Annotated in this window: 210 protein-coding genes, 1 other RNA gene and 2 pseudogenes (2 of these 213 only partly in view); 124 read left to right on the forward strand and 89 right to left on the reverse strand. The window is 63.0% G+C overall.

Annotated elements, in window-relative coordinates; translation table 11 throughout:
• The 4 genes from FHW75_RS00825 to aspA all read right to left on the reverse strand — a co-directional run.
• A protein-coding gene (locus FHW75_RS00825) for a polyamine ABC transporter substrate-binding protein (RefSeq protein WP_016712740.1) crosses the window boundary here: on the reverse strand, positions 1-629 show its 5' portion. The gene continues 475 nt to the left of window position 1, outside the view; only the first 629 of its 1,104 coding nucleotides appear in the window; it begins with the start codon at positions 627-629; its stop codon lies off the left edge, out of view.
• The gene (locus tag FHW75_RS00830) at positions 629-1,672 is read right to left on the reverse strand and encodes a histone deacetylase family protein (RefSeq protein WP_025754234.1); all 1,044 of its coding nucleotides are present in this window, start codon (positions 1,670-1,672) and stop codon (positions 629-631) included. Before FHW75_RS00830 ends, FHW75_RS00825 begins: the two co-directional genes overlap by 1 nt.
• A 116-nt stretch (positions 1,673-1,788) precedes the next feature.
• Positions 1,789-2,781 (reverse strand): AraC family transcriptional regulator, encoded by a 993-nt coding sequence (locus FHW75_RS00835; RefSeq protein ID WP_019098451.1) that lies wholly within the window; start codon positions 2,779-2,781, stop codon positions 1,789-1,791.
• Between the two features lie 180 nt (positions 2,782-2,961).
• Positions 2,962-4,386, reverse strand: a complete 1,425-nt coding sequence (gene aspA / locus FHW75_RS00840) for an aspartate ammonia-lyase (RefSeq protein WP_025754235.1) — start codon at positions 4,384-4,386, stop codon at positions 2,962-2,964.
• Between the two features lie 182 nt (positions 4,387-4,568).
• Between aspA and FHW75_RS00845 the strand changes: the two genes are divergently transcribed.
• The 5 genes from FHW75_RS00845 to FHW75_RS00865 all read left to right on the forward strand — a co-directional run bounded on the left by FHW75_RS00845 (position 4,569) and on the right by FHW75_RS00865 (position 8,184).
• Positions 4,569-5,501, forward strand: coding sequence for a LysR substrate-binding domain-containing protein (locus FHW75_RS00845; RefSeq protein WP_161751324.1), 933 nt, complete (start codon positions 4,569-4,571; stop codon positions 5,499-5,501).
• Positions 5,502-5,672: 171 nt separating this feature from the next.
• Entirely contained in the window at positions 5,673-6,164 is a 492-nt protein-coding gene (gene purE / locus FHW75_RS00850) for a 5-(carboxyamino)imidazole ribonucleotide mutase (RefSeq protein WP_009684500.1), read from the forward strand.
• A gap of 10 nt (positions 6,165-6,174) precedes the next feature.
• Positions 6,175-7,257 (forward strand): 5-(carboxyamino)imidazole ribonucleotide synthase, encoded by a 1,083-nt coding sequence (locus FHW75_RS00855; RefSeq protein ID WP_016502259.1) that lies wholly within the window; start codon positions 6,175-6,177, stop codon positions 7,255-7,257.
• A 99-nt stretch (positions 7,258-7,356) separates the two neighbouring features.
• A complete protein-coding gene (locus FHW75_RS00860; RefSeq protein WP_010955824.1) occupies positions 7,357-7,602 on the forward strand; it encodes a GlsB/YeaQ/YmgE family stress response membrane protein in 246 nt (81 codons plus the stop codon).
• Positions 7,603-7,650: 48 nt separating this feature from the next.
• Positions 7,651-8,184 carry a DUF3299 domain-containing protein gene (locus tag FHW75_RS00865; RefSeq protein WP_161751323.1) on the forward strand — a complete coding sequence of 178 codons (534 nt, stop codon included), beginning with the start codon at positions 7,651-7,653 and terminating at the stop codon, positions 8,182-8,184.
• 62 nt (positions 8,185-8,246) lie between these two features.
• On the opposite strand, the gene FHW75_RS00870 is transcribed toward FHW75_RS00865, so the two are convergent.
• Both FHW75_RS00870 and FHW75_RS00875 read right to left on the reverse strand, forming a co-directional pair.
• Complete coding sequence (locus FHW75_RS00870; protein ID WP_016712732.1) at positions 8,247-9,143, reverse strand: D-hexose-6-phosphate mutarotase; 897 nt, start codon at positions 9,141-9,143, stop codon at positions 8,247-8,249.
• 71 nt (positions 9,144-9,214) lie between these two features.
• Positions 9,215-9,613 (reverse strand): acyl-CoA thioesterase, encoded by a 399-nt coding sequence (locus FHW75_RS00875; protein ID WP_016712731.1) that lies wholly within the window; start codon positions 9,611-9,613, stop codon positions 9,215-9,217.
• Positions 9,614-9,975: 362 nt separating this feature from the next.
• Here FHW75_RS00875 and FHW75_RS00880 point away from each other — a divergent pair, with 362 nt between their 5' ends.
• From FHW75_RS00880 to FHW75_RS00915, 8 genes are all read left to right on the forward strand, one after another.
• Positions 9,976-11,265 carry an MFS transporter gene (locus FHW75_RS00880; RefSeq protein ID WP_019096627.1) on the forward strand — a complete coding sequence of 430 codons (1,290 nt, stop codon included), beginning with the start codon at positions 9,976-9,978 and terminating at the stop codon, positions 11,263-11,265.
• Positions 11,266-11,418: 153 nt separating this feature from the next.
• Positions 11,419-12,417 (forward strand): phosphate ABC transporter substrate-binding protein PstS, encoded by a 999-nt coding sequence (locus tag FHW75_RS00885; protein ID WP_019096628.1) that lies wholly within the window; start codon positions 11,419-11,421, stop codon positions 12,415-12,417.
• 139 nt (positions 12,418-12,556) lie between these two features.
• The gene (locus FHW75_RS00890) at positions 12,557-14,845 is read left to right on the forward strand and encodes an ABC transporter permease subunit (protein ID WP_025754238.1); all 2,289 of its coding nucleotides are present in this window, start codon (positions 12,557-12,559) and stop codon (positions 14,843-14,845) included.
• 71 nt (positions 14,846-14,916) lie between these two features.
• The gene (gene pstA, locus FHW75_RS00895; RefSeq protein ID WP_156866896.1) at positions 14,917-16,533 is read left to right on the forward strand and encodes a phosphate ABC transporter permease PstA; all 1,617 of its coding nucleotides are present in this window, start codon (positions 14,917-14,919) and stop codon (positions 16,531-16,533) included.
• A gap of 72 nt (positions 16,534-16,605) precedes the next feature.
• Positions 16,606-17,445, forward strand: a complete 840-nt coding sequence (pstB, locus tag FHW75_RS00900) for a phosphate ABC transporter ATP-binding protein PstB (RefSeq protein WP_183673039.1) — start codon at positions 16,606-16,608, stop codon at positions 17,443-17,445.
• A gap of 59 nt (positions 17,446-17,504) precedes the next feature.
• Positions 17,505-18,275 (forward strand): phosphate signaling complex protein PhoU, encoded by a 771-nt coding sequence (gene phoU, locus FHW75_RS00905; RefSeq protein WP_019096631.1) that lies wholly within the window; start codon positions 17,505-17,507, stop codon positions 18,273-18,275.
• A gap of 163 nt (positions 18,276-18,438) precedes the next feature.
• Entirely contained in the window at positions 18,439-19,335 is an 897-nt protein-coding gene (locus tag FHW75_RS00910; RefSeq protein ID WP_027614806.1) for a response regulator, read from the forward strand.
• Positions 19,336-19,449: 114 nt separating this feature from the next.
• Positions 19,450-20,346 carry a peptidoglycan DD-metalloendopeptidase family protein gene (locus tag FHW75_RS00915; RefSeq protein WP_016712724.1) on the forward strand — a complete coding sequence of 299 codons (897 nt, stop codon included), beginning with the start codon at positions 19,450-19,452 and terminating at the stop codon, positions 20,344-20,346.
• A gap of 12 nt (positions 20,347-20,358) precedes the next feature.
• Here FHW75_RS00915 and FHW75_RS00920 read toward each other — a convergent pair whose 3' ends face one another.
• The 3 genes from FHW75_RS00920 to phoB all read right to left on the reverse strand — a co-directional run bounded on the left by FHW75_RS00920 (position 20,359) and on the right by phoB (position 23,918).
• Positions 20,359-21,699: a hemolysin family protein gene (locus tag FHW75_RS00920; protein ID WP_027609972.1), complete on the reverse strand. Its 1,341-nt coding sequence runs from the start codon at positions 21,697-21,699 to the stop codon at positions 20,359-20,361.
• Between the two features lie 173 nt (positions 21,700-21,872).
• A complete protein-coding gene (gene phoR, locus FHW75_RS00925) occupies positions 21,873-23,180 on the reverse strand; it encodes a phosphate regulon sensor histidine kinase PhoR (RefSeq protein ID WP_025754240.1) in 1,308 nt (435 codons plus the stop codon).
• A 48-nt stretch (positions 23,181-23,228) separates the two neighbouring features.
• Positions 23,229-23,918 (reverse strand): phosphate regulon transcriptional regulator PhoB, encoded by a 690-nt coding sequence (phoB, locus tag FHW75_RS00930; protein WP_003253341.1) that lies wholly within the window; start codon positions 23,916-23,918, stop codon positions 23,229-23,231.
• A gap of 171 nt (positions 23,919-24,089) precedes the next feature.
• Between phoB and FHW75_RS00935 the strand changes: the two genes are divergently transcribed.
• Positions 24,090-24,458, forward strand: a complete 369-nt coding sequence (locus FHW75_RS00935; protein WP_016712721.1) for a hypothetical protein — start codon at positions 24,090-24,092, stop codon at positions 24,456-24,458.
• 33 nt (positions 24,459-24,491) lie between these two features.
• Here the strand turns inward: FHW75_RS00935 and ubiA are convergent, their stop codons facing one another.
• Positions 24,492-25,382 carry a 4-hydroxybenzoate octaprenyltransferase gene (gene ubiA, locus FHW75_RS00940; RefSeq protein WP_183673041.1) on the reverse strand — a complete coding sequence of 297 codons (891 nt, stop codon included), beginning with the start codon at positions 25,380-25,382 and terminating at the stop codon, positions 24,492-24,494.
• Positions 25,382-25,939: a chorismate lyase gene (locus FHW75_RS00945; RefSeq protein WP_019096636.1), complete on the reverse strand. Its 558-nt coding sequence runs from the start codon at positions 25,937-25,939 to the stop codon at positions 25,382-25,384. The genes ubiA and FHW75_RS00945 overlap by 1 nt, the downstream gene beginning before the upstream one ends.
• 129 nt (positions 25,940-26,068) lie before the next feature.
• On the opposite strand from FHW75_RS00945, the gene rubA reads away from it, so the two are divergent.
• The 4 genes from rubA (at position 26,069) to FHW75_RS00965 (ending at position 28,411) form a co-directional block, all read left to right on the forward strand.
• Positions 26,069-26,236, forward strand: a complete 168-nt coding sequence (gene rubA, locus FHW75_RS00950; RefSeq protein WP_019096637.1) for a rubredoxin RubA — start codon at positions 26,069-26,071, stop codon at positions 26,234-26,236.
• Positions 26,237-26,252: 16 nt separating this feature from the next.
• A complete protein-coding gene (locus FHW75_RS00955; protein WP_027614807.1) occupies positions 26,253-27,401 on the forward strand; it encodes an NAD(P)/FAD-dependent oxidoreductase in 1,149 nt (382 codons plus the stop codon).
• A gap of 187 nt (positions 27,402-27,588) precedes the next feature.
• Complete coding sequence (locus FHW75_RS00960) at positions 27,589-27,888, forward strand: HU family DNA-binding protein (protein ID WP_027609974.1); 300 nt, start codon at positions 27,589-27,591, stop codon at positions 27,886-27,888.
• A gap of 148 nt (positions 27,889-28,036) precedes the next feature.
• The gene (locus FHW75_RS00965) at positions 28,037-28,411 is read left to right on the forward strand and encodes an SCP2 sterol-binding domain-containing protein (protein WP_010955807.1); all 375 of its coding nucleotides are present in this window, start codon (positions 28,037-28,039) and stop codon (positions 28,409-28,411) included.
• A gap of 33 nt (positions 28,412-28,444) precedes the next feature.
• Here the strand turns inward: FHW75_RS00965 and FHW75_RS00970 are convergent, their stop codons facing one another.
• The 6 genes from FHW75_RS00970 to exbB all read right to left on the reverse strand — a co-directional run bounded on the left by FHW75_RS00970 (position 28,445) and on the right by exbB (position 35,179).
• The gene (locus FHW75_RS00970) at positions 28,445-29,848 is read right to left on the reverse strand and encodes an aminoacyl-tRNA deacylase and HDOD domain-containing protein (RefSeq protein WP_019096640.1); all 1,404 of its coding nucleotides are present in this window, start codon (positions 29,846-29,848) and stop codon (positions 28,445-28,447) included.
• A gap of 78 nt (positions 29,849-29,926) precedes the next feature.
• Entirely contained in the window at positions 29,927-32,005 is a 2,079-nt protein-coding gene (gene recG / locus FHW75_RS00975; protein WP_027609975.1) for an ATP-dependent DNA helicase RecG, read from the reverse strand.
• 3 nt (positions 32,006-32,008) lie between these two features.
• The gene (locus FHW75_RS00980) at positions 32,009-32,935 is read right to left on the reverse strand and encodes a hydrogen peroxide-inducible genes activator (RefSeq protein ID WP_016712714.1); all 927 of its coding nucleotides are present in this window, start codon (positions 32,933-32,935) and stop codon (positions 32,009-32,011) included.
• A 94-nt stretch (positions 32,936-33,029) separates the two neighbouring features.
• Positions 33,030-33,761 carry an energy transducer TonB gene (locus FHW75_RS00985; protein WP_016489831.1) on the reverse strand — a complete coding sequence of 244 codons (732 nt, stop codon included), beginning with the start codon at positions 33,759-33,761 and terminating at the stop codon, positions 33,030-33,032.
• Entirely contained in the window at positions 33,758-34,186 is a 429-nt protein-coding gene (gene exbD, locus FHW75_RS00990) for a TonB system transport protein ExbD (protein ID WP_003253367.1), read from the reverse strand. The genes FHW75_RS00985 and exbD overlap by 4 nt, the downstream gene beginning before the upstream one ends.
• Positions 34,187-34,189: 3 nt before the next feature.
• Positions 34,190-35,179 (reverse strand): tonB-system energizer ExbB, encoded by a 990-nt coding sequence (exbB, locus tag FHW75_RS00995; RefSeq protein ID WP_019096642.1) that lies wholly within the window; start codon positions 35,177-35,179, stop codon positions 34,190-34,192.
• A gap of 189 nt (positions 35,180-35,368) precedes the next feature.
• Between exbB and FHW75_RS01000 the strand changes: the two genes are divergently transcribed.
• On the forward strand, positions 35,369-36,226 hold the full coding sequence (locus tag FHW75_RS01000; protein ID WP_019096643.1) for an SDR family oxidoreductase: 858 nt from the start codon (positions 35,369-35,371) through the stop codon (positions 36,224-36,226).
• Between the two features lie 124 nt (positions 36,227-36,350).
• Here the strand turns inward: FHW75_RS01000 and FHW75_RS01005 are convergent, their stop codons facing one another.
• From FHW75_RS01005 to FHW75_RS01025, 5 genes are all read right to left on the reverse strand, one after another.
• Positions 36,351-37,082: a hypothetical protein gene (locus FHW75_RS01005; protein WP_019096644.1), complete on the reverse strand. Its 732-nt coding sequence runs from the start codon at positions 37,080-37,082 to the stop codon at positions 36,351-36,353.
• A 60-nt stretch (positions 37,083-37,142) separates the two neighbouring features.
• Positions 37,143-37,523, reverse strand: a complete 381-nt coding sequence (locus tag FHW75_RS01010; RefSeq protein WP_003253379.1) for a RidA family protein — start codon at positions 37,521-37,523, stop codon at positions 37,143-37,145.
• A 23-nt stretch (positions 37,524-37,546) separates the two neighbouring features.
• Complete coding sequence (spoT, locus tag FHW75_RS01015; RefSeq protein WP_019096645.1) at positions 37,547-39,655, reverse strand: bifunctional GTP diphosphokinase/guanosine-3',5'-bis pyrophosphate 3'-pyrophosphohydrolase; 2,109 nt, start codon at positions 39,653-39,655, stop codon at positions 37,547-37,549.
• Positions 39,656-39,714: 59 nt separating this feature from the next.
• The gene (gene rpoZ, locus FHW75_RS01020; protein WP_003253383.1) at positions 39,715-39,978 is read right to left on the reverse strand and encodes a DNA-directed RNA polymerase subunit omega; all 264 of its coding nucleotides are present in this window, start codon (positions 39,976-39,978) and stop codon (positions 39,715-39,717) included.
• A 249-nt stretch (positions 39,979-40,227) separates the two neighbouring features.
• On the reverse strand, positions 40,228-41,100 hold the full coding sequence (locus FHW75_RS01025; RefSeq protein ID WP_019096646.1) for a LysR family transcriptional regulator: 873 nt from the start codon (positions 41,098-41,100) through the stop codon (positions 40,228-40,230).
• Positions 41,101-41,304: 204 nt separating this feature from the next.
• Between FHW75_RS01025 and FHW75_RS01030 the strand changes: the two genes are divergently transcribed.
• The 3 genes from FHW75_RS01030 to FHW75_RS01040 all read left to right on the forward strand — a co-directional run bounded on the left by FHW75_RS01030 (position 41,305) and on the right by FHW75_RS01040 (position 45,120).
• Entirely contained in the window at positions 41,305-42,687 is a 1,383-nt protein-coding gene (locus tag FHW75_RS01030) for a glutamine synthetase family protein (RefSeq protein WP_003253387.1), read from the forward strand.
• Positions 42,688-42,691: 4 nt separating this feature from the next.
• Positions 42,692-43,459, forward strand: coding sequence for a gamma-glutamyl-gamma-aminobutyrate hydrolase family protein (locus FHW75_RS01035; RefSeq protein WP_019096647.1), 768 nt, complete (start codon positions 42,692-42,694; stop codon positions 43,457-43,459).
• Positions 43,460-43,578: 119 nt separating this feature from the next.
• Positions 43,579-45,120 (forward strand): APC family permease, encoded by a 1,542-nt coding sequence (locus FHW75_RS01040; RefSeq protein ID WP_016712706.1) that lies wholly within the window; start codon positions 43,579-43,581, stop codon positions 45,118-45,120.
• Positions 45,121-45,155: 35 nt separating this feature from the next.
• Here the strand turns inward: FHW75_RS01040 and gmk are convergent, their stop codons facing one another.
• Together gmk and FHW75_RS01050 are read right to left on the reverse strand one after the other, a co-directional pair.
• Positions 45,156-45,776 (reverse strand): guanylate kinase, encoded by a 621-nt coding sequence (gene gmk / locus FHW75_RS01045; RefSeq protein WP_016712705.1) that lies wholly within the window; start codon positions 45,774-45,776, stop codon positions 45,156-45,158.
• Between the two features lie 13 nt (positions 45,777-45,789).
• Positions 45,790-46,653 carry a YicC/YloC family endoribonuclease gene (locus tag FHW75_RS01050; protein ID WP_019096648.1) on the reverse strand — a complete coding sequence of 288 codons (864 nt, stop codon included), beginning with the start codon at positions 46,651-46,653 and terminating at the stop codon, positions 45,790-45,792.
• 228 nt (positions 46,654-46,881) lie between these two features.
• Between FHW75_RS01050 and rph the strand changes: the two genes are divergently transcribed.
• Complete coding sequence (rph, locus tag FHW75_RS01055; RefSeq protein ID WP_019096649.1) at positions 46,882-47,604, forward strand: ribonuclease PH; 723 nt, start codon at positions 46,882-46,884, stop codon at positions 47,602-47,604.
• A gap of 63 nt (positions 47,605-47,667) precedes the next feature.
• Here rph and FHW75_RS01060 read toward each other — a convergent pair whose 3' ends face one another.
• Positions 47,668-48,447: an exodeoxyribonuclease III gene (locus FHW75_RS01060; protein WP_003253401.1), complete on the reverse strand. Its 780-nt coding sequence runs from the start codon at positions 48,445-48,447 to the stop codon at positions 47,668-47,670.
• An 80-nt stretch (positions 48,448-48,527) separates the two neighbouring features.
• Between FHW75_RS01060 and pyrE the strand changes: the two genes are divergently transcribed.
• Complete coding sequence (gene pyrE / locus FHW75_RS01065) at positions 48,528-49,169, forward strand: orotate phosphoribosyltransferase (RefSeq protein ID WP_016712702.1); 642 nt, start codon at positions 48,528-48,530, stop codon at positions 49,167-49,169.
• Positions 49,170-49,239: 70 nt separating this feature from the next.
• On the opposite strand, the gene argB is transcribed toward pyrE, so the two are convergent.
• From argB to coaBC, 4 genes and pseudogenes are all read right to left on the reverse strand, one after another.
• The gene (gene argB, locus FHW75_RS01070; protein ID WP_004575216.1) at positions 49,240-50,145 is read right to left on the reverse strand and encodes an acetylglutamate kinase; all 906 of its coding nucleotides are present in this window, start codon (positions 50,143-50,145) and stop codon (positions 49,240-49,242) included.
• 30 nt (positions 50,146-50,175) lie between these two features.
• Positions 50,176-51,543: pseudogene (locus FHW75_RS01075) on the reverse strand (phosphomannomutase/phosphoglucomutase); the annotation flags it as partial.
• Positions 51,544-51,687: 144 nt separating this feature from the next.
• Positions 51,688-52,143 (reverse strand): dUTP diphosphatase, encoded by a 456-nt coding sequence (gene dut, locus FHW75_RS01080; RefSeq protein ID WP_183673043.1) that lies wholly within the window; start codon positions 52,141-52,143, stop codon positions 51,688-51,690.
• Positions 52,144-52,148: 5 nt separating this feature from the next.
• Entirely contained in the window at positions 52,149-53,360 is a 1,212-nt protein-coding gene (gene coaBC, locus FHW75_RS01085) for a bifunctional phosphopantothenoylcysteine decarboxylase/phosphopantothenate--cysteine ligase CoaBC (protein WP_016712699.1), read from the reverse strand.
• A 127-nt stretch (positions 53,361-53,487) separates the two neighbouring features.
• On the opposite strand from coaBC, the gene radC reads away from it, so the two are divergent.
• Complete coding sequence (gene radC / locus FHW75_RS01090) at positions 53,488-54,168, forward strand: RadC family protein (RefSeq protein ID WP_025754242.1); 681 nt, start codon at positions 53,488-53,490, stop codon at positions 54,166-54,168.
• 164 nt (positions 54,169-54,332) lie between these two features.
• On the opposite strand, the gene FHW75_RS01095 is transcribed toward radC, so the two are convergent.
• Positions 54,333-55,940, reverse strand: coding sequence for an ABC transporter substrate-binding protein (locus FHW75_RS01095; protein ID WP_019096652.1), 1,608 nt, complete (start codon positions 55,938-55,940; stop codon positions 54,333-54,335).
• Between the two features lie 361 nt (positions 55,941-56,301).
• Between FHW75_RS01095 and rpmB the strand changes: the two genes are divergently transcribed.
• Both rpmB and rpmG read left to right on the forward strand, forming a co-directional pair.
• Complete coding sequence (gene rpmB, locus FHW75_RS01100) at positions 56,302-56,538, forward strand: 50S ribosomal protein L28 (protein WP_003253504.1); 237 nt, start codon at positions 56,302-56,304, stop codon at positions 56,536-56,538.
• Between the two features lie 11 nt (positions 56,539-56,549).
• Entirely contained in the window at positions 56,550-56,705 is a 156-nt protein-coding gene (gene rpmG, locus FHW75_RS01105) for a 50S ribosomal protein L33 (RefSeq protein ID WP_003253507.1), read from the forward strand.
• A 66-nt stretch (positions 56,706-56,771) separates the two neighbouring features.
• Here rpmG and FHW75_RS01110 read toward each other — a convergent pair whose 3' ends face one another.
• Both FHW75_RS01110 and FHW75_RS01115 read right to left on the reverse strand, forming a co-directional pair.
• A complete protein-coding gene (locus FHW75_RS01110) occupies positions 56,772-56,975 on the reverse strand; it encodes a hypothetical protein (protein WP_019096653.1) in 204 nt (67 codons plus the stop codon).
• 83 nt (positions 56,976-57,058) lie between these two features.
• Positions 57,059-57,418 carry a cupin domain-containing protein gene (locus FHW75_RS01115; protein WP_012274818.1) on the reverse strand — a complete coding sequence of 120 codons (360 nt, stop codon included), beginning with the start codon at positions 57,416-57,418 and terminating at the stop codon, positions 57,059-57,061.
• A 196-nt stretch (positions 57,419-57,614) separates the two neighbouring features.
• Between FHW75_RS01115 and FHW75_RS01120 the strand changes: the two genes are divergently transcribed.
• Both FHW75_RS01120 and FHW75_RS01125 read left to right on the forward strand, forming a co-directional pair.
• Positions 57,615-59,108 carry an aldehyde dehydrogenase gene (locus FHW75_RS01120; RefSeq protein WP_016712689.1) on the forward strand — a complete coding sequence of 498 codons (1,494 nt, stop codon included), beginning with the start codon at positions 57,615-57,617 and terminating at the stop codon, positions 59,106-59,108.
• A 100-nt stretch (positions 59,109-59,208) separates the two neighbouring features.
• Positions 59,209-60,348 (forward strand): MFS transporter, encoded by a 1,140-nt coding sequence (locus FHW75_RS01125; protein ID WP_016712688.1) that lies wholly within the window; start codon positions 59,209-59,211, stop codon positions 60,346-60,348.
• A 38-nt stretch (positions 60,349-60,386) separates the two neighbouring features.
• Here FHW75_RS01125 and FHW75_RS01130 read toward each other — a convergent pair whose 3' ends face one another.
• Positions 60,387-61,940, reverse strand: coding sequence for a phospholipase D family protein (locus FHW75_RS01130; protein WP_025754243.1), 1,554 nt, complete (start codon positions 61,938-61,940; stop codon positions 60,387-60,389).
• 61 nt (positions 61,941-62,001) lie between these two features.
• A complete protein-coding gene (locus tag FHW75_RS01135; protein ID WP_161751322.1) occupies positions 62,002-63,432 on the reverse strand; it encodes a PLP-dependent aminotransferase family protein in 1,431 nt (476 codons plus the stop codon).
• 178 nt (positions 63,433-63,610) lie between these two features.
• Here FHW75_RS01135 and FHW75_RS01140 point away from each other — a divergent pair, with 178 nt between their 5' ends.
• Entirely contained in the window at positions 63,611-63,841 is a 231-nt protein-coding gene (locus FHW75_RS01140) for a DUF1127 domain-containing protein (RefSeq protein WP_016712685.1), read from the forward strand.
• 4 nt (positions 63,842-63,845) lie between these two features.
• Here the strand turns inward: FHW75_RS01140 and FHW75_RS01145 are convergent, their stop codons facing one another.
• Together FHW75_RS01145 and FHW75_RS01150 are read right to left on the reverse strand one after the other, a co-directional pair.
• A complete protein-coding gene (locus FHW75_RS01145; protein WP_025754245.1) occupies positions 63,846-65,138 on the reverse strand; it encodes an FAD-binding oxidoreductase in 1,293 nt (430 codons plus the stop codon).
• Positions 65,139-65,212: 74 nt separating this feature from the next.
• Entirely contained in the window at positions 65,213-66,199 is a 987-nt protein-coding gene (locus tag FHW75_RS01150) for an RHS repeat-associated core domain-containing protein (RefSeq protein WP_081717293.1), read from the reverse strand.
• A gap of 141 nt (positions 66,200-66,340) precedes the next feature.
• Between FHW75_RS01150 and FHW75_RS01155 the strand changes: the two genes are divergently transcribed.
• Positions 66,341-66,694, forward strand: coding sequence for a YkgJ family cysteine cluster protein (locus FHW75_RS01155; protein WP_003253518.1), 354 nt, complete (start codon positions 66,341-66,343; stop codon positions 66,692-66,694).
• 2 nt (positions 66,695-66,696) lie between these two features.
• Here the strand turns inward: FHW75_RS01155 and dadR are convergent, their stop codons facing one another.
• On the reverse strand, positions 66,697-67,185 hold the full coding sequence (gene dadR, locus FHW75_RS01160; RefSeq protein ID WP_003258963.1) for a transcriptional regulator DadR: 489 nt from the start codon (positions 67,183-67,185) through the stop codon (positions 66,697-66,699).
• 156 nt (positions 67,186-67,341) lie between these two features.
• Between dadR and dadA the strand changes: the two genes are divergently transcribed.
• From dadA to FHW75_RS01185, 5 genes are all read left to right on the forward strand, one after another.
• Positions 67,342-68,646, forward strand: a complete 1,305-nt coding sequence (gene dadA / locus FHW75_RS01165; protein ID WP_183673045.1) for a D-amino acid dehydrogenase — start codon at positions 67,342-67,344, stop codon at positions 68,644-68,646.
• 144 nt (positions 68,647-68,790) lie between these two features.
• Positions 68,791-69,864, forward strand: coding sequence for an alanine racemase (alr, locus tag FHW75_RS01170; RefSeq protein ID WP_016712681.1), 1,074 nt, complete (start codon positions 68,791-68,793; stop codon positions 69,862-69,864).
• A 110-nt stretch (positions 69,865-69,974) separates the two neighbouring features.
• Positions 69,975-70,523: a cupin domain-containing protein gene (locus FHW75_RS01175; RefSeq protein ID WP_019097519.1), complete on the forward strand. Its 549-nt coding sequence runs from the start codon at positions 69,975-69,977 to the stop codon at positions 70,521-70,523.
• 154 nt (positions 70,524-70,677) lie between these two features.
• A complete protein-coding gene (locus FHW75_RS01180; RefSeq protein ID WP_033693936.1) occupies positions 70,678-71,082 on the forward strand; it encodes a cytochrome c5 family protein in 405 nt (134 codons plus the stop codon).
• A gap of 122 nt (positions 71,083-71,204) precedes the next feature.
• The gene (locus FHW75_RS01185; RefSeq protein ID WP_183673047.1) at positions 71,205-73,061 is read left to right on the forward strand and encodes an acetyl-CoA hydrolase/transferase family protein; all 1,857 of its coding nucleotides are present in this window, start codon (positions 71,205-71,207) and stop codon (positions 73,059-73,061) included.
• 121 nt (positions 73,062-73,182) lie between these two features.
• On the opposite strand, the gene FHW75_RS01190 is transcribed toward FHW75_RS01185, so the two are convergent.
• Positions 73,183-73,755 (reverse strand): xanthine phosphoribosyltransferase, encoded by a 573-nt coding sequence (locus tag FHW75_RS01190; RefSeq protein ID WP_003253535.1) that lies wholly within the window; start codon positions 73,753-73,755, stop codon positions 73,183-73,185.
• A 64-nt stretch (positions 73,756-73,819) separates the two neighbouring features.
• Positions 73,820-75,829: a DNA helicase Rep gene (gene rep, locus FHW75_RS01195; protein WP_016712678.1), complete on the reverse strand. Its 2,010-nt coding sequence runs from the start codon at positions 75,827-75,829 to the stop codon at positions 73,820-73,822.
• A gap of 296 nt (positions 75,830-76,125) precedes the next feature.
• Between rep and FHW75_RS01200 the strand changes: the two genes are divergently transcribed.
• The gene (locus FHW75_RS01200) at positions 76,126-77,790 is read left to right on the forward strand and encodes a bifunctional diguanylate cyclase/phosphodiesterase (protein WP_019097521.1); all 1,665 of its coding nucleotides are present in this window, start codon (positions 76,126-76,128) and stop codon (positions 77,788-77,790) included.
• 43 nt (positions 77,791-77,833) lie between these two features.
• Here the strand turns inward: FHW75_RS01200 and FHW75_RS01205 are convergent, their stop codons facing one another.
• Entirely contained in the window at positions 77,834-79,222 is a 1,389-nt protein-coding gene (locus tag FHW75_RS01205) for a NorM family multidrug efflux MATE transporter (RefSeq protein ID WP_019097522.1), read from the reverse strand.
• A 157-nt stretch (positions 79,223-79,379) separates the two neighbouring features.
• Here FHW75_RS01205 and FHW75_RS01210 point away from each other — a divergent pair, with 157 nt between their 5' ends.
• A complete protein-coding gene (locus FHW75_RS01210) occupies positions 79,380-80,306 on the forward strand; it encodes a LysR substrate-binding domain-containing protein (RefSeq protein ID WP_019097523.1) in 927 nt (308 codons plus the stop codon).
• A gap of 51 nt (positions 80,307-80,357) precedes the next feature.
• On the opposite strand, the gene FHW75_RS01215 is transcribed toward FHW75_RS01210, so the two are convergent.
• Positions 80,358-81,752: a VOC family protein gene (locus FHW75_RS01215; protein ID WP_183673048.1), complete on the reverse strand. Its 1,395-nt coding sequence runs from the start codon at positions 81,750-81,752 to the stop codon at positions 80,358-80,360.
• Between the two features lie 140 nt (positions 81,753-81,892).
• Positions 81,893-82,783, reverse strand: a complete 891-nt coding sequence (locus tag FHW75_RS01220) for a LysR family transcriptional regulator (RefSeq protein WP_161751321.1) — start codon at positions 82,781-82,783, stop codon at positions 81,893-81,895.
• A gap of 136 nt (positions 82,784-82,919) precedes the next feature.
• On the opposite strand from FHW75_RS01220, the gene FHW75_RS01225 reads away from it, so the two are divergent.
• Entirely contained in the window at positions 82,920-84,410 is a 1,491-nt protein-coding gene (locus FHW75_RS01225) for an aldehyde dehydrogenase family protein (protein WP_016712672.1), read from the forward strand.
• Between the two features lie 151 nt (positions 84,411-84,561).
• Positions 84,562-85,848: an FAD-binding oxidoreductase gene (locus tag FHW75_RS01230; protein ID WP_019096463.1), complete on the forward strand. Its 1,287-nt coding sequence runs from the start codon at positions 84,562-84,564 to the stop codon at positions 85,846-85,848.
• Positions 85,849-85,893: 45 nt separating this feature from the next.
• On the opposite strand, the gene FHW75_RS01235 is transcribed toward FHW75_RS01230, so the two are convergent.
• Positions 85,894-87,321 carry a mechanosensitive ion channel family protein gene (locus FHW75_RS01235; protein WP_025754249.1) on the reverse strand — a complete coding sequence of 476 codons (1,428 nt, stop codon included), beginning with the start codon at positions 87,319-87,321 and terminating at the stop codon, positions 85,894-85,896.
• A 202-nt stretch (positions 87,322-87,523) separates the two neighbouring features.
• On the opposite strand from FHW75_RS01235, the gene ycaC (FHW75_RS01240) reads away from it, so the two are divergent.
• The 4 genes from ycaC (FHW75_RS01240) to FHW75_RS01255 all read left to right on the forward strand — a co-directional run bounded on the left by ycaC (FHW75_RS01240) (position 87,524) and on the right by FHW75_RS01255 (position 91,589).
• Positions 87,524-88,153: an isochorismate family cysteine hydrolase YcaC gene (ycaC, locus tag FHW75_RS01240; RefSeq protein ID WP_019096461.1), complete on the forward strand. Its 630-nt coding sequence runs from the start codon at positions 87,524-87,526 to the stop codon at positions 88,151-88,153.
• Positions 88,154-88,273: 120 nt separating this feature from the next.
• Entirely contained in the window at positions 88,274-88,582 is a 309-nt protein-coding gene (locus FHW75_RS01245; RefSeq protein ID WP_019096460.1) for a hypothetical protein, read from the forward strand.
• A 39-nt stretch (positions 88,583-88,621) separates the two neighbouring features.
• Positions 88,622-89,440, forward strand: coding sequence for an alpha/beta fold hydrolase (locus FHW75_RS01250; RefSeq protein WP_084296606.1), 819 nt, complete (start codon positions 88,622-88,624; stop codon positions 89,438-89,440).
• Positions 89,441-89,747: 307 nt separating this feature from the next.
• Positions 89,748-91,589 carry an amidohydrolase gene (locus FHW75_RS01255; protein WP_161775520.1) on the forward strand — a complete coding sequence of 614 codons (1,842 nt, stop codon included), beginning with the start codon at positions 89,748-89,750 and terminating at the stop codon, positions 91,587-91,589.
• Between the two features lie 70 nt (positions 91,590-91,659).
• Here FHW75_RS01255 and FHW75_RS01260 read toward each other — a convergent pair whose 3' ends face one another.
• From FHW75_RS01260 to FHW75_RS01270, 3 genes are all read right to left on the reverse strand, one after another.
• Entirely contained in the window at positions 91,660-93,258 is a 1,599-nt protein-coding gene (locus tag FHW75_RS01260) for an MFS transporter (RefSeq protein WP_025755060.1), read from the reverse strand.
• Position 93,259: 1 nt separating this feature from the next.
• On the reverse strand, positions 93,260-94,522 hold the full coding sequence (locus FHW75_RS01265) for an OprD family porin (RefSeq protein ID WP_183673050.1): 1,263 nt from the start codon (positions 94,520-94,522) through the stop codon (positions 93,260-93,262).
• Positions 94,523-94,615: 93 nt separating this feature from the next.
• On the reverse strand, positions 94,616-95,527 hold the full coding sequence (locus FHW75_RS01270; RefSeq protein WP_016712663.1) for a LysR substrate-binding domain-containing protein: 912 nt from the start codon (positions 95,525-95,527) through the stop codon (positions 94,616-94,618).
• 135 nt (positions 95,528-95,662) lie between these two features.
• Between FHW75_RS01270 and ycaC (FHW75_RS01275) the strand changes: the two genes are divergently transcribed.
• A complete protein-coding gene (gene ycaC, locus FHW75_RS01275) occupies positions 95,663-96,292 on the forward strand; it encodes an isochorismate family cysteine hydrolase YcaC (RefSeq protein WP_019096456.1) in 630 nt (209 codons plus the stop codon).
• Positions 96,293-96,387: 95 nt separating this feature from the next.
• Here the strand turns inward: ycaC (FHW75_RS01275) and FHW75_RS01280 are convergent, their stop codons facing one another.
• The gene (locus tag FHW75_RS01280; RefSeq protein ID WP_027614814.1) at positions 96,388-96,681 is read right to left on the reverse strand and encodes a hypothetical protein; all 294 of its coding nucleotides are present in this window, start codon (positions 96,679-96,681) and stop codon (positions 96,388-96,390) included.
• A gap of 553 nt (positions 96,682-97,234) precedes the next feature.
• Between FHW75_RS01280 and FHW75_RS01285 the strand changes: the two genes are divergently transcribed.
• Entirely contained in the window at positions 97,235-97,495 is a 261-nt protein-coding gene (locus FHW75_RS01285) for a HigA family addiction module antitoxin (protein ID WP_027614815.1), read from the forward strand.
• Between the two features lie 38 nt (positions 97,496-97,533).
• Here FHW75_RS01285 and FHW75_RS01290 read toward each other — a convergent pair whose 3' ends face one another.
• Complete coding sequence (locus FHW75_RS01290) at positions 97,534-99,321, reverse strand: monovalent cation:proton antiporter-2 (CPA2) family protein (protein ID WP_016712661.1); 1,788 nt, start codon at positions 99,319-99,321, stop codon at positions 97,534-97,536.
• 156 nt (positions 99,322-99,477) lie between these two features.
• Complete coding sequence (locus tag FHW75_RS01295) at positions 99,478-100,449, reverse strand: GlxA family transcriptional regulator (protein ID WP_016712660.1); 972 nt, start codon at positions 100,447-100,449, stop codon at positions 99,478-99,480.
• A 137-nt stretch (positions 100,450-100,586) separates the two neighbouring features.
• Between FHW75_RS01295 and FHW75_RS01300 the strand changes: the two genes are divergently transcribed.
• Positions 100,587-100,949, forward strand: a complete 363-nt coding sequence (locus tag FHW75_RS01300) for an AraC family transcriptional regulator (protein ID WP_016712659.1) — start codon at positions 100,587-100,589, stop codon at positions 100,947-100,949.
• A 72-nt stretch (positions 100,950-101,021) separates the two neighbouring features.
• Positions 101,022-101,648, forward strand: a complete 627-nt coding sequence (gene ycaC / locus FHW75_RS01305) for an isochorismate family cysteine hydrolase YcaC (protein ID WP_016712658.1) — start codon at positions 101,022-101,024, stop codon at positions 101,646-101,648.
• 57 nt (positions 101,649-101,705) lie between these two features.
• Here ycaC (FHW75_RS01305) and FHW75_RS01310 read toward each other — a convergent pair whose 3' ends face one another.
• Positions 101,706-106,751, reverse strand: coding sequence for an ATP-binding sensor histidine kinase (locus FHW75_RS01310; protein WP_183673052.1), 5,046 nt, complete (start codon positions 106,749-106,751; stop codon positions 101,706-101,708).
• Positions 106,752-106,991: 240 nt separating this feature from the next.
• Between FHW75_RS01310 and FHW75_RS01315 the strand changes: the two genes are divergently transcribed.
• The 3 genes from FHW75_RS01315 to FHW75_RS01325 all read left to right on the forward strand — a co-directional run bounded on the left by FHW75_RS01315 (position 106,992) and on the right by FHW75_RS01325 (position 108,928).
• Positions 106,992-107,984, forward strand: a complete 993-nt coding sequence (locus FHW75_RS01315; protein ID WP_016712656.1) for a response regulator — start codon at positions 106,992-106,994, stop codon at positions 107,982-107,984.
• Positions 107,981-108,349, forward strand: a complete 369-nt coding sequence (locus FHW75_RS01320) for a response regulator transcription factor (protein ID WP_174244657.1) — start codon at positions 107,981-107,983, stop codon at positions 108,347-108,349. Before FHW75_RS01315 ends, FHW75_RS01320 begins: the two co-directional genes overlap by 4 nt.
• Positions 108,350-108,490: 141 nt before the next feature.
• A complete protein-coding gene (locus tag FHW75_RS01325) occupies positions 108,491-108,928 on the forward strand; it encodes a DoxX family protein (RefSeq protein ID WP_183673054.1) in 438 nt (145 codons plus the stop codon).
• Here the strand turns inward: FHW75_RS01325 and FHW75_RS01330 are convergent.
• Positions 108,925-110,415: a YifB family Mg chelatase-like AAA ATPase gene (locus tag FHW75_RS01330; RefSeq protein ID WP_019096452.1), complete on the reverse strand. Its 1,491-nt coding sequence runs from the start codon at positions 110,413-110,415 to the stop codon at positions 108,925-108,927. The genes FHW75_RS01325 and FHW75_RS01330 overlap by 4 nt on opposite strands.
• Positions 110,416-110,672: 257 nt before the next feature.
• Here FHW75_RS01330 and FHW75_RS01335 point away from each other — a divergent pair, with 257 nt between their 5' ends.
• Positions 110,673-112,691 (forward strand): DUF4034 domain-containing protein, encoded by a 2,019-nt coding sequence (locus FHW75_RS01335; RefSeq protein WP_183673056.1) that lies wholly within the window; start codon positions 110,673-110,675, stop codon positions 112,689-112,691.
• Between the two features lies 1 nt (position 112,692).
• Here FHW75_RS01335 and FHW75_RS01340 read toward each other — a convergent pair whose 3' ends face one another.
• The gene (locus FHW75_RS01340; RefSeq protein WP_019096450.1) at positions 112,693-113,046 is read right to left on the reverse strand and encodes a gamma-glutamylcyclotransferase family protein; all 354 of its coding nucleotides are present in this window, start codon (positions 113,044-113,046) and stop codon (positions 112,693-112,695) included.
• Positions 113,047-113,313 carry an accessory factor UbiK family protein gene (locus FHW75_RS01345; protein ID WP_026020301.1) on the reverse strand — a complete coding sequence of 89 codons (267 nt, stop codon included), beginning with the start codon at positions 113,311-113,313 and terminating at the stop codon, positions 113,047-113,049. It abuts the gene before it with no gap.
• Between the two features lie 370 nt (positions 113,314-113,683).
• On the opposite strand from FHW75_RS01345, the gene glnK reads away from it, so the two are divergent.
• The 3 genes from glnK (at position 113,684) to sutA (ending at position 116,160) form a co-directional block, all read left to right on the forward strand.
• Positions 113,684-114,022, forward strand: a complete 339-nt coding sequence (glnK, locus tag FHW75_RS01350) for a P-II family nitrogen regulator (protein ID WP_002555808.1) — start codon at positions 113,684-113,686, stop codon at positions 114,020-114,022.
• Positions 114,023-114,068: 46 nt separating this feature from the next.
• A complete protein-coding gene (locus tag FHW75_RS01355) occupies positions 114,069-115,400 on the forward strand; it encodes an ammonium transporter (protein WP_019096449.1) in 1,332 nt (443 codons plus the stop codon).
• Positions 115,401-115,830: 430 nt separating this feature from the next.
• Positions 115,831-116,160 (forward strand): transcriptional regulator SutA, encoded by a 330-nt coding sequence (gene sutA / locus FHW75_RS01360; RefSeq protein ID WP_016712639.1) that lies wholly within the window; start codon positions 115,831-115,833, stop codon positions 116,158-116,160.
• 180 nt (positions 116,161-116,340) lie between these two features.
• On the opposite strand, the gene FHW75_RS01365 is transcribed toward sutA, so the two are convergent.
• From FHW75_RS01365 to lptM, 6 genes are read right to left on the reverse strand one after another with little or no spacing between them, the layout of a single operon-like run.
• Positions 116,341-117,036 (reverse strand): HAD family hydrolase, encoded by a 696-nt coding sequence (locus FHW75_RS01365; RefSeq protein WP_019096448.1) that lies wholly within the window; start codon positions 117,034-117,036, stop codon positions 116,341-116,343.
• Positions 117,033-117,932: a tyrosine recombinase XerC gene (gene xerC / locus FHW75_RS01370; protein ID WP_019096447.1), complete on the reverse strand. Its 900-nt coding sequence runs from the start codon at positions 117,930-117,932 to the stop codon at positions 117,033-117,035. Before xerC ends, FHW75_RS01365 begins: the two co-directional genes overlap by 4 nt.
• Positions 117,932-118,642 carry a DUF484 family protein gene (locus FHW75_RS01375; protein ID WP_016712636.1) on the reverse strand — a complete coding sequence of 237 codons (711 nt, stop codon included), beginning with the start codon at positions 118,640-118,642 and terminating at the stop codon, positions 117,932-117,934. The genes xerC and FHW75_RS01375 overlap by 1 nt, the downstream gene beginning before the upstream one ends.
• Before the next feature lie 13 nt (positions 118,643-118,655).
• On the reverse strand, positions 118,656-119,486 hold the full coding sequence (dapF, locus tag FHW75_RS01380) for a diaminopimelate epimerase (protein WP_025752112.1): 831 nt from the start codon (positions 119,484-119,486) through the stop codon (positions 118,656-118,658).
• 4 nt (positions 119,487-119,490) lie between these two features.
• Positions 119,491-120,738 (reverse strand): diaminopimelate decarboxylase, encoded by a 1,248-nt coding sequence (lysA, locus tag FHW75_RS01385; protein ID WP_019096500.1) that lies wholly within the window; start codon positions 120,736-120,738, stop codon positions 119,491-119,493.
• A 9-nt stretch (positions 120,739-120,747) separates the two neighbouring features.
• Positions 120,748-120,960, reverse strand: a complete 213-nt coding sequence (gene lptM / locus FHW75_RS01390; protein ID WP_016712633.1) for an LPS translocon maturation chaperone LptM — start codon at positions 120,958-120,960, stop codon at positions 120,748-120,750.
• A gap of 190 nt (positions 120,961-121,150) precedes the next feature.
• On the opposite strand from lptM, the gene cyaY reads away from it, so the two are divergent.
• The 3 genes from cyaY (at position 121,151) to rnk (ending at position 122,266) form a co-directional block, all read left to right on the forward strand.
• The gene (gene cyaY, locus FHW75_RS01395) at positions 121,151-121,483 is read left to right on the forward strand and encodes an iron donor protein CyaY (RefSeq protein WP_016712632.1); all 333 of its coding nucleotides are present in this window, start codon (positions 121,151-121,153) and stop codon (positions 121,481-121,483) included.
• 1 nt (position 121,484) lies between these two features.
• Positions 121,485-121,709 carry a DUF1289 domain-containing protein gene (locus FHW75_RS01400; protein WP_019096501.1) on the forward strand — a complete coding sequence of 75 codons (225 nt, stop codon included), beginning with the start codon at positions 121,485-121,487 and terminating at the stop codon, positions 121,707-121,709.
• 146 nt (positions 121,710-121,855) lie between these two features.
• Entirely contained in the window at positions 121,856-122,266 is a 411-nt protein-coding gene (gene rnk / locus FHW75_RS01405; RefSeq protein ID WP_016712630.1) for a nucleoside diphosphate kinase regulator, read from the forward strand.
• Between the two features lie 32 nt (positions 122,267-122,298).
• Here rnk and FHW75_RS01410 read toward each other — a convergent pair whose 3' ends face one another.
• The gene (locus FHW75_RS01410; RefSeq protein ID WP_019096502.1) at positions 122,299-125,154 is read right to left on the reverse strand and encodes a class I adenylate cyclase; all 2,856 of its coding nucleotides are present in this window, start codon (positions 125,152-125,154) and stop codon (positions 122,299-122,301) included.
• A gap of 169 nt (positions 125,155-125,323) precedes the next feature.
• On the opposite strand from FHW75_RS01410, the gene FHW75_RS01415 reads away from it, so the two are divergent.
• Positions 125,324-125,776: a YaiI/YqxD family protein gene (locus tag FHW75_RS01415; RefSeq protein WP_019096503.1), complete on the forward strand. Its 453-nt coding sequence runs from the start codon at positions 125,324-125,326 to the stop codon at positions 125,774-125,776.
• A 65-nt stretch (positions 125,777-125,841) separates the two neighbouring features.
• Here FHW75_RS01415 and elbB read toward each other — a convergent pair whose 3' ends face one another.
• Positions 125,842-126,501 (reverse strand): isoprenoid biosynthesis glyoxalase ElbB, encoded by a 660-nt coding sequence (elbB, locus tag FHW75_RS01420; RefSeq protein WP_025752119.1) that lies wholly within the window; start codon positions 126,499-126,501, stop codon positions 125,842-125,844.
• 112 nt (positions 126,502-126,613) lie between these two features.
• Here elbB and FHW75_RS26715 point away from each other — a divergent pair.
• A pseudogene (locus FHW75_RS26715) lies at positions 126,614-127,240 on the forward strand (sterol desaturase family protein); the annotation flags it as partial.
• Between the two features lie 501 nt (positions 127,241-127,741).
• Here the strand turns inward: FHW75_RS26715 and FHW75_RS01430 are convergent.
• Positions 127,742-128,386: a DedA family protein gene (locus FHW75_RS01430; RefSeq protein ID WP_161751315.1), complete on the reverse strand. Its 645-nt coding sequence runs from the start codon at positions 128,384-128,386 to the stop codon at positions 127,742-127,744.
• Between the two features lie 213 nt (positions 128,387-128,599).
• On the opposite strand from FHW75_RS01430, the gene ppk1 reads away from it, so the two are divergent.
• Positions 128,600-130,849: a polyphosphate kinase 1 gene (gene ppk1, locus FHW75_RS01435; RefSeq protein ID WP_016712624.1), complete on the forward strand. Its 2,250-nt coding sequence runs from the start codon at positions 128,600-128,602 to the stop codon at positions 130,847-130,849.
• Here ppk1 and ppx read toward each other — a convergent pair.
• Positions 130,836-132,338: an exopolyphosphatase gene (gene ppx, locus FHW75_RS01440; RefSeq protein WP_016712623.1), complete on the reverse strand. Its 1,503-nt coding sequence runs from the start codon at positions 132,336-132,338 to the stop codon at positions 130,836-130,838. The genes ppk1 and ppx overlap by 14 nt on opposite strands.
• Positions 132,339-132,594: 256 nt before the next feature.
• Here ppx and trxA point away from each other — a divergent pair, with 256 nt between their 5' ends.
• From trxA to FHW75_RS01465, 5 genes are all read left to right on the forward strand, one after another.
• A complete protein-coding gene (trxA, locus tag FHW75_RS01445) occupies positions 132,595-132,921 on the forward strand; it encodes a thioredoxin TrxA (protein WP_016712622.1) in 327 nt (108 codons plus the stop codon).
• A gap of 227 nt (positions 132,922-133,148) precedes the next feature.
• Positions 133,149-134,408: a transcription termination factor Rho gene (gene rho, locus FHW75_RS01450; RefSeq protein WP_003253661.1), complete on the forward strand. Its 1,260-nt coding sequence runs from the start codon at positions 133,149-133,151 to the stop codon at positions 134,406-134,408.
• A 122-nt stretch (positions 134,409-134,530) separates the two neighbouring features.
• Positions 134,531-135,997, forward strand: a complete 1,467-nt coding sequence (ubiD, locus tag FHW75_RS01455) for a 4-hydroxy-3-polyprenylbenzoate decarboxylase (RefSeq protein WP_016489755.1) — start codon at positions 134,531-134,533, stop codon at positions 135,995-135,997.
• Positions 135,997-136,965: a CDP-6-deoxy-delta-3,4-glucoseen reductase gene (locus tag FHW75_RS01460; RefSeq protein WP_019096506.1), complete on the forward strand. Its 969-nt coding sequence runs from the start codon at positions 135,997-135,999 to the stop codon at positions 136,963-136,965. Before ubiD ends, FHW75_RS01460 begins: the two co-directional genes overlap by 1 nt.
• 246 nt (positions 136,966-137,211) lie before the next feature.
• The gene (locus FHW75_RS01465; RefSeq protein WP_027609986.1) at positions 137,212-137,862 is read left to right on the forward strand and encodes a gamma-glutamylcyclotransferase; all 651 of its coding nucleotides are present in this window, start codon (positions 137,212-137,214) and stop codon (positions 137,860-137,862) included.
• Positions 137,863-137,894: 32 nt separating this feature from the next.
• Here FHW75_RS01465 and FHW75_RS01470 read toward each other — a convergent pair whose 3' ends face one another.
• Positions 137,895-138,872, reverse strand: coding sequence for an NADPH:quinone oxidoreductase family protein (locus tag FHW75_RS01470; RefSeq protein WP_016712619.1), 978 nt, complete (start codon positions 138,870-138,872; stop codon positions 137,895-137,897).
• Positions 138,873-139,041: 169 nt separating this feature from the next.
• Here FHW75_RS01470 and FHW75_RS01475 point away from each other — a divergent pair, with 169 nt between their 5' ends.
• Positions 139,042-139,446 (forward strand): flagellar basal body-associated protein FliL, encoded by a 405-nt coding sequence (locus FHW75_RS01475; RefSeq protein ID WP_016712618.1) that lies wholly within the window; start codon positions 139,042-139,044, stop codon positions 139,444-139,446.
• A 57-nt stretch (positions 139,447-139,503) separates the two neighbouring features.
• Here the strand turns inward: FHW75_RS01475 and FHW75_RS01480 are convergent, their stop codons facing one another.
• The 4 genes from FHW75_RS01480 to FHW75_RS01495 all read right to left on the reverse strand — a co-directional run bounded on the left by FHW75_RS01480 (position 139,504) and on the right by FHW75_RS01495 (position 144,839).
• The gene (locus FHW75_RS01480; protein ID WP_019096508.1) at positions 139,504-140,616 is read right to left on the reverse strand and encodes an ABC transporter permease; all 1,113 of its coding nucleotides are present in this window, start codon (positions 140,614-140,616) and stop codon (positions 139,504-139,506) included.
• Position 140,617: 1 nt separating this feature from the next.
• Positions 140,618-143,338: a ribosome-associated ATPase/putative transporter RbbA gene (gene rbbA / locus FHW75_RS01485; protein WP_025752138.1), complete on the reverse strand. Its 2,721-nt coding sequence runs from the start codon at positions 143,336-143,338 to the stop codon at positions 140,618-140,620.
• The gene (locus FHW75_RS01490) at positions 143,335-144,294 is read right to left on the reverse strand and encodes an HlyD family secretion protein (RefSeq protein WP_019098109.1); all 960 of its coding nucleotides are present in this window, start codon (positions 144,292-144,294) and stop codon (positions 143,335-143,337) included. The genes rbbA and FHW75_RS01490 overlap by 4 nt, the downstream gene beginning before the upstream one ends.
• 95 nt (positions 144,295-144,389) lie before the next feature.
• Positions 144,390-144,839 (reverse strand): EVE domain-containing protein, encoded by a 450-nt coding sequence (locus FHW75_RS01495; RefSeq protein WP_025752145.1) that lies wholly within the window; start codon positions 144,837-144,839, stop codon positions 144,390-144,392.
• A 179-nt stretch (positions 144,840-145,018) separates the two neighbouring features.
• Here FHW75_RS01495 and FHW75_RS01500 point away from each other — a divergent pair, with 179 nt between their 5' ends.
• On the forward strand, positions 145,019-145,174 hold the full coding sequence (locus tag FHW75_RS01500) for a hypothetical protein (protein ID WP_019098108.1): 156 nt from the start codon (positions 145,019-145,021) through the stop codon (positions 145,172-145,174).
• A gap of 18 nt (positions 145,175-145,192) precedes the next feature.
• Here the strand turns inward: FHW75_RS01500 and FHW75_RS01505 are convergent, their stop codons facing one another.
• From FHW75_RS01505 to FHW75_RS01520, 4 genes are all read right to left on the reverse strand, one after another.
• A complete protein-coding gene (locus FHW75_RS01505) occupies positions 145,193-145,801 on the reverse strand; it encodes a 5-formyltetrahydrofolate cyclo-ligase (RefSeq protein WP_025752146.1) in 609 nt (202 codons plus the stop codon).
• A gap of 81 nt (positions 145,802-145,882) precedes the next feature.
• Positions 145,883-146,062, reverse strand: a non-coding RNA gene (gene ssrS / locus FHW75_RS01510) — 6S RNA.
• 17 nt (positions 146,063-146,079) lie between these two features.
• On the reverse strand, positions 146,080-146,400 hold the full coding sequence (locus FHW75_RS01515; protein WP_019098106.1) for a cell division protein ZapA: 321 nt from the start codon (positions 146,398-146,400) through the stop codon (positions 146,080-146,082).
• A complete protein-coding gene (locus FHW75_RS01520; protein WP_029886233.1) occupies positions 146,397-146,579 on the reverse strand; it encodes a TIGR02449 family protein in 183 nt (60 codons plus the stop codon). Before FHW75_RS01520 ends, FHW75_RS01515 begins: the two co-directional genes overlap by 4 nt.
• A gap of 181 nt (positions 146,580-146,760) precedes the next feature.
• Between FHW75_RS01520 and FHW75_RS01525 the strand changes: the two genes are divergently transcribed.
• From FHW75_RS01525 to gcvP, 10 genes are all read left to right on the forward strand, one after another.
• Entirely contained in the window at positions 146,761-147,315 is a 555-nt protein-coding gene (locus FHW75_RS01525) for a YecA family protein (RefSeq protein WP_019098105.1), read from the forward strand.
• 21 nt (positions 147,316-147,336) lie between these two features.
• The gene (gene pepP, locus FHW75_RS01530; protein WP_019098104.1) at positions 147,337-148,671 is read left to right on the forward strand and encodes a Xaa-Pro aminopeptidase; all 1,335 of its coding nucleotides are present in this window, start codon (positions 147,337-147,339) and stop codon (positions 148,669-148,671) included.
• Entirely contained in the window at positions 148,668-149,867 is a 1,200-nt protein-coding gene (ubiH, locus tag FHW75_RS01535) for a 2-octaprenyl-6-methoxyphenyl hydroxylase (protein ID WP_019098103.1), read from the forward strand. Before pepP ends, ubiH begins: the two co-directional genes overlap by 4 nt.
• Positions 149,864-150,346 (forward strand): DUF4442 domain-containing protein, encoded by a 483-nt coding sequence (locus tag FHW75_RS01540; RefSeq protein WP_019098102.1) that lies wholly within the window; start codon positions 149,864-149,866, stop codon positions 150,344-150,346. Before ubiH ends, FHW75_RS01540 begins: the two co-directional genes overlap by 4 nt.
• 9 nt (positions 150,347-150,355) lie before the next feature.
• A complete protein-coding gene (locus tag FHW75_RS01545; RefSeq protein WP_176430996.1) occupies positions 150,356-151,573 on the forward strand; it encodes a 2-octaprenyl-3-methyl-6-methoxy-1,4-benzoquinol hydroxylase in 1,218 nt (405 codons plus the stop codon).
• A 117-nt stretch (positions 151,574-151,690) separates the two neighbouring features.
• Complete coding sequence (locus tag FHW75_RS01550; protein WP_019098100.1) at positions 151,691-152,692, forward strand: extracellular solute-binding protein; 1,002 nt, start codon at positions 151,691-151,693, stop codon at positions 152,690-152,692.
• A 162-nt stretch (positions 152,693-152,854) separates the two neighbouring features.
• On the forward strand, positions 152,855-154,477 hold the full coding sequence (locus tag FHW75_RS01555; protein WP_025752160.1) for an iron ABC transporter permease: 1,623 nt from the start codon (positions 152,855-152,857) through the stop codon (positions 154,475-154,477).
• Between the two features lie 123 nt (positions 154,478-154,600).
• Complete coding sequence (gcvT, locus tag FHW75_RS01560) at positions 154,601-155,683, forward strand: glycine cleavage system aminomethyltransferase GcvT (RefSeq protein ID WP_025752162.1); 1,083 nt, start codon at positions 154,601-154,603, stop codon at positions 155,681-155,683.
• Between the two features lie 51 nt (positions 155,684-155,734).
• Positions 155,735-156,118 (forward strand): glycine cleavage system protein GcvH, encoded by a 384-nt coding sequence (gene gcvH, locus FHW75_RS01565; RefSeq protein WP_019098665.1) that lies wholly within the window; start codon positions 155,735-155,737, stop codon positions 156,116-156,118.
• Between the two features lie 192 nt (positions 156,119-156,310).
• A complete protein-coding gene (gene gcvP / locus FHW75_RS01570; protein ID WP_027609988.1) occupies positions 156,311-159,184 on the forward strand; it encodes an aminomethyl-transferring glycine dehydrogenase in 2,874 nt (957 codons plus the stop codon).
• Positions 159,185-159,278: 94 nt separating this feature from the next.
• Here gcvP and FHW75_RS01575 read toward each other — a convergent pair whose 3' ends face one another.
• The 3 genes from FHW75_RS01575 to FHW75_RS01585 form a co-directional block, all read right to left on the reverse strand.
• Entirely contained in the window at positions 159,279-159,593 is a 315-nt protein-coding gene (locus FHW75_RS01575) for a DUF2388 domain-containing protein (protein ID WP_019098663.1), read from the reverse strand.
• An 88-nt stretch (positions 159,594-159,681) separates the two neighbouring features.
• On the reverse strand, positions 159,682-161,355 hold the full coding sequence (locus FHW75_RS01580; protein ID WP_084296613.1) for a GspE/PulE family protein: 1,674 nt from the start codon (positions 161,353-161,355) through the stop codon (positions 159,682-159,684).
• Positions 161,356-161,451: 96 nt separating this feature from the next.
• Positions 161,452-161,757: a hypothetical protein gene (locus FHW75_RS01585; protein ID WP_016712599.1), complete on the reverse strand. Its 306-nt coding sequence runs from the start codon at positions 161,755-161,757 to the stop codon at positions 161,452-161,454.
• A 126-nt stretch (positions 161,758-161,883) separates the two neighbouring features.
• Between FHW75_RS01585 and FHW75_RS01590 the strand changes: the two genes are divergently transcribed.
• On the forward strand, positions 161,884-162,354 hold the full coding sequence (locus FHW75_RS01590) for an Lrp/AsnC family transcriptional regulator (protein WP_019098661.1): 471 nt from the start codon (positions 161,884-161,886) through the stop codon (positions 162,352-162,354).
• Positions 162,355-162,455: 101 nt separating this feature from the next.
• Here the strand turns inward: FHW75_RS01590 and FHW75_RS01595 are convergent, their stop codons facing one another.
• Complete coding sequence (locus FHW75_RS01595; protein ID WP_019098660.1) at positions 162,456-163,823, reverse strand: CYTH domain-containing protein; 1,368 nt, start codon at positions 163,821-163,823, stop codon at positions 162,456-162,458.
• Positions 163,824-163,937: 114 nt separating this feature from the next.
• Between FHW75_RS01595 and argE the strand changes: the two genes are divergently transcribed.
• Entirely contained in the window at positions 163,938-165,080 is a 1,143-nt protein-coding gene (gene argE / locus FHW75_RS01600) for an acetylornithine deacetylase (RefSeq protein ID WP_019098659.1), read from the forward strand.
• A gap of 123 nt (positions 165,081-165,203) precedes the next feature.
• The gene (gene argA / locus FHW75_RS01605; RefSeq protein WP_013974710.1) at positions 165,204-166,502 is read left to right on the forward strand and encodes an amino-acid N-acetyltransferase; all 1,299 of its coding nucleotides are present in this window, start codon (positions 165,204-165,206) and stop codon (positions 166,500-166,502) included.
• Between the two features lie 89 nt (positions 166,503-166,591).
• Here argA and FHW75_RS01610 read toward each other — a convergent pair whose 3' ends face one another.
• Positions 166,592-167,968 carry a glutamine synthetase family protein gene (locus tag FHW75_RS01610; RefSeq protein ID WP_016712594.1) on the reverse strand — a complete coding sequence of 459 codons (1,377 nt, stop codon included), beginning with the start codon at positions 167,966-167,968 and terminating at the stop codon, positions 166,592-166,594.
• Positions 167,969-168,542: 574 nt separating this feature from the next.
• On the opposite strand from FHW75_RS01610, the gene FHW75_RS01615 reads away from it, so the two are divergent.
• From FHW75_RS01615 to FHW75_RS01645, 7 genes are all read left to right on the forward strand, one after another.
• Positions 168,543-169,901, forward strand: a complete 1,359-nt coding sequence (locus FHW75_RS01615; protein WP_019098657.1) for a glutamine synthetase family protein — start codon at positions 168,543-168,545, stop codon at positions 169,899-169,901.
• A gap of 46 nt (positions 169,902-169,947) precedes the next feature.
• Positions 169,948-171,309, forward strand: a complete 1,362-nt coding sequence (locus FHW75_RS01620) for an aspartate aminotransferase family protein (protein WP_019098656.1) — start codon at positions 169,948-169,950, stop codon at positions 171,307-171,309.
• A 170-nt stretch (positions 171,310-171,479) separates the two neighbouring features.
• Positions 171,480-172,577, forward strand: coding sequence for a polyamine ABC transporter substrate-binding protein (locus FHW75_RS01625; protein WP_019098655.1), 1,098 nt, complete (start codon positions 171,480-171,482; stop codon positions 172,575-172,577).
• A gap of 158 nt (positions 172,578-172,735) precedes the next feature.
• A complete protein-coding gene (locus tag FHW75_RS01630) occupies positions 172,736-173,830 on the forward strand; it encodes a polyamine ABC transporter substrate-binding protein (protein WP_019098654.1) in 1,095 nt (364 codons plus the stop codon).
• 70 nt (positions 173,831-173,900) lie between these two features.
• On the forward strand, positions 173,901-175,043 hold the full coding sequence (potA, locus tag FHW75_RS01635) for a polyamine ABC transporter ATP-binding protein (protein WP_016392438.1): 1,143 nt from the start codon (positions 173,901-173,903) through the stop codon (positions 175,041-175,043).
• 35 nt (positions 175,044-175,078) lie between these two features.
• A complete protein-coding gene (locus tag FHW75_RS01640) occupies positions 175,079-175,960 on the forward strand; it encodes an ABC transporter permease subunit (protein ID WP_174244686.1) in 882 nt (293 codons plus the stop codon).
• Positions 175,957-176,850 carry an ABC transporter permease subunit gene (locus tag FHW75_RS01645; protein WP_019098651.1) on the forward strand — a complete coding sequence of 298 codons (894 nt, stop codon included), beginning with the start codon at positions 175,957-175,959 and terminating at the stop codon, positions 176,848-176,850. Before FHW75_RS01640 ends, FHW75_RS01645 begins: the two co-directional genes overlap by 4 nt.
• 106 nt (positions 176,851-176,956) lie before the next feature.
• On the opposite strand, the gene FHW75_RS01650 is transcribed toward FHW75_RS01645, so the two are convergent.
• Positions 176,957-177,412, reverse strand: a complete 456-nt coding sequence (locus FHW75_RS01650; protein WP_019098650.1) for an REP-associated tyrosine transposase — start codon at positions 177,410-177,412, stop codon at positions 176,957-176,959.
• A 523-nt stretch (positions 177,413-177,935) separates the two neighbouring features.
• Here FHW75_RS01650 and FHW75_RS01655 point away from each other — a divergent pair.
• The 19 genes from FHW75_RS01655 (at position 177,936) to FHW75_RS01745 (ending at position 195,952) form a co-directional block, all read left to right on the forward strand.
• Entirely contained in the window at positions 177,936-178,214 is a 279-nt protein-coding gene (locus tag FHW75_RS01655; RefSeq protein WP_050547871.1) for a DUF3077 domain-containing protein, read from the forward strand.
• 214 nt (positions 178,215-178,428) lie between these two features.
• A complete protein-coding gene (locus FHW75_RS01660) occupies positions 178,429-179,517 on the forward strand; it encodes an efflux RND transporter periplasmic adaptor subunit (protein WP_019098648.1) in 1,089 nt (362 codons plus the stop codon).
• Complete coding sequence (locus FHW75_RS01665) at positions 179,514-180,581, forward strand: efflux RND transporter periplasmic adaptor subunit (protein WP_019098647.1); 1,068 nt, start codon at positions 179,514-179,516, stop codon at positions 180,579-180,581. Before FHW75_RS01660 ends, FHW75_RS01665 begins: the two co-directional genes overlap by 4 nt.
• Positions 180,578-183,640, forward strand: coding sequence for an efflux RND transporter permease subunit (locus FHW75_RS01670; protein WP_019098646.1), 3,063 nt, complete (start codon positions 180,578-180,580; stop codon positions 183,638-183,640). The genes FHW75_RS01665 and FHW75_RS01670 overlap by 4 nt, the downstream gene beginning before the upstream one ends.
• A 193-nt stretch (positions 183,641-183,833) precedes the next feature.
• Positions 183,834-184,016 carry a sulfur starvation response protein OscA gene (oscA, locus tag FHW75_RS01675; protein ID WP_016489716.1) on the forward strand — a complete coding sequence of 61 codons (183 nt, stop codon included), beginning with the start codon at positions 183,834-183,836 and terminating at the stop codon, positions 184,014-184,016.
• A gap of 49 nt (positions 184,017-184,065) precedes the next feature.
• Complete coding sequence (locus tag FHW75_RS01680) at positions 184,066-185,073, forward strand: sulfate ABC transporter substrate-binding protein (RefSeq protein WP_019098645.1); 1,008 nt, start codon at positions 184,066-184,068, stop codon at positions 185,071-185,073.
• A gap of 100 nt (positions 185,074-185,173) precedes the next feature.
• The gene (cysT, locus tag FHW75_RS01685) at positions 185,174-185,992 is read left to right on the forward strand and encodes a sulfate ABC transporter permease subunit CysT (protein ID WP_012274724.1); all 819 of its coding nucleotides are present in this window, start codon (positions 185,174-185,176) and stop codon (positions 185,990-185,992) included.
• Between the two features lie 11 nt (positions 185,993-186,003).
• On the forward strand, positions 186,004-186,876 hold the full coding sequence (gene cysW, locus FHW75_RS01690; RefSeq protein ID WP_004575843.1) for a sulfate ABC transporter permease subunit CysW: 873 nt from the start codon (positions 186,004-186,006) through the stop codon (positions 186,874-186,876).
• A gap of 3 nt (positions 186,877-186,879) precedes the next feature.
• Positions 186,880-187,869, forward strand: coding sequence for a sulfate/molybdate ABC transporter ATP-binding protein (locus FHW75_RS01695; protein ID WP_019098644.1), 990 nt, complete (start codon positions 186,880-186,882; stop codon positions 187,867-187,869).
• Between the two features lie 299 nt (positions 187,870-188,168).
• The gene (locus FHW75_RS01700) at positions 188,169-188,969 is read left to right on the forward strand and encodes an energy transducer TonB (protein WP_025752181.1); all 801 of its coding nucleotides are present in this window, start codon (positions 188,169-188,171) and stop codon (positions 188,967-188,969) included.
• Positions 188,970-188,998: 29 nt separating this feature from the next.
• Positions 188,999-189,718 (forward strand): MotA/TolQ/ExbB proton channel family protein, encoded by a 720-nt coding sequence (locus FHW75_RS01705; protein ID WP_016712577.1) that lies wholly within the window; start codon positions 188,999-189,001, stop codon positions 189,716-189,718.
• A gap of 1 nt (position 189,719) precedes the next feature.
• Complete coding sequence (locus FHW75_RS01710; protein WP_016712576.1) at positions 189,720-190,121, forward strand: biopolymer transporter ExbD; 402 nt, start codon at positions 189,720-189,722, stop codon at positions 190,119-190,121.
• Positions 190,122-190,370: 249 nt separating this feature from the next.
• On the forward strand, positions 190,371-190,952 hold the full coding sequence (locus tag FHW75_RS01715; protein WP_019097334.1) for an alpha/beta hydrolase: 582 nt from the start codon (positions 190,371-190,373) through the stop codon (positions 190,950-190,952).
• A 57-nt stretch (positions 190,953-191,009) separates the two neighbouring features.
• Positions 191,010-191,840 carry a sigma 54-interacting transcriptional regulator gene (locus tag FHW75_RS01720; RefSeq protein WP_019097333.1) on the forward strand — a complete coding sequence of 277 codons (831 nt, stop codon included), beginning with the start codon at positions 191,010-191,012 and terminating at the stop codon, positions 191,838-191,840.
• 175 nt (positions 191,841-192,015) lie between these two features.
• Positions 192,016-192,801, forward strand: a complete 786-nt coding sequence (locus tag FHW75_RS01725) for a MetQ/NlpA family ABC transporter substrate-binding protein (protein WP_019097332.1) — start codon at positions 192,016-192,018, stop codon at positions 192,799-192,801.
• Positions 192,802-193,007: 206 nt separating this feature from the next.
• Positions 193,008-193,673 carry an amino acid ABC transporter permease gene (locus FHW75_RS01730; RefSeq protein ID WP_089229949.1) on the forward strand — a complete coding sequence of 222 codons (666 nt, stop codon included), beginning with the start codon at positions 193,008-193,010 and terminating at the stop codon, positions 193,671-193,673.
• On the forward strand, positions 193,654-194,313 hold the full coding sequence (locus FHW75_RS01735; RefSeq protein WP_183673058.1) for an amino acid ABC transporter permease: 660 nt from the start codon (positions 193,654-193,656) through the stop codon (positions 194,311-194,313). The genes FHW75_RS01730 and FHW75_RS01735 overlap by 20 nt, the downstream gene beginning before the upstream one ends.
• Positions 194,310-195,083 (forward strand): amino acid ABC transporter ATP-binding protein, encoded by a 774-nt coding sequence (locus FHW75_RS01740; RefSeq protein WP_027609998.1) that lies wholly within the window; start codon positions 194,310-194,312, stop codon positions 195,081-195,083. The genes FHW75_RS01735 and FHW75_RS01740 overlap by 4 nt, the downstream gene beginning before the upstream one ends.
• Complete coding sequence (locus tag FHW75_RS01745) at positions 195,080-195,952, forward strand: transporter substrate-binding domain-containing protein (RefSeq protein ID WP_027609999.1); 873 nt, start codon at positions 195,080-195,082, stop codon at positions 195,950-195,952. Before FHW75_RS01740 ends, FHW75_RS01745 begins: the two co-directional genes overlap by 4 nt.
• A gap of 125 nt (positions 195,953-196,077) precedes the next feature.
• Here FHW75_RS01745 and FHW75_RS01750 read toward each other — a convergent pair whose 3' ends face one another.
• Positions 196,078-198,441: a penicillin acylase family protein gene (locus FHW75_RS01750; protein WP_183673060.1), complete on the reverse strand. Its 2,364-nt coding sequence runs from the start codon at positions 198,439-198,441 to the stop codon at positions 196,078-196,080.
• 86 nt (positions 198,442-198,527) lie between these two features.
• On the opposite strand from FHW75_RS01750, the gene FHW75_RS01755 reads away from it, so the two are divergent.
• On the forward strand, positions 198,528-199,079 hold the full coding sequence (locus FHW75_RS01755; protein ID WP_084296615.1) for a sugar O-acetyltransferase: 552 nt from the start codon (positions 198,528-198,530) through the stop codon (positions 199,077-199,079).
• Positions 199,080-199,117: 38 nt separating this feature from the next.
• Here FHW75_RS01755 and FHW75_RS01760 read toward each other — a convergent pair whose 3' ends face one another.
• The 3 genes from FHW75_RS01760 to FHW75_RS01770 all read right to left on the reverse strand — a co-directional run bounded on the left by FHW75_RS01760 (position 199,118) and on the right by FHW75_RS01770 (position 202,216).
• Positions 199,118-199,393 (reverse strand): bacteriocin immunity protein, encoded by a 276-nt coding sequence (locus tag FHW75_RS01760; protein ID WP_025752190.1) that lies wholly within the window; start codon positions 199,391-199,393, stop codon positions 199,118-199,120.
• Positions 199,390-201,567: an S-type pyocin domain-containing protein gene (locus FHW75_RS01765; protein ID WP_183673062.1), complete on the reverse strand. Its 2,178-nt coding sequence runs from the start codon at positions 201,565-201,567 to the stop codon at positions 199,390-199,392. The genes FHW75_RS01760 and FHW75_RS01765 overlap by 4 nt, the downstream gene beginning before the upstream one ends.
• An 85-nt stretch (positions 201,568-201,652) precedes the next feature.
• Positions 201,653-202,216 carry a DUF6436 domain-containing protein gene (locus tag FHW75_RS01770; protein ID WP_019097327.1) on the reverse strand — a complete coding sequence of 188 codons (564 nt, stop codon included), beginning with the start codon at positions 202,214-202,216 and terminating at the stop codon, positions 201,653-201,655.
• Positions 202,217-202,340: 124 nt separating this feature from the next.
• Between FHW75_RS01770 and FHW75_RS01775 the strand changes: the two genes are divergently transcribed.
• Complete coding sequence (locus tag FHW75_RS01775; RefSeq protein WP_183673064.1) at positions 202,341-203,267, forward strand: alpha/beta hydrolase; 927 nt, start codon at positions 202,341-202,343, stop codon at positions 203,265-203,267.
• Here the strand turns inward: FHW75_RS01775 and FHW75_RS01780 are convergent, their stop codons facing one another.
• A complete protein-coding gene (locus FHW75_RS01780) occupies positions 203,268-204,020 on the reverse strand; it encodes a DUF2059 domain-containing protein (protein WP_019097325.1) in 753 nt (250 codons plus the stop codon). It abuts the gene before it with no gap.
• Between the two features lie 113 nt (positions 204,021-204,133).
• Between FHW75_RS01780 and FHW75_RS01785 the strand changes: the two genes are divergently transcribed.
• Together FHW75_RS01785 and FHW75_RS01790 are read left to right on the forward strand one after the other, a co-directional pair.
• Positions 204,134-204,766: a 2OG-Fe(II) oxygenase gene (locus FHW75_RS01785; protein ID WP_025752196.1), complete on the forward strand. Its 633-nt coding sequence runs from the start codon at positions 204,134-204,136 to the stop codon at positions 204,764-204,766.
• A complete protein-coding gene (locus tag FHW75_RS01790) occupies positions 204,753-205,256 on the forward strand; it encodes a DUF523 domain-containing protein (RefSeq protein WP_025752198.1) in 504 nt (167 codons plus the stop codon). The genes FHW75_RS01785 and FHW75_RS01790 overlap by 14 nt, the downstream gene beginning before the upstream one ends.
• 61 nt (positions 205,257-205,317) lie before the next feature.
• Here FHW75_RS01790 and FHW75_RS01795 read toward each other — a convergent pair whose 3' ends face one another.
• Positions 205,318-205,806 (reverse strand): transporter substrate-binding domain-containing protein, encoded by a 489-nt coding sequence (locus tag FHW75_RS01795; RefSeq protein WP_019097323.1) that lies wholly within the window; start codon positions 205,804-205,806, stop codon positions 205,318-205,320.
• A gap of 223 nt (positions 205,807-206,029) precedes the next feature.
• Here FHW75_RS01795 and FHW75_RS01800 point away from each other — a divergent pair, with 223 nt between their 5' ends.
• Positions 206,030-206,506: a DUF4399 domain-containing protein gene (locus tag FHW75_RS01800; RefSeq protein ID WP_016712565.1), complete on the forward strand. Its 477-nt coding sequence runs from the start codon at positions 206,030-206,032 to the stop codon at positions 206,504-206,506.
• A 47-nt stretch (positions 206,507-206,553) separates the two neighbouring features.
• Here the strand turns inward: FHW75_RS01800 and serA are convergent, their stop codons facing one another.
• Positions 206,554-207,783 carry a phosphoglycerate dehydrogenase gene (serA, locus tag FHW75_RS01805; protein ID WP_016712564.1) on the reverse strand — a complete coding sequence of 410 codons (1,230 nt, stop codon included), beginning with the start codon at positions 207,781-207,783 and terminating at the stop codon, positions 206,554-206,556.
• 171 nt (positions 207,784-207,954) lie between these two features.
• Between serA and FHW75_RS01810 the strand changes: the two genes are divergently transcribed.
• From FHW75_RS01810 to FHW75_RS01825, 4 genes are all read left to right on the forward strand, one after another.
• Positions 207,955-209,352: an FAD-binding oxidoreductase gene (locus FHW75_RS01810; RefSeq protein WP_027610002.1), complete on the forward strand. Its 1,398-nt coding sequence runs from the start codon at positions 207,955-207,957 to the stop codon at positions 209,350-209,352.
• Between the two features lie 25 nt (positions 209,353-209,377).
• A complete protein-coding gene (locus tag FHW75_RS01815; protein ID WP_016712562.1) occupies positions 209,378-210,043 on the forward strand; it encodes a fumarylacetoacetate hydrolase family protein in 666 nt (221 codons plus the stop codon).
• Between the two features lie 94 nt (positions 210,044-210,137).
• Complete coding sequence (locus FHW75_RS01820) at positions 210,138-211,055, forward strand: SdiA-regulated domain-containing protein (RefSeq protein ID WP_019097321.1); 918 nt, start codon at positions 210,138-210,140, stop codon at positions 211,053-211,055.
• Positions 211,056-211,145: 90 nt separating this feature from the next.
• Positions 211,146-212,048: an SdiA-regulated domain-containing protein gene (locus tag FHW75_RS01825; RefSeq protein WP_019097320.1), complete on the forward strand. Its 903-nt coding sequence runs from the start codon at positions 211,146-211,148 to the stop codon at positions 212,046-212,048.
• A 134-nt stretch (positions 212,049-212,182) separates the two neighbouring features.
• On the opposite strand, the gene rpiA is transcribed toward FHW75_RS01825, so the two are convergent.
• Positions 212,183-212,857 (reverse strand): ribose-5-phosphate isomerase RpiA, encoded by a 675-nt coding sequence (gene rpiA, locus FHW75_RS01830; protein ID WP_016712559.1) that lies wholly within the window; start codon positions 212,855-212,857, stop codon positions 212,183-212,185.
• A 135-nt stretch (positions 212,858-212,992) separates the two neighbouring features.
• Here rpiA and ilvA point away from each other — a divergent pair, with 135 nt between their 5' ends.
• On the forward strand, positions 212,993-214,507 hold the full coding sequence (gene ilvA / locus FHW75_RS01835; RefSeq protein ID WP_019097319.1) for a threonine ammonia-lyase, biosynthetic: 1,515 nt from the start codon (positions 212,993-212,995) through the stop codon (positions 214,505-214,507).
• A 38-nt stretch (positions 214,508-214,545) separates the two neighbouring features.
• On the forward strand, positions 214,546-214,971 hold the full coding sequence (locus tag FHW75_RS01840) for a DUF2269 domain-containing protein (RefSeq protein WP_019097318.1): 426 nt from the start codon (positions 214,546-214,548) through the stop codon (positions 214,969-214,971).
• Positions 214,972-215,010: 39 nt separating this feature from the next.
• On the opposite strand, the gene FHW75_RS01845 is transcribed toward FHW75_RS01840, so the two are convergent.
• The gene (locus FHW75_RS01845; RefSeq protein WP_016712556.1) at positions 215,011-215,667 is read right to left on the reverse strand and encodes an HAD family phosphatase; all 657 of its coding nucleotides are present in this window, start codon (positions 215,665-215,667) and stop codon (positions 215,011-215,013) included.
• Positions 215,668-215,808: 141 nt separating this feature from the next.
• On the opposite strand from FHW75_RS01845, the gene FHW75_RS01850 reads away from it, so the two are divergent.
• Together FHW75_RS01850 and ptsP are read left to right on the forward strand one after the other, a co-directional pair.
• Positions 215,809-216,288, forward strand: a complete 480-nt coding sequence (locus tag FHW75_RS01850; protein WP_003249017.1) for an RNA pyrophosphohydrolase — start codon at positions 215,809-215,811, stop codon at positions 216,286-216,288.
• A gap of 22 nt (positions 216,289-216,310) precedes the next feature.
• A complete protein-coding gene (ptsP, locus tag FHW75_RS01855; protein WP_016712555.1) occupies positions 216,311-218,590 on the forward strand; it encodes a phosphoenolpyruvate--protein phosphotransferase in 2,280 nt (759 codons plus the stop codon).
• Between the two features lie 51 nt (positions 218,591-218,641).
• Here the strand turns inward: ptsP and FHW75_RS01860 are convergent, their stop codons facing one another.
• Positions 218,642-219,388 (reverse strand): NRDE family protein, encoded by a 747-nt coding sequence (locus FHW75_RS01860; protein WP_025752208.1) that lies wholly within the window; start codon positions 219,386-219,388, stop codon positions 218,642-218,644.
• 129 nt (positions 219,389-219,517) lie between these two features.
• Here FHW75_RS01860 and FHW75_RS01865 point away from each other — a divergent pair, with 129 nt between their 5' ends.
• The 3 genes from FHW75_RS01865 to FHW75_RS01875 are packed head-to-tail and all read left to right on the forward strand — an operon-like array spanning position 219,518 to position 222,146.
• On the forward strand, positions 219,518-220,300 hold the full coding sequence (locus FHW75_RS01865) for a sulfite exporter TauE/SafE family protein (protein ID WP_019097933.1): 783 nt from the start codon (positions 219,518-219,520) through the stop codon (positions 220,298-220,300).
• 16 nt (positions 220,301-220,316) lie between these two features.
• Positions 220,317-221,126, forward strand: coding sequence for a prolipoprotein diacylglyceryl transferase (lgt, locus tag FHW75_RS01870; RefSeq protein ID WP_019097932.1), 810 nt, complete (start codon positions 220,317-220,319; stop codon positions 221,124-221,126).
• Between the two features lie 48 nt (positions 221,127-221,174).
• Positions 221,175-222,146 (forward strand): thymidylate synthase, encoded by a 972-nt coding sequence (locus tag FHW75_RS01875; RefSeq protein ID WP_016712551.1) that lies wholly within the window; start codon positions 221,175-221,177, stop codon positions 222,144-222,146.
• A gap of 57 nt (positions 222,147-222,203) precedes the next feature.
• Here FHW75_RS01875 and cadR read toward each other — a convergent pair whose 3' ends face one another.
• Positions 222,204-222,647: a cadmium resistance transcriptional regulator CadR gene (cadR, locus tag FHW75_RS01880; protein ID WP_015272183.1), complete on the reverse strand. Its 444-nt coding sequence runs from the start codon at positions 222,645-222,647 to the stop codon at positions 222,204-222,206.
• An 83-nt stretch (positions 222,648-222,730) separates the two neighbouring features.
• On the opposite strand from cadR, the gene FHW75_RS01885 reads away from it, so the two are divergent.
• Positions 222,731-224,488 carry the 5' portion of a heavy metal translocating P-type ATPase gene (locus FHW75_RS01885; protein WP_025752210.1) on the forward strand. The gene runs 456 nt beyond the window's last position, so only the first 1,758 of its 2,214 coding nucleotides appear in the window; its start codon is at positions 222,731-222,733; its stop codon lies beyond the right edge, outside the window.

The raw sequence follows: 224,488 nt of genomic DNA on the forward strand, positions 1-224,488 counted from the left end.
AACGCTTCGGCCTTCTTGTAGTCGGCCGGTTTGTCGCTGTTCGGCGGTAAACCCAGGTACTGCAGGGCCAGCGGCAGAATCTCCGAAGGCGAGTCGAGCAGCGCCACGCCGCACTGCTTGAGCTTGGCGATGTTCTCCTCCTTGAAGATCAGGTCCCAGCTGTCCACCGGGGCGTTGTCGCCGAGCGCTGCCTTGACCTTGGCCGGGTTGAAGCCGATCAGCACGGTGCCGTACATGTAGGGCACCGCGTACTTGTTACCCGGGTCGTTGGCCTCGATCAGCTTCATCAGCGCCGGGTCCAGGTGTTGCCAGTTCGGCAGTTTGCTGCGGTCCAGCGGCTGAAACACCCCGGCTTCGATCTGCTTGGCGAGGAACACGTTGGACGGCACCACCACGTCATAGCCGGAGTTGCCGGTGAGCAGCTTGGCCTCCAGCGCCTCGTTGGTATCGAAGATGTCGTAGATCAGCTTGACCCCGCTGTCCTGCTTGAAATCGGTCAAGGTCTGCGGGGTGATGTAGTCGAACCAGTTATACACACGCAGTGTGCGCTGCTCGGCTTGAGCATGCAGGGCACCGGTGAACAAGGTGGCAGCGATGAACGGGGCGAGTAGACGCTTGAGTCGGACCATTACCGGGCTCCTGGCTGGGCGCGCTGGAAGCCTTCCAGCACATTGACCGCGTTGATACCGATTTCTTCCACAGCGTAGCCGCCCTCCATCACGAACAGGGTCGGCTTGCCGAGCTGGCCGATACGTTTGCCCATTTCCAGGTAGTCCGGGCTGTCCAGCTTGAACTGCGAGATTGGGTCGTCCTTGAAGGTGTCCACACCCAGCGAGATCACCAGTACGTCGGCGTCATAGCGGGCAATGCGCTGGCAGGCATCCTCCAGGGCTGCGCTCCAGGCCGCCCAGTCGCTGCCGGCCGGAAGCGGGTAGTTGATGTTGCAGCCCTCACCGGCACCTTCGCCGGTTTCGTCGGCATAGCCCAGGAAGAACGGGAATTCGTCCTGCGGGTCGCCATGGATCGAAGCGAAGAATACGTCGTCGCGGCTGTAGAAGATGTCCTGGGTGCCGTTGCCGTGGTGGTAGTCGACGTCGAGGATGGCGACCTTGCGCTTGCCTTGGTCCAGGAAGGCCTGGGCGGCGATGGCGGCGTTGTTCAGGTAGCAATAACCGCCCATGACTTCGCCTGCGGCGTGGTGCCCCGGTGGGCGGCACAGGGCAAAGGCCGAATGGGCGCCCTGCTGGATTGCCGCCTGGGCCGTGAGGGCGACCTGGGCGGCGCTGTAGGCGGCCTGCCAGGTACCGGCGGTGATCGGCGCGCCGGCATCGAAGCTGTAATAGCCCAACTCGCCATGCAGGCCGGTGGGTTTTACCTGGCGCAAGGTGCGAGCAGGCCAGGTGAACGGCAGCAGGTCGCCTTCCTGGCCCAGTGCGGCCCAGCGCGCCCAGGCGCCTTCGAAGAAGTCGAGATAGTCGGCGCTGTGGATGCGCAGCAACGGCGCGCGACCGAAGTCGGTAGGGCCTTGGATGTCGCCAAGGTTGCGTTTTTTTACCTGGTCGAGCACATGGTCAGCGCGCGAAGGCATTTCGAAGCAGGGCATCAGCTTGCCGTCGATCAGCTCGCAGCGGCCGTGGTGGAGGCGGTGATCATCGGAATAGATCGTCAGCATTGTTGTTCTCCGTTGGATACTGGCGTGGGTCCATTGTCATGGACAGGTCAGTAGTGGAGAACGACGCAAACGGCCAAAAGGGGATCGATGTGGCCAAGCTCTTTGGCCGGCGCTGGTCAACCGCGGAAGTGGCTGGGCGCTACACCACTCCAACGCTGGAACGCATGCCGAAAACTGGCGGTCTCGCTGAACCCCAAGGTCTCGGCAATGCGATAGATCGGCATCTGTTCATCAGCCAGCAACTGCTTGGCCCGCTCGAACCTCAACTCGTCCAGCAGCTGTTGATAACTGCTGCCCAGCGCCTGCAAATGCCGGCGCAGGGTGCGCGACGAGCAATTCATCTGTCGCGCCAACCCTTCCAGCCCAGGCGCGGCGTCCAGTTGCTGTGCCAGCAGCTGGCGAATCCGCCCCAGCCAGGCCTGCCGGCCCGTGAACTCAAGGTTCAGGCGCCGGCAGCGTTCGCTCATGGCCTTGTGGGTAATCGAATCGGCCAGCGGCAGTGGCCTGTCCAGCCAGCGCCGTTCAAACGCCAAGGCATTGTCCTGAGCGTCGAAACCCACCGGGCACTGGAATGCACCGGCATAGAGCGCGTGGTAACCGGGCCGCGAGTGTTCGAAACGGGCGCCTAGCAGAGGCAGTGGGCGCCCAAGCAAGTCGTCGCAGATGACTTTCAGCGACACCAGGCAGAACTCCGCGTTGAATGCGCTCAGCGCCGGGCTGTCGTGGCAGTCGCTGGCACTTAGCCAGACCCGCTGGCCGTCCTCGATCAAACGTAGCTTGAACACTGTTCCCAGCAGTGCCGGATATGCCAGCGCCAGGCGCAAGGCGTCACCCAAAGTGGCACTGGAGAGCAATGCGTAACCGAGCATGCCGTAGCACGACACGTGCATGCGCCGGCCCAGTTCAAGGCCGATGTCCTCGCGCCGGGCCACAGCGTTGGCGCACACCTGCAGTTCCTGCTGGGTGGTGATGCGCGCATCGGCGTGCCCCAGGTCTGACGGGCCAATGCCGCTGCCGGCCAGCAGCGCTGATGCCTCGCAACCGTCTGCCTGGAAGACGTTGAGGATCAGCGAAACCGCGTTGAGGGTGGTGAGGTGGCTGTGCAGCATGCTGGGTAATCCCGTTGGGCTGGGACGCATTATCGAGCAAGTAGTGTGCCGATATCGGCAAGCGGTCTTCGCGCCGCTTGTTTTGCGGGCAAAAAAAAGGCCCGAAGCATAGGCTCGGGCCTTGAAAGGTTGAGAGGTGTCTAGTCCCTTAACCTGGTGAGACTGTTTGCAGCAGCCGGGTTACGCCTTCAGCGGAACCAGACGGGGAGCGATCATGTTTTCCGGACGCAGGATGTCGTTGAGCATCTCTTCATCCAGCAGCTTCTCTTCGCGCACCAGTTCCAGTACGCCACGGCCTGTTTCCAGGGCAACGCGGGCGATACGGGTGGCGTTTTCGTAGCCGATGTACGGGTTCAGGGCGGTGACCAGGCCGATCGAGTGCTCGACCAGTTCACGGCAGCGCTGTTCGTTGGCGGTGATGCCGACGATGCAGTGTTCGCGCAGCATGTCCATGGCGCGTTGCAGCAGGCGGATCGAGTCGAAGATCTTGTAGGCGATCAGCGGTTCCATCACGTTCAGCTGCAACTGGCCACCTTCGGCGGCGACGGTCAGGGCCAGGTCGTTGCCCATGATGGCGAAGGCCACCTGGTTGACGGCTTCCGGGATAACCGGGTTGACCTTGCCTGGCATGATCGAGCTGCCTGGCTGACGTGCTGGCAGGTTGATCTCGTTGATGCCGGTGCGCGGGCCGCTGGACAGCAGGCGCAGGTCGTTGCAGATCTTCGACAGCTTGACGGCGGTACGCTTGAGCATGCCGGAGAACAGCACGAAGGCGCCCATGTCGGAAGTGGCTTCGATCAGGTCGGCAGCCGGCACCAGCGGCTGGCCGCTGATGATTGCCAGGCGCTGTACGGCCAGGGCCTGGTAGCCAGGGTCGGCGTTGATGCCGGTACCGATGGCAGTACCACCCAGGTTGATTTCGGTCAGCAGTTCCGGAGCCAGCGAGCGCAGGCGCTGCAGGTCTTCGGTCATGGTGGTGGCGAAGGCGCGGAACTCCTGGCCCAGGGTCATCGGCACGGCGTCCTGCAGCTGGGTACGGCCCATCTTCAGTACGTGGTCGAATTCCTTACCCTTGGCAGCGAAGGCCTGGATCAGGCTGTCGAGGCTGGCCAGCAGCGCGTCGTGACCCAGCAGCAGGCCCAGACGGATAGCGGTCGGGTATGCGTCGTTGGTCGACTGCGCCATGTTCACATCGTTGTTCGGGTGCAGGTACTGGTACTCACCCTTCTGGTGGCCCATGGCCTCCAGCGCGATGTTGGCGATGACTTCGTTGGCGTTCATGTTGGTGGAAGTACCAGCACCGCCTTGAATCATGTCCACCACGAACTGCTCGTGGTAGTCGCCCTTGATCAGTCGTGCGCAGGCTGCGCTGATCGCGGCGTGCTTGGCATCGCTCAGGTGCCCCAGCTCACGGTTGGCGTCAGCAGCTGCCTGCTTGACCATCGCCAGGCCGACTACCAGTTTCGGATAGTGCGACAGCGGAACGCCGGAGAGGTGGAAGTTGTTGGCAGCGCGCAGGGTCTGGATGCCGTAGTAGGCATCAGCAGGAACTTCAAGGGTACCCAACAGATCTTTTTCGACGCGGAACGATGCAGCGGAGGACATGATGTATATCATCTCGATTTTGACCCGGCACATGCCGGAATGGCGCCAATCCTAGGCCTGAAGGTGATTTTGCGGCCAATGCTGTTGCACGCTAACCTATGCACAAACGGCATAGTGTTTCATGTGACGCCAATTGACATTCGAGCGTGTTCCATTTTGGTGCATGCCGGGAGATGTGCTTCGTGAACCTTGAAAGCAAATGGCTGGAAGATTTCAGCGCGCTGGCTGCCACCCGCAGTTTTTCCCAGGCTGCAGAGCGGCGTTTCGTCACCCAACCGGCCTTCAGCCGGCGCATTCGCAGCCTGGAGGCGGCGTTGGGCCTGCAGTTGGTGAATCGTTCCCGCACACCGATCGAACTGACTGAGGCCGGGCAGCTTTTTCTTGTCACGGCGCGTACGGTTGTCGACCAGTTGAGCGAGATTCTCCGCCATTTGCATCACCTTGAAGGTGGGCAGGGCGAGGTCGTTCAGGTGGCGGCGGCGCACTCCCTTGCATCGGGCTTTTTCCCCCGCTGGGTGGCCCAGTTGCGCAACGACGGTTTGAACATCGCCACCCGCCTGGTTGCGACTAACGTCGGGGATGCCGTGCATGCATTACGCGAAGGTGGCTGCGACCTGATGCTGGCGTTCTATGACCCGGACGCGGCCTTGCAGATGGATGCCGAGATCTTCCCGTCGCTGCACATGGGCACCACCGAAATGTTGCCGGTGTGCGCCGTGGACGCCGAAGGCAAACCGTTGTTCGATCTGGAAGGCGAGGGCAGCGTGCCGCTGCTGGCCTATACCGCAGGCGCGTTCCTGGGGCGTTCGGTCAATTTGCTGCTGCGCCAGCGTAACCTGCGCTATACCACCGTCTACGAAACCGCCATGGCCGACAGTCTCAAGAGCATGGCGCTGGAAGGCATGGGCATCGCCTGGGTGCCGCGCCTGTCGATGCGCGGCGAGCTGGAGCGGGGCGAACTGGCCATCTGCGGCGGCAGTCAGTGGCATGTGCCGCTGGAGATCCGCCTGTACCGCTGCGCCCTGGTACGCAAGGCCAACGTACGGCTGTTGTGGCGCAAGCTGGAAGGTGCGGCGGCGGTTGACCCAAAAGTCAGCCAAAGCCCCGAAAAATAAGGGGCGACAGTTGGTCGCCGGGGTGCCTTAAACGCAACACCTTACGGTATACTGCGCGGCCTTTCGACCGGATGCGTCCGGTCCTGATCAGCAAACAAGCCACGCCGGTCGTCCCGCGTGGCTTGTTGTTTTTTGACGCGCCCAAGGGCGCACAAGCGAAGAGGCTCGACGATGAGTGCACTGGTTGGCGTGATCATGGGCTCCAAGTCCGATTGGTCCACCCTTAGCCACACCGCCGATATGCTGGAAAAACTCGGCATTCCCTACGAAGTGAAGGTGGTTTCCGCCCACCGCACCCCGGATCTGCTGTTCCAGTATGCCGAGGAGGCCGAAGGCCGTGGCATCGAGGTGATCATCGCCGGTGCCGGTGGCGCAGCTCACCTGCCAGGCATGTGCGCCGCCAAGACCCACCTGCCAGTGCTGGGCGTACCCGTCCAGTCGTCGATGTTGTCGGGCGTCGATTCGCTGCTGTCGATCGTGCAGATGCCAGCCGGCGTGCCGGTTGCCACCCTGGCCATCGGCCGTGCCGGTGCCGTCAACGCTGCGCTGCTGTCGGCCAGCATCCTGGGCGCCAAGTACCCACAGTTCCACGCGGCGTTGAAGCAGTTCCGCACGGAGCAGACCGACACCGTGCTGGACAACCCAGACCCGCGCCAGGCTTGAGGCTCAACCCATGAAGATCGGTGTAATCGGTGGCGGCCAGCTGGGCCGCATGCTGGCTCTGGCGGGCACCCCGCTGGGCATGAACTTCGCCTTCCTCGACCCGGCGCCGGACGCTTGCGCCGCGCCCCTGGGCGAGCACCTGCGTGCCGACTATGGCGACCAGGATCACCTGCGCCAGCTGGCCGACGAAGTCGACCTGGTCACCTTCGAGTTCGAAAGTGTCCCGGCCGAGACCGTGGCCTTCCTCTCACAGTTCGTGCCGGTCTACCCCAGCGCCGAAGCGCTGCGCATCGCCCGCGACCGCCTGTTCGAAAAAAGCATGTTCCGCGACCTGGGTATCCCGACCCCGGCCTTCGCCGACATTCTCTCGCAGGCAGACCTGGACGCCGCAGTGGCCAGCATCGGCCTGCCGGCCGTGCTGAAAACCCGCACCCTGGGTTACGACGGCAAGGGCCAGAAGGTACTGCGTACGCCTGAAGACGTGGTAGGCACCTTCGCCGAGCTGGGCAGCGTGCCGTGCCTGCTGGAAGGCTTCGTGCCGTTCACCGGCGAAGTGTCGCTGGTGGCCGTGCGTGCCCGCGATGGCGAAACCCGCTTCTACCCGCTGGTGCACAACACCCACGAAAGCGGCATCCTGCGCCTTTCGGTGGCCAGCCAGGCGCACCCGCTGCAGGCCCTGGCCGAAGACTACGTGGGCCGCGTGCTGCAAAAACTGGACTATGTAGGTGTGATGGCCTTCGAGTTCTTCGAAGTCGACGGTGGCCTCAAGGCCAACGAAATCGCCCCGCGCGTGCACAACTCCGGGCACTGGACCATCGAAGGCGCCGAATGCAGCCAGTTCGAGAACCACCTGCGCGCCGTTGCCGGCCTGCCGCTGGGCTCGACTGCCAAGGTGGGCGAAAGTGCGATGCTCAACTTCATCGGTGAAGTGCCAGCTGTAGATAAAGTGGTCGCCATTGGTGACTGCCACCTGCACCACTATGGCAAGGCCTTCAAGGTCGGCCGCAAAGTTGGCCACGCCACCCTGCGCTGCCACGACATGGCTACCCTTGAGCGCAAGATTGCCGAAGTAGAAGCCCTGATCAGCAACTGATCGAACTTCTACCACCGGCTTGCCCTCTGAAGATGGCAACAAGCCAAAACGCTGCCTAGGCTTTGGCTTGTTCCATCTTCGAACTGCAGAGGGATTGCCATGGGCATCATTGGAACCATCTTCATCGGCCTCATCGTCGGCCTGCTGGCCCGCTTCATCAAGCCGGGCGACGACAGCATGGGCTGGATCATGACCATCCTGCTGGGTATTGCCGGCTCCCTGTTGGCCACCTATGGCGGCCAGGCGTTGGGCATCTATCAGGCCGGACAGGCAGCGGGCTTCTTTGGCGCGCTGGTCGGTGCCGTGGTCCTTCTGGTGATCTACGGATTCATCAAGAAACGCTGAATACTGGTTAGAATGCCCGGCAATTCATCCGAGTTGCCGAGCATTTCCATGCGTGCCTTTTTCCTTGTCCCCCTGCTGTTGGCCAGCGCCCTGGCCCATGCCGAACTGCCTGAAACCGACTGGCTGGAGTTGATGCCCAAGTCGGACCAGAAGGCGCTCGAGCAAATGCCCGAAATCGACCACAACTCACCGGAAGCCATGGGCACTTTTACCGACAAGGGTGGCCTGAAACAGAGCAAGGGCCTGCCGGCGGTGATGTACTCGACCAAGACCGTGGCAGCCATGAACGGCAAGGACATTCGCCTGGGCGGCTACCCCGTGCCGTTGGAAAGCGACGCCAAGGGCAACAGCACGCTGTTCTTCCTGGTGCCGTACCCTGGGGCGTGCATCCATGTGCCGCCACCGCCGCCGAACCAGCTGGTGCTGGTGCGCTACCCGAAAGGACTGAAGATCGATGACATCTACACACCGCTGTGGGTCAGCGGCACGCTTAAGGTGGAAAAGGTCAGCAATGACCTGGCCGACGCGGCCTATGCGCTGGATGCGGGGAAGGTGAGGGTGGTGGAGGATGCAGACCTCTGATTGCCTGCACCGGCCTCCTCGCGGGCAAGCCCGTAAAGAGGCCGGCAAAACCACTGTAAAACTCAGATCATTTCACAGCCGATCACGACGCCTAGCGAGTGACTCGCCCCTGGCCTCAGCTCCACCAGGTCATCCCACACATTCGCCGTCTCGATGCACAGCATCCGCTGCCAGCCGTCATCAGCCATGTCTGCCAGCTCCTTGGCCCGCTCGGTCCATGGGTTCCAGATCACCGCCGAGCGCGACCCGCTGCTGGTCAAGGTAATCCGCCGGCTCCAATGCGGGTCGACAATGCTCAGCGTCTGCGGGGTATCGAGGTAGATCCGGTCCGTCTCCCCGGCAAACGCCAGCGGCCCTTGCTGCTGGCGCTGTTCCCAGTCAGCCAGGGTCTCGATATAGCCCAGCCCCTCGACCCCTTCGACCCGCGCCTGACGCACATCGCTAACTGCAAAGTAACTATGCAGCGCCTGGCTGATGGTAACCGGGGTATTACCCATGTTGCGGCTGGTCAGGCTCAGCTTCAGCTCGTCACCCAGCTCCACCACCAGCTTCAGCTCGACGTCATGGGGCCACCCGGGCAGGTCGCCCTGCGCCTCAGGCAGCTCGAACTCGATACGCAGGCCGTCGCCCGCTTCCTCTATACCCAGCAACTGCCAGTCACGTGAGCGCGCCAGCCCGTGAGCTGGTGCCTGCTCGCCGTGGTACATGGCCTGCACGGCCTGGGGGTTGCGCTGCAAGTTGCCAAACCACGGCCAGCACACCGGCACCCCGGCGCGAACCGACTTGCCCTGGCGGAAGATGGCCTGGTCGCTCAGCCACAGCAGCGGCGGCTCGCCGACCCGCTGGTAGCTGAGGATCTGTGCGCCTTGCTGGGCGATCAGGAGTTCGGCGCGGTCGCTGCTGATACGCCAGCAGTTCAGTTCGCCATGTTGCTCGGTTACGACCTGGTAGGTAGCCATTGCATTCATCTCATTGGTTGCCAGTGGGCCTTGGACCCGGGCACATTCAATGAGTTTACCGCCGGCGAGGCTTAGCGACGAGGCACAGACCGGGTACGACCACTGCCGTCGATGGCGACGAAGACGAATACCGCTTCTGTAACCTTGCGCCATTCGCTGGACAGCGGGTCGTCGCTCCACACTTCGACCATCATCCGGATCGAGCTGCGGCCGATCTCCAGGGTCTGGGTATAGAACGACAGCTGCGCGCCGACCGCGACCGGTACCAGGAAGGCCATGCGGTCGATGGCCACGGTAGCCACGCGGCCACCGGCGACGCGGCTGGCCATGGCGGTGCCGGCCAGGTCCATCTGGGCAACCAGCCAGCCGCCGAAGATGTCGCCGAAGCCGTTGGTCTCGCGCGGCAATGCTGTGATCTGCAAGGCCAGGTCGCCTTGTGGGATTGGATCTTCTTGTTCGAGCTCAATCATGCGATGGGGCCTCTGACCCGTGACGCTTTTCGTTGGTGTGGCGCAAAGGCCGGGTAAACGATTCAGCTTGAAACATACTACGCCGATTTCGTTTCACTGGGCGGCCGTAGGGAAACTCTGCGAAACCGTCTGACAATACTGACCGGCGTTTTCGCACAACATCCCACGTTAGGGGCAACCTTTTCCTACGAACTGCCAGTATATAGAGCATAACGGCCAGCGACGACCGCGCATTCATGAATATGTGTAGGGATTTTGTATCGCTTTCAGCGCAGCTCGGCTATTTGCTATCTTCGCGTGTCCCCTAATCCAGAAGCCGCGTGCCAAGCGGCCTGCATGCCCTACAAAGAGAACAACGAGCGATGACTTCCGTGCCCAGCAGTATCGAGCAGCCCTCGCGGCCGCTGACCCGCAGTGACTACAAGACCCTTTCACTGTCCGCCCTGGGCGGTGCGCTGGAGTTCTACGACTTCATCATCTTCGTGTTCTTCGCCACAGTGGTCGGCAAGCTGTTCTTCCCGGCCGACATGCCCGAGTGGCTGCGCCTGATGCAAACCTTCGGCATCTTCGCCGCCGGCTATCTGGCGCGGCCGCTGGGCGGCATCATCATGGCCCACTTCGGTGATTTGTTGGGGCGCAAGAAGATGTTCACCCTGAGCATCTTCATGATGGCCCTGCCGACCCTGATCATGGGCCTGCTGCCAACCTATGCCCAAATTGGCATGTGGGCGCCGATCCTGCTGCTGCTGATGCGCGTGATCCAGGGCGCGGCCATCGGTGGCGAGGTGCCGGGCGCCTGGGTGTTCGTGTCCGAACACGTGCCTGCGCGCAACACCGGCTACGCCTGCGGCACCCTGACTGCAGGCCTGACGGCGGGCATTCTGCTGGGTTCGCTGGTGGCGACCCTGATTAACAGCGTGTACAGCGCCGAAGAAGTGGCCGATTACGCCTGGCGGATTCCGTTCCTGCTCGGCGGTGTGTTCGGCCTGTTCTCGGTGTACCTGCGCCGCTGGCTGCACGAAACGCCAGTGTTCGCCGAAATGCAGCAGCGCAAGGCGCTGGCCGAGGAATTGCCGCTGCGGGCCGTGCTGCGTGACCACCGTGGCCCGATCATCCTGTCGATGCTGCTGACCTGGATGCTGTCGGCCGGCATCGTGGTGGTCATCCTGATGACCCCGGCGCTGTTGCAGAGCTTCTACCACATCAGCCCGACCGACTCGCTCAAGGCCAACAGCCTGGCGATCGTGCTGCTCAGCCTTGGCTGCATCGGCGCCGGCAGCTTGGCCGACCGCTTTGGTGCGGGCCGCGTGTTCGTGATTGGCAGCCTGTTGCTGCTGGCCAGTTCCTGGGCCTTCTACCACAGCCTGCCGACCCGGCCTGAGCTGTTGTTCCCGCTGTACGCGGTGACTGGCCTGTGCGTGGGCGTGATTGGCGCTGTGCCCTATGTGATGGTCAAGGCGTTCCCGGCGGCGGTGCGCTTCAGCGGGCTGTCGTTCTCGTACAACGTGGCCTACGCGATTTTCGGCGGGCTGACACCGATGGTGGTGACGGCGCTGCTGAAGGTGAGCCCGATGGCGCCGGCCTACTACGTGGCGGGGCTGTGTGCCGTTGGTCTGGCCGTGGGCCTGTACTTGCTCGCCAATAAGCGCTGATCTGCTTCGAGGCTACCCGCGAAAAGGCCAGACCTGCTTACAGTGATGGCCTTTCATCCAATTGTCACAATGAAGTCATATCGTGTTCATGCGGCCTGCCGATACTTGGGCCCGTTCCATCCAACACCCCCATATTCCTGCTAGGAGCAAGGCATGAAACTGAAGCGTTTGATGGCGGCCCTCACCTTTGCCGCCGCTGGCGTTGCAACCGCCAACGCGGTAGCCGCTGTCGATCCTGCGATCCCGACCTACACCAAGACCACCGGTGTTTCGGGCAACCTCTCCAGCGTTGGCTCCGACACCCTGGCGAACCTGATGACGCTGTGGGCCGAGGCCTACAAGAAGGAATATCCGAACGTAAACATCCAGATCCAGGCGGCCGGCTCCTCCACCGCGCCACCCGCGCTGACCGAAGGCACCGCCAACCTCGGCCCGATGAGCCGCAAGATGAAGGACGTCGAGCTGCAGGCCTTCGAGCAGAAGTACGGTTACAAGCCGACCGCCATCCCGGTTGCTGTCGACGCCCTGGCCGTGTTCGTGCACAAGGACAACCCGATCAAGGGCCTGACCATGGCTCAGGTCGACGCCATCTTCTCTTCCACTCGCCTGTGCGGTGGCAAAGCCGAAATCAAGACCTGGGGCGACGTGGGTGTGACTGGCGACCTGGCCAACAAGCCAATCCAGCTGTTCGGCCGCAACTCGGTATCGGGCACCTACGGCTACTTCAAGGAAGAAGCCCTGTGCAAAGGCGACTTCAAGCCTAACGTCAACGAACAGCCTGGCTCGGCTTCGGTGGTGCAGTCGATTAGCTCTTCGCTGAACGGCATTGGCTACTCGGGTATCGGTTACAAGACTGCCAGCGTCAAAACCGTAGCCCTGGCCAAGAAAGAAGGCGGCGAGTTCGTTGAAGACAACGAAACCAACGCCCTGAACGGCACCTACCCGCTGTCGCGCTTCCTGTACGTGTACGTCAACAAGGCCCCGAACAAGCCTCTGGCCCCGCTGGAAGCCGAGTTCGTCAAGCTGGTGCTGTCGCAAGCTGGCCAGCAGGTCGTGGTGAAGGATGGCTACATCCCGCTGCCGGCCAAAGTCGTCGACAAGACCCTGGCTGACCTGGGCCTGTCGCACGCCGGTAGCGTTGCAAAGAAGTAAGTAACTGAAGAAGAGGCCGGTGCCGATGCCCGGCCTCTTCCACGAAATTCCAGTCCGAAGCCAGGTTCCCTGTGCGGCGGGCTTTCGCGCGTCACCACTTTGTAATGTTTTTGTCACACGGGACCGCTAGGGTGTGCGCATGAATGATCTGGCCAATTCCAACATGACCCAAAACTCCCAGCCCGTGCGCATTGATTTCAATACGCCCGAGTTGCAACGCAAGCGCCGCATGCGTGCGCTCAAGGACCGCCTGACCCGCTGGTATGTACTGGTGGGCGGGCTTGCCGTTCTGGCGGCCATCACCCTGATCTTCTTCTACCTGGCCTATGTGGTGCTGCCACTGTTCCAGGGCGCCGAGCTGACCAGCAAGAAAGCCCTGGCGCCAACCTGGCTGCAGCAGGATGCCGGCAAGCCGCTGATGATCGCGCTAGAAGAGCAGAACCTGGTGGGGATGCGAGTTTCGGACAAGGGCCAGGCATTGTTCTTCGATACCAAGACCGGTAACGAGCTCAAACGTGTCGACCTGCCTGTGCCGGCAGGCACCCAGGTTACGTCGATCAGCGCCGACCAGCCGGGTAGCCCGCTGGTGGTGCTGGGCTTGTCCAATGGCCAGGCGCTGGTGTTCCACCACACCTACAAGATCACCTACCCGGACAACAAGAAAACCATTAGCCCAGGCATCGACTACCCGTACGGCGAGCAGCCGTTCGTGCTCGACGAACAGGGCCGTGCGCTGGAGCACGTCAGCGTCAACGTCAATGGCGACACCTTGCTGCTGGCCGGCTCCACCGGCGCGCATCTGCAGGTGCTGGAGCTGACCCGCACGGAAAACATGATGACCGAAGAGGTCACCACCGAGCAGAACCGCATCGAACTGCCGCAAATGACCGAAGTGGTGAAGAACATCTTCATCGATCCGCGCCAGCAGTGGTTGTACGTGATCAACGGCCGCGCCACTGCCGACGTGTTCAGCCTGCGCGACAAGAGCCTCAACGGCCGTTACAAGCTGTCTGAAAGCGGCGATACCGAAATCACCGCCACGGCCCAGCTGGTTGGCGGCATCTCGCTGATCATCGGTGACTCCAAAGGCGGCCTGGCCCAGTGGTTCATGGCCCGCGACCCGGATGGCGAGTCACGCTTCAAGCAGATTCGTACCTTCCAGATGGGCAAGGCGCCTATCGTGCAGATCGACGCGGAAGAGCGCCGCAAAGGCTTCATCGCGCTGGACGCAGACGGCAAGCTGGGCGTGTTCCACAGCACCGCGCACCGCACCCTGCTGGTCGAGCCGGCTGCCGAAGGCCCAGGTATCCTGGCCCTGTCGCCACGCGCCAATCGCATCATCATCGAAGAAGGCGGCAAACTGCTGCCCTTGAGCCTGCGCAACCCGCACCCGGAAATTTCCTTCAGCGCGCTGTGGGGCAAGGTGTGGTACGAGAACTACGACGAGCCGAAATACGTCTGGCAGTCGACCGCCTCGAACACAGACTTCGAGCCCAAGCTGAGCCTGTCGCCGCTCACCTTCGGTACCTTGAAGGCCGCGTTCTACGCGATGATCCTGGCCGCCCCGCTGGCCATCGCCGCCGCCATCTACACCGCCTACTTCATGGCCCCGGGCATGCGCCGCAAGGTCAAGCCGGTGATCGAACTGATGGAAGCGATGCCCACGGTAATCCTTGGCTTCTTCGCCGGCCTGTTCCTGGCCCCGTACCTGGAAGGCCACCTGCCGGGCGTGTTCAGCCTGTTCCTGCTGATGCCGGTTGGCATCCTGCTGGCCGGCTTCGCCTGGACCCGCCTGCCGGAGTCGATTCGCCTGCGTGTGCCGGATGGCTGGGAGGCGGCGATCCTGATTCCGGTCATTCTGTTCACCGGCTGGTTCGCCCTGACCATGAGCCCGCACCTGGAAAGCTGGTTCTTCGGCGGCGACATGCGGCTGTGGATCACCAACGATCTGGGCATCACCTATGACCAGCGCAACGCCCTGGTCGTGGGTATCGCCATGGGCTTTGCAGTCATCCCGAACATCTATTCCATTGCCGAAGACGCCGTGTTCAGCGTGCCGCGCAGCTTGACCCTGGGCTCGCTGGCCCTGGGCGCGACGCCCTGGCAGACCCTGACCCGCGTGGTCATCCTCACCGCCAGCCCGGGTATCTTCTCGGCGCTGATGATCGGCATGGGCCGTGCGGTGGGCGAGACCATGATCGTGCTGATGGCCACCGGCAACACCCCGGTGATGGAGATGAACCTGTTCGAGGGCATGCGCACCCTGGCCGCCAACGTGGCCGTGGAAATGCCGGAATCGGAAGTCGGCGGCAGCCACTATCGCGTGCTGTTCCTGGCCGCTCTGGTGCTGCTGATGTTCACGTTCGTGATGAACACCTTGGCCGAGCTGATTCGCCAGCGTCTGCGCAAGAAATACTCGTCGCTTTGATAGAAAGGTAGCGATCCGTGAAAAAGGATTCCCTCAAAGGCTGGTTCAAGAGCGGCGCCCCCGGCGTCTGGATGAGCGGCGGCGCGGTGGCCATGGCGGTGATCATGACCGTCGGCCTGCTGGCGGTGATTGCCGTGCGCGGCCTGGGCCACTTCTGGCCGGCCGATCTTGTACAGGCCACCTACAAGGTGCCGGGCCAGGCTGACCACGTCGTCATCGGCGAAGTGGTACAAAAGGAAGAAGTGCCACGCGCCCGCCTGAAGGGTGCCGGCCTGCCGGTACCAGACCAGGGCCCGGAGTTCATGACCCGTGAACTGATCAAGATTGGTAACCGCGACCTCAATGGCAGCGACTTTACCTGGGTGGTCGGCGACTGGCTGGTTGACGAAAAACGCCCGGCCGACCTGATCGCCCTGGAACGCCGCGAGTGGGGCAACTTCTATGGCTACCTGGTCAGCGTCAAGGAAGAAGGCCGCGTGGTGGCCGAAGGCCCTGCCGCCTGGCACGAACTGCAGGCCCGCCTCAAGCGCGCCAACCAGCTCAACGGCGAGTTGCAGCAGCTTGAGAAGAAGGACATCGGCGCCATCAACCATGGCCTCGAGCGCCTGCGCCTGCAGGCCCGCAAGCTGGAGCTGGACGGCAAGCTGGACGCCGCTGCCCAGGCCGACATGGACGCCGACCGCGCTGAGCTGAACAGCCGCTACAAGGCCATCGAAGACCGCCTGACCGGCCTGCACCAGGCCTTCGCCCGCGACAGCCTGGTGGCCCGCGATGGCAACGGCCGTGAAGTGGAAATCAACCTGAGCAAAGTGGTGCATGCCATCCAGCCGAACGGCATGTCCGGCTTCACCAAGCTGGGTACCTACTTCGCCAAGGTCTGGGAGTTCCTCAGCGACGACCCGCGTGAAGCCAACACCGAGGGCGGTATCTTCCCGGCCATTTTCGGCACCGTGATGATGACCCTGATCATGGCCGTGATCGTCACCCCGTTCGGCGTGCTGGCTGCGGTCTACCTGCGTGAGTACGCCAGGCAGGGGCCGGTGACACGGCTGATTCGCATTGCCGTGAACAACCTGGCCGGCGTGCCGGCGATCGTCTACGGCGTGTTTGGCCTGGGCTTCTTCGTCTACGTGCTGGGTGGCTCGATCGACCGCCTGTTCTTCCCTGAAGCGCTGCCGGCACCGACCCTGGGTACCCCGGGCCTGCTGTGGGCATCGCTGACCCTGGCACTGCTGGCCGTGCCGGTGGTGATCGTGGCCACCGAAGAAGGCCTGGCGCGTATTCCGCGTACCGTGCGCGAAGGCTCGTTGGCCCTGGGCGCGACCAAGGCCGAAACGCTGTGGAAGATCGTCCTGCCCATGGCCAGCCCGGCCATGATGACCGGCATGATCCTCGCCGTGGCCCGCGCCGCGGGTGAAGTCGCGCCGCTGATGCTGGTGGGTGTGGTGAAGCTGGCGCCGTCGCTGCCGGTGGACGGTAACTACCCGTACCTGCACCTGGACCAGAAGATCATGCACCTGGGCTTCCACATCTATGACGTCGGCTTCCAGAGCCCGAACGTCGAGGCCGCGCGGCCGCTGGTGTATGCCACTGCGCTGTTGCTGGTGCTGGTGATCGCGACCCTCAACCTCTCGGCCGTGTGGATCCGTAACCACCTGCGCGAGAAGTACAAGGCGCTCGACAGCTGACCCTGATTGCAAGCGTGCCGCCCACCAGCCGGGCGGCCCTTTGAAACGAATTGATAGCGTATGGAGTAGACCATGCAGCAAGATTCCCATACCCACGGCCACGGCATCGACATGTCTGCCCTGGGCCGCAACAAGCAGAGCCTGCGCCTGGCCGAAGAAACCGTGGCCATCGAAGTACCTGGCCTGAGCCTGTTCTACGGCGACAAGCAGGCGTTGTTCGACGTCAGCATGAACATCCCCAAGCAACGCGTGACTGCCTTCATCGGCCCGTCCGGCTGCGGCAAGTCTACCCTGCTGCGCACCTTCAACCGCATGAACGACCTGGTTGACGGCTGCCGCGTGGAAGGCGCCATCAACCTGTACGGCAACAACATCTACCGCAAGGGCGAGGACGTGGCCGAGCTGCGCCGCCGTGTGGGCATGGTGTTCCAGAAGCCCAACCCGTTCCCCAAGACCATCTACGAGAACGTGGTCTACGGCCTGCGTATCCAGGGCATCAACAAGAAGCGTGTGCTCGACGAAGCCGTCGAGTGGGCGCTGAAGGGCGCAGCCCTGTGGGACGAGGTCAAGGACCGCCTGCATGAGTCGGCGCTGGGCCTGTCCGGTGGCCAGCAACAGCGTCTGGTCATCGCCCGCACCATCGCCGTGGAGCCGGAAGTGCTGCTGCTCGACGAACCGTGCTCGGCGCTGGACCCGATTTCGACCCTGAAGGTCGAAGAGCTGATCTACGAATTGAAATCCAAGTACACCATCGTCATCGTGACCCACAACATGCAGCAGGCGGCCCGTGTTTCGGATTACACCGCGTTCATGTACATGGGCAAACTGGTCGAATTCGGGGATACCGACACCCTGTTCACCAACCCGGCGAAGAAGCAGACCGAAGACTACATCACCGGTCGCTACGGTTAAGCGGCGCTCGTGATGAGCACCTGGCCTCCTACAGGGCTGCGTTACCAAAGGACAAAACGATGATCAACAAAGAAAGCCTTACGCACCACATTTCCCAGCAGTTCAACGCCGAGCTCGAAGAGGTGCGCAGCCACCTGCTGGCCATGGGCGGGCTGGTTGAAAAGCAGGTCAACGACGCGGTCACCGCGCTGATCGAAGCCGATTCTGGCCTGGCCCAGCAAGTGCGCGAGGTTGACGAGCAGATCAACCAGATGGAGCGCAACATCGATGAGGAGTGCCTGCGTATCCTTGCCCGCCGCCAGCCGGCCGCCTCGGACCTGCGCCTGATCATCAGCATCTCCAAGTCGGTGATCGACCTGGAGCGTATTGGTGACGAGTCGACCAAGATCGCCCGTCGCGCCATCCAGCTGTGCGAAGAAGGTGAGTCGCCGCGTGGCTACGTCGAGGTTCGTCATATTGGTGACCAGGTGCGCAACATGGTCCGTGATGCACTGGACGCCTTTGCCCGCTTCGACGCCGACCTGGCGTTGTCGGTGGCTCAGTACGACAAAACCATCGACCGTGAATACAAGACCGCGCTGCGCGAGCTGGTGACCTACATGATGGAAGACCCGCGCTCTATTTCGCGGGTGCTGAGCGTGATCTGGGTTCTGCGCTCGCTGGAGCGAATTGGCGACCATGCGCGCAACATCTCCGAGCTGGTGATCTACCTGGTGCGCGGCACCGACGTACGTCACATGGGCCTCAAGCGCATGACAGCAGAAGTGCAGGGCACAGCTGTCGCTGATGGCGAAAAGGCTAATGTTTCGGGCGAATCTGACGATAACTAAGGTTGCTCCCGAGCATCGACGCCCGGCCTTGGCCGGGCGTTTTCGTTTGCGGTCGAGCGCCTGCAGGCACCCGCGAACGATGTGAAGAAGTCCCGGCGTGACCAGGTTGTAGCAAATGGCCATTATTTGGCAGTAGGCTAGTCGGGGTTCAGAAGGAGTATCGATGAGTAAAGTGAATGTGCTGGTCGTGGATGACGCGCCGTTTATCCGTGACCTGGTCCGCAAATGCCTGCGCAGTGCCTTCCCGGGCATGGCCATCGACGACGCGGTCAACGGTCGCAAGGCCATGGCCATGCTGGACAAGGAAGCGTTCGACCTGGTCCTGTGCGACTGGGAAATGCCGGAAATGTCGGGCCTGGAACTGCTTACCTGGTGCCGCCAGCAGCCTGCGCTGAAAAACCTGCAGTTCATCATGGTGACCAGCCGTGGCGACAAGGAAAACGTCATTCAGGCGATCCAGGCGGGTGTTTCCGATTTTGTCGGCAAGCCGTTCACCAACGAGCAACTGCTGACCAAGGTAAAAAAGGCCCTTACCAAGATCGGCAAGCTCGACAGCCTGATGGCCAGCGGCCCGGCGCGGGTGAATTCGGCGTTTGCCAATGATTCGCTGAGTGCCCTGACAGGGGGCAAACCAGAAGCGGCCAAGGTGTCGGCCCCCGCACCGGCCCCGGCTGCCATCAAGCCATTTGCCGCAGCCCCCACGCCACCTGCCCCCGCACCGACCGGGCGTGGCCAGGGCCAGTTGCGACTGGCCAGCGGCATGCAGCCCTGTGTGATCAAGGCACTGAGCTTGAAGGAGGCCTTGCTGGTGGTACGCCGCAGCGAAGCGCTGCCGCAGGTGCTGGAAGGTGCGGTGCTGGACCTGGAGCAGGGTGAGAGCGCTGAAGTCGCGCGGTTGAACGGCTACCTGCATGCTGTCGCGGCATTGGAGCCCAAGCCCGACAGCGACTGGCTGCAGTTGACCTTCAAGTTCGTCGATCAGGACGCCCAGAAGCTCGATTACCTGTCGCGCTTGATCGCCCGTGGCACTGCACAGAAGCATTTCACCCCCGGCGCTTGACGCCAAAGCAGGGGCAGCACAGTGCTGCTCCTGCGCCATCCGACCAACTGCAATACCCACCGCAAAACCCGCTGCTAGGCTTCGAGACATCAAAACTGTCAAAAAGCCACCATCATGCCCACGCGCCTGCTGCTGTTCTGTGCATTGCTCATGGTCTCGGCGTCGAGCCTGGGTGTGACCCTCTACAAGATCACCGACGATTCCGGTGTGGTCTCCTATTCCGACCGGCCAGGCCCGGGCGCCAAGCCCTTGGTGCTGCGCGAGCCCATGGTCGAAACGCTGGAGGGCCAGGTGCTGTTGAACGCCAGGACCTTCGACGGTGGCGTGAGCTTTTCGGCGCGCAACGAACTGCATGTACCCGTGGAGGTCGAGTTGCGACTGGACAATCTGGTGAACGCGCAAGGCGGTGATGCTCCGCGCATCGTGCGCCGCTTGCTGCCGCCGCGTACCACGCAAATGCTCAGTGTGCTCCGGGGGCGCCCCGGGCTGCTGCTGAACTACCGCTCGACCCTGCTGCAGGCCATGGGGGACCCGGGCATGCGGCCACAGGGCTTCCGTTACGCATTCCCTTGGATTGGCGGGCCGTTCCGCGTCACTCAGGGCCCTAACGGGCGTGTCAGCCACTTTGGGCCAAAGGGGCGCTACGCCATGGACATCGCCATGCCTGAAGGCACCACCATCATTGCGGCGCGCGAAGGCGTGGTGGTGAAGACGGAAAACACCCAGAGCGGGCGGGGAACCAACCCTTCAGGGAATTTCGTCAGGATCCTGCACCCGGACGGCACCATGGGCGTGTACTTGCACCTGATGCGCGGTTCAGTGGTGGTGGCGCAGGGGCAGCGGGTACGGCAGGGGCAGGTACTGGCCAAGTCGGGCAATACTGGCAACAGCACCGGGCCGCACCTGCATTTCGTGGTGCAGCGCAATGTGGGGCTGGCGCTGGAGTCGATACCTTACCGGTTCGACAGGCCGATCAGCGGGTTACCGGACTTCACTGCCGGCAACCCCTGACCGATATCGTCATCAGTCCAGCTTCAGCACCTTGGCCAGCACGATCTTGGGCCCTTTCATCTTCTTGATGATGATGCGCAGCCCCTCGACCTCAAGCACTTCCTCTTCTTCAGGCACGCGCTTGAGCGTTTCGTAGACCAGCCCGGCCAGGGTCTCTGCCTCGATGTGGTCGAGGTCGACCCCCAGCAGGCGCTCGACTTTGAACAGCGGTGTGTCGCCGCGTACCAGCAGTTTGCCTGGCTGGTAAGCGAGGATGCCGCGTTCGGTCTTGCGGTGCTCGTCCTGGATATCGCCTACCAGCACTTCCAGCACGTCTTCCATGGTCAGGTAGCCGATAACCTTGCCGTCGGCTTCCTCCACCAGCACGAAGTGCGCGCCGCCCTTGCGGAACTGCTCCAGCAACTGGGCCAGCGGCATGTGCCGCGACACGCGCTCCAGGGGGCGGGCAAGGTCTTCCAGGTCGATGGTTTCGGGCAAGTGCTCCAGCTCGGCCAGCTCCAGCAGCAGGTCCTTGATGTGCAGCAGGCCGGTGAACTCTTCGCGCTCGGCGTCATACACCGGATAGCGGCTGAACTTGTGGCGGCGCACCAGGGCCAGGATCTGCTTCAACGGCGCATCGGCGTCGATGCTGACCATGTCCTCACGCGAGTTGGCCCAGTCGACCACCTCCAGCTCGCCCATTTCCACGGCCGACGCCAGTACGCGCATACCCTGGTCGCTTGGGTCCTGACCACGGCTGGAGTGCAGGATCAGCTTCAGCTCTTCACGGCTGTAGTGGTGCTCGTGGTGCGGGCCAGGCTCGCCTTGGCCGGCAATACGCAAAATGGTGTTGGCGCTGGCATTGAGCAGGTAGATGGCTGGGTACATTGCCCAGTAGAACAGGTACAGCGGCACCGCGGTCCACAGCGACAGCAGCTCTGGCTTGCGGATGGCCCAGGACTTGGGCGCCAGCTCGCCGACCACGATGTGCAGGTACGAGATGACGAAGAAGGCGACGAAGAACGAGACGCCTTTGATCAGCTCGGGCGAGTCGACCCCGAAGTACGCCAGCAGCGGCTCGAGCAGGTGGGCAAACGCCGGTTCACCGACCCAGCCCAGGCCCAGCGAGGCGAGGGTAATGCCCAACTGGCAGGCTGACAGGTAGGCGTCGAGCTGATTGTGAACCTTGCGCAGGATGTTACCGCGCCAGCCGTGCTGCTCGGCGATGGCCTCGACGCGGGTGGCGCGCAGCTTGACCATGGCGAACTCGGCGGCAACGAAGAAGCCGTTGAGCAGCACCAGCAGGAAGGCAAAGATGATCATGCCGAAATCGGCGAATAACGAGGTGAGGCTGATACCAGGGGAAGGGTCCATGATGGAGTTTTTACGGGGTCCGTCTTAGAGATAGAGAGAAAAAAAGTGCCAGCTTTTGCTGGCACAGGGGATCCAATGTAGCGGCTGGAGCCGTAAAAGCAAAGGGTGGCGGATTTATTGCGGTCGCTGTGGGAGCGGGCGCGCCCGCGAAGGGTTGCACCGCATCCTCAATATCAAACCTTGCCGTTGGCCAATTGTGCCGGCGCAAAGTGACAGGTAAAGGTGCTGCCATGCCCCGGCACACTGCTGATTTCCAGCTTGCCGCGATGGCGCATCAGCACATGCTTCACAATCGCCAGCCCCAGCCCGGTGCCACCGGTATTCGACGCGCGGCTGGAGTCCACCCGATAGAAGCGTTCGGTCAGGCGGGGCAAGTGCTTCGCGTCAATGCCCACCCCCGAGTCTTGCACCGACAAATGCGCACCCTGGGCATCGACCCACCAGCGGATGCGGATGTTGCCTTCGTCCTGGGTGTACTTGACGGCGTTGAATACCAGGTTGGAAAAGGCGCTGCGCAGCTCCGACTCGCTGCCCTTCAGTTTGACGCCGGGCGCAGCTTCCAGGCTGATGCGCTGGTTGCGTGGCCCGGATAGAGCCTGGGCGTCATTCTTGATGGCGGTGAGCAGGGCATCGATGGCCACCGGCTGGTTGTCCGACGGATAATCGGTGGCTTCCAGCTTGGCCAGCAGCAGCAGGTCGTTGAGCAGCGTTTGCATGCGTGAGCCTTGCTGGCTCATCTGCTGCAGGGCGCGGCTCCAGCGCGGGTTCACGTCCTCGACGTTGTCCAGCAAGGTTTCCAGGTAGCCGGTGATGACCGTCAGCGGCGTGCGCAGCTCGTGCGACACGTTGGCGACGAAGTCCTTGCGCATCTGCTCCAGCTGGTGAATGCGGGTGACATCGCGCACCAGCATCAGGTGTTCGTTGTTGCCGTAGCGGGTGATGTGCAGTTGCACGCGCATGCGGTCGTTGATGGGCGAGGGGATTTCCAGCGGTTCGAGGTAATTCTCCGCTTCGAAGTATTCCTTGAAGCGCGGGTGACGCACCAGGTTGGTTACCTGCTGGCCGCCGTCCTGTGGGGTTTTGAAGCCCAGCAGGGTCTCGGCGGCGCGGTTCCACCACTCCAGGTTGCCATCGCTGTCGAGCATGATCACGGCGTCGCGCAGCGCGGCGGTGGACTCCTGTACCCGGTCGATCACGGCCTGCAGGCGGCCACGCACGCGCTGGTCGCGGCGTTGCAGGTGGTAGATGCTGTCGAACACCTCGCCCCAGAGGCCGTAACCATCGGGCGGTGCCTCATCGGGTTGGTGATTGCGCAGCCAGTCGTGCAGGCGCAGCAGTTGCTTGAGGGTCCAGCCCAGGTAGAGGGCCAGGCCAATGGCCAGGCTCCAGCCATAGTAGCCGCTGGCCAGCCCGCCGATCAGGCAGACGGTAATCAGCAACAGCAGATGGCGAATCAGGGTCGCGTGCCAGTTCTGGTTCAATTGACGGTCCTTGTACAACAACGTGCAGCGTGGCGCTTTTGAACTCGATCAGCTCTTGGTCGAGAAGCGGTAGCCAGTGCCCCGGACGGTTTGTACCAGATTTTCATAGGCTTCACCCAGCGCCTTGCGCAGGCGACGGATGTGCACGTCGACCGTGCGTTCCTCGACATAGACGTTGCCGCCCCATACCTGATCCAGCAACTGGCCGCGGGTGTAGGCACGCTCCTGGTGGGTCATGAAGAACTGCAGCAGGCGGTATTCGGTCGGGCCCATCTCGGCCGGCTTGCCGTCGATGGTGACGCGGTGGCTGATCGGGTCCAGCAGCAGGCCGCCAACTTCGATCGGCGCCTCGCTGTCGCTCGGGCCGGTACGGCGCAACACGGCTTTCAGGCGCGCGACCAGCTCCCGCGGCGAGAACGGCTTGGTGATATAGTCGTCGGCACCCACTTCCAGGCCCTGGATCTTGTTGTCCTCTTCACCCTTGGCGGTAAGCATGATGATCGGGATGTCGCCGGTCAGCTCGTCGCGCTTGAGGCGGCGGGCCAGCTCGATGCCGGAGGTGCCTGGCAGCATCCAGTCGAGCAGGATCAGGTCCGGCTTGCGGTCGACGATGATTGCATGGGCCTGTTGGGAGTTTTCCGCTTCCAGGCAGTCATAGCCGGCCATTTCCAGGGCAACGGCGATCATCTCGCGAATGGGCGCTTCGTCGTCGACGATCAGAATGTTCCTGCCTACCATGCTCAAACCTCTCCTGGATACGGTGTCTTGGCCCGCATTAGATAACGGAATTATTGCAGCTGTGTGACAGGGTGTTGGCCGTTCTGGCGACATTCCGTGACTGAACTAGGCTTGAGAGGGCCGCAGTTGCGGCGACTCGAACTCAATCCCCCCGAAATAATGGTGAATCCAATGACACGACAAACGCTGAGCTGGATGGCCCTTTTCGCTGCGCTGGCGCTCCCGGGGGTGGCGTCGGCCCAACATGCCATGGAGAAGGACGGCATGTGGGTCGATCATGCCGGCATGACCCTGTACACCTTTGACAAGGATGCGGGAGGCAAGTCGATGTGCAATGGCGATTGCGCCACCAACTGGCCGCCGTTGAAGGTGATGGATGGCGAAAAGGCCGAGGGCAAGTGGACGCAGATCAAGCGTGATGACGGTTCGATGCAGTGGGCCTACGACGGCAAGCCGCTGTACACCTTCGTCAAGGACAAGAAGGCCGGTGACATGACCGGTGATGGCGTGAAGGACGTCTGGCACGTCGCCAAGCCTTGAGATTGTCGGGGCCGCTTCGCGGCCCCGACATATTCAGCGCAACGCGTAATCCAACACTACGCCAATGAACACCAGCATCCCCGCCCAGTGGTTGTGCAGAAACGCCTTGAAGCACGACTCCCGGTCCAGCTTGCGCGTCGACCAGTACTCCCACGCAAAGCACGCTGCCGCACCCAGCAGTCCCAGGTGGAACCAGCCCCCCAGGTCGAAGCGGCTGCCTGCCAGCAACAGGCAGCCCAGCGACAGCAGCTGCAAGGTCAGGATAATGGTGCGGTCGGCGTCGCCAAACAGGATCGCGGTCGACTTCACACCGATCTTCAGGTCGTCATCGCGGTCGACCATGGCGTAGTAGGTGTCATAACCCACCGTCCACAGCAGGTTGGCGATATACAGCAGCCACGCGCTGGCCGGCAGTTCGCCACCCGCTGCCGTGAACGCCATGGGAATGCCCCAGGAGTACGCCGCCCCCAGCACCACCTGCGGGTAATAGGTGTAGCGCTTCATGAACGGGTAACTGAACGCCAGCGCCACCGCGCCGAACGACAGCCATACCGTGCGGCTGTTGGTGCACAGCACCAGCAGGAAGCTCACCCCGACCAGGATGGCGAACAGCGCCAGCGCTTCGCGTGGCCGTACTCGACCACTGGCCAGAGGCCGGTCGGCAGTGCGCTTGACGTGGCCATCCACCTTACGGTCGGCGAAATCGTTGATGCAGCAGCCCGCAGCGCGCATCAGCACCACGCCAAGGCCGAAGATCAGCACATTGGCCACGGTAGGTGAACCGTTGCCGGCAATCCATACCGCCGACAGGGTTGGCCACAGCAGCAGGTAGATACCGATCGGCCGGTCCATGCGGCTGAGCTGGACGAAGTCCCAGGCCCGCGGGTGCAGGCGGTTGAGCGACTTGAGCAGTTGCAGGTACATCAGCGGTTGTCCTCCTTGGCCGCTTGCCACAATGCCGGCAGGAACACTTCTGCCACCAACAGCTCCAGGCCGCCCCGTTCGAAGCGCGAGCGGCGGCCCCACAGTGCTGCGCGGGTGGCTTCGGTCGGCAGCCAGGCCTGTGGATAACTGCACACTTCAATCGGGTGGCGGATGAACGCCTGGTCGCAGAACAGCAATTCGCCTAGCGAGCGGCTGCCCAGGGTTTCCAGGTCCAGCCCGCCGCGCTCCAGGGCGCTGCGGCTGGCGACGCTGCGGGCGAACACCCAAGGTTGGCCATGGCCACGCAGGTACACCTCGCGCACCCAGCCTTCGGCGCCAGCGGCAATGCCCAGCGCCTGGCATTCGTCATCGCGCAGTGGCTGCCAGCCCTCGAACAGCGGGGTGACGGAAAAGTGATCGTTGGACAGGCGGGTCAGGCGGCGGGTCAGCGAGCCCTCGTCGAACAGCCAGTCAAGGGTGGGCTGGTCGATGCCGGTCGCCAGCTGTGAATACGGCAGCCACGCGACAGCGGCTGCTTGCGGGGATTCGTACGACACGTCGGTCTGCTTGTTACAACCAGAGAGGCGGCGAGCTTAGCATGATTGCCCTGACTGCTTGCATAATGCATGAAACAGGGCCAGCTACCGGCCCGATAAAGCCTGAGTTCCACCAAGGAAAAAGACCTGATGAAAAAGTGGCAATGTATTGTCTGTGGCCTGATCTACGACGAAGCCGAAGGCTGGCCCGACGACGGCATCGCCCCCGGCACCCGTTGGGAAGATGTGCCTGAAGACTGGCTGTGCCCTGACTGTGGGGTTGGCAAAAGCGACTTTGAAATGATCTTCATCGGCTAACCGAGGAAAGCACGACATGACGTCCCCTGTGGTAATCATCGGTACCGGCCTTGCGGGTTACAACCTGGCGCGTGAATTTCGCAAGCTCGATACGCAGACGCCGTTGCTGCTGATCACCGCCGACGATGGTCGTTCCTACTCCAAGCCCATGCTCTCCATGGGCTTTGCCAAGCAGAAAGACGCCGACGGCCTGGTCATGGCCGAGCCAGGCGCAATGGCCGAACAGCTGAATGCCGAGATCCGCACCCATACCCGTATCAGCGGCATCGACCCAGGCCACAAGCGCCTGTGGATCGGCGAAGAGGCCGTGGAGTACCGCGACCTGGTGCTGGCCTGGGGGGCGCAGACCGTGCAGGTGCCGATAGAAGGCGACGGCGGCCATCTGGTATTCCCGATCAACGACCTCGAAGACTACGCGCGCTTCCGTGCTGCCGCTGTCGGCAAGCAGCGCGTGCTGATTCTCGGTGCCGGCCTGATCGGCTGCGAGTTCGCCAACGACCTGAGCCTGGGTGGCTTCCAGGTGGAGGTAGTGGCGCCATGTGAGCAAGTGATGCCGACCCTGCTGCACCCGGCCGCTGCGGCGGCTGTGCAAGCCGGGCTGGAGGGCTTGGGGGTGTGCTTCCACCTGGGCCCGGTGTTGACCCGCTTGCAGCAGGTGCCCCAAGGCCTGGAGGCGCACCTGTCGGATGGCAGCGTGATCGCCTGCGACCTGGTGGTTTCGGCCATCGGCCTTCGCCCGCGCACCGACCTGGCTGCCGCAGCCGGCTTGCAGACCAACCGTGGCGTCAGCGTAGACCGCGAGTTACGTACATCCCACGCCAACATCTTCGCCCTCGGCGACTGTGCCGAGGTCGATGGCATCAACCTGCTCTACGTGATGCCACTGATGAGCTGTGCCCGGGCGCTGGCGCAAACCCTGGCCGGCAAGCCGACGGCGGTCGCGTATGGGCCGATGCCGGTCACGGTAAAAACCCCGGCCTGCCCGCTGGTGGTTTCGCCGCCGCCCATGGGCCACGAAGGCACTTGGCAGGTGGATGGTCAGGGCAGTGACCTCAAGGTGCTCTGCCACGGCCCAGACGGCAACTTGCTGGGCTACGCCCTGACCGGGAAAGCGGTGATGGAGAAGCTGGCGCTGAATCGTCAGTTGCCAGCCCTAATGGCGTAAATAGAGGGTGTTCTGTCGGTTTTATCCTGTTGTTGCCCACACAATGGCCGCCCAGATACTGGCGCGTCCCCGGAGCTCGTGCCATTCTCACTTCCGTCTGCCGCAGATTAGAGCCTGCGGTGCCTTGAGCGCTGCTCCCAAAGGCAGCACGGCATAACAACAAGAATTCCGTCAAAGAGGCTTCACTATGCGCAAACCAGAACTCGCCGCCGTCATCGCCGATAAGGCCGATCTGACCAAGGAAAAGGCCAATCAGGTTTTGAACGCGATTCTCGACAGCATCACCGGCGCCCTGGACAAGGACACCGTGACCCTGGTCGGTTTCGGCACTTTTGAAAAACGTCATCGCGGCGCGCGTACCGGCAAGAACCCGCAAACCGGTGAGCCGGTCAAGATCAAAGCCAGCAACACCGTGGCGTTCAAGCCAGGCAAAAACCTGCGCGACAGCGTCAACACCCCGGTCAAGCCGGCCAAAAAAGGCAAGTGATCGCCTTCTGACAAACCCAGTGTCAGCCAAGCGGGCGCCTCAGGGCGCCCGTTGTGCTTTCTGTAGGCAAAATGTTTCGAACTTGCATAAATAGTTCTGGAAAAGTATAGACTGCGCGCCTCAGTCACTTTTCATTCGAGGCGCGTTGATGAAGTTCCGCTTTCTTCTCTGGGCCATGGGGCTGTTGATGGCCAGGGCCAGCCGTAACAACCCGGCATTCCAGCAGCAGCTCAAGGGCAAGGACCTGGTGTTCCAGATGCAGACCCTGGACGGCAAGGTCGCCCGGCACTTCATCGTCAATAACGAACGCATCAGCAGCAAGGGCGGCGCACACCCGCAGCCGGCCTTCGCCATTGCCTTCAAGGACGCGGCCTATGGCTTTGCCACGATGCAGGCTGGTAACAAGCAATTGGCGTTCATGCAGGGGATTCAGGACAAGCACATCCAGATCAAGGGCAATCCGGCGTTGGTGATGTGGTTCCAGGGGTTGATGAAGTACCTGAAGCCGAAGAAGAAAGGCTGAAATTGCCGGGGCTGCAAAGCAGCCCCAGAAAAATCAATGCGGTGCGTGAAACTGCGAAGCCAGTTCGCGCAACAGGTTCTCGGCCTCGAGCACTTTGTTCACCACATCTTCCGCCTTGTCCCGGGTAATCTCCAGGCGCTCCAGCAACTCGTCAGGGATCTCCTCCATCGGCCCCGAACCAATGCCTCGCGAGCGCAGCAGCCGGGTGGCCAGGCACACCAGGTTGGGGAATGCCGAGTACTCGCCGTCATAGGCCGGGTCGTGCTGGAAACGCAGCGCGGTCGACAGTTCTTCCGGCATGTCCCACAACTTCATCAGCCAAGCGCCGATCTGTTCGCGGCTGATGCCCAGCAGGTGCTGTTCCACGTAGGTGTGGTTCAGGTGCGGGTTCACCTCCAGATGGCGGCAAATCAGCGAGAAGTGCGGTGGGAACACGTGCGCCAGTAGCAGGTAGCCGAAGTTGTGCAGCAGCCCGGCCAGGTAGGTTAGCCCGGCCTCGGGGCGTTCTGCCCTCGGCATGGCACGGGTCAGGCCTTCGATGATTGCGGCGGTGTAGATCGACTGCTGCCAGTACGGTGTGGCCTGCTGCGGGTGGTCTTTAGGCAGGCTCAACGTCTTGCCCAGCGCCAGGCCCAAGGCCAGGTTGATCACCAGATCGAAGCCCAGCACGCGCACGATGGCATCTTCCACCGAGCGGATCTTGCCGGGTGAGGCGTAGTACGGCGAAGCCGCCCAGCTCACCACCTGGGCCGCCAGCGCCGGGTCGGTTTCGACCACGCCGGTGATGTCATCGATGCTGGCGTTGGGGTCTACCCGCAGCTTGATGATCTTTTGCGCGGTATCGGCCAGCGGTGGGATCTCGATGGTTTCTTCCAGGCGCTTCTGGATGCGTCGGGCCGTGAAGGCCTGCACGGCATTGGTGATTTCCCGGGTGTCGTCATCGGGGCGGTCGAGGTTGGGGCTGATGGCCTCGATTTCCTGACCGAAGCTGCTGGCGCTGGCTTTGGCCAGCATGCGCTTGAAGTGCGCGCGTTCGATTTCCAGCAGCAGGCCGGTTTCGCCCGACTGGATATAGACGGTTTCGGCGTCGAGCAGGCTCTTCTCGTACTGGCACGGTGAGCTGGTGAGCGCCGGAATGCCTGGCAGGGCCTTGAGCTGGTGTTTGTCGAGCATCTGCTTCAAGCGCGGCACCGACACGGCGGTGAGCTTGCGCCCGGTCAGTTCGGCCAGGCGGTTGAGGTCCAGCAGTTGGCTCTGCGGGAACAGCACCATGAGGGCGCCGACCTCGTCGTCGAGAAGCACTGCCTGCACCCGCGAAGTCGCAGGAAGGTGCGGGTGCTCGGCCACCTCGCGGTAGGCGACGCCGACCTTGTCGAGCAGCAGCCTGATGACAGAGGGTGCGTGTGGGGTTGCGGTGTCCAGGGCAACTTCAGTCATGGTCCGTATCCACTGATTCTTTTAAACGCGAAGTATAACCAGCCTGCGAGCAAATCTGGATCCATTCTGGGACTGGCGTCACACTTGCCCATATTGCTGGCCATGACGCAGCCAGCGGTCGAGCAACGGGCTGACATGTTCCGGCCAGCGCGCGATCAGGGCCTGGGCGGCGTCGCGCACCGCTGGCAACAGGTCGGCGTCACGCATCAGGTCGGCGACCTTGAACTGTAGCAGGCCGGTCTGGCGGGTCCCCAGCATCTCGCCCGGGCCGCGCAGCTCCAGGTCCTTTTCGGCGATGATGAAGCCGTCGTTGGTCTCGCGCATGATCCCCAGGCGCTCGCGGCCGATCTGCGACAGTGGCGGGTGGTACAGCAGCACGCAATGGCTCACGGCACTGCCCCGGCCAACCCGGCCGCGCAGCTGGTGCAACTGGGCCAAGCCAAGGCGCTCGGGGTTTTCGATGATCATCAGGCTGGCGTTGGGCACGTCCACGCCTACCTCGATGACCGTGGTCGCAACCAGCAACTGCAATTCACCGGCCTTGAACTGCGCCATGATCTCGGCTTTCTCCGCAGGCTTCATGCGACCGTGGATCAGGCCCACACGCAGTTCGCCCAAGGCGCTGCCAAGTTCTTCATACGTGCTTTCGGCCGCCTGGCAGGTCAGCTCTTCAGACTCTTCGATGAGGGTGCAAACCCAGTAAGCCTGGCGGCCCTCGGCGCAGGCGGCGCGTACCCGTTCGACCACTTCGAAGCGGCGGCTATCGGCTACCAGCACGGTGTTCACCGGGGTGCGCCCAGGCGGCAGCTCGTCGAGTACCGAGGTGTCCAGGTCGGCGTAGGCGCTCATCGCCAAGGTGCGCGGAATAGGCGTGGCGGTCATGATCAACTGGTGCGGGCACAGCTCGCCGGCCACACCCTTCTTGCGCAGGGCCAGGCGTTGCTGCACGCCAAACCGGTGCTGTTCATCGATGATCGCCAGGGCCAGGTGCTTGAACTTCACCTCTTCCTGGAACAGCGCGTGGGTGCCGACCACCATCGGTGCGCCGTTGGCGATCTGTTCCAGGGAAGCTGCCCGGGCCTTGCCCTTGAGCTTGCCGGCCAGCCAGGCCACTTCGATGCCCAGTGGTTCGAGCCAGCGCTTGAAGGTGATGTAGTGCTGTTCGGCGAGGATCTCGGTGGGTGCCATCAAGGCCACCTGATAGCCGGCTTCCAACGCCTGCAGCGCGGCCAGCGCGGCGACCACGGTCTTGCCTGCCCCCACATCGCCCTGCACCAGGCGCATCATCGGCTCGTGCTGGCTGAGGTCATAGGCAATTTCGTTGGCCACCCGCTGCTGCGCGCCGGTCGGCTGGAAGCCCAGGTTGGCCAGGTACTGCGCTTGCAGACGCTTGGCCTTGGGCAGTACCGGTGCGCGCAGGCTACGCAGGCTTTCGCGCAGGCGTTGCTGCGACAGCTGGTGGGTCAGCAGTTCTTCGAAGGCCAGGCGGTGCTGGGCCCAGTGCTGGCCTTCGGCGAGCTCGTCGAGGTCGGCATCGGCCGGCGGGTTGTGCAGGTAGCGTATGGCATCGTCCAGCGGCGCCAGTTGGTAGTCCCGGGCCAGCTCGTCAGGCAGCCAGTCAGGCAGGCTGCGCGGGCCAAGCAGGCCCAGGCTCTGCTGACACAACAGGCGCAGGCGTTGCTGGGTGAGGCCTTCGGTGGACGGGTAGATCGGTGTCAGCGTCTGCTCGACCGGGGGCGGTGGTTCGTCGCCATTCAGTGCGCGGTATTCCGGGTGGTAGATTTCCAGGCCCGAAGCGCCGGGGCGGGCTTCGCCGTAGCAGCGCAAGTGGGTGCCGCGTTTCAGGCCTTCTTTCTGCGCGTTGCTGAAGTGGTAGAAGCGCAGGCTCAGCACGCCACTGCCATCTCCCAGTCGCACCACCAGACTACGTCGCTTGCCCATGGTCACGTCGGCGCCGCTGACCACGCCCTCGATCACGGCATCCTGGCCGGGGCGCAATTGGCCAATCGGCACCACGCGGGTGCGGTCCTGGTAGCGCAGGGGCAGGTGGAACAGCACATCCTGCAGGTTCTCCAGGCCGACCTTGGCGAGTTTTTCCGCCATGGCCTCGCCAACGCCCTTGAGTACCGTGACCGGGACCTTCGACAGCTCACTCATGACTCAGGCCGGTTGTTCCGCAGGGGCTTTGGCGACCGAGCACAGGCGGATCGAATCTGCGAGGATCTCGATGGCCTTCGGCCGCGGGAAGCTGGCACGCCAGGCGATGGCCACGGTGCGGAACGGCGCCGGCGCCGTCAGCGGGCGGACCTCGATGATGCCAGGGGCGTAGTGGTGGCTGTGCACCGCCGACAGCGGCAGGATCGAAACGCCAAGGCCTGATGCAACCATATGGCGGATGGTTTCCAGCGAGCTGGACTCGACCGTGGTGTGCTTGGAACCTTCACCGCCCTTGTTCAGGGTCGGGCAGGCTTCCAGTACCTGATCGCGGAAGCAGTGGCCCTCACCCAGCAGCAACAGGCTCTTGTCGTTGAGCATGGCGGTGTCGATGGTCTTTTTCGCCGTCCACGGGTGGTCGGCCGGCATCAGGGCGCAGAACGGCTCATCGTACAGCGGCAGGGTCAGCACGTCGGCTTCGTTGAACGGCAGGGCGATGATCACCGCGTCCAGTTCGCCATTGCGCAGCTTTTCGCGCAGTACGTGGGTGAAGTTTTCTTCGATGTACAGCGGCATCTGCGGCGCTACGCGGTGCAGTTGCGGAATCAGGTGCGGGAACAGGTAGGGGCCGACGGTGTAGATGGCACCGACCTTGAGCGGGGCGGTCAGCTGGTTCTTGCCGGCCTGGGCCAGTTCGCGAATGCCTTGGGCCTGCTCCAGTACCTTCTGCGCCTGGGCGACGATGCTTTCGCCGACCGGGGTCAGGCGCACCGCGCTCTTGCTGCGTTCGAAGATCAGAACGCCAAGCTCATCCTCGAGCTTCTTCACACCGACCGACAGGGTCGGCTGGCTCACGTGGCAGCGTTCGGCGGCATGGCCGAAGTGCTGTTCCTGGGCGAGTGTGACGATGTAGCGTAATTCTGTGAGGGTCATAACGTGCGTCCATGAAGTTGCGGGCCCAGCATAGCGGCTGCAATCGATAGACGCACGTTATCAGACTTGCCGATTTGTGACAGAAACAAAAGTCTCAGCGGCGGTCCAGCGAGTAGACGAACGGTGCCACGACTTCGATCGTGCCATTGTTCAGCAACTCGGGTGGCGGCTTGGGTACAGTGCCGGCCCGACGGATCATTTCCAGCGTCGCCCGGTCCAGTGCGGCGCTACCCGAGCCACCAGCCATGGAGTACGACACCACCTTGCCTTCGGCGTCGACCACGAAGCGCAGGCGGTTGATGCCCTGCAGACCGCGACGGCGCGCGTCTTCCGGGTAACGCTTGTACTTGGCCAGGTGACGCAGCAGGTCGCTCTGCCAGGTCGGCAGGGCGTTGCTGTTGGACGCAATGCTCGGCGCCGGTGCCGCGGACTTCTGCGGCGGCGTGTTGCTGGGCGGTGCGTCTACCGTTTGTTCGGTCGGTGGTGCTTCCTTCGGCGGCTCAGGCTTTTTCTCGGGCTTGGGCGGCTGTGGCTTGGCCTTCGGCTTGGGCGGCTTGGGAATGGCGATCTTGGGCTTGGGTGCCTCGGCCAGCTTCGGCAGCGGCGGTTCCTCGACCGGTGCCGGTGGCTGCGGCGCCGCTTTCGGGGGCGGTGGTGGCGCAGGCTCCGGCAATGGCGCCAGCTCGACCATCATGGCTGCCGGTGGCAGTTCGATGGCCTGGGGCACCGACCAGTTGAGCGTCAGCAGCACGGCGACCACGTGCACGCCCAGCACGATCGCCAGGCTGCCACCGTAGCGCGCCATGTTAGAGCGCGTTTTTGTCATTTCTTGGCTGCCGTCTCGAGACCTACCAGACCGACCTTGAGGTAGCCGGCCGCGCGCATGTTGTTCATCACTTCCATCAAGTCACCGTAATCCACGCCTTTGTCAGCCTGGAAGAAGATGGTGGTTTCCTTGTCACCCTTGGTCTTGGCATCGAGCATCGGGCCAAGCTGGTCGGGTGCAGCAACCTGATCGTCGCCGACGTACAGCTTCTGGTCGGCCTTGACGCTGACGAACACCGGTTTTTCAGGCCTCGGCGCCGGTTTGGCGGTTGAGGCCGGCAGGTCGACCTTGATGTCGACCGTGGCCAAGGGGGCTGCGACCATGAAGATGATCAGCAGCACCAGCATCACGTCGATGAACGGCGTAACGTTGATTTCGTGGTTTTCGGCGAGGTCGTCGCCACCTTCGTTGAGATGCAGGCCCATGGCTTACCCCACTTTCACCATGTGCGGGGCGGCGCGCTCGCTGCCCTGGTGGTCCAGGTCACGGCTGACCAGCAGCAGTACCTGGGCGGAGGCGTCGGACACCTGGGCCTTGTAGCCGGCGATGGAGCGGGCGAAGACGTTGTAGATGACCACGGCCGGGATTGCTGCGACCAGGCCCAGGGCGGTGGCCAGCAGGGCTTCGGCGATGCCGGGGGCGACCACGGCCAGGTTGGTGGTCTGGGTCTTGGCGATGCCGATGAAGCTGTTCATGATGCCCCATACAGTACCGAACAGACCTACGAACGGCGCGGTGGAACCGATGGTTGCCAGTACGCCGGTGCCGCTGCTCATGGTACGGCCGCTGGCGTGCACCAGGCGCTCCAGACGGAAGCTGACGCGCTCCTTGATGCCTTCTTTTTCGCGGGCATTGGCCGACAGGCGCATCTCTTCGAGGGCGTCGTGAACCAACGTGTGGGCCAGGGTGCCTTCCTTTTTGGAGACTTCGCTGGCTTCTTTCAGGGTGGTGGACTTCTTCAGCTGGGCGATTTCACCACGCAGGCGACGTTTGGCGCCCATCAGCTCGAAGCCTTTGGCGATCCAGATGGTCCAGGTGATGATGGAGGCGATAGCCAGGCCGATCATGACGATCTTCACCACGATGTCAGCGTTTTTGTACATGCCCCACGGGGACAGGTCGTGGGCCATGCCCAGGGACGTGTCTTCAACCAGTGCATCGGTAGCGGGATCACCCACAACCTGCGAATCTGCCGGGGCGGCAGCTTGTACTTCGCCAGCGGGAGCCTGGCCTTCCACAGCCGGTGCCGCCGGGGCAGCTTTAGCAGCCGGAGCGGAAGCAGCGGCTGGTGTAGCGGCATTGGCGGTTGGCTCATCGGCCATGGCCACCGGGGCCAGCACCAGGCTGAGTGTCAGCGCGGCGATGGCGCGCCAGGCGCGCGACGGGGTTGGCGAAGCGGAAGGTTGAGTACGTGTCATGCTGGCCGGACCTGATGAAGAAAAAGTGGACGTTCTCCAAGGCCTCGAGATAGGCCGAGAACAAATTGGTCGCCATTATTGCAAGTAATTCTTGTTAACAAAAGTAATCTTGTTGCTTTTTTCGCCTATGGTCTAGCCGCCCATCGTGTAGCGTGGCCGGGCTGATCAATTGGTCTAGGGAGTTTTGTGATGTCAGACCTATCCGTGATGGTGGTGGGATGTGGTGATGTAGGCGGGCGTTTTGCCAAGCAGATGCTGGCCAAAGGCTGGCAGGTAAGCGGCCTGCGCCGTTCTGTCGGGCAACTGCCTGCGGGTATTGCACCGGTTGCCGCCGACCTGGCGGAACCTGCAATTCCGCAAGCCTGGCCGCAGGGCTCGCTGGACTACCTGGTGTACTGCGTGGCGGCCAGCCAGCACGACGAGGCGGGTTATCAGGCGGCCTACGTCGACGGCTTGCGCCATGTGCTGGCGTGGCTGGCCGAGCGAGGCCAGCGCCCGCGTCGCCTGCTGTTTGTATCGAGCAGCAGCGTGTATGCCCAAAAAGACGGTGAATGGATCGAAGAAGGTGCAGCCACCGAGCCTGAAGGTTATTCCGGGCGGGTGATGCTGGAGGCCGAGCAGCTGGCGCTGGCCAGCGGCATTCCGGCAAGCGTGGTGCGTCTGACCGGCATCTATGGCCCAGGCCGCGAGTGGCTGCTGAGCCAGGTGCGCCAGGGTTACCGCGTCGCCGAGGAGCCGCCGCTGTATGGCAACCGTATTCATGCCGAGGATGCTGCCAGCCTTTTGGCCCACCTGCTGCAGGCCGATGCCGACGGCAAGGCGCTGGACGACTATTACATTGGCGTCGATGACGACCCGGCACCGCTGGCCGATGTGGTGGCTTGGCTGAGGGCGTACATGGGGGTTACCGAGTGGTCTGATGAGCAGCGAGTGCGGCGTACTGGCAGCAAACGCTGCAGCAATGCCCGGGCGCGGGCGTTGGGGTGGGTACCGGTGTATCCGAGTTACAAGGAAGGGTATGCCGCGATTCTGGAAGGGAAGGGCTAATCGCCGAGGTTGATGCGAGTCTCTGTGGGAGCGGGCAAGCCCGCGAAGAATGCAACGCGGTGTATGGCACCGGCTTCGCCGGTGTTCGCGGGCTAGCCCGCTCCCACAGGGACCGCGTTCGACTTCAATTCTGCTCCAGCACCCACTGGCGCTTACCAGCCGCCAGCTCCGGCATTTCATCCGGTTGTGCACGGTTCACTGCCTGGAAAATCTCCAGCTTGCCGCCATCACGCTTGATGATGAACGGCGCACCACGCTGGTTACGCTCCAGCCACAGGCTGTCATTGCTGCCGCCCATGGTCGCGCAATCGCCCGCCAGGCACAGGGCGAAACGGTCCGGCCCGGGCAGGCCGGTAACGTTACCGGTGTCGCTGAAGCGCACGCTGGCACCTTTGCCCTGGCCTTCGGTGATCTTCCAGTCGCCGCCCAGGTAGGCCTGGTACAGCGCCTTCTCGAAGCTGCTACCCAGCGGGGCATTGGCGGTAGCCGGTGCCTTCGCGCGTACGAAGGTCTGCTTGGCTCCGCTTTGATCAACGGTCAGCAGTTCATCGCCATCAAGCGACAACTGCTCGGTCTGGCCACCTTCGAAGCTGGCCTGCCACTGCTTGTCGTTGGCGCTCAACTGGCCGTCAGCGGCCTCGAAACCATTGCTGTAGCTGGCCTGCTGGCTGGCAACGTCGAGTTTCCACTCGAACACCGGGCCGTGCTCGTTCAGCGCCTGGCGCAGGCTGCTGCCCTTGACGGCCGCAGTGATGGCGTCCTGGTTGATCCAGGTGCCGTTGAAGTCTTCGGGTTTGTGGCTGGCGCAGCCGCCCAGAAGCAGGGCTGCCAGTGTGAGGGGCAGTGCTTGACGCATGAGGGAATAACCTTGCAGAAGAGGGAGGGGTGACGGGCAGGGTGCCCGTCACCAAGGGCATCATTCGATGACCAGGATGGCGTCCATTTCGACCTGGGAGCCTTTCGGCAGCGCGGCAACGCCGATGGCGGCGCGGGCCGGGTAAGGCTGCTCGAAGTAGCGGCCCATCACCTCGTTGACCTTGGCGAAGTGGCTCAGGTCGGTGAGGAAGATGTTCAGCTTGACGATGTCCTTGAACGAACCACCAGCGGCTTCAGCCACGGCTTTGAGGTTCTCGAACACTTGCACGGTCTGAGCTTCGAAGCCTTCGACCAGCTCCATGGTCTTCGGGTCCAGCGGGATCTGGCCAGACATGTACACGGTGTTGCCGGCCTTGATCGCCTGCGAGTAGGTGCCGATGGCAGCTGGGGCCTTGTCGCTGTTGATGACGGTCTTGCTCATGATGACTCCTTGCGGTTGGCGGACTACGTACGCATGCGGGTGATGCGGACCACACCGGTCAGGGTACGCAGCTTCTTGATCACACGCGCCAGGTGCACGCGGTCGTGCACGCTGACCACCAGTTGGACCACGCTGATACGGCCGTCGCGTTCGTCCATGCTGATCTTCTCGATGTTGCCGTCGGCGGCGTTGACGCTGCTGGCCAGCAGGGCGATCAGGCCACGCTGGTGCTCCAGTTCGACACGCAGTTCGACATTGAACTCGCCCGCGATGTCCTTGGCCCAGGAGAGCTGCACGCACTTCTCCGGGTTGTGGCGGATTTCACTGATGTTGCGGCAGTTCTCAAGGTGCACGACCATGCCTTTGCCAGCCGACAGATGGCCGACGATCGGGTCACCCGGGATCGGCGTACAGCACTTGGCGTAGCTCAGCACCAGGCCTTCGGTACCACGGATCGCCAGCGGGCCTTCCGGCGCCGGCAACTGCTCGCCTTCGGCCGACAGCAGGCGACGTGCAACCACGTAGGCCATGCGGTTGCCCAGGCCGATGTCTTCGAGCAGGTCTTCGATGAGTTCCAGGCGGTACTCGGCGAGGATCGACTGGATGCGTTCCTGGGGGATTTTCTCCAGGCTGCTGTCGAAGCCGGTAAGCACCTTGTTCAGCAGGCGTTCGCCCAGGCTGATGGACTCGGACCGACGCTGCTGCTTGAGGGCGTGGCGGATGTGCGTGCGCGCCTTGCCGGTGACCACGAAGTTGAGCCAGGCCGGGTTCGGCCGTGCGCCCGGTGCGCTGACGATTTCCACCGTCGAGCCGCTTTGCAGCGGCTCGGACAGCGGCGCCAGGCGGCGGTTGATGCGGCAGGCGATGCAGCTGTTGCCCACGTCGGTGTGCACCGCGTAGGCGAAGTCGACAGCCGTGGAGCCTTTGGGCAGCTCCATGATGCGGCCTTTGGGCGTGAACACGTAGACCTCGTCCGGGAACAGGTCGATCTTCACGCTTTCGATGAATTCCAGCGAGTTGCCGGCACGTTGCTGCAGTTCAAGGATGCCCTTGACCCACTGACGGGCACGGGCGTGGCTGCCCTTGGGCTGCTCGTCGTCGTTGGACTTGTACAGCCAGTGCGCGGCGATGCCGTTGTTGGCCATCTCTTCCATTTCGCGGGTGCGGATCTGGATTTCGATGGGCACGCCGTGCATGCCGAACAGCGTGGTGTGCAACGACTGGTAGCCGTTGGCTTTGGGGATCGCGATGTAGTCCTTGAAGCGACCGGGCAGCGGTTTGTACAGGTTATGCACGGCGCCGAGCACGCGGTAGCAGGTGTCGACCTTGTCGACGATGATGCGGAAGGCGTACACGTCCATGATCTCGTTGAAGGCACGGCGCTTGCCGCGCATCTTCTTGTAGATGCCATAGAGGTGTTTCTGCCGGCCGCTGACCTCGCCCTCGATGCCGTCGGCGGCCAGGCAGTTGGCCAGCGAGTGCTCGATCTTGGCGACGATCTCTTTACGGTTGCCGCGTGCGCTTTTCACCGCCCGGTGGATCAGCGACGAGCGCATCGGGTGCATGGCCTTGAAGCCCAGGTCCTCGAACTCCACGCGCACGGTGTGCATGCCCAGGCGGTTGGCGATGGGGGCGTAGATTTCGAGGGTTTCCTTGGCGATGCGCCGGCGCTTTTCGCCAGACAGCACTTCCAGGGTGCGCATGTTGTGCAGGCGGTCGGCCAGCTTGACCAGGATCACGCGGATATCGCGAGCCATGGCCATGGCCATCTTCTGGAAGTTTTCGGCCTGCGCCTCGGCCTTGGTCTCGAAGTTCATCTGGGTCAGTTTGCTGACCCCATCGACCAGTTCGGCCACGGTCTCGCCAAATTGCTGGCTGAGGGCTTCCTTGGCGATGCCGGTGTCTTCGATCACATCGTGCAGCATGGCCGCCATCAGGCTTTGATGGTCCATGTGCATGTCGGCGAGGATGCTGGCCACGGCCAGCGGGTGGGTCACGTAGGGCTCGCCGCTGCGGCGGCGCTGCCCGTCGTGGGCCTGTTCGGCGTAGAAATAGGCGCGGCGGACCAGGTTGACCTGTTCGGGGCCAAGATAGGTCGACAGCCGTTCGGCCAAGGCTTCTATACCCGGCATGGGTTCACCTCCTGCGGAGGAAGAGGGCCTTGCGCCGTGCGACGTCGACCTGGCATCAATCAGACAGCCTCGTTGTTCTCGTCCTCGAACGCGGCGAACACCGGATCCTCGGTGACGATCTCTTCAGCGGCGATGAACTCGTTGGTGACAATGCCTTCGGCGATTTCACGCAGGGCAACAACGGTTGGCTTGTCGTTCTCCCACGCAACGCGTGGCTCTTTGCCGCCGGTCGCCAGCTGGCGAGCGCGCTTGGTCGAGAGCATGACCAGCTCAAAGCGGTTATCCACGTGTTCCAGGCAGTCTTCAACAGTTACGCGGGCCATGGTCTTCCTCAGTAGCAAATGCGGTGGGCGTGCAGCCCAGTAATGGGCAGGCGGACTCGATAGTATAAAAATTCACCAGCCAATAGGGAAGCGCTGTTTTGTCGGGTGGATCGGTGTGGAATTCTTCACGGGCATGCCCGCTCCCACAAGTTCTGCCCATTTCTCACCGCCGCCGCTTTACCTGTGGGAGCGGGCAAGCCCGCGAAAGGGCCGGAACAGACAGCCTCAAACCTGAACTCGACGATAACCTCAGAGCATCGCGCCACGCAACCGCGGCGTAAGCTCTTCAAACAAGGTCTGCACCGAGCGCAGCGCCCGGCAGTCCGGCCGGGTCAGCAGCCACAATTGGGTGTCGCAACCCGGTAGCGGCCCACTCAGCGCATCCACGCCCGGCAGGGCATGCACCATATAATCCGGCAGCGCCGCCACGCCTAGGCCAGCGGTCACCAGTTGGGCGATGGTCGACATGCTGCTGCACTGATAGCGCGGACTCAGCCCCGGGTGCTGCTGGTTGCGCCAGACCACCGTAGGGTGGTCCACCATCGAGTCATCGGGGGCGATCCACGGCACGTTGGCGGGCGACTCGGCCAGACGCTCGCGCCACTGTGGCTGGCCGCAGACGACATAGGAGGTAGAACCCAGGTTGCGGCCCACCAGGTGCTCCGGTGGCGTGTTGGTCAGGCGCAGGGCGATGTCGGCATCGCGCCGGCTGAGGTTGGCAAACGTGTTGGAGGTGCCCATCTCCAGCGATAACGCCGGGTAGTTGGGCATGAACTCGGCCAGCGCCGGCAGCAAGAGGCTGTGCATCACCGCCTCGGTACAGGTCAGCCGCACCGTGCCGCTTACCACCTGCTCGCCACTGGTCATGGCAATGCGCGCCGCCTCCAGTGCCTGTTCCGCGCGTTCGGCCTGCTCGGCCAGCGCCTGAGCGGTGTCGGTCGGCAGGTAGCCCTTGCGGCTCTTGACGAACAAGGCGGTGCCCAGCGCCGACTCCAGCCGGCGGATCGAGCGGAATACTGTCGAAACATCGACTTTCAGCAGCTCGGCGGCCTTGGCCAGCGAGCGGCCCCGCTCCAGTGCCAGGACCAGGGAAAGGTCCGCGTGGGTGATCTGATATTGCATTGGTGCACGCTCTGCTTGCCGAATTGCCAATGTCTGTTGCGTCAGGGCCATTTTATAGTGAAACGGCCCCCCGGAATCAATGCGCCCGGTCGGGTAACCAGTCCCCACGATGGGAAAGTGAAAAGAACAACAGCTGCAACCATCGTCGCCCGTGAGGCGCCAGCCGTATCCCACATCGCCGCAGCACATCAAAGGATGTACACCATGACGTCGGTAACCCCGTGCGCCAGTTCTTCCAGCGAGATGAATGACTTCCTCCAGGCCCATCCGGACACGCAGTACGTCGACCTGCTGATCTCCGACATGAATGGCGTGGTACGTGGCAAGCGCATTGAGCGGGCCAGCCTGCACAAGGTGTACGAGAAGGGCATCAACCTGCCCGCATCGCTGTTCGCCCTGGACATCAATGGCTCCACCGTCGAGAGCACCGGCCTTGGCCTGGACATCGGCGATGCCGACCGCATCTGCTTCCCGATCCCGGGCACGTTGTCGGATGAGCCGTGGCAGAAGCGCCCCACGGCCCAGTTGCTGATGACCATGCACGAGCTGGATGGCCAGCCGTTCTTCGCCGACCCGCGCGAAGTGTTGCGCCAGGTGGTGAGCAAGTTCGACGACTTGGGCCTGGATATCTGCGCGGCGTTCGAGCTGGAGTTCTACCTGATCGACCAGGACAACCTCAACGGTCGCCCGCAGCCGCCGCGTTCGCCCATTTCCGGCAAACGCCCGCAGTCGACCCAGGTGTACCTGATCGACGATCTCGATGAATACGCCGACTGCCTGCAGGACATGCTTGAAGCCGCCAAGGAACAAGGCCTGCCCGCCGACGCCATCGTCAAGGAAAGCGCCCCGGCGCAGTTCGAAGTCAACCTGCACCACGTGGCCGACCCGCTGAAGGCCTGTGATTACGCGATCCTGCTCAAGCGCCTGATCAAGAACGTGGCCTACGACCATGAAATGGACACCACGTTCATGGCCAAGCCCTACCCGGGCCAGGCAGGTAATGGCCTGCACGTACACATTTCGTTGCTGGACAAGAAAACCGGCAAGAACATCTTTGCCAGTGATGATCCGTTGCAAAGCGACACGCTGCGCCACGCCATCGGTGGTGTGCTGGAAACCATGCCGGCGTCGATGGCGTTCCTGTGCCCGAACATCAACTCTTATCGCCGCTTTGGCGCGCAGTTCTACGTGCCCAATGCGCCAAGCTGGGGCCTGGATAACCGCACCGTGGCCGTACGCGTGCCCACCGACAGCAGCGACAACGTGCGCCTGGAGCACCGTGTGGCTGGCGCCGACGCCAACCCGTACCTGATGCTGGCAGCCATCCTGGCCGGCGTGCATCACGGGCTGACCAACAAGGTCGAGCCGGAGGCGCCGATCGAAGGCAACTCCTACGAACAGCTGGAGCAAAGCTTGCCGAACAACCTGCGCGATGCCCTGCGCGCGCTGGACGACAGCGAAGTCCTCAACCAATACATCAGCCCGGACTACATCGATATCTTCGTGGCCTGCAAGGAAAGCGAACTGGCCGAGTTCGAAGTGTCGATTTCCGACCTTGAGTACAACTGGTACCTGCACACGGTGTAAGCCCATGAGCGCAACTGCGGTCCCCTTGATCGGTGTCAGCGCCTGCCGCCAGCAGGTGGGGAAGAACTCGTCGCACACGGTAGGCGACAAGTATGTCGAGGCGGCCGGCTTTGTCGGCTTGCCGCTGATCTTGCCGGCCCGCGACGGAGGCAGCGACCCACAGGCGCTGCTGGCCTGTCTGCACGGCATTGTTTTTACAGGCTCGCCTTCAAATATCGAACCGCATCATTACAATGGCGCCCCCAGCGTGGCGGGTACCCGGCACGACCTGGCGCGTGATCGGCTGACCTTGCCACTGCTGCAGGCGGCGATTGCCGCCGGTGTGCCGGTATTCTGCATTTGCCGTGGCTATCAGGAACTGAACGTGGCCCTTGGCGGCAGCCTGCACCAACGCGTGCAGGAGCTGCCTGGCTACCTTGATCATCGCGAACCTGAGGACGCACCCCTGGAGGTGCAATACGGCCCTCGTCACCCGGTCGGCATCGAGCCTGGCGGGTTGTTCGAGCGCCTGGGTCTGGCGGCGCAGTTCGAGGTCAACTCGTTGCACAGCCAGGGCATCGACCGCCTGGCCCCCGGCTTGCGCGTCGAGGCACGGGCCCCGGATGGCCTGATCGAAGCAGTGTCCATGCCCGATGCGCCGGGCTTTGTGCTCGGTGTGCAGTGGCACCCGGAGTGGCGCTTCAACGAAAACCCGGTCTCGCTGCGCCTGTTTCAGGCGTTTCGCGAGGCCTGCATTGCCTACGCAGCACGGGAGGGCGCACGGCAGGAATGATTCTGACGTCAGCCGAAGGTCTCGGATGACTTGTCCCCGACAGCAAGCTTTCAATGAGTGAAAGCGGGCCTTGTACGCAAGGCCTGTGAAAACAATTCCAAAATTTACGGCAAATACTCATGAGCAATTACACAGAAGCCGGCCGCCCACCCGACGTGGCAGCCGACGCGGGCAACACTCAGCGCAGCAAAGGCCTGGCCAAGGGCCGTTTGGGCTTGCTGGCCAGCGTGGTGCTGGGCATTTCCACCATCGCCCCGGTCTACACCCTCACCGGCGCCCTTGGCCCGACCGTGCGCGAGGTCGGTGCCCACCTGCCAGCCGTGTTCATCGTCGGCTTCCTGCCGATGTTGCTGGTGGCCTTGGGCTACCGCGAGCTGAACTCGGCAGAACCGGACAGCGGTACATCGTTCACCTGGTCGGCACGTGCCTTCGGCCCGATGATCGGCTGGATTGGCGGCTGGGGGTTGGTGGTTGCCACCACCATCGTGCTGTCGAACCTGGCAGGGGTTGCAGTCGACTTCTTCTACCTGTTCCTGGGCCAGATCACCGGCAAGCATGAGCTGGCGGCGTTGGCCGATAACCTGTTGATCAACATCGTTACCTGTTGCGTGTTCATCGCCCTGGCGGTGTGGATCTGCTGTCGCGGCATCGCCACCACCATGACCGTGCAGTATGGCCTGGTGGCCTTGCAGTTGGTGGTGTTGATCGGCTTTGCCGTCGCCGCCTTCGGCGGTACCACCGCGCCGCCACCGCTGGCGTTTGATTTCGCCTGGTTCAACCCGTTCGGTGTCGAGTCGTTCTCGGCCTTTGCCGCCGGGCTGTCGCTTTCGATCTTCATCTTCTGGGGCTGGGACACATGCCTGACCGTCAGCGAGGAGTCGGTGGGCAGCGAAGAGGTGCCGGGCAAGGCCGCCACCTGGACCGTGATGCTGATCCTCGGCCTGTACCTGTTCACCGCCATCGCCACCCTGCAGTTTGCCGGTATCAGCGAAACGGGCCTTGGTCTGAACAACCCGCGCATCCAGGAGAACGTCTTTGCCCACCTGGCCGGCCCGGTCATGGGGCCGCTGGCGATCCTGATGTCCATTGCCGTGCTGGCCAGTACGGCGGCGTCGTTGCAGTCGACCTTCGTGGCGCCGGCGCGGACCCTCTTGGCGATGGGGTACTACGGTGCGGTGCCGCCGAAGTTCGCCAGCGTCTGCCCACGTTCGCAAACCCCGCGCTACGCCACTATTTGCGCAGGCCTGGCAGCAGGTCTGTTCTACGTGACCATGCGTAGCCTGAGCGAGAACGTGTTGGCAGATACCATCACCGCGCTGGGCATGATGATCTGCTTCTATTATTCGCTGACCGCATTTGCCTGCGTCTGGTATTTCCGTGGCAGCCTGTTCGACAGCCTGCGCCACTTCATCATGCGCGGCCTGTGCCCGTTGGTGGGTGGGGTGATCCTGTCGGTGATCTTCGTACGGACTGCCATCGACAGCGCCTCGCCGGACTTCGGCAGTGGCTCGCATGTGGGTGGGTTGGGGCTGGTGTTCGTGATTGCCGCGATCATCTCGGTGCTGGGCATCGGGCTGATGATGCTGTCGCGCATGCGCGCGCCGGCTTACTTCCTGGGGGCGACTCTGCGTCAGCAGGCTACCTTGCCACTGCAGGAATAAATAGTTGGGGCCGCTCTGCGGCCCCAACTCGTTTTTCAGCCGATCATTTGCTTCAGAAGCGTCGCATGACGTTGTTGCTGTTTCTTCAACAGCAAGCGATTCGAGCGGAACACCGCCTTCAAATCCTCCAGCGCCACGTCGAAGTCATCATTGATGATCACGTAGTCATACTCGTCGTAGTGCACCATCTCGCTGACCGCTTCTTTCATGCGCCCGGCAATGATTTCTTCGCTGTCCTGCCCACGGCCGTCCAGGCGGTGGCGTAGCGCTTCCTGGCTCGGTGGCAGGATGAACACCGACAGTGCCTGTGGCATCAGCTTGCGCACCTGCTGGGCGCCTTGCCAGTCGATTTCCAGGATCAGGTCGTAGCCCTGATCCAGCGTCTGCTGCAGCGCGCTGCGCGAGGTGCCGTAGAAGTTGCCGAACACTTCGGCATGCTCCAGGAAGTCGCCCTGCGCGATCAGCGCCTTGAATTCTTCGTGGACGACGAAGTGGTAGTTCACCCCGTGTTCCTCGCCCGGGCGCATGGCGCGGGTGGTGTGCGAGACCGAAACGCGGATCTGCCGGTCGTCCTTGGTCAGGGCCGTTACCAGGCTGGTCTTGCCGGCGCCCGAAGGGGCCGAAACGATGTAGAGGGTGCCGCTGCTGTGGTTCATGGTCGGGGTGGCCTTACTCGATGTTCTGTACTTGTTCACGCATCTGTTCGATCAATACCTTCAGGTTGACCGCCGCTTGCGTGCTGCGTGGGTCGAAGGCCTTGGAGCCGAGGGTGTTGGCTTCGCGGTTGAGTTCCTGCATCAGGAAGTCCAGGCGACGCCCTGCGGCACCGCCACCCTTGAGGACCCGGCGCACTTCAGTGACGTGGGTGCTGAGGCGGTCGAGCTCCTCGGCCACGTCGCTCTTCTGCGCCAGCAGCACCATCTCTTGTTCCAGGCGCTGTGGGTCGAGCTCGGCTTGCATGTCGCCGAAACGGTCGAGAATTTTCTGCCGCTGCGCCGCCAGCATCTGCGGCACCAAGGCGCGCAGGGTGGTGACTTCACTGGACATGCTGTCCAGACGTTCGTTGATCAGCCGGGCCAGTTCCTGGCCTTCGCGCAGGCGACCGGCCTTGAGTTCGGCCAGGGCTTCGTCGAACAGCGCCATGGCTTCGGCGTTCAGTGCCTGCGGGTCGCTGGTGTCGGCCACCAGCACGCCAGGCCACGACAGCACTTCCAGCGGGTTCAGGGGTGCTGGCTGCTTGATCAGGCCGGCCACTTCCTCGGCGGCGGCAACCAGCTGCGCGGCGCGCTCGCGGTCTACCTTCAGTGGCTTGCCGTTGCTGTCTTCGTTGAGGCGCAAGGTGCATTCCACCTTGCCCCGCGACAAGCCCTGGCGCAGGCCTTCACGTACGGCGCCTTCGAGGTCGCGCAGGGCCTCTGGCAGGCGCAGGTGCGGTTCCAGGTAACGGTGGTTGACCGAACGCAGCTCCCAGATCAGGGTGCCTTGGCTGCCGGCGCGCTCGACACGAGCAAAAGCGGTCATGCTGTGCACCATGGGGAGTACCTCGCTTAGTTGAATGAACGGTGGGAGCCTCTCGGCTGCAAGGCGCAGGATTGTAGCGCAGTGGGGCCGTGGCGCCCAATCTGCCTATGTTACCGACGGGCGGCCGCGCCAGTAGGAAAAGGCGACGGGCTGTGGCGGGTACGACAATAGGCATGTCTTCCCCGGGCTGCGGGCTCTATAATGCTCGGCAGATTCAAAGTCCCAGTACAGGTATCCCAGATGAAACGTCCAAGTGGTCGCGCCGCCGATCAGCTCCGCTCGATCCGCATCACCCGCAACTACACCAAGCACGCCGAAGGGTCGGTACTGGTCGAGTTCGGTGACACCAAGGTCATCTGCACGGTCAGCGTTGAAAACGGTGTACCGCGCTTCCTGAAAGGCCAAGGCCAAGGCTGGCTGACCGCCGAATACGGCATGCTGCCGCGTGCTACCGGTGAGCGTAACCAGCGCGAAGCCAGCCGTGGCAAACAGGGTGGCCGCACCCTGGAAATCCAGCGCCTGATCGGCCGTTCGCTGCGCGCCGCGCTGGACATGAGCAAGCTGGGCGACATCACCCTGTACGTCGACTGCGACGTGATCCAGGCCGATGGCGGTACCCGTACCGCGTCCATCACCGGTGCCATGGTCGCCCTGTGCGATGCGCTGGCGGTGATCAAGAAGCGTGGTGGCCTGAAGGCCGGCAGCCCGCTCAAGCACATGATCGCTGCCGTGTCGGTGGGCATGTACCAGGGCGAAGCCGTGCTCGACCTGGACTACCTGGAAGACTCCGCCGCCGAAACCGACCTGAACGTGGTCATGACCAGCGCCGGTGGCTTCATAGAGGTGCAGGGCACTGCCGAAGGTGCGCCGTTCCAGCCTGAAGACTTCAACGCCATGCTGGCGCTGGCGCACAAGGGCATGACCGAAATCTTCGAGCTGCAGCAGGCTGCACTGGCGGACTGACTGATTTCGTAGATACAAAAAAGCCGACATTACTGTCGGCTTTTTTGTATCTGAGCAACGCGCTTAGATGGTCAACGTCCAGTCATAGTCCACGATCAGCGGCGCATGCTGGGAGAAGCGCGGCTGACGCGGCAGGCGGGCGTTACGCACGAAACGGCGCAGGCCTGGCGTGAGGATCTGGTAGTCGAACCGGTAGCCCAGGTTGAGCATCTCGGCCTGCTCGTTGTCCGGCCACCAGCTGTACTGGTCGCCTTCACGGCTGACTTCGCGCAGGGCATCGACGTACCCCATCTCGCCAGTGATCGCATCCATCCAGGCGCGCTCCGGCGCCAGGAAGCCCGGCGACTGCTGGCTGTCACGCCAGTTCTTGATGTCGAGCTTCTGCTGCGCCACGTAGAACGAGCCGCAATAGATGTACTCGCGACGCTTGCGACGCTGCTTGTCCAGGTACTTGGCGAAGTCGTCCATCAACTTGAACTTCTGGTTCAAGTCTTCGTCGCCGTTCATGCCCGAAGGCAGCAGCAGGCTGGCAATACTGACTTTGTCGAAATCTGCTTGCAGGTAACGCCCGTAGCGGTCGGCTGTCTCGAAACCCAGGCCGGTGATGACTGCCTTGGGCTGCATGCGCGAATAAAGGGCCACACCACCTTGGGCAGGCACCTCCGCGTCGCAGGCATAAAGGAAATAGCCATCGAGCTGGAAAGCTGGGTCATCGAGTTCAAAGGCCGAGGCGCGGGTATCCTGAAGGCAGATGACGTCGGCATTCTGGGCTTGCAGCCAGCTGAGCAAACCACGCTCGGCCGCAGCCTGAATGCCATTTACGTTCACACTGATGATCCGCATAAATGGCCCCAAAAATCTCGTGCGTGTATGATACCCGAGCTCAACCCATTTAGCTAAATCCGTGGTGTCCGGGACTATTCATGCAGCCGTATCAGCGCGACTTTATCCGTTTTGCCATCGATCGCGGGGTACTGCGTTTCGGTGAATTCACCCTGAAATCGGGGCGTACCAGCCCGTATTTCTTCAATGCCGGCCTGTTCAACACCGGTTCTGCATTGGCCGAACTGGGGCGGTGCTATGCCGCAGCCATTGTCGACAGCAAGATCCCGTTCGACGTGCTGTTCGGCCCGGCCTACAAGGGTATTCCGTTGGCGGCGACCACTGCCGTGGCCCTGGCAGACCAGCATAAGCTCGACGTGCCTTGGTGCTTCAACCGCAAGGAAGCCAAGGACCACGGCGAAGGCGGCAGCCTGGTGGGTGCGCCACTGGCCGGTGACGTGCTGATCATCGACGACGTGATCACCGCCGGTACTGCCATCCGTGAGGTCATGCAGATCATCAACGCCCAGCAGGCCAAGGCCGCCGGCGTGCTGATCGCGCTGAACCGCGAAGAGCGTGGCAATGGCGAGCTGTCGGCGATCCAGGAAGTGGAACGCGACTTCGGTATCCCGGTGGTCAGCATCGTTTCGCTGACCCAGGTGCTGGAGTTCCTGGCAGATGACCCTCAGCTGAAGCAGCATCTGCCGGCTGTCGAGGCTTACCGCGCGCAGTACGGGATCTGATCCTGGCCTGGAAATGAAAAAGGCGACCTTCTTGTGAAGGTCGCCTTTTTTTGTCGCCCGTTTCGGCCGATCAGCGCGGCTTGCGGTTGGTAATCAGGGTACCCACGCCGCTGTCGGTGAAAATTTCCAGCAGCACAGCATTCGGCACACGGCCGTCGATGATGTGCGAGCTGTTCACGCCGCCCTGCACCGCATCCAGTGCGCACTTGATCTTCGGCAGCATGCCGCCGTAGATGGTGCCGTCCGCGATCAGTTCGTTGACCTGTTCGGTGGTCAGGCCGGTCAGAACCTGACCTTGCTTGTCCATCAAACCGGCGATGTTGGTCAGCAGCATCAGCTTCTCGGCTTTCAGCGCTTCCGCGACCTTGCCTGCTACCAGGTCGGCGTTGATGTTGTACGACTCTCCGTTGGCACCCACGCCGATCGGCGCGATGACCGGGATGAAGTCGCCCTTCACCAGCATGTTCAGCAGATCGGTGTTCACGCTCACCACTTCGCCCACGTGGCCGATGTCGATGATTTCCGGGGTGGTCATCTCGGGCGTCTGGCGGCTGACGGTCAGCTTGCGGGCGCGGATCAGTTCCGCGTCCTTGCCGGTCAGGCCGATGGCGCTGCCGCCGTGGCGGTTGATCAGGTTGACGATGTCCTTGTTGACCTGGCCACCCAGCACCATCTCCACCACGTCCATGGTCGCCGAGTCGGTGACGCGCATGCCGTCGATGAAGTGGCTTTCGATCGACAGGCGCTTGAGCAGGTCGCCGATCTGCGGGCCACCACCGTGGACCACCACCGGGTTGATGCCCACAGCCTTCATCAGCACGATGTCACGGGCGAAGCCGGTTTTGAGCTCCTCGCTCTCCATCGCGTTGCCGCCGTACTTGATCACCAGGGTCTTGCCGACAAAGCGGCGGATGTAAGGCAGTGCTTCGGACAAAACCTCGGCTACATGGGAAGCGGCATCGCGATCGAGGGTCATGCAGGGCTCCTGTAAGGAACAGATAGTCGGTCAGAACGGCAGTTGCAGCTCAGGGGCAACCCGCAGCAACTGGGTACGGAAAACATCCTTGATACGTTGCAATTCGGCGTCGCTGTCGGCCTCGAAGCGCAGTACCAGCACCGGGGTGGTGTTGGAGGCGCGAACCAGGCCCCAGCCGTGGGCGTAGTCGACCCGCACACCGTCGATGGTGGTCAGGTTGGCTTCGCCCCAGTCGGCGTCGCGTTGCAGTGCATCAATGATGCTGAATTTACCCTCGTCGGTCACATCAATATTGATTTCCGGCGTGGAAATATCGTTCGGGAAGGCGGCAAACAGGTTTTCGGCGCTTTGCCCGGCCTTGCTGAGGATCTCCAGCAGGCGTGCGGCACTGTAGATGCCGTCGTCGAAACCGTACCAGCGTTCCTTGATGAAGATGTGACCGCTCATCTCGCCGGCCAGCAGCGAGCCTGTCTGTTTCATCTTCTTTTTGATCAACGAATGACCGGTCTTCCACATCAGTGCGCGGCCGCCATGCTGTTCGATCAGCGGGGTCAGGCGACGGGTGCATTTGACGTCGAAGATGATTTCGGCGCCAGGGTTGCGCGCCAGCACGTCCTGGGCAAACAGCATCAGCAGGCGGTCGGGGTAGACGATGCTGCCGGTATTGGTCACCACACCGACGCGGTCGCCATCGCCGTCGAAGGCCAGGCCGATATCGGCGCCGGTTTCCTTGACCCTGGCGATCAGGTCTTCAAGGTTTTCCGGCTTGCCCGGGTCCGGGTGGTGGTTGGGGAAGTTGCCGTCTACTTCGCAGAACAGCGGGATCACTTCACAGCCCAAGGCTTCGATCAATTGCGGTGCGATCACGCCAGCGGCACCGTTGCCGCAGTCCACCACCACCTTGAGCTTTTTCGCCAGCTTCACGTCCTCGACGATCTGCTGGAAATAGCGGTCAAGGATCTCGACCTTTTCCACGCGACCTTCGGCCAAGGTCAGGTCGTTGGTTTTCAGGCGGGTGAGCAGGGCCTGGATCTGTTCGTTGGCCAGCGTGTCGCCAGCGATGACGATCTTGAAGCCGTTGTAGTCCGACGGGTTGTGGCTGCCAGTCAGCATCACGCCCGACTTGCCTGCCAGCACGTTGGCCGCGTAGTAAAGGGCCGGGGTGGGCACCAGGCCGACGTCGCTGACGTGGCAGCCGGCATCGACCAGGCCCTTGATCAGCTGTTCGACCAGCATCGGGCCGGACAGGCGGCCATCACGGCCGACCGAAACCTGCGGTTCGCCCTGGGCCAGGCTTTGCGCACCGATGGCGCGGCCTATCCAGTAGGCGGTTTCGGCGTGAAGGGTTTTGCCGACCACGCCGCGGATGTCATACGCGCGGAAAATGCTGTCGGGCAATGCGGCGGGGACCAGGTGGGCCATGTCGTTCATCTCTGGAAGCTCCATTAGTCAAAGGCTTTCTGGGCAGGCGCAAACTGAACGCTTGGACGGTGCTTTCGCCAGAGAGTTCGCCATCCTTGGCCTGAACGGTCATTTGCCGGCTCAGTGGCTGCCGGAGTGACCGAAGCCGCCAGCACCACGCTGGCTTTCATCGAAGGCTTCGACGATGTCGAAATGGGCCTGTACCACCGGCACCAGCACCAGCTGGGCGATACGCTCGCCAACGGCGATGGTGAATGGCGTGTTGCCGCGGTTCCAGCACGACACCATCAGCTCGCCCTGGTAATCCGAGTCGATCAGGCCGACCAGGTTGCCCAGCACGATGCCGTGCTTATGGCCCAGGCCCGAGCGCGGCAGGATCACCGCCGCCAAGCCCGGGTCGCCGATGTAGATCGACAGGCCGGTAGGGATCAGCAGGGTCTGGCCTGGCTCAAGGACAGTGTCCTCCTTGAGCAGGGCGTGCAGGTCCAGGCCCGCGGAGCCAGGGGTGGCGTAGGTCGGCAGGGGGAATTCGGAACCCAGGCGTGGGTCGAGGATCTTGGCTTGAAGAGCGTGCATGTAACTTATTGAACCTGGTTGAGCCGTTCGGCGATGAAGGCGACCAGTTGCCGGGCGATCTTGCCCTTGCTGGTCTGCGCGAAGAGGGTCTGGTGCTGCTGGCGGTCGATCACGGTCAAGGCGTTTTCTTCGCTGTTGAAGCCGATGCTGGGGTTGGCCACATCATTGGCGACGATCAGGTCGAGGTTCTTGTCCTTGAGCTTGCGCGTGGCGTAATCGAGCAGGTGTTCGGTTTCGGCGGCGAAGCCGACGCTGAACGGGCGGTCGCTGCGGCCAGCAATGGTGGCAAGGATATCGGGATTGCGCACCATCTGCAGCAGCATACCGTCGCCGGTCGTAGGATCTTTCTTCAGTTTTTGTGTGGCAACCACTTCCGGGCGGTAGTCCGCGACCGCTGCCGAGGCGATGAACAGGTCGCATGGCATGGCTGCTTCACAGGCCGCGAGCATGTCCCGCGCGCTGACCACGTCGATGCGGCTGACCCGGTCGGGGGTTGGCAGGTGCACCGGGCCCGTGACGAGGGTCACCCGAGCCCCGGCTTCGGCAGCCGCTTCGGCCAGGGCGAAGCCCATCTTGCCGGAGCTATGATTGGTGATGTAGCGCACCGGGTCGATGTTTTCCTGGGTCGGCCCGGCGGTGATCAATACGTGTTTGCCGGTGAGTGCCTGGCGCTTGAAGCTTTCTGCGGCGCACCAGGCCAGGTCGGTGGCTTCGAGCATGCGGCCCAGGCCCACGTCGCCACAGGCCTGGCTACCGGAGGCCGGGCCGAATACCTGAATGCCACGGCTCTTGAGCAGCTCAAGGTTAGCCTGGGTGGCCGGGTCGCGCCACATGGCCTGGTTCATGGCCGGGGCCACGGCGACGGTGGCGTCGGTGGCCAGTACCAGGGTGGTCAGCAGGTCGTCGGCCATGCCCTGGGCCATGCGCGCCATGAGGTCGGCGGTGGCCGGGGCGATCAGCACCAGGTCGGCCCACTTGGCCAGTTCGATATGGCCCATGGCTGCTTCGGCGGCAGGGTCGAGCAGGTCCATGTGCACCGGGTGGCCCGACAGCGCCTGCAGGGTCAGCGGGGTGATGAACTCGGCACCACCACGGGTCATGACGACGCGCACCTGCGCGCCGTGCTCCAGGAGTCGGCGAATCAGCTCGGCGCTTTTGTAGGCGGCAATGCCGCCACCCACGCCGAGAACGATGCGCTTGCGATACAGCCGCTGCATAGGCTTGCCTTTTTCCAGTGAGAGCGGGCGGCGACGTTCGAAATGCCTGCGGCAGAACGTCGCATGTACGAGGCGAAATAGATTAACACAGGGTCGAAATGGGCCGCAGCAAGGGCAGGGGGCGGGGATGAATATCAGGGAGTGGCCGGCTGAAGAGCGGCCGAGGGAGAAGCTGTTGCAGCGTGGTGCGGCGGTACTCACGGATGCCGAATTGCTTGCCGTGCTGCTGGGCTCAGGGGTGGCCGGGCGCAATGTACTGGACCTTGCGCGGGGGCTGCTGATGCGTTTTGGCGGGCTGAGGCAGTTTCTGGAGGCCGAGCGCGACGCGCTGCTGCGCGAGCCGGGCATCGGGGCCGTGAAGTATGCACAGTTACAGGCGCTGCTGGAGATCGGCCGGCGTTATCTGGGTGAGAACATCAAGCGCGCAGAGGCTCTGGATGGGCCAGCGGCGGTGCGGCGTTATCTCAAGGCCATGCTGCGGCATGAGGCCAGTGAAGTGTTCGGGTGCCTGTTTCTGGACACCAAGCACCGGCCGTTGGCGTTCGAGATCCTGTTCAGGGGCACGATAGACCGGGCGAGTGTTTACCCGCGGGAGGTAGTGCGGCGGGCTTTGCTGCATAACGCGGCGGCGTTGATCCTTTGCCACAACCACCCCTCAGGCAACAGTGAACCGAGCCAGGACGATGTGCATCTGACCTTGTTGCTGAAGCGCGGGTTGGCATTGATCGATGTGCGGGTGCTGGATCACATCATCATTGGCGATGGGGAGCCGTTGTCGATGGTTGAGCATGGGTGGATTGTGGCCTGAGGCAGGTCAATGGGGGCAGGGCTGTCAGGTTTCCGTCATGAGGGGTGTGGGGGGGGGGGGGGGGGGGGGGCCGGGGGGGGGGGGGGGGGGGGGGGGGCGCCCCCCGCCCCCCCCCCCCCCCCCCCCCCCCCCCCCCACACCCCTCAAGGCGGGCACCCCAATACCTACCGTGTCACCGACACCTTGCTGAAATCCAGCCGCCCGAACGGGTTCACCTGGTACCCCTCAACCCCTTGGCGCAGCAGGGTAGCCGCCGTCGGGTGCGCCAGTGGCACCCACAACGCCTGCTGCTGGATCAGCGTCTGCGCCTGCTGGTACAGCCGGCTGCGCACGCTCTGGTCGTTGGTGGTACGCCCGGCGCTGATCAACTGGTCCAGGCGGTTGTCGCAGAAGCGCGCGAAGTTGGTCCCCGACTCGACCGCCGCACAGGAAAACTGCGGGCTGAGGAAGTTGTCCGGGTCGCCGTTGTCGCCTGCCCAACCCATGAACAGCAGGTCATGCTCGCCGGCCTTGGCGCGGCGGATCAGCTCGCCCCACTCGATCACGCGGATTTCAGCCTTGATGCCGATCTTGGCCAGGTCAGCCTGCAGCATCTGCGCGCCGAGGCTGGGGTTGGGGTTGAGCAGGCTGCCGGACGGGCGGGTCCAGATCGTGGTGCTGAAGCCTTCACCCAAGCCAGCCTTGGTCAGCAACGCCTTGGCTTTCTTCAGGTCCAGCGGGTAGCCGGGCAGGTCCTTGGCGTAGCTCCAGGTATTGGGCGGGTAGGGTCCGTTGGCGGCCACCGCGGAATCTTCGAACACGGCCTTGAGATAGGCCTGCTTGTCGAAAGCCAGGTTGATGGCCTGGCGCACTTCCGGTTTGTCCAGCGGCGGGTGCTGGCTGTTGATGGCGACGAAGGCGGTCATGAACGCTGGGGTGCTGGCCACCTTGAGGGTGCCGTCCTTGCCCGCTTCGGCAATGTCCAGTGGCTTGGGTGACAGGGCGACCTGGCATTCGCCGCGCTTGAGCTTCTGCAGGCGCACGTTGGCGTCGGTGGTGATGGCGAAGATCAACGGGTCGACCGCCGGCTTGCCGGCGAAGTAGTCCGGGTTGGCGCGGTAGCGCACCACGGCGTCCTTCTGGAAACGCTGGAACACGAAAGGCCCGGTGCCGATTGGCTGGCTGTTGAGCTTCTCCGGCGTGCCGGCCTTCAGCAGTTTGTCGGCATATTCGGCGGAATAGATCGAGGCGAAGCCCATGCTCAGGGTGGCCAGGAAGGTGGCGTCCGGGTGGCTGAGGGTGAAGCGCACGGTATTCGGTGTCGGTGCCTCGATCGCCTTGATCAGGCTACCCAGCTGCAGCGATTGGGCATGCGGGTAGCCGCCCGGTGCAGTCTTGTGCCAGGCATGGGCCGGGTAGAGCATGCGCTGGAAGCTGAACAGCACGTCGTCGGCATTCAGTTCGCGACTTGGCTTGAAGTAGGCAGTGCTGTGGAACTTCACGTCATCGCGCAGGGTGAAGTCATACACCAGGCCGTCGGCCGATACCGTCCAGCTGGCCGCCAGGCTCGGCACCACCTTGCCTTGCGCCGCGTCGAACTCCACCAGACGGTTCATCAGCACGTCAGCCGTGGCGTTGGTGGTGGTCAGCGAGTTGTACTGCACCACGTCGAAGCCTTCGGGGCTGGCCTCGCTGCAAACGCTCAGCGGGGCGGCCTGGGCAACGGCGGTAGCGAACAGAGCGCCGGCGGCGAACAGAGAGTTGAACAATAAGGAAAGGGCGGCTACACGCATGGTGGCTCCTTGGCAGTCAGTGGCCCATCTGCCTGTGCAGTCTGGAAAAGGCTTACCCTAGTGCGCCCGCCGGCAAATGACCACACCCTTTTTTACAAATCTGGCGACGAGCGGTCGACGGCTGGCGGGGCCTGCCGCTATGCTGGCCCGGCGTGTTCTAGCTTGCGGCAATGTGCATCTACTGTTGTTGCAGCCAAGTCTTTCTGGTATAAAGCAGCGCTCTTTTCTAGGGGCTCGGCCTGTCGCATAAGCGGATCCGGTCGATAAGACCTCCAGAATCACGGCGCCCAGGCGCCAAAGACTGAGAGATTAAGCGGCCAACCCATGCCGGGTTGGGCATGAGGTTTTAGAGGGCTGAGTCATGTCGAGAGTCTGTCAAGTTACTGGTAAGGGTCCAGTAACCGGGAACAACATTTCCCACGCAAACAACAAAACCCGTCGTCGTTTCCTGCCGAACCTGCAGCACCACCGTTTCTGGGTTGAATCCGAGAAGCGTTTCGTGCGTCTGCGCGTTTCCGCCAAAGGCATGCGTATCATCGACAAGCGCGGCATCGACGCCGTTCTGGTTGACATCCGTAAAGCTGGCGCCAAGGTTTAAGGGAGAGCATCATGCGTGAATTGATCCGTCTGGTTTCGAGTGCCGGTACCGGCCACTTCTACACCACCGACAAGAACAAGCGCACCACCCCGGACAAAATCGAGATCAAGAAATATGATCCGGTTGTTCGCAAGCACGTGGTGTACAAGGAAGCCAAGATCAAGTAATTGATCGGCGACCTGAAAAAAACCCGCATCCGAAAGGACGCGGGTTTTTTTATGCCTGCATTACGGTCAGTTGAAGTTGAAGCCCTGGATCAACAGGTCGGTGCCGGCCTTGATCTGGATGCGCTCGATGTCGTACTCGCGGGTGCACATCTCGTCGGGGCCGACTACCCGGGTGCGGCCGGTGAGGGTGCAGATGGTGTCCTTGATTGCCGGCGAGTAGGGGGTGCCGACCAAGTGGGCGAGGGTTTTCAGAACGTCTTCGTTGGTCATGGTGATCTTCCTGTTGAAGTTGGATGGCCCGACATGGGCAGGGCCATCCTCACGCACGCCAGCAGGCTGCCTGCACTACATAGTTACTTCTGTTCGAACATCACATAGATCTTGCGGCACGGTTCCAGCACCTCCCAGGTGCCTTTGAAGCCGGCCGGAATCACGAACCGATCGCCGGCACGCAGGGTTTTCGCCCCGCCGTCCTGGTCGCGCAGTACCGAAACGCCCTGGACGATTTCGCAGTATTCGTGTTCGGTGTAGTTCACCGTCCACTGGCCCACCTCACCTTCCCACACGCCTGCGGCAAACTGGCCGCACGGGCTGGAATAATGGTTGTAGACAGCCTGGTCAGGCTCGCCCTTGAGGATTTTTTCCGCCGCCGGGCGGTAGCGTTCGGCCTCGGTGATGACCTGCGCGAAGTCGATGATGCTGTCTATTCTCATGGTGCGGCTCCTGTTGTTGTTTAATAAAATGAACATCAGTAGGCTTTTGAGCCCTGCGTGTCAAATATATTGATAGTTTACACCGGCTGGTTTAGGGTATCGGTTGCCCGTGTGCGCGTGTCGCCCGGCCAGAATTCTGACAACGCCTGTGAGTCCTCAGTGCGGCGTTGCACCTAAACAAGAGGAGGAGTTTCGTATGACCACCCTGACCCGTGCGGACTGGGAACAACGTGCCCAGCAACTGAAGATCGAAGGCCGCGCCTTCATCAACGGCGAATACACCGATGCCGCATCCGGTGAAACCTTCGAGTGCCTGAGCCCGGTCGACGGACGCTTCCTGGCCAAGGTTGCCAGTTGCGACCTGGCCGATGCCAACCGCGCAGTGGAAAACGCCCGCGCTACCTTCAATTCGGGCGTGTGGTCGCAGCTGGCCCCGGCCAAGCGCAAGGCCAAGCTGATCCGCTTCGCCGACCTGCTGCGCAAGAACGTTGAAGAGCTGGCGCTGCTGGAAACCCTGGACATGGGCAAGCCGATCGGCGACTCCTCCAGCATCGACATCCCGGGGGCTGCGCAAGCCATTCACTGGACTGCCGAAGCCATCGACAAGGTCTACGACGAAGTCGCCCCGACCCCGCACGACCAGCTTGGCCTGGTGACCCGTGAGCCGGTGGGTGTGGTCGGTGCCATCGTACCGTGGAACTTCCCGCTGCTGATGGCCTGCTGGAAGCTCGGCCCGGCGCTGGCCACCGGTAACTCGGTGGTGCTCAAGCCGTCCGAAAAGTCGCCGCTGACCGCCATCCGTATCGCCCAGCTGGCGATCGAAGCCGGTATCCCGGCGGGTGTGCTGAACGTGCTGCCAGGCTACGGCCACACCGTGGGCAAGGCCCTGGCCCTGCACATGGATGTCGATACCCTGGTGTTCACCGGTTCGACCAAGATCGCCAAGCAGCTGATGGTGTACGCGGGCGAGTCGAACATGAAGCGCATCTGGCTGGAAGCCGGCGGCAAGAGCCCGAATATCGTCTTCGCCGACGCGCCAGACCTGCAAGCAGCTGCCGAAGCGGCTGCCAGCGCTATCGCTTTCAACCAGGGCGAAGTGTGCACCGCAGGTTCGCGCCTGCTGGTCGAGCGTTCGATCAAGGACAAGTTCCTGCCAATGGTGGTCGAGGCCCTGAAAGGCTGGAAGCCAGGCAACCCGCTGGACCCGGCGACCACGGTCGGTGCCCTGGTCGACACCCAGCAGATGAACACCGTACTGTCGTACATCGAGGCCGGCCACCAGGACGGCGCCAAGCTGCTGGCTGGCGGCAAGCGTACCCTGGAGGAGACGGGTGGCACCTACGTGGAGCCGACCATCTTCGACGGCGTGACCAACGCCATGCGCATTGCCCAGGAAGAAATCTTCGGCCCAGTGCTGTCGGTGATTGCCTTCGACACCGCCGAAGAAGCCATCGCCATTGCCAACGACACGCCGTATGGCTTGGCGGCGGGCATCTGGACGTCGGACATTTCCAAGGCCCACAAGACTGCCCGTGCCGTGCGCGCAGGTAGCGTGTGGGTCAACCAGTACGACGGCGGCGACATGACCGCACCGTTCGGTGGCTTCAAGCAGTCGGGCAACGGCCGTGACAAGTCGCTGCATGCGCTGGAGAAATACACCGAGCTGAAGGCGACCTGGATCAAGCTGTAATCGCCGGGGCTGCAGAGCAGCCCCAACAATAGCCGGGTCGGCTCACGCTGCCCCGGCTTTGTCGTTTTTGCTGTTCAAGAACTCTGCCTGGGAGGCTGCAATGCGTTGGGGTACCTATTTCGCCGTGCTGGCATCCGTACTCAGTGTCGGGCTGGCCCTTGGCGTAAGCATGCCGCTGGTATCCCTGCGCCTGGAGGCTTGGGGCTACGGCAGCTTCGCCATCGGCGTAATGGCTGCGATGCCAGCGCTGGGTGTTCTGGCTGGCGCCAGTATCGCCAGCCGACTGGCCGGCTGGGTCGGCGTGCCGTCGGCCATGCGCTTGTGCCTGTGGGGCGGGGCGCTGTCGATCGGGTTGGTCGCGCTGCTGCCCAGCTACCCGCTGTGGCTGTTGCTGCGGCTGATGATCGGTATGTCCCTCACTGTGGTGTTCATCCTCGGCGAAAGCTGGATCAACCAGCTGGTAGTCGAGCAGTGGCGTGGCCGGCTGGTGGCTTTGTACGGCAGCAGCTATGCCCTGAGCCAGCTGGCCGGGCCGTTGGTGTTGGGTTTTCTCGGCTCGGATGACGACTTCGGCTTCTGGGCCGCGACCGGCCTGCTGCTGGCGGCACCGCTGGTGCTGTTGGGGCGTGGCGGAGCGCCGAGCACAGAGGCCTGCAGCGTTACCTTCCGCGACTTGTTCGCCTTCTGCCGGCGCTTGCCTGTGATTGCCTGGGCCATCGCCCTGTTCGCCTCGTTCGAGGCGATGATCCTTACCTTGCTGCCGGTGTATTGCCTGCAGCAAGGCTTTACCACTGAAATCGCCCTGTTCATGGTCAGTACCGTGGTGGTGGGTGATGCAGTGCTGCAGCTGCCTATCGGCGCGCTGGCCGACCATATGTCGCGACGTGCATTGTTCACGGGGTGTGCGGTAACGCTGCTGGTGTCCAGCCTGGCGATTCCCCTGCTGCTGCATACCCCGGTTGTGTGGCCATTGTGGGTGCTGTTCGGGGCCAGTGCTGGTGGCTTGTTCACCCTGTCGCTGGTGCTGATCGGTGAGCGCTACCGCGATGATGAGCTGGTAAGGGCCAATGCCCATGTGGCGCAGCTCTGGGGTATTGGCTGCCTGCTCGGGCCGTTGCTGGCGGGGGCCGGCAGCCAGTGGATCAGCGGACATGCATTGCTGTTCCTGATGGCGGCCGGGGCTGCCGGGCTGGTGGTGTTGACCCAGCGGCGTGGGGCTTTCGAGGCAGTGTCTGCCTGATGGGATTTGGGGCTGCAAAGCAGCCCCAGAAATTGCCGCTACAACATCTTCTCCAAGCCAACGGCCTTGCTGATCCAGGCATTGAACCGCCGCCACATCCCACCTGGCTCTGATGTCAGCATGTGCCGCTGACCATTGTCCTCGGTCGCCCATACCAATTTGTTACCCACCAGTTTCACCTGGTAACTCAACGCAGGCGCCATGCCTTGCTGGGCCAGTTCGCGGGTGTATTCGGCCAGCTCCGGGCTGTCCACCAGCACGCCTACCTCGGTGTTCCACAGCACTGAACGCGGGTCGAAGTTGAATGAGCCGATGAAGGTCTTGCGCCGGTCGAACACGATCGCCTTGGTGTGCAGGCTCGAATCCGAACTGCCACGGAAACTCAGGTGCCCCGCGCTGGGGTCGCCGGGCTGGCGGCGCAGCTCGTACAGCTGCACCCCGTGCTCGAGCAAGGCCCGGCGATAGGGCGCGTAGCCTCCGTGCACCGCCGGTACATCGGTGGCTTCCAGCGAGTTGGTCAGCAGCTTCACCGAAACACCGGCGTCGGCGCGGCCGGTCAGGTACAGCAACCCCGGTTCACCCGGCACGAAGTACGCCGATGTCAGCATCAGCTCGCTGCGCACGTTGGCCAGGTCCGGTGCCAGTTGCTGGCTCAGCAACAGCTGTGGGTCGGGTTCGTCATCGGCCAGCACCTTGTTCGGTGCATCCCACAACGCCTGGGCATGAGCCCAGATCAGCTCGTTGCGCCATACATCCAGGCGCGGCTGCGACTGGTAGGCCATCAGGCGGTCGTACAGGGCCTTGCGCCGGGTTCTGGCTTCGGCCAGGGACACCTCCAGGCGATGGCGGCTGGCGTGCAGGTCATTGGCATCCGGAGCACGCCAGAGGAAGTCGGTAATCGGCCGGCTCAGGGCGCTGTTCCAGTATTGGTCGAAACTGTGGCCAAGCTGTTCAGCCACCGGGCCTACACCCAGCAGGTCTATGTCGGTGAAGTTGAGGTTGGGTTCGGCATCGAAATACTCGTCACCCAGGTTGCGGCCACCCACGATGGCCATGCTGTTGTCCACCAGGAACAGTTTGTTGTGCATGCGCCGGTGCTGGCGCGACAGGTTGAACAGCCGGCCCACGGCGCGCGTCACGCCTGTGCTACGGCCCAGGTGCAGCGGGTTGAACACGCGAATCTGGATGTTCGGGTGGGCATCCAGGGTGCCCATGATGGTGTCCAGGCCATCGCTGGTGGTGTCGTCCAGCAGGATGCGCACACGCACGCCACGGTCGGCGGCGCGTAGCAGTTCATGCACCAGTGCGCGGGTGCTGAGGCCGTCGTGGACGATGTAATACTGCAGGTCGATGCTTGCCTGGGCGTTGCGGATCAGTTCGGCACGGGCGCGGAATGCCTCGTTGCTGTTGGGCAGCAGGCGAAAGCCCGAGCGCCCCCCGTAGGGCGCGGCCTGGCGCAGCACCGAGCGGCCGAAGGCCGAGTCGTTGGCGGGTAACGCCTGGCTGGTTTCGCGGGGCACACTGACACTGGCGCAGCCGGTAAGGCCGAGCGACAGTACCAGCAGCAGAGGCAAGGCTCGCTGGAGTCTCAAGGGTGGATCGTCCTGTGCAGCAAGGGCTTTAGGGGGTTGGACCGTGGCGGGCGGCGCAAAGTTACGCGTCGGCGCTTTCTTCATCCAGTAGACGAAGGGCGGTTTCACCAACCTTGCGCACGGCGGCTTCGATCTGCGGCGTTGGCCGCGCTGCGAAGTTCATGCGCAGGCAGTGGCGGAACTTGCCCGAGGCCGAGAAGATACTGCCGACGGCAACCTGCACGCCCTGCTCCAGTAAAGCCCGGTTCAGGCGTAGCGTATCGAAATGTTCGGGCAATTCTACCCAGAGCATGAAGCCGCCTTGGGGCCGGCTCACCCGGGTGCCTGCCGGGAAGTAGCGGGTCACCCAGTCGCTCATCAGGTCGCGGCCGCGTTGGTACTGGCTACGCATACGCCGGACGTGGGGTTGATAGTGCCCGGCGGCGATGAAGTCGGCGATGGCCAGTTGGGGCTGGCAGGCGGTGCTGCCGGTGCTGATGTATTTCATGTGCAGCACGCGTTCCAGATAGCGCCCAGGGGCCACCCAACCTACTCGCAGGCCAGGGGCAAGGGTTTTGGAGAACGAACTGCACAGCAGCACGCGGCCATCGTCGTCGAACGACTTGAGGGTGCGCGGGCGCGGGTAGGTGTAGGCCAGGTCGCCGTAGACATCATCCTCCAGAATTGCCACGTCGTAGCGCTGGGCCAGGCTCAGCAAGGCCTTCTTGCGTGCCTCGGGCATGATGTAGCCAAGCGGGTTGTTGCAGCTGGGGGTGATCTGGATGAGCTTGATCGGCCACTGCTCCAGGGCCAGCTCCAGCGCCTCCAGGCTGATGCCGGTGACCGGGTCGGTGGGGATTTCCAGCGCCTTCATACCCAGGCCCTTCAGGGTTTGCATGGCGCCGTGGAAGCTGGGGGAGTCGACGGCAACGATGTCGCCCGGCTCGCACACGGCGCGGATGCTGCACGACAGCGCCTCGTGGCAGCCGGTGGTGATCACCAGGTCAGCCGGGCCCAGGCGGCAACCGGAATCGAGCACCAGCCGGGCAACCTGTTCACGCAGGGCCAGGTTGCCGTGGATGTTGTCGTAGTACAGGCCTGGCATGTCCTGCCGCCGGCTCAACTGCGCCAGGCTGCGCAGCAGCGGCTTGAGGGTGGGGCTGTCGATGTCGGGCATGCCGCGGCCGAGCTGGACCACATCCTTGCGTGGGGTGCTGCGCACCAGTTCCAGCACCTGTTCCCACTGCGAGATGTCCACCGGGCGTTGGGCCGGGCGGCTGACGGCGGGCAGGGCTGGCAGCAGGCGGTGGTCACTGACGAAGTAGCCGGACTTGGGCCGTGGCGAGACCATGCCGCTGTCTTCGAGCGTGCGGTAGGCCTGCTGCACGGTGCTCAGGCTGACGCCATGCTCCACGCTCAGGGCGCGCACCGACGGCAGGCGCTGGCCGGGGCGGTACAGGCCCTGTTCGATGCGGGCGCCGAGCAGTTCGGCGAGGTTCAGGTAGAGGGTCACGGCATACTCCTGCGCTGCATTGGCATAACGACCGGTACAGTTGGGTTGAAAATACAGCATTCAGTCGATCTTCAGCCAATTCTGTATGGGAATAATAAGGCTGTATTGGATCTGTATTGCCGGTGCTGCCGACGCGCATGCTTTCTCCACGGTATCAATCGAACGGGAGTACGCAGCGATGGGTGGCATGAGCGATGTGCGCTTGCAACTGTTGGCCAGGGAGCTGGAAGTCGGGCAGCAGGCCAAGGTATTCAACGCGCCGGAGGGTTTGGGGCGTTGGGGGCTGATGCTGCATCGCTGGCACACCCGCAGGGCGCTGCTGCAGTTGACGGATGACGAGCTGCGCGATGTCGGGCTGAGCTGGGAGCAGGCCCGGACAGAAGGGCGTAAGCCCTTCTGGAAAGATTGAGGCCTTAGACCAGTTCTTTAAGCCGGTGCCACAGCATCCCCAATGCCAGCAGCGGCGAGCGCAGGTGCTTGCCGCCAGGGAAGGTGATGTGTGGCACCTTGGCGAACAGGTCGAAACGCCCGCTCTGCTGGCCGCTGATGGCTTCGCCCAGCAGGCGCGCGGCCAGGTGGGTGGCGTTGAGCCCATGGCCTGAATAGGCTTGGGCGTAATACACGTTCGGCTGGCTGGCCAGGCGGCCTACCTGGGGCAGGCGGTTGGCGCCGATGCCGATCATGCCACCCCACTGGTAATCGATGCGCACGTCGGCCAACTCAGGGAACACCTTGAGCATCTTCGGCTGCATGTAGGCGGCAATGTCCTTCGGGTCGCGGCCCGAGTAATGGCAGGCCCCACCGAACAGTAGGCGGTTGTCGGCAGACAGGCGATAGTAGTCCAGCGCCACACGCTGGTCGCACACCGCCATGTTTTGCGGCAGCAACCTGCGCGCGCGTTCCTCACCCAGCGGCTCGGTGGCGATGATGTAGCTGCCGGCTGGCAGCACCTTGCCGCCCAGTTCGCGGTTGAGGTTGTTGTGATAGGCGTTGCAGCACAGTACCAGGGTCTTGGCGCGCACCCGGCCTTGGGCAGTATGCACCTGAACCTCGGGACCATAGTCGATACGGGTGACCTCGGACTGCTCGAACAGCTTCACGCCTAGGCGGGCTGCCACGGCGGCTTCGCCCAGGGCCAGGTTGAGCGGGTGCAGGTGCCCCGAGCCCATGTCGACCAACCCACCCACATAGCAGTCGGCGCCGACCACACTGTGGATATCATCTTTGCCGACCAGACGCAGTTCATGCGCGTAGCCCAGGCTGCGCAGTTCTTCGGCGTCCTCGGCAAAGCCCAGCAATTCGGCGGGTTTGTTGGCCAGGTCGCAGTAACCCCAGGTCAGGTCACAGGCGATGGCATGCTTTTCCACCCGCTCGCGCACGATCTGCACGGCCTCCAGGCCCATCAGCTTCATGCTGCGCACGCCGTCCTCGCCAATTACCGGCAGGAACTGTTCAAGGCCATGACCAACGCCACGGATCAACTGCCCGCCATTGCGCCCACTGGCGCCCCAGCCCAGTTTGCGTGCTTCCAGCAGGATGACCGAGAAGCCGCGTTCGGCCAGTTCGATGGCAGTGTTCAGGCCCGAGTAGCCCCCGCCGACGATGCACACATCGGCGCTGTGTGCGCCTTGCAGGAAGGCGTAGTCAGGGTGTGGCGCGCTGCTGGCGGCGTAGTAGGAGGCGGCGTGCTGCGCGCTGTGAATCATTGTGCAGGTCCCGAGGTTATCGACAAAGCATGGAGGATAAGCTCGGGACCAAGAGGGGGCAACCAAGCGGCTATTCAGGTCTGTCTTGTTATCCCAACCGTCAACGGTAGGGATTGCGCTGGGTCGGGCGCATCCATGGTACCGGCGCCACGGATGTCGTAAAGCTGGTGAGCTGTAGCTACCGCAGCAAGAATCCCGTTGTCGGTTTGTGTGGGCAGCTTGTTTTTACTCATCCGTAACAGAGTGTTGGTTGCCTTTAAAGACACAGCCGCCGGGAGTGCTCTGTTCCCGGCTTGAGCGTTTGCCCGGGTAAGCTCAATAAGTGAGTTGACCACCCTTATATTGCCATTGTGCATTTCCAGAACTTGCTCCCCATTCATTGGGGTTACGTGATACGGCCTTGTCTGATTGCCGTTGGATTTCAGCGGCGCATTTGGATCGTACGGCGGCGGTGGCTCGCCCCAACCAAAGTACGTTGGTGGGGCCGGGCTTTTACCTGTGACTACTGCACCGGGGGCGGCTGGTGAATAGTGAGGCAGCGTAGGCTGTGCCGGAGGCTGGTTACGGTTGTCTCGGAAGATTGAATGAATAAGGCTTTGCGGAGCTTTCCGGAGGTCACGCAACCTGACTCGCCCCGACGGGTCCGAGTAGTTGACCGGATCGTTCGAGCAGTAAGCATGAGTATTGATCCCGCCTCTGAGGAACGGGCTTTGTGAGTCGGGGCTATGGAAGCGCATCAATTCAGGACTGTAGCTGCGATGACCCGCCCCGAGTAGGTAGCAACCACTGGCAAGATCCAACCGCTCCCCGACGAATCCAATGCTCACTGAGATTGCAGTGGGCATATGGCCAAAAGGAGTAAATGCAAAAGAGTGGTGAGTTTTACTCGATCCGATCATTACGGGCGTTCGTCTTTGATCTAGAGCGACCAAGGCAACACCCGCGGTTTTCCTTTCGGCGAGAGGGAGGTCCAGTGCCTGAACGATGCGAAGCGTATCCTGGGTGCCTTTCAGCACAACAAGCTTCTTTCGGCTGTAGAAGAGTAGAATATGGTTCTTCATTCGCTAGGCTCGATTAGCTGGACTGGGTCGCTGTCTCGTCAGTGTGTGTAGCAAGTAGGCTTACCCACAACTGTCAGAACTACTAGGTCCGCTACCTTTACCGAGCACAAGCGTTATCCGGATAAAACAGCCATCTTCGCCATGTCCTGCAACCGCCACAAAATCCACTTCCTGCGCGAACTCATCCCCTCATTCGAGTGCGAACCCGGCTGCCACGACTGCTGCGGCCCGGTCACCACCTCGGCAGAAGAAATGGCCCGCCTCCCGCGCAAGTCCCAGGCCGAACAGGACGCCGCTCTGGAGCGCCTGGACTGTGTGCACCTCGGCCCCAACGGCTGCACGGTGTATGAAGAGCGGCCCATGATCTGCCGCCTGTTCGGCACCACGCCGCGCATGGCCTGCCCGCGTGGTCGTGGCCCTGAACCGATGATCGACCCTGCCGCCGAGCAGCTGGTCCATCAGTTCATTGCCACCACCCGCCAGGTGTTGGTCTGACTTCAGTCCGGAATTGGCAGGCAGAGGCTCTCCTTTACCTCCTCCATCACGATGTAGCTCTTCGACTCACGCACGTGCGGCAGCTTCAGCAGGATGTCGCCAAGCAGCTTGCGGTACGACGCCATCTCCGAAATACGCGCTTTCACCAGGTAGTCGAAGTCGCCCGACACCAGGTGGCACTCCAACACATGGGGCAGCTTCAACACCGCGCGGCGGAACTCCTCGAAGGTGTCGCCCGACTTGTAGTCCAGGCTGATTTCCACGAACACCAGCAGGCTGCCCTTGAGGTGCTGCGGGTTCAGGCGGGCGTTGTAGCCCATGATGATGCCCTCGCGCTCCAGGCGGCGAACCCGCTCGGTGCAAGGGGTGGTGGACAGCCCAACTTTCTCGCCCAGTTCGGTGAAGGAAATACGCCCGTCATTCTGCAGGATGCGCAGGATGTTACGGTCGATCTTGTCCAGTTCACGCTTGCTCTGGTGCTGGGTTCTCATAGGGGATGCCCCTCCGTGAAAGGCGATTTTGCCGAGAATTCTCGCCAATAATAGGCTTTTATATAGTGAATTGCACTGGTCTCAAATTCCTATACTGCGTCCATTCATGCCATTTCAATAAAAGTCTGCGGCGTGCCGCGTGTGAGGGATATAACGATGCGAGTTCTGGTACTTGGTAGCGGCGTAATCGGAACCGCCAGTGCCTACTACCTGGCCCGGCAAGGTTTCGAAGTGACGGTGGTCGACCGCCAGCCGGCGGTGGCCATGGAAACCAGTTTTGCCAACGCCGGTCAGATCTCGCCCGGCTATGCCTCGCCCTGGGCCGCACCTGGCGTGCCGCTGAAGGCCATCAAGTGGCTGCTGGAGCGCCACGCCCCCCTGGCCATCAAGCTCACCGGCGACGTCGACCAGTACCTGTGGATGGCACAGATGCTGCGCAACTGCACCGCCAGCCGTTACGCGGTGAACAAAGAGCGCATGGTGCGTCTGTCCGAGTACAGCCGTGACTGCCTCGACGAGCTGCGCGCTGAAACCGGCATCAATTACGAAAACCGCAGCCTGGGCACTACCCAGCTGTTCCGTACCCAGGCTCAGGTAGATGCTGCGGCCAAGGACATTGCCGTGCTCGAACAGTCCGGCGTGCCTTACGAATTGCTCGACCGCGACGGCATTGCCCGCGTGGAACCTGCCCTGGCGGGTGTGAAAGACATCCTGGCCGGCGCCCTGCGCTTGCCTAACGACCAAACTGGCGACTGCCAGCTGTTCACCACCAAGCTTGCCGACATGGCGCTGAAGCTGGGCGTGGAGTTCCGCTTCGGCCAGGACATCCAGCGCCTGGACTTCGCTAGCGACCGCATCAATGGCGTGTGGATCGACGGCAAGCTGGAAACTGCCGACCGCTACGTGCTGGCGCTGGGCAGCTATTCGCCGCAGATGCTCAAGCCGCTGGGCATCAAGGCCCCGGTTTATCCGCTTAAAGGCTACTCGCTGACCGTGCCGATCACCAACGGCGACATGGCCCCGACGTCGACCATTCTTGATGAAACCTACAAGGTTGCGATCACCCGTTTCGACAACCGCATCCGCGTTGGTGGCATGGCTGAAATCGCCGGTTTTGACCTGTCGCTGAACCCGCGTCGGCGCGAAACGCTGGAGATGATCGTCAACGACCTTTATCCTCGCGGCGGTGATCTGAGCCAGGCCAGCTTCTGGACCGGCCTGCGCCCGGCGACCCCGGACGGTACGCCGATTGTGGGTGCGACCGCGTTCCGCAACCTGTTCCTGAACACCGGTCACGGTACTTTGGGCTGGACCATGGCGTGCGGCTCCGGTCGTCTGCTGGCCGACCTGATTGCGCGCAAGAAGCCGCAGATCAGTGCCGAAGGCCTGGACATTTCCCGTTATGGCAACAGCCCGGAAGTGGCCAAGCACGGGCAGACTGCGCCGGCTCACCAGCAGTAATTGCCTGTACCGGCCCTTTCGCGGGCTCGCCCGCTCCCACAGGTATTTCACAGCTTTTGAAAGCTGTGCAGTACTTGTGGGAGCGGGCGAGCCCGCGAAGAATCCAACACCGATTTCAACCCGAACCACCATAAGGCAGCCGCCATGCGTCCCGCCCGCGCCCTGATCGACCTCCAGGCCCTGCGCCACAACTACCGTCTGGCCCGTGAACTGACCGGTGCCAAAGCCCTCGCCGTGATCAAGGCCGACGCCTATGGCCATGGCGCCGTGCGTTGCGCCCTGGCCCTGGAGGCCGAAGCCGACGGTTTTGCCGTGGCCTGCATTGAAGAGGCGCTGGAACTGCGCGCCGCCGGTATCAAGGCCCCGGTGCTGCTGCTGGAAGGCTTTTTCGAAGTCAGCGAGCTGGCGCTGATCGCCGAGCACGACCTGTGGTGTGTGGTGCATTCGTTGTGGCAGCTCGAAGCCATCGAGCAGACCCAGGTCCACAAGCCGCTCACTGTCTGGTTGAAGCTCGACAGTGGCATGCATCGTGTCGGTCTGCACCCCAAGGATTACCACGAGGCTTACCGGCGCCTGCTGGCCAGTGGCAAGGTTTCTCGCATCGTGCTGATGAGCCACTTCGCTCGCGCCGACGAGCTGGATGCCGACGCCACTGCCCAGCAGATTGCCGTGTTCGAGGCTGCCCGCCAGGGCCTGGCCGCCGAATGCAGCCTGCGCAACTCCCCCGGCGTGCTGGGCTGGCCACAAGCCCCCAGCGATTGGGTACGCCCAGGCCTGATGCTGTATGGCGCCACCCCGTTCGAAGTGGCCCAGGCCCAGGCCCAACGCCTGCAACCGGTCATGACCTTGCAATCGCGGGTCATCAGCGTGCGCGAGCTGCCTGCCGGCGAGCCGGTGGGCTATGGCGCCAAGTTCGTCAGCCCCCGGCCAACCCGCGTTGGCGTGGTTGCCATGGGCTATGCCGACGGCTACCCGCGCCAGGCGCCCAACGGCACCCCGGTATTGGTTGCCGGCCAGCGCACCCAGCTGATTGGCCGTGTATCGATGGACATGCTCAGCGTCGACCTGACCGACGTGCCACAAGCCACTGTCGGCAGCCCGGTCGAGCTGTGGGGCAAGCAGGTGCTGGCCAGTGAAGTGGCCGCACACGCGGGCACCATTCCTTACCAGATCTTCTGCAACCTGAAGCGCGTACCGCGGGACTACATCGGCGAATGACACGCTGAAGCGGACAGGTTGAGGGGCGGTGTGTTGTAAATACTGAACGGCATTGCCATGATATCGTTCACATCCACCCCCCCATTCCACCGTTTCAGGAGGCTCCAGCTTTGGACGTCGGCGAACGACTGCAAGCCATCCGCAAGCTCAAGGGCCTGTCCCAGCGTGAACTCGCCAAGCGTGCCGGCGTGACCAACAGCACCATCTCGATGATCGAGAAGAACAGTGTGAGCCCCTCGATCAGCTCGCTGCGCAAGGTGCTGAGCGGCATCCCCATGTCCATGGTCGAGTTCTTTTCGGTCGAGCTGGAACCTCAAAGCCCCACGCAGATCGTTTACAAGGCCCACGAACTGATCGACATCTCGGACGGTGCGGTGACCATGAAGCTGGTCGGCAAGTCGCACCCCAACCGCGCCATCGCCTTTCTCACCGAGGTGTACCCGCCGGGTGCCGACACCGGTGCCGAGATGCTCACCCATGACGGCGAGGAAACCGGCATCTTGTTGGAAGGCCGCCTGGAACTGGTGGTCGGCAACGAGATCTTCATCCTCGAAGAAGGCGACAGCTATTACTTCGAAAGCACCCGCCCGCACCGTTTTCGCAACCCCTTCGACCAGCCCGCGCGGTTGATCAGCGCAGCGACGCCTTCAAACTTTTGATCCAGCGCAGTGCATTGATTCGGCAATACCCCTTTCCCGTGTAGGGTCGTTTCACGGCCTCTGGGTTCCCGCTATACTTTTCAACGCTCGCCGTTTCGTGGCCGCGAGCGTGATTAGCCACCATGAGGGTGTTCGCGTGAACCAAATCAAGAAGATGCTGGCCGTACCAGCAGCCGTATTCGCCCTCTGGGCAATGAGCGCAACCGCTGCGACCAACGACGACATTGCCAAGCGCCTGGAGCCGGTCGGCCAGGTGTGTGTCCAGGGCCAGGAATGCAAAGGCATGGAAGTGGCTGCAGCGGCGGGGGGCGGGGGCGCCAAAACGCCGGATGACATCATCGCCAAGCACTGCAATGCCTGCCATGGCACCGGCCTGCTCGGCGCGCCGAAAATTGGCGACACCGCCGCGTGGAAAGAACGCGCCGACCACCAGGGCGGGCTGGATGGCATCCTGGCCAAGGCCATTACCGGCATCAACGCCATGCCGCCGAAAGGCACCTGCGCGGACTGCTCGGATGACGACCTGAAAGGCGCGATCAAGAAAATGTCCGGGCTGTGATCTACAGCTGAATTGCACGAAGCCCGCCTTTGATGGCGGGCTTTGTTTATGGGCTCCAGTGCAGGCAACCAATTGCCGTAGGCCTGTGTCCAACCCCTGAACCCATGTCTCAGGAGGCCCCGATGCACCTCTGCGCCATCGACCAGGCTGTCGAGCAGGTCCTGTCCCGGCTGCCAGCCCATATCCACATGGGCCTGCCCTTGGGTCTGGGAAAGCCTAACGCTTTCGTAAACGCCCTCTATGCCCGGGTGCGCGATCTGCCAGAGCGGCAGTTGACCATCTACACCGCGCTGACCCTCGGCCGACCACCACTGGGTGACGGCTTGCAACGGCGTTTTCTCGAACCCTTCGTCGAGCGCGTCTTCGCCGACTACGAAGAGCTCACCTACCTCGCCGACCTGCGCAACGACAGCCTGCCGCCAAACATCCGCGTAGAGCAGTTTTTCATGCAGCCCGGCAGCCTGCTGCACAGCGAATCGGCCCAGCAGGACTACATCAGCAGCAACTACAGCCACGCCGCCCGTGACATCAATGCCAAGGGCCTGAACCTGATCGCGCAACTGGTCGCTGCCACTCCCGAGAAGCCCGTCCACCTCAGCCTGGCCTGTAACCCCGACATCACCCTCGACCTGCTGCCAATGATCGCCAAGCGCCGTGCGGCCGGCGAAACCATCCTGATGCTTGGCCAGGTACATACCGAACTGCCGTACATGCCCGGCGATGCGGAATTGCCCATCGATGCGTTCGACCTGCTGATCGATGAAGCCGAGCAGCGCCGGTTGTTCTCCACGCCGAACATGCCGGTCAACACCCAGGATCACTGCATTGGTTTGCACGCCAGCACGCTGGTGCGTGACGGCGGCACCTTGCAGATCGGCATCGGTGCCATGGGGGATGCAGTCGCTGCAGCGTTGCTGGCGCGCCAGGGCGACAACGCGGGCTACCGGGCCCTGCTCGACGAGCTGGATATCGGCCCGTGGCAGGCGCTGATTGAGCGGGAAGGGGGGCTGGAGACTTTTGCCGAAGGCCTGTACGGCTGCAGCGAAATGTTCGTTAACGGCCTGTTGGTGCTGGCCGAAGCGGGCTTGCTACGGCGCTCGGCCGATGAGCAGGGGCTGTTGTTGCATGGTGGCTTTTTCCTCGGGCCTCAAGCGTTCTACCAGCGGCTGAGGGAGATGCCGCTTGAGCAGCGCGCGCGGTTTGCCATGACCCGTATCAGCTTCATCAACGAGCTGTACGGGCAGGAAGAACTCAAGCGGCACCAGCGGCGCGATGCGCGCTTCATCAACACGGCGTTCGGCATGACGCTGCTCGGTGCCGGGGTGGCCGATCAGCTGGAAGATGGCCGTGTGCTCAGCGGCGTGGGGGGGCAGTACAACTTCGTCGCCCAGGCTCATGCACTGGAGGGTGGGCGCTCGATTTTGCTGCTGCGCAGCTGGCGTGAGTCGGGCGGGGAGGTGACCTCTAACCTGTTCTGGACCTATGGCCACTGCACCATCCCCCGGCACCTGCGCGATATCGTGGTGACCGAGTACGGCATTGCCGACCTTCGCGGGCAGACCGACAGCGAGGTGATTGCGCGGTTACTGGCAGTGTGCGATTCGCGGTTCCAGCAGGGGCTGACCGAGCAGGCGAAAGAGGCCGGCAAGCTGCCCAGGGATTTTCAGCTGGATGCGCGTTTTACTGACAATACGCCACAGCGTCTGGAGGCAATCCGGGCGCGGCATGCGCGGTTGTTCCCGGAGTACCCGATGGGGACGGATTTTACGGCCGAAGAGCGTGACCTGCTGCGGGCGCTGACCTGGTTGAAAAGCAAGTTCAAGCTGAGCGAGGTGCTGGAGTTGGGCAAGGCAGCGCTGGATGCGCCGGGGCCGGAGGGGTATGAGGGGCACCTGACGAGGATGCAATTGGATCAGCCGCATGGGCTAAAGGAGGAGCTTTATCAGCGGCTGCTGCTGGCGGGACTGGCGGCCACCTGAAGATTGCCGGGGCTGCTTTGCAGCCCTTTCGCGGCACAAGGCCGCTCCTACAGTGAGAATGCGATCGCCTGTAGGAGCGGCCTTGTGCCGCGAAAGGGCCGCAAAGCGGCCCCAATGGTGCTTACTCGATGAAGCTGACCACACCACCTTCCAGCGACTTCACCCGGGCCAGCGATTCAACGCGGTAGCCCTGGCTGTCCAGCTCGGCACGGCCGCCCTGGAACGACTTTTCGATGACGATACCCAGGCCCGCCACGGTGGCGCCGGCTTGCTTGATGATCGAGATCAGCGCCTGCGACGCCTTGCCGTTGGCCAGGAAGTCGTCGATCACCAGCACGCGGTCGCTGCTGTTGAGGTGGCGCGGCGAGATGGCCACGGTGTTTTCGGTCTGCTTGGTGAAGGAGTACACCGAGGCGGTCAGCAGGTTCTCGGTCAGGGTCAGCGACTGGTGCTTGCGGGCGAAAATCACCGGCACGCCCAGCTTCAGGCCCGTCATCACCGCCGGGGCAATGCCCGAGGCTTCGATGGTGACGATCTTGGTCACGCCCGCGTCAGCGAACAGGCGGGCGAACTCGTCACCGATCAGCTGCATCAGCGCCGGATCGATCTGGTGGTTGAGAAACGCGTCGACTTTAAGAACCTGGTCGGAAAGCACGATGCCTTCTTCGCGAATCTTCTGATGCAGTGCTTCCACTTTGTTTTCCTCGATGTAGCAAAGGTGGCCGCAAATAGCGGCAAAGTTTAAGAGTAATGGTTGATCAGCGTTTGAGCATTGCCCGGATATCGGCCAGGGCGTTATTGCCGCGTGCGGCCTTCACCTCGACCGGTGCATCGTCCAGGCCCTCCCAGGCCAGGTCGTCCGGTGGCAGTTCGTCGAGGAACCGGCTGGGCGTGCAGTCGATGATTTCACCGTACTGCTTGCGCTTGGCAGCGAAGGTGAAGGCCAGCGTCTGGCGTGCGCGGGTGATGCCCACGTAGGCCAGGCGGCGTTCCTCTTCGATGGTGTCGGCCTCGATGCTGGAGCGGTGCGGGAGGATTTCCTCTTCCATGCCCATGATGAACACGTAGGGGAACTCCAGGCCCTTGGAGGCGTGCAGGGTCATCATCTGCACACCTTCGGCGTTCTCTTCCTCTTCCTGCTGGCGCTCGAGCATGTCGCGCAGCACCAGCTTGCCGATGGCGTCCTCGATGGTCATGTCACCCTCTTCATCCTTCTCGAGGGTGTTCTTCAGCGCTTCGACCAGGAACCAGACGTTGCTGATGCGGAAATCGGCAGCTTTGTCACTGGCGGTCTGCTGGCGAATCCAGTTCTCGTAGTCGATGTCGCGGATCATCTCGTGCAGCGCGGCAATCGGGTCTTCCAGGGCAACCTTTTGGCGTACCCCGTCCAGCCAGTGCTTGAAACGCTGCAAACGCTCGGTGTAGCGGGCATCCAGGTGCTCGCCCAGGCCCAGCTCCTCGCTGGCGGCGTACATCGAAATGCCGCGCTCGGTGGAATAGTTGCCGAGCTTTTCCAGGGTGGTGGAGCCGATTTCCCGGCGCGGTACGTTGATGACGCGCAGGTAGGCGTTGTCATCGTCCGGGTTCACCAGCAGGCGCAGGTACGCCATCAGGTCCTTGACCTCCTGGCGACCGAAGAAGCTGTTGCCGCCCGACAGGCGATACGGCACCTGGTGGTGCTGCAGCTTCAGCTCGATCAGCTTGGCCTGGTAGTTGCCACGGTAAAGGATGGCGAAGTCGCTGTACGGGCGGTTGGTGCGCAGGTGCAAGGTGAGGATTTCCATGGCCACGCGCTCGGCCTCGGCTTCCTCGTTCTTGCAGCGGATCACGCGGATCTCGTCGCCCACGCCCATCTCGCTCCACAGTTGCTTCTCGAACGCGTGCGGGTTGTTGGCGATCAGCACGTTGGCACAGCGCAGGATGCGGCTGGTGGAGCGGTAGTTCTGCTCCAGCATGACGATCTTCAGGGAGGGGTAGTCCTCCTTGAGCAGCATCAGGTTCTCGGGACGGGCACCGCGCCAGGCATAGATCGACTGGTCGTCGTCGCCTACCACGGTGAACTGGTTGCGCATGCCGATCAGCATCTTCACCAGCAGGTACTGGCTGGCGTTGGTGTCCTGGTATTCGTCCACCAGCAGGTAGCGCACGCGGTTCTGCCAGCGTTCCAGCACCTCGGGATGCTCCTGGAACAGCTTGACCGGCTGCAGGATCAGGTCGTCGAAGTCCACCGCGTTGAACGCCTTGAGTGTGCGCTGGTAGTGGGTGTAGACGATGGCGGCGGTCTGCTCGCGCGGGTTGCGCGCCTTTTCCAGGGCTTCGGGCGGCAGGATCAGGTCGTTCTTCCAGGCACCGATCATGTTCTTGATCTCGTCGATGCCGTCGTCGCCGGAGTATTCCTTCTGCATGATGTCCGACAGCAACGCCTTGATGTCGGACTCGTCGAAGATCGAGAAGCCCGGCTTGTAGCCCAGGCGCTCGTGCTCCTTGCGGATGATGTTCAGGCCCAGGTTGTGGAAGGTACACACCGTAAGGCCACGGCCTTCCCCCGGGCGCAGCAAGGTGCCGACACGTTCCTTCATCTCGCGCGCGGCCTTGTTGGTAAAGGTCATCGCCACGATGTACTGGGCACGGATGCCGCAGTTCTGGATCAGGTGGGCAATCTTGCGCGTGATCACGCTGGTCTTGCCCGAACCTGCACCGGCGAGCACCAAAAGAGGGCCGCCGACGTAGTCACGGGCTTCCTGCTGCCGGGGATTGAGTCGGGACATGCTAGAAACCGGGGGTCGCCAGAAAATAGCCGCGCATTCTAACAGGCATGGGGCCGTTATGGCGCGACCGTCTGACGTCTGAGTCAGACTTTTATCCGGCCTACTATTAGTGGGACTAATCCTAGCATCTGAAAAAATCATATTTGCCGGTTCGGCTCGTTTCGAGCAGGATGCACGACAAAATACGTCGGGATGCTACACCCGTAGAAACATGTATAAAAGTGAAAATCATTTTCATTAAATGCAGTAGCATACCCGCCAGTTATCGTTGCACCGTGAAGCCCTAAGGAGTCCGCTTGTCCACGCCTGTCGAACCTTTGCGTTTGCTGCTGTTGGCTGATGAGCCGGAATGGGCCGCCTTGTTGCACGCTTGCATGCCTGCCCTGAGCGGCAGCGCCGTGCTGCTTACCGCCCCGAACTGGGAATCCGTCGACAGCCTGTTCAGCAATGATCGCCAGGCTGTGGTGCTGGCAACCCCGGCCCTGCAGCCCGTGCCCGGGCGCTGCGACCTGCCGACCATCCTGCTGCTCGACCACGAGCCCGAGGTGGCGCCCACGGCCGTCAGCGACTGGCTGGTACGCGGCCAGCTCAATGCCGATACCTTGCGCCGCTCGCTGCGTCATGTGCGTGAACGTGGAGTGCTGGTGGCCACCTTGCAGCGCCTGGCTGAGCAGGACCCCCTGACCGGCATCGCCAACCGCCAAGGTTTCCAGGCCTTGCTGACTGCGCGCCTGGCCGAAAACGAAGGCCGTGGCGTTGCCTTGGGCCACCTGGACCTGGACAACTTCCGCCACGTCAACGATGCCCTCGGCCACCAGAGCGGCGACCGGCTGATTTTGCAGGTGGTGGCGCGGCTGCAAAACCAGCTGGAGGCGGGTGACCAGCTGGCCCGCCTGGGCAGCGACGAGTTTGCCCTGCTGATCGACACCCGCCGCGACGCCAACCGCGCCGAATGGATTGCCGAGCGTATCGTCGAAGCCTTGGCCGAACCCTACTTCATCGACGGCGAAAGCCTGCTGCTGGGCTGCAGCCTGGGCCTGGCCCATGCCCGCGCCCAAGCGGGGGCCGACCCTTTGATGTGGCACGCCCACATCGCCATGCGCCAGGCCAAGGGTAGCCAAGGCTGCACCTTCCATGTGTTCAACGAGCGCATCAACCGCAACGCCCGTAGCCTGGCCGATTTGGAAAGCGAGCTACGCCGCGCCCTGCGCCGTGATGAGCTGGAGCTGCACTATCAGCCACGGCTTGACCTGGCGGACGGACGCATCGTTGGCCTGGAGGCGCTGGTGCGCTGGCGCCATGCCGAGCGCGGGCTGCTGCCGCCCAGCGAGTTCGTGCCGTTGGCCGAGCAAAGTGGCCTGATCGTGCCGCTGGGTTACTGGGTGATTTCCCGGGCGCTGCGCGACATGCAGGCGCTGTGCGAGCGCGGCCTGGAACCGCTGCACATGGCGGTTAATCTCAGCTTCCGCCAGTTCCAGGACAGCCAGCTGCTGGCCACCCTGAGCCGCCTGATCATCGAGCATGGTGTGGATGCCCGTTGGCTGGAGTTCGAGCTGACCGAAACGGCAGTGATGCGCCGCAACGAACTGGTACGCCAGACCATGGATGCCCTCGGCCGCCTGGGTGTGCGCTTCTCGCTCGACGATTTTGGCACCGGGTTCTCTTCGTTCGTGCACCTCAACAGCCTGCCGATCACCTTGCTCAAGGTAGACCGCAGCTTTGTGGCCGAAATGGAAATGCGCGAGGAAAACCGCAAGCTGGTGCATGCCATGATCAACCTGGCGCATAACCTCAACCTGGAGGTGGTGGCCGAGGGGGTGGAGAGTGAAGCGCAACTGGCCTTGTTGCGAGGGTTTGGGTGCGATCAGGTGCAGGGCTACCTGGTCAGCAAGCCGCTGCCGGTGGGGGAATTGATCGAATTTTTGCTGGATTGCAGCAGGCCGAAGCTGGTTAGCGTTTGAGATAGCAGGGGAGGGCTTCGCCCTCCTTTCGCGGCCCCAACAATCAAACAGACACCACAGACCTGTCAGGTGAACCGGCCTTCCCCAGCAGCCGCTTCATCCGCCACTCAAAGCCAAACGTCAGCGCCACCGCCGCACACGCCAGCCCCAGCGCCAAGCCCCACCAGATCCCGACCGCGCCGGCGCCCAGGTTGAACGCGAACAGCCACGCACTCGGCGCACCCACCAGCCAGTAGCACACCAGCCCGATCAGGAAGGTGGTCTTGGCATCCTTCAGCCCGCGGATCGAGCCCATGGCAATCGTCTGCATGCCATCGAACAGCTCGAACCACGCCGCCACCATCAGCAACTGCACGGCCACCTGGAAGATCGCGGCAAAGGCCGGGTCGTTACGGTCGATAAACAGCCCCACCAGCGCCTCGGGCAGCAGCAGGAACAGCGCGGCGAAGGCAAACATGATCATCGCCCCGAAGCCAATGCCCACGCGCCCGGCGCTGCGCGCCGCCAGCAGGTTGCCAGCGCCGTAATACAAGCCCACCCGCATGGTCACCGCATACGACAGCCCTGTCGGCACCATGAATGCCGTGGACACGATCTGCAGGGCGATCTGGTGCGCGGCCAACTCGGTACTGCCCAGCACGCCCATGCACAGCGCGGCGAAGGCGAACAGGCCCACTTCCACCATGTAGGTACCGCCAATTGGCAGCCCCAGACGCCACAGCTCGCGCAGTGCTGGCAGCGACGGGCGCGACAGGCCCTGGCGCAGCGGGTAGGCGGCATAGGCCGAGTGCCAGCGGATATACAGCGCCAGCGCGATAGCCATGCCCATCGACACCACCGCGGTGACCAGGCCGATGCCCATCAGGCCCAGCTTGGGCAGGCCGAACATGCCCTCGATCAGCGCCACGTTGAACAGGTAGTTGAGCACCGTGCCGGCCAGGCTGATGACCATCACCGGGGTCGAGCGCCCCAGCGCACTGGTGAAACCGCGCAACGCCATGAACGTCAGGTAGCCGGGCAGTGCCAGTGGCAGCAGCGTGAGGAATTCGGCCGCCGAGGCTACGTTCTCGGGCTTTTGCCCGAACAGTAGCAGCACCGGCTCCAGGTTCCACAGCACCAGCGCGGCGAACAGTGCCAGGCCCCAGGCCAGCCACAGGCCGCTCTGCGCCAGTCGGGTCGCGCCTTCGATATCGTTGGCACCCTTGCGAATCGCCACCAGGGTGCCGACTGCGGCGATCACACCCAGGCAGAAGATCGACACGAACGAGTAGCTGGCTGCACCTAGACCGCCACCGGCCAGGGCCTGCGGGCTGATGCGGGCCATCATCAGGGTGTCGGTCAGCACCATCAGCATGTGCGCCAACTGCGAGGCAATCAGCGGCCCGGCCAGGCGCAGCAAAGCCTTGAGTTCTGTGGTGGGCGCGACGTGCATGAGGGCTGTCCTTCTTCCTGAGGTGATGAACGAAGGGCGATTCTGAGGCTTTGGTCAACTTTGCACAAAAGGATAAAAGCGATCATTGGCATGAGTCTGACTCATGTATATATGCTTCTTGGTGATCCGCTCCACAGCCCCGTATGGCAGGTGCCTCATGTCCCGTCAGCTTCCACCGTTGTATGCCCTTCGCGCATTCGAAGCCGCCGCGCGGCTAAGTTCCTTCACCCGTGCCGGTGAGGAACTGTCGATCACTCAGAGTGCGGTCAGCCGGCATATCCGCACGCTGGAGGATCACTTCGCCTGCCGCCTGTTCGTGCGCAGTGGCCGCAACCTGCAACTGACCGAGGCCGCACGGGTATTGCTGCCAGGCGTTCGCGAAGGCTTCGCGGCGCTGGAGCGGGCCTGCGATACCTTGCGCGGTGAAGACGACATCCTGCGCATGAAGGCCCCCTCGACCCTGACCATGCGCTGGTTGCTGGCTTGCTTGAGCCGTTTCCGTCACCTGCAGCCAGGCAATGAAGTACAGCTGACCAGTGCCTGGATGGACGTTGACCATGTGGACTTCAACCAGGAACCGTTCGATTGCGCGGTGTTGCTCAGCGACGGGGTGTTCCCGCCGGACTGGGAAGTGCGCAAGCTGTTCCCGGAGTTGCTGATACCCGTAGGGGCGCCAGACCTGCTGGAAAAAGTGCCGTGGGACGAGCACCGGCTGGCCTCTATCGAGCTGCTGCACCCCACGGTGGACAAGCGCGACTGGCGGGAGTGGCTGGAACGCATGGGGTTGAGCGACAAGGTTTCGCTCAAGGGCGGGCAGGTGTTCGATACCCTGGAGCTGGGCATGATTGCGGCGGCGCGCGGCTATGGGATTTCCATGGGCGATTTGCTGATGGTGGCCGAGGATGTGGCGCAGGGGCGCTTGAGCCTGCCATGGCCGACGGCGGTGCCCAGTGGAATGGATTATTACCTGGTGTGGCCGCGTACCCGGCCAGGGGGGGAGCGGTTGCGGCGGCTGAGTGCTTTTCTGGAAGACGAGGTGGCGGCGATGGACTTGCCGAATGTGGAAATCCTGCCGCCTCTTTGATCGCCTGTACCGGCCCTTTCGCGGGTAAACCCGCGAAAGGGCCGCAATGCATTACATCGAGCCCAGGTTCAACGCCTGCGCACAGGCTTGCAGCGACCGGCGTTCACTTTGCGCATACAGCGCCAGCTCATCTTGCACCTGCAACCCCAACGCTGCCTCGAACGCATCGCGGTTGGCATTGCTGCCATATTCGGCCTGCGCATCGTCGCCCAGGTTGGACTGGAAGATGCCCGCCGCGCTCACCGGCAGGAAGTCCTCGTACACCAGCGCCTCGAAGTGCACATGGCCTGCGTCGATCAGCCCTTGCAGGGTGGTCGGGCGGCCTTCCTGGTCACGCGCAGCCAGGCCTTTCTCGGTGGCGAAGTAGCGGAAGTATGCCAGGCCCTGTTCACGCATCTGCGCCAGGTCGTCCGGGAATGCTGCAAAGGTTTCTTTCAGCAGCGACATGTAGCGCTCGGCGTTGGCCTCGACCGGTGCGCCACCCAGGGCAGCGCGGGTGGCATCGAGCAGCTTGTCGTACAGCTGGCGACCCTTCGGCGTCAGCGCCGCACCGCGTTGTTCGATCTCGCCGAAACGGGCGGTGTGGCTGCCTTCGCTGCCCTGCTGGTCGCTGAACGCGACCTTTTCCTGCAAGGCCTTGAAGCTGGTCTGTCGCAGCAGGATCGGGTGGCGACGGGTAGGCGGGCCTTCGATTACGGCCTTCGGCGGGATGCCTTTGGCCGGCATGCCGACCTGGATCGCATCGATGTCCAGGGTACGTGGGGTCAGGTGGTTGATGTGCGGGCCCTTGAAGGCCACCACATCGGCGATCAGGCGGTGCTGGTCGTGCAACTGCTGGTACTGGTCGGCGGTGACGGTGGCGTCATGGTGCCAGCGGAAGGTGTGCAACGCTTCCTGCACGAACGTCCCGGCATCTGCGGCGTTCAGCCCGCCATCGCGCTCGCTTTGGGCGATCAGTTCGAGGGCGCGGCTGGTGAAGATCTGGCGCTTGGCCAGGATGCCCTGTGCCAGCTCGCGCAGTTGCGGGTTGTCGATCAGCTCCAGGCGCAGCAGCGAGGTGAACACACGGAACGGGCTGACATGCAACGACTGTTCATGCACGGCACGGAAGGCGGTGGAGTGCACCGGCACGCCAGCAGAGCTCAGGTCGTAGTAGCCGACCGGCTCCATACCCATGACGGCAAACAGGCGGGCGATGGTGGCCAGCTCTTCGGCGGTGCCAACGCGGATGGCGCCATGGCGTTCCTGGTCCAGTCGCTCGATTTCCCCGGTCCAGCGCAGGGCCTCGGCAACCTTGGGCTGCTGGGCCATGACCTGCTGGTTGATTTCGCTCACCAGCTCCAGCAGCGTGCCGTACAGGGGCACTTCCTGTTTGTACATGAGCGACATGGCGGCAGAGAACTGCGCGCGAATGCTGTCTGGGCTGACGAAATCGTGGGCGGGCATCGCTAGCTTCCTGGTTGGGTTCGGACGCTTACATGAAAGCTGGGAATGCACTTGGCTCACAAGCGAAAAAAAGTGAGTGTGTCATTCCTTTTTTGATCGACCTTCAGGGCTCTTTCGCGGGTTCACCCGCGAAGAGGGCCTCAAGCCTGAAGCTGCTCGTGAATCCACACCACCAATGCCCTGACCTTGGGCACCTCCGCCGCATGCTCGGCATACGCCAGATAATGCGCTCCGGCACTGCGCATCGCATGGTTCCAAGGCACCACCAGGCTCCCGTCCGCCAACTCTTTCGCCGCCAGGTAACGCGGCACCAGCGCCACCCCGCACCCGGCCTGCGCCGCGCTCAAGGCCATATAGAACGTATCGAAGCGTGGCCCGTGGTAAGCGCTGACGCTCTGCAGGTCCTGCTCCAGGAACCACTCATGCCACGCCTCCGGCCGCGACGTGCTCTGCAACAGCACCAGGTCGGCAAGCTCTGCGGCATCGCCCAGTGTGCGCCCGGCCAGTAGCTCCGGCGCGCACACCGGCACCACCTCTTCGCGGAACAGCTCCACGCAGGTGGCCCCCGGCCAGGTGCCCTGGCCGTAGAAAAACACCACGTCCGCCGAGCCCTGCAACAGGGCAAACGGCTCCATCTCGTTGCGGATATCGAGGTGAATATTGCTGTGCCGCTTCCCAAAACCTTTCAGGTGCGGGATCAGCCAGCGCACGCCAAAACTCGGTTGAGTGGCTACCTTCAATATCTCGGTCTGCTCGCCGTAGGTGAGTACGTAGCGGCTGGACATGTCCACCTGGGTGAGGATCTTGTTGACCTCGGCCAGGTACAGGCTGCCGGCCGGGGTCAATTGCAGGCGCCTGCGAATGCGCAGAAACAGGTGGTGGCGCAGCATGTCTTCAAGCTGCGCCACCTGCTTGCTGACCGCGCTCTGGGTCAGGTGCAGCTCTTCGGCGGCACGGGTAAAGCTCAAATGGCGGGCTGCAGCTTCAAAGCACTGCAGGGCGGTCATGGAGGGCACCAGGCGTTTGGACATAGCGGTCTCTGCGGCTCAAATCATTACCTGGCGGAATGATATGCGGAATAAAGGTCGTTTGTTGTACCTATGTGATCGGATTAATACTGATCCACATCATTTTTCCACCCCATCACCCGATGTAGGAGAAGCACAAATGGTTGCTGGATTGCTCGAGCGCCTTGGCGTTGCTGCCGAGGCTTACACCCAGGGCGACTACCCTGTTCACACGCCGATCGACGGCAGCCAGATCGCCTCGGTGAAACTGCTCGGCAAGGCCGAGACCATCGCCCGCATCGACCAGGCCCAAAGCGCCTTCGAAGCCTGGCGCACTGTGCCGGCCCCGCGCCGTGGCGAACTGGTGCGCCTGTTTGGCGAAGTGCTGCGTGAGCACAAGGCCGACCTGGGCGAGCTGGTATCGATCGAAGCCGGCAAGATCACCCAGGAAGGCCTGGGCGAAGTACAGGAAATGATCGACATCTGCGACTTCGCCGTTGGCCTGTCGCGTCAGCTGTACGGCCTGACCATCGCCTCCGAGCGCCCGGGCCACCACATGCGTGAAACCTGGCACCCGCTGGGCGTGGTCGGCGTGATCAGCGCCTTCAACTTCCCGGTCGCCGTCTGGGCCTGGAACACCGCCCTGGCCCTGGTGGCCGGTAACTCGGTGGTGTGGAAACCGTCTGAGAAAACCCCGCTCACCGCCCTGGCTTGCCAGGCGCTGTTCGAAAAAGCCCTGAAAGCCTTCGGCGATGCCCCGGCTGGCCTGGCGCAACTGGTCATCGGTGGCCGCGAAGCTGGCGAAGCCATGGTCGACGACCCGCGCGTACCGCTGGTCAGCGCCACCGGCAGCACCCGCATGGGCCGCGAAGTGGGGCCACGTGTTGCTGCCCGCTTTGGCCGCAGCATCCTCGAGCTGGGTGGCAACAACGCCATGATCCTGGCCCCGAGCGCCGACCTGGACCTGGCCGTGCGCGGCATCCTGTTCTCGGCTGTCGGCACCGCCGGCCAGCGTTGCACCACCCTGCGCCGCCTGATCGTGCACCGCTCGATCAAGGACGAAGTGGTTGCCCGCGTCAAAGCCGCCTACGGCAAAGTGCGCATCGGCGACCCACGCAAGGACAACCTGGTCGGCCCGCTGATCGACAAGCTGTCGTTCGATGCCATGCAGGGCGCGCTGGCCAAGGCCCGCGACGAAGGTGGTCAGGTGTTTGGTGGGGAGCGTCAGCTGGCCGACCAGTACCCGAACGCCTACTACGTGTCGCCTGCCATTGCCGAAATGCCGGCGCAGAGCGACGTGGTGCGCCACGAAACCTTCGCCCCGATCCTGTACGTGCTGGCCTACGACGACTTCGAAGAGGCCCTGCGCCTGAACAACGAAGTGCCACAAGGCCTGTCGTCGTGCATCTTCACCACCGACATTCGTGAGGCCGAGCGCTTCCAGAGTGCTTCGGGCAGCGACTGCGGCATCGCCAACGTCAACATCGGCACCAGCGGCGCCGAGATCGGCGGTGCGTTTGGTGGCGAGAAGGAAACCGGCGGTGGTCGTGAGTCGGGTTCGGATGCCTGGAAAGGCTATATGCGTCGTCAGACCAACACCGTGAACTACTCGCGCGAGCTGCCGCTGGCGCAGGGTATCGTGTTCGACTGATGGTTTGATGCTGCATGGCCGGGGACTATGCCCCCGGTTCGCGGCACAAGGCCGCTCCTACACAGGCATCGCGACCTTCTGTAGGAGCGGCCTTGTGCCGCGAATGGGCTGCAAAGCAGCCCCAACAAGAACAAATTGCTGGAGCCGGGCCATGTCCGAACTGCGTCAAGAATGCTTGTGGGAATTCGTCAGCAAACCAACCGTTGCCGCCCAGGCCCTGGCCGGTGAGCACAAGGCCGATGTCTGCGTGATCGGTGGCGGCATTACCGGCCTGTCTGCAGCCATCCACCTGCTCGAACAGGGCAAGTCGGTGATTCTGCTGGAGGCCTGGAAGGTCGGTCACGGCGGCTCCGGGCGCAACGTGGGTCTGGTCAACGCCGGCACCTGGATCCGCCCTGACGACGTCGAGGCCACCCTCGGCCAGAAGCAAGGCAGCCGCCTGAACAAAGTGCTCGGCGAAGCCCCGGCTGAAGTGTTCGCCATGATCGAGCGCCTGGGCATCGACTGCCAGGCCCAGCACAAAGGCACGCTGCACATGGCGCACAACGCCACCGGCCTCGCCGACCTTGAGGCCCGTCACGAACAATGGCGCCGCCGCGGTGCCGACGTAGAGCTGTTGACCGGCGCCCAGTGCCAGGAATACTGCGGTACCAACAAGATTTCCGCCGCGCTGCTCGACCGCCGCGCCGGCACCATCAACCCCATGGGTTACACCCAGGGCCTGGCGGCTGCCGTGGCCCGTCTGGGCGGCAAGTTGTTCCAGCAGTCTTCGGTCGAAGGCCTGGAGCGTGACGGCGATGCCTGGCGGGTGAAGACCGCCCGCGGCTCGGTGCGCGCCGACAAGGTGGTGATTTCCACCGGTGCCTACACCGAAGGCGACTGGAGCAACCTGCAGAAGCAGTTCTTCCGTGGATACTACTACCAAGTGGCGTCCAAGCCGTTGCAGGGCGCAGCAGCCGACAAGGTGCTGCCGCACGGCCAAGGCTCGTGGGACACCCGCACCGTGCTTAGCAGCATCCGCCGTGACGACCAAGGCCGCCTGTTGCTCGGCAGCCTGGGCCGGGTCGACAACAAGCCGGCGTGGTTCGTGCGCAGTTGGGCAGACCGGATCCAGAGCCACTACTACCCGGAGCTGGGCAAGGTCGAGTGGGAAATGCACTGGACCGGTTGCATCGACTTCACCCCGGACCACCTGATGCGCCTGTTCGAGCCAGCGCCGGGGCTGGTGGCGGTGACCGGTTATAACGGGCGAGGTAACACCACCGGCACCGTGATTGGCCGGGCGTTTGCCGAGTTCCTGCTGAAGGGGGAGGCGGATAGCCTGCCGATTCCGTTCTCGCCGATGACCGGTGTGAGTGCACCTTCGCTGCGTACCGCTTTCTATGAGTCCGGGTTCTCGCTGTACCACGCGGGGCAATGCTTGAGAGTTGTGTTGTAAGTTCTGGCCTCTTCGCGGGCGAGCCCGCGAAGAGGCCGGTCAGGCTTACTTGTGCAACCAGCTAAGGAAGCCGCCTTTCTTGATCAGGGCCGGCTTCTGCAGCAACAACGACTCCCGGCTCTGGCGCCGGAACCGCTGCAACTTGCTCAGCGCCGTCTGCACCTCGCCACGCTGCTGCAAGCAGCTCTTCACCTGTTCCTTGTCGATCCGGTACAGCACGCAACTGGTCAGCGTGCGGAACTCGGCCAGCGAATCCTCTTCATCGATGATGCCCTCGATCCCCAGCACCTCACCCGGCCCCATGCGCCCGGCTTCGACCAACTTGTCGCCATCGCGCACCGATGCCGAGATGACCCCGCTGCCAATCACCAACAGGTGATCGGAATGCTCGCCAACGCCCAGGATCACCTGATCCGCCAGGTACTCCACCGCCGTCATGCGCTGGCTCAGCGCATCACGCTCTTCATCGCTTAGCGAGCGGAACACCCGCACCTCGTCCAGTACTTCGCGCTGGCGGCTGCGCGGCGGCAGGGCCAGGTCCACGTTCCACATCACCCCGCTGGCCTCCAGGTGGCGGTGCGCAAGGTCGAACAGCTGGTTGCGCGCGTCGCCCTTGGCGCCTGCTTCGGCCACGAAACCGCTGGCCTCGTACTCCACGGATTCCAGTGTCGAGGCCTTCACCGTCACTTTCGGCTTTGGGGTCTCAAGAATGGCACTGACGCCCTGCAGGGCCTTTTCCAGTGCATCGAACACCCGTTTGGGCCGCACCTTGGCCGGCACCACCACGCTGATCGACACCCCATGCACATCGGCCGGGCGGCTGTGGTTGAGCAGCCGGGCCTTGGCCGCCACCGAATTGGGGATCACCGCCAGGCTGCCAGTGCCGGTCAGCAGGCGTGTGGCGCGCCAGTCGATGTCCAGCACCTTGCCTTCTGTGCCGTCGATGGAAATGGAGTCACCAATCTGGTAGGGCCGCGTGGTGTTCAGCACGATGCCGCTGAATACGTCGGCCAGGGTGCTTTGCAACGCCAGGCCGATGACGATGGCCATCACCCCGGAGGTAGCCAGCAGGCCTTTGACCGGCAGCTGCATCACATAGCCGGCGGCAGCCACCACAGCGGCGAGGAAGATCAACGCCCCCAGCACATCCTGCAGCAACCGCCCGCCATGGCTGCCACGGGCCACCAACAGCAGGCCAAACACCACCGTGACCGTGCGTGCGCCAAACAGCCACCAACCGATCGCCAATACCGTGGCCATGAGGTTGCGCGACACATCGTCGGGCCAGGGCGGCGGTTGCAGCGGGCTCATGCCAGCGGCCACCAGCACCGAGCTGAACAGCAGGAATATCACCAAGCGCGTTCCGATGCGCCAGGCGCGGCGCTGGATGGGGATGAGTTGCCAGAGCACGAGATCCAGCAGGAGCAGGGCAGTACCGAGCAATAACGGGGACGACTGGATGAACGCCAGCATGGTGGTCTCGGGGTGGGAGAAGGGCTGTGGGTAGTAATAGAGCAGGTAGCCCAGCAAATCCACTGCCAATTTGTCGTTCCTTAAATAGAACGCTAAAGCCAAAATCAGCTATCTACCGCTCCAAAGGTGATGGTTTTAATCTTCTCCCATCAACGCGAAACACCCCACTTACTGAACATCAAAACCCTTAGGAGCAACGACCATGACCAACTTCAAATACAACCGCCTGAACAAAGACGACGCCGCTGTCCTGCTGGTCGACCACCAGGCTGGCCTGCTGTCTCTGGTCCGCGACATCGAGCCGGACGCATTCAAGAACAACGTGCTGGCCCTGGCTGACCTGGCCAAGTTCTTCAACCTGCCGACCATCCTCACCACCAGCTTCGAGCAAGGCCCCAACGGCCCGCTGGTGCCAGAGCTGAAAGCCCTGTTCCCGGATGCGCCGTACATTGCCCGCCCAGGGCAGATCAACGCCTGGGACAACGAAGACTTCGTCAAGGCCGTGAAGGCCACCGGCAAGAAGCAACTGATCATCGCCGGCGTGGTGACTGAAGTGTGCGTAGCCTTCCCGGCCCTGTCGGCCCTGGAAGAAGAGTTCGACGTATTCGTGGTCACCGATGCCTCCGGCACCTTCAACGCCATGACCCGTGACGCTGCCCACGACCGCATGAGCCAGGCAGGCGCGCAGTTGATGACCTGGTTCGGCGTGGCCTGTGAGCTGCACCGCGACTGGCGCAACGATATCGAAGGGCTGGCGGCGCTGTGCTCCAACCACATCCCGGACTACCGCAACCTGATGACCAGCTACAACGCCTTCAACGCCGGCAAGTAAGCCAAACCGCCGCCCCGGGCACCGCCAGTCGGTGCCCGCCCAGGGCAGCACACCCATCCAATCCTCCGCCCGTCCGCCGTTGCACAGTGGATGCGGGCAAGCTCATCCCAAGGAACGCCGATGAACACCGCAACCCAAGACAACCGCGATGTGGTGACCGTATGCCTGCAACACCAGGTGATCGACACCGCTTCGAGCACCCCGGTTGCACAACCCCCGCGCTGGAAGCAGGCGCTGCTGACCTACCTGGTGATCTGCCCGATGACCATGGTCATTCCGCAACTGCTGGCGCCGCTGTTCGCACGCTTCCCGCAGCTGGGCGGCCCGATCACCGGCAACCTCATCGTCAACCTGTTCGTCATCCTGCCCGTGGTGTTCTACATCATGCCTTGGGTAACCCGCCGCTGCGCCAACTGGCTGCGCGGCTGAGCCACGCCTTCACCTCGACACTTTCAAGGAGATACCGTTATGAGCACCTTCGTTACCCGCGATGGCACTTCGATCTATTTCAAGGACTGGGGCAGCGGCAAGCCCGTGCTGTTCAGCCACGGCTGGCCGCTGGATGCCGACATGTGGGATTCGCAGATGGAGTTCCTGGCCAGCCGCGGCTACCGCACCATCGCCTTCGACCGCCGGGGCTTCGGCCGTTCGAGCCAGCCGTGGAACGGTTACGACTACGACACCTTTGCCGATGACATTGCCCAGCTGATCGAACACCTCGACCTGCGCGACGTCACCCTGGTGGGCTTCTCGATGGGTGGCGGTGATGTCAGCCGCTACATCGCCCGCCACGGCAGCGAGCGTGTGGCCGGGCTGGTGTTGCTGGGGGCTGTGACGCCAGTATTCGGCAAGCGTGACGACAACCCTGAGGGTGTCGACCTGTCAGTGTTTGAGGGTATCCGTGCCGGCCTGCGTGCCGACCGCGCCCAGTTCATCGCCGACTTTGCCACGCCGTTCTATGGCCTGAACCATGGGCAGCAGGTGTCCCAGGGCATGCAGACGCAAACCCTGAACATCGCGCTGATGGCCTCGATCAAGGGCACTCTGGATTGCGTGACGGCGTTCTCCGAAACCGACTTCCGCCCGGACATGGCCAAGGTCGATGTGCCGACGCTGGTGATTCATGGCGACGACGACCAGATCGTGCCGTTCGAAACCACTGGCAAGCGGGCGGCAGAGCTGATTCGCGGGGCTGAGCTGAAGGTGTATGCCGGTGCGCCGCACGGGTTTGCGGTGACCCATGCGCAGCAGTTGAATGAGGATTTGCTGGCGTTCCTCCAGCAGTAACCGTGGGAGGCATTCGCGGGCTTGCCCGCGAAGTGGCCAGCCAAGGCAGCACAAATGTTGATCAGGGCTAACCTTCTTCAACCCACCGCACATCCATCCAAGCCCTGACCTTGCATCAACCGGCATGCTTCGCAGTCGCCCCTGCCGGCCCCAGTCGGAGAAGCTCATGTCCCAGGACCGCAACGACAAGACCCGTCGCCAGTTCCTCGCCACCAGCACCGTGCTCGGTGCAGCAGGCGCGCTCTGGTCCGCATTGCCCTTCACCGGCCAAGCCGGTTCCGCTCACGCATCCACCCAAGGAGGTTCCATGACCGCCGACCTGATTCTGTTCAACGGCAAACTGCACACCGTTGACCGCGAAAAGCCTACTGCGACCGCCGTCGCCATCAAGGATGGCCGCTTCATCGCCGTGGGCAACGACGCCGAGGCCATGGCCCACAAGGGCGCCACCACGCAAATCGTCGACCTCAAGCAGCGCACGGTCATCCCCGGCCTGAACGACTCGCACCTGCACCTGATCCGCGGTGGCCTGAACTACAACCTGGAACTGCGCTGGGAAGGCGTGCCATCGGTGGCTGATGCCCTGCGCATGCTCAAGGACCAGGCCGCGCGCACGCCGACCCCGCAGTGGGTGCGTGTGGTGGGTGGCTGGAACGAATTCCAGTTCGCCGAAAAGCGCATGCCCACCCTGGAAGAAATCAACCAGGCCGCGCCCGATACCCCGGTGTTTCTGCTGCACCTGTATGACCGCGCGCTGCTCAACCGCGCCGCGCTCAAGGCCGTCGGCTACACCAAGGAAACGCCCAACCCGCCGGGTGGCGAGATCCAGCGTGACAAGTTCGGCAACCCGACCGGCATGCTCATCGCCCGCCCCAACGCGATGATCCTCTACGCCACCCTGGCCAAAGGGCCGAAGCTGCCGCTGGAATACCAGGTCAACTCCACCCGCCAGTTCATGCGTGAGCTCAACCGCCTGGGCCTGACCAGCGCCATCGACGCTGGCGGCGGCTACCAGAATTTCCCCGACGACTACTCGGTGATCCAGGAGCTGGCCGACAATAACCAGCTGACCGTGCGCATCGCCTACAACCTGTTCACCCAGAAGCCCAAAGAAGAGCTGGACGACTTCAAGAAGTGGACCTCCAGCGTCAAGCTGCACAGCGGCACCGACTTCCTGCGCCACAACGGCGCGGGTGAAATGCTGGTGTTCTCCGCTGCCGACTTCGAGGACTTCCTCGAACCGCGCCCGGACCTGCCGCAAACCATGGAAGAAGAACTGGAACCGGTGGTGCGCCACTTGGTCGAGCAGCGCTGGCCGTTCCGCCTGCACGCCACCTACAACGAATCGATCACGCGCATGCTCGACGTGTTCGAGAAGGTCAACCGCGACATCCCGTTCAACGGCCTGCCGTGGTTCTTCGACCACGCCGAAACCATCACCCCACAGAACATCGAGCGCGTGCGTGCCCTGGGCGGTGGTATCGCCATTCAGGACCGCATGGCCTTCCAGGGTGAATACTTCGTCGACCGTTACGGCGCCAAGGCGGCAGAACAGACGCCGCCGATCAAGCGCATGCTCGACATGGGCGTGCCGGTAGGTGCCGGTACCGACGCCACCCGCGTGTCCAGCTACAACCCATGGACCTCGCTGTACTGGCTGGTCAGCGGCAAGACCGTTGGCGGCATGGAGCTGTACCCCGAAGGCCTCAGCCGCGACACCGCGCTGCAACTGTTCACCCAAGGCAGCGCCTGGTTCTCCAGCGAGCAGGGCAAGAAAGGCCAGATCAAGGTGGGCCAGCTGGCCGACCTGGCTGCACTGTCGCTGGACTTCTTCAGTGTTGATGAAGAGGCGATCAAGGGTATCGAGTCGGTGCTGACGATTGTCGATGGCAAAATTGTGTACGCTGCCGGCGAATTTGATCGCCTTGGTCCACCACAGGTGCCGGTACTGCCGGAATGGTCGCCGGTGGCCAAGGTGCCGGGGCACTGGCGCGTGGGTACGCCGTCGCTGGCGGCAATGGCGCACCAGTGCGTCGGGCCTTGTGGGGTGCATGCGCACAGCCATGAAAAGGCCCGGCAGTCGAGTGTGCCAGTCAACGACTTCCAGGGCTTCTGGGGCGCGTTGGGTTGTTCGTGCTTTGCGTTCTGAGCTGATGTGAAGAAGGGGCCAGTTTTTTGGCCCCTTTTTTGTGTTGCTTGTCCTGGCCCTATCGCCGGCATCAAGGGTGAGCCTTGTGCTCACCACCCGCCAACAAATGCCGAATCTTCACCTCCACCCCCTCCGTCTGCAGCATCCGCACCCGCGCCTCGATCTTCAGCTCCCCTCGGGTCACCCGATGGTGATGCCGCAAATGCTCCAGCCACGACTCTTCGAAGAAAAACTCCAGCCACAACGCCCGGTCTGCACTGTCGCGCATCAATCCCCAGGACAGTGCCCCATTGCGCTTGCGCATGGCTTCCAGCTCCCGCGTCGCCAGCTGAAACGCCTCGGCCTTGGTCGGGTCGATGTGATACTCCACCGTCACCATTACCGGCCCGCTTTCCTTGTCCATGTCATCGCCCAGCACCGGAACAGGCCAGTGCAACGACGGTGTCAGTTCTTCGGCTTCGGTTTCCGGCAGGGTTACCTTGCAGGTCAGCAACGTGCCCAGGGCCAGACCACCCGACGCCAGCAGCAGGCTCAAGGTGATCGACGCATGGCTGGCCAGCGTGCCCCACAGCAACCCGCCACACGCCATGGCACCAAAGAAGATCAGGATGTACACCGACAACGCCCGCGCCCGCACCCAGGCCGGCACCGAGGTTTGCGCCGCCACCTGCAGGTTGGACAGCACCGCGATCCACGCCGCCCCGCTGAGCAGCATCGCCGGCAGCAGCACATAGAAGTTGCGCACGAGCGCCAGCGCCAGCAGGAACAGCGCATACAGCAGGCTGGCGAACAGCACCAGGCGGTCGCGGCTGATGCGTTCGCGCAGGCGCGGCAGCAGGGTGGCGCCGGCCACCGCGCCAATGCCGATGGCCGCCAGCAGCAAGCCGAAGTCGGCAGCAGTGCCGTGCATTTCGCCGCGCACGATCAGCGGCAGCAGCGAGGTGCCGGCGCTGGCACAGAAGAAGAACGCCACGGCCCGCAGCAGCACGGCCTGCAAGGGTTTGGCACTGCGCGCGAAGCGCAGGCCGGTGCGCATGGCGCCCACGAAGCGCTCGGCTGGCAGCAGTGGCTCCTTCACCTCGCGTTTCCACAGGAACAACACCAGGATCACCCCGGCAAACGAAATCGCGTTCAAGGCAAAGGTCAGCCATGGGCCGACCATGCTCACCACCACGCCGGCCAAGGCCGGGCCAATGGCGCGAGACACGTTGATGCCCACACTGGAAATGGCCACCGCGTTGGCCAGGTCTTCCTTGCCCACCAACTCCGGTGTCAGTGCGCTCCAGGCCGGCATCATCAACGCCGTCCCGATACCCAGTGCCAGGGTCAGCACCAGCAGCAAGGTCACGTTCATCAGCCCAAGCAGGGTCAGGGCTGCCAGCACCACGGCCACGGCAGACATCCACAGCTGCACCAGCAACAGGTAGCGGCGCTTGTCGACGATATCCGCCGCTGCGCCCGCTGGCAGGGCCAGGAAGAACATCGGCAGCGAGCCGGCCACCTGGATCAGCGCCACGTGCAGCGGGCTGGCCGACAGTGTGGTCATCAACCAGCCGGCGCCCACCTCGTGCATCCAGGTGCCGATATTGGAGGCGATGGTGGCGATCCATAGCATGCGGAAGGTGGTGTTGCGCAACGGGCTCCAGGCGCCTGAAGGGGATGTGCTCATGTCAGAAGCTGCCTTTGAGTGGGTATTCGATGATCAGGTAGATACGGTCGATGTCATCGCCGGCCTGGGCCTGGTTGGCGCGATGGCTTACGTGGGAGAACGACAGGCTCAGGTCCTTGGCGGCGCCTGACTGCACCACGTATTTCAGGTCGATGTCGCGCTCCCAGTGCTTGCCGCCGTCGCCGTACTGGCCAACGTAGGCGCCGCTGGCTGGTGCATGGCTGCCGTCGATGCCCCGGCCGCTGACGTAGCGGCCCATCACGCTCAGGCCGGGGAGGCCGAGGGTGGCGAAGTTGAGGTCGTAGCGCAGTTGCCACGAACGCTCGCCCGGGCCGTTGAAGTCGGCGTACTTGATCGAGTTGGCCAGGTAGATGGAATCGCCGCCGACGAAGTCGAACGGGGTGTCGCCCTCGACCTTCTGATAGGCCAGGCTCAGCGCCTGGGCGCCGAAGCTGTACTTGGCCAGCAGGCTGTAGGCGAGGGTATCGATTGCCCCGCCACTGGCGTTGCCGGTGTCGCGGGTTTTGTAGAGATTGCCGTCCACGCGCCAGTTACCTTCGGCCAGGTTCAGGTTGAGGTAGGCCTGGCGCCAGGTGTCTTGCAGTTGCCCGGCATACAGCGCGCCACCAAACGGGCCAGTGGGCGCGAAGGTGGCGCCGGCCAGGCTGATGGCGCGGTTGTGGGTGGTGACGCCGTAGCCGCTGAAATCATCGCGGGTGGCGCTGTTGTCCTGGTTGTTGAAGGCGGTGAAACGCCCGGCCTGCAGGCGCCAGTCGGGCAGGTCGGTGTTTTCCACGAGCCAGCCGGTGGCGTATTCCGGGTGCAGGCGTTTGTCGCCAGTGTCGAACACCGGGGTTTCCACGTTCATTTCGCCGTAGCGCAACTGGGTGTTGCCCAGGCGCAGCTTGAGCGCGGCGCCGGCGCTGGAGTAGTCGGATTCGGCGCGGCCATTGCTGTCGCGTGGCAGCAAACCGGTGCCGGCATGGCCACGGCCGCCGTCGAGCTTCAGGCCAAGAAAACCGTGGGCATCGATGCCCACGCCAACCGTGCCTTGCGTGAAGCCCGAGCGGACCTCGCCGATGAAACCCTGTGCCCATTCCTGGCGGTAGTTCTGGCCGCTGGCAGAGGGCGAGCGAAAGTCGCTGTGCAGGAAGTAGTTGCGGCTGAGCAACGACCAGCCGGACTCATCCGCCTGGCTGAGCGCCGGGCAGAGGGCGAGCGTGGCGAGCAGGGCGCGGCCTGGTCCGTGTGTGGCGCGGATCATGGAGAGCTCCGGGGGATGATCCGGGACTGTGGAGCAAGGATAGGCCAGGGGTCTTGTAAGGGTGTGCTGGGATCTGGTTTACCTGTTCAGCACTCAAGCCATGTCGCTAATGGCGAATTCCTCAGCCAGATGATCGATCAGCGCCCGCACGGAAGGCAGCAACCCCCTTCGCGACGGGAAAATCGCATGCACGATGCCACAGCGCGGGTGCCAGTCTGGAATCAGCTCCACCAGCCGCCCCGCCGCCAGGTCCTCGCGTACTGCCACTCGCGGCAAATGCGCAATCCCCACCCCAGCCACCACGAAATGGCGCAGGGCAAACAAATCGTCAGTCACCATGCGCGGCGTATGCGGGATGACAATGCTGCGGCTGCTGTCTTCACCCTGGAACAGCTCCCACTGGTACTCACGCTGTGCGCTGCCCCAATGCAGGCTCGGCAGCGTGCCGAGCAGCAGCGGATCGAAGCCCTTGGGCAGTTGCTCCAGGTACTGCGGCTGGCCCACCAGGCACTGGGTGCTGTTGCTCAGCACCTTCATCACCATGTCGGTGTTCTCCAATGGTGGAAAGCGCACCCGCAGCGCAATGTCGAAGCCTTCGTGCAGCAGGTCGACGCGGCGGTTGGTACTTTCAATGAACAACTCCACCTGCGGGTACTTGAGCATGTAGCGAGTCAGCATCGGCCCGACCCACGAGTTGAGCAGGGTGGTAGGGCAACTGATACGCACCAGCCCGCGCGGCTCGCTACGGTTGCGCTCGATGATCTCCGCCGCACCCTCCGCCTCCACGCGCATGGCCAGGCAGCGGTTGTAATAGGCCTGGCCGATTTCGGTGAGCGAGCAGTGCCGGCTGGTGCGGTGCAGCAGGCGCACGCCCAGGCGGTCCTCAAGGTCGGCGATGCGCCGGCTGAGCTTCGACTTGGGCATGTCCAGCGCTCGGCCTGCCGGGGCGAAACCCCCGTGCTCTACAACTTGGGTGAAGTAATAGAGGGAATTGAGGTCTTCCAATGATCGTTCTCCAAACGGAACGCTAAGGGCGGTTTTCGCAGTCTAGTGCAGCAAAGGTGATGATTTTAATCTGTGCCCATCAACGCGAAACACCCCGAATAGCTGAAGAATTCATAAACCTTAGGAGCACAGACCATGAGCAAATTCACCTACAACCGCCTGAACAAAGACGACGCCGCCGTACTGCTGGTAGACCACCAGGCGGGCCTGCTGTCGCTGGTGCGCGACATCGAGCCGGACAAGTTCAAGAACAACGTGCTGGCCCTGGCTGACCTGGCCAAGTTCTTCAACCTGCCGACCATCCTCACCACCAGCTTCGAGCAAGGCCCGAACGGCCCACTGGTGCCAGAGCTGAAAGCGCTGTTCCCGGATGCGCCGTACATTGCCCGCCCTGGCCAGATCAATGCCTGGGATAACGAAGACTTCGTGAAGGCGGTGAAGGCCACCGGCAAGAAGCAGCTGATCATTGCCGGTGTGGTGACTGAGGTTTGTGTAGCCTTCCCGGCGCTGGCTGCCCTGGAAGAAGAGTTCGATGTGTTTGTGGTGACCGATGCGTCCGGCACCTTCAACGAAATGACCCGCGATGCTGCCCATGACCGCATGAGCCGGGCGGGTGCCCAGCTGATGACCTGGTTTGGCGTGGCCTGTGAGCTGCACCGCGACTGGCGCAACGATATCGAAGGGCTGGCGGCGCTGTGCTCCAACCACATTCCGGATTATCGCAACCTGATGACTAGCTACAACGCGCTGACTGCGGGTAAGTAATTAATCAGTAGCAGTGCGTACAAAGGCCGGCTCCCTCTGTAGGGAGCCGGCCTTTTTTGTTTGCTGTACCGGCCCTTTCGCGGGTACAGGCAGCATCAATTCATAGGCTGCGACTCAATCCCATCCAGCAATGCCTCAACCAACCCTTCTGCCATCTCGAGTGCATTCAGGTTGCTCCAGAACAGGCTTTTGCCAGTGTCATCCAGATGCTCCAGGGCTTTATAGCCACAGTCATAGGCACCGCGCAGGTACTGGGCGACATGCACCAGTGCGTCGTGGGCGGATACGCCTGGGTTTACTGTGAACAATGGGGGATGGCCGGCATCGCAGCGGCTGAAGGGGCGTTGTGTGGTTTCGGGAAGGGGTGGATCGGGAACGATTTTTTTCATAGCAATTCCTTCTCTAGGATTGAACTGCAACCACCCGTTTCCACGCAGAAGGCGGCAGTTGTGCGCGGGGTGGAAAACCGGTGAGAAGGCAAGCCGGTAGGCCAAAAGGCCTCACGCGCACAACTGCCATAACGGCAGCCCTTCATCACATCCGGGTTTCCACACCCGATCGCTGAACCGACAGCGACCTGGTCAGCCTAGAGAGCAGGCCTTCCCCGGACAATCAGACGGGCGTCGACACGGTGTGTAGGATAATTCTTCAGTCCATGCGTTCACGTAGGAAATGGCTTGGAAGAAAGTAGGACGCTACTGAGAAGTCGGGATGTTGGGTCCGCTACGCGGCCCTTCGCGGGCAAGCCCGCTCCCACAGGAATAGCGCAAACCTGCCAGGCGGCACAGTACTTGTGGGAGCGGGCGTGCCCGCGAAGGGCTGCATAGCAGCCCCAGTGATGAGATAGAACAGGAGAATTCTGACAATCCGATCAGCCGTTGCGACCTGATGAATAGCAAGGAAAGGGAAGAACATTGGGAGTGCTTATCCAGGAGACCTGAAATTCCCCTTTACAACCCACCACATCCGGGAGAGTCGTTGCTCTACGACGTGCTTCCAGCAATCGGAGTGAGTATTTCGGACTTAGCCCGGCAGCTTGATTATCCGCAGATGCAATTGGCCGCTGTACTCAATGGGCGTGCTGCCATTTCAGCCGATCTAGCGGATCGGCTTGAGTTGGCAGGCCTCGGACCTGCGCGGCAATACCTCGCCGAGCAGGCAGCTTATGACATATGGGAGGCTGCCCACCGTGAGCACCCGTGAAAGGCACTGCAATACTCACGGCAAATACTCGAAGGCCCTCAATCCGCATCCGAATCAAACAACCGCTCCAACTCCACCCGCGCCTCCTTGGCCGTCTGCATCACCTTGGCCCGGTCATCGCGCACCTGCCCCTGGGCCACCAGCACTTCTTCATCATGCTGGGTAAACCGTGCAATCCGGTCCGCCGCCTGTTCATCGCTCAAGCCCAACCCCACCAGCGCCCGGCGGGTCATCTCCAGGCTGGAGTAGAACGTTTCACGAATCGGCTCTGCACCCACATCCACCAACTTGTGTACATGCTGGCGGTTACGTGCGCGGGCCAGCACCTTCAAGTGCGGGTACAGGCGTTTCACCCGTTCAGCGGTATGAATGGCGGCTTCCGGGTCATCGATGGTGATGATGAAGTACTCCGCCTCACCCACCTTGGCCGCATGCAGCACCTCAGGGCGCAGCGGGTCGCCGTAGAACACCGGCACCTGTTCGAACATGCGGGTCATCTCGATGGTGTCCACCGAGGTTTCCAGTGCGATGAATGGGATTTTCTGTGCCCGCAGGATACGCGCGACGATCTGGCCCATGCGGCCCATGCCGACGATCACCACCCGCGGCGTATCAGTCTGGATCTGCTTGTACTGCTCAGGCACTTCCCGCACAGGCTGCGGGCGCTTGAGGGCGCGGGCGCAGCCCAGCATCATCAGTGGGGTGATGGCCATGGACAGGGTGATGGTCATCAACAGCAAATCGTAGGTCTGGGTGTCGAATAAGCCCTGGTCCTTGCCCAGCTTGAACACCACGAAGGCGAACTCGCCCCCAGCGGCCAGCACCATGCCCAGGCGCAGGGCGCTGGCACTGTTCAGACCACCGACCAGGCGGCCGACGCCAATCAGCAACACCAGCTTCACTGCCACCAGCAGCAGGGTCAGGCCCAGCAGCACCAGCGGCATTTCCAGCAACAGGCGCAGGTTGGCGCCCATGCCGACGCTGATGAAGAACAGCCCCAGCAGCAGGCCCTTGAACGGTTCGATCTGCGATTCCAACTCGTGGCGGTATTCCGAGTCGGCCAGCAGCAGGCCGGCGAGGAAGGCGCCCAAGGCCATGGACACACCGGCTTCTTCCATCAGCCAGGCGGTGCCGATCACCACCAGCAACGCGGTGGCGGTGGACACTTCGGGCAGGCCGGTGCGGGCTACGGTGCGGAAGACCGGGCGCAGGAGGTAGCGGCCGCCGATGATGACCACGGCGATACTGGCGAATACCTTCAGGCCATGTTGCAGGCTATCGCCGTGGCTGGTGTCTGGGCCACTGGCGGCCAGCAACGGAACCAGGGCAATCAGCGGGATGGCGGCGATGTCCTGGAACAGCAGGATGGCGAAGGCCAGGCGGCCGTGCGGGGCGTTCAATTGCTTGCTCTCGGCCAGGCTTTGCAGGCCGAGGGCGGTGGACGACAACGCCAGGCCCAGGCCGAGCACGATGGCCGCCGGCAGCGTCTGGCTGAAGCCGAACAGGGCGATGGCACCGATCAGCGCACCGGTCAGCAGTACCTGGGCGCTGCCGACGCCGAACACCGATTTGCGCATCAGCCACAGGCGCTTGGGCGACAGTTCAAGGCCGATGATGAACAGCAGCAGCACCACACCCAGTTCGGAAATGTGCGCCACGCTTTCGGTGTCGCGGATCAGGCCCAGTGCCTGCGGGCCAATGACAACGCCGGCGAGTAGGTAGCCAAGTACGGCGCCTAGCTGCAGGCGTTTGGCCAGGGGGACGGCGAGGACTGCGGCGAGCAGGAAGATGACGGCGGTTTGCAGCAGGCTGCCTTCGTGTGGCATTTGGCTCGTACTCCATGAGCTGCCGGGGCAGCATTTGAACAGTTTGGCCGACAATTCTGGGGAATGAGAGGGGGGTAGACAATCTGCTTTCAGGGAGAAAGATTGTCCTGAAAACTGAGACAACCTGTGCTGGCCTCTTGGCGGGAGTCGGCTGACTCAAGCCCCACCAAACTGCGCCCGATACTGTGCCGGCGTCATGCCAATCCGCTCGCAGAACACCTTGCGCATATGCCGGTCACTGCCAAACCCGCACTGCGCCGCCACCACCTTCAACGGCAGGTCGCTACCCTCCAGCAGCTTGCGCGCTCGGTCGATCCGCGCATTTTGCAGGTACTGCAACGGCGTTATCCCCACCTCGCGCTGGAACGTGCGGGCGAAATTACGGCTGCTCATGGCCACCAGGTCGGCCATCTTCTGCACGGTAAACGTCTGTTCGATATGGTCGACGATGTGCGCCTGTACCCGGGCAATCGGCGAATCATCACGCGGCACCGCCGCCAGCAACGGCCCGTACGGGGTCTGCCCGCCTTGGCGATGACGGGCGACCAGCAGCACCTTGGCCACTTCCAGGGCCAGCGCCTTGCCGTGGTCCTCGGCCACCACCGCCAGCGCCAGGTCGATACCCGCAGTGATCCCGCCCGAAGTAATCAGGCAGCGGTCGATCACATAGATCTGCTCGGTCTCAACCTTGGCCTGAGGAAACGCCCGCGCCAGGCGCTCCACGTAATTCCAGTGGGTGGTACAGCGGTAGCCATCCAGCAACCCCGCCCGGCCCAGCAGGAACACCCCGGTACAAATGGCACCAAAGCGCTTGGCGCTGCGCACCGCCTGCGGCAACCAGCGCTCCAGCGCTGGCACGGCAATGTCATACGCGCCAGGGCCGCCGGGCACCAGCAACAGGTCGACGGCGTCCGGCAAGTCTTCCAGGCGCAGGTCGGCCACCACTTTCAGCCCACAGGAGCCGCGCACCGCGGCTTGCCCTTCGGCCAGGGTGAGCAGCCGGTATTGCCGCTCTGCCGGCAAAAAACGGTTGGCGATGGCGAACGCATCCATGGGGCCGGTCACATCCAGCAAGAGCACATCGTTGAAAAGCACCATGGCCACGGTGCGGTGAGCGTTTACTTGCATGCTTCTTCGCTCGTTAGCTGAATACAACGTGCATCTTACGGTATACCCCCGCGCACAATTAAGAACAATTCAGGTTTGGCTCAGGACTTTGTCATGTGCCGGGGGCGAGACTTTCTGCATTCAACAGGAGAGTCGCCATGCACCCCGGCACCCCCCAAGAGCCGCTGCACCCCCCGGGCGCACTGACGCCCGCGCGGTTACGCCAGGCCAAGGAACTGATGCTGCGCAGTTCGCTGTCGATCATCGAGATCGCCAGCGTGTGCAACCTCACCCGTAGCCATTTCTCCCGTGCCTTCAAGGTCAATACCGGCCTTTCACCCCAGGCCTGGCGCCTGCTGGCACGCATGGAAAAGGCCAAGCGCCTGCTCGCCACCGAAGCACCGATTACCCATGTGAGCCTGGAATGCGGCTTTTGCGACCAGGCCCATTTCACCCGCGCCTTCAGCCGCCTGGTTGGCCAGCCGCCCAAGGCCTGGCGACAGGCGCAGGCCATTTCTTAAGCCGTATCTATCCACCGGTATAGCCCCTTGCGGACAGTGCCGGACCGTCATCCCAACCCAAGGAGTCACCCCATGAGCCAACCTGATTACAAGCGCTTGAACAAAGACGACGCCGTGGTCCTGCTGGTAGACCACCAGACCGGCCTGATCTCGCTGGTGCAGGACTTCTCGCCCAATGAGTTCAAGAACAACGTGCTGGCTCTGGGTGATCTGGCCAAGTTCTTCGGCTTGCCGACCATCCTCACCACCAGCTTCGAGCAAGGCCCGAACGGCCCGCTGGTGCCCGAGCTGAAAGCAATGTTCCCGGACGCGCCGTACATTGCCCGCCCCGGCCAGATCAACGCTTGGGACAACGAAGACTTCGTCAAGGCGATCAAGGCCACTGGCCGCAAGCAGCTGATCATCGCCGGCGTGGTGACCGATGTATGCGTGGCGTTCCCGACCCTGTCGGCGCTGGCTGAAGGCTTTGAGGTGTTTGTGGTGACCGATGCTTCGGGCACTTTCAACGAAACCGTGCAGCAAGCGGCGTGGGTACGCATGACCCAGGCAGGCGCGCAGATGATGAACTGGTTCTCGGTGGCGTGTGAGCTGCACCGTGACTGGCGCAACGATATCGAAGGGCTGGGTAACCTGCTGTCGCAGCGTATTCCCAACTACCGCAATTTGATGAACAGCTATGCGGCGTTGACTTCGCGTTAATGTAACCCTGTACCGGCCTCTTCGCGGTTTTACCCGCGAAAGGGCCGGTACAGGCTATTAAGGATTCACCGGCAGAGTGAAGCGAATCCGGCAACCACCCAGCTCGGATGCCAGTGCCTGCAACTGCCCACCATGGGCCTGCACCACCGAACTGCAGATCGCCAGCCCCATCCCCATACCATCGCTCTTGGTGGTGTAGAATGCCCCGAACACCTGCTCCCGCTCCTCGGGCGCAATCCCCGGCCCGTTGTCGTCCACGCAAATCTCCACCGCATCCCCGACGACAGCCGAAGCAATCCGCAGCACCCCGTCACCGCGATACCCCGCCAGCGCCTCCAGCCCATTGTTGATCAGGTTGTACACCAATTGCTGCAACTGCACCGGGTCGGCCATCACACTCACCCCTGCCTGCAACCGTGTCTGCACGTCCACCGTGCCCTTGGCGGCATCGGCCGAGGTCAGGCGCACGACCTCACGGATCAGCTCATCCAGCTTCACCGCCTTGAGCTGCACCGGCGATTGCTTGGCCAGCGAACGCAGCGCGCGCACGATGTTGGCCGCACGCTCGCTGTCGTTGCGGATGTCTTCCAGGCCGGCAATCGCCTCTTCCAGATCGGGCTTGGCGCGTTTGAGCCAGCGCAGGCTGGCGGCGGCGTTGGAGGCAATCCCCAGTAACGGCTGGCTGATCTCGTGGGCGATCGACGCCGACAGCTCGTTCATCACCTGCAGGTGGGCACTGCGGGCCAACTCCGCACGAGAGCGGCGCAGCTCGGCCTCCATCTGCGCGCGGCTCTGGTTGTCTTCGGCCAGGCGCGTATAGAACTTGGCGGTTTGCAGCGACACCGCCGCCTGCGAGGCGAGGATCTCCAGCATGGCCAGGCGCTGGTTGCCGAACAGGTTGGGCACCAGGCGGTTTTCCAGGTACACCAGGCCGATCAGCACGCCCTGGATCACCAGCGGCAGGCACAGCACCGAGCGGGCATTGCGCGCCTGCAGCTCATGGCGAAAGGCTTCGGGACAGTCGCTTTGGGCATCGTTGAGCACCAGTGGCTTGCGGGTGCGCATGGTGGCGTTGATGACCGACAGTGGTGCCTGGGTCATGAACTTCTGGCAGTTGTCCATGCTCACGTGCAGCCCGGCATCGTCGATGTAGGCGAGGGCAGCCATCTGGAATTCGGCACCGCTGACGATCAGCAGCGCGCCATGGTCGGCACCTGAGTGCTGGGTCAGGTGGCCCATCAGGGTTTCGATCAGGCCTTCGAGCAGTACTTCTTCGGACAACGCGCGCGCCGCTTCTATGCCCGCTTCCAGGTCCAGCTTGGCCTGGTGGTCGGTGTGGCAGGCTTCCTGGATCGGCTGGGTGCGCAAGAAGGGGTGCAACGCCTCCAGCTGATGCACCTTGCCGGTCGCCCCCCAGATATGGAAACAGTCGCGGGCAATGCGCAGGTGCAGGTTGGCACCGGAAATCAGGCCGCTGGGGATACACACCTCGGCCAGCTGTTCATGGGCCAGGGCCTGTTCGTGGATGAAGCCGGCAGCGGCGGCAGCGATCTGCGCCTGGTCAAAGCAGCGGATGGCGGTCAGGCCGTCGCCTTCGAGCTTGGCGATCACGCCTTCGATCAGCAACAGCTTGTTGCGGAAGGTGGCCGGGTTGAAACCGGCCCAGCGGCCGAAGCGCTCGCGCAGCGCCTGCAGCTCGCGCAGCTTGTCGGCAACGCTGCCAGCGGCCTCGGGGCTGCCCAGGGCCAGGCCGCGGAACAGGTGAAAGTCGGCCAGGTTGATGTGCGCCGGCACTGCCCAGGTGTTGTCTGCGGCCAGTGCCAGGTTGCCCATCGCCTGTGGGATATTGCCCAGGTAGAAGTCGCACATGCCGGCGAACAGGTACTGGAAGAACCGCGTCGTGGGCGACTTCGAGGCTGTGGCCGAGGCTGGGCAGGGCGTGCCGCTCAAGCGGGTGACGAACGCTTGCTGGGCTAGCAGGATCAGCTCGACGTCGCGGTAACCGTAGCGACGTACGGTGGCCAGGCCTTGCGCCAATTCCTCGACTACGTCTGGCAGGTAACGGCCCATGAACAGCGAGTCGGAAACCAGGTGGTTGCAGGCGTAGCAGCTCATCGCCAGGTCGCCGCTCAGGCGCCCTGAATCGACCGCATCCAGCGCGGTACGGCGGGCGAACTCCATGGGCGAGGTCCAGGCGCTGACCTGGTCCAGGGCCAGCAGCGCGCTGGTCAGGTCAGCGTCGAAGCCGTGCCGTTCGATCAGCTTGAGTGCGGCCAGGCAGCAGGCGTGGCCATCATGGTAAGCGCCGAAACGCTCGGCAATCATCACCCCGTACCAGGCCATGCCATAAGTGCTGCCCGGGGCAGCACCGTGCAGCAGCGACAGCTCCATGAGCTTGGCCAGGTGCAGGAAGCAGATGTCGTCCTTGACAAAAAACGACGACGACAGGGTGGCCAGCAAGCTGACGGCAACCGTCACCTCTTCAGAATCGGAGCGCTGCAGCGACTCCAGGCAGTGCCGCCCTTTCTGTTCGATCAAGGCCTGCACATGGGCATGACTTGCCTCGACCTGTTGCCAGTCGATGCCCCGTACCGGGCTTATACCCAGCAAGTCCAGGCCGGATATGGCGCTGTCGATGGCCGCCTGATAGTCGCCGCGCAAGGTATGCAGCAGTGCCTGCAGGCGGCACACCCGCGCCTGGTCCAGCGTCGAACGTGCGCGCTGGTGGCATTCGGTGATCCGGGCTTCGGCTGCGATCATTCGCGACAGTTGCATGTCGCACTCCGCCGCCATGCAGGCGATGGCAAAGCCATGTGTGGCGCGGCTTTCCAGCGTGGCGCCGTGCTGCAGAAGCTGCTCGGCGGTGTGCAGGTAGCCTGCGGTCTGCTCGAAGGCGCCACCGTCGCGTGCGCGTGCTGCTGCTTCGCGCAAAAGCTGCAGGAACGCTTCGCAGTCATCCGCTGCAAACCCGCAGGGGCTGGCGCGTTGCAGCTGGTTGGCGAGCTCGAACAGTGCTTCGTGCAGGTGGCTTGGCCAGGCCTGTCGCATGGCCAGGGCAATACGTGCATGCAGTTGGGTACGCGCGCGTATGGGCGTTAGCGCGTACGCGGCTTCCATCACCCGCTCATGGGCAAAGCCCAGGCCGTTCTGGCCCTGTTGCAGGAAACCCGCGCCAATCAAGGCTTTCAACGGTTCGCCAGGGGCCTGGGCAAGGACCTGCTGAAGCAAGCGTTCATCGCAGCGGCTGCCCGCCGCGCTGGCCACCCGTAGCAGGTCGCGCTGGGGCATCGGCAGGCGAGCCAGGCGGTGGATCATCAGGTCGGCGACGTTGTCGGAATAGCGGTGGCGGGCCACGGCCTGCAGGCACCATGACCAGCGCATGGCCTGGGTGTCGAAGGTGAACAGCTGGTCCTCGACCATGGCCCGGAGGATCTGATGGATGAAGAACGGGTTGCCCGCCGTCTTGTCGTGCACCAGCACGGCCACCGGCAATGCCTCCTCGGGGCCGATGTGGTAGCGCTCGCCGATCAGCTCGGACACGGCGCCCACGGCCAGAGGCCGCAGGTTCAGCGTGGTGCTGCGCACCGTTGTGGGTAGGGTAAGGGGGGCACTGCTGGCTGGCGCATCATTGCGCCGGGCGAAGATCAACAGCAGGTTGCCAGGTGCGTGAGCCAGCAGTTGCGTCAACAGTTGCTGGCTGGCTTGGTCGACCCACTGCAGGTCATCGAAGAACAGCACCAGCGGCTGGCCGGGGCGGCTGAACACCTGCAAGAACTCGATGATCGCCCGTAGCTCCTTCTGCAGTGCCAGGCGCGTGGGCTTGGCCGGCAACTCGGGCAAGGGGCCAAGGATCAGTTGCAGGTCTGGTGCCAGCTTGCCGAGCAGCCGGCCATGGCCTTTGATGCGGCGCAGGATCTCGCGGCGCAGGCTGTCGAGGGCCTGGCTGTTCTTGGCCAGCAACTGGGTGGTCAGCGCACCGAGAATGTCGACCCAGGGTGCGTAGGGGACGGTTTGGGCAACGCCGTTGCACTTGCCGATGGCCCAGTAACCTTGGGCGTTGGCTTTGAGTGCTGCCTCGACCAGGGTCGACTTGCCCATGCCGGTAGCGCCGTTGATGAACAGGGCTTGCGGCTTGCTGTCGCGGCGCGGGGCCTTGAGCAGCAGGGCGATGGCCTTCTGTTCGGCGCAGCGGCCATACAGGCGTTCGTGGCCAGGCGTGACGGGGTCGGCGCAGCCTGGCTCGAAGTCCTGAATGGTCTTGCTGGCGACCCATTGCCGCTGGCAGTGGGCCAGGTCTACCGCCAGGGCGCGAGCACTCTGATAGCGGGCGTCGGGCTCCTTGGCCAGCGCCTTGGCCAGCACCCGGCTGAGCGGCTGTGGCACGTTGCTGTCCACTTCGCAGGCCGCCCTTGGCTGCACGCCGGCATGCAGCTGGCGCCAGTGCTGAGTGTCGCGCCCCGCCAGCGGCAGTTCACCCAGCAGCAACTGGTACAGGATCGCACCCAGGGCATAGATGTCACTGCGCTGGTCGCTGCTGCTGCCGTGCGGGCAGACCTGTTCCGGTGCCAGGTACGACCAGTTGCCGAGCGGAGCGCCGTGTTCGCCAATCAGTTGCGCGAGGTCGGCGCGAAAACAACCTAGCCGCACCCGCTGGTTGGCGTACAGGCACACGTACTCGGGCTGTAGCGCGCCATGCAGCACATTGCGTGCGTGAGCCTGTGCCAAGGCATTGGCCGCATTTACCGCGATATCGAGAAATGGCGTCAGGGCTGCAGGGCCTTCGGCGATCAGGTCGGCGATTGAGTGGCCAGCCGGGTACACCAGCAGCGGGCCTTCGGCCGAACGCACGAACGCAGACGGGATCACCGCCCACTGCGGGTCCAGTTGCAGGCGGTAGTCTCTTTCCAGGCGCTGACAGGCGGCGGGGGCCTCGAGCGGGGCGCGAACGGCGATCCAGGCCTGATGGGTGGTCGGGTCGCGCAGGCGAAAGTAGCTGAGCTCGCCTTCCTGGCCCAGCGCGCTGATGTCGCACCGGTTCAGCCAGCCCTCGTCGACCGACTGGTCGTATTCGATGGGCCTGTGGGCAAGGCGTTCATCGAGCATAAAACACCCCCTGCTAGCGACATCCTGAGGCGCGAGTATACGCAGCGGGCCCAGTAAGGATGCGGCTTGTAGCCTGCCTGGCAGGAACGGGCACGCTGTTGTCCGTTATCGCACCCTGCGGGCAGACGGGCTTTTGTATAGTCCCGAGGGCAACCTATCCCTCGGGATAATTGTGTGAACGCGTACGCTGGCCTAGCCTGCCCGGGGCTGCGTAAACGCCCGTGCCCGCGTGAGGAAGCCATGATCCGAATAGGCAATGCCCAAGTGTCGCTGGAGCGGCGAGAAGTGTTTCTAGACGGCAAGCCGATCCTCTTGGGTGGCCGCGCATTCGAGGTGTTGGCCACGTTGATCAAGGCCAAGGGCCGGGTGGTCGGCAAGGACGAACTGCTCAGCCAGGTGTGGGCCGGCACGGTGGTCGAGGACAACAACCTGCAGGTGCAGGTGTCTTTGCTGCGCAAGGCCTTTGGCGACCGTGGGCTGATTCAGACCGTACCCCGCCGGGGCTACCGCCTGGCTGCCGAGATAAGCCTTGATGTGCCTTGCCTGGCGCCGGGCCACCCGACGCTGGGTGCCGGTGCTGACATGTTTGAACCCTTGAAAGACAGTGCGAACGTACCGGTGCTGGTGGTGGACGATGACCCCTCAGTGCGTACGGCGCTGGGCCGCCTGCTGCGCTCGCAGGATATCCCGCATCAGTTGTTCGCCAGTGCCGAGGCGTTGTTCGAAGCCCACTTGGAAACCCCCTGCGCCTGCCTGCTGCTCGACATGCACCTGCCCGATACCACTGGCCTTGAGGTGCAGCACGCCCTCCGCCAGCTGGGGCTGCCTTGGCCGATCGTGTTCATGACCGGTTTCGGCACCATCCCGATGACGGTGCAGGCCATGCGTGCGGGGGCAGTGGAGTTCCTGACCAAGCCATTTGATGAAGACCAGTTGCTGACGCTGCTGCAGGCCGTGCGTACCCGGGCTGTGGTCGATGGGCGCAAATGGCACCATGCGCGGCAGGTCGAGGCAAAGTACCAACGCCTGACCCAGCGTGAGCGCCAGGTGTTCTCGCTGGTGGTCGATGGCCTGTCGCACAAGCAGATCGCCAGGCAGATCGGCACCAGCGAAGTGACGACCAAGGTGCACAAGAAAAACATCATGAACAAGATGCAGTCCCGCTCGCTGGTGGAACTGGTGGCCATGCACAACGTCATCGAGGCGCGGGTAGAGGGCCTGGCCAGCGCATGAGCAGATGGGTGTGCATCGTCGACGACGATGCTTCGGTGCGCAAAAGCCTAGCCAACCTGCTGCGTTCGGCCGGGTTCGAGACGTTGTCGTTCGCTGCGGGGGATGTATTCCTGGGTTCGGAGCTGGCGCGGCAGGCGGGCTGTGTGCTGCTCGACCTGAAAATGCCTGGGATGAGCGGGTTGGCGGTGCAGCGTGAGCTGGCCTGGCAGCAGTGGCGGTTGCCGGTGATCTGCATGTCGGCACACTGGGATGATGACGCGGTGCATGCGGCGATGAGCCTTGGGGCATTGGCCTGCCTGGGCAAGCCTTTTTCTGAAGAGGTGCTGCTAAGAGTGGTTGAAGAGGCATTGGCGGGCGGGCAGTGATGTGCTGCCTTTGCCGGCCCTTTCGCGGGCTCGCCCGCGAAGAGGCCAGTAGCCTTAACATCCATCTCAGCACACTTGCGCAATCAATCACCGGGGATTCGGGCAATGCTCCCGTGGTAATCGTTTAGCGAGCCCCTTGCCATGCCCCGCCTGAAAACCTTCCTCGACCCCCAATCCCCAAGCTTGAGCGCCACCGGCCTGCTCTTCATGCGGGTAATGGCCGCCTTGCTATTACTGTTTATCCATGGGCTCCCCAAGCTGCTGGACTGGAGCGGTGAATTGCAGCGCATAGAAGACCCATTCGGGTTGGGCGCACCGCTGACCTTGGGGCTGGCGGTTTTTGCCGAGGTGGTTTGCCCACTGTTGCTGTTTTTGGGTGTTGCCGCGCGCCTGGCTTGCCTGCCGGTGCTGGCAGTGTTGCTGGTGGCGCTGGTGGTGGTGCACCCGGACTGGACGCTAGAGCAGGGGCAGTTTGCCTGGTTGCTGGTGGCACTTTACGGCGGGTTGGCGTTGACTGGGCCTGGGGCGTATTCGGTTTCCGGGTATTTCTGGCGGGGCAAAGCAGCCCCGGCAATCTAACTGCTCCCCGGCCGGTACTGCAGGGCCTCGGCTAGATGAGCCCGGCCAATCGCCTCGCAACCCTCCAGGTCTGCCAACGTTCGTGCCACCTTCAACAAGCGGTGTGCCGCCCGCAACGATAAGGTCAATCGCTCACAGGCACCCTCCAGCCAGGCCTGGTCTGCTGGAGTCAACTCACAGTGGCGGCGCAATCCCTCGAGGTTGAGAAACGCATTTGCGCACCCTTGTCTCCGGTGCTGCAGTTCTCGTGCTTCAGCCACCCTGACGGCCACATCGGCACTGGCCTCGCCGCAGGGCTGGTTGTTCAGCGTGGTGCTTTCGCGGGCCACGGTCAGGTGCAGGTCGATACGGTCCAGCAGCGGCCCGGACAGCTTGTTGCGGTACCGTGCGATCTGCTCGGTGCTGCACCGGCAGCGGCCCGTGGGGTCGCCCAGGTAGCCGCAAGGGCAGGGGTTCATGGCGGCCACCAGCTGAAAGCGTGCCGGGAAGCGCACCTTGTCGCGGGCCCGGGCAATCACGATTTCGCCCGACTCCAGTGGCTCGCGCAGCACTTCCAGCACGCGCCGTTCGAACTCTGGCAGCTCATCCAGAAACAGCACACCATGGTGGGCCAGGGTGATTTCGCCCGGTTGCGGCCGGCTGCTGCCTCCGACCAGTGCCGGGCCGGAGGCGGAGTGATGAGGGTGGCGGAACGGTCGTTGTGGCCAGCTGTTCAGCGGTGCATGCCCGCTGACCGACTGGATGGCCGCCACCTCCAGTGCCTCGTGCTCGTCCAGCGGTGGCAGCAGCCCGGGCAGGCGGCTGGCGAGCAAGGTCTTGCCGGTGCCTGGGGGGCCTGTGAACAACAGGTTATGTGCCCCGGCCGCTGCCAGTAGCAAAGCCCGTTTGGCTGCCAGTTGGCCCTGCACTTCGCTCAGGTCCGGGTAGGGGCGTTGATGCAGGATCAGGCCATTGGCAGCGTACGGTGGCAGTGGCACCTGGCCATTCAGGTGGGCGACCAGCTCCAGCAGGTGCCCCACTGCATACACCACCAATCCACCCGCCAGGCTGGCTTCCTCGGCATTTTCCCGTGGTACCACCAGCGCCCGGCCTGCCTCTCGCGCTGCCAGTGCAGCGGGTAGCACGCCCTGCACCGGGCGCAGTTTGCCTGACAGCGCCAGTTCGCCCAGGCATTCGACCTCGGCGAGGGTGGCAACCGGCACCTGGCCGTCGGCAGCCAGGATGCCCAAGGCAATGGCCAGGTCGTAACGCCCGCCATCCTTGGGCAGGTCGGCAGGGGCGAGGTTCTGGGTAATGCGCCGCTGCGGGTAGTTCAGCCCGGAGTTGACGATGGCGCTGCGCACCCGGTCCTTGCTTTCCTTGACGGTGGTTTCCGGCAAGCCGACCAGGGTGAGATGGGGCAAGCCATTGGCCAGGTGGGTTTCGACGCTGACTGCCGGTGCCTGCACACCCACCTGGGCGCGGCTATGGACGAGGGCTAGGGACATGGACGCTCCGTTGTCGCTGGAAAGGGCCGCTTCCTGCGGCTGGGGCAAGGATAGCCAGCGCCGTGCCAGGGTGGCGCAAGAAGTGTGCGTCATGGTTTTTCAGGGGAGGGACTTTCCCTGTATTTTCAGGCAGATTGGCAAGAATGGATCCAATTGCCTTTGCGCAGGCGCCTGCTATGACTTAGTGTTGTTGGGCAACTGCCGTTGCCATGGGATGGTACTGCGGCTTCTTTCAAATGGACTTGAGGTATTGCGCCGTGCAAACGCTCGCCCGCACGCGCCAGGTTATCCGCGAACTGGTGCAGGCCAATTCATTCATAGAACTCACCCGCTTTTTCGACAGCCTAGAGGCGCAATGGCACCAAGCCCCGCCCGGCGAGTTTCCCGCCTACATGGCGGCCCTCGAGGGGCACATGCTGGTCGACCAGGGTAGCCAAGGCGACAGGGCGCTGAGCCAGGTGCTCAAAGCCTGGATCGATGCCTGCCCCAAGGCCTACCACCCGCAGGTGGTAATGGGCCTGCATTGCTTCCACCGCGCCTGTCAGGTGCAGGGCGGCGGCCAAAGCAACGCGGCGCGCGTGCTGGCCGTGGAGCAGATTTGTGAACGCGCGACGGCGCACTTGCTACGTGCCATGGACCGTTCTGCCCAGCCTGTGGCAGCGGCCATTGGTATGCTGCGCATCAGTGCGCAATTGCGCGAGCCCGGCTGGTTGGTCGAGCTGTTCCAGGGGCAGCCCGCCCGCTACAGGCCCAGTGCCCATACCGATGTGGAAGTGCAGGAGGCTGCGGCCCCATTGCTGGTGAAGCATGGGCTGCTGCCCCTGGCCGAATTGCCACGGGCATTGCCGGCATGCCTGAGCAGGCGGGTCGATCACGAGAACGACGCCCCCCGCTATTACTGGCTGCGCCATGCGCTGGTCGCCCGCCCGGGTTGCTTCGAAGCGATCCAGGCCCTCGCCGAATACTTGCTGCCCCGTTGGGGCGCCAGCTTCGATGCGCTGGAGCTATTGGCCAATGGACCGTTGTGCGAGGCGTGGGACGAAGCGTTGCGTAATGCGTTGCGCTGGATGGCCGTCGAAGACCGGCTGAAACTGCCCCAAGGCGACCAGGTGCAGGCCGTCGCGGATTGGCAGCAGCTGTTCGACGCCTGGTTGCAACGCCTGCTAAGGCCCAGGGAGCGCGCTGTCGTGCTGGCTTGGCGAGCCGCGCTGCGCAGCAGTGCCTTGCAGGACCCTGTCGGTGGTATGCGCGACTTTACCGCGAGCTTTGCGTGCAACGCCGATCACGGCGCAATCCGCGCCATGGGCGTTCCGTTTCGCTGTCTGGTCGAGCTGATACTGCGCGATGGCGTGGCAGATGAACAACAGCTGTTGCGCACCGCCATCGAGCGCCTGTGTGAAGGTCGCTCGCATGCTGGCGCCTGTGCACTGCGTGCTGTCGGGCATCGTTTCGGCCTCTGGGGGATGCTGCGCTCGGCCGAGCAGGCAAGGGTATGGTCGCAGGTGGCAGTGAAACTCCAGCGCGCGGGCCAGGTATCGGGCCTCGAGGTGCTTGGGGCGGCGCGGCTGCTGTGGGCTGCCAACCGGCATGAGCTGGCCTGTTACCTGTATGAGCGCTGTGCCGAGCTGAACCTGCCGGGGGCTGCCCTGGGACTGTACGAGCTGCACAGCGGCGGCCTTGGCAACACCCCGTCGCACTATCTGGATGACGAGGCGGCAGAGCACTGGCTGCTGCGTGCGGTGGAAACAGGCAGCCGGCAAGCCAAGTACAACCTGGCCTGCTTGCGCATGGAGGGTGATGAGGACCTCAACGAGCGCAGTGCCATGCTGGCCGTCAGGCGCCTGCTGGTCGACGCGCTGGGCAATGCACAAACCAATGCACGCGCGCGCTTGCACCTGGGGATTCTGTTGCGCCAGTTTGGCGAAACGCAGGAACGGGCCGAAGCGGTCGCCTACCTGTCGAGCCTGGTCGAGCACCCGGACCCGTGGATTGCCGGGCGCGCCAGCGCCGAACTGGGGTTGGCCTGGATGCAAGGGCGCGGCACCCGCAAGCAGAGCCGTTTTGCCGCCATCGAATGGGCCAACCGTGCGGCCGCTTTGCAGCCAGGGGACTCGGCCATCGAGGATATCCAGGCCGAGATACTCAATTCACACAACCGGGTGAAAACCCTGTTCACGCAGTGCGGTGCGGCCCTGTTTCGCGGCACCCTGCATGCCAGTGAGCTGCCGCCGAAACAAGCGCCGTCCCGGCTACCTCGACTACGGGCCTCGGCCTGATTCAGGCGCGCACATAAACCCAGGCCGTCAGGCCCGAGGCAAGGGTGACGGCGACACGCTTGTAGTCGGCGACTTCATAGCGGTCTGCCGCCGCCAGCTCTTCTTCGCTGATCTGGAAGACCATGCCGGCCACGCTGTCGTCGGCCTGGTTGCTGGGGGAAACGATGGGGTGACGGGATTTGCCGCTGGCCGCCAGTACGGCCGGGTCGGTGATCTCGACCCAGTCCTGGCGGTAGCCCGGCATGCGGTCGGCCTGGCCGTTCAGCTCACGGCCGAAGTTGGCCAGTTGCACGGCCTTGTCCTGCAAGGTGCCGTAGGAAAACAGCAATACCGGGTAGGCGCTGGAGGGCTGCATTCACTCATCCTGTGGGGTCGGGTTCAGCCGTGCTTCCAGCTCGGCTACTTGTTTTTCCAGGGCCTCCAGGCGTGCGCGGGTGCGCGCCAGCACGACCATCTGGCTGTCGAATTCATCGCGGCTGACCAGGTCCAGCTTGCTGAAGGCACCTTGCATCAGCACCTTGAACTGGCTTTCCAGCTCTGCGCGGGGCTGGGCGGTATCGCCGCTGAACAGGCGCGAGGCCTGGTCGCTCAGGGCATCGAGAAGGGCTTTTGGCGCGAGCATGGGGCTGTCCACTGAAACTGAGAATGGCCGGCAGTGTAGCACGGGCCATTACGCGGCTTGGGCCACACGCCTGCACGTTTTTCGCGCAACGCGCCCTGCCGGTGCGCACCGAAATTGTGCATGTTTTCCATGCTGGCGACTGGCCAATCCCGACTGATTTGCATAACCCACTGTTTTCCGGTGCTTTGCCGGAACTGGCAAGGTTTCTGCAAAGACCTGTACGAGCCATGCACTGATGCAGTTCCTTGTGACCAGGCAGTGCGCACGCGGAGCCGGATGCCGACGACGCGTTACAAAGCCAACCGCTGCGCTTAGACTTGAGACGGGTTTGTTTTCCTGGGGCAAGTCCACCAAATCGGGAGAGAGTTTCATGAAGCTAGTCACAGCCATCATCAAGCCGTTCAAGCTGGACGACGTGCGCGAGTCGCTGTCGGAAATCGGCGTGCAGGGCATCACCGTCACCGAAGTCAAAGGTTTCGGTCGCCAGAAGGGCCACACCGAGCTGTATCGCGGTGCTGAATATGTGGTCGATTTCCTGCCCAAGGTGAAGATCGATGTCGCCATCGATGACAAGGACCTTGATCGGGTAATCGAAGCCATCACCAAGGCAGCCAACACCGGCAAGATTGGTGACGGCAAGATTTTCGTGGTGAATCTGGAGCAGGCGATCCGTATCCGTACCGGCGAAACCGATACCGACGCGATCTAAGCAGCAACAAAGCCTCACCAAACCCAAAGCCCCAGGAGAAAACAACATGACTCTGCGTAAGATCGCAGGGCTAGGAGCCCTATTGTCCCTCGTAATGCCCGGGCTTGCCCTGGCAGAGGAAGCTGCCCCAGCGCTGAACTCCGGCGACACCGCCTGGATGCTGACCGCAACGGCGCTGGTGCTGTTCATGACCATTCCGGGCCTGGCCCTGTTCTATGGCGGTATGGTGCGTTCCAAGAACGTGCTGTCGGTGATGATGCAGTGCTTCGCAATCACCGGCCTGATGAGCATTCTCTGGGTCGTCTACGGCTACAGCATGGCCTTCGATACCACCGGTATGGAAAAGGGCGTGCTCAACTTCAACTCCTTCGTCGGCGGCTTCTCCAAGGCCTTCCTCAGTGGCGTCACGCCCGAGAACCTGACGTCGGCCACCGCGCTGTTCCCTGAGGCGGTGTTCATCACCTTCCAGATGACCTTCGCCATCATCACCCCGGCGCTGATCGTGGGTGCCTTCGCCGAGCGCATGAAGTTCTCCGCGATGCTGGTGTTCATGGGCATCTGGTTCACCCTGGTGTACGCGCCGATCGCGCACATGGTGTGGAGTGGTGACGGTGCACTGATGTGGGACTGGGGCGTACTGGACTTCGCGGGCGGCACCGTGGTGCACATCAACGCCGGTATCGCAGGCCTGGTCTGCTGCCTGGTGCTGGGCAAGCGCAAGGGCTACCCGACCACCCCGATGGCCCCGCACAACCTGGGTTACACCCTGATGGGCGCGGCCATGCTGTGGATCGGCTGGTTCGGCTTCAACGCAGGCTCCGCCGCTGCTGCCAACGGCACCGCCGGCATGGCCATGCTGGTCACCCAGATCGCCACTGCCGCTGCGGCACTGGGCTGGATGTTCGCCGAGTGGATAGGCCACGGTAAGCCAAGTGCCCTGGGCATTGCCTCGGGTGTGGTTGCCGGCCTGGTCGCCATCACCCCGGCTGCAGGCACCGTGGGCCCGATGGGCGCCTTGGTGATTGGCCTGGCTTCGGGTGTGATCTGCTACTTCTGCGCGACTACCCTCAAGCGCAAGCTGGGTTATGACGACTCGCTGGACGCCTTCGGCGTGCACGGTATCGGCGGCATCATCGGTGCCATTCTCACCGGCGTGTTCGCAGCCCCGGCGCTGGGCGGCTTCGGCGCCGTCACCGACATCGGCATGCAGGTCTGGATCCAGGCCAAGGGCGTGATCTTCACCGTGGTCTACACCGCCATCGTCACCTACGTGATCCTCAAGGTGCTGGATGTGGTGATGGGCCTGCGGGTCAACGAAGAAGAAGAGTCGGTCGGCCTCGACCTGGCTCAACACAACGAGCGCGGCTACAACCTGTAACTGCGACGCGGTAAAAACTTGCCCGGCTTGCCGGGCATTTTTTTGCCAGATTTTTAGCATTTCCCGCATGGCAAACGGTTTATCCATCACGTTCGCGACGTAGGTAGAAAACTTACAAGTCGTAGGGCATTTATGGTGCTTTGCTTTTTCCACGGGCGCGCTAGAATGCGCGCCGAAGGGTGTTTTACGAGTAGTCCACACACTTCTCCAGCCTTTGCTAGGCTTGCCAATAGCGTGTGGCCAGCAGGGGCTTATGGATTTTGTCAGGTCCTGCCAGGAGCAGGGCCTGCTGGGTGCCGCCTCCCATCAGGAGCGCCGACCCAAGGGCAGTGGCCTAACCCACGGCCAGTTGAATTTTCACTGGTGGCTGCCGGTCTACGGCTGCACTGGTCTATAACTAACCTGCTTTTCGCAAGTCATGAGGTAGAACATGAGCGACGACGATCTGGAAAACGACGACCTCGAAGTAGGCGACGAAGACGAGGGTGATGAAGGCCTCGAAGTGGCAGCTGACGACGGCGCCGAAGACGCTGGCGATGACGACAGCAGCCCGGCACCCACTGCCAAGGGCAAATCCAAGGCGGCGGTCTCGGTAGACGAGATGCCGAGCATGGAAGCCAAGCAGAAAGAGCGTGATGCATTGGCCAAGGCGATGGAAGAATTCCTTTCTCGCGGTGGCAAGGTGCAGGAAGTCGAGGCCAACGTGGTCGCCGACCCGCCCAAGAAGCCGGACAACAAGTACGGCAGCCGCCCTATTTGAGTGGCTGATCGCAAAAAAGCCCGCCGTCGCTGCGGGCTTTTTTGTGTCTGCAAGATTCGGGTTGCCTGTACTGGCCCTATCGCCGGCAAGCCAGCTCCCACAAGATTACCGTAGGCCTAAGCCTTGCGATGTCCCTGTGGGAGCGGGCGTGCCCGCGAATGGGCCGCGTAGCGGCCCCTGTCAGCGCCAGCGCGCAAGCACGTCGGGCAGCTGCGACAGCCGCTGTATCTCGGCATCCGGCGCCTGTTCGCCCGCCCAGGGCTTACCCTGCGGGTTGAACCACACCGCCCGCAACCCGGCGCGTTGGGCGCCGGCAATGTCATCGCCAGGGTGGTCGCCAATATGCACTGCCGTTCTGGCGTCCGCTTCACCACGGCGCAGGGCTTCCAGGAACGGCGCCGGGTCTGGCTTGCCGATGCCAAGGTCCTCGGCGCACAGGGCAAAGCGGAAGTAGTCCGCCAGCCCCAGCCGGCTTACGTCGGCGTTGCCGTTGGTAACCACACCCAGGGTGTACTGATGGCGCAGCATCTCCAGCACCGGCTGCACCTCGGGGAAGATCTCTACCTGGTGGCGGGCATGCAGGAACACTTCAAAACCTTCATTGGCCAGCTCCTGCGCGTGTTTTTCGCTGTAGCCGACTTCTTCCAGGGCATGGAACAGCACCCGTCGGCGTAGGGCGCTGATGCGGTGCTTGAGGCCGGGCTCGGCCTGCACCAGGCGCTCGCGGATGGCAAACAGGTGCTCTACCGGCACACCACCCAGGATCGGGGCGTTGGCTTCCAGCCAGTCGCGCAGCACGACTTCTGCACTGGCGATGACCGGCGCGGTGTCCCACAGGGTGTCGTCAAGGTCGAAGGTGATCAGCTTGATGCTCATGAGTCTGTGCCTTTGCTGCGTTTGGCCCGAGGGTGGGCGCTGTCGTACACCGCGGCCAAGTGCTGGAAGTCCAGGTGGGTGTAGATCTGGGTGGTGCTGATGTCGGCATGGCCGAGCAGCTCTTGCACCGCGCGCAGGTCCTGAGACGACTCCAGTATATGGCTGGCGAAGGAATGGCGAAGCATGTGAGGGTGCAGGTGCTGGCCCAGCTCGCGTTCGCCGGCTGCCTTCACCCTTCGCCGAACGTCCCGGGGGCTGATGCGGTTGCCCTGGCGGGTGATGAACACCGCGCGATCGCGCGGGTTACCGATGCCGCGCAGGCGATACCAGGCCTGCAACGCCTCACGGGCCTTGCGGCCCACCGGCAGCACGCGTGCCTTGCCGCCTTTGCCCAGCACCTGTACCAGGCCGGCGGCCAGGTCGAGGTGATCGAGGTCGAGGTTGGTCAGCTCGGACAGGCGCAGGCCCGACGAGTAGAGCAGTTCCAGGATGGCGTGGTCACGGCGGGCGAAGAAGTCGTCGTCGACGCCGCCATCGAGCAGCTGCTGGGCACGGTCGGTGTCCAGCACCTTGGGCAGCCGTCGCTCACCTTTGGGCGCGCTCAGGCCGGAAGCCGGATCGTGCTGGCACAGGCCTTCGCGGATGAGGTAGCGGTAAAGGCCGCGTACTGCCGAAAGTAGCCGTGCCAGGCTGCGCGAAGACTGGCCGTGGTGGTGCAGGCGGGCGATCAGCTGGCGCAACGGCTGGATTTGCAGCGTTTGCCACTCGGTAATGCCGTGCTCCTCGCAGTAGGCCATGACCTTGTTCAGGTCGCGACGGTACCCCAGCAGGGTGTGCTCCGACACCTGGCGCTCGTTGCGCAGGTGTGCGCAATAAGCCTCCAGTTGGCGCTTCATCAGCGTACCGGGCGCAGGGTTTGGGTTACCCGTGGCACAACGCGGCCCAGCACCTCGGCAATGTAGCCGAGGAACAGGGTGCCGACGCTGCTTTTGTAGTGTTGCGGGTCGCGGCTGCCGATTGCCAGCACCCCATGCAGCCCTTGGTACTCAAGGGTGGCCACGGCGCTGGAGCCCACTTCCCGGCGCTGTTCCTCACCGAACAGGAAGGCCAGCTCGTGCTCGCGCAGGTTGCCACTGACCGTCTTGCCACCACCCAGCAGGGCACCGATGGCTTGTTGCGCCTCGGTGTTGCTGACCCAGCGCCCGACCGGCGCGACGTTGTCGCCGAACAGGATCAGGCTGACGAAGGGCACCTGGAACTCCTGGCGCAGGCTGTCCTCGACGGCCATCACCACTTCTTCCAGGCTGCCAGCATCGAGCAGGTCCAGGATCAGCCGGCGGGTCTTGTCGAACAGCCGGTCGTTGTCGCGGGCCACGTCCATCAGTTGTGACAGGCGATGGCGCATCTCGATGTTGCGGTCACGCAGCAGCTTCAGCTGGCGCTCCACCAGCGAAACGCTGTCGCCACGCTGGTGCGGGATGCGCTGCTCGATCAGCAGCTCGTCATGCTCGGCGAAGAAGGTGGGGTGGGCGCGCAGGTAGGCGACCACCGCCTCGGCATCGAGCTCGACGGACTGCGTGGGTACAACCTTGGGCTGATCGGTCATGGCGTTTACTCGCTTAGAGACGAACCTGTCCTTCGTAGACGCGTACGGCCGGGCCGGTCATCAGCACGGGCTTGCCGGGGCCGGCCCATTCGATGTGCAGGCGGCCGCCGGGCAGGTCGAGGGACACCGGGGAGTCCATCCAGCCTTGACTGATCGCCGCCACGGCTGCGGCGCAGGCGCCGGTGCCGCAGGCCTGGGTTTCGCCCGCGCCGCGCTCCCACACGCGCAGGTTGGCGCGGTGGCGGTCGATGACCTGGATGAAGCCGGCATTCACCCGCTGCGGGAAGCGTGGGTGGTTTTCGATCTTCGGGCCCAGCTCATGCACGGGGGCAGTATGCACGTCGTCGACTCGCAGCACCGCATGCGGGTTACCCATTGACACGGCAGCAATCGAATGCAGCTGGCCGTCGACTTCCAGTGGGTAGTTCAGCGCCTGCTCGTCAGCGATGAAGGGGATTTCGGCAGGGATGAAGCGCGGTGGGCCCATGTCGACACTCACCTGGCCGTCGTTCTGCACGTCCAGCACGATGATGCCGCTCTTGGTTTCCACCCGAATGCGCTTTTTCGCGGTCAGGCGCTTGTCCAGCACGAAGCGGGCGAAGCAACGGGCACCATTGCCGCACTGCTCGACCTCGGAGCCGTCGGCGTTGAAGATGCGGTAGCGGAAGTCCACTTCCGGGTTGTTCGGCGCCTCGACAATCAGCAACTGATCGAAGCCGATGCCGGTGTGGCGATCACCCCATTGCTTGGCGTGCTTGGGCTGGATGTGCGCGTGCTGGCTGACCAGGTCGAGGACCATGAAGTCGTTGCCCAGCCCATGCATCTTGGTAAAACGCAGCAGCATGGGCTTACTCCGGCAGCAGGCTTTCGCCAGCGTACAGTTCGGCGATGGTCTCGCGGCGGCGTACTTCGAACGCCTGGTCGCCGTCGACCAGGATTTCAGCGCAACGGCCACGGGTGTTGTAGTTGGAGCTCATGACAAAACCATAGGCGCCCGCGGACTGTACGGCCAGCAGGTCACCTTCGGCCAGGTTCAGTACTCGGTCCTTGCCCAGGAAGTCACCGGTCTCGCAGATCGGGCCGACCAGGTCGTAGGCACGGCCTTCACCGGCGCGTGGCTTGACCGCGCTGACACCCATCCAGGCCTGGTAAAGGGCCGGCCGGATCAGGTCGTTCATGGCCGCATCGATGATGGCGAAATCTTTGTGCTCGGTGTGCTTGAGGTATTCCACGCGGGTCAGCAGCACGCCAGCGTTGGCCACGATGTAGCGGCCCGGCTCGAACACCAGGGCCAGGTCGCGCGTGCCTACGCGTTCGCGGATGGCCTTGATGTAGTCGGCCACCAGCGGCGGTTGTTCATCGCGGTAGCGCACGCCCACACCGCCGCCCAGGTCCAGGTGGCGCAGGTGGATGCCGCATTCGGCCAGGCGGTCGACCAGCACCAGCAGGCGGTCGAGGGCGTCGAGGAACGGCTCCACGGTGGTCAGCTGCGAGCCGATGTGGCAGTCGACACCGACCACTTCCAGGTTCGGCAACTGCGCGGCGCGCACGTAGATGGCCTCGGCGTCGGCAATGGCGATGCCGAACTTGTTCTCTTTAAGGCCGGTGGAAATGTACGGGTGGGTGCCGGCGTCGACGTCCGGGTTGACCCGCAGCGACACCGGGGCCACCTTGCCCATCTGGGCGGCCACCACTTGAAGGCGCTCAAGCTCGTCGGTGGATTCGACGTTGAAGCAGTGCACGCCCACTTCCAGGGCGCGGCGCATGTCTTCGCGGGTTTTGCCAACGCCGGAGAACACCACGCGGTCAGCGCGCCCGCCAGCGGCCAGCACGCGCTCCAGCTCACCGCCCGAGACGATGTCGAAGCCTGCGCCCAGGCGCGCCAGTACGTTCAGCACGCCCAGGTTGGAGTTGGCCTTGACCGCGAAACACACCAGGTGCTCGGCGCCTTGCAGGGCGTCGGTGTAGCTGCGGTACTGGGCCTCGATGTGGGCGCGCGAGTACACGTAGGTCGGGGTGCCGAACTGTTCGGCGATGGCCGACAGGGCCACGCCCTCCGCGAACAGCTCACCGTCGCGGTAGTTGAAAGCGTTCATCTGGTTTCCTTACTGCGCAGGCGACTGCTCGGGCTCGGACTGCAGCTCGGGCTGCTGTTCTTGTACCGGGGCCGGCTTGGCTTTTGGCTGGTGCTGATGTGCTTTGTGCGCTTTGCCGTTATCGCCGTCTTCAGGCAGATACAGCGGGCCCTTCTGGCCGCAGGCAGAAACGAGGCAGGCAACAGCGACCAGCGCCGCGAAGGAGGAAATCAGGCGCTTCATGGGTGAAATCCTTAGAAAAATGCAGTATTGCGCCCGAGTATACCGAGCGACCGGCGGCTTGCCTATGCAAGGGCCGGTCCGCCGGGCGGGCTATTCTTGGCGCCTTCAATGGCTAAACTTTGCATTCGGCGCCAAGCGCCCGTATCTTGGCCGGCTTGCCTGTAACGCAGCCAATTTCGAGGTTCCTGCAATGAGTTTGAGTGAAGCGCGTTTCCATGATCTGGTCGACGCGACCCAACAGGCCCTGGAAGACCTGTTCGACGAGAGCGGCCTGGACCTGGACATGGAGAACTCCGCCGGTGTCCTCACCGTCAAGTTCGAAGGCGGCGCCCAGCTGATCTTCAGCCGCCAGGAGCCACTGCGTCAGCTGTGGCTGGCCGACCGTTCCGGTGGTTTCCACTTCGACTACGACGAAGAGAGCAAGAAGTGGGTATGCGAGAAGAGCGAAGAGCTGTTGGGCGAAATGCTCGAGCGCATTGTCTGGGAGCGGGCCGGCGAGAAGCTGGACTTCGACGAGATCTGACATGAGCAGTGCCCAGGCCCGGCCGCCCAAGCCGCTCTATAGCAACATCAGCCCGGCGGTGCCATCGCCGTGCATCAGCGTATGCCGGCTGGATGAACAGCGGGTGTGCACCGGTTGCCACCGGCATGTCGAGCACATCCGCGAGTGGCGCTCGGCCGATGATGAACGGCGCCGGCAGATCTGCCGCGAAGCCCAGGTCTTGCGCGAGCAGGCTAAGGCACACTGAACGCAGGGGCTTGAGTATTTACCCGGCTGTGGTAGTGTCGGGTTCTGCGTCGGTGACGCCAAAGCCTTCTCAAACCCCGCCCTTGGGCGGGGTTTTGCTTTATCTGCACATTGAAAACTGCCTGTTCAAAGGAGTCTGACTGGATCATGAGCACCAAACCTTCCCTCATCCTCACCCGATTGGACGTACAGCGTCTGGAGCGTCTGATCGACAGCCTCGACGAGAGTACGCCGGGTGTGCTCGCCCTGCAGGACGAGCTGGACCGCGCCGAGCAGGTGGTCGGTCACGAGGAAGTGCCGGCAGGCGTGGTGACCATGAATTCCCGCGTGCACTGCCGTGAGGAAGCCAGTGGCAAGGACTACCACCTGACCCTGGTGTACCCGAAGGATGCAGGGCCGGAAGGCAAGGTTTCGATCCTGGCGCCGATCGGTTGCGCGCTGCTGGGGCTGTCGGTGGGCGAGCAGATCGACTGGCCGGCACCGGGCGGCAAAACCCTCAAGCTGAAGCTGCTGGAAGTGGAATACCAGCCGGAAGCGGCGGGCGATTTCGACCTGTAAGGGTCAAGGGGCCGCAAAGCGGCCCCGGCATTTCAGGCGCCTTCCGCCAACACCTGCTCCAAACCCTCATTCAACGCCTGCTCCAGCACCCGCTTGTAGCTCAGGTACACCTGCGTCGCCCCCAGCCGGTCATCCAGCAGCTCGGACAAATCCAGGTCGGTGATGTAGCACCGGTACCGCCCCGCGCCACGCCGCTGGCCGATGATCTGCCGGGCCACCACCGCATACAGCTGGTCACCATGCTCCAGCTCGGAAAACTCTTGCTGGTCGCAGTACAGCGTCACATGGGCCGTACCCGTCACGCCGTCCTGGATGATGGCCTGCACCTCGTAGTACGGCTGAGCGCTACCCTCGACCGGGGCCGGGCATGGCTCGATGCTGCGCGCCTTGCCAGGGCCGGCAGGCAGCAGTTGTGCGTAGTGGATGTCCAGCGAGGCCGCGCGCTGGGTGTCCAGCGGCAAGCGGGCATCGCGGCGCATCACCACAGAACGCAGGAAGCGCTGCAGCGGCAGCAGCAGGTGCGCTTCGTCGTGCAAGGGTAGGCGTTGCTGCCAGAGGGCATTGTATTCATCCAGCACATACAGGTCGGCAAAGCCATCTTGCAGGCGGTAGAACACCTGGATGCACGCCGGCCGGCCTTGCTCCAGCACCAGGCGCAGATCATGGTCCAGCAGGGCGTTGGCATCCAGGTACAGCGGGCTGTAGGCACTGCGCTCCTCGCCCAGGTGGCCGAGCAGCGCATCGTGCTCGCCCAGGGTGGTCAGGCTGACCTGTCCGGGTAACAGCTCCAGTACATGGGTGTGCCGGGCTACCTGGAGCAGATAGCGGTGGTTCAGGCCTTGGTCCAGCAATAGCTGCACGGTATCGAATATTTCCTCCACGCGCTGGCTGATGGCCTGGGCGCGGCTCTGGCAGAAGCAACGCACCCGCACCCGTGGCCGGTGGCCGCGCAGCACCGGGCTGTTGAGGAAGTCACGCAGGCAGCGTACCAGCGCGTGTTCGCCTTCGTAGCGCTGCACCAGCACTTCGTTCCAGCTGTTCAGGGTGACCTGGTCCAGGGTCAGAACCAGGTTCTCGCGTACGCCGGCATAGCTCAAGGCGTCGGTACGCTCGGTGGTCATCAGGATGTTCAGGTCGCGGTGGTGGCGCAGCGGGTCGACGGCGACGTTGACCAGCAATAGCACCTCGTCGGCAACACTGGGTTGCAGCAGGCGCACTTCGCCGACGATCGGCAAGGGCAGAGGGATACTCTGCTGCAGGCAGCCCACCAGGTTGAACAGCTCGTACTCGGTGAGGTCGCTGACGCCCGGGTGCAGCGCCAGGCGCGTGCTGCTGTCGATCACGCCGTTGCGGTGTGCCCAGGCCAGCAGTTCAAGCAGCTCGCGGCAGCGTTTGATCGGGTTGAAGTGTTCAACGTCATGGGTATTCAGATTGCCGGTGTACAGCTCCCAGTGGTAGCTACCGGGCTCCCTGCGGTTGGGTGCCTGGACCAGGGTCAGGGTGCCTTCGGCAAGGTCCGGGGCGATGCCGGGGTTGATCACTTCGACCTTGCCCGCACGGCGCTCGAAGGCCGCATACAAACGCCGGCCCAGCACATTGAGGTCGCGCTGGTCGGCGCGGCTGCTTGCGTTCTGGGTGCGCGCAAACTCGCTGAGGAAGCGATAGCTATGGTTCAGCTCGGCCACCAGTGCGCGGCGTTCGGCGGCGACCTGCTGCACTTTCCATTGGCTGCGGCTGTCCAGCAGGGCCAACTGACGTTCGTCCCAGCCCCACTCGTCGGCCAGGCGCTGCAACAGGCGGCGCTGCCAGCCCTGATTGCGGCTCTGGTCACTGAGTTTCTTGTTCACCTTCAGGTACAGGCTGCGCCGTACCAGTTCCAGGCGCGCAGGCTCGCCACGTTGCAGCAGGTAGCGCTCGATACGGCGGTAGACCATCACATACGGGTCAAGCTCGTCGAGGTCGAGCTGGTTGGCGAATACGGCTTGTTTGTAGTCCAGGCTCAGGCAGCGCACAGCGGGGTGTTCGCTGGCGTAGGTTTCGGTCAGCAGCAGCTTGAGCAGCGACTTGTAGGGTGAATCGATACCCTTGAACAACTGCCACAGGCCGGCGCCGACGAACTCGCCTGGCGGTATGTGTGCCAGGTTGCCGAGGTCGAGGGCGTCCTGGCTGCGGATGAAACGCTTGGTCAGAAGGGTCTGGGTGTAGGCGTGGTAGTTGTGTTCCTGGTAGACGGGTACCAGCCACCACAGCGGTGTGCGCCCGGCCAGCCAGAGGGTGGTGCGGTAGAACTCGTCCAGCAGCAGGTAGTGCTGGGTGGTGCCGCAGTCGTCGGAGCCTAGCTGGCCCTCGCGCTGGCCCCGGGCAAAGCCTTGCGTGTCGATCAGGAAGAAGTGCGCCTCGGCGCCCAGGCTTGCGGCCCAGTCCTCCAGCAATTGGCATTTGCGGCGCAACTCTTCCAGCAACGGCTCGGGTAAACCGGGCGCGTGGCACACCCACAGGTCCATGTCGCTTTGCTCGGCCTGGGCCAGCGAGCCCAGGCTGCCCATCAGGAACAGGCCGTGGATCGGGCGTGGCGGGTTGCCATGGCGGGCCTTGTAGGTGAACGAGCGGGCCAGGCGCTGGGCCTCGACCACCAGGTCGGCGCCTGGCTCGTAGCCCGATATGCCAGCTGGAGTGCTGCCCGAGACGTAACCCGGCAACAGCGGGTGGTTCACATGGAACAGCAGGGGCAGCAGCGTCAGTACCTGTTGCTGGCGCGTCGACAGGCCTTCCATGGCCCGCTGCAGCCGCCCTTGGTTCAGCCGCAGGAAGCGCGCACGCAACGTCGCCAGGACCTTGCGGTCGATGCCTTCGTCCAGGTCTGGGCGGATTTCGTGAGGGTGGTTCATTGCGCACTCGGGCAGGCCAGTGGAGCTGTGGCGAGTTTAGCCTGAGTGGCGGGGTCGGATAAGCGGCAATTGAAATACTGGCGCCATATTTACAGCGCTTTTCGGGCGACTGCAGTTTTCACCGGGCTTGAGGCATGATGGGGGCCTTGAATTCATGAAGAGTAGTCCGATGCGTGTATGGATCGATGCCGACGCCTGTCCCAAGGCGGCCAAGGATCTGATCGTCAAGTTCGCCCTCAAGCGCCAGTTCGAAGTGGTGATGGTGGCGGGCCAGGCCGTGGCCAAGCCGGCGTTTTCGATCGTGCGGTTGATCGTGGTGCCAAGCGGCATGGACGCAGCCGACGATTACCTGGTCGAGCACGCTGTGCCGGGTGAGCTGGTGATCTGCAGTGATGTGCCGTTGGCTGACCGCCTGGTGAAAAAGGGCGTAGCGGTGCTGGACCCGCGCGGGCGCGAATTCGACGAGCGCAACATGGGCGACCGCCTGGCGGCGCGCAACCTGTTTACCGAGCTGCGTGAGCAAGGCCAGGTGGGGGGAGGGCAGGCGGCCTATGGCGAGCGCGACAAGCAGGCGTTTGCCAATGCGCTGGACCGGATCATTGCCCGGTTATCCAAATCCTGAACGCTGACGCAGTTCCTGTAGGAGCGGCCTTGTGCCGCTCCTACACACAGAGCGTGTGCAGCAACCTATTCGTGCGTCAGCTCCAGCACCCGGTCCACCAGCTTGTAGATCCCGCCGGCCGCTTCGCTGATCGACTTGGCTTCCATGTACGCCGGTGTCGTCACCAGTTTGCGCTGGGTATCTTCGACAATATCGTGCACATCGCACTCTTCGTGAGTGCCGCCCATTTTCGTCACGGCCGCCGCAGTGCCTGCGTCGGTACCGATGGTGCAGACCACGCCCGGCCCGTAGATCTTCGCCGCCAGTGCCGGCGAGATGCAAATCAGGCCGACCGGTTTGCAGGCGTCGGCGAAAGCTTCGGCCAGGGCCAGTACGTCCGGGTTGACGGTGCAGTTGGCACCTTCCACGGCAAAGTTGGACAGGTTTTTCGCCGCACCAAAACCGCCAGGCACGATCAGCGCATCGAAGTCTTCGGCTTTGGCTTCGCGGATGTCCTTGACCTCACCGCGGGCAATGCGCGCCGACTCCACCAACACATTGCGTGATTCGGGCATTTCTTCGCCGGTCAGGTGGTTGATCACATGCATCTGCGCAATATTCGGCGCGAAGCACTGCACCTGAGCGCCGCGCTGGTCGAGGCGCAGCAGGGTGATCACGCTTTCGTGGATTTCGGCGCCGTCATACACGCCACAGCCGGAAAGAATCACCGCTACTTTTTTTGTCATGTTCACTACTCCTGAGTCGAGGCGCTAAATGTCCTCTAGTTTGGCAGATGTCGCCATAGGGTTTCCTGCGGGAGCGGCCTAATCTGGTGGGATTACGCTTGAGACCGCGCCCATGGACCTGATACTGCTGGCCGTGCCGTTCTTCTTCGTGCTGATCGCCGTGGAGCTGGTGGCCGACCGTGTGCGCGGCCAGCGCAACTTCACCCTGGCCGATTCGATCAACAGCCTGAGCACCGGCGCGCTGTCGACCAGCACCGGGTTGCTGACCAAGGGCGTGGGGTTGGTGACCTATGCCCTGGCCTTCGAATACCTGGCCGTGCTGCGCTTGCCGCCCGATGCCTGGTGGGTGTGGTTGCTGGCCTTCGTCCTGTACGACTTCTGCTACTACTGGCTGCATCGCCTGGGTCACGAGCGCAATGTGCTGTGGGCGGCGCACTCGGTGCATCACCAGAGCGAGGAGTACAACCTGACCACCGCACTGCGCCAGACCAGTAGCGGGTTCATCTTCTCGTGGATCTTCTACCTGCCGCTGGCGCTGCTGGGGGTGCCTCCGCTGGTGTTCGTCACTGTGGCCTCGCTCAACCTGCTGTACCAGTTCTGGGTACATACCCGGCACATTCCCAAGCTCGGTTGGCTTGAGTGGGTGCTGATCACGCCATCCAACCATCGTGTCCACCATGCGCAAAACCCTGTTTACTTGGATCGCAACTACGGCGGCGTGTTCATTCTCTGGGACCGTCTGTTCGGCACCTTCAAGGAGGAAGACCCGGCCGAGCCGGTGGTGTTCGGGGTGACCACGCCGCTGGCCAGCTGGAACCCGCTGTGGGCCAACCTGCAGTTCTATGCCCAGCTCTGGCATGACGCCAGGCGCACCACAAGCCTGTGGGACAAGCTGCGCATCTGGTTCATGCCCACCGGCTGGCGCCCGGCCGATGTGGCTGCGCGCTACCCGCAGGCCAAGCAGGACCTGGCGTTGTTTCGCAAGTTCGAGATTGCCTTGGGCCGTGCGCAACAAGCCTACGTGGCGGCGCAGTTTGTGGTTTATGTGGCCTTGGGCAGCTACTTGATGGACGTGGCCGACCGTGTGCCGGCCGCCGCGCTGGTGCTCGGCTGGTCGCTGATGGCGTTTGGTCTGTTCGTATTGGGGGCGTTGCTGGAAAACCGGCGCTGGGCTGCGCGCCTGGAGCTGGCGCGGCTGCTGTTGAATGCGCCTGCATTGTACCTGGCCGGCGCTTTGGGTTTAACGGCGGTCGCGCCGCTGGCCTGGTTTCTGCTCGTGGCTTACAGCCTGCTCAGCCTCTGGGGCCTGGGCCTGGCCCGCCGCCTTGCGCTCCGCACGCAGGGTGCGGAAGCGCCGGCGCAGCCATAGCAGGCCACCCAGCGCCAGCAGGCCACCGAGCACCCATAGCTCGTAACGCTTCACGTTGCCCAGCAGGCCTTCGAGAATGGCGCCGAAGTGGTAGGCAGCTGCGCCCAAGGCTATTGCCCAGATGGCTGCACCAATGCCGTTCAGCAGCAAGTAGCGGCGCGGCGGGTAGCCCGACAGGCCAATGGCCACCGGCATGACGGTGCGCAGGCCATAAACGAAGCGGAAACTCAGCACCCAGATATCGGGGTGGCGCCGGATGTGGTCCAGCGCCCGGTCACCCATGGCCTGCCAACGCGGCTTGCGCGCCAGGATCCTGCGCCCGTGGCGGCGGCCCATGAAATACCACAGCTGGTCGCCGGCGTAGCTGCCGAAGAAGGCCACCAGGCACACCAGGTTGATGTCCATGTAACCGCGGAACGCAAGGAATCCCGCAAGCACCAGGATGGTCTCGCCTTCGAAAAAGGTGCCTAGAAAAAGGGCGAAGTAGCCGAAATCCTGCAGGAATTGTTGAAGCATTTTCTGAGGTGCTGGCGAAATGAACGCGCAGCCTACCCCTTCGCGCGCGTTCGTGAAAGTGTCCAAATGTGTCTCGACATGAACAATCCCTACTCAGACAATGCCAGAAGCCACGCGCCATGGCTTGCCCTGGTGTGTAACACAGGCGTCATAATGGGCGCTTATCTTGCCGCTCAATTGATGATAGGGCGTTAACGTCCTCAGGAACGCCAGATGAATAACGAAGTGCTCACCCCTGTCGCGATCAAGGATGCCCAGGAGCTCCCAGAAGAGATGGTGCAGACCCCGCCAGACCTGCCGCCTGCGCCCGAGCCGGTAGCGGAGCAGGTGGCCGAGCCTGTGGCCCCGGTGCCTGCCCCCGCGCCCGCCCCGGCGATCGCCGTCCCTGGCCTGGACGACAGCAGCCTGTACATTCATCGCGAACTCTCGCAGCTGCAGTTCAACATCCGCGTGCTGGAACAGGCGCTGGACGAGAGCTACCCGCTGCTCGAACGCCTCAAGTTCCTGTTGATCTTCTCCAGTAACCTCGACGAGTTCTTCGAGATCCGCGTCGCCGGCCTGAAGAAGCAGATCAACTTCGCCCGTGAGCAGGCTGGCGCCGACGGCCTGCAGCCGCACCAGGCGCTGGCGCGCATCAGCGAGCTGGTGCATATCGAGGTAGAGCGCCAGTACGCGATCCTCAACGACGTGCTGTTGCCAGAGCTGGAAAAACACCAGATTCGCTTCATTCGCCGCCGTTACTGGACGCCCAAGCTCAAGACCTGGGTGCGCCGCTATTTCCGCGACGAAATCGCCCCGATCATCACCCCGATCGGCCTCGATCCGACTCACCCGTTCCCGCTGCTGGTGAACAAGAGCCTCAACTTCATCGTCGAGCTTGAAGGTGTCGACGCCTTCGGTCGCGATTCAGGCCTGGCGATCATCCCGGCCCCACGCCTGCTGCCGCGGGTGATCCGCGTGCCGGAGGAGGTGGGTGGCCCAGGCGCCAACTACGTGTTCCTGTCGTCGATGATCCACGCGCACGCCGACGACCTGTTCCAGGGCATGAAGGTGAAGGGCTGCTATCAGTTCCGCCTCACCCGTAACGCCGACCTGGCGCTGGACTCCGAAGAAGTCGACGACCTGGCCCGCGCCCTGCGCGGCGAACTGTTCTCGCGCCGTTACGGCGACGCCGTGCGCCTGGAGGTGGCCGACACCTGCCCGAAACACCTGTCGGACTACCTGCTCAAGCAGTTCAGCCTCAGCGAAAGCGAGCTGTACCAGGTCAATGGCCCGGTCAACCTCACCCGCCTGTTCAGCATCACCGGCCTGGACAGCCACCCGGAGCTGCAATACACGCCGTTCACCCCGGCGATTCCCAAATTGCTGCAGAACGCCGACAACATCTTCAGCGTGATCGGCAAGCAGGACATCCTGCTGATGCACCCGTTCGAGTCCTTCACCCCGGTGATCGACCTGCTGCGCCAGGCCGCCAAGGACCCGCATGTGCTTGCCGTGCGCCAGACCCTGTACCGCTCCGGGGCCAACTCGGAAATCGTCGATGCGCTGGTGGACGCGGCGCGTAACGGCAAGGAGGTCACCGCGGTAATCGAATTGCGCGCGCGCTTCGACGAAGAGTCCAACCTGCAGATGGCCAGCCGCCTGCAAGCGGCCGGTGCGGTGGTGATCTACGGCGTGGTCGGCTTCAAGACCCACGCCAAGATGATGCTGATCCTGCGCCGCGAGCAGGGCGAGATCGTGCGTTATGCGCACCTGGGTACCGGCAACTACCACGCCGGCAACGCCCGCCTGTACACCGACTACAGCCTGCTGACCTCTGACGACGCCCTCACCGAAGACGTCGGCAAGCTGTTCAGCCAGTTGATCGGTATGGGCAAGACCCTGCGCATGAAAAAGCTGCTGCACGCGCCGTTCACCCTGAAGAAGGGCATGCTCGACATGATCGCGCGGGAAACCCAGTTTGCCCTCGAAGGCAAGCCGGCGCACATCATTGCCAAGTTCAACTCGCTGACCGATGCCAAGGTCATCAAGGCACTGTACAAGGCCAGCCAGTCAGGGGTGAAGATCGACCTGGTGGTGCGTGGCATGTGCTGCCTGCGCCCCGGCATTCCGGGGGTGTCGCACAACATCCAGGTGCGCTCGATCATCGGCCGCTTCCTGGAGCACACGCGGGTGTTCTACTTCCTCAATGGCGGCGAAGAGCAGATCTACCTGTCCAGCGCCGACTGGATGGAGCGCAACCTCGACAAGCGTGTGGAGACCTGCTTCCCGGTGGAAGGCAAGAAGCTGTTGCTGCGGGTGAAGAAAGAGCTGGAAGGCTACCTGACCGACAACACCCACGCCTGGACCTTGCAGCCAGACGGGCGTTACGTGCGCAGCACGCCAACCGGCAACCAGAACCCGCGCAGTGCCCAGGCAACCCTGCTGGAGCGCCTGAGCAACCCGGTCCTCAACGTACGCTGAGGACGAAGCCGACCCGGGTCAGCCACTCTGCCTCGTTGGCGAAGTCGGCCTGGGTCAGTTGGTTCTGTTCCAGCCAGCCTTCCGGGAAGGCGACATCGAGGCTGTCATCGGCAGCCTTGAGCTGAACTTTCGGCATCTGCTGGTTGCCACGGATGTGGTGGAACAGGATGGCGAAGCGCAGCAGCACGCACAGGCGTAGCAGCTTGACGCCTTCTTCACCCAGTTCGGCGAACTTGTCCTTGGGGATGTTGCGGCGGTGGCCGCGCACCAGCAGGGCCATCATCTGCTGGTCCTCGCGGGAAAAGCCCGACAGGTCGGAGTGCTCGATCAGGTAGGCGCCGTGCTTGTGGTAGTGGTAGTGGGCGATATCCAGGCCTATTTCGTGCACTTTAGCCGCCCAGCCAAGCAGATCGCGCCAGTTTCCGTCTTTCAGGTCCCAGGCATCGGCCACTTGGTCGAAGGCGTGCAACGCCTTGCGCTCGACGCGCGCGGCCTGGCCTTGGTCCACATGGTAGCGCTCCATCAGCGAGTTCAACGTACGTTCGCGCACGTCTTCATGGTGGTGGCGGCCGAGCAGGTCGAACAGCACCCCTTCGCGCAGTGCGCCGTCGCAGTGGTCCATGCGCTGCAGCTCCAGGGCGTCGAAGATCGCTTCCAGAATCGCCAGGCCCGCCGGGAAGATGGTGCGGCGGTCCGGTTTGACGCCGTCGAAGTCGATCTTGTCGACCTCGCCCAGTTTGAACAGCTTGCGTTTGACCCAGGCCAGGCCTTCAGCGTTGACCTCGCCATTGCCCAGGCCGCCGGCCTTGATGGCGGCGCCGATGGCACGGATGGTGCCGGACGAGCCGATGGCCTCGTCCCAGGTCAGGCGGTGCAGGGCGTGTTCGATGCTCATCAGCTCCAGGCGTGCAGCGGTGTAGGCCTGTGCATAACGCGCCGGGGTGATCTTGCCGTCGCGGAAGTAGCGCTGGGTGAAGCTGACGCAGCCCATCTGCAGGCTTTCGCGCAGCAGCGGTTCGAAGCGCTGGCCGATGATGAATTCGGTACTGCCGCCGCCAATGTCGGCCACCAGGCGTTTGCCAGGGGTGTCGGCCAGGGTGTGCGATACGCCCAGATAGATCAGGCGCGCCTCTTCACGGCCGGAGATGACCTCCACCGGGTGGCCGAGAATGGCCTCGGCGCGCTGGATGAATGCATTACGGTTGCGCGCTTCGCGCAGGGCGTTGGTACCGACGATACGCACGGCGCCGGCCGGCATGCCGTTGATCAGCTGTGCGAAGCGCTTGAGGCATTCGAGGCCCCGTTCCATGGCTTCTTCGCTAAGCAGGCGGTCCTCGCCGATGCCGGCGGCCAGCTGAACCTTCTCGCCCAGCCGCTCGAGAATGCGGATTTCGGTATGGTGGGCCTTGGCCACGACCATATGGAAACTGTTGGAGCCAAGGTCGATGGCAGCGATCAGGGACAGGTTCTTCGCGATGGTATGCGGCATGATCTGGTTGTTCTCGGTCGTTAACCCGGCAATCGTGCCACGATAGCAGGCTGTCGCCAACGCGTGACTCGCAGCCGGTGTGCTGGCCTTGATGCAAGGCAATGTGCCATTCGATTCTATGGCGGCTGTATGACAGTTTCGATTCGCGGCGTCTTGCACAACTATAGTTACACTCAATCGTCCGCAGCTTCCTGTAGACGGCAGGGGCGGCTATGATGGGCAACGTTTTTTATTGCTTACGACCTTGGAGATTTCCATGAGCGACAAAATCAAACACGTCACCGACGCCAGCTTCGACGCCGACGTACTGCAGGCTCAAGGCCCGGTGCTGGTCGACTACTGGGCTGAATGGTGCGGCCCATGCAAGATGATCGCTCCGGTTCTGGACGACATCGCTGCCACCTACGAGGGCAAACTGACCGTCGCCAAGCTGAACATCGACGAGAACCAGGAAACCCCGGCCAAGCACGGCGTGCGTGGTATCCCGACGCTGATGCTGTTCAAGAACGGCAACGTCGAAGCCACCAAGGTTGGCGCTCTGTCCAAATCGCAGCTGGCCGCGTTCCTTGACGCCCACCTGTGATGTGAAAAGGCCCCGCAAATGCGGGGCTTTTCTTTTTCAGAGCACTAGACGCAGAAAAAAGCAAGTGTTACATTCGGCCTCGCACTGCTTTTCCAGTGCCCTCTACACGCCGTCGCCGAAGCATCCCTAATTCGAATCAGTACGCGATCCTGTCGCCATCTAGCGGCGCGGCCTCATTAAGCCAGAAGCTTAATTCTCCCTTCTTACATGATTACGTCACTCCCCTTATGAACCTGACTGAACTCAAGCAAAAGCCGATTACCGATCTTTTGGAAATGGCCGAACAGATGGGCATCGAAAACATGGCCCGTTCGCGCAAACAGGACGTGATTTTCGCCCTGCTGAAGAAGCACGCGAAAAGCGGCGAAGAGATCTCGGGTGACGGCGTGCTGGAGATTCTCCAGGATGGTTTCGGTTTCCTGCGTTCGGCTGATGCGTCCTACCTGGCCGGCCCAGACGATATCTACGTCTCGCCTAGCCAGATCCGCCGTTTCAACCTGCGTACCGGCGACACCATCGTCGGCAAGATCCGCCCACCTAAGGAAGGGGAGCGTTACTTCGCCCTGCTGAAGGTCGACACCATCAACTTCGACCGCCCGGAAAACGCGAAGAACAAGATCCTGTTCGAAAACCTGACGCCGCTGTTCCCGAACAAGCGCCTGAAGATGGAGGCCGGTAACGGCTCCACCGAAGACCTGACCGGTCGCGTCATCGACCTGTGCGCCCCGATCGGCAAAGGCCAGCGTGGCCTGATCGTTGCTCCGCCAAAAGCGGGCAAGACGATCATGCTGCAGAACATCGCGGCCAACATCACCCGTAACAACCCCGAGTGCCACCTGATCGTCCTGCTGATCGACGAGCGCCCGGAAGAAGTGACCGAAATGCAGCGCACCGTGCGCGGCGAAGTGGTTGCCTCCACCTTCGACGAGCCGCCAACCCGCCACGTGCAGGTTGCCGAAATGGTGATCGAAAAGGCCAAGCGCCTGGTCGAGCACAAGAAGGACGTGGTCATCCTGCTGGACTCCATCACCCGTCTGGCGCGTGCCTACAACACCGTGATCCCGAGCTCCGGCAAGGTGCTGACCGGTGGTGTCGACGCCCACGCCCTGGAGAAGCCGAAGCGCTTCTTTGGTGCTGCGCGTAACATCGAGGAAGGCGGCTCGCTGACCATTATCGCCACCGCGCTGGTCGAAACCGGCTCGAAGATGGACGAAGTGATCTACGAAGAGTTCAAGGGCACCGGTAACATGGAGCTGCCACTGGACCGCCGCATCGCCGAGAAGCGCGTGTTCCCGGCCATCAACATCAACCGTTCCGGTACCCGCCGCGAAGAGTTGCTGACCGCCGACGACGAACTGCAGCGCATGTGGATCCTGCGCAAGCTGCTGCACCCGATGGACGAAATCGCCGCCATCGAGTTCCTGGTCGACAAGCTCAAGCAGACCAAGACCAACGACGAGTTCTTCTTGTCGATGAAGCGCAAGTAAGATCGTCGTACCACGCAAAAGCCGGGGAAACCCGGCTTTTTGCTATCTGTACTTTGGCTATTGCGGCCCTATCGGCGCTACACTCTGCACCCCGACCGATACGGCCAACACGAGGCTCATGCATGCAGTATCGCGACTTGCGCGACTTCATCCGTGGCCTGGAGCAGCGCGGCGAACTCAAGCGCATCCAGGTTCCGATTTCCCCCGTTCTGGAAATGACCGAGGTCTGCGACCGCACCTTGCGTGCCAAGGGCCCGGCGTTGCTGTTCGAAAAGCCCACCGGCTTCGACATCCCGGTACTCGGTAACCTGTTCGGTACGCCAGAGCGCGTGGCCATGGGCATGGGCGCCGAGTCGGTCGACGAACTGCGCGAGATCGGCAAGCTGCTGGCGTTCCTCAAGGAACCCGAGCCGCCGAAGGGCCTGAAGGATGCCTGGTCCAAGCTGCCGATCTTCAAGAAGGTCGTGTCGATGGCGCCGAAGGTGGTCAAGGACGCGGTGTGCCAGGAAGTGGTGGTCGAAGGTGACGATGTCGACCTCGGCGCGCTGCCGATCCAGCACTGCTGGCCCGGCGACGTGGCGCCGCTGATCACCTGGGGCCTTACCGTTACCCGTGGCCCGAACAAGGACCGCCAGAACCTGGGCATCTACCGCCAGCAGGTCATTGGCCGCAACAAGGTCATCATGCGCTGGCTCAGCCACCGTGGTGGCGCCCTCGACTACCGCGAGTGGTGCGAGAAAAACCCCGGCCAGCCGTTCCCGGTTGCCGTGGCGCTGGGCGCTGACCCGGCGACCATCCTTGGTGCCGTGACCCCGGTACCGGACACCCTCTCCGAGTACGCCTTCGCTGGCCTGCTGCGCGGTAACCGCACCGAGCTGGTCAAATGCCGTGGCAGCAACCTTCAGGTGCCGGCCACCGCCGAAATCATCCTGGAGGGTGTGATTCACCCGGGCGAAATGGCCCCGGAAGGCCCGTACGGCGACCACACCGGCTACTACAACGAAGTGGACAGCTTCCCGGTGTTCACCGTCGAGCGCATCACTCACCGGCAAAAGCCGATCTACCACAGCACCTACACCGGTCGGCCGCCAGATGAGCCGGCAATCCTCGGTGTGGCGTTGAACGAAGTGTTCGTGCCGATCCTGCAGAAGCAGTTCCCGGAAATCACCGACTTCTACCTGCCACCGGAAGGCTGCTCGTACCGTATGGCGGTGGTGACCATGAAGAAGCAGTACCCAGGCCACGCCAAGCGCGTGATGCTGGGTGTGTGGTCGTTCCTGCGACAGTTCATGTACACCAAGTTCGTTATTGTGACCGATGACGATATCAACGCCCGTGACTGGAACGATGTGATCTGGGCCATTACCACGCGCATGGACCCCAAGCGTGATACGGTGATGATCGACAACACGCCGATCGACTACCTGGACTTCGCGTCGCCGGTATCGGGGCTGGGGTCGAAGATGGGCCTGGACGCCACGCACAAGTGGCCGGGCGAGACTACACGCGAATGGGGACGGGTCATCGTCAAGGACGAAGCCGTCACCCGCCGTATCGATGAGCTGTGGGATCAGTTGGGAATAGATTGATGCAGGTAACGTTGCAGCCGTCCGGGGCGGTGCTGGCGCTCGAACCCGGGGAACGGATCCTGGATGGAGCGCGGCGGCTGGGCTATGACTGCCCGAACAGCTGCCGCAATGGCAATTGCCATGTCTGCGCCGCGTTGTTGGTCGAAGGCCGGGTACGGCAGGACGGCGAAGTCCGCGACCATGGCGAGTTGTTCACCTGCATTGCCGAACCGCTGGAGGACTGTGTGTTGCTCTGGGACGGTGTGCTCGCCCTGGGCGAGCTGCCAGTGCGCAAGCTGGCGTGCAGCGTCAGTGAGTGCGTCGACGTCGGTGGCGACGTGTGGCGGGTGCGTTTGCGCGCGCCAGCCGGCAAGCCACCGCGTTACCACGCCGGGCAGTACCTGATGATCGAGCGCGAGGGCGGCAAGCAGGCGGCCTTCTCGCTGGCCTCCGCGCCTCACGCCGGTCGTGAGCTGGAGCTGCATGTGCTGGCGCGTGAGCCCAGTGCGCTGCAACTGATCGAGCAACTCAAGCGTGACGGTTTGGCGCGCATCGAAATGCCGTTCGGCGACACTCATCTGGCCGAGCTGCCGGATGGGCCGCTGGTGCTGATCGCCGCGGGTACCGGCATGGGCCAGATGCACAGCCTGGTGGAGCATTGCCGGGCCAAGGGCTTCAAGCACCCAGTGCACCTGTACTGGGGCGTGCGCAGGCCCGAAGACTTCTACCAGATCGAGCACTGGGATGAATGGCAGCGTCTGCCCAACCTGTTCCTGCATCAGGTTGTCAGCGACCTGTGCGGCTGGGAAGGCCGTTGCGGCATGTTGCACGAGGCGGTTTGCGAGGACATCGTCGACCTCAACACCGTGCATGTGTATGCCAGTGGTTCCCCAAACATGATCTACGCCACCCTCGACGCCCTGGTCGAAGCCGGCATGGATGCACACCGCATGCGTGCGGATGTGTTTGCCTACGCACCGCGCGGTTAATAACCGAAGTTTGAAAGTGTGGGTATAAGGCGGTAATTGTTACCGCCTTGGCTAATAACTTTCACCGCTGTTGAAACAGTACTCCCCAGTCGTCGGAACCGCGCATGAAACACTGACGCGAGGGCTTGAGTATTCCTGCCGTTCTGGCCTATGGTTACTGCAAGCGCCCTTGGTATAGAGGCCTTGGGCCGCTGCGTAATCGAATCTCGCTACATCCGTAGTTCACGGGGATAATGGCGGCAGCTTATGTCGGCACTTGAAAGTATGTCCTGGGAAGTTTCATATCCTCCGGCACTCGACTTTGGTCAGCAACATACTCACGACCAGTTGTTCAACTCGATGAAGATGACCATGTCGCGCCATCAGGGTGGGCCAGTGTGGTTGTTTGCCTATGGTTCGTTGATCTGGCGGCCGGAGTGCAATTCGGTAGAACGCCAGCGCGCGCGGGTGCACGGTTACCATCGGGGCTTGTACCTGTGGTCGCACGAACACCGCGGTACCCCGGAAACTCCCGGGCTGGTGTTTGGCCTGGACCGTGGCGGTTCCTGTAGCGGCTTTGCCTACCGGCTGGATGAAAGCAACCTGGACGAGTCGCTGATGGCCCTGTGGCAGCGCGAGATGCCGTACCCGGCGTACCGACCGCACTGGCTCACCTGCCGGCTGGGCGATGGTAGCAAGGTGCAGGCTTTAGGCTTTGTGCTGGAGCGGCATTTGCCGTGCTATGCGGGAAACTTGCCAGATACCTTGCTCAGCCAGATTCTGGCCAGTGCCAAGGGGCGTTACGGCACAACGCGGGACTACGTGGAGCAGACGTTGAATGCCTTGCGCAGCCACCAGATGCCCGATCGTAACCTGGAGGCGCGGTTCCGACGCTGTCATAACCTGCGGGAAGTCTGAGCTTTTGGGGCCGCTGTGCGGCCCCAGAATAATCAGTGCATCTGCACCACCAACTTACCCACAGCCTGCCGCTGCCCCAACTTCTCGATGGCAGCCCCAGCCTCAGCCAGTGGATAAGTCTGCGACACCAGCGGTTTCAACTTGCCCTCGGCATGCCAGGCAAACAGCTGCTTGAAGTTAGCCGTATTGTCTTCCGGCTGGCGCTGTGCAAACGCCCCCCAGAACACCCCCAGCACTGCCGCGCCCTTGAGCAACACCAGGTTGGCCGCTAACTGCGGGATGGTCCCGCTGGCAAAGCCCACCACCAGCAGCCGGCCATTCCAGGCTAGCCCGCGCACGGCCTGCTCGAACAGCTCACCACCGACCGGGTCGTAGATGACATCCACACCCTGGCCACCGGTCAGCCGCTTGATCTCGTCGCGCAGGCTGGCCTGGCTATAGTCGATCAGCTCATCCGCCCCGGCCGCCTTGGCCACGGCCAGTTTCTCGGCACTGCTGGCCGCCGCGATCACCCGTGCACCCATGGCCTTGCCGATTTCCACTGCCGCCAGCCCAACACCGCCGGAAGCGCCCAACACCAGCAGGGTTTCACCTGCTTGCAGTTGGCCACGCTGGCGCAGGGCGTGCATGGAGGTGCCGTAGGTCATGCCGAATGCCGCAGCGGTGGTGAAGTCCATGCTCGCCGGGATCGGCAGTACGTTGTAGAACGGCACCGCCACCTGTTCGGCGAACGCGCCCCAGCCGGTCAGCGCCATGACCCGGTCACCCACCTTGAACGCACCGGCCTTTTCTCCGACCGCAGCCACCACGCCCGCTGCTTCGCCACCCGGCGAGAATGGCAGCGGCGGCTGGAACTGGTACTTGCCTTCGATGATCAGGGTGTCGGGGAAGTTGACCCCGGCGGCCTGCACATCCAGCAGGATCTCGTTCTTCTTCGGCAGCGGGCTGGCCACGTCTTCCAGCACCAGGTTGCGCGCCGGGCCCAGGGTTTTGCACAACACAGCTTTCATCGGGGCTATTCCTTTGCGGGTAGTGGCCGATAAGTGTAGGAGGGCCACCTGCCGGGTCAACGAGCATGGCCCGCCCTGATGTGCAGGCATAAGTGCCGGCATAAGCCCGGGCTTGGGTTTGAGCGGTGTGCTGGGTAAGCTGGCGCCAACTGTATTGAGGAGCGAATTCGTGAAAGCGTGGATCTTGATGGTATTGGCGCTGCTGCTGCCGGCTGCGGCCATGGCCGAAGAAGCCAAGGAAGGGGCGCCCAAGGTCGCCTACATCAGCCTGAGCCCGCCCTTTGTCGGCAACTATGCCCTCGACGGCGGCCCACGGCTGCGTGTGTACAAGGCCGATGTGGCCCTACGCGTGACGGGCGATGAAGCCGCCAAGGCGGTGCAGCACCATGAACCGCTGATCCGCAACCAGCTGGTGGCACTGTTCACCCAGCAGACGGTGGACAGCATGAGCAACGTCGAAGCCAAGGAACACCTGCGCCAGGAGGCGCTGAAGCAGGTGCAGCAGGTGCTGGAAGCAGAAGAGGGCAAGCCGATTGTTGAAGACTTGCTGTTCAACAACCTGATCGTGCAGTGATCAATTGTGGGAGCGGGCGTGTCCGCTCCCACAGATGCCTCCACGGTGCCTGCGTTATCAGGACGCCAGGCTCCGACGAAACCGCGCCAGCGCCACGCTGAAGAACACCAGGCCGATCAGGCCCAGCGCCAGGATATCCGGCCATACCACCGCCCAGCCTGCATCCCGGAACAGGATCGCAGCCCCCAGGCTGACGAAGTGCGTCGACGGCGAGCCCTGCATCACCCACTGTAACCACTGCGGCATGCTGTCCAGCGGTGTGCTGCCGCCTGACAGCAACAGCATCGGGATGATCACCGGGATCGCCAGCAGGCCGAACTGCGGTGTCGAGCGCGCCAGGGTGGCGAGGAAGATGCCCAGCGCGGTACTGGCGAACAGGTACAGCGCCGTCACGGCCAGGAACAGCCCCATCGAGCCGGACAACGGCACGCCCAGCGCACCTTTCACCACCACCACCAGCGAAATCCACGTGCAGATCACCACTACCAGCGCGTTGCTGCCAATCTTCGCCAGCATGATTTCCAGTGCCGTCAGCGGCAGCACCAGCAGGTGGTCGAGGGTGCCGTGCTCACGCTCACGCAGCAGCGCGGTGCCGGTGAGGATGATCGCCAGAATGGTGATGTTGTTGACGATCTGGATCACCGCCAGAAACCAACCGCCCTCCAGGTTGGGGTTGAACAGCGCTTTGGGGTTGATCAGCACTGGGCTTTGCACATTGCCGCGTTGACTGTAGTCGAGCAGTTCACGCTCGAAGATGCGGCCGATATAGCCAGCGCCCATGAACGCCTGGCTCATGGCCGTGGCATCGACATTGATCTGCAACTCCGGCGAACGCCCGGCCAACAGGTCGCTCTGGAAATTCACCGGCACATTGATCACGAAGGTGTACTGGCCGCTGTCCATGGCCTGGTCCAGGTGCTCCGGTGCCAGCGGCACGGCGGGCTGGAACTCCGGCGGTTGCAAGGCTTCGCTGAGCTTGCGTGAGAGCAGGCTGTGGTCTTCGTCCACCACCGCGACGCTGGCGTTGTGCACGCCAATCACCGAGCCGGCTGCCGGCATGTAGATCGCCACGCTGAAGGCATACAGCAGGAACAGCAGCAGGACGCTGTCGTGGCGCAGGCTGGTCAGTTCTTTCAGGCCCAGGCGCAGGGTGTGGTTCAGGCGCGACATGTCAGGCCTCCTGCTTCTTCAGCATGGCCAGGCTCAGGCCGGTGAACGCGGCAAAGAAGCCCAGCAGGATCAGGCACTGCGGCCACAGTTCGCGCAGGCCCAGTGCCTTGGTGAAGGTGCCGACCGCGATATCGAGGAAATAGCCCGCCGGGAACAGCTGGCCCATCACCGCCGCTGCGCCGTCCAGCGACGAGCGTGGCACGATCAGCCCGGAAAACTGGATCGTTGGCAGGCTGGTGATGATCATGGTGCCCAGGATGGCCGCGATCTGGGTGCGGGTGAACGCCGAGATCAGCAGGCCCAGGCTGGTGGTGGCCAGCAGGTAGGCCACACCCCCGCAGGCCAGGGCCAGCACGCTGCCCTTGAGCGGCACGGCGAACAGCCAGCGGTTCATCGCCACCAGCAGCGCCAGGTTGACCAGGCTCACGGCAAGGTAGGGCATCTGCTTGCCCAGCAGGAACTCCAGGCGCGTGAGGGGGGTGGCATAGAAGTTGGTGATGGAGCCCAGCTCTTTCTCGCGGACGATGCCCAGCGCAGTAAGCATGGCCGGGATGAAGGCCAGGATCAGTGCCATCACGCCCGGGCCGATGGCATTCACGCTGACCACGTCCTGGTTGTAGCGAAAACGCGTTTCCAGACGCACCAGGTCCTGCCGCGCCTGCGGCTGTGGGCTGGCCCTTGCCAATTGCTCCAGGTTGGCCTGGTGCACGGCTTCCACGTAGTTGCGGCTGGTTTCTGCACGGAAAGGCATGCCGCCGTCGAGCCAGGCTGCCACCACCGGCTGGCGTCCGGCATACAGGTCACGCCCAAAACCGGGAGGAATCTCCAGCGCCAGTTTGATTTCCGAGCGTTGCAGGCGCTGGTGCATTTCGCGGCTGTCGCGGATCGGCGCCTGCTCGGCGAAATACCGTGAGCCACGGAAGGCCTCAAGGTAGGCCCGGCTTTGCGGGCTCTGGTCCTGGTCGTGTACAGCAAAGGCAAGGTTTTCCACATCCAGCGAAATGCCGTAGCCGAAGATCACCATCATGAACAGCGCACCCAGCAGGGCGAAGGCCAGGCGTACCTTGTCGCGCAGCAGCTCCTTGCCCTCGCGGCTGGCCACCGCCAGCAGGCGGCGCAGGCTGAAGCCCCGGCGCAGCGGCGGCGCGGCCGTGGCGGTCTGCTCCAGCACAGCGTTGTCCGTGGCTTGTGGTGCCAGCGCCTGGGCTTGCTCCAGGCAGCGCACGAATGCGTCCTCCAGGGTGTCGCCGTGGTACTGGCGCTGCAAGGCATCCGGTGTGTCGCAGGCCAGTACCCGCCCGGCATGCATCAGCGAGATGCGGTCGCAGCGCTGGGCTTCGTTCATGAAGTGAGTGGAAAGGAAAATGGTCACGCCCTGCTCGCGGGACAGTTCTACCAGCAGGCGCCAGAAGTCGTCGCGGGCGGCCGGGTCGACGCCAGAGGTCGGTTCGTCGAGGATCAACACTTCCGGGCGGTGCAGCACCGCCACCGCCAACGACAGGCGCTGACGCAGGCCAAGCGGCAGGGCGCCGGACGGCTGGTCGGCGATAGCGGCGAGGTCGAAGCGCTCTATCAATTCGTCGATGCGCTGGGCGCTTTCGGCCTTGGGCAGGTCGAACAGGCGGGCATGCAAGGCCAGGTTTTGCCGGGTACTGAGCTCACCATACAGCGAGAAGCTCTGCGACATGAAACCGACCCGCTTGCGCGTGGCCAGGTCGCTGGCGTCCACCGGGCGCCCCAGCAGGCTGGCGCTGCCCTCGCTGGCCGGCATCAGGCCGGTGAGCACTTTCATGGTGGTTGTCTTGCCGCAGCCGTTGGAGCCGAGGAAGCCGAAGATCTCCCCACGGCCGATGGCGAAGCTGACCTTGTTCACGGCTGTGAAGTCGCCAAAGCGCAGGGTCAGGTCGTGGGCTTCAATGGCGATCTGGCCGTCCTTGGCCTCACGCGGCGGGATGGTCAGGGGTTGATGCTGCGCCTTGCCTGCGCCCTGGTAGTGGGTGAAGGCGTCGTCCAGCTTGCCACTGGGGGTGGCTGCGGCCAGCTCATGACTGGGGCCTGCGGCCAGCAGGCGGCCGCCATCGAGCATCAGGCAATGCTCGAATTGTTCGGCTTCTTCCATGTAGGCGGTGGCCACCAACAGTGTCAATTGGGGGCGTTGTGCGCGTACCTGTTCGACCAGCTCCCAGAAGCGCCGCCGCGACAACGGGTCTACGCCAGTGGTCGGCTCGTCGAGGATCAGCAGGTCCGGCTCGTGGATCAACGCGCAGCACAGGCCCAGCTTCTGCTTCATGCCGCCTGACAGCTTGCCGGCCGGCCGCTCGGCAAAGCGCTGCAGGTCGGTGGCTTGCAGCAGGTTGGCCATACGCTGCTCGCACTCGCGCCGGCCCAGCCCGAACAGGGTGGCGAAAAAGCGGATGTTCTCGCTGATCGACAGTTCCGGGTACAGGTTGTTGCCCAGCCCCTGCGGCATGAACGCCACCTTCGGGTACAGCGCCGCCCGATGACGGCGCTGGCGGATCGAGCCGCCCAGCACCTGCAGCTCGCCCTGTTGCAGGCGCTTCACGCCGGCGATCAGCCCAAGGAGGGTCGATTTGCCCGCGCCGTCAGGGCCGATCAGTGCGCAGCGGGTACCGGCAGGCAGGCTGAAACCCAGTGTATGCAGGGCCGTCAGGTCGTCGTAGCGGTGGCTGATACCCTCGGCCAGCAGTGCCGGGGCGTTCATTGCAGGTTGGCCGGCCAGTCCACCTCAGCCGTGCGCACGTAGCCGGCGCCAGGCATGCCCGGTTTGGCCTGCGGCACGGTGCCCGGATCGGTCAGGCGCAGTTTTACCCGAAACACCAGCTTCTGCCGCTCGTCGCGGGTTTCCACCTGTTTGGGGGTGAACTGGGCCTTGGCCGCAACGAAAGCCACTTTCGCCGCAAGGGCGCGCTCGGGCAGGGCGTCGAGCACGATCCGCGCCTGGTCGCCTACCGTCAGCCGGCCGCTGGTGGAAGCCGGGAGGTAGAGGTTCATGTACTGGTCGCTGGGGTCGATCAGCATCAGCACGCGGCCGCCAGCACCCAGCACTTCACCGGGCTCGGCCAGGCGCAACTGGATAATGCCGGCGATGGGCGCACGCAGGCTGCTGTCGTCGATTTCGCTGGTGAGCTGGGCCACCTGGGCTTCGGCTGCGCCGATGGCGGCCTTGATCGCTGCCAGCTGGGCGCGGGCCGCGACCACGGCCGAGTTGGCCGTGTCGAAGCGCGCCTGCTGTTGGTCGAGCAACTGCTGGCTGGCGTACTTGCGCTGGAAAATTTCGCGCACGCGCTTGAGTTCCTGGCTGGCCAGCAGCAATTCGCTCTGGCGCAACTGTACGGACGCTTGGGCCGCTGCGTAGTTTTCCCGGGCGCGCAGCACTTCGGCTTCGGCCTGGCTGCGCTGGGCTTCCATGGTGCGGGTGTCGATACGTGCCAGCAACTGGCCGCGGGCGACCTTGTCGCCTTCGTCGACCAGCACTTCGGCCAGGCGACCGGGGATTTTGCTGGCGATCTGCACTTCGGTGGCCTCCAGGCGGCCATTTCCCATGCTCAGCCCTTCGGGCAACTGGTCGTGGAGCGATTTCCAGTACCCCAGACCACCAGCTGTTGCCAGCAGGGCGATCAGTGCGGTGGCGAAGATTCTGGGGGCATATCGGTTCATCGTTCTGCATCCTTGCGGTCATGCACAGCACATCATGGCGCGCGGCCCTGTATGGCGTGTTGATATCGGTCAAACCCTTGACCTTAGCTGCACATTCAACGCAACGCGACAATCACCGCCCATTGTTCGGGTGTTACCGGCATCACCGACAGGCGGCTGCCTTTTTGCACCAGCGGCAACTCGGCCAGGCCGGCTTGTTGTTTCAGCCAGCCCAACTCCAGCACCCGAGGCAGGGTTTGCACATGGGCCACATCCACCGCGCTCCACGGGTTTTTCTCGGGCGTGGCCTTGGCATCGTAATAGTGGCTTTGCGGGTCCAGCGCGGTCGGGTCGGGGTATGCTGCGCGGGTGATCCTGGCAATGCCGGCGATGCCCGGTTGCGGGCAGCTGGAGTGGTAGAAGAAAAATTCGTCACCCACGCTCATGGCCCGCAGGAAATTACGCGCCTGATAGTTGCGCACGCCGTCCCAGCGCGCTTCGCCCAAGCGGCCGAGGGCTTCGATGGAGAGCTCGTCGGGCTCGGATTTCATCAGCCAATAGGCCATGGATGTCGCTCCTGAAAAGGTTTGAAATAACCTGTTGCACGAAACCGACAGCCGGTTGGCGTCAAGGTTTGCGTGCGGACGCAGGTTGTCGGAAAATGCGCCCCGTTTAAAGCGCTATGCGCTGGCGATTCCCAGAAAATCGCCGCGCACTGAACAGTTTGCCTGGGGGGCATTCTTCGATGAATCAACGTAAAAAGCCGGATCTGCTGTGGATCCTGGTGTTCATTTTTGGCCTGGGTGTGGTCACTACCGGTTATGCGCAAGGGTTCTGGGAGCGCAAGCTGGACAACGCCTACCAGATGCCGGTCGACGCCAGCCAGCCACCACAACGTTGATGCCCTCGCTGGCGCCGCTCAACGCGGCGCCAGGTACCAGCCACGGTCCGAGACCGTCCCCTGCAGCGGTACATCCCAACTGGCCTGCGCCAGCCGCTCGACCTTCTGGCATTCATGCGCCAGCCCCAGCAGCAAAGGCTTCTTCCAGGTTTTGCGACGCCCCTGGTAGGCCAGGCTGCGATCATAAAAGCCGCCACCCATGCCCAGGCGCCCGCCCACTTCGTCGAAACCGACCAGCGGCAGCAGGATCAGGTCCAGCGCCCAGATCGGCCGTTGGCGCTTGCGGTCGGTGACCGGTTCGGGAATACGAAAGCGGTTGGGCCTGAGCTTTTCGCCCTGCTCGAAACGCTGGAACACCATGCGTGTACGTGGCCAGGCGTGCAGCACCGGCAGGTAGGTGTGCTTGCCGCGGCGTTGAGCTTCCCGCAGCAGCAGGCCGGGGTCGATTTCGCCGTCGTTGGGCAAATACAAGGCAATGTGCCGGGCGCGGCGGAACAGCGGGTGTTGCGCCAGTTGGCGGTACAGGCCGAGGGTGGCCTGGCGTTGCTGGGCAGGGGTAAGGGCGCGGCGGGCGTTGCGAAGCAGGCGACGGAGCTGGGGGCGGGTGAGCGGCGCGGTGTCGGTCATGGCACGGGCGATCCCAGAAGTGATGGCCGACATTGTTGGCCAAAACGAATTGCCCGCCAGAAGGGGCGGGCAAGAAAATTCAGGCTCCCCGATAAGACCGCTATCGGTGTAGCCCTTGAACCCGAAAGTTCAAGGTGGAGATTGCAGGGGGCGTTAAGGCTTTCCGTCGGGCGGACATGCACACCGGCCCCAGCGTGCAACCCCCGTGGTTGTGCGTATCGGCTCAGGGACATAACCGACTGGCGCATCCCCCAGGGAGTGGCGCCAGTATACCAATGTCAGCCGATTTTGGTACCCGTGTCGTCGGACAGCGCCTGATCGACCCGCTCCAGCAGGTCGCGTACCTGTTCGCGGGTGGTGCCGCCGGCCGGCGCTTCATTGCGGTCTTCCTGGCGGTGCAGCATCTCGTGGGTAATGTTCAAGGCCGCCATCACCGCGATACGGTCGGCGCCAATCACCTTGCCGCTGCTGCGGATCTCGCGCATTTTGCCGTCCAGGTAGCGGGCGGCGCTGACCAGGTTGTTGCGCTCTTCCGGCGGGCAGATGATCGAGTATTCCTTGTCGAGGATCTGCACGGTGACGCTATTGCTTGAACTCATGAGTCTTGCTCCAGAGCCTTGAGGCGTAAAATCATCGACTCGACTTTGCGCTTGGCGATCTCGTTCTTTTCGATGAGGTGGGCGCGCTCTTCGCGCCAGGATTTCTCCTGCGCTACTAGGAGTGCATTTTGCCGTTTTAGTTGCTCGACGCGTTCGATCAGCAACTCGAATCGGCTCATCAGTGCCTGCAGGTCGTTCTCTTGCGTGGGTTGCACTCGATTCGCTCCGTCGTTGAGTCACCTGGCGATGATGCCTCTCCCTGGGCGGCGACGGCCAGTGCCGATGGTCTTGGCGCGCCTGCCGGTGCTAGGATACAAGGTCTCCATTCTAGTCATTGCGCCGTCTGGCGCCTAGCTGCCCATGCCCAATACCCAATCGCCCTACATCGCCTTCGCCATGCTGCTTTCGAGCAATGGCCACCCTGTTACCCCGGCCGAGCTGCACGGCCTGCTGATCGGCCGCAGCTGCGCCGGTGCCGGCTTTGACGCCGACGGCTGGCTGGCAGATGCCGCCCAGCTGCTGGAAACCGAGCCCGGTGATACCGTGCGCAATGCCCTGGTCGGCCTGCAGGAAATGGTCAAGGGCGAGCTCACCAGCGACGACATGGCCATTGTCCTGCTGTTGCCTTCCGACGACGCCGCACTGGGCGACCGCGCCACCGCACTGGGCCAGTGGTGCCAGGGCTTCATCACCGGTTTTGGCCTGAATGCCGGTGGCAAGGACCTGTCCGACGAAGCCAAGGACGTGCTGCAGGACCTGGTGGCCATTTCCCAGGTGCAGGAAGCGCTCGAAGAGTCCGAAGATGGCGAGAGCGACTACATGGAAGTCATGGAATACCTGCGCGTGGCACCGCTGTTGCTGTTCTCCGAGCTGGCCAAGCCGGCCGCACCCGCGCCCAAGCCATCGCTGCACTGATCAACCGGGGGTAGTCTGCCCATGAGCCACATTCCCAAGGCCGAGTATGCCCGTCGGCGCAAGGCGCTGATGGCGCAGATGGTCCCCAACAGCATCGCCATCCTGCCCGCCGCCGCAGTTGCCATCCGCAACCGCGACGTCGAGCACGTGTACCGCCAGGACAGCGATTTCCAGTACCTCAGCGGCTTCCCGGAGCCGGAGGCAGTGATTGCGTTGATCCCCGGGCGTGAGCACGGCGAGTACGTGCTGTTTTGCCGTGAACGCAACCCCGAGCGCGAGCTGTGGGACGGCCTGCGGGCCGGCCAGGAAGGCGCCGTGCGCGATTTTGGCGCCGACGATGCCTTCCCCATTACCGACATCGACGAGATTCTGCCGGGCCTGATCGAAGGCCGCGAGCGGGTGTACAGCGCCATGGGCAGCAATGCCGAGTTCGACCGCCGGCTGATGGACTGGATCAACGTGATCCGCTCCAAGGCCCGCCTGGGCGCGCAGCCGCCGAACGAGTTCGTTGCGCTGGATCATCTGCTGCACGACATGCGTCTGTATAAATCGGCGGCGGAAGTAAAAGTGATGCGCGCGGCGGCAGACATTTCTGCACGGGCCCATGTGCGGGCCATGCAGGCCTGCCGGGCCGGGCTGCACGAATACAGCCTGGAAGCCGAGCTGGATTACGAATTCCGCAAGGGCGGGGCGAAGATGCCGGCCTATGGCTCGATCGTCGCAGCCGGGCGCAATGGCTGCATCCTGCACTATCAGCAGAACGACGCCCTGCTCAAGGATGGCGACCTGGTGCTGATCGATGCCGGCTGCGAAATCGACTGCTACGCCAGCGACATCACCCGCACCTTCCCGGTTAGCGGGCGTTTTTCGCCCGAGCAGAAGGCCATCTACGAGCTGGTGCTCAAGGCCCAGGCGGCGGCCTTTGCCGAAATTGCCCCCGGCAAGCACTGGAACCACGCGCATGAGGCGACCGTGCGGGTGATTACCGAAGGCCTGGTGGAATTGGGCCTGCTTACCGGTGAGGTACAGGCGCTGATCGACAGTGAGGCCTACCGCGCCTTCTACATGCACCGTGCCGGGCACTGGCTGGGCATGGATGTGCACGATGTGGGCGAGTACAAGGTGGGGGGCGAGTGGCGAGTGCTTGAGCCCGGCATGGCGCTGACCGTCGAGCCGGGCATCTACATTGGCGCCGACAATCAGGCCGTGGCCAGGAAGTGGCGCGGCATTGGTGTAAGGATCGAGGACGACGTGGTGGTGACCAGGCAAGGTTGTGAAATCCTGACTTCGGGCGTGCCGCGCACGGTTGCCGAGATCGAGGCGCTGATGCAGGCCGCCCGCAAGGACGCGGCATGAACCGGGTGAACCTGGCGATCATCGGCGGTGGTCTGGTTGGTGCAAGCCTGGCTCTGGCCCTGCAAGCCGGGGCCAAGGCGCGTGGCTGGAAGATCCTGCTGATCGAACCGTTCGCCCCCGGCGACAGCTTCCAGCCCAGCTACGATGCGCGTTCTTCGGCGTTGTCGTTCGGCACCCGGCAGATCTACCAGCAGCTGGGCCTGTGGCAGGCCATTGGTCACCGTGCAGAGCCGATCCGTCAGATTCACGTGTCCGACCGTGGCCGCTTTGGCGCCACTCGCCTGGATGCCCTGGAAGAGGGCGTTCCAGCGTTGGGCTACGTGGTGGAAAACGCCTGGCTGGGCCAATGCCTGTGGCAGGGGTTGGACAGTGAGGTGGTGAGCTGGCGCTGCCCGGCGGAAGTCACCTCCATGCAGGCGATCGAAGGTGGTTACCGCCTGCGCTTGAATGACGATACCCAGCTTGAATGCGACCTGGCGGTACTGGCCGACGGCGGCCGTTCGGGTCTGCGCGAGCAGCTGGGTATTCACGTACGCCACACGCCTTACCAACAGAGCGCCTTGATCGCCAACATCACCCCGGGTGAAGCCCACGGCGGCCAGGCGTTCGAGCGTTTCACAGAAGAAGGCCCCATGGCCCTGCTGCCGCTGCCGGAAAACCGCTGCGCGCTGGTGTGGACACGCCAAGGCATGGATGCACGGCGCCTGGCCGACATCGACGAGCGCAGCTTCCTGCGTGAACTGCAGGGCGTGTTTGGCTATCGCCTGGGCGCGTTGCGCCAGGTTGGCGCGCGTCACCTGTACCCGCTGTCGCTGATCGAGGCCCAGGAGCAGGTGCGGCCGCACCTGGTGGTACTGGGCAATGCCGCGCACAGCCTGCACCCCATTGCCGGCCAGGGTTTCAACCTGTCGCTGCGCGATGTGCAATCGCTTGCCGACGCGCTGCTGGCCGGACCGCAGCAGCCTGGCGACCTGACCACGCTGCAGGCCTATCACCAGCGCCAGCGTCTGGACCAAGCCATGACCATCGGCTTTTCCGACCAGGTCACGCGCCTGTTCGGCAGCAACCAGCCGTTGCTGGCCGCCGGGCGTAACCTCGGCCTGCTCGGGCTCGACCTGCTGCCGCCGGCCAAAAGCTGGTTTGCCCGCCAGGCCATGGGCCTGGGTACCCGACCCGATCCGCGGGGCCAGGCATGAGCAACCCGCGTAAACTGGCGCGCCGGGCGCGCATGCTGCGCTGGCTGCTGAACCTCTACCCACCTTACCTGGGCGCCGGGATCCGTGTGCAGCACATCAGCCCGGACATGCGCAGCGTCAAGGTGGCGATGAAGCTGACCCGCTGGAACCGCAATTATGTCGGTACGCAGTTCGGCGGCAGCCTGTATTCGATGGTCGACCCGTTCTACATGTTGCTGCTGATCGAGCAGCTGGGCCGCGACTACATCGTCTGGGACAAAGCCGCCAGCATCGATTTCATCTCGCCGGGCAAAGGGCCGGTGTATGCCGAATTCCACGTCGATGACGCGCTGCTGGCTGACATTCGCCAGCAGACCGCCACTGGCAAGAAGTGCCTGCCGCGTTTGCAGGTCGATATCCGCGATGGTGCCGGGGAACTGGTGGCGCGGGTCGATAAAACCCTATACGTGCGGCTCAAGCCGCAAGCGAGGCTGGCGTAAGGCATGGAAATGCGCGCAGATCTGTTGATTGTCGGTGCCGGTATGGTCGGCAGCGCCCTGGCCCTGGCATTGCGCCACAGTGGCCTGCAAATCCTCTTGCTCGATGGCGGGCCGCTCACGGTCAAGCCATTCGATGCGCAAGCCCCGTTCGAGCCGCGTGTCAGTGCGCTTTCGGCGGCCAGCCAGCGTATTCTCGAACGCCTTGGCGCCTGGGACGGCATTGCCCAACGGCGTGCCACACCGTATTCCGACATGCATGTGTGGGACGGCAGTGGCACTGGGCAGATCCACTTCTCGGCCGCCAGTGTGCATGCACAGGTGCTCGGCCATATCGTCGAGAACCGGGTGGTGCAGGACGGCCTGCTGGAGCGCCTGCACGACAGTGACATAGGCCTGTTGCCCAACGCGCGTCTGGAGCAACTTCGACGCTCGGGTGACGAATGGCTGCTGACCCTGGCTGATGGCCGTCAGCTGCGTGCGCCGCTGGTGATCGCGGCCGACGGCGCCAATTCGGCCGTGCGGCGCCTGGCCGGCTGCGAAACCCGTGAGTGGGATTACCTGCACCATGCCATCGTGACAAGCGTGCGTTGCAGCGCCGGGCACCAGGCCACGGCCTGGCAGCGCTTCACCGATGAAGGGCCATTGGCGTTCCTGCCGTTGACCCGCGACGGCCAGCAGGACTGGTGCTCGATTGTGTGGTCGACCACGCCAGAGCATGCCGAGCAGTTGATGGCGCTGGATGAAGCGGCCTTCTTGCAGGCCCTTGAGCGCGCCTTCGAGGGGCGCCTGGGTGATGTACTGCAGGGCGACCCTCGGGTGTGCGTGCCGCTGCGCCAGCGCCACGCCAAGCGCTATGTGGATGAAGGCCTGGCATTGATCGGCGATGCCGCGCACACCATTCACCCGCTGGCCGGGCAGGGTGTGAACCTGGGCTTCCTGGATGCTGCGGTGCTGGCCGAGGTGCTGGTCAATGCCTGCGAGCGTGGTGAACGGCTGGCAGATGTGAAGGTGTTGAGCCGCTACGAGCGGCGGCGCATGCCGCACAACCTGGCGTTGATGGCGGCCATGGAAGGTTTCGAGCGGTTGTTCCAGGCTGATCCGCTGCCGTTGCGTTGGTTGCGAAATAGCGGGTTGAAGCTGGTGGAGAAGATGCCAGAGGCCAAAGCGGTGTTTGTGCGGCAAGCGTTGGGGCTTTCCGGGGACCTGCCGGAACTGGCCAAGGCTTGAGATTGTTGGGGCCGCAAAGCGGCCCCTCTGCAACATCCGGTAACGGCTAGGTAGATGAGCCAGAAAATGGGATTCACTACCATTTGCACCTCTCAAACGATCCGAGGAGTGCTTCACATGTTGCCACGCAAGCCCCTACTGGCCGCCCTGGCCCTGACCCTGTTCGGCGGCACTGCCCAAGCGGCGGACGAAGTGGTGGTGTACTCTTCGCGCATCGACGAGCTGATCAAGCCGGTGTTCGATGCCTACACCGCCAAGACCGGGGTCAAGATCAAGTTCATCACCGACAAGGAAGCCCCGCTGATGCAGCGCATCAAGGCCGAGGGCGAAAACGGCGTGGCCGACCTGCTGCTGACCGTCGACGCCGGCAACCTGTGGCAGGCCGAGCAGATGGGCATCCTGCAGCCGATCAAGTCCGACATCATCGACCAGAACATCCCGTCGCAGTACCGCGCCTCGTCCCATGACTGGACTGGCCTGAGCCTGCGCGCGCGCACCATCATCTACTCCACCGAGCGGGTCAAACCCGAAGAGCTGAGCACCTACGAAGCCCTGGCCGACAAACAGTGGGAAGGCCGCCTGTGCCTGCGCACGGCGAAGAAGGTGTACAACCAGTCACTCACCGCCACCCTGATCGAAACCCATGGCGAGCCCAAGACCGAGCAAATCGTCAAAGGCTGGGTCAACAACCTGTCTACCGACGTGTTCTCCGACGACAACGCGGTGATCCAGGCCATCGAGGCCGGCCAGTGCGACGTGGGGGTGGTCAACACCTACTACTACGGCCGCCTGCACAAGCAGAACCCGAAGTTGCCGGTGAAGATCTTCTGGCCCAACCAGGGAGACCGTGGTGTGCATGTGAACCTGTCGGGTATCGGCCTGACCAAGCACGCGCCGCACCCGGAGGCCGCGAAAAAGCTGGTGGAATGGATGACCGGCGAAGAGGCGCAGAAACTGTTCGCCGACATCAACCAGGAATTCCCGGCCAACCCGAAGGTGAAGCCATCGGAGGAAGTGGCCGCTTGGGGCAGCTTCAAGGCCGATACCATTCCTGTGGAAATCGCCGGCAAGCGCCAGGCTGAAGCCATTCGTTTGATGGATCGCGCTGGCTACAACTAAGCGCCAGGCCTTATCCTTCCGGGGCCTGCGAGGGCCCTTTCGCGGGCAAGCCCGCTCCCACAGGAACTGCACAGAGTCCAGACCTTGTGCGGTCCGTGTGGGAGCGGGCTTGCCCGCGAACGACCGCAAAGCGGTCGCAAATCAGCCACAGAGACAGTCAACTTGCCCCACACCCTCCAACGCCGCTGGTACCTCCCGGTCTCCCTGATCGCCGCCCTGGTGCTGTTGCCCTTGAGCGTGCTGCTGCTGTCCTGGCAGTCGATCGATACGCAAATCTGGTCGCACCTGCTCGACACCCAGATGGCCCGTCTGCTCAGCAACACGCTGACGCTGGTGGTGGGCGTCGGCATCGGCGTCACCGTGCTGGGCGTCAGCCTCGCCTGGCTCACCAGCCTCTGCGAGTTCCCCGGCCGGCGCTGGCTGGACTGGGCGCTGATGTTGCCATTCGCCATCCCGGCCTACGTGCTGGCGTTCGTCTTTGTCGGCCTGCTGGATTTCGCCGGCCCGGTGCAAAGCGCCCTGCGCGAGGTATTCGGGCCCATGCGCCTGCCACGGGTGCGCTCCACTGGCGGGGTGATCATCGTCCTGGTGCTGGTGTTCTACCCCTACGTCTACCTGCTGGCGCGCACGGCCTTCCTGGCCCAAGGCAAGGGCCTGATGGAAGCGGCACGGGTATTGGGGCTGTCACCGGTGCAAGCGTTCTGGCGCGTGGCCCTGCCCATGGCGCGGCCAGCCATCGGTGCCGGCGTCGCCCTGGCCCTGATGGAAACGTTGGCCGACTTCGGCGCGGTGGCGGTGTTCAACTTCGACACCTTCACCACCGCGATCTACAAGACCTGGTACGGCTTCTTCAGCCTTTCCAGTGCCGCCCAACTGGCCAGCCTGCTGTTGCTCGCGGTCATGCTGGTGCTGTACGGCGAGCGCCGTGCCCGCGGTGCCAGCCGCAGCGGCAACGAACGTCCGCGCGCGCAGGCGCTGTATCACCTACGTGGGTTCAAGGCACTGCTGGCCAGCGGCTGGTGTCTGCTGGTGTTCGCTTGCGCCTTCGTCATCCCGCTGCTGCAGCTGCTGGCGTGGTTCTGGCTGCGTGGCCGACACGACCTGGACGAGCGTTATGTCGGCTTGGTGCTGCACACCCTGTACCTGGGTGGCATGGCAGCGCTGGTGACGGTGTGCGTGGCGCTGCTGCTGGCCTTTGCCCGCCGCCAGGCACCGACCGGTGGCATTCGCGCCGGGGTCGGCCTGGCCAACCTGGGCTATGCCTTGCCAGGCTCGGTGCTGGCCGTGTCGATCATGCTGGCCTTCAGTTACCTCGATAACCACCTGGTGATCCCGCTGTCCAGTTGGTTGGGCGGGGCCGGTAAGCCGCTGTTGCTGGGCAGCCTCTCGGCGCTGCTGCTGGCCTACCTGGTGCGTTTCATCGCAGTGGCCTACGGGCCGCTTGAGAGCAGCCTGGAACGTATTCGCCCGTCACTGCCCGAGGCCTCCCGCAGCCTGGGCGTCGGTGGCGCGAGATTGTTTTTCAGGGTGTATCTACCGTTGCTGGTCCCGGGCGCGCTCAGTGCCGCGCTGCTGGTGTTCGTCGATGTGCTCAAGGAAATGCCGGCCACCTTGCTGATGCGACCGTTCGGCTGGGACACCCTTGCCGTTCGGGTATTCGAGATGACCAGCGAGGGCGAGTGGGCGCGCGCCTCGCTGCCAGCATTGACGCTGGTGCTGGTGGGCCTGCTGCCGGTCATCGGCCTGATCCGCCGTTCGGCGCGTCGACCCGGTCACAGTCACTGAGGGTGCCAGCTTGCGACCTTGCGGCTACAATGCGCGGCATTCGCGCGGCGGGTCCTTACAACAAGAGCTGACGACCAACGTCATCGACCGCCGCCGCTTCGCCACGCCCGGAAGGAGAAACCCATGGGACAGCGCACGCTTTTGTATGACCTGCACCTGGCGCTAGGCGCCAAAACGGTCGATTTCGGTGGCTGGGACATGCCCCTGCACTATGGCTCGCAGGTCGAGGAGCACCACCAGGTGCGCAGTGACTGCGGCGTTTTCGATGTTTCCCACATGACCGTGATCGATGTCGACGGCAGCGACGCCACCGCTTGGCTGCAGCGCTTGCTGGCCAACGACGTGGCCCGCCTCGACGACACCGGCAAGGCGTTGTACAGCCCGTTGCTGCACGAGCAGGGCGGGGTTATTGACGACCTGATCGTCTACCGCACAGAAAGCGGCTACCGTCTAGTCACCAATGCCGCCACCCGTGCCAAGGTGCTTGACTGGTTGCAGCAGCAGCGAGCCGGTTTTGCCGTGGACTTCCAGGTCCGGCCCGACTTGGCCATCCTCGCCATTCAGGGGCCACATGCCCGCGAAAAAGTCGCAGCGCTGCTCAGCCCTGCGCGCGCTGCACTCATCCGCGAGTTGCGTCCGTTCGAGGGCGTCAGCGAAGGCGACTGGTTCATTGCCCGCACCGGCTATACCGGTGAGGACGGCCTGGAGATCATCTTCCCGGGTGAGCAGGCCGTAGCCTTCTTCAACGACCTGGTCGGCGCTGGCATCGCGCCCAGTGGCCTTGGCGCCCGCGACACCCTGCGCCTGGAGGCCGGCATGAACCTGTACGGCCAGGATATCGATGAAACCCACACACCGCTGACGTCCAACCTGGGTTGGAGCATCGCCTGGGAGCCGGCCGAGCGCGACTTCATCGGCCGCAGCGGCCTGCTGGCGGAAATCGAGCACGGCGTGCAGGAAAAACTGGTCGGCCTGGTGCTGGAAGAGCGCGGCGTGCTGCGTGCCCACCAGGTGGTGCGCGTAGCCGGGATTGGCGAAGGGGAGATCACCAGTGGTAGTTTCTCGCCTACGCTGAGCAAGTCCATTGCCTTGGCGCGCGTGCCCATGGCCACCGGCGACCGGGCCGAGGTGGAAATTCGCGGCAAGTGGTACCCGGTGCGGGTCGTCAAACCGACCTTCGTGCGCCACGGCAAGATCCTGATCTGAACCATTTTTAACCGGCGGGCGTACCGCTGAGCCAATCGAGGAATTCAACACATGAGCAATATCCCCGCTGACCTGCGTTTTGCCGAAAGCCACGAGTGGGCTCGCCTGGAAGCCGACGGCACTGTGACCGTGGGCATCAGCGACCACGCCCAGCAAGCCCTGGGTGACGTGGTGTTCGTCGAGCTTGCCGAAGTTGGCAAGGTGTTCGCTGCAGGCGACGCTGCTGGTGTGGTCGAGTCGGTAAAAGCCGCTTCGGACATCTACGCCCCGATCGGTGGCGAAGTGATTGCGGTCAACGAAGAGCTGGCCGACAGCCCGGAGCAGCTCAACGAAGAGCCTTACGGTGCATGGATCTTCAAACTGAAGCCAAGCAACCCGGCCGAGCTGGAGAAGCTGCTGGATGCTGCCGGTTACGCCGCTGCTATCGGCGAGTAAGACCACGTCGCCTGCTTCGCGGCTAAAGCCGCTCCCAGGAACTGCGCCGCGGCCAAAGCCGGTGCGATCCCTGTAGGAGCGGCTTTAGCCGCGAAGAGGCCGGGCCTGCAAACAAGTTTTCCCGCAGCATCCCCGATCCCTTCCTAGACTTATAAGTCTCCATGAGACCCGGTCTAGGAAGAGAGCGTCGTCATGTCACAGTCGCCATCCCTGCATCAACTGCAAGAGCTCAACCCTTTCCTGCGTCGCCACCTGGGCCCCGATGCCGCAGAGCAGCAGGCCATGCTCAACGCCCTGGGTATTGCCACCCGCAGTGAGCTGATCGAGCAGACCGTCCCCCCCGACATCCGTCTCAACCGCCCCCTCGACCTGCCGCCAGCGTTGGACGAACAGGCCGCTTTGGCCAAGCTCGCCGCCTACGCCGAACAGAACCAGGTGTGGACCAGCCTGATCGGCATGGGCTACCACGGCACCATCACCCCTACGGTCATCCTGCGCAACGTGCTGGAAAACCCCGGCTGGTACACCGCCTACACGCCGTACCAACCCGAAATCGCCCAAGGCCGCCTGGAGGCGCTGCTGAACTTCCAGCAAATGGTCATCGACCTCACCGGGTTGGCGTTGGCCAATGCCTCGCTGCTTGACGAAGCGACCGCTGCCGCCGAAGCCATGGCCCTGGCCAAGCGGGTGGCGCGCAACAAGAGCAACGCCTTCTTTGCCGACGAGCACTGCCACCCGCAAACCTTGTCAGTGTTGAAGACCCGCGCCGAAGGCTTTGGCTTCGAGCTGATCGTCGACGCTGTGGATAACCTTGGCAAACACGCGGTGTTCGGTGCTTTGTTGCAGTACCCCGACACCCACGGCGAAGTGCGCGACCTGCGCCCGCTGATCGACCAGTTGCACAGCCAGCAGGCCTTGGCCTGCGTGGCCGCCGACCTGCTCAGCCTGGTAGTGCTGGCACCGCCCGGCGAGCTGGGTGCCGATGTGGTGTTGGGCTCGACCCAGCGCTTTGGCGTGCCGATGGGCTACGGCGGCCCCCACGCGGCCTACTTCGCCTGCCGGGACGACTACAAGCGGGCCATGCCGGGGCGTATCATTGGCGTGTCGCGCGATGCCCGTGGCAACACCGCGCTACGCATGGCCCTGCAAACCCGCGAGCAACATATCCGCCGCGAGAAGGCCAATTCCAACATTTGCACTGCCCAGGTGCTGCTGGCCAACATTGCCAGCTTCTATGCGGTGTACCACGGCCCGGAAGGTCTTCAACGCATCGCCCAGCGTGTGCATCGGCTGACCTTTATCCTGGCGGCAGGGCTTGAGGCCAAAGGCATCAAGCGCCTCAACCAGCACTTTTTCGATACCCTTACCCTGGATGTTGGCGGGGCCCAGGCGGCCATCATCGAAAGCGCCGAAGCTGCGCAGATCAACCTGCGGATCCTCGGCCGTGGGCACTTGGGCGTGAGCCTGGACGAAACCTGCAACGAACAGACGGTGCTGCGCTTGCTCGACATTTTCGCGGGGGTGGATCACGGCCTGGAAATTGTCGCCCTCGACCAGTTGGCCCTGCCTGAAGGCATCCCTGCCAACCTGGTGCGGCGTACACCTTTCCTCGCGCACCCGGTGTTCAATCAGCACCACAGCGAAACCGAAATGCTGCGCTACCTCAAACAGCTGGAGAACAAGGACCTGGCGCTGAACCAGTCGATGATCCCTCTGGGTTCCTGCACCATGAAGCTCAATGCCACCAGCGAGATGATCCCTATCACCTGGCCCGGTTTTGCGCAGCTGCACCCGTTTGCCCCGGCAGGGCAGGCCACGGGCTACAAGGCGATGATCGACGAGCTGGAAAGCTGGTTGTGCGCGATTACCGGTTTCGATGCCATCTGCATGCAGCCCAACTCCGGTGCCCAGGGTGAATACGCCGGGCTGATGGCCATTACCCGCTATCATCGCAGCCGCCATCAGCCACAGCGCACACTGTGCCTGATTCCCTCGTCAGCCCACGGCACCAACCCGGCTTCGGCGCAGATGGCCGGCATGGAGGTGGTGATCGTTGATTGCGACGATCATGGCAACGTTGACCTGGCCGACCTCAAGGGCAAGGCCCACGCAGCTGGCGAGCGCTTGTCGTGCCTGATGATCACTTACCCATCGACTCATGGTGTGTACGAAGAAGGCATTCGGGAAATCTGCGAGGTGGTGCATCAGCACGGCGGCCAGGTGTACATGGACGGCGCCAACCTAAATGCCCAGGTAGGCCTGGCGCGCCCGGCGGACATTGGGGCCGATGTTTCGCACATGAACCTGCACAAAACCTTCTGCATCCCCCACGGCGGTGGTGGCCCGGGCATGGGGCCGATCGGCATTCGCGCGCACCTCAAGCCGTTTGTCGCCAGCCACCCGGTGGTGCCGGTGCCTGGCCTGGACCCGAACAACAGCGCGGTCAGCGCCGCCCCTTGGGGCAGCGCGAGCATCCTGCCGATCAGCTGGATGTACATCGCCATGATGGGGCCGCAGTTGGCTGATGCCAGCGAGGTGGCCATTCTCTCGGCCAATTACCTGGCCAGCCAGCTGGGCGGTGCCTTCCCGGTGCTCTATCGCGGGCGCAACCAGCGCGTGGCGCACGAGTGCATCCTCGACCTGCGGCCGCTGAAAGCGCAGACCGGCATCAGTGAAGAGGATGTGGCCAAACGCCTGATGGACTATGGCTTCCATGCCCCGACCATGTCATTCCCGGTGCCGGGCACGCTGATGGTGGAGCCGACCGAGAGTGAGTCGAAGGCCGAGCTGGACCGGTTTGTCGAGGCGATGCTGGCGATTCGTGCGGAGATTGCCGAGGTGCAGGAGGGCAACTGGCCGGCGGAAAACAACCCGCTCAAGCATGCGCCGCATACATTGGAAGATGTGTTGGGGGTGTGGGATCGGCCCTATACCCTGGCGCAGGCGGTGGCGCCCAGTGCGCATGTGCGCCAGCACAAGTACTGGCCGGCAGTGAACCGGGTCGACAACGTGTATGGGGACAGGAACCTGTTCTGTTCGTGTGTGCCGGTGGAGGCGTATCGCTAAAATCGGTGTTGGATTCTTCGCGGGCATGCCCGCTCCCACAGGAATTGCACAGGGCTCAAACCTCGCGCGATCCCTGTGGGAGCGGGCGACGCGGTTATTCGGCTACCGCATTCTTGGCCAGGATGGCATTCGCCAGCTCCATGTCAGAAGCCTGCATCCCCGGGTTCTCCGCCCGCACCTGCTTCAACGCCGCCTCCAGAAACGGCCCGCGAATGGCGCCTTCGCTGGCCACGAAGCTGCCGGCATCATCCTGTGCCGCTACTACCAGCTTGTGATCGTGCGAGGTCAGGTAGCTCGATGCCGTGGTAGCACCGGAAGTCATCACGTTACGCCAAAAGGTATCGGCCATGGCCGAGCCAATAGGCAGAGAAAGCAAGGCAGCGGCGGCGATGGCGGTTTTGAGACGCATGTTGAAACACCTCGAAGGGTGAGGGTTGAAGATGCGCCGTTGGATCTTTTCCGGTGAGGCAAGTTCCTTGAATACAAAGGACTTTTCGTCAGGTGCAGACGCGCAGCACTTCCTCTGGGCGGGTTTGCCCGCTAGCCACTTTGGCCTCCCCGCAACGGCGCAGGTCAATCAGTCCATCGGCCAGCGCCTGGCGCCGTAGATCGGTCAGATCGGCGTTCGGGCCAATCAAGGCGCGCAGGTTTTCGCTGGGTTGCAGCAGTTCGAACAACCCAGTGCGCCCGTGAAAGCCAGTGCCACGGCAGGTTCGGCAGGTTGCTGATGCATGGGCCTGGCAGTCGGTGCACACAGTACGCACCAAGCGCTGAGCCATGACCCCGACCAGGGTCGCCTTGATCAGGTAATCGGCCACACCCAGCTCTTGCAGGCGGGTGATGGCCGAACAGGCATCGTTGGTATGCAGGGTCGACAATACCAGGTGCCCGGTCAGGGCTGCCTGCACTGCCACCAGCGCGGTTTCGCGATCGCGGATTTCACCGATCATGATGATGTCCGGGTCCTGGCGCAGCATGGCGCGCACCCCGTTGGCAAAACCCAGGTCCAGCGCGGGCTGCACCTGCAACTGGTTGAAGGCGGGTTCCAGGCGTTCGATCGGGTCTTCGATGGTGCACAGGTTGACCTGTGGCGTGGCCAGCAGCTTGAGGCTGGCGTACAGCGTGCTGGTCTTGCCGGAGCCCGTGGGGCCGGTGACCAGAATGATGCCCTGGCGCTGGCGCAGCAGGCTTTGCCAGCGGGCCAGTTGCGGCCCTTCCAGGCCGAGGCGGTCGAAGCCCTCGTGCACCTGGTGCGGGTCGAACAGGCGCAGTACCAGTTTTTCGCCGAACGGGGTCGGCAGGGTAGACAGCCGCAGCTCCACCTCGCCGCCGCCCGGCTGCCGGCTTTGCAGGCGACCGTCCTGTGGCCGGCGCTTTTCTGCGACATCCATGCGGCTCAGGTGTTTCAGGCGGCTCACCAGCGCCAGGGTGACATTGGCGGGAAAGGTGTAAACGGTATGCAGCAGGCCATCGATGCGGTAGCGCAGTTGGCCCTGTTCGCGGCGTGGCTCCAGGTGGATATCGCTGGCGCGTTGCTCGATGGCGTACTGCAGCAGCCAGTCGACGATATGCACGATGTGCGCGTCGTCCGCGCTGGCCTCGGATTGACGCTTGCCCAGCTCCAATAGCTGTTCGAGCTCGCCCAGACTGGCCGACTGCTGGTGTTGCGCGCCTTTCACCGACTGCGCCAAGCGCTGGAACGATTGCCCTGACTGGCGGATCTGCGCCGGGCTGGCCAGCACGCGGCGGATTGGCCGGCCCAGGCTGCGGGCCAGGTCTGCCTGCCAGTCATCCTGGTAGGGCTGGGCGCTGGCGACGGTGATGCTGGACGCGTCGGCGGCGACAATGAGGATGCCGTGGCGCTGGGCGAAGGCCGGGGAGATCAGGCCGGCTACCTGGGGCAGGTCGAGCTGCATGGGGTCAATGCGCAGGTAGGGCTGGCCGACCTTGCCGGCCAGCCATTGGCAGAGGCGGTCCAGGTCCAGAACCTGGCCGGGGTGTTGGCGGTCTTGCAGTCCGCAGGCGGCGATCAGCTCCAGCGGGTGGCTTGCAGGGTGGGCGGTTGCGTGTTCGAGGACTTGCAGGGTGTCGTTGGCGTGCAGGTGCTGGTCGGCGAGCAGGGCTTCGAGCACGCGCTTGAGGTCGAGTGCTGGATTTTCGGGAGAGTGCATGTTGGCGTCCGTGCCTGATGAGGGAGTCCTGACCAAGGCTAGACGGATGGGGGAGGTGCACCGAAGCTGAAGGGTTTCGGGATTTTGCTGTGGCTGTCAGACCACCGCCAGTTCCACCCGTTGCTGGTTGGTCAGGCTCACTTCGCCCACACATACTAGGTTACGCAGTTTCTGCGCAATCACCTCGGCCCGGTGCCAGCTCAGCCCGCCAATGCCGACTTCGATATTCAGCCAGTCGTCCTGCTGGCTGACCTGCACGCTGTGCGGCGTCAGGAACTGCAGGGCAAACAGGTTGAGCACCCGGCACAGGCTGTCGGGCTCGGCTTCCGCTTGCAGGCGGTAGTGCACGGTGCTGTGGGCGTTGCTGGCGGCCCAGGTGTCGGTACGAGGTTGTGCGTTCATGCTGGTCTCCGCGAATGTGGGAGAAATTCTTGCACGTTGAGGGCGGTATTTTTTCGCTATGATTTGGTGGTTTTTTGGATTTGTCGAATAAATCTATTCGATAATTACCCATTTGGAGAATCATCAATGCAAAGCGAGCTGGATGCCTACGACCGTCGCATTCTTGAGTTGCTACAGGAAGACGCTTCGCTGTCCAGCGCGCAGATCGCCGAGCGTGTGGGGCTGTCGCAATCGCCGTGCTGGCGGCGCATTCAGCGGTTGAAGGAGGAGGGGGTGATTCGTGGGCAGGTGACCTTGCTGGACCGCAAGAAGGTCGGCCTGAACACGCAGATTTTCGCCGAGGTGAAGCTCAATGCGCACGGGCGCTCCAACTTCACCGAGTTCACCGAGGCGATTCGCGGGTTCTCGGAGGTGCTGGAGTGTTATGTGCTGATGGGGTCGGTGGACTTTCTGCTGCGGATCGTCACATCGGACATCGAGGCCTATGAGCGCTTCTTCTTCGAAAAGCTGTCGAACGTGCCGGGTATTCAGGAAGTGAATTCGATTGTGGCACTATCGGAGATCAAATCCACCACCAGCCTGCCACTGTCGCGTTGAAGCATTCGCGGGCATGCCCGCTCCTACAGGTATTGCGCCAAGCCTGAGGCCTGCGCTGTACCTGTGGGAGCGGGCGAGCCCGCGAAGAAGGCGACGCGCTATCACGCCTTGAGCAGATGCTTCCAGCCGCGGCTCTGGTCTACCGCCCGAGCCTGCTCGATACGCGCCTCCAGCACTTCATCGCTGATCGGCAGCTCAGCCAGCTCATGCAGCTTCTTCAGGTCGCCATACAGGCGGTCCATCTGCGGCGCTTCGAGCGCCTGGCGGGCATGGTGCAGCCAGGCCAGCAGCTGTTCGATACGTGGTAATTGCTCGGCCAGGTCTTCCGGGCGCTGGGTGTACAGCGGCAGCTTCAACGCACGGCCTTCCTCGCCTAGCAGGTGTCCCAGCCAGCTGGCCAGCTGCGCCTTGCCCTGACGCTCGCCACGGCCCTTGCGCTCGGCAGTCCAGGCGCGGGCCAGCAGCCAGCGCGAAGTTTCCAGCGAGAACTGGCCCCAGCGCACGTCTTCCAGCTCTTCGGCGAACTGCTCGGGCGCGGCGCGGCGGATGTCTTCGTCATCGTTGCCGGCCTGTACCAGCGGGCGCCAGTCTTCCAGCAGGGCGTCCAGGCTGCTGCGCAGGTCGCGGGTAGTGGCGCGTGGCGCGGCCTGGCCCAGGCTGGCGGTGATGGCGCGCAGCTCGCTCAGGCACTCGACCCAGTCCTGCAGCAGGCGCCAGTGGCCGTTGTGGCGGTATTGCTCGGCCAGACGCTGGCTGCTGCCCAGCAGTTGCCAGGCCAGGGCGGCGTAGGCATCGTCCACGGCCATTTCGGCGTCCAGCTCGGTGTGCGGCAGGCCCAGCTCGTAGCTGTCCGGCTCCAGCAGCCGGTAGCCACGCTCGGCCTTGCTGATGTCGCAGGGCATCAGGGGCAGGCTGGCGGCCAGCTCGGCGGCCAGCTCCAGCAGGGCTTGCGGTTCACCTTCGCGCAGTTCCAGCTCCAGCTCGCAGATTTCTTCCTTGCGCTTGCCGGCGATCACGAAGCCCTGGTCCAACGCAGCCTCGATCACGACTTTGCTCTTGCCACGGCCCCAGGCGATTTCGGCGTATTCACGGCTGAAGTCGGTGGTGAACAGCGGCTTGATGGTTTTCTTGTCCAGGTTGGCCAGTTGCTCGGGCCAGCAGGTGGCGTCCAGCTTCTTCAGGTCGAGCTTGACCTTGTCCAGGTTCCACTCGTACTCGTTGCGCTCGGACAGGCCAGCCACGCTGGTGCCGCGGCACTTGAGGGTCTGGATGACGGCGTCGCCGTCGCGGCGCAGGCGCAGGGCAACACGGGCGGCGGACAGCTCACGCTCGGGGGTGTCGAAGTACTGGTTGAGCAGTTCGCGGGTCTGCCAGCCGGACTTGTTGCGCTTTTTCAGCAGAGGGTGCTCGCGCAGGGCGGCAAGGGTCTCGCGGCTGGCGCGGAGCTTCAGTTCGGTTTCTTTGTGCATCACAGACTCGAAGGGGGGCGTGGTTGACGCAGAGTCTACAGCAGTCCGCCGCCAACGGTTTATTCCAGACAGCGGATAGTCCTATGATGGGCAACGCTTCCGAGGAGTATGCGCATGCCGTTGCCGACGCTGAAAGACCAGTTTGCCGCCTTGATCGCCGCGCCTTCGGTCAGTTGCACCCAGCCCGCGCTGGACCAGTCCAACCGCCAGGTCATCGACCTGTTGGCCGGCTGGCTGGGCGACCTGGGTTTCACGTGCGACATCCAGCAGGTCAGCCCCGGCAAGTTCAACCTGCTGGCCAGCCGTGGCACAGGCCCGGGCGGCCTGGTGCTGGCGGGGCACAGCGACACCGTGCCCTATGACGAACAGCTGTGGGCCAGCGACCCACTGAAGCTGACCGAGGTCGATGGCCGCTGGGTCGGCCTGGGCAGCTGCGACATGAAGGGCTTCTTCGCCCTGGTCATCGAAGCCGTCATCCCGCTGCTGGAGCACGACTTCAAGCAACCGCTGCTGATCCTCGCCACTTGCGACGAAGAAAGCTCCATGTCCGGCGCCCGCGCCCTGGCCGAAGCCGGCCAGCCGCTGGGCCGCGCGGCGGTAATCGGCGAGCCGACCGGGCTACGACCGATCCGCATGCACAAGGGCATCCTCATGGACCGCATCGACATCCTCGGACGCAGCGGCCATTCGTCGGACCCAAACCTGGGCCGCAGCGCCATGGAGGCCATGCACGCGGTAATGGGCGAACTGATGGGCCTGCGCCAGCAATGGCAGCAAACCTACCGCAACCCGCAGTTCACAGTGCCGACGCCGACCCTGAACTTCGGCTGTATCCACGGGGGTGACAACCCCAACCGCATCTGTGGCCAGTGCGCCCTGGAGTTCGACCTGCGGCCGTTGCCGGGGATGGACGTGGAGCAGTTGCGCGCCGCCATCCGCGAGAAGCTGGTGCCGGTGGCCGAGCGCCATGATGTGCGCATCGACTACGCGCCGCTGTTCCCGGAGGTGCCGCCGTTCGAGCAGGCCGCCGATGCCGAGCTGGTGCAAGTGGCGGAGCGCCTGACCGGCCACCGCGCCGAAGCGGTGGCGTTCGGCACCGAAGCGCCTTATCTTCAGCAGCTGGGCTGCCAGACCATCGTGCTGGGCCCTGGCGACATCGCCTGTGCCCACCAGCCCGGCGAATACCTTGAAATGTCACGAATCGAGCCTACCGTGCGTCTATTGCGTGACCTGATCCGGCACTATTGCCTGAACTAAACGTCCATTGAGCTGATTCGTTCCTGCCTAGAGGAGACCGCGCGTGACCGCAAGCCTGTTCCGACGATGATCCTGAACGCCCCTGTACCGCCGTTCTCCGTCCACTTATCCACAGGCCCTGTCATGCCCGACTACGTCAACTGGCTGCGTCATGCCTCCCCGTATATCAATGCTCATCGCGACTGCACCTTCGTGGTCATGCTCCCTGGCGATGGGGTGGAACACCCTAATTTCGGCAACATCGTCCACGACCTGGTGCTGCTGCACAGCCTGGGCGTGCGCCTGGTGCTGGTGCATGGCTCGCGCCCGCAGATCGAAAGCCGCCTGGCTGATCGCGGCCTGACCCCGCACTACCACCGTGGCCTGCGCATCACCGATGCCGCCACCCTGGATTGCGTGATCGATGCCGTCGGCGCTCTGCGCCTGGCCATCGAGGCACGCCTGTCGATGGACATCGCCGCTTCGCCCATGCAGGGCTCGCGCTTGCGCGTGGCGTCCGGCAACCTGGTCACGGCGCGGCCGATCGGCGTGCTCGAAGGCGTGGACTACCACCACACCGGCGAAGTGCGCCGGGTCGACCGCAAGGGCATCAGCCGCCTGCTCGACGAGCGCTCCATCGTGCTGTTGTCGCCGCTGGGCTACTCGCCCACCGGTGAAATCTTCAACCTGGCCTGCGAAGACGTGGCCACCCGCGCTGCCATCGAGCTGGGCGCCGACAAGCTGCTGCTGTTCGGCGCAGAGCCGGGGCTGCTGGATGCAGATGGCAAGCTGGTGCGCGAGCTGCGCCCACAGCAGGTTGCCCCACATCTTCAGCGTTTGGGCAGTGATTACCAGGGCGAATTGCTGGATGCCGCGGCCGAAGCCTGCAAAGGCGGCGTGGCGCGCAGCCATATCGTCAGCTATGCCGAGGACGGCGCCTTGCTGACCGAGCTGTTCACCCGTGGCGGTGGCGGCACGCTGGTGTCGCAGGAGCAGTTCGAAGTGGTGCGCGAGGCGACCATCGAGGACGTGGGCGGTTTGCTGGAATTGATCAGCCCGCTGGAAGAGCAGGGCATTCTGGTGCGCCGTTCGCGTGAGGTGCTGGAGCGGGAGATCGAGCAGTTCAGCGTGGTCGAGCGCGAAGGCATGATCATCGCCTGTGCGGCGTTGTACCCGATTGCCGACTCCGACGCCGGTGAACTGGCGTGCCTGGCGGTGAACCCGGAGTACCGACATGGCGGGCGTGGCGACGAGCTGCTGGAGCGCATCGAAAGCCGGGCGCGGCAGTTGGGGTTGAACACCCTGTTCGTGCTGACGACGCGTACCGCGCACTGGTTCCGCGAACGCGGGTTTGCGCCGAGCGGGGTCGAGCGGCTGCCAGCGGCGCGGGCTTCGCTGTACAACTACCAGCGCAATTCGAAAATCTTCGAGAAGCCTCTGTAAGCCTGTACCGCCCTCTTCGCAGGCTCGCCCGCGAAGCAGGCGACATCGATCTTGAACGAAAACGCCGCCCTTGGGGGCGGCGTTTTTGTTTACACGGTATGCAGGTACCAGTTGTACTCGAGGTCGGAGATCGAGTGTTCGAACTCCTCCAGCTCGCTCTCCTTGCACGCGACGAAGATGTCGATGTACTTCGGATCGATGTACTTGTTCAGGATCTCGCTGTCGTCCAGCTCGCGCAGGGCATCGCGCAGGTTGTTCGGCAGGCTCTGCTCCAGCTGCTCGTACGAGTTGCCTTCAATCGGCTCACCCGGCTCGATCTTGTTGGTCAGGCCATGGTGCACGCCCGCCAGCACGGCAGCCATCATCAGGTACGGGTTGGCGTCGGCACCGGCCACGCGGTGCTCGATGCGCACGGCGTCCGGCGAGCCGGTTGGCACGCGCAGGGCCACGGTGCGGTTGTCCAGGCCCCAGCTCGGCGCGTTCGGTACGTAGAACTGCGCGCCAAAGCGGCGGTACGAGTTCACGTTCGGGCAGAGGAACGCCATGGACGCTGGCAGGGTCTCGAGCACACCGCCGACAGCGTGACGTAGCGCGGCGTTCTGCTCGGGATCCTCGCTGGTGAAGATGTTGTTGCCATCTTTGTCCAGCACGGAAATGTGTACATGCAGGCCGTTGCCTGCCTGGCCCGGGTAGGGCTTGGCCATGAAGGTGGTGTCCATTTCATGGTCGTAGGCGATGTTCTTGATCAACCGCTTGAGCAGTACCGCATAGTCGCAGGCCTTGAGCGGGTCGGCCACGTGGTGCAGGTTGACTTCGAACTGCGCCGGGGCGCTTTCCTTGACGATGGCGTCGGCCGGGATGCCTTGCTCTTTCGCGCCTTCGAGGATGTCCTGCAGGCAGTCGGCATATTCGTCGAGGTCGTCAATCAGGTACACCTGGGTCGACTGTGGGCGTTTGCCCGAAATCGGTGAGCGCGGCGGCTGCGGGCGGCCGTTCACGTTCTCCTGGTCGATCAGGTAGAACTCCAGCTCGAACGCGGCACAGATGGTCAGGCCCATTTCGGTGAACTTGCTCACCACCTGGCGCAGCACTTCACGCGGGTCGGCGAAGAACGGCTCGCCTTCCAGCTCGTGCATGGTCATCAGCAGCTGGGCAGTCGGGCGTTTTTGCCAGGGTTCGTTGGAGAGGGTGCCAGGGATCGGGTAGCAGATGCGGTCAGCATCGCCGATGTCCAGGCCCAGCCCGGTGCTTTCGACGGTGGAACCGTTGATGTCCAGGGCGAAGAGGGAGGCAGGCAGGTTGATGCCTTTCTCGTAAACCTTGTGGAGGCTGGTGCGCTCTATGCGCTTGCCACGCACCACACCATTCATATCTGCAATCAGAAGGTCAACGTAGAGAACCTCAGGATGTTCCTTAAGGAACGCGTTCGCTTCGTTAAGCTGAACGGCACGCGGGGGTACCGACATGATGCAACACCTTTGTTGTTAAAAATATCAATCAAGGGGGGCTTGCAGGACCAGTCAATCGAAAAGCCATACTGATGTCAAGCCAACCCCATGATGCCCTGAAATGGCACATCTACGGCAGATTTGCTGCATATCGGGGCAAGCCATTATCCGCTATTTCCCGCGTAAAGGGCTATCTCCGAGGCGCCGTGTTTTATTTTTTACGGAGGTGTTGTGTAAAAAAATGAACAAGGCTAAGCTCGGCCTCAACCCAAAACACAATAATACGAGGGTCATATGGTCCGCTTGCCGCGACCTGAAAGCACTGCCTGGGCAGTGCCATCGGGTACCTCCGCCGTTTTTGCAAGCTTCGTCAATGGCATGGCCGCCCTGGCCGCAATAATTGACGTTTGGCGCTCCCGGGCCCGCCCTCGTAGCGGCTTGCCGCTCTTCGCTTCGTCTTCCTGCCTTTCGAACTCATTACGGACACAGCTGTTTTCAGTGTATCCACTGTGGCTCTGCGCGGGGGTTTTTGCTTTAGCAATGTACTCCATCCAGAATCAGAGCGTGGACCACCTTACCTCCTGAGGTATTTATGAGTAACAACCTCGACCAGCTCACCGATTGGTTGAAAGAGCACAAGATTACCGAAGTCGAATGCATGATCAGTGACCTGACCGGCATCACGCGCGGCAAGATTTCGCCTACCAACAAATTCATCGCCGAAAAAGGCATGCGCCTGCCTGAGAGCGTGCTGCTGCAGACCGTGACCGGCGACTACGTCGACGACGACATCTATTACGAACTGCTCGATCCGGCAGACATCGACATGATCTGCCGCCCTGACGAGAAGGCGGTGTTTCTGGTGCCGTGGGCCATCGAGCCGACCGCGCAGGTGATCCACGACACCTACGACAAGAAGGGCAACCCGGTCGAACTGTCGCCACGCAACGTGCTGAAAAAAGTGCTCAAGCTCTACGCCGACAAGGGCTGGCAGCCGATCGTCGCGCCCGAGATGGAGTTCTACCTGACCAAGCGCAGCGAAGACCCGGACTTCCCGCTGCAGCCACCGGTTGGCCGTTCGGGCCGCCCGGAAACCGGACGTCAGTCGTTCTCGATCGAAGCCGCCAACGAATTCGACCCGCTGTTCGAAGACGTCTACGACTGGTGCGAACTGCAACAGCTGGACCTGGACACGCTGATTCACGAAGACGGCACGGCGCAGATGGAAATCAACTTCCGTCACGGCGACGCGCTGCATCTGGCCGACCAGATCCTGGTGTTCAAGCGCACCATGCGCGAAGCGGCGCTCAAGCACAACGTGGCCGCCACCTTCATGGCCAAGCCGATGACCGGCGAGCCGGGCAGTGCCATGCACCTGCACCAGAGCGTGGTCGACGTGGCCACCGGCAAGAACATCTTCAGCAACGAAGACGGCAGCATGAGCGCGCTGTTCCTCAACCACATCGGTGGCCTGCAGAAGTTCATCCCCGAGGCGCTGCCGCTGTTCGCCCCCAACGTCAACTCCTTCCGCCGCTTCCTGCCCGATACCTCGGCGCCGGTGAACGTGGAATGGGGCGAGGAAAACCGTACCGTCGGCCTGCGAGTGCCGGACGCCGGCCCGCAAAGCCGCCGGGTCGAGAACCGCCTGCCAGGTGCCGACGCCAACCCTTACCTGGCCATCGCCGCCAGCCTGCTGTGTGGCTACATCGGCATGGTCGAAGGCATCGATGCCAGCGCGCCGGTGCAGGGCCGTGGCTACGAACGCCGCAACCTACGCCTGCCACTGACCATCGAAGATGCCCTGGAACGCATGGAAAACAGCCGTGCACTGGTGCAGTACCTGGGCAAGAAGTTCATCACCGGCTACGTCGCCACCAAGCGCGCCGAGCACGAGAACTTCAAGCGAGTCATCAGTTCCTGGGAGCGTGAGTTCCTGCTGTTTGCTGTCTGATCAACTTGGTGCCGCAGGACGCGGCTGTCGAACAACGGAGAAGCACATGAGCGTCAACAACCCGCAAACCCGTGAATGGCAAACCCTGAGCGGGGAGCATCATCTCGCACCTTTCAGTGACTACAAGCAGCTGAAAGCCAAGGGGCCGCGCATCATCACCAAGGCCCAGGGTGTGCATTTGTGGGACAGCGAGGGGCACAAGATTCTCGACGGTATGGCCGGCCTGTGGTGCGTGGCGGTCGGTTACGGCCGCGAAGAACTGGTGCAGGCGGCAGAAAAGCAGATGCGCGAACTGCCGTACTACAACCTGTTCTTTCAGACCGCTCACCCGCCTGCGCTGGAACTGGCCAAGGCGATCACCGACGTGGCGCCCGAAGGCATGACCCATGTGTTCTTCACCGGCTCCGGCTCTGAAGGCAACGACACCGTGCTGCGTATGGTGCGCCACTACTGGGCGCTGAAGGGCAAGCCGGACAAGCAGACCATCATCGGCCGCATCAATGGCTACCACGGCTCCACCGTGGCCGGTGCCAGCCTGGGCGGCATGAGCGGCATGCACGAACAGGGCGGCCTGCCGATCCCGGGCATCGTGCACATCCCGCAGCCTTATTGGTTCGGTGAAGGTGGCGACATGACCCCGGACCAGTTCGGTGTGTGGGCAGCCGAGCAGTTGGAAAAGAAAATCCTCGAAGTCGGCGAAGACAACGTCGCCGCCTTCATCGCCGAGCCGATCCAGGGCGCCGGCGGCGTGATCATCCCACCGGAAACCTACTGGCCGAAGGTGAAGGAGATCCTCGCCAAGTACGACATCCTGTTCGTCGCCGACGAAGTGATCTGCGGTTTCGGCCGTACCGGCGAGTGGTTCGGCTCCGACTACTACGGCCTCAAGCCCGACCTGATGACCATCGCCAAGGGCCTGACCTCCGGTTACATCCCCATGGGCGGTGTGATCGTGCGTGACAAGGTTGCCCAGGTACTCAGCGAAGGGGGTGACTTCAACCACGGCTTCACCTACTCGGGTCACCCGGTAGCGGCTGCAGTGGGCCTGGAAAACCTGCGCATCCTGCGCGACGAGCACATTATCGAGAAGGCGCGCACCGAAGCGGCACCGTATTTGCAAAAGCGTTTGCGTGAGCTGCAGGACCACCCGCTGGTGGGCGAAGTACGCGGCCTGGGCCTGCTTGGCGCGATCGAGCTGGTCAAGGACAAGGCCACGCGCAGCCGTTACGAAGGCAAGGGCGTGGGCATGATCTGCCGTAACTTCTGCTTCGAGAACGGCCTGATCATGCGCGCAGTGGGCGACACCATGATCATCGCCCCGCCGCTGGTGATCAGCCACGCGCAGATCGATGAACTGGTGGAAAAGGCCCGCAAGTGCCTCGACTTGACGCTCGAAGCGATCCGTTGACAGTTTGCTAGGCTAGCGATGTGACATTAAGTCGTTACAAGGCCCTGCTTTCCTTGAAACAGAGCCTTGTAACTTGCCAGACTAGCGACTGCTTCAGTCGCCCAAACGCGTGTACTGCGGGACCTGGCTGCTGAACGGATGGCTAATCAAAAAAATCTGGAGCATGACGCATGAATAAAATGGGCAAGACGTTGCTGGCCGCAGCCCTGATGGGTGCCATGGCTACTGCTGCACAGGCTGAAGACAAGGTGTTGAACGTCTACAACTGGTCGGACTACATCGCACCAGACACCATCGCCAAGTTCGAGAAGCAGACCGGTATCAAGGTCAAGTACGACGTCTTCGACAGCAACGAAACCCTCGAAGCCAAGCTGCTGGCCGGTAAGTCGGGCTACGACATCGTGGTGCCGTCCAACAACTTCCTGGCCAAGCAGATCAAGGCCGGTGTGTACGAAGAACTGGACCGCTCCAAACTGCCGAACTGGAAGAACCTCGACACCGATCTGCTCAAAGCCGTTGGCGACGCCAGCGACAAGGACAACAAGCACGCCTTCCCGTACATGTGGGGTTCGATCGGCATCGGCTACAACCCGGAGAAGGTCAAGGCCGCGCTGGGCGTGGACAAGATCGACTCGTGGGACGTGGTGTTCAAGCCTGAGAACATCGCCAAGCTCAAGAGCTGCGGCGTGAGCTTCCTCGACGCCCCGACCGAAATGCTGCCAGCCGCGCTGCACTACCTGGGCCTGCCGACCGACAGCACCAAGAAAGAAGACCTGAAGGCCGCCGAGGACCTGTTCCTCAAGATTCGTCCTTCTATCACCTACTTCCACTCGTCCAAGTACATCGGCGACATGGCCAACGGCAACATCTGCGTGGCCGTCGGTTACTCGGGTGACCTGGAGCAGTCCAAGGCCCGCGCCCACGAAGCTGGCGACAAGGTCAAAGTGGACTACGTGATTCCGAAAGAAGGTGCCGGCACCTTCTACGACATGGTCGCCATCCCGAAAGATGCCGAACATAAAGACGCTGCCTACCAGTTCATGGACTTCCTGATGCAGCCAGAAATCATGGCTGAAATCACCAACGCCGTGCGCTTCCCGAATGGCAACGCTGCCGCTACCCCGTTCGTGGACAAAGACATCACCAGCGACCCAAGCATCTACCCGCCAGCCGAAGTGAAGAAGCAGCTGTACGCAATCGCTGCGCCTGAAGCTTCTGCCCAGCGTGTGATCACCCGCAGTTGGACCAAGATCAAGTCGGGCAAATAACCCCGATGCGGCACCTCTGGGCCGGGGTTTCCCGGCCCAGAGCCAGTGAAAGGCAATTGATGATTGCGGCATCGAAGCTGCGAAGGTAAGTTGCGCGCCGGTTTTGCGTGTGCGGCAGCATTGTCGCTACCCAGGCACTGATTGTGAGGAGCACCCACTTGTCTATTTCTGTATTCCGCAAGGCCTTGATGGCTGGTGCGGGCCTGACGCTGGCATGCAGCGTCCAAGCGGCGCCTACGGTGCACTTCTACAACTGGTCCGACTACATCGGCCCAACCACACTCGCGGACTTCGAGAAAGCCACGGGCATCAAGCCCGTGCAGGACGTGTTCGACTCCAACGAAACCTTGGAAGGCAAGCTGCTGGCCGGTAACACCGGCTATGACGTGGTGGTGCCGTCCAACCATTTCCTCGGCAAGCAGATCAAGGCGGGCGCGTTCCAGAAGCTCGACAAGAACCTGCTGCCCAATTATTCCAACCTCGACCCGGCGCTGATGAAACGCCTGGAAAAGAACGACCCGGGCAACCAGTACGCCGTTCCCTACCTCTGGGGCACCAACGGCATTGGTTACAACGTCGACAAGGTGAAGGCCGCGCTGGGCGTGGACACCATCGACTCCTGGGCCGTCTTGTTCGAGCCCGAGAACATGAAGAAGCTCTCCAAGTGCGGTGTGGCCTTCCTCGACTCGGCGGATGAAATGCTCCCGGCGGTGCTCAACTACATGGGGCTCAACCCCAACAGCACCGACCCCAAGGATTATGTAAAAGCCGAGCAGAAGTTGCTGGCCGTACGCCCCTACGTGACCTACTTCCACTCGTCCAAGTACATCACCGACCTGGCCAACGGCGACATCTGCGTCGCGGCGGGCTTCTCGGGTGATGTGTTCCAGGCCAAGGCCCGCGCTGAAGAAGCGAAGAAGGGCGTGAACCTGGCCTACGCCATTCCCAAGGAAGGCGGCAACCTCTGGTTTGACGTGCTGGCGATCCCCAAAGATGCCAAGAACGTCAAAGAGGCGCATGCCTTCATCAACTATTTGCTGAAGCCTGAGGTTATCGCCCAGGTCAGTGATTACGTCGGTTACGCCAACCCGAACCCCAAGGCTGGCGACCTGATGGACCAGGCCGTGAGGACTGACGCCGCGGTTTACCCACCGCAGGAAGTGCTGGACAAGATGTTCGTGAACTCAGAGTTGCCACCCAAGGTGCAACGGCTGATGACCCGTAGCTGGACCAAGGTCAAGTCGGGCAAGTAATTATCCAGACCCGCAGCGCACCTGCAGACCAGGCCGCGCGGGCACAAAAATCTTGTTGGGAGTTTCACTCATGGCAGTTGCCTCCGGTGCCTATAAAAAAGCCCTCGAGGGTGGCCAGCAACCCAAGCAGGTGCTGGTCAAGATCGACCGGGTTACGAAAAAATTCGACGAAACCGTAGCCGTGGACGATGTGTCCCTGGAAATCCGCAAGGGCGAGATCTTCGCCCTGCTGGGTGGCTCCGGCTCGGGCAAGTCCACCTTGCTGCGCATGCTGGCCGGCTTCGAGCGCCCGACTGAAGGGCGGATTTTCCTCGATGGCGTCGACATCACCGACATGCCGCCCTACGAGCGGCCGATCAACATGATGTTCCAGTCCTATGCGCTGTTCCCGCACATGACCGTGGCGCAGAACATCGCCTTCGGCCTGCAGCAGGACAAGATGCCCAAGGCCGAGATCGACGCCCGCGTGGCCGAGATGCTCAAGCTGGTACACATGACCCAGTACGCCAAGCGCAAGCCGCACCAGCTGTCGGGTGGCCAGCGTCAACGTGTGGCCCTGGCACGCTCCCTGGCCAAGCGCCCCAAGCTGCTGCTGCTCGACGAGCCGATGGGCGCGCTGGACAAGAAACTGCGTTCGCAGATGCAGCTGGAACTGGTAGAGATCATCGAGCGCGTGGGTGTGACCTGCGTAATGGTGACCCACGACCAGGAAGAGGCCATGACCATGGCCCAGCGCATTGCCATCATGCACCTGGGCTGGATCGCCCAGATCGGCTCGCCGGTGGACATCTACGAGACCCCGACCAGCCGCCTGGTGTGCGAGTTCATCGGTAACGTCAACCTGTTCGAAGGCGAAGTGGTCGACGACGCCGAAGGCCACGCGATCATTGCCAGCCCGGAGCTTGAGCGCAAGATCTACGTGGGCCACGGCATCACCACGTCGGTGGAAGACAAGCACATCACCTATGCCCTGCGCCCGGAGAAGATGCTGGTCACCAGCCAGCAACCGACCTGCGAGCACAACTGGTCGCGCGGCAAGGTGCACGATATTGCCTACCTGGGTGGTCATTCGGTGTTCTACGTGGAGCTGCCGAGCGGCAAGATCGTCCAGTCGTTCGTTGCCAACGCCGAGCGCCAGGGCACCCGCCCGACCTGGGGCGATGAAGTGTACGTGTGGTGGGAAGACGACAGCGGCGTGGTGCTGCGGTCATGAAACCACGCAAGCTCAAGCGAGCACTCCAGCGCATCATTCCGGAGGGGCGGCACCTGGTGATCGGCGTGCCGTTCATCTGGCTGTTCCTGTTCTTCATGCTGCCGTTCTTCATCGTGTTGAAGATCAGCTTTGCCGAAGCCGACGTGGCGATCCCGCCGTATACCGAGATCTATAGCTACGTCGAAGACAAGATCCAGTTGGTGCTCAACCTGGCCAACTACGGCCTGCTGACCGAGGATGAGCTGTACCTCTCGGCCTACCTGGGCTCGCTGAAGATGGCCTTCTTCAGCACCCTGCTGTGCCTGCTGATCGGCTACCCGATGGCCTACGCCATTGCCAACGCCAAGAAGGAGACGCAGACGGTATTGCTGCTGCTGATCATGATGCCGACCTGGACCGCGATCCTGATCCGTGTCTATGCCTGGATGGGCATCCTCAGCAACAACGGCCTGCTCAACGGCTTCCTGCTGTGGACCGGGTTGATCGACCAGCCGCTGCAAATCCTCAACACCAACCTGGCGGTGTACATCGGCGTGGTCTATTCGTACCTGCCGTTCATGATCCTGCCGCTGTTCGCCAACCTGGTGAAGCATGACCCTTCGTTGCTGGAGGCCGCTTCGGACCTGGGTTCGAGCACCTTCAACAGCTTCTGGAAGATCACCGTACCGCTGTCGAAGAACGGCATCATCGCCGGCTGCATGCTGGTGTTCATCCCGGTGGTGGGCGAGTTCGTGATCCCTGAACTGCTCGGCGGCCCGGAAACCCTGATGATCGGTAAGGTGCTGTGGCAAGAGTTCTTCAACAACCGTGACTGGCCGGTGGCCTCTGCCCTGGCGGTAGTGATGCTGGCGATCCTGATCGTGCCGATCCTGCTGTTCAACCGCAGCCAGGCCAAAGAAATGGAGGGCCGCGCATGAAACGCTTCAGTTTCTCCAAGCTGATGCTGGTGCTGGGCTTGCTGTTCATCTACCTGCCGATGCTGATCCTGGTGATCTATTCGTTCAACGCCTCCAAGCTGGTGACGGTGTGGGGTGGCTGGTCGATCAAGTGGTACGTCGGCTTGCTCGACAACACCCAGCTGATGGGTTCGGTGATGCGCTCGCTGGAAATCGCCTGCTACACGGCGGTGGCGGCGGTGGCGCTGGGTACCCTGGCGGCCTTCGTGCTGACCCGGGTCACCCGCTTCAAGGGCCGCACGCTGTTCGGTGGCCTGGTCACCGCGCCCTTGGTAATGCCCGAGGTGATCACCGGCCTGTCGCTGTTGCTGCTGTTCGTGGCCATGGCGCAGATGATCGGCTGGCCGCAGGAGCGCGGCATCGTCACCATCTGGATCGCCCATACTACGTTCTGTGCGGCGTATGTGGCGGTGGTGGTGTCGGCACGCCTGCGTGAGCTGGACCTGTCGATCGAGGAAGCGGCAATGGACCTGGGTGCCAAGCCGTGGAAGGTGTTCTTCCTGATCACCATCCCGATGATCGCGCCGTCGCTGGCGGCGGGCGGCATGATGTCGTTCGCGCTGTCGCTGGATGACCTGGTACTGGCCAGCTTCGTGTCAGGCCCGGGCTCGACCACCTTGCCGATGGAAGTGTTCTCGGCGGTGCGCCTGGGCGTGAAGCCAGAGATCAACGCTGTGGCTAGCTTGATCCTGCTGTCGGTGTCGCTGGTGACCTTCTTTGTCTGGTACTTCAGCCGCCAGGCCGAAGAGCGTCGTCGCAAGGCGATTCAGCAGGCGATCGAAGAAGGTGCGGCGGCCAATGCTTCGCAGCCGCAGGTCAAGCGCTCGGCGCAGGTGGCTGCTTCGGCCTGACCTGGCCCTTTCGCGGGCTTGCCCGCTCCCACAGGGTTCACCACTGGCTTGAAAGCTGTGATGTACCTGTGGGAGCGGGCAAGCCCGCGAAGGCCCCAGCACCGATTCAAAGCCATACCGCATCCCAGTGTGGATAGTCCCTGACACTCTTGACCAGACCAGCCCTCAAAGGATTGGCCACAATGTAGCGGGCCACATGCACCAGGCTCTCTTCCCGCCGCAGTGCATGGTCCTGGTAACCCGGTTGCCATATCCGTGTATGCCCCAAACCTGCTTTGCGCAATGCAATGGCTGTGCGTGATTTGAACTTGCGCATCAGTGTTCCCAATGTCACGTCCCTCAGTTCGATCAGCCAGTGCAAGTGGTCAGGCATGACTACCCAGGCCAGAGAGTGGCAGTCCCGAATGTCATGTGAAACTCGCAGGTGTTTGACCACCAGACGAGCATGGTGGAAATCATGAAACAGTGGCTGTCGTTGGTGCGTCACAGTAGTCAGCATGTAGAGCCTGCCTGGCTCGGAAAAGCGCCCTTGGCGGAGCCGGTGGGATTCAGCTAACGGCATCGCAAGCTTCCTTGAAATTGAAACGCTCCTTGAACGGTAGCGGTTCAACTGCCACTGCCGAGTGGCTGATCATTTCTGGATATGGCAGAAGTATTTGGGTGGATGTGCCGGCCTCTTCGCGGGCTCGCCCGCTCCCACAAGTACGGCACAGGCCTTAAGGCCGGCGCTTTCCCTGTGGGAGCGGGCAAGCCCGCGAAAGGGCCCTCAAGCCGTACGACTTTTCATCAATTCAAACCCAATGCTTCAGTCAGAGCAGCTTGGGAATTATCCTACGAGCCGTGTGGAAGCTGCTCTGTTGTAGGGGAAATGCCCCAGGGATAACGTCGTTGGGTCGCCATCTGTGGTGATCGGGTGTGAGAACCCGAACGATGTTGTACGGGTTTCCAGTCATGGCAGCCTACGTGGGCAGGCTTCGGCCTGGCCGGGTTCAATGTCCTCGGTTTCTCACCCCGCGTATGGCTGCCACCCCTTGTCCGTGAGAAAGACGAGTTGGCGGTTCAATAAACGACATTGGATTCCAACCATGACAACGCACGATCTTGATGCTCACCAAGTAAGTAACAGCACCACCGTCGGCCAAGAAACCTGCATGGACCTCTTCCGCGTCCAGGCCAATATCCCGTTCAACCATGCCTTCTCCGAACTGTCAGTCATGCTCGGATGCATCAACCACCTGACGACCGAAGCCGAGATGGAAAATGACCGATTGGCAGGTAGCGCAGCAAGAATCCTGAGTGGCTTTGCCAAAGCACTGATCGATGACATTGAGTTGGGGCTGAACAGGACTTCAGTTCAGGTCTGACCTGTACCGGCCTCTTCGCGGGCATGCCCGCTCCCACAGGTACAGCGCAGGTCTCAAGGTGGGCACTTAGCCTGTGGGAGCGGGCGAGCCCGCGAAAGGGCCCGCGTAGGCGTCGAAAATGCCCGGTTGTTCCCCGCCAGTGATGTTTATCGAACCCTGAACTACGCTGACAGTCGCATCCCACAAATCATTTGTGCGCAAGCAAGGAGCCAGCATGGCGTTGGTGCGTCCGCTGTCGGTCGTTTGCCTGGGGCTGCTGTACATGCTCACCGGCTGTAGCAAGGAAGAGGTCCCCGAGACGCTGCCTCGGGTCGGTGTGCAACAGGTTCAACCCACAGATTTCGCTGCCAGGGTCACCCTGACGGGCGATGTGCAAGCGCGGGTGCAGACTGACCTGTCGTTCCGTGTGGGCGGCAAGATCATTTCGCGCAGCGTCGATGTGGGCGACCACGTCAAGGCCAACCAGGTGCTGGCGCGGCTGGACCCGAAAGACCTGCAGAACAACGTCGACTCGGCGAAGGCCGAGGTGTTCGCCGCCCAGGCGCGGGTCACCCAGACCAGCGCCGCCTTTGTACGCCAGCAAAAACTGCTGCCCAAGGGCTACACCAGCCAGAGTGAATACGACTCCGCCGAAGCCGCGCTGCGCAGTAACCAGAGCGCGCTCAAGGCCGCCCAGGCGCAACTGGCCAACGCCAACGAACAGCTCAGCTACACCGCACTGGTCTCCGAGGCCGCCGGGGTCATCACCGAGCGCCAGGCCGAAGTGGGCCAGGTGGTGCAGGCCACCATGCCCATCTTCAGCCTGGCCACCGATGGCGACCGCGATGCGGTGTTCAACGTGTACGAATCGCTGCTGGTCGCACCGCCCAGCGATGCCGGGGTGATCGTCAGACTGCTGGATAACCCCAACGTCCAGGCACATGGCTTCGTGCGTGAAATCACTCCCACGGTGTCGGCGCAAAGCGGCACAGTGCAGGTCAAGGTAGGCCTCAAAGACGTGCCACCGGGCATGCAGTTGGGCGCACCGGTCACCGCCACCACCAATGCCCAGGGGCGGCCCAGCGTCGAGCTGCCGTGGTCGGCACTGACCAAAGCCCTGCATGAGCCCGCTGTATGGGTGGTGGGCGAGGGCGACAAGGTTGAACTGCGCAAGGTCGAGGTCAGCCGTTACCTCACCGGCAAGATCGTGGTCGCCAGTGGCCTGAAAGGTGGCGAGACCGTGGTGGTCAATGGCGGCCAATTGCTGCACCCCGGCATGCAGGTGCAGAAGGTCGATGCCAAGGCCGAAGGGGGTGAGCTATGAAGCGCCTGCTGCTGATGCTGTCGGCTGGCGTGCTGCTGGTGGGGTGCAGCAGCGAGGACGAGGTGCCAGAGCCGATTAGGCCCGTGCTGTCGGTGAAAGTCGAACCCCAGGTGCAGTCGCAGCTGGGCCGCTTTGCCGGCAGTATTCAGGCACGCTTTGAAAGTACCCTGGGCTTTCGGGTTTCCGGGCGTATCGCCCGTCGCTGGCTGGATGTGGGCGCCCAGGTAAAACCGGGCGACACCTTGGCAACCCTCGACCCGACCGACCAGCAAAACCAGCTGCGTGCTGCCGAAGGCGACTTGGCCAAGGTACAGGCCCAATGGATCAACGCTCAGGCCGACGCCCGCCGCCAGCAGCAACTGTACGACCGCGGGGTAGGCGCCCAGGCCCAGCTGGACATCGCCCAGACCAACCTGAAAACCACCAGCGCGGCGTTGGAGCAGGCGCGCTCTGCGCTCAGCCAGGCGCGTGACCAGCTCGACTACAGCACCCTGCGCACCGACCACGCCGCGGTAATCACTGCCTGGCAGGCCGAAGCCGGGCAAACCGTCACCGCTGGCCAGGCCGTGGTAACCCTGGCCAGGCCGGATGTGAAGGAAGCCGTGATCGACCTGCCGATCGGCTTGGCCGAGCAGTTGAGCAAAGGCCTGACCTTCACCGTTGCTTCGCAGCTGGACCCGACCATCAACACCACCGCCAGCCTGCGGGAACTGGAACCCCAGGCCGACGCCACCACGCGCACCCGCCGTGCGCGCCTGACCCTGGCGAGCACCCCGGCGGCCTTCCACCTGGGCACCGCCATCAGCGTGACCCTGAGTTCGGAGGTGTCGCCGCGCAGCGAACTGCCCTTGAGTGCCTTGCTCGAGCGCGACGGCAAGACCCAGGTATGGGTGATCGATACGCAGCAGAAGACCGTGGCCACTCGTGACGTGGCCCTGATCGGCCGCACCGCCGACAGCGTCGTCCTGAGCTCGGGCGTACAGCCCGGCGAGCGGGTGGTGACTGCGGGCGTGAACAGCCTCAAGCCCGGCCAGAAGGTCACCTTCGACGAGGATGCGCAATGAAAGGAAGCTTCAACCTGTCCGACTGGGCACTCAAGCATCAATCGTTCGTCTGGTACCTGATGTTCGTCGGCCTGCTGATGGGGATCTTCTCCTACTTCAACCTGGGCCGTGAGGAAGATCCGTCGTTCACGATCAAGACCATGGTCATCCAGACCCGCTGGCCCGGCGCGACCCAGGACGAAACCCTGTACCAAGTCACCGACCGTATCGAGAAGAAGCTCGAGGAACTCGACTCCCTCGACTACACCAAAAGCTACACCCGCCCCGGTGAATCCACGGTCTACGTGTACCTGCGCGATACCACTAAGGCCAAGGACATCCCGGACATCTGGTACCAGGTGCGCAAAAAGATCCAGGACATTCGCGGTCAGTTCCCTCAGGGCATCCAGGGGCCTGCGTTCAACGACGAATTCGGTGATGTATTCGGCTCGATCTATGCCTTTACCTCCGATGGCCTTACCCTGCGCCAGTTGCGCGACTACGTGGAGCAAGCCAGGGCTGAGGTCCGCGATGTGCCCAACATCGGCAAGATCGAGTTGGTCGGTACCCAGGATGAAGTGCTGTACCTGAACTTCTCCACCCGCAAGCTGGCCGCGCTGGGCATTGACCAGCGCCAGGTCATGCAGGCCTTGCAATCGCAGAACGCCGTGACCCCGGCCGGGGTGATCGAGGCCGGCCCCGAGCGCATTTCGGTGCGCACCACTGGGCAGTTCGCCTCGGAAAAAGACCTGGAAACGGTCAACCTGCGCATCAATGACCGCTTCTTCCGCCTGGCGGATATTGCCGATATCGAACGCGGGTATGTCGACCCGCCGTCACCCATGTTCCGCTACAACGGCCAGACTGCGCTCGGGCTGGCCATCGGCATGAAAGCCGGTGGCAACATCCAGGTGTTCGGTGCCGCGCTGAAAAAGCGCATGGACAAAGTGGTCGAGGACTTGCCGATAGGGGTTGGAGTACACACCGTGTCGGACCAGGCAGTGGTGGTGAAGCAGGCTGTCGGCGGCTTCACCAGCGCGCTGTTCGAGGCGGTGGTGATCGTACTGGGGGTGAGCTTCATCAGCCTGGGCGTGCGCGCAGGCCTGGTGGTGGCCTGCTCGATCCCGCTGGTGCTGGCCATGGTGTTCGTGTTCATGGAGTACAGCGGCATCACCATGCAGCGGATTTCGCTGGGCGCCTTGATCATTGCGCTTGGCCTGCTGGTGGACGATGCGATGATCACCGTGGAGGTGATGGTCACGCGGCTGGAGATGGGTGAAAGCAAGGAGCAGGCGGCAACCTTTGCCTACACCTCCACAGCCTTCCCCATGCTGACCGGCACCCTGGTGACTGTGGCCGGTTTCGTGCCGATCGGCCTGAACGCCAGTTCGGCCGGTGAATATACCTACACCCTGTTTGCCGTGATTGCCGTGGCGCTGATCGTGTCGTGGGTGGTGGCGGTGTTCTTCGCGCCCGTGCTGGGCGTACACATCCTTAGCAGCAAGGTCAAAGCCCATGAAGCCGAGCCTGGCCGCCTGGGCAGGGCGTTCGAACATGGCCTGCTGTGGTGCATGCGCAACCGCTGGTTGACCATCATCGGCACCGTGCTGTTGTTCGTGCTGGCCATTTTCTGTGAGCGTTTTGTGCAGAACCAGTTCTTCCCGTCCTCGGACCGCCCGGAAATCCTGGTCGACCTCAACCTGCCGCAAAACGCCTCGATCGAGGAGACGCGCAAGGTGGTCGACCGCTTCGAGGCACGGATCAAGGATGACCCGGACCTGGTGCACTGGAGCACCTACATCGGCCAAGGTGCCATTCGTTTCTACCTGCCTCTCGATCAACAATTGCAGAACCCCTACTACGCGCAGTTGGTGATCGTCAGCAAAGGCTTCGAAGAGCGTCAGGCCATGATGGATCGCTTGCAGAAGATCCTGCATGAAGAGTTCGTCGGCATCGGTACCAACGTACAGTCGCTGGAAATGGGCCCGCCGGTAGGGCGGCCGATCCAGTATCGGATCAGTGGTGGCAACATCGACGAGGTCCGCAAACACGCCATCGAACTGGCCACCTTGCTCGACCAGAACGAGCACATCGGCGAGATGATCTACGACTGGAACGAGCCGGGTAAGGTACTGCGGGTGGAAATCGCCCAGGACAAGGCACGTCAGCTGGGGCTGTCGTCGGAAGACGTGGCCAATGTGATGAACAGCATCGTCAGCGGTGTGCAGATCACCCAGGTCAACGACAACATCTACCTGGTCAACGTGGTGGCCCGTGCCGAAGACAGCGAGCGCGGCTCGCCTGATACCCTGCAAAACCTGCAGATACTCACCCCCAACGGCACCTCGATCCCTCTGCTGTCGTTCGCCACGGTGCGTTATGAGCTGGAGCAGCCGCTGGTGTGGCGCCGGGACCGCAAACCGACCATCACCATCAAGGCCTCGGTCAATGGCGACATCCAGCCCACCGACCTGGTGGCCCAGCTAAAGCCGAAGATCGACGAATTCGCCAGCAAGCTGCCAGTGGGCTTCGAAGTGGCCACCGGCGGTACGGTGGAGGAGAGCGCCAAGGCGCAAGGGCCGATCCGCAAGGTGATCCCGCTGATGCTGTTCCTGATGGCGACGTTCCTGATGATCCAGCTGCACAGCGTGCAGAAGCTGTTCCTGGTGGTGAGCGTGGCGCCGCTGGGGCTGATTGGCGTGATCATCGCGTTGGTGCCCACGGGCACGCCCATGGGCTTTGTGGCGATTCTCGGCATCCTGGCGCTGGCGGGCATCATCATTCGCAACTCGGTGATTCTGGTGACCCAGATCGACGAGTTCGAGGCCCAGGGCTTCTCGCCGTGGGACGCGGTGGTGGAGGCCACCAACCACCGGCGTCGGCCGATATTGCTGACGGCGGCGGCGGCTAGCCTGGGCATGATCCCGATTGCCCGCGAAGTGTTCTGGGGGCCGATGGCCTACGCCATGATTGGCGGGATCATCGTGGCCACCCTGCTGACGCTGCTGTTCCTGCCGGCGTTGTATGTGGCCTGGTACAAGATCCGCGAGCCTGAAAACAGCACTGAAACCCAACATTGAACCCTGTGGGAGCGGGCACGCCCGCTCCCACGGAGGCATTTGAGCGCCTGTAAAATCGCGAATTGAATTTGGTTATATAAACATTCTTAAACAGTATTTTTAAGAATAACTCCGCCTCACTACTATTGCCCTCAAGCCAGGCGCAAATCCCCTTCAAACCTCTGCCCGGCACCTCACTCCAAGGAGAACGAGCATGAGTGCATCTCTGCGTAGCATCGACGGTCAGGACGAAGCCACCATTCTGCGTGAAATCCAGAGCGCCTTGCGCGACCTGCGTTTCGGTGCGGTGGAGATCACAGTGCACAACGCTCAGGTCGTACAGATCGAGCGCAAGGAGAAGTTCCGCCTGCAACAGCCCGGCAACAAGTCCGGCTGATCGCACCACAACATTCAAAACTAGAAAAATGCCAATCGGGAGCTTCACCATGTCCATCCGCCGTTATGCGCTTGCCGCTCTGGCCAGTGCTGTTTTTGCCGGTTCCGCCATCGCCAAGGACTACGAACTGCTGAACGTGTCCTACGACCCGACCCGCGAGCTGTATCAGCAGTACAACGCCGAGTTCATCAAGCACTGGCAGCAGGCCCACCCGGGCGACAAGGTGAAGATCCAGCAGTCCCACGGTGGCTCGGGCAAGCAGGCCCGTGCGGTCATCGATGGCCTGCGTGCCGACGTGGTGACCCTGGCACTGGCCGGTGACATCGACGAAGTCGCCAAGCTCGGCAAGACCCTGCCGGACAACTGGCAGACCCGCCTGCCGGACGCCAGCACCCCGTACACCTCGACCATCGTGTTCCTGGTACGCAAGGGCAACCCGAAAGGCATCAAGGACTGGGGCGACCTGATCAAGAAAGACGTGTCGGTCATCACCCCCAACCCGAAAACCTCCGGCGGCGCCCGCTGGAACTTCCTGGCTGCCTGGGCCTACGGCCTGAAGACCGGCGGTAGCGAAGAGAAGGCCAAGGCCTACGTGCAGGAACTGTTCAAGCACGTACCAGTGCTGGATACCGGCGCCCGTGGCTCGACCATCACCTTCGTCAACAACGGCCAGGGCGACGTGTTGCTGGCCTGGGAAAACGAAGCCTTCCTGGCGCTGAAGGAAGACGGTGGTGCCGACAAGTTCGACATCGTCGTGCCGTCGCTGTCGATCCTGGCCGAGCCGCCAGTGGCCGTGGTGGACAAGAACGCGGAGAAGAAGGGCAATACCGACATTGCCACCGAATACCTGAAGCACCTGTACAGCCCGGCCGGGCAGAAGATTGCCGCAGAGAACTTCTACCGCCCGCGTGACGAGAAAGTCGCTGCCGAATTCGGCAAGCAATTCCCGAAACTGGACCTGGTAACCATCGACAAGGACTTCGGTGGCTGGAAAACTGCACAACCGAAATTCTTCAATGATGGCGGTGTGTTCGACCAGATCTATCAGGCACAGTAATCGCCAAGGAAAAACGGGGCTGCGCAGCAACCCCGGGATTCAGAGTCTTGCACCAGCCCGGGATTGATTCCGGGCTTAGTGCGTTCAACCAGGGATATTTATGTCACGCCGCATTTCTCCCGTCATACCCGGCTTCGGGCTGACACTGGGCTACACCTTGGTGTACCTCAGCCTGATCGTGCTGATACCGCTGGCAGCCATGTTCATTCATGCCTCGCAGCTGACCTGGGAGCAGTTCTGGAACATCATCAGCGCGCCGCGGGTAATCGCCGCGCTCAAGCTGAGTTTCGGTACCGCCCTGTTCGCCGCCATCATCAACGGGGTGATCGGCACCCTGCTCGCGTGGGTGCTGGTGCGCTACACCTTCCCTGGGCGCAAGATCATCGACGCGATGATCGACCTGCCGTTCGCCCTGCCTACCGCCGTTGCCGGTATCGCCCTGACCGCCCTGTACGCGCCTGCGGGCTGGGTCGGCCAGTTCGCCACCGACCTTGGTTTCAAGATCGCCTACACCCCGCTGGGCATCACCCTGGCGCTGACCTTCGTCACCCTGCCGTTCGTGGTGCGTACGGTGCAGCCGGTACTGGCAGACATCCCGCGTGAAGTGGAGGAGGCCGCCGCCTGCCTGGGCGCCAAGCCGCTGCAGGTGTTCCGTCATATTCTGGCGCCGGCCCTGCTACCGGCCTGGCTCACCGGTTTTGCCCTGGCCTTCGCCCGCGGCGTGGGTGAGTATGGTTCGGTGATCTTCATTGCCGGCAACATGCCGATGAAGACCGAGATTTTGCCGCTGCTGATCATGGTCAAGCTCGACCAGTACGACTACACCGGCGCGACCGCCATCGGCGTGCTGATGCTGGTGGTTTCCTTCATCCTGCTGCTGCTGATCAACCTGCTGCAGCGCCGCATCGAAACCCCTTGAAGGAGGCCGGCATGTCCAGTTCATCCCTGAGTGCAAGCGCGGCCGCCAACGCCGCCCGCCGTGGCAGCGCCACTTCGCGGCGCATCCTGATCGGCCTTGGCTGGCTGGTGTTCGCGCTGTTTCTGCTGCTGCCGCTGGTGATCGTGGTATCACAGGCGCTGAAGAACGGTTTTGGCACCTTCTTCGAGGCGATTTTCGAGCCCGACGCGCTGTCGGCATTGAAGCTCACCCTGCTCGCCGTGGTCATTTCGGTGCCGCTGAACCTGGTGTTCGGTGTCAGCGCCGCCTGGTGCGTCAGCAAGTACACCTTCCGTGGCAAGAGCATTCTGGTCACCCTGATCGACCTGCCGTTCTCGGTGTCGCCGGTGATCGCCGGCCTGGTCTACGTGCTGATGTTCGGCGCGCAAGGCCTGTTCGGGCCATGGCTGCAGGACCACGACATCCAGATCGTGTTCGCGCTGCCGGGGATCGTCCTGGCGACCATTTTCGTCACCGTGCCGTTCGTGGCCCGTGAGCTGATCCCGCTGATGCAGGAGCAGGGCACGCAAGAAGAGGAGGCCGCGCGACTGCTCGGCGCCAACGGCTGGCAGATGTTCTGGCACGTGACCTTGCCCAATATCAAATGGGGCCTGATCTATGGCGTGGTGCTGTGTACCGCACGGGCCATGGGCGAGTTTGGCGCGGTGTCGGTGGTGTCGGGCCACATTCGTGGCGTGACCAACACCTTGCCGCTACACGTGGAGATCCTCTACAACGAGTACAACCACGTCGCGGCCTTCAGCGTGGCCAGCCTGTTGCTGATCCTGGCGCTCTTCATCCTGCTGCTCAAGCAGTGGAGCGAGAACCGTATTAACCGCCTGCGCCACAGCGCCGCGGAGGAATGATTCATGTCGATCGAAGTTCGTAACGTCAGCAAGCGCTTCAACAGCTTCCAGGCCCTGGACAACATCAACCTGGACATCAACAGCGGCGAGCTGGTGGCTTTGCTCGGCCCGTCCGGCTGCGGCAAGACCACGCTGCTGCGCATCATCGCCGGCCTGGAAACCCCGGACCAGGGCAATATCGTGTTCCACGGCGAAGACGTGTCCGGCCATGACGTGCGTGACCGCAACGTCGGTTTCGTGTTCCAGCACTACGCGCTGTTCCGCCACATGAGTGTGTTCGACAACGTCGCTTTCGGCCTGCGCATGAAGCCCAAGGGCGAGCGCCCGAGCGAAAGCAAGATCGCCGAGAAGGTGCATGAGCTGCTGAACATGGTGCAGCTGGACTGGTTGTCCGACCGCTACCCCGAACAGCTGTCCGGTGGCCAGCGTCAGCGTATCGCCCTGGCCCGCGCGCTGGCGGTGGAGCCCAAGGTGCTGCTGCTGGACGAGCCGTTCGGTGCACTGGATGCCAAGGTGCGCAAAGAGCTGCGCCGCTGGCTGGCTAGGCTGCACGAAGATATCAACCTGACCTCGGTATTCGTGACCCACGACCAGGAAGAAGCCATGGAAGTGGCCGACCGTATCGTGGTGATGAACAAGGGCGTGATCGAGCAGATCGGCTCGCCGGGCGAGGTGTACGAGCAGCCGGCCAACGACTTCGTCTACCACTTCCTGGGCGACTCCAACCGCCTGGCCTTGAGCGAAGGGCACCATGTGCTGTTCCGCCCGCACGAAGTGTCGCTGTCGCGGCATGAGACCGAAGGGCACCATGCGGCCGAGGTGCGGGATATTCGGCCGTTGGGGGCTACAACGCGGGTGACCTTGAAGGTGGAAGGGCAGAGCGAGCTGATCGAGGCCGAGGTGGTCAAGGACCATGACAGCCTGACCGGGTTGGCGCGGGGGGAGACCCTGTTCTTCCGGCCGAAGGTTTGGCAGAAGGTGGCGGATATCTGACCCAGCTTTGATGATGAAAACCCGGGCTTGGTCCCGGGTTTTTTATGCCTGCCAGATTGCCGGGGCTGCTTAGCAGCCCTCGCGGCAATCTCATGCCTTGCACGAATATTTTGCATGCCTGCAATGCATCGTTTTTGCACCGACCAGTTGCAGCCCGCACAATCCGTGGCTTTCACACTACCTCTCAAAAGCAATATTCAATTAAGTTCTAATCATAATTTTAAACATTACTTTAAGAGATAAGCCTCTGGCCCCGATGATTCAGCCATACCTGAATCGAGACCCCAGGAGTTTGATCAATGGGTAATGTCCAGTCGGCCGTCAGGGCCTACGACCAGCCATGGCGCCCGGCCCCGGGCGACCTGGTCGAGCTTGGACGCACGCTTCGCCTCCCGCTGGGCCAGCTGCGCCTGCAACGCACGCCTGTCAGCGGGCTCAAGCGCCGCGACAAGCTGGTGTTGGGCCTGCTGGTGCTGGCCCTGCACGGCGCTGCGGCGTACTGGGTAAGCCAGGCACCCACGCCAGAGCTACCCGTGGTGCCACCGCAAGTGCCGCCCATGACCATCGAGTTCGCAGCGCCAGCGCCGCCTGTGGTCGAACCGCCACCGCCTGCGCCTGCACCGCCTGTCGTCGAGCCGCCGCCACCACCACCCGTGATCGACGAACTGGCCGCCAAGCCCAAACCCAAGCCAAAACCCGTGCCCAAGCCGGTGGTCAAGCAAGCACCCAAACCACAGCCCAAACCGGTCGAAGCACCACCGCCAGCCCCAGTGGCCGCCCCGGCACCACCTGCGCCCGCACCACCCGCGCCGGCCCCGGTTACGCCCGCTTCGGCCAACGCCGCGTACCTGAAAAACCCGGCGCCGGAGTATCCGCAGATGGCCCAGCGGCGGGGTTGGGAAGGCACCGTGCTGCTGCGGGTAGAGGTGCTGCCCAGCGGTAAACCCGGGCAGATCCAGGTCCAGAAGAGCAGCGGCCGTGATGCCCTCGACGCCGCCGCGCTGGCCGCGGTGAAACGCTGGAGCTTCGTGCCCGCCAAGCAGGGCGACGTGGCCCAGACCGGCTGGGTCAGCGTGCCGATCGATTTCAAGCTTCGCTAACTTTTCGCAGAACACAGGAAGACATCATCATGAGCCTGCTGGCATCCCCCCTCGAATCCGTTGAAAGCGCAGTCATCTGGCTGCTGGTTGGTTTCTCTGTCGTCACGTGGGGCCTGGCCCTGGTCAAGGTCGCGCAGTTCGTGCGGTTGAAGAACCAGGACAAACGCTTCCACCAGCAGTTCTGGGCGGCCTCCAGCCTGGACTCGGCCGCCGAGCTCAGCCACGAGCTGCCCGGCCCGGCTGCCCGCGTTGCCCAGTCTGGCTATGCCGCGATTGCCGTCGGCGACACCCAGGCCAACGACCTGAGCCACGCCATCAACCACCAGGACCGCCTGGAGCGTGCCCTGCGCCAGCAGATCGTGCGTGAGCGCCGCTCGCTGGAAACCGGCCTGGCAGTGGTCGCCAGTATCGGCAGCACCTCACCTTTCATCGGCCTGTTCGGCACTGTGTGGGGCATCATGGAAGCACTCAAGGGCATCAGCGCGGCCGGCTCCGCCAGCCTGGAAACCGTAGCAGGTCCAATTGGTGCGGCATTGGTGGCAACCGGTGTGGGCATTGCCGTCGCCGTGCCTGCGGTGCTGGTCTACAACTACTTCCTGCGCCGCCTCAAGCTGACCGCTGCCGACCTCGACGACTTCGCCCACGACTTCTACAGCCTGGCGCAGAAGAGTGCCTTCCGCGTGCTGGTGCACCCCGCCGTGCACAAGCCACAGGCCGGTTTCACCCAGCCCGTGAAGGAGGCGTCCTGACATGGCTTTTTCGACCCAGGACAGCGACGAAGTCCTCAGTGAAATCAACGTCACGCCGCTGGTGGACGTCATGCTGGTGCTGCTGGTGGTGTTCATCGTCACCGCGCCGCTGTTGACCAACGCCATCCCCATCAACCTGCCCAAGACCGAGGCCGTGGCCCCTGTAGAGCAGAAGGACCCGCTGGTGGTCAGCATCGACGGTGAAGGCAAGCTGTTCATCAACAAGGACCAGATCCAGCCCGACCTGCTGGAAACCAGCCTCAAGGCCGCCAAGGACAAGGACGCAGACGTGCGCGTGCAGCTGCAGGCCGATGACGGCGTTAACTACGGCGAAGTGGCGCGGGCCATGGCAGCCATCGAACGTGCAGGCATCAGCAAGCTGGCGGTGATTACCGCACGCTGATACCCGCCAAACCTCTTCAGGCAAGTGCTTATGGGCCACATCTCTTGGCAGGGGGTGGCCCTTTTTTTTGCCGTGACAGGTCCAGCGCCTGTGAGGTCGAGCGCCGCCCGCGCGGCGCTCGGTCTCACAGCCGACAATTCTCTCAAGGTGTACATTTAGGTTATTAATAAATAGCTTCTTATTCCTTTACGAATATAACTCCCTCCCTATACTGGTCTCCAAGCACGCAAACTTACTGGAGGCGTCCCCATGCGCAATGAGTCGATTCGCTACCTGATTGTGCCGGGCTGGCAAGGATCGCCAGACAACCATTGGCAAAGTCACTGGCAGCGCACCCTGCCCAACAGTGCCAGGGTGGAGCAGCACGACTGGCTGACCCCGCAGCGCCAGGACTGGGTGCAGGCACTGGAGCAGGCGATTGTTGCCGAAGAGTCGCCGGTGATCCTGATTGCCCACAGCCTGGGCTGCATCACCGTCGCCCATTGGGCTGCGCAGGCCAGCCCGGCCTTGCTGCGACGTGTGCGTGGCGCGCTGTTGGTGGCACCAGCGGACGTCGAGCGGCCCACCTGCGCGCCAGCCTTGCGCAACTTTGCGCCGATCCCGACCGACGCACTGCCGTTCCCCAGCCAGGTGGTCAGTTCGGACAACGACCCGGCCGTGAACGTGCCACGGGCGCTGTACCTGGCCCAGGCCTGGGGCGCCGAGGCGGGGTTGCTGAGCAACGCCGGGCACATCAACGTCAAGTCCGGCCATGAGCGCTGGGAGCAAGGCTTCGCCTACTTGTACCGCTTGCAAAGCCGGGTTGAGCAGCGCGCACTGCGCCGCGCCTGATCGCCTTTAACGCTTACCTGACGCCCGGCCAATGAAGGCCTGGGGCGGGAGTTTGTCATGACTTTTCAAAACCCGTTTGGCCAGCCGCTGCTGACCTTTCCCGAGCTGGACAAGAGCCCGCTGAGCATCCGCGCCAAGGCGCTGGTGTTCATCGACCCGCGTTCGCAGCAACTGCGCGAAGACCTTGAGCGCCTGGCGCCGCAACCCTTGCCCGTGCTGATCCGTGGCGAAACCGGCACCGGCAAGGAGTTGCTGGCACGGCAGATCCATCGTGCCAGCGACCGCAGTGGTTTGTTCGTGTCGGTCAACTGCGCGGCCATCAGCCCCACCTACGCCGATGCCGAACTGTTCGGCTACAGCGCCGGCAGCCAGGGTGGCACGGCCAGCAGCCGCGCCGGCTGGTTCGGCTCGGCCAATGGCGGCACGTTGTACCTGGACGAGATCGCCGACTTGCCGCTGGCCATCCAGGGCAAGCTGCTGGCTGCCCTGGAAAACCGCGAAGTCACCCGGGTGGGCGCGCAGCAGCCGCAGCCGGTGGATGTGCGGCTGGTGGCCGCGACCAGCATCGATCTGGCGCGGGTGGTGCGTGCGGGGCGCTTCAACGAGCGCCTGTACCAGTACCTGCGCGAGGGGGCGCTGGAGCTGCCGCCGCTGCGCGAACGGCCGGGCGATATCCTGCCATTGGCCGAGTACTTCGTGGGCATCTACAGCGTGCGGCTGCAGCGGCCTGTGGCGCTGGTGAGCGAGGCGGCGCAGCAGGTGCTGGAGGCGCATCCCTGGCCCGGCAACACCCGTGAACTGGAGAACGTCATCCACTTCGCCTTGCTGGTCAATGACGGCGAAGAGCTGCAGCCAGAGGACCTGGACCTGCACAACCCCGCGCGCTAGACATCGCTCATAAGCAAAGTGGCTGATGGCGATTTGTTTTTGGAATAAGCAGCTAAGTAAAAGGTATTGTTGCGGCATAAAAAATCCAGCTATTGTCCGCCTCACGCCCGCTGGTGAACCGGTTGGGCACCCAATTCGCCATCGTCGATGGCCCAGAACCAGAACAAGGACCACCATGAAGAAGACCCTGCTGACCACTGCCCTGGCCGCTGCCCTGTCGTTCGCCGGCCTGGCTGCCGCCGCCGAGAAACTGGTAGTTGCCGCAACCCCGGTACCGCACGCCGAAATCCTCGAGCTGATCAAGCCGACCCTGGCCAAAGAAGGTGTGGACCTGCAGATCAAGGTCTTCACCGACTACGTGCAGCCGAACGTGCAGGTTGACCAGAAGCGCCTGGACGCCAACTACTTCCAGACCCTGCCGTACCTGAAGAGCTTCAACGAAGGTAAAGGCACCCACCTGGAAACCGTGATCGGCGTGCACGTTGAGCCGTTCGGTGGTTATTCGAAGAAGATCAAGAACCTGTCCGAGCTGAAGGAAGGCGCTACCGTTGCCATCCCTAACGAAGGCAGCAACAGCGGCCGCGCCCTGATCCTGCTGCAGAAGGCTGGCCTGATTACCCTGAAAGACCCGAAAAACGCGCTGGCCACCCCCAAGGACATTGCCGAGAACCCGAAGAAGCTGAAGTTCCGCGAGCTTGAATCGGCCATGCTGCCGCGTGTGCTGGACCAGGTCGACCTGGACATGATCAACACCAACTACGCCCTGGAAGCTGGCCTGAACCCGGCCAAGGATGCGCTGGTGATCGAAGGCGCCGACTCGCCGTACGTGAACTTCCTGGTTGCCCGCCCGGACAACAAGGACAGCGAGGCCATCCAGAAACTGGCCAAGGCCCTGACCAGCCCCGAGGTGAAGGCATTCATCGCCAAGAAGTATCAAGGTGCTGTGCTGCCGGCGTTCTGATCCGGTTGGAGATTCTTGCGTGACCAAACGCCGACACCCTTGTGTCGGCGTTTTTGTTTCTGGGGCTGCTTTGCAGCCCCAGGATGTATGCCCCGGTGAAAATGCTCGGTGATATGCATATGCAATAAAGGTATTTATTAAAAAGTTTTTAGATCATTAGAGTCTAGTCATTGTGCCCCCGCGCACCCTGCAGACTTGCTCTACCCATGACATTCGACACCGCATTCATCCTCAGCACGCTACCCGCCTTTCTGAAGGCCGTGGGCGTGACCTTGCAGGTAGGCCTGACCGCCATCGCCACCTCGCTGCTGGTCGCCCTGGTCAATGCCACCCTGCTGGTCCTGCGCACCCCCTACCTGTGGCGCCTGGTCAAAGCCTATGTGGAGCTGGCCCGCAACACGCCGCTGCTGATCCAGCTGTTCTTCGTCTACTTCGCCTTGCCGAGCCTGGGCCTGAAGATTTCCGGTTTTTCTGCAGCGATCATCACCATGACCTTCATGGGCGGTGCCTACCTCACCGAAGTGTTGCGGGCCGGCATCGAGGCGGTGCCTCGTGCCCAGCTTGAGTCCGGGCGCTCCATCGGCCTGTCCGAGGGCCAGCTGCTGCGCCATGTGGTGCTGCCCCAGGCCGGTATCCTCAGCCTGCCAGCGCTGTTCGCCAATTTCATCTTCCTGCTCAAGGAAACCACCGTGGTGTCGGCGGTGGCCGTGCCCGAAATTCTCTACACCACCAAGAACTACATCGCGTTGTACTACAAGACCTACGAAATGCTCGCCGTGCTGACCTTGCTCTGCGTGCTGTTGTTCCTGCCGCTGTCGTTGCTGCTGCGCTATGTGGAAAGGAGGCTGCAACATGGCCAGTTCGGGGTTTGACCTCTTGCTACAGGCGCTGCCGCAGCTGGCCGGCGGCGCCGCGCAGACCCTGGCCATCTCGGCGCTGGGCATCCTGTTCGCGACGCTGGGTGGCGTGCTTTACGGCGTGCTGGCAACCTTGGGCAACCGGGCCCTGAACATCGCCTTGCAGGTGTACCTGGAGTTGTTCCGCGCCATCCCGGTGCTGGTCTGGTTGTACCTGGTGTTCTTCGGCCTGCCGATTTTCTTTGCGCTAAGCATCCCCAGTTTCTGGTGCGCCGTGCTGGTGCTGGCCCTGTGGGGCGCCAGCGAGGTGGGCGAGGTCGTGCGTGGTGCACTGGCTTCCCTGCCGCGTGGCCAGCGCGAGGCCGGGTTGTCCATCGGCCTGGCCGGCTGGCAGCTGTATGGCTACGTGCTGCTGCCGCAGGCGCTCAAGCGCATGACTCCACCGACCATCAACATCTACACGCGGATCATCAAGACCAGCTCGCTGGCCGTGCTGATCGGTGTGGTCGAGGTGATCAAGGTCGGCCAGCAGATCATCGAACGCACCTATGAATCGGTGCTGATCTACGGCGCCTTGTTCCTGTTCTTCTTCATCGTCTGTTATCCGCTGTCCGCCGCCTCGCGCGTGCTGGAACGCCGCTGGGCACACTCATGAGCGCATTGATCGAATTTCAGGGTTTCAACAAGTTTTTTGGCGAGCACCAGGTGCTCAAGGACGTCGACCTCAAGGTGGCGGCCGGCGAAGTGGTGGTCATCCTCGGCCCCAGCGGTTGCGGCAAGAGCACACTGCTGCGCTGCCTCAACGGTCTGGAACAGGCCCACAGCGGCCACCTGCGCCTGGCCGGGCAAGAGCTGCTGGCCCCGCGCACCGACTGGCGCGACGTCCGCCAGCGGGTGGGCATGGTGTTCCAGAGCTATCACCTGTTCGGCCACATGAGCGTGATCGACAACCTGCTGCTCGGCCCGCTCAAGGTGCAAAAGCGCGAACGTGCCGAAGCCCAGGCCCAGGCCGAGGCGCTGCTGGCACGGGTCGGCCTGCTGGACAAGCGCGACGCCTTCCCCCGGCAGTTGTCCGGGGGCCAGCAACAGCGCATCGCCATTGTGCGTTCACTGTGCATGAACCCCGAGGTGATGCTGTTCGACGAGGTTACCGCAGCCCTCGACCCCGAGATGGTCAAGGAAGTGCTGCAGGTGATCCAGGGCCTGGCCCGCGACGGCATGACCTTGCTCATCGTCACCCATGAAATGGCCTTCGCTCGCGCGGTGGCCGACCGCATCGTGTTCATGGAGGCCGGCAGGATCCTTGAACAGGGCAACCCCGAGAGCTTCTTCACCCAACCGCGGACCGCACGCGCGCAGCAGTTCCTGGAGAAATTCTCCTTCGTAGAAAGCCTGCCGAAAACACTGCACAAGGAACTGTCATGAAAACTGCCAACCTCTCCAAACTGCTGGCGCCGCTGTTCGGCCTGGCGCTGCTGGCCGGCTGCAACAAGGCCGAAGAGCCACCCAAGCCTGCGGCGGCCTCGCCGGCCACCAGCTACCTGGAAACCATCAAGGCCCGCGACAAGCTGATTGTCGGGGTGTTCACCGACAAGCCGCCGTTCGGCTTCGTCGATGAAAAAGGCCGCTACGTGGGCTTTGATACCGACATCGGCCGTCGCCTGGCCAAGGACCTGCTGGGCGATGAGAACAAGGTCGAGTTCGTTGCCGTGGAACCCGCCAGCCGTATTCCATTCCTGCAGAGCGACAAGGTTGACCTGATCCTCGCCAACATGACCGTTACCCCGGAGCGCAAAGAGGCGGTGGACTTCACCAACCCCAACCTGCGTGTTGCTGTGCAGGCCATCGTGGCTGATGGCAGCCCGGTGCAGAAACTCGACGACCTGGCCGACAAGACCATCATCGTCACCACCGGCACCACGGCCGATATCTGGCTGACCAAAAATCACCCTGACTGGAAACTGCTCAAGTTCGAGAAGAACAGTGAATCGCTGCAAGCCCTGGCCACCGGTCGCGGCGATGCCTATGCCCAGGACAACCTGATCCTGTTCAGCTGGGCCAAGCAGAACCCGGGCTACCGTGTGCTGCCTGAGTTGCTGGGTGAAGAAGCACCGATTGCGCCGGCGGTGAAGAAGGGCAATACCGAGCTGCGTGACTGGGTGAATGCCGAGCTGGCGAAGCTTGGTGAAGAGAAGTTTCTGCTGAAGCTGTATGACCAGTATGTGCGCAAGGAGCTGAGCGATGACACCAGGCCGGAAAGCGTAATTGTGGAAGGGGGCAAGTGGCAGGGCTGACCATGTAAACGGGGCCGCTTTGCGGCCCAATCGCGACACAAGGCCGCTCCCACAAGGTCCTGCATACACCGGCCCATGTGGGAGCGGCCTTGTGTCGCGATTGGGCTGCAAAGCAGCCCCCTCGGTTATCTGGCCGGCACTAATCTCAGCGTGCTCTGCGCCGGAATCATCCCCATCTGCGTCTTCTGGTACTGCCCCTGCACATACCCTTCGGCCTGATCCGAGTAATGCCGGTCAAACGGCACGCCACTCTGCCCGACCGGGTTGCTGGTCAGCGCCTGCCCGGCATCGGCAAAATCGATCAGCCGCCGCGTTGAAGGCCCATAGGTCACCGGCCATGGCGCCGGGCCGATCTTCGCAGAAAGGTTGTTCGGCACCTCATGGGTACCGGGCGCGGCGAACGGCCCAACGTTGAACAGCAGGTTCAGCGGCTTTTTCACCCCAAGAGGGTGGTTGTGGGTCAGGGTATGGGCCTTGCCCCATTGCCAGCTGGCCGGGTCGCTACCCAAGGTATCGCGCAGGTGCTTCAGGCTGCGCTGCCAGGCCAGGCGTACGATGGCGGTACGGTCGGTACGCTGGTTGCCACCTCGGGTGTTCCACCAAGGGGAGTCGGCGTCCGCCGCCAGGCGTGGCAAGGCAGCGTCGATGGCGCGGGTGCTGATCAGTACCGGGAACCAGGTTTCGCCCAGTTCGTCGTGCAGGGCCGCGAAGGCCAGTTCGTAGAGGAACTGGTTGAACAGCGTGGCGCTGGTCGAATCCAGCGGGTAGTCGCCGCGCCAGGCGGCGAGCTGTTCGATCAGTTCCTTCTCTTCGTCTCCGTCCGCCACTGCGCGCAGGGTTGCCAGCAGCGGTGCAAGGGTGCGCGGGCCGTGGTCGCTGGCGGTGTCCAGTTGCAGGGCCTGGCTGTTCTGGGTATCCCATTTCACCTCGGGGTTAGCCAGGTGGCGGTCGAGCTGGCGGCCTCGGTCGGGCAGGTTGTAGTAACCCGGTATGGGCAGCCCTGCTGGCGGCTGGTAGTTGGCCGAGACGATATAGCCGCGCGCCGGGTTCTCTTGCTGCGGGTTGACGTTGAAGGGGTAGAACCCGAGCTTGTCGGCCTGCGCGCTGGCGCCGTCGAGGATGAACGCCGGGTCGACGCCGTCGGGGCGTATCGGGAGCTTTGCCGCCGCCCACCAGCCGATGTCACCTCGGGCATTGGCCCAGACAAAGTTAAGGCCTGGTGCATGGACCTTGGCGGCAGCCTCGCGCATCTTGCCCAGTGTGTCGGCACGGTTGAGCTGGTAGAAACCTTCGAGGATCGGGTTTTCGGTTTCCAGGAACGCCCACCACATGGCGATGGGCGTAGGCCCGGCAGTAGCGCCCAGCACGTCGTTGACGATCGGGCCATGTGGCGAGCGGCGCAGGCTGAGTGTGACCGGTGCTTCGCCTTTGACCGCGATCTGCTGCTCGGTCTTTTCCAGCGCCTGCCATTTGCCTTCGACCATCACCTGGTTGGCGTCGGCCGGGTTGGTGCGCTCGGCGATCAGGTCGACGTCATCGTTCTGGAACATGGTCAGGCTCCAGCCGAAGTCGCGGTTGTGACCAAGCAGGGCAAAGGGGTTGAGCGCCTGGAAGTAGCCATACAGGTTGAACCCGGGTGCCGAGAGTTCGGCCTCGTACCACACCGCCGGCACTGCGAAACCGATGTGCGGGTCGCCAGCCAGCAGCGGTTTGCCGCTGCGGGTATGGTTGCCGGCCACCGCCCAGGCGTTGCTGCCTTCAAACTGCGGGATGCCCGCCTCACCCAGCGCCTGGTGGCTGAGGCGGGCTAGGGCTTCCAGGCTTTGCCAGTCCGCAGCGGCCAGTGGCGTGCCCAGCGCCCCCTCGGGTTTCCAGCCGAGGTCGAAGATGTTCAGGTAGTCGGGGCCAAGCTGGTCGCGTATGTAGGTCAGTGCGGGCTCGGTGCGAAACGCAGCGGCGAAGCTGTAAGCGAGGTAACCGGCAATGCTCAGGGTATCTTCGGCGGTAAACGGGCGAGGGGTGATACCCAGCAGGTCGAACTCCACGGGCTTGGGATGGCTGGCTTGCCAGCCGTTGACCCCGTCGAGGTAAGCTTGCAGGGCCTGCCAGGCAGGTGACTGGCGGTCCTGACGCTTGGCCATCAGTGCGGCCTGTTCGCGGATGCGCAGGCTGCGGAACAAGGTATCGGTGGGCAGCAGCTTGTCGCCCAGCACCTCGGCCAGTTCACCTCGGGCCAGGCGGCGCAGTATTTCCATCTGGAACAGCCGGTCCTGGGCATGCACGTAGCCCAGGGCGCGGTACAGGTCTGCCTCGTTTTGCGCCTGCAGGTGCGGCACACCGCGGGCGTCGTAGCGCACGCTGACTGGCGCCTGCAAGCCAGCCAGGGCCACTTGGCCCTCGCGCTGCGGCAGCTTGCCCTGCACGTACCAGTAACCGGCGCCGGCGGCCACGGCAACCACCACGGCCAACAGGGTCAGGCTGCGCTTCATGCAAGCTCCTTGTGCGTCAAAGCAGAAAATGTGGTTCGATCATCGGCGGATTCGCGAACAGAGCATAGCCCCGGGAAGGAAATTCCATGTCACTCAGCGAAAAACAGAAGATGCTTACAGGCCAGCTCTACCACGCTGGCTGCCCCGAACTGCAGGCCGAGCAGATCGCCAACAAGCACTGGATGCACCGCTACAACAGCAGCGTCGACTTGCTCAACGACGCACGCCATGGGCTGTTGCTGGAGCATTTCGGCCAGGTGGGCGAAGGCGCGGTGATTCGCCCGCCGTTCTATTGCGACTACGGCTACAACATCAGCGTTGGCCGCAATACCTTCATGAACTTCAACTGCGTGATCCTCGATGTGATGCCGGTTCGCATCGGTGACGACTGTCAGATCGGCCCCAACGTGCAGATCTACACCGCCGACCACCCGCTCGACCCTGACCTGCGGCGCAGCGGGCTGGAGAGCGGGCGGGCGGTGACCATTGGCAACAACGTGTGGATTGGTGGCGCGGCGATCATCCTGCCGGGGGTGAGCATTGGCGATAACGCCGTGGTGGGTGCCGGCAGTGTGGTGACCCGGGATGTGCCGGCGGGGGCCACGGTGGTGGGTAACCCGGCGCGGGTGCGTGGGTGATATGAAAAGCCCTGCGGTGTTGGCCGCAGGGCTTTGGGTCAGGCGGGTTTGAAGCCGGGTTTGCCGTTGGCGGCGCGCCATTCCTTTATGCGATTGACGACCCCTTGTGGGCTTTTGTCTGAGCCCGCTGGAGGGCGTGTCAGCACATCTGCACCATCAGGATGCTCGGTAATTCGCCTGAAATTGAAGACTATGTTGTCTCGAAATCTTTCTAGCTCAGCACCGCTGCGCCCTTCGCGATTCTCATACAGCTCTGTAATGAGCGAGAGGAATTCATCTTCCGTGTACTCCTCCAATTTGCTTTTGAGCGTCATTGATTGTTCTCCTTGTGGTGATCAATATGAACCCGCGGCGTCATCAGCAGTAGATTGTCCAGGTCATACACGGCCCCTCCGCTTGCAATCTCATGTTTGTGATGGATTTCAATTTTCATTCGCCTTCCTACCCACTGGTTCTCCGGGGCATACGGCGCGACACCATTTCGCATGTTGTCAGCGTCCAGGAAGTCTAAATGCTGGGTGAACACTTCATCTGCAGCAATCTCCATCCAGATAGCTTCTCGAAGTCTATCGAACCGGCTAAACCGCCGCCCCTTCAGCCTTTCCGCAATTCGTGTAGGAATCGGCGCCCCCGCCGCCGTGGTGGCTGCATCCAGCACCCGGTCTGGTGTGACAACGCCGTTGCCGCTGGCAACCCCCGGCAAATTCCGAGGGTTGCGCAGCATCACATAGATCGGCGCCAGCCCTGAGTCTGCGGGGAAGATGATGACGTAGTCATCGATATGCAGGTCGGGCAGTTCAGGAAAGGTACGAATATCAGGCTGTGGGGGAACGATGATGTTGCCCGGCAAGTGCTTTTGCAGATCTTCGACGATGGGGAAGCCCGTGGTGAAGCTTGCGTCCTTGGGGTTGAAGGTGCTCAGGGTCGATGGCGGCGTTGCCGGATGCCACAGCAGTGTTGCGCCACCCGGCCCTTCGGCGGTGAAACGATAGGCCCCCTGAGTCGTATCCCACTGTGCCTGACGCACCCGTACGTCCCGCAGGATGCCGCTGCCGTCCGTGGCGGCCAGGTACACCTCGGTCTGAGTCCCATCGGGTACTGCATTCATCCGTAGCGGCAACTCAAGGGTCTGACCAACCTTGCGGTTCGCCTCTTGGGTGAGGTCTGCACCGGGTGTCATCAGGGCAAGCGGAACAGTGACCCCCATGCGTTCGCCATCGCCCAGTCGGGCGGCATAGAGCATCAGCGGCAGGTGTCCGGCCGCACGGGCCAGCAGCCGAGCAGCAGCGCTGTTGATAGCCGTGCCCAGCGCACGCCATATTGGCTCGAAATGCGCCGTGCCGCCGCGTGAAGTAGCCAAAATCAGCGGGTGTAGGGTGCTGGCGACCCAGGCGTTGAAGGTGACGGGGGTGTTGCTTGGCGTACGGCCTGACAGAGCGCTGAGCAGACACTGCTCATCGAAGGCTGCTTCGACGGCACGGTTTGCCTGTAGATGCAGTTGTTCCCCTGCTGCCTCTTCAAGTGCTGAAGTGCTTGCATGCTCGGCGGCGTGGGCAGATGCCTGAGCTTTCAAGTCAGCGGCTTGCGCCCTGTGAGCTTCAGTGGCTGTGGGGCCATGAAACATCCGGTCGAAGTCGAGCAAGCCAATCTCCGATGCCAATCGGCGATACTGCACGCGCTTGTTGGAGACTGTGGCGCGCAGATGTTCGCGCATCTTGAGCAGGTCGGATGTTTCCCGCTCAAGCTCGTGGCTATGCTCCAGCGCTGTTTCTTCGGCAATGTCCTCATGCTGGTGCCGTTCGAAGGCCGTGAGCACGCGCTGTATCGTGCTGGTGGCCATTTGTAGCTCGTGATGGGCGGTGAGTGTGCGGACTATCGCTTGCTCTACCTTGTCCAGCGCTCGGGCAATCGCTTCGTTACTCTTTTCCCTGGTTTTGGCACTGGACAACTGGCTGCGCAGAAGATGCTGGCGCTTGATCAGCAGGCTGTGTTGCTGTTCAAGGTACTTGACCTCGAACGCTGCCCGGTAGGACTCAAGCCAGGCCTGGCGGGGATCAGCCTGGGTGCGTGAAGCGTTCAGGAACTCGTGAAAGGATCGATGCTCCGGGTCTGTGCCAAAGAAACGGTTGGCTTGCTGGCGCACAGCGTCCAGACGTGGGCCAAGCTGTGCCTGAAGCTGGTTGACCGCTGCAATTGTCAGTTCGAGCGCCTGGACTTCTCCAAGGCCGGCCAGTGAGCCCACCTCACTGGCAATAGCGTGTTCGAGGTCTTGATCAAGTGTGGCCTCGCGCTGAGCATGTGCCTGCTTGACCTGGCGCTTGTCGTTTTCGATTTGCGGTATCAGTTCGATGACCAGGCTGCCTGGCCGAAAGGTCGATGCCAGTTGATACGGTATGCGGTTATGGCCCCAGAAAACGCCAGGGATGAAGATAGGGCGAGTGCCGTGTACATAGCTGTGGGGAAGCTCGGTGAATCCGTGCTGCGACATACAGTTTCTCCATTGGTCTGTATGTCGTGACGGTAAAAATCTTCCTTTGGGCCGAAGCTGTAGATAAGTATCGGGTGTTCGCTAACTACCAGGGGCAATAGCACCCTACGGCTAACGTATTGCTGGCCTGCACGGGACGATCAGCAAGCAAGGCCTGGATGATGGGTTCGATGAAACTGTTGCTGGCATTGCACACCGCACCTTCGCTGTAAGGGCCGAAGTAGGCCAGGCGGCCTTGCCGGTCCCAGATGGCCACGGCCGGGGAGGCGGGCAAGTGCTCGCTGCCGGGCAGGCTGGCAAGGGGCTTGAGGGCGGCGAGGTTGGCGGGTAGTTGGCCATGGCTGCCGGGCTTTTGCAGCACGTGGAAGCTCACCCCCTGGCCTGCGAACTGGCTGACCAGGTCGCCCAGGTGCTGCTGGTTGCCGACATTGCACGGGCACGCCGGGTCCCAGAAATGCACCACGCGGACCGGGCCCGGGCCGGCCAGTTCGGCAGGGAGTTGCAGCTGGCTGCCGTCGAACAGCGTGGCCTGGTTGTCGAACGGGCGCAGGTAGCGGGCCTGGAAGGTGGTGTAGGCCTGCCAGAGGATGGCGGCGCCAGCTAACAAGGCGACTACCATGCACAGCGGTTTTATGATTTGGCTATTCATGAAGAGTAGGTGGCCGCTCCCACAATTAGATCGGTGCTGGTTGTTCGAGGTGAGCAAGCTTGCCACGACGCCGGCCAGAGCTGAATATCCCAGATCAATACTTGCTTCGCCGTGGATGTACCCGATGCCTGTTGCTTTTCACCCCGATCACCTGCGCCACAGCCTTTTGCCGTTGACCGCTCGCCAGCCGTTGTCGGCCGAGGCGCAGGACTACCAGCGCTTCTATGGCCTGAACTTGTCAGCCCAGAGCTGGCTGGGCGGCTTTCAGGCGGCGGGGTTCGACCTGGTCGGGCAGGTGTGGCTACCTGAGCAGCCGACCGCGACGTTGTTCCTGCTGCACGGCTACTACGATCACATGGGCCTGTATCGGCATGTGATCGACTGGGCGCTCACGCAGGGTTTTGCCGTGATCAGCTGTGACCTGCCCGGCCACGGCCTGTCCAGTGGCGAGCGGGCCAGCATCAGTGATTTTTCGGTGTATCAGCAGGTGCTGGAGGCGTTGTTCGAACAGGCGCGCACGCTGCAGCTGCCGCGCCCCTGGCACCTTTGCGGGCAAAGCACCGGTGGCGCCATCGCCGTTGACCACCTGCTGCATCAGGGGGCACACAGCCCCATCGATGGCCAGGTCATCCTTTTGGCACCGCTGGTGCGACCTTGTTCCTGGCGCTGGTCGAAGTTGAGCTATCGCGTGCTGCGTCACTTCGTGAACGGCATCGAACGGCGCTTTAGCGAAAACACCAATGACCCGGCCTTCCTGCCGTTCCTCGAGGCCGACCCGCTGCAACCGCGTCGCCTGCCAACCGCCTGGGTGGGCGCACTGATCGCCTGGGTCAAACGCATCGAAGCCGCGCCGCACAGTCCGCGGCGGCCGTTGATCGTGCAGGGGGAGGCCGACGGCACGGTGGATTGGCCCTACAACCTCGAAGTGCTCAAGGCCAAGTTTGCCGACCCACAGATATTGATGCTGCCCGAGGCCCGTCACCACCTGGCCAACGAGCTGCCAGGCATTCGCCAACGCTACTTCGACTTCATCGACCAGCGCCTGGGCTGATCACTTCAGGTCGTTGCTGCTCTGGCCAACCGCCAGGCCCGCACGCACAGCCGCCAGCGCTGCCTGGTAGTAGGCTTTGCCGTCGGGTGATTCGGCAAAGGTGGCGAACGCTTCCAGCTCGGCATCGGACAGGTCGCGATAGACATACAGCAAGGTGTTGTTGAGGTCTTCGCCGATCTGGTTCATCAGGCGCTGGCGCTGGCCGTCGAGCAGGCCCTGTGCCTGGCCGCCGCCGAACAGGCCAGGGATCATCGAGCTGAGGCTGTCGGCCGCCACGCCAGCAATGGCCAGGCTGACTTCGGCACCGGCCTCACGCGCTGGCAGGGCTTGCGCCAAGTGGCCGATGACCAGCAGGCGGTCGTCGCTGGCCTGGATCTTGGGCAGGCCTTTGGCATTCTTGGCCAGTTCGTCCTTGCGGGTGGCCTTCAGCTCGGCTGCCACCACCTTGCGCCCCAGCGGCGACTGGAAGAAGGCCAAGGCAGGTGCCGGATTGGCCAGGGTGGCCCGCAGCTGCGCCTGGGCGCGACGGTCCACCGCCTGGGCCTGGAAGCGCTGGTTGCTGTTGTTGACCAGCGCCTGGTACACGGCGGGGGGCAAACTGTTGCGGTAGCGCGCCTGGGCGGCGGTGAGAGCATCGTTGAAGTGGGCGCGCTGGTCGGGCCAGCCGGCGGCCTTGTACAGTTGATCCAGGTTGTCTGCCCAGACAGGCATGGTGCAGATCATCAGCAGAATCAGGGAAAACAGACGGCGCATTCAGGACTCCTGTCGGCAGGTGGCTATTGTCCTTGGCCCGGCGCCGGTTTGTCGAGATATCCGCGTATTTCTCGGCCAAGTGGCGCTGTGCGCCGGCATGGCGAATGGATATGATGCGCGCCATGCACAACTCCCCCGAACACCCGATGCTTGCGGCCGTCGTCGACGATCTGGCCACCCATGGCTGGTCCCAGCAGGCGCTGTTTTTGCCTGCCGACCTGGTGCGTGCGCTGGCGGCCGAATGCCGACGCCGTGATGCCGAAGGCGAGCTTAACCCGGCAGCGGTTGGGCGCGGGGTTGCCCAGGAGGTGCGCGAGGCCATCCGCGGCGACCACATCCAGTGGATCGACCCCGGGCAGGCCGAGGCCTGCGACCAGTACCTGGCGGCCATGGACCAGTTGCGCCTGGTCATCAACCAGGGCCTGTTCCTGGGCCTGGAGGATTTCGAGTGCCATTTTGCCTTGTACCCACCGGGGGCGTTCTATCGCCGGCACCTGGACCGCTTCCGCGACGATGACCGGCGCATGGTGTCGGCCGTGCTGTACCTGAATGAAGGCTGGCAACCTGAGGACGGGGGCCAGTTGCGCATGTTCCTGGCCGATGGCGTCGAGCACGACGTTGAGCCTGTGGCGGGTTGCCTGGTGGTGTTCCTGTCGGGCGAGGTGCCCCACGAAGTGCTGCCGGCCGGGCGAGAACGGCTGTCGTTGACGGGCTGGTTCCGGCGCCGTGGCAATGACCCGTTCTGATTTGCCCAAGGTACTGGTCAGCGCTTGCCTGCTGGGGCAACCGGTGCGCTATGACGGCCGGGCCAGTGGCCATCCTGACTTGTTGCAGCAATGGCAGGCAGAAGGGCGCGTAGTGCCGTTGTGCCCGGAGGTGGCAGGTGGATTGCCGACGCCGCGTCCGCCTGCGGAGATTCCGGGTGGACAGGGTGGCGAGGTGCTTGATGGCGAGGCGCAGGTGCTGACGGTGACGGGTGAGGATGTCAGTGCCGCGTTTCTGGCCGGGGCGCAGTTGGCGCTGGTACTGGTGCAGCGGCATGGCATTCGTGTGGCAGTGCTGAAGTCGGGTAGCCCATCGTGTGGTAACCGGTTGACCTATGACGGCACGTTCACTGGTGTGAAGGTGGCGGGGGAAGGGGTGACCACGGCGTTGCTGCGGCGGGCGGGGGTGCGGGTGTTCAGCGAGCTGGAGCTGGAACAGGCGCAGCAGGCGCTGGCTGGGCTTTCAGTTTAAGCCAGTACCGGCCTCTTCGCGGGTAAACCCGCGAAGAGGCCGGTACTGGCTGTAAAAAACCTTACTGCCCGGCCGCAGTCTCCTGCACACCCTTGAACCACTTCTGCTCAAGCTCGGCAGTGCGGCCACTGTCTTTCAGCCGTTGCAGCGCATTATTCACCGCGCTCTCGAACGCCGGGTTGTCCTTCTGGAACGGAATCACCCGCTTCTTTTCGCCAATCGGCAGGCTTACATCGAGTGGGCCGTCGCCCTTTGGCGCATCGGTCGATGGGGTGAGTGCAATGTCATATTTGCCACTCTCGACACCGCTCAGCACTTCGGCGGCCGGGACCTCGACGAACTCGGCGCGCAAGTCCAGTTCCCGGGCCAGGTCCTGGCCAAATTCGATGTCGAACCCCGTCAGGTGATCGTCTTGCTTGAAGGCGTACGGTGAGTTGTCAGCCCGCACTGCAATGCGCAGTTCGCCCCGGTCGGCGACTTCGTCTATCAGCTCCGCCTGGGCCAATGGACTGATCAGTACTGCCAGCAGTACCCCTATGGTCGAACGCATGAATGCCCCTTTTCTTTTAGCAGATGAATAACTTTCGCCACGGCTTTCTTCCTCGCCGTGATCGAACGCAGCCTATGACCTTGAAGCCTCGGCATTGTTTAACCCTGACGGAAATATTTCTGTCAGGCAATGTGAACACCTTGGCGAATATTTCAACTAAGGTGAACTACCGCTGCCGTTGGATCCCAGGCTGCGGTCAATAAGTGAATCACAGGAGAAGTGAATGAACAGCCTATTTTCGCGTGCTGCCGTTGCCGGTCTGCTGATGGGAGCGTCGGTATTCGCCAGTGCCGCAGATGCCCTGAAGAGCCAGGAGCCGCCCAAGGAGGCCAAGGTCTTCATCGTTTCCCCCGCCGATGGCGCCACGGTCGACAAGACCTTCACCGTCAAGTTCGGCATTGAGGGCATGGCACTCAAGCCAGCGGGTGACCAGACCCCGCACACCGGGCACCACCACTTGCTGGTGGATGTGGATAAAGAACCCGTGGCTGACATGCCGCTGCCAACCAGCCTGATGCCGGAAGCCGGCACCGCGCTGCCGGCGGGCCCGCAGGTGCTGCACTTCGGCAAGGCGCAGACCGAGACCAGCATTACCCTGACGCCGGGCAAGCACACCCTGCAATTGATTCTGGGTGACCAGTATCACGTGCCGTTCAAGCCGAGCGTCGAGTCGAAGAAGATCACGGTTGAAGTGAAATAAAAAAAGGGAGGCCACCAGGGCCTCCCTTTTTCATGCAGCAAGCGAACTTAGAACAGGACGCGGGAGCGGATGGTGCCTTTGACCTGTTGCAGTTTCTCTTGCGCCAGGTCGGAGTACTCGGCGTCAACGTCGATTACCACGTAACCGACTTTCTCGTTGGTCTGCAGGAACTGACCGGAGATGTTGATACCGTTCTCGGCGAACACCTTGTTGATCTCGCTGAGCACGCCCGGGATGTTTTCGTGGATGTGCAGCAGACGGTGCTTGCCGGGGTGCGCCGGCAGGGCCACTTCCGGGAAGTTGACCGAGGACACCGAGGTACCGTTGTCGCTGTACTTGACCAGCTTCTCGGCCACTTCCAGGCCGATGTTGGCCTGGGCTTCGGCGGTGGAACCACCGATGTGCGGGGTCAGGATCACGTTGTCCAGGCCGCGCAGCGGGCTTTCGAACTCTTCGTCGTTGGAGCGTGGCTCGACCGGGAACACGTCGATGGCGGCGCCGATCAGGTGCTTGTCCTTGATGGCGGCGGCCAGATGGTCCAGTTCAACCACGGTGCCACGGGCGGCGTTGATCAGGATCGCGCCCTTCTTCATCGAGCGGATTTCCTTCTCGCCGATCATCCACTGGGTGGATGGCAGCTCAGGCACGTGCAGCGAAACGATGTCGGCCAGGCCCAGCAGCTCGTTCAGGCTGGTGACCTGCACGGCGTTGCCCAGTGGCAGCTTGGTCAGCGGGTCGAAGAAGTACACCTGCATACCCAGGTTCTCGGCCAGGACCGACAGCTGGGTGCCGATCGAACCGTAGCCGACGATGCCCAGCTTCTTGCCACGGATTTCGAACGAGTTGGCCGCGCTCTTGATCCAGCCGCCACGGTGGCAGGAGGCGTTTTTCTCAGGGATGCCGCGCAGCAGCAGGATGGCTTCGGCCAGCACCAGCTCGGCCACCGAGCGGGTGTTGGAGTACGGCGCGTTGAACACTGCGATACCGCGCTCGCGGGCCGCTTCCAGGTCTACCTGGTTGGTGCCGATGCAGAAGCAGCCAACAGCGACCAGTTTCTTGGCGCAGTCGAAGATCTCTTCGGTGAGCTGGGTGCGCGAACGGATGCCGATGAAGTGGGCGTCGGCGATCTTTTCCTTCAGCTCGGCTTCCGGCAACGAACCAGTGAGGTATTCGATGTTGGTGTAGCCGGCAGCCTTGAGGGTATCGACTGCGTTCTGGTGCACACCTTCAAGAAGAAGGAACCGGATCTTGCTCTTGTCGAGAGAAGTCTTGCTCATCTGCGTAAACCTGTATCCCGGAGAAAAAATGGCGAGGGGTGATGCCAGGCGCGAGGGCAGCCTTAGCATGAACAGCGGGAGGGCTATGCTAGCATACGCGACACAATCTGAGCTTATCCCGACAGGTGAAGAGTGCTCAGGGTGACTATGAATAAGTCGAGAGTTCCAGCGATGACCCACCCCGCTGTAATTGAAGAACTGATGACCCTTGTCGACCCTGGCAAGGTCCTGACCGACGCGGCTTCCCTCGAAGCCTATGGCAAGGACTGGACCAAGCATTACCCGCCGGCGCCCAGCGCCATCGTCTTCCCCAAGACGGTAGAACAGGTGCAGGCGATTGTGCGCTGGGCCAATGCGCACAAGGTAGCCCTGGTGCCCTCTGGCGGGCGTACCGGGCTTTCGGCCGGCGCCGTGGCGGCCAATGGCGAGGTTGTCGTTTCTTTCGACTACATGAACCAGATTCTCGACTTCAATGCCTTCGACCGCACCGTGGTCTGCCAGCCGGGCGTGATCACGCGTCAGTTGCAGGCCTACGCCGAAGAACAGGGCCTTTATTACCCAGTGGACTTCGCCTCCAGCGGTTCTAGCCAGATTGGCGGCAACATCGGCACCAATGCCGGCGGAATCAAGGTGATTCGCTACGGCATGACCCGCAACTGGGTGGCCGGGTTGAAAGTGGTCACCGGCAAGGGCGAACTGCTGGAACTGAACAAGGACCTTATCAAGAACGCCACCGGCTACGACCTGCGCCAGTTGTTCATTGGTGCCGAAGGCACGCTGGGCTTCGTGGTCGAGGCCACCATGCGCCTCGACCGGGCACCGCGAAATCTTACGGCGATGGTGCTGGGTACACCGGACTTCGACTCGATCATGCCGGTGCTGCATGCCTTCCAGGGAAAGCTGGACCTCACGGCCTTCGAGTTTTTCTCCGACAAGGGCCTGGCAAAGATTCTGGCGCGCGGTGACGTACCGGCGCCGTTCGAGACCGACTGCCCGTTCTATGCGTTGCTGGAGTTCGAGGCCAGCACCGAGGAAGTGGCCAACGAGGCCCTGGCCACCTTTGAGCACTGCGTGGAGCAGGGCTGGGTGCTGGACGGGGTGATGAGCCAGAGTGAAACCCAGCTTAAAAACCTGTGGAAGCTGCGCGAGTACCTGTCGGAAACCATCTCGCACTGGACTCCGTACAAAAACGACATTTCCGTCACTGTGTCGAAAGTGCCGGCGTTCCTGCGCGATATCGACGCCATCGTCGCAGAGCATTACCCCGACTATGAGGTGGTGTGGTACGGCCACATCGGCGATGGCAACCTGCACCTGAACATCCTCAAGCCCGAGCACATGAGCAAGGATGATTTCTTTGCCTCGTGTACCAAGGTCAACAAGTGGGTGTTCGACATCGTTAAACGCTACAACGGTTCGATCTCGGCCGAGCATGGCGTGGGCATGACCAAGCGCGACTATCTGGGCTACAGCCGCTCGCGCGAAGAAATCGCCTGCATGAAGGCGATCAAGGCCGTATTCGACCCTAACGGCATCATGAATCCGGGTAAGATCTTCGCACCTGAATAAAAAGCAGTATCCAGAGGAGTCGGCCATGAGTTACCAGCACCAGTACGTAGACGGCACGCGCATTCACTTCCCGTTGGGCAAGGTGGTGTGCATCGGCCGCAACTATGCCGAGCATGCCAAGGAACTGGACAACCCGATCCCTACCGAGCCGCTGCTGTTCATCAAGCCGGGTAGCTGCGTGGTGCCGGCCGAAGGCGGCTTCAAGATCCCGGCCGAACGTGGTTCGGTGCACTATGAGGCCGAAATTGCCGTGCTGCTGGGCAAGCCGCTGTCGACCCATCCGAGCGAGGAAGAGGTGTTGGACGCCATTTCCGGCTATGCCCCGGCGCTGGACCTGACCCTGCGCGATGTACAGGCCAAGCTGAAAGAGAAGGGCCTGCCGTGGGAGCTGGCCAAGTGCTTCGACGGCGCCTGTGTGCTGCCGCCGTTCGTCTCGGCTGGCAGCTTTGAGGACGTGACCGACATTCCGGTACGCCTGACTGTCAACGGCGAAGTGCGCCAGGATGGCAACAGCGCGATGATGCTGAACCCGATCGTGCCGATGATCCAGTACATGGCGGCGCATTTTTCGTTGCAGGCGGGGGATGTGATTCTCACCGGCACCCCGGCGGGCGTGGGGCCGTTCAATGTGGGTGATGAGCTGGTGCTGGAGCTGCCGGGTGTAAGCCGCTTCGAAAGCCGGGTGCTCTGAGTCCGAACCGCGAAGAGGTAGGCCCTGTTTACCGATTTTTCACACTCGATCCGGATAATGCGCGGATCTTCGCCCATTCCCCCAGGACCCGCGCATGCCATCCTCCTCCGCCCCGGCAACCTCCAAGCGTCGCTTCTACCTGCGCTGGCCCTTCGGCCTGGCCGTGGCAGCGGTGATCGGTTATGGCGTGGCCGTGGCCATGCACTGGGATGACCGCGGTGCGTTGTGGGTAAAAGAGAGCTTCGAAAGCACCGCCGAGCGCAGCGAAAGCGTGTGGTTGCCGGACTACCAGGTAGACATCGATGCCAAGCCGCTGCCAGGCATGGACGATGACGAAGCCTCGGACCTGGCCTTCAACCCACATACCCGCACCTTGTTCGCGGTCATGGGCAAGAACCCGATCCTGGTCGAGCTGAGCCTGGAGGGTGATGTACTGCGCAAGATCCCGCTCAATGGCTGGAACAACCCGGAAGGCGTTGCCGTGCTGGAAGACGGCTACCTGGCCATCACAGACGAGCGCCTGCATGACCTGACCGTGGTCAAGGTGGATGCACAGACCACGGCGTTGAACCATGACGACTTCCAGAGCCACGACCTGGGCGCGTCGGTGAAAAGCAACAAGGGCTTCGAGGCCGTGGCCTGGGACCCGATGCGCCAGCGCCTGATCATCGGCGAAGAGCGCCCGCCCAAGCTGTACACCTGGAACACCGATGGCCGCAGCCCGCTCAAGGGTGAGAAGCAGCCTTTGCCGAGCGATGAGCTCGACCTGCGCAACCTCTCGGCGCTGGGTGTCGACCCGCGTACCGGCCACCTGCTGGTGCTCTCGGCCGACTCCAACATGCTGCTGGAGCTGGACGAACAGGGCCAGCAGGTCAGTTTCATGACCTTGCTTGGCGGCTTCAACGGGCTTGAAGACACCATCCCGAGGGCCGAAGGGGTGGCGATGGACGACAAGGGCAACCTGTATATGGTAAGTGAGCCGGCCTTGTTCTATCGCTTCAGAAAAAACTGAGCCCGAAATCGGGCATTTCGGATGCTGGCATTAAGCTTTACTTCAGTTGTTCATGGTTAGATTCGCCACCCCTGTGTCGAGCCTGCCCTTATGCGCCGTTATGTTCGCCTTATCCTTGTTTTCGCCGCCCTCGGCTTACTCCTGTTTGGTTGGGCCGGGCAGGAGTTTCGCCTGTTCGAGCGCGGCTGGTTCAACCTGAAGACCTGGTGGCAGCCCGCCGAGCAGAGCATTGGCCTGGACCGCTACCGGGTGGTGGTGGAGGCCAAGCCGGTCGAAGGGCTGGATGACGACATCTCGGCGCTGACCTACGACCCCGACCGCAAGACCCTGTTCACCGTCACCAACGCCCGTTCGGAGCTGATCGAGCTGTCGCTGGACGGCCGTATTCTGCGCCGGGTGCCATTGACCGGGTTTGGCGACCCGGAAGCCGTGGAGTACGTGGGGCCCAACAGCTATGTGATCACCGACGAGCGCCAGCAGCGGCTGATTCGCGTGCGGCTGGAAGACGACACGATGTTCCTCGATGCCGGTGACGCCGAGCAGCTCAGCCTGGGCATTGGGCTGAACGGCAACAAGGGTTTCGAGGGGCTGGCCTACGATTCGGCGGGTAAGCGCCTGTTCGTGGCCAAGGAGCGTGACCCGATGCTGATCTACGAGGTGCACGGCTTCCCGCATGACAACCCGGAAAAGCCTTACGCGGTGCATGTGGTGCAAGACCGCAAGCGCGATGCGCGGCTGTTTGTGCGGGATTTGTCGAGTTTGCAGTTCGATGAGCGCAGCGGGCATTTGCTGGCGCTTTCGGACGAATCGCGCCTGGTGCTGGAGCTGGATGTAGAAGGCAGGCCGCTGAGCACCTTGTCGCTGCGCAAGGGCTTCCAGGGGTTGCAGGCGACGGTGCCGCAGGCCGAGGGGATTGCGATGGATGAGGCGGGGACCATTTATCTGGTCAGTGAGCCGAACCTGTTTTATGTGTTCAAGCAGCTAGCGGAGTGAGCAGGAGGGGCTGCTTTGCAGCCCTTTCGCGGCACAAGGCCGCTCCTACAGGGGAGCGCATCAGGTTCAGGCGCTGCAGTCTCTTGTAGGAGCGGCCTTGTGCCGCGAATCGAGGGCAAAGCCCTCGCCGACGATTACTCGGCCTTCAGGGTTTTCACGCCTTCAGCGGTACCCAGCAGCAGCAAATCCGCTGGCCGCGCCGCGAACAGGCCGTTGGTCACCACACCTACGATGGCGTTGATCTGCGCTTCCAGCTCCGCCGGGTTGGTGATCTGCAGGTTGTGCACGTCGAGGATCACGTTGCCGTTGTCGGTCACAACGCCTTCGCGATACACCGGGTCGCCGCCCAGCTTCACCAGCTGGCGCGCCACGTGGCTGCGGGCCATCGGGATCACTTCGACCGGCAGCGGGAAGGCGCCCAGCACCGGCACCAGCTTGCTGCCGTCGGCGATGCAGATGAAGGTCTTGGCCACGGCCGCGACGATTTTCTCCCGGGTCAGGGCCGCGCCACCGCCTTTGATCAAGTTCAGGTGCGCGTCGCTTTCGTCGGCGCCGTCCACGTAGAACTCCAGCTCGCTGACGCTGTTCAGCTCGTAGACCGGGATGCCATGGCCCTTCAGACGCTGGGCGGTGGCTTCGGAGCTGGCGACTGCGCCGTCGAAGGCGGTCTTGTGCTGAGCCAGGGCGTCGATGAAGAAGTTGGCGGTCGAACCGGTGCCGACGCCGACAACGCTCTTTTCATCCAGCTTGGGCAGAATGAAGTCGACAGCGGCCTGGGCGACGGCCTGTTTGAGTTGGTCCTGGGTCATGCGGGCTCCGAAAAGGGGCAGGGCGGTTTTCAAAGTTGCCTAGTATAACGGCTTGGGCGGCTTTGCTGTGGTCGCCCGACGTAGCGCTGGGGTAGACTCCCAGCCCTTGTCCCGCGGCCCAGTGATGCTTTCCCGATGCTCGAACAGTACGTCAAGAAGATCCTCACCTCGCGCGTCTATGACGTTGCCGTCGAAACCCCGTTGCAGAGCGCCGGGCAGCTGAGCAAGCGCCTGGGCAACCAGATTCTGCTCAAGCGTGAAGACCTGCAGCCGGTGTTCTCGTTCAAGATCCGTGGGGCGTACAACAAGCTGGCCCAGCTGAGCCCGGAAGAGCTGGCCCGTGGCGTGGTTACCGCCTCGGCTGGCAACCACGCCCAAGGCCTGGCCCTGGCTGCGCGCGAGATGGGCATCAAGGCCACCATCGTAATGCCCAAGACTACTCCTGAGATCAAGGTCGAAGGCGTGCGTTCGCGCGGTGGCAAGGTGGTGCTGCATGGCGACTCGTTCCCCGAGGCGCTGGCCTATTCGTTGAAGCTGGTGGATGAAAAGGGCTTTGTCTACGTCCACCCCTACGATGACCCGCACACCATCGCTGGGCAGGGCACCGTGGCCATGGAAATCCTGCGCCAGCACCCTGGCCAGTTGGACGCGATCTTCGTTCCTGTGGGGGGCGGCGGCTTGATCGCCGGCATTGCTGCCTACGTGAAGTACCTGCGCCCCGAAATCAAGGTGATCGGCGTGGAGCCGGACGACTCCAACTGCCTGCAGGCGGCGATGGCGGCCGGCGAGCGCGTGGTGTTGCCGCAGGTCGGGTTGTTCGCCGACGGTGTGGCGGTGGCCCAGATTGGCCAGCACACCTTCGAGATCTGCCGTCACCATGTGGATGAGGTGGTGACGGTCAGCACCGACGAAATTTGTGCGGCAATCAAGGATATCTACGACGATACCCGCTCCATCACCGAACCTGCCGGTGCTCTGGGCGTTGCGGGTATCAAGAAGTATGTCGAGCTGTACGGCGTGACCGGGCAGACCCTGGTGGCTATCGATTCCGGCGCCAACGTCAACTTCGACCGCCTGCGCCATGTGGCCGAGCGTGCAGAGCTGGGTGAAAAGCGCGAGGCGATCATCGCCGTGACCATCCCCGAGCGCCCGGGCAGTTTCAAGGCGTTCTGTGAGGCCATCGGCAAGCGCCAGATCACCGAGTTCAACTACCGCAAGCACACCTCTGACGAGGCACACATCTTCGTCGGCGTGCAGACCCATCCGGAAAATGACCCGCGAGCGGCGCTGGTGCAGCACCTGACCGAGCAGGGCTTCCCGGTTACCGACTTGACCGACAACGAACTGGCCAAGCTGCATATCCGCCACATGGTCGGCGGCCATTCGGCCGGTGCCAGCGATGAGATGGTGCTGCGCTTCGAGTTCCCCGAGCGACCGGGAGCGCTGTTCAACTTCCTCAATAAGCTGGGCGGGCGCTGGAACATCTCGATGTTCCATTACCGCAACCATGGCGCGGCTGACGGGCGTGTGGTGGCGGGGTTGCAGGTGCCGGAGGACGAGCGCCACCTGGTGCCGGCGGCCTTGGCCAAGATCGGTTACCCCTACTGGGACGAGACCGAGAACCCGGCGTACAAGCTGTTCCTGGGTTGAGCGGCTAAGCTTGGCTTATTGCTCAAGGATGTGAAGACATGGAACACCTGACCACCCTCAAGACCCTGCACATGATCGCTACCGCCCTGTTGCTTTTGGGGGCTCTGGGCCTGGCGATCTGGACCGTGCGTGCCCGCAGGCGAGGCGATGCCGAGGCCTATGCCAAGCTGCTGCGTCGACCGCTGGTGTTCGTCTGGCTGGTCATGGGCCTTTGCCTGGTGAGCATGCCATTTACCGGCTGGTGGCTGGTGCACCTCGTGGGCTGGCCGCTTGGGCAGATCTGGGTGCTGGCGTCCAGCATCATCTATACCGTTGGCGCGTTTGCCGTGTGGTGGCTGCTGGTGCGGCTGAACCGGCTGCGCAAGGCCGAGGTGGTGGGGTTGCGGTTTACCCTGGCGCTGGCGGTGTTCAGTGGGGTTTGCTTCCTGTCCATTGCCGGGCTGATGGGCGCCAAGCCAGTCTGATTGAATTTGGGGCTGCTTTGCAGCCCATCGCCGGCAATCTCAAGCCCTGAGCGAAACCACCGGCCATCCACGCTTTTCAGCCTCGGCCCGAAGATTCGGGTCCGGGTCCACCGCCACCGCATGCGTCACCCGCTGCAACAGCGGCAAATCATTCATCGAGTCGCTATAGAAATAGCTGTCCTCAAGATCAAAGCCGTTCTCCAGCATCCAGCGCTGCAGCCGCGTCACCTTTCCTTCACGGAAACACGGTATATCGGTACTGCGCCCGGTATAGCGGCCTTCATGCCTTTCGCATTCAGTCGCCAACAACACCTTCACTCCAAGGCGCCGGGCAATCGGTGCGGTGACGAAGCGGTTGGTAGCGGTAATGATCACCAGCTGGTCGCCCGCCTCACGGTGTTGCTGCAGCAAGGCCAGGGCCTTGGGGAGGATGATCGGCTCGATGCAGTCGCGCATGAAGTCGCGGTGCCATTCGTCCAGCTGGGCTGCGGGCGTTGCCGCCAGGATTTCCATGGAGAAGGCCAGGTAGGCCTGCAGGTCCAGGGTGCCGTTGAGGTAGTCCTGGTAGAAGCCATCGTTGCGCTGCTTGTAGGCAACCGGGTCAAGGATGCCGCGCTGGCACAGGTAGTCACCCCAGGCATGGTCGCTGTCGCCACCGAGGAGGGTATTGTCCAGGTCGAATAAAGCCAGGCGCATCGCGGTCACTCGTATCAGCCTCAGGGTAGGCCCGCAGAATACGGAGTTTTCACGCTGCTGCACATAAGCTTGGCGGGCGCGTTGCTGCGCTCGCAAGCTTTGTGGAACAATGCGGTGACATGCGTTTGCGAGGTTGCTGCCGTGATCGACCCGGATGGTTTTCGCCCCAATGTCGGGATCATTCTCACGAATGATGCCGGGCAGGTGCTATGGGCTCGACGGATCAACCAGGATGCCTGGCAGTTCCCCCAGGGTGGTATAAACCCTGACGAGACGCCGGAAGATGCCCTGTACCGCGAGCTGAACGAAGAAGTTGGCCTTGAACGCGATGATGTGGAAATTCTTGCCTGCACCCGCGGCTGGTTGCGTTATCGTTTACCCCAGCGATTGGTCCGTACCCACAGCCAGCCGCTGTGCATCGGCCAGAAGCAGAAGTGGTTCCTGCTGCGCCTGGTCAGCAACGAACAGCGGGTGCGGATGGACCTGACCGGCAAGCCGGAATTCGACGGCTGGCGCTGGGTGAGCTATTGGTACCCGCTGGGCCAGGTTGTGACATTCAAGCGCGAGGTGTACCGGCGCGCCCTGAAAGAGCTAGCACCGCGTCTGCTGACGCGCGACTGACGACGGAGTTCGACCCCGAGCCATGCTCAATACGCTGCGCAAGATCGTCCAGGAAGTAAACTCCGCCAAAGATCTCAAGTCGGCGTTGGGGATCATTGTCTTGCGCGTCAAGGAAGCCATGGGCAGCCAGGTCTGCTCGGTCTACCTGCTCGACCCGGAAACCAACCGCTTCGTGCTGATGGCTACCGAAGGCCTGAACAAGCGCTCCATCGGCAAGGTCAGCATGGCCCCCAACGAAGGCCTGGTCGGCCTGGTCGGTACCCGGGAAGAGCCGCTGAACCTGGAAAACGCCGCCGACCACCCGCGTTACCGTTACTTCGCCGAAACCGGTGAAGAAAAATTCGCCTCCTTCCTCGGTGCGCCGATCATCCACCACCGCCGCGTGGTCGGGGTGTTGGTCATCCAGCAGAAGGAGCGGCGCCAGTTCGACGAGGGCGAAGAAGCCTTCCTGGTCACCATGAGTGCCCAGCTTGCCGGGGTTATCGCCCACGCCGAGGCCACCGGTTCGATCCGTGGCCTGGGCCGCCAGGGCAAGGGCATCCAGGAAGCCCGCTTCGTCGGTGTGCCAGGCTCGCCTGGTGCCGCCGTGGGCCGCGCGGTGGTGATGCTGCCACCCGCCGACCTGGAAGTGGTGCCGGACAAGACCGTCGATGACATCGATGCCGAACTCAAGCTGTTCCAGAACGCTCTTGAAGGCGTGCGCGACGACATGCGCAAGCTGTCGGCCAAGCTGGCCACCCAGCTGCGCCCGGAAGAGCGCGCGTTGTTCGACGTATACCTGATGATGCTCGAAGACGCGGCTTTGGGCGGTGAGGTGACCGAAGTCATCAAGACCGGCCAGTGGGCCCAGGGTGCCCTGCGCCAGGTGGTGGGTGAGCACGTCAACCGCTTCGAGCTGATGGACGATGACTACCTGCGCGAGCGCGCTTCCGACGTCAAAGACTTGGGCCGGCGCCTGCTGGCCTACCTGCAGGAAGCCCGTTCGCAGTCGCTGGTGTACGCCGACAACACCATCCTGGTCAGTGAAGAGCTGACCCCGGCCATGCTTGGCGAAGTGCCGGAAGGCAAGCTGGCTGGCCTGGTCTCGGTGCTGGGCTCGGGCAACTCGCACGTTGCTATCCTGGCTCGCGCCATGGGCATCCCCACGGTGATGGGCCTGGTCGACCTGCCGTATTCCAAGGTCGACGGCATCGAGCTGATCGTCGATGGCTACAAGGGTGAAGTCTTTACCAACCCGAGCGAAGTGCTGCGTAAGCAGTACAGCGATGTGGTCGAGGAAGAACGCCAGCTGGCCCAGGGCCTGGACGCCCTGCGCGAACTGCCCTGCGTCACCCCGGACGGCCACCGCATGCCGCTGTGGGTCAACACCGGCTTGCTGGCCGACGTGGCCCGCGCCCAGCAGCGTGGCGCCGAAGGGGTTGGTTTGTACCGCACCGAAGTGCCGTTCATGATCAACCAGCGCTTCCCCAGCGAGAAGGAGCAGCTGGCCATCTACCGCGAGCAGCTGGCGGCGTTCCACCCGCTGCCGGTGACCATGCGCACCCTGGACATCGGCGGTGACAAGGCGCTCTCGTACTTCCCGATCAAGGAAGAAAACCCCTTCCTCGGGTGGCGTGGCATCCGCGTCACCCTCGACCACCCGGAAATCTTCCTGGTGCAGACCCGCGCCATGCTCAAGGCCAGCGAGGGCCTGAACAACCTGCGCATCCTGCTGCCGATGATTTCCGGCATCCACGAGTTGGAAGAAGCCCTGCACCTGATACACCGCGCCTGGGGTGAGGTGCGTGACGAAGGCACCGACGTGCCAATGCCGCCAGTGGGCGTGATGGTGGAAATTCCAGCGGCGGTGTATCAGACCAAGGAACTGGCGCGGCAGGTGGACTTCCTGTCGGTGGGTTCCAACGACCTGACCCAGTACCTGCTGGCGGTGGACCGCAACAACCCACGGGTTGCCGACCTTTACGACTACCTGCACCCGGCGGTGCTACAAGCCTTGAACACGGTAGTGCGCGACGCCCATGGCGAAGGCAAGCCGGTGAGCATCTGCGGTGAGATGGCCGGTGACCCGGCAGCGGCGATCCTGTTGATGGCCATGGGTTTCGACAGTTTGTCGATGAACGCCACCAACTTGCCGAAAGTGAAGTGGATGCTGCGCCAGGTGAACCTGGGTAAGGCCAAGGAGCTGTTGGCTGAAGCCTTGAGCCATGACAACCCGCAGGTTATCCACAGTTCGCTGCAGTTGGCGCTGAAGAACCTTGGGTTGGCGCGGATGATTGGGCCTGGGGCCAATAAAACCCTTTGATTTGTTTGGGCCGCTTTGCGGCCCTTTCGCGGCGCAACAGCCCCATGGCCCTCAAACCGCGAACTCAACTTCCCCGAGGTGTCCACCAAAGGGCCCGAAACTGCGCTCAATCAGCTGCCTTCTGCCCTGATCATCCACAATCAGCACCGTACTCGCCCGCGTCCCGTAGTTCTGGCTGGCAATAAACACACTCGACAGTAGTTTCTCGGTCGCCACCCCAACGCCAGTCTCAGGTAGATCACCATCCGCCGCAGGCTCGTTATCTGCCAGCAACGCCAGCAACCGCTGCGGTTCCGGCGTTTCCAGCAACCCTTCCAGCCCACTGCGCGCCTTCACCAACTTCGGCCAAGGTGTGTCCAGCCCGGCGTTGGAAAGCCCGTAAACCCCCGCCTCCAGCAGGCGCGGCGTGGCATCTCGCGCATGCAGGTAACCCAGATGCTGCCCATCACCCACCAGCAGGTTGAACCCCGAATACTGCCCACTGTGGCTGGCCACCTGGTCCAGGTAAGCCTCGACCCCCAACTCACCTTTCAGATATGCCGCCACCAGCTCGCCCCGTGAGCGCGGCCCCACCGCCTGACCCGGGTCACGGATATTGGTCAACGCGGCAAAGCGCCCCTGCGGCCCCACGCCCAGCCAAGTGCCACCGGCCTCCAGGTCGCGGCCGGCATGCACGCCGGGGGCGTCCTCCCAGGCCGCCAGGGCCTGGGTGGGGCGGGCATAGAACTCGTCGCGGTTGGCCGCGACGATCAGCGGCAGGGCATGCCCCGGCCGCCAGGCGAATACGATCAGGCACATCGGTTGGGCCTCTGTGTTTTATGCCACTGTACCCACAGCGGCGGGGCGGATCCATCCTGTCACAGAGTTCACTAGAGCCCTGAGCCCGGCTTCCGTTACCATGCCGGATTGTTTTGCTGGGGAAGCCGAATGGAATTCGTGCTCTATCTGCTGTTGGGCGCCTGTGCCGGTGTGCTGGCCGGGCTGTTTGGCGTGGGCGGCGGCATCATCATCGTGCCGGTGCTGGTGTTCAGCTTCACCTTGCAGGGCTTCGATGCCTCGGTGCTGACCCACCTGGCCGTCGGCACGTCGCTGGCCACCATCGTCTTTACCTCGATCAACGCCGTGCTCGAACACCAGCGCAAAGGGGCCGTGCAATGGCCGATCTTCGCCTGGATGACCCTCGGCATCCTCATTGGCGCCGGCATCGGTGCCAAGACGGCCTCGCTGATCCAGGGCCCGCTGCTGCAGAAGATCATCGGCGTGTTCGCCCTGGTCATCGCCGCGCAGATGGCCCTGGACCTCAAGCCCAGGGCCAGCCGTGGCATCCCCGGCAAACCCGCGTTGATCGGCGCGGGCGGGGTGATTGGCTGGGCCTCGGCCATTTTCGGCATTGGCGGCGGTTCGCTGACCGTGCCGTTCCTGACCTGGCGCAGCCTGCCCATGCAGCAGGCAGTGGCCACGTCCTCGGCCTGTGGCCTGCCGATTGCCGTGGCCAGTGCCCTGAGTTTCATGCTGCTGGGCTGGCACGAAGAGCACCTGCCACCCCATAGCCTGGGCTACGTGTACCTGCCGGCGCTGGTCGGCATTGCCGTGACCAGCATGTTTTTCGCCCGCTTCGGCGCGCGCCTGGCGCACAAGCTGTCGCCCCGTTTGTTGAAACGCCTGTTCGCAGCACTGCTGTTCTGTGTCGGCCTCAGCTTTTTGATTTGAATCGAGAGGAAGTTCCATGCTGCCTTACCCGCAGATAGACCCCGTGGCCGTGGCCCTCGGGCCGCTGAAAATCCACTGGTACGGCCTGATGTACCTGATCGGCATCGGCGGCGCCTGGCTGTTGGCCTCGCGTCGGCTGAACCGCTTCGACCCTACCTGGTCGCGGGAGAAACTGTCCGACCTGGTGTTCTGGCTTTCGATGGGGGTGATCGTCGGTGGGCGGTTGGGCTATGTGCTGTTCTATGACCTGCACCAGTACCTGGCCAACCCGACGCTGATCTTCGAGGTGTGGAAGGGCGGCATGTCGTTCCACGGCGGCTTCATTGGCGTGATGCTGGCGGCCTTGTGGTTCGGCAAGCGCAACAACAAGTCGTTCTTCGAACTGATGGATTTCGTCGCCCCACTGGTGCCGATCGGCCTGGGCGCCGGGCGTATCGGCAACTTCATCAACGCCGAACTGTGGGGCAAGGCGACCGACGTGCCGTGGGCGATGGTTTTCCCGCCGTTCAGCGACCCGGCCCAGTTGCCCCGTCATCCGTCGCAGCTGTACCAGTTTGCCCTGGAAGGTGTGGCATTATTCGTGATTCTCTGGTTGTACTCTCGCAAGCCGCGCCCGACCATGGCCGTTTCCGGCATGTTCGCGCTGTTCTACGGCATTTTCCGCTTTATCGTGGAGTTTGTCCGAGTGCCTGATGCCCAGCTTGGCTACATTGCCTTCGGCTGGTTGACCATGGGTCAGTTGCTTTGCGTGCCGATGATTGTCGGCGGCATCTTCTTGATCTGGCTGGCCTACAACCGCAAACCTACGGCAAAACCAGCCGTATGATTTTCACGGCAGGGGTGATCCCCCTGCCGTTCTTGTTACAGGAAAGTCATGAAACAGTATCTAGATCTGGTCCGTGAAGTCATCGAGAACGGTACGTTGCAAGGCAATCGCACCGGCATCCGTACCATCAGCCTGCCGGGCGCCATGCTGCGCTTCGACCTGCAGAAGGGCTTCCCGGCCATCACCACGCGCAAGCTGGCGTTCAAGTCGGCGATCGGCGAAATGGTCGGCTTTCTGCGTGGCGTGAAGAACGCCGGTGAATTCCGTGAGCTGGGCTGCAAGGTCTGGGACCAGAACGCCAACGAGAACGCCCAGTGGCTGGCGAACCCGTTCCGCCAGGGCCATGACGACCTGGGCGAAATCTACGGCGTGCAATGGCGCCAGTGGCCGGGCTACAAGCGCATCCCGCTGAGCAACCCGGCGGCCATCGAAATGGCCGAAAAGGCAGGCTTCCGTCGCATCGCTCAGGACGAAGAGGGCGGCGTCGCGTTCGTCATCCTGTACAAGGCCATCGACCAGGTGCGCCAGTGCCTGGACACCATCGCCAACGACCCGGGCAGCCGCCGTATTCTGTTCCACGGCTGGAACTGCGCGCAGCTGGACGAAATGGCCCTGCCGCCGTGCCACCTGCTGTACCAGTTCCACCCGAATGTAGAGACCAAGGAAATCTCCCTGACCCTTTACATCCGCTCCAACGACCTGGGCCTGGGCACGCCGTTCAACCTCACCGAAGGCGCGGCGCTGCTGTCGCTGTTCGGCCGCCTGACCGGGTATACCCCGCGTTGGTTCACCTACTTCATTGGCGATGCCCATGTGTATGAAAACCACCTGGACATGCTGAATGAGCAGCTCAAGCGCGAGCCGCTGGAGGCGCCGAAGCTGGTGATCAGTGATCGCGTGCCGGCGTTTGCCGAGACCGGCAAGTATGAGCCGGAGTGGCTGGAGAAGATTGAGCCGAGTGACTTCTGGCTGGAAGGGTATGAGCACCATGCGCCGATGACGGCGCCGATGGCGGTCTGACAGATCTCCATTACCTGAACTGGCCTATTCGCGGGCGTGCCCGCGAATGCTTTCGGCTTAATGCCCGTGACTTCGCCCCACATGCGAATGCTCGGTTTCCGGCACCGATACTGCCCCGTTCGTCTCCAGTTGCTGCAAGATCGCGCATTCCGCCCCTTGCGCATTGCAGCGCCGCCGCAGCTCCACCAGCTGTTCCTGCAACGCCACCAAGCCATCGATCCGTGCCTGCACATGCTCGATATGCTCGTCGATCAGCGCATTGACGCTGCCGCACGAATCATCGGGGCTGTCGCGCAGGCGTAGCAGGCTGCGGATTTCATCCAGGGTCATGTCCAGGGTGCGGCAGTTGCGGATGAAGGTGAGCCGCTCGACGTGGGCCTGGGTGTACAGCCGGTAGTTGCCGTCGCTGCGCGCCGGCTCCGGCAGCAGCTGTTCACGCTCGTAGTAGCGTATGGTTTCCACGGCGCAGTCGGTGGCTTTGGCCAGCTCTCCGATCTTCATCACGAAATCTCCAGCAAATGGCTTGACCCTATAGTGGCTACAGGGTGTTCCATTGGCAACAGGCTCAATTTAAGGATAACCCCATGAACCAGCCTGTCAGCCACGAACACAAACACGATCACCACGCCCACAGCTGCTGTGGCAGCGCTGCTGCCCCAGCCTTGGTCCAGCTGAGCGAAAAGGCCAGCAGCCACGCCCAGTTCAGCCGTTTCCGCATCGAGGCCATGGACTGCCCTACCGAGCAGACCCTGATCCAGGACAAGCTGGGCAAGCTGGCCGGGATCGAGCAGCTGGAATTCAACCTGATCAACCGTGTGCTTGGCGTGCGCCACACCCTGGGTGGCACTGCTGAAATCGAGCAGGCCATCGACAGCTTGGGCATGAAAGCCGAGCCGCTTGGCGCCGAAGACGATGGCACCGCCAGTGCACCACAAGTGGCCAAGACCCGCTGGTGGCCGCTAGCGCTGTCCGGTATTGCCGCGATTGCCGCCGAAATCGTGCACTTTGCCGCGCTGGCCCCGGAGTGGGTGGTGGCGGCGCTGGCGTTGGCAGCGATCCTCGGCTGTGGCCTGGGTACCTACAAGAAGGGCTGGATTGCCCTGAAGAACCGCAACCTCAACATCAACGCGCTGATGAGCATTGCCGTGACTGGCGCGGTGCTGATCGGCCAGTGGCCGGAAGCGGCCATGGTGATGGTGTTGTTCACCGTCGCCGAGCTGATCGAAGCCCGCTCGCTGGACCGTGCGCGCAATGCCATTGGCGGCCTGATGCAGCTCACCCCGGACATGGCCACCGTGCGACAGGCCGATGGCCAGTGGCGGGAAGTGGAGGTGCGGGAAGTGGCCATCGGTGCCCTGGTGCGGGTACGCCCCGGCGAACGCATTGGCCTGGACGGTGAGGTGATCAGCGGCCAATCCAGCGTCGATCAGGCGCCGATTACCGGCGAAAGCCTGCCTGTAGAGAAGGCAGTGGGCGACAAGCTGTTCGCCGGCACGATCAACCAGGCAGGGGCGCTGGAGTTTCGTGTTACCGCTGTTGCCGGGCAATCGACCCTGGCGCGGATCATCAAGGCCGTCGAGGAAGCGCAAGGCGCGCGGGCGCCGACCCAACGCTTCGTCGACCGCTTCTCGCGCATCTACACCCCGGTGGTGTTTGCCATCGCCTTGGCCGTGGCGGTGATTCCGCCGCTGTTCATGGCCGGTGCGTGGTTCGACTGGATCTACCGCGCCCTGGTGCTGCTGGTGGTCGCGTGCCCGTGCGCCCTGGTGATCTCGACCCCGGTGACCATCGTCAGCGGCCTGGCCGCTGCGGCGCGCAAAGGCATCCTGATCAAGGGCGGTGTTTACCTGGAGGGCGGTCGCCACCTGGACTTCCTGGCCCTGGACAAGACCGGCACCATTACCCACGGCAAACCGGTGCAAACCGACGCCAAGGTGCTGGAGCCGCTGTTCGAAGGCCGCGCACAAGCCCTGGCAGCCAGCCTGGGTGAGCGTTCAGACCACCCGGTCTCCCGCGCAATTGCCCAGTTCGGCAAGGAGCAAGACCTGGCCTTGAGCGAGGTGGATGACTTCGCTGCCCTGGCCGGTCGCGGCGTGCGTGGCACCATTGCCGGTGAGATCTACCACTTGGGCAACCACCGCCTGGTCGAGGAACTGGGGCTGTGCTCGCCTGCGCTGGAAGCCCAGCTGGATGCGCTGGAGCGCCAGGGCAAGACAGTGGTTTTACTGCTCGACCGCTCTGGCCCGCTGGCGCTGTTCGCGGTGGCCGATACGGTCAAGGACAGCAGCCGCCAGGCCATCGCGGAACTGCATGAGCTGGGTATCAAGACTGTCATGCTGACC

Source organism: Pseudomonas sp. OG7 (genome assembly GCF_014192825.1).
GTDB lineage: Bacteria > Pseudomonadota > Gammaproteobacteria > Pseudomonadales > Pseudomonadaceae > Aquipseudomonas > Aquipseudomonas monteilii.

What these genes read in the sequence shown, in the direction of transcription:
- argE (WP_019098659.1), top strand. Translation starts at nt 163,938, where the DNA reads ATGCCGTTGCCGACGCTGAAAGACCAGTTTGCCGCCTTGATCGCCGCG.
- ptsP (WP_016712555.1), top strand. Translation starts at nt 216,311, where the DNA reads ATGCTCAATACGCTGCGCAAGATCGTCCAGGAAGTAAACTCCGCCAAA.
- FHW75_RS01125 (WP_016712688.1), top strand. Translation starts at nt 59,209, where the DNA reads ATGCGTTGGGGTACCTATTTCGCCGTGCTGGCATCCGTACTCAGTGTC.
- FHW75_RS01295 (WP_016712660.1), bottom strand. Translation starts at nt 100,449, where the DNA reads ATGCAAGTAAACGCTCACCGCACCGTGGCCATGGTGCTTTTCAACGAT.
- FHW75_RS01765 (WP_183673062.1), bottom strand. Translation starts at nt 201,567, where the DNA reads ATGTCGCAGCACGGATTCACCGAGCTTCCCCACAGCTATGTACACGGC.
- FHW75_RS01280 (WP_027614814.1), bottom strand. Translation starts at nt 96,681, where the DNA reads ATGAAAAAAATCGTTCCCGATCCACCCCTTCCCGAAACCACACAACGC.
- FHW75_RS01810 (WP_027610002.1), top strand. Translation starts at nt 207,955, where the DNA reads ATGACCCACCCCGCTGTAATTGAAGAACTGATGACCCTTGTCGACCCT.
- FHW75_RS01400 (WP_019096501.1), top strand. Translation starts at nt 121,485, where the DNA reads ATGAGCAGTGCCCAGGCCCGGCCGCCCAAGCCGCTCTATAGCAACATC.
- FHW75_RS00880 (WP_019096627.1), top strand. Translation starts at nt 9,976, where the DNA reads ATGACTTCCGTGCCCAGCAGTATCGAGCAGCCCTCGCGGCCGCTGACC.
- exbB (WP_019096642.1), bottom strand. Translation starts at nt 35,179, where the DNA reads ATGACACGTACTCAACCTTCCGCTTCGCCAACCCCGTCGCGCGCCTGG.
- FHW75_RS00890 (WP_025754238.1), top strand. Translation starts at nt 12,557, where the DNA reads ATGAATGATCTGGCCAATTCCAACATGACCCAAAACTCCCAGCCCGTG.
- FHW75_RS01620 (WP_019098656.1), top strand. Translation starts at nt 169,948, where the DNA reads ATGAGCGTCAACAACCCGCAAACCCGTGAATGGCAAACCCTGAGCGGG.
- FHW75_RS01415 (WP_019096503.1), top strand. Translation starts at nt 125,324, where the DNA reads ATGCGTGTATGGATCGATGCCGACGCCTGTCCCAAGGCGGCCAAGGAT.
- FHW75_RS01230 (WP_019096463.1), top strand. Translation starts at nt 84,562, where the DNA reads ATGTCCGAACTGCGTCAAGAATGCTTGTGGGAATTCGTCAGCAAACCA.
- ppx (WP_016712623.1), bottom strand. Translation starts at nt 132,338, where the DNA reads ATGCCGCATACCATCGCGAAGAACCTGTCCCTGATCGCTGCCATCGAC.
- aspA (WP_025754235.1), bottom strand. Translation starts at nt 4,386, where the DNA reads ATGTCCTCCGCTGCATCGTTCCGCGTCGAAAAAGATCTGTTGGGTACC.
- FHW75_RS01290 (WP_016712661.1), bottom strand. Translation starts at nt 99,321, where the DNA reads ATGCCACACGAAGGCAGCCTGCTGCAAACCGCCGTCATCTTCCTGCTC.
- FHW75_RS01410 (WP_019096502.1), bottom strand. Translation starts at nt 125,154, where the DNA reads ATGAACCACCCTCACGAAATCCGCCCAGACCTGGACGAAGGCATCGAC.
- FHW75_RS00865 (WP_161751323.1), top strand. Translation starts at nt 7,651, where the DNA reads ATGCGTGCCTTTTTCCTTGTCCCCCTGCTGTTGGCCAGCGCCCTGGCC.
- FHW75_RS00910 (WP_027614806.1), top strand. Translation starts at nt 18,439, where the DNA reads ATGAGTAAAGTGAATGTGCTGGTCGTGGATGACGCGCCGTTTATCCGT.
- phoU (WP_019096631.1), top strand. Translation starts at nt 17,505, where the DNA reads ATGATCAACAAAGAAAGCCTTACGCACCACATTTCCCAGCAGTTCAAC.
- rnk (WP_016712630.1), top strand. Translation starts at nt 121,856, where the DNA reads ATGAGCACCAAACCTTCCCTCATCCTCACCCGATTGGACGTACAGCGT.
- recG (WP_027609975.1), bottom strand. Translation starts at nt 32,005, where the DNA reads ATGAGTGAGCTGTCGAAGGTCCCGGTCACGGTACTCAAGGGCGTTGGC.
- rpiA (WP_016712559.1), bottom strand. Translation starts at nt 212,857, where the DNA reads ATGACCCAGGACCAACTCAAACAGGCCGTCGCCCAGGCCGCTGTCGAC.
- gcvH (WP_019098665.1), top strand. Translation starts at nt 155,735, where the DNA reads ATGAGCAATATCCCCGCTGACCTGCGTTTTGCCGAAAGCCACGAGTGG.
- FHW75_RS01705 (WP_016712577.1), top strand. Translation starts at nt 188,999, where the DNA reads ATGAGCCTGCTGGCATCCCCCCTCGAATCCGTTGAAAGCGCAGTCATC.
- gcvP (WP_027609988.1), top strand. Translation starts at nt 156,311, where the DNA reads ATGTCACAGTCGCCATCCCTGCATCAACTGCAAGAGCTCAACCCTTTC.
- FHW75_RS01465 (WP_027609986.1), top strand. Translation starts at nt 137,212, where the DNA reads ATGTCGGCACTTGAAAGTATGTCCTGGGAAGTTTCATATCCTCCGGCA.
- FHW75_RS01205 (WP_019097522.1), bottom strand. Translation starts at nt 79,222, where the DNA reads ATGCACGTCGCGCCCACCACAGAACTCAAGGCTTTGCTGCGCCTGGCC.
- sutA (WP_016712639.1), top strand. Translation starts at nt 115,831, where the DNA reads ATGAGCGACGACGATCTGGAAAACGACGACCTCGAAGTAGGCGACGAA.
- FHW75_RS01470 (WP_016712619.1), bottom strand. Translation starts at nt 138,872, where the DNA reads ATGAAAGCTGTGTTGTGCAAAACCCTGGGCCCGGCGCGCAACCTGGTG.
- ubiA (WP_183673041.1), bottom strand. Translation starts at nt 25,382, where the DNA reads ATGTACCTGCAACTGCTCAAGTCGCTCAACCGCCTGCACCCGCGGGCC.
- xerC (WP_019096447.1), bottom strand. Translation starts at nt 117,932, where the DNA reads ATGAAGCGCCAACTGGAGGCTTATTGCGCACACCTGCGCAACGAGCGC.
- FHW75_RS01745 (WP_027609999.1), top strand. Translation starts at nt 195,080, where the DNA reads ATGAAAACTGCCAACCTCTCCAAACTGCTGGCGCCGCTGTTCGGCCTG.
- potA (WP_016392438.1), top strand. Translation starts at nt 173,901, where the DNA reads ATGGCAGTTGCCTCCGGTGCCTATAAAAAAGCCCTCGAGGGTGGCCAG.
- FHW75_RS01010 (WP_003253379.1), bottom strand. Translation starts at nt 37,523, where the DNA reads ATGAGCAAGACCGTCATCAACAGCGACAAGGCCCCAGCTGCCATCGGC.
- FHW75_RS01865 (WP_019097933.1), top strand. Translation starts at nt 219,518, where the DNA reads ATGGAATTCGTGCTCTATCTGCTGTTGGGCGCCTGTGCCGGTGTGCTG.
- FHW75_RS01540 (WP_019098102.1), top strand. Translation starts at nt 149,864, where the DNA reads ATGAGCAACCCGCGTAAACTGGCGCGCCGGGCGCGCATGCTGCGCTGG.
- FHW75_RS01665 (WP_019098647.1), top strand. Translation starts at nt 179,514, where the DNA reads ATGAAGCGCCTGCTGCTGATGCTGTCGGCTGGCGTGCTGCTGGTGGGG.
- FHW75_RS01025 (WP_019096646.1), bottom strand. Translation starts at nt 41,100, where the DNA reads ATGCAATATCAGATCACCCACGCGGACCTTTCCCTGGTCCTGGCACTG.
- FHW75_RS01525 (WP_019098105.1), top strand. Translation starts at nt 146,761, where the DNA reads ATGCCCAATACCCAATCGCCCTACATCGCCTTCGCCATGCTGCTTTCG.
- argB (WP_004575216.1), bottom strand. Translation starts at nt 50,145, where the DNA reads ATGACCCTCGATCGCGATGCCGCTTCCCATGTAGCCGAGGTTTTGTCC.
- FHW75_RS01840 (WP_019097318.1), top strand. Translation starts at nt 214,546, where the DNA reads ATGGAACACCTGACCACCCTCAAGACCCTGCACATGATCGCTACCGCC.
- cyaY (WP_016712632.1), top strand. Translation starts at nt 121,151, where the DNA reads ATGAGTTTGAGTGAAGCGCGTTTCCATGATCTGGTCGACGCGACCCAA.
- FHW75_RS01875 (WP_016712551.1), top strand. Translation starts at nt 221,175, where the DNA reads ATGAAACAGTATCTAGATCTGGTCCGTGAAGTCATCGAGAACGGTACG.
- FHW75_RS01580 (WP_084296613.1), bottom strand. Translation starts at nt 161,355, where the DNA reads ATGCACTCTCCCGAAAATCCAGCACTCGACCTCAAGCGCGTGCTCGAA.
- purE (WP_009684500.1), top strand. Translation starts at nt 5,673, where the DNA reads ATGAGTGCACTGGTTGGCGTGATCATGGGCTCCAAGTCCGATTGGTCC.
- FHW75_RS01730 (WP_089229949.1), top strand. Translation starts at nt 193,008, where the DNA reads ATGACATTCGACACCGCATTCATCCTCAGCACGCTACCCGCCTTTCTG.
- FHW75_RS01110 (WP_019096653.1), bottom strand. Translation starts at nt 56,975, where the DNA reads ATGACCAACGAAGACGTTCTGAAAACCCTCGCCCACTTGGTCGGCACC.
- pepP (WP_019098104.1), top strand. Translation starts at nt 147,337, where the DNA reads ATGAGCCACATTCCCAAGGCCGAGTATGCCCGTCGGCGCAAGGCGCTG.
- gmk (WP_016712705.1), bottom strand. Translation starts at nt 45,776, where the DNA reads ATGAACCACAGCAGCGGCACCCTCTACATCGTTTCGGCCCCTTCGGGC.
- FHW75_RS01750 (WP_183673060.1), bottom strand. Translation starts at nt 198,441, where the DNA reads ATGAAGCGCAGCCTGACCCTGTTGGCCGTGGTGGTTGCCGTGGCCGCC.
- FHW75_RS01040 (WP_016712706.1), top strand. Translation starts at nt 43,579, where the DNA reads ATGAGCAATTACACAGAAGCCGGCCGCCCACCCGACGTGGCAGCCGAC.
- FHW75_RS01310 (WP_183673052.1), bottom strand. Translation starts at nt 106,751, where the DNA reads ATGCTCGATGAACGCCTTGCCCACAGGCCCATCGAATACGACCAGTCG.
- FHW75_RS01095 (WP_019096652.1), bottom strand. Translation starts at nt 55,940, where the DNA reads ATGCGTGTAGCCGCCCTTTCCTTATTGTTCAACTCTCTGTTCGCCGCC.
- FHW75_RS01615 (WP_019098657.1), top strand. Translation starts at nt 168,543, where the DNA reads ATGAGTAACAACCTCGACCAGCTCACCGATTGGTTGAAAGAGCACAAG.
- FHW75_RS01035 (WP_019096647.1), top strand. Translation starts at nt 42,692, where the DNA reads ATGAGCGCAACTGCGGTCCCCTTGATCGGTGTCAGCGCCTGCCGCCAG.
- FHW75_RS01345 (WP_026020301.1), bottom strand. Translation starts at nt 113,313, where the DNA reads ATGCTCGCGCCAAAAGCCCTTCTCGATGCCCTGAGCGACCAGGCCTCG.
- FHW75_RS00855 (WP_016502259.1), top strand. Translation starts at nt 6,175, where the DNA reads ATGAAGATCGGTGTAATCGGTGGCGGCCAGCTGGGCCGCATGCTGGCT.
- FHW75_RS00885 (WP_019096628.1), top strand. Translation starts at nt 11,419, where the DNA reads ATGAAACTGAAGCGTTTGATGGCGGCCCTCACCTTTGCCGCCGCTGGC.
- cysT (WP_012274724.1), top strand. Translation starts at nt 185,174, where the DNA reads ATGTCACGCCGCATTTCTCCCGTCATACCCGGCTTCGGGCTGACACTG.
- FHW75_RS01725 (WP_019097332.1), top strand. Translation starts at nt 192,016, where the DNA reads ATGAAGAAGACCCTGCTGACCACTGCCCTGGCCGCTGCCCTGTCGTTC.
- FHW75_RS01860 (WP_025752208.1), bottom strand. Translation starts at nt 219,388, where the DNA reads ATGTGCCTGATCGTATTCGCCTGGCGGCCGGGGCATGCCCTGCCGCTG.
- phoB (WP_003253341.1), bottom strand. Translation starts at nt 23,918, where the DNA reads ATGGTAGGCAGGAACATTCTGATCGTCGACGACGAAGCGCCCATTCGC.
- FHW75_RS01210 (WP_019097523.1), top strand. Translation starts at nt 79,380, where the DNA reads ATGTCCCGTCAGCTTCCACCGTTGTATGCCCTTCGCGCATTCGAAGCC.
- FHW75_RS01760 (WP_025752190.1), bottom strand. Translation starts at nt 199,393, where the DNA reads ATGACGCTCAAAAGCAAATTGGAGGAGTACACGGAAGATGAATTCCTC.
- FHW75_RS01550 (WP_019098100.1), top strand. Translation starts at nt 151,691, where the DNA reads ATGTTGCCACGCAAGCCCCTACTGGCCGCCCTGGCCCTGACCCTGTTC.
- FHW75_RS01800 (WP_016712565.1), top strand. Translation starts at nt 206,030, where the DNA reads ATGAACAGCCTATTTTCGCGTGCTGCCGTTGCCGGTCTGCTGATGGGA.
- FHW75_RS01755 (WP_084296615.1), top strand. Translation starts at nt 198,528, where the DNA reads ATGTCACTCAGCGAAAAACAGAAGATGCTTACAGGCCAGCTCTACCAC.
- argA (WP_013974710.1), top strand. Translation starts at nt 165,204, where the DNA reads ATGCCCGACTACGTCAACTGGCTGCGTCATGCCTCCCCGTATATCAAT.
- lysA (WP_019096500.1), bottom strand. Translation starts at nt 120,738, where the DNA reads ATGAACGCTTTCAACTACCGCGACGGTGAGCTGTTCGCGGAGGGCGTG.
- FHW75_RS01845 (WP_016712556.1), bottom strand. Translation starts at nt 215,667, where the DNA reads ATGCGCCTGGCTTTATTCGACCTGGACAATACCCTCCTCGGTGGCGAC.
- FHW75_RS01155 (WP_003253518.1), top strand. Translation starts at nt 66,341, where the DNA reads ATGTCCTGCAACCGCCACAAAATCCACTTCCTGCGCGAACTCATCCCC.
- FHW75_RS01780 (WP_019097325.1), bottom strand. Translation starts at nt 204,020, where the DNA reads ATGCGCCGTCTGTTTTCCCTGATTCTGCTGATGATCTGCACCATGCCT.
- FHW75_RS01515 (WP_019098106.1), bottom strand. Translation starts at nt 146,400, where the DNA reads ATGAGTTCAAGCAATAGCGTCACCGTGCAGATCCTCGACAAGGAATAC.
- FHW75_RS01700 (WP_025752181.1), top strand. Translation starts at nt 188,169, where the DNA reads ATGGGTAATGTCCAGTCGGCCGTCAGGGCCTACGACCAGCCATGGCGC.
- FHW75_RS01050 (WP_019096648.1), bottom strand. Translation starts at nt 46,653, where the DNA reads ATGGTGCACAGCATGACCGCTTTTGCTCGTGTCGAGCGCGCCGGCAGC.
- rpmG (WP_003253507.1), top strand. Translation starts at nt 56,550, where the DNA reads ATGCGTGAATTGATCCGTCTGGTTTCGAGTGCCGGTACCGGCCACTTC.
- dadR (WP_003258963.1), bottom strand. Translation starts at nt 67,185, where the DNA reads ATGAGAACCCAGCACCAGAGCAAGCGTGAACTGGACAAGATCGACCGT.
- FHW75_RS01355 (WP_019096449.1), top strand. Translation starts at nt 114,069, where the DNA reads ATGACTCTGCGTAAGATCGCAGGGCTAGGAGCCCTATTGTCCCTCGTA.
- FHW75_RS01430 (WP_161751315.1), bottom strand. Translation starts at nt 128,386, where the DNA reads ATGCTTCAACAATTCCTGCAGGATTTCGGCTACTTCGCCCTTTTTCTA.
- FHW75_RS00860 (WP_010955824.1), top strand. Translation starts at nt 7,357, where the DNA reads ATGGGCATCATTGGAACCATCTTCATCGGCCTCATCGTCGGCCTGCTG.
- FHW75_RS01495 (WP_025752145.1), bottom strand. Translation starts at nt 144,839, where the DNA reads ATGGCCTATTGGCTGATGAAATCCGAGCCCGACGAGCTCTCCATCGAA.
- FHW75_RS01245 (WP_019096460.1), top strand. Translation starts at nt 88,274, where the DNA reads ATGAACACCGCAACCCAAGACAACCGCGATGTGGTGACCGTATGCCTG.
- FHW75_RS01610 (WP_016712594.1), bottom strand. Translation starts at nt 167,968, where the DNA reads ATGTCGGTACCCCCGCGTGCCGTTCAGCTTAACGAAGCGAACGCGTTC.
- FHW75_RS01735 (WP_183673058.1), top strand. Translation starts at nt 193,654, where the DNA reads ATGGCCAGTTCGGGGTTTGACCTCTTGCTACAGGCGCTGCCGCAGCTG.
- rep (WP_016712678.1), bottom strand. Translation starts at nt 75,829, where the DNA reads ATGTCCCGACTCAATCCCCGGCAGCAGGAAGCCCGTGACTACGTCGGC.
- FHW75_RS01645 (WP_019098651.1), top strand. Translation starts at nt 175,957, where the DNA reads ATGAAACGCTTCAGTTTCTCCAAGCTGATGCTGGTGCTGGGCTTGCTG.
- FHW75_RS01790 (WP_025752198.1), top strand. Translation starts at nt 204,753, where the DNA reads ATGACCCGTTCTGATTTGCCCAAGGTACTGGTCAGCGCTTGCCTGCTG.
- ubiD (WP_016489755.1), top strand. Translation starts at nt 134,531, where the DNA reads ATGCAGTATCGCGACTTGCGCGACTTCATCCGTGGCCTGGAGCAGCGC.
- gcvT (WP_025752162.1), top strand. Translation starts at nt 154,601, where the DNA reads ATGGGACAGCGCACGCTTTTGTATGACCTGCACCTGGCGCTAGGCGCC.
- FHW75_RS01650 (WP_019098650.1), bottom strand. Translation starts at nt 177,412, where the DNA reads ATGCCGTTAGCTGAATCCCACCGGCTCCGCCAAGGGCGCTTTTCCGAG.
- rpoZ (WP_003253383.1), bottom strand. Translation starts at nt 39,978, where the DNA reads ATGGCCCGCGTAACTGTTGAAGACTGCCTGGAACACGTGGATAACCGC.
- serA (WP_016712564.1), bottom strand. Translation starts at nt 207,783, where the DNA reads ATGAGCAAGACTTCTCTCGACAAGAGCAAGATCCGGTTCCTTCTTCTT.
- FHW75_RS01315 (WP_016712656.1), top strand. Translation starts at nt 106,992, where the DNA reads ATGATCCGAATAGGCAATGCCCAAGTGTCGCTGGAGCGGCGAGAAGTG.
- FHW75_RS01005 (WP_019096644.1), bottom strand. Translation starts at nt 37,082, where the DNA reads ATGCGTCAAGCACTGCCCCTCACACTGGCAGCCCTGCTTCTGGGCGGC.
- alr (WP_016712681.1), top strand. Translation starts at nt 68,791, where the DNA reads ATGCGTCCCGCCCGCGCCCTGATCGACCTCCAGGCCCTGCGCCACAAC.
- FHW75_RS00920 (WP_027609972.1), bottom strand. Translation starts at nt 21,699, where the DNA reads ATGGACCCTTCCCCTGGTATCAGCCTCACCTCGTTATTCGCCGATTTC.
- FHW75_RS01375 (WP_016712636.1), bottom strand. Translation starts at nt 118,642, where the DNA reads ATGACCGATCAGCCCAAGGTTGTACCCACGCAGTCCGTCGAGCTCGAT.
- FHW75_RS01300 (WP_016712659.1), top strand. Translation starts at nt 100,587, where the DNA reads ATGCACCCCGGCACCCCCCAAGAGCCGCTGCACCCCCCGGGCGCACTG.
- FHW75_RS01590 (WP_019098661.1), top strand. Translation starts at nt 161,884, where the DNA reads ATGCAAAGCGAGCTGGATGCCTACGACCGTCGCATTCTTGAGTTGCTA.
- spoT (WP_019096645.1), bottom strand. Translation starts at nt 39,655, where the DNA reads ATGCCGGGTATAGAAGCCTTGGCCGAACGGCTGTCGACCTATCTTGGC.
- lptM (WP_016712633.1), bottom strand. Translation starts at nt 120,960, where the DNA reads ATGAAGCGCCTGATTTCCTCCTTCGCGGCGCTGGTCGCTGTTGCCTGC.
- dut (WP_183673043.1), bottom strand. Translation starts at nt 52,143, where the DNA reads ATGCACGCTCTTCAAGCCAAGATCCTCGACCCACGCCTGGGTTCCGAA.
- FHW75_RS01480 (WP_019096508.1), bottom strand. Translation starts at nt 140,616, where the DNA reads ATGTCGCGCCTGAACCACACCCTGCGCCTGGGCCTGAAAGAACTGACC.
- FHW75_RS01185 (WP_183673047.1), top strand. Translation starts at nt 71,205, where the DNA reads ATGCACCTCTGCGCCATCGACCAGGCTGTCGAGCAGGTCCTGTCCCGG.
- FHW75_RS01505 (WP_025752146.1), bottom strand. Translation starts at nt 145,801, where the DNA reads ATGACCGACACCGCGCCGCTCACCCGCCCCCAGCTCCGTCGCCTGCTT.
- elbB (WP_025752119.1), bottom strand. Translation starts at nt 126,501, where the DNA reads ATGACAAAAAAAGTAGCGGTGATTCTTTCCGGCTGTGGCGTGTATGAC.
- pyrE (WP_016712702.1), top strand. Translation starts at nt 48,528, where the DNA reads ATGCAGCCGTATCAGCGCGACTTTATCCGTTTTGCCATCGATCGCGGG.
- ycaC (WP_019096461.1), top strand. Translation starts at nt 87,524, where the DNA reads ATGACCAACTTCAAATACAACCGCCTGAACAAAGACGACGCCGCTGTC.
- FHW75_RS01775 (WP_183673064.1), top strand. Translation starts at nt 202,341, where the DNA reads ATGCCTGTTGCTTTTCACCCCGATCACCTGCGCCACAGCCTTTTGCCG.
- FHW75_RS00835 (WP_019098451.1), bottom strand. Translation starts at nt 2,781, where the DNA reads ATGCTGCACAGCCACCTCACCACCCTCAACGCGGTTTCGCTGATCCTC.
- FHW75_RS01670 (WP_019098646.1), top strand. Translation starts at nt 180,578, where the DNA reads ATGAAAGGAAGCTTCAACCTGTCCGACTGGGCACTCAAGCATCAATCG.
- FHW75_RS01320 (WP_174244657.1), top strand. Translation starts at nt 107,981, where the DNA reads ATGAGCAGATGGGTGTGCATCGTCGACGACGATGCTTCGGTGCGCAAA.
- FHW75_RS01625 (WP_019098655.1), top strand. Translation starts at nt 171,480, where the DNA reads ATGAATAAAATGGGCAAGACGTTGCTGGCCGCAGCCCTGATGGGTGCC.
- rpmB (WP_003253504.1), top strand. Translation starts at nt 56,302, where the DNA reads ATGTCGAGAGTCTGTCAAGTTACTGGTAAGGGTCCAGTAACCGGGAAC.
- dapF (WP_025752112.1), bottom strand. Translation starts at nt 119,486, where the DNA reads ATGCTGCTGCGTTTTACCAAGATGCATGGGCTGGGCAACGACTTCATG.
- FHW75_RS00955 (WP_027614807.1), top strand. Translation starts at nt 26,253, where the DNA reads ATGACGTCCCCTGTGGTAATCATCGGTACCGGCCTTGCGGGTTACAAC.
- FHW75_RS01250 (WP_084296606.1), top strand. Translation starts at nt 88,622, where the DNA reads ATGAGCACCTTCGTTACCCGCGATGGCACTTCGATCTATTTCAAGGAC.
- FHW75_RS01340 (WP_019096450.1), bottom strand. Translation starts at nt 113,046, where the DNA reads ATGCAGCCCTCCAGCGCCTACCCGGTATTGCTGTTTTCCTACGGCACC.
- FHW75_RS00985 (WP_016489831.1), bottom strand. Translation starts at nt 33,761, where the DNA reads ATGACAAAAACGCGCTCTAACATGGCGCGCTACGGTGGCAGCCTGGCG.
- FHW75_RS01460 (WP_019096506.1), top strand. Translation starts at nt 135,997, where the DNA reads ATGCAGGTAACGTTGCAGCCGTCCGGGGCGGTGCTGGCGCTCGAACCC.
- radC (WP_025754242.1), top strand. Translation starts at nt 53,488, where the DNA reads ATGAATATCAGGGAGTGGCCGGCTGAAGAGCGGCCGAGGGAGAAGCTG.
- FHW75_RS01720 (WP_019097333.1), top strand. Translation starts at nt 191,010, where the DNA reads ATGACTTTTCAAAACCCGTTTGGCCAGCCGCTGCTGACCTTTCCCGAG.
- FHW75_RS01365 (WP_019096448.1), bottom strand. Translation starts at nt 117,036, where the DNA reads ATGAGCATCAAGCTGATCACCTTCGACCTTGACGACACCCTGTGGGAC.
- FHW75_RS01150 (WP_081717293.1), bottom strand. Translation starts at nt 66,199, where the DNA reads ATGAAGAACCATATTCTACTCTTCTACAGCCGAAAGAAGCTTGTTGTG.
- FHW75_RS01585 (WP_016712599.1), bottom strand. Translation starts at nt 161,757, where the DNA reads ATGAACGCACAACCTCGTACCGACACCTGGGCCGCCAGCAACGCCCAC.
- ubiH (WP_019098103.1), top strand. Translation starts at nt 148,668, where the DNA reads ATGAACCGGGTGAACCTGGCGATCATCGGCGGTGGTCTGGTTGGTGCA.
- FHW75_RS01215 (WP_183673048.1), bottom strand. Translation starts at nt 81,752, where the DNA reads ATGCCCGCCCACGATTTCGTCAGCCCAGACAGCATTCGCGCGCAGTTC.
- FHW75_RS01595 (WP_019098660.1), bottom strand. Translation starts at nt 163,823, where the DNA reads ATGCACAAAGAAACCGAACTGAAGCTCCGCGCCAGCCGCGAGACCCTT.
- FHW75_RS01545 (WP_176430996.1), top strand. Translation starts at nt 150,356, where the DNA reads ATGCGCGCAGATCTGTTGATTGTCGGTGCCGGTATGGTCGGCAGCGCC.
- ilvA (WP_019097319.1), top strand. Translation starts at nt 212,993, where the DNA reads ATGCTCGAACAGTACGTCAAGAAGATCCTCACCTCGCGCGTCTATGAC.
- ycaC (WP_016712658.1), top strand. Translation starts at nt 101,022, where the DNA reads ATGAGCCAACCTGATTACAAGCGCTTGAACAAAGACGACGCCGTGGTC.
- FHW75_RS01265 (WP_183673050.1), bottom strand. Translation starts at nt 94,522, where the DNA reads ATGATCCGCGCCACACACGGACCAGGCCGCGCCCTGCTCGCCACGCTC.
- FHW75_RS01220 (WP_161751321.1), bottom strand. Translation starts at nt 82,783, where the DNA reads ATGTCCAAACGCCTGGTGCCCTCCATGACCGCCCTGCAGTGCTTTGAA.
- rph (WP_019096649.1), top strand. Translation starts at nt 46,882, where the DNA reads ATGAAACGTCCAAGTGGTCGCGCCGCCGATCAGCTCCGCTCGATCCGC.
- FHW75_RS00915 (WP_016712724.1), top strand. Translation starts at nt 19,450, where the DNA reads ATGCCCACGCGCCTGCTGCTGTTCTGTGCATTGCTCATGGTCTCGGCG.
- FHW75_RS01030 (WP_003253387.1), top strand. Translation starts at nt 41,305, where the DNA reads ATGACGTCGGTAACCCCGTGCGCCAGTTCTTCCAGCGAGATGAATGAC.
- FHW75_RS00980 (WP_016712714.1), bottom strand. Translation starts at nt 32,935, where the DNA reads ATGACCCTCACAGAATTACGCTACATCGTCACACTCGCCCAGGAACAG.
- FHW75_RS01255 (WP_161775520.1), top strand. Translation starts at nt 89,748, where the DNA reads ATGACCGCCGACCTGATTCTGTTCAACGGCAAACTGCACACCGTTGAC.
- FHW75_RS01575 (WP_019098663.1), bottom strand. Translation starts at nt 159,593, where the DNA reads ATGCGTCTCAAAACCGCCATCGCCGCCGCTGCCTTGCTTTCTCTGCCT.
- coaBC (WP_016712699.1), bottom strand. Translation starts at nt 53,360, where the DNA reads ATGCAGCGGCTGTATCGCAAGCGCATCGTTCTCGGCGTGGGTGGCGGC.
- cadR (WP_015272183.1), bottom strand. Translation starts at nt 222,647, where the DNA reads ATGAAGATCGGAGAGCTGGCCAAAGCCACCGACTGCGCCGTGGAAACC.
- rubA (WP_019096637.1), top strand. Translation starts at nt 26,069, where the DNA reads ATGAAAAAGTGGCAATGTATTGTCTGTGGCCTGATCTACGACGAAGCC.
- FHW75_RS00960 (WP_027609974.1), top strand. Translation starts at nt 27,589, where the DNA reads ATGCGCAAACCAGAACTCGCCGCCGTCATCGCCGATAAGGCCGATCTG.
- FHW75_RS01260 (WP_025755060.1), bottom strand. Translation starts at nt 93,258, where the DNA reads ATGAGCACATCCCCTTCAGGCGCCTGGAGCCCGTTGCGCAACACCACC.
- FHW75_RS01225 (WP_016712672.1), top strand. Translation starts at nt 82,920, where the DNA reads ATGGTTGCTGGATTGCTCGAGCGCCTTGGCGTTGCTGCCGAGGCTTAC.
- FHW75_RS00875 (WP_016712731.1), bottom strand. Translation starts at nt 9,613, where the DNA reads ATGATTGAGCTCGAACAAGAAGATCCAATCCCACAAGGCGACCTGGCC.
- ppk1 (WP_016712624.1), top strand. Translation starts at nt 128,600, where the DNA reads ATGAATAACGAAGTGCTCACCCCTGTCGCGATCAAGGATGCCCAGGAG.
- FHW75_RS01115 (WP_012274818.1), bottom strand. Translation starts at nt 57,418, where the DNA reads ATGAGAATAGACAGCATCATCGACTTCGCGCAGGTCATCACCGAGGCC.
- pstB (WP_183673039.1), top strand. Translation starts at nt 16,606, where the DNA reads ATGCAGCAAGATTCCCATACCCACGGCCACGGCATCGACATGTCTGCC.
- pstA (WP_156866896.1), top strand. Translation starts at nt 14,917, where the DNA reads ATGAGCGGCGGCGCGGTGGCCATGGCGGTGATCATGACCGTCGGCCTG.
- FHW75_RS01060 (WP_003253401.1), bottom strand. Translation starts at nt 48,447, where the DNA reads ATGCGGATCATCAGTGTGAACGTAAATGGCATTCAGGCTGCGGCCGAG.
- FHW75_RS01235 (WP_025754249.1), bottom strand. Translation starts at nt 87,321, where the DNA reads ATGCTGGCGTTCATCCAGTCGTCCCCGTTATTGCTCGGTACTGCCCTG.
- lgt (WP_019097932.1), top strand. Translation starts at nt 220,317, where the DNA reads ATGCTGCCTTACCCGCAGATAGACCCCGTGGCCGTGGCCCTCGGGCCG.
- FHW75_RS00830 (WP_025754234.1), bottom strand. Translation starts at nt 1,672, where the DNA reads ATGCTGACGATCTATTCCGATGATCACCGCCTCCACCACGGCCGCTGC.
- FHW75_RS01710 (WP_016712576.1), top strand. Translation starts at nt 189,720, where the DNA reads ATGGCTTTTTCGACCCAGGACAGCGACGAAGTCCTCAGTGAAATCAAC.
- FHW75_RS01785 (WP_025752196.1), top strand. Translation starts at nt 204,134, where the DNA reads ATGCGCGCCATGCACAACTCCCCCGAACACCCGATGCTTGCGGCCGTC.
- FHW75_RS01000 (WP_019096643.1), top strand. Translation starts at nt 35,369, where the DNA reads ATGTCAGACCTATCCGTGATGGTGGTGGGATGTGGTGATGTAGGCGGG.
- FHW75_RS01820 (WP_019097321.1), top strand. Translation starts at nt 210,138, where the DNA reads ATGCCATCCTCCTCCGCCCCGGCAACCTCCAAGCGTCGCTTCTACCTG.
- rho (WP_003253661.1), top strand. Translation starts at nt 133,149, where the DNA reads ATGAACCTGACTGAACTCAAGCAAAAGCCGATTACCGATCTTTTGGAA.
- FHW75_RS00870 (WP_016712732.1), bottom strand. Translation starts at nt 9,143, where the DNA reads ATGGCTACCTACCAGGTCGTAACCGAGCAACATGGCGAACTGAACTGC.
- ycaC (WP_019096456.1), top strand. Translation starts at nt 95,663, where the DNA reads ATGAGCAAATTCACCTACAACCGCCTGAACAAAGACGACGCCGCCGTA.
- FHW75_RS01825 (WP_019097320.1), top strand. Translation starts at nt 211,146, where the DNA reads ATGCGCCGTTATGTTCGCCTTATCCTTGTTTTCGCCGCCCTCGGCTTA.
- FHW75_RS01655 (WP_050547871.1), top strand. Translation starts at nt 177,936, where the DNA reads ATGACAACGCACGATCTTGATGCTCACCAAGTAAGTAACAGCACCACC.
- rbbA (WP_025752138.1), bottom strand. Translation starts at nt 143,338, where the DNA reads ATGAACGCCCCGGCACTGCTGGCCGAGGGTATCAGCCACCGCTACGAC.
- FHW75_RS01680 (WP_019098645.1), top strand. Translation starts at nt 184,066, where the DNA reads ATGTCCATCCGCCGTTATGCGCTTGCCGCTCTGGCCAGTGCTGTTTTT.
- FHW75_RS01660 (WP_019098648.1), top strand. Translation starts at nt 178,429, where the DNA reads ATGGCGTTGGTGCGTCCGCTGTCGGTCGTTTGCCTGGGGCTGCTGTAC.
- FHW75_RS01330 (WP_019096452.1), bottom strand. Translation starts at nt 110,415, where the DNA reads ATGTCCCTAGCCCTCGTCCATAGCCGCGCCCAGGTGGGTGTGCAGGCA.
- dadA (WP_183673045.1), top strand. Translation starts at nt 67,342, where the DNA reads ATGCGAGTTCTGGTACTTGGTAGCGGCGTAATCGGAACCGCCAGTGCC.
- FHW75_RS00970 (WP_019096640.1), bottom strand. Translation starts at nt 29,848, where the DNA reads ATGACTGAAGTTGCCCTGGACACCGCAACCCCACACGCACCCTCTGTC.
- cysW (WP_004575843.1), top strand. Translation starts at nt 186,004, where the DNA reads ATGTCCAGTTCATCCCTGAGTGCAAGCGCGGCCGCCAACGCCGCCCGC.
- FHW75_RS01325 (WP_183673054.1), top strand. Translation starts at nt 108,491, where the DNA reads ATGCCCCGCCTGAAAACCTTCCTCGACCCCCAATCCCCAAGCTTGAGC.
- FHW75_RS01490 (WP_019098109.1), bottom strand. Translation starts at nt 144,294, where the DNA reads ATGAACCGATATGCCCCCAGAATCTTCGCCACCGCACTGATCGCCCTG.
- FHW75_RS00965 (WP_010955807.1), top strand. Translation starts at nt 28,037, where the DNA reads ATGAAGTTCCGCTTTCTTCTCTGGGCCATGGGGCTGTTGATGGCCAGG.
- FHW75_RS01120 (WP_016712689.1), top strand. Translation starts at nt 57,615, where the DNA reads ATGACCACCCTGACCCGTGCGGACTGGGAACAACGTGCCCAGCAACTG.
- exbD (WP_003253367.1), bottom strand. Translation starts at nt 34,186, where the DNA reads ATGGGCCTGCATCTCAACGAAGGTGGCGACGACCTCGCCGAAAACCAC.
- FHW75_RS01145 (WP_025754245.1), bottom strand. Translation starts at nt 65,138, where the DNA reads ATGATTCACAGCGCGCAGCACGCCGCCTCCTACTACGCCGCCAGCAGC.
- trxA (WP_016712622.1), top strand. Translation starts at nt 132,595, where the DNA reads ATGAGCGACAAAATCAAACACGTCACCGACGCCAGCTTCGACGCCGAC.
- FHW75_RS01740 (WP_027609998.1), top strand. Translation starts at nt 194,310, where the DNA reads ATGAGCGCATTGATCGAATTTCAGGGTTTCAACAAGTTTTTTGGCGAG.
- FHW75_RS01695 (WP_019098644.1), top strand. Translation starts at nt 186,880, where the DNA reads ATGTCGATCGAAGTTCGTAACGTCAGCAAGCGCTTCAACAGCTTCCAG.
- FHW75_RS01180 (WP_033693936.1), top strand. Translation starts at nt 70,678, where the DNA reads ATGCTGGCCGTACCAGCAGCCGTATTCGCCCTCTGGGCAATGAGCGCA.
- FHW75_RS01715 (WP_019097334.1), top strand. Translation starts at nt 190,371, where the DNA reads ATGCGCAATGAGTCGATTCGCTACCTGATTGTGCCGGGCTGGCAAGGA.
- FHW75_RS01815 (WP_016712562.1), top strand. Translation starts at nt 209,378, where the DNA reads ATGAGTTACCAGCACCAGTACGTAGACGGCACGCGCATTCACTTCCCG.
- glnK (WP_002555808.1), top strand. Translation starts at nt 113,684, where the DNA reads ATGAAGCTAGTCACAGCCATCATCAAGCCGTTCAAGCTGGACGACGTG.
- FHW75_RS01140 (WP_016712685.1), top strand. Translation starts at nt 63,611, where the DNA reads ATGGGTGGCATGAGCGATGTGCGCTTGCAACTGTTGGCCAGGGAGCTG.
- oscA (WP_016489716.1), top strand. Translation starts at nt 183,834, where the DNA reads ATGAGTGCATCTCTGCGTAGCATCGACGGTCAGGACGAAGCCACCATT.
- FHW75_RS01770 (WP_019097327.1), bottom strand. Translation starts at nt 202,216, where the DNA reads ATGAATAGCCAAATCATAAAACCGCTGTGCATGGTAGTCGCCTTGTTA.
- FHW75_RS00935 (WP_016712721.1), top strand. Translation starts at nt 24,090, where the DNA reads ATGACACGACAAACGCTGAGCTGGATGGCCCTTTTCGCTGCGCTGGCG.
- FHW75_RS01500 (WP_019098108.1), top strand. Translation starts at nt 145,019, where the DNA reads ATGAATCAACGTAAAAAGCCGGATCTGCTGTGGATCCTGGTGTTCATT.
- FHW75_RS01795 (WP_019097323.1), bottom strand. Translation starts at nt 205,806, where the DNA reads ATGCGTTCGACCATAGGGGTACTGCTGGCAGTACTGATCAGTCCATTG.
- FHW75_RS01520 (WP_029886233.1), bottom strand. Translation starts at nt 146,579, where the DNA reads ATGAGCCGATTCGAGTTGCTGATCGAACGCGTCGAGCAACTAAAACGG.